Annotated in this window: 140 protein-coding genes and 23 pseudogenes (2 of these 163 running past the window's edge); 69 read left to right on the top strand and 94 right to left on the bottom strand. The window is 71.0% G+C overall.

Translation table 11 applies throughout. The features are described from left to right. Both MOV08_RS43515 and MOV08_RS43510 read right to left on the bottom strand, forming a co-directional pair. Nucleotides 1-593, bottom strand: partial view of an SDR family NAD(P)-dependent oxidoreductase gene (locus tag MOV08_RS43515; protein WP_039639801.1) — the 5' portion only. The gene continues 142 nt to the left of window position 1, outside the view; 593 of the gene's 735 nt are visible here — the first part of the coding sequence; the start codon lies at nucleotides 591-593; the stop codon falls past the left edge of the window. A 204-nt stretch (nucleotides 594-797) separates the two neighbouring features. After that, nucleotides 798-1421, bottom strand: coding sequence for a ScbR family autoregulator-binding transcription factor (locus MOV08_RS43510; protein ID WP_275305701.1), 624 nt, complete (start codon nucleotides 1419-1421; stop codon nucleotides 798-800). 52 nt (nucleotides 1422-1473) lie between these two features. Here MOV08_RS43510 and MOV08_RS43505 point away from each other — a divergent pair, with 52 nt between their 5' ends. Then, nucleotides 1474-2775, top strand: a complete 1302-nt coding sequence (locus tag MOV08_RS43505; protein WP_275311642.1) for a ScbA/BarX family gamma-butyrolactone biosynthesis protein — start codon at nucleotides 1474-1476, stop codon at nucleotides 2773-2775. A gap of 159 nt (nucleotides 2776-2934) precedes the next feature. Here the strand turns inward: MOV08_RS43505 and MOV08_RS43500 are convergent, their stop codons facing one another. Together MOV08_RS43500 and MOV08_RS43495 are read right to left on the bottom strand one after the other, a co-directional pair. Then, nucleotides 2935-3255 (bottom strand): hypothetical protein, encoded by a 321-nt coding sequence (locus tag MOV08_RS43500; protein ID WP_275305703.1) that lies wholly within the window; start codon nucleotides 3253-3255, stop codon nucleotides 2935-2937. 442 nt (nucleotides 3256-3697) lie between these two features. Further along, nucleotides 3698-4030: pseudogene (locus MOV08_RS43495) on the bottom strand (3'-5' exonuclease); the annotation flags it as partial. A gap of 383 nt (nucleotides 4031-4413) precedes the next feature. Between MOV08_RS43495 and MOV08_RS43490 the strand changes: the two are divergent. Beyond that, nucleotides 4414-4559 (top strand): annotated as a pseudogene (locus MOV08_RS43490) (IS21-like element helper ATPase IstB); the annotation flags it as partial. 33 nt (nucleotides 4560-4592) lie between these two features. Here MOV08_RS43490 and MOV08_RS43485 read toward each other — a convergent pair. Together MOV08_RS43485 and MOV08_RS43480 are read right to left on the bottom strand one after the other, a co-directional pair. Then, nucleotides 4593-5369, bottom strand: a complete 777-nt coding sequence (locus MOV08_RS43485; RefSeq protein ID WP_275311641.1) for a class I SAM-dependent methyltransferase — start codon at nucleotides 5367-5369, stop codon at nucleotides 4593-4595. A gap of 109 nt (nucleotides 5370-5478) precedes the next feature. Beyond that, on the bottom strand, nucleotides 5479-5616 hold the full coding sequence (locus MOV08_RS43480) for a hypothetical protein (protein WP_275305704.1): 138 nt from the start codon (nucleotides 5614-5616) through the stop codon (nucleotides 5479-5481). Between the two features lie 800 nt (nucleotides 5617-6416). On the opposite strand from MOV08_RS43480, the gene MOV08_RS43475 reads away from it, so the two are divergent. The 3 genes and pseudogenes from MOV08_RS43475 (at nucleotide 6417) to MOV08_RS43465 (ending at nucleotide 7841) form a co-directional block, all read left to right on the top strand. Beyond that, nucleotides 6417-6758 (top strand): hypothetical protein, encoded by a 342-nt coding sequence (locus MOV08_RS43475; protein ID WP_275305705.1) that lies wholly within the window; start codon nucleotides 6417-6419, stop codon nucleotides 6756-6758. A 178-nt stretch (nucleotides 6759-6936) separates the two neighbouring features. Beyond that, a pseudogene (locus tag MOV08_RS43470) lies at nucleotides 6937-7329 on the top strand (transposase); the annotation flags it as partial. Further along, entirely contained in the window at nucleotides 7326-7841 is a 516-nt protein-coding gene (locus tag MOV08_RS43465; RefSeq protein WP_275311640.1) for a GNAT family N-acetyltransferase, read from the top strand. The pseudogene MOV08_RS43470 and the gene MOV08_RS43465, both read left to right, overlap by 4 nt. Before the next feature lie 414 nt (nucleotides 7842-8255). On the opposite strand, the gene MOV08_RS43460 is transcribed toward MOV08_RS43465, so the two are convergent. Further along, a complete protein-coding gene (locus MOV08_RS43460; RefSeq protein ID WP_275311639.1) occupies nucleotides 8256-9212 on the bottom strand; it encodes a S66 peptidase family protein in 957 nt (318 codons plus the stop codon). 26 nt (nucleotides 9213-9238) lie between these two features. On the opposite strand from MOV08_RS43460, the pseudogene MOV08_RS43455 reads away from it, so the two are divergent. Continuing rightward, a pseudogene (locus MOV08_RS43455) lies at nucleotides 9239-9492 on the top strand (site-specific integrase); the annotation flags it as partial. Between the two features lie 268 nt (nucleotides 9493-9760). Then, entirely contained in the window at nucleotides 9761-10927 is a 1167-nt protein-coding gene (locus MOV08_RS43450) for an oxygenase MpaB family protein (protein ID WP_275305706.1), read from the top strand. 691 nt (nucleotides 10928-11618) lie between these two features. On the opposite strand, the gene MOV08_RS43445 is transcribed toward MOV08_RS43450, so the two are convergent. The 6 genes from MOV08_RS43445 to MOV08_RS43420 form a co-directional block, all read right to left on the bottom strand. Next, on the bottom strand, nucleotides 11619-12095 hold the full coding sequence (locus MOV08_RS43445; RefSeq protein ID WP_039628545.1) for a hypothetical protein: 477 nt from the start codon (nucleotides 12093-12095) through the stop codon (nucleotides 11619-11621). Between the two features lie 654 nt (nucleotides 12096-12749). Further along, entirely contained in the window at nucleotides 12750-12953 is a 204-nt protein-coding gene (locus MOV08_RS43440) for a hypothetical protein (protein ID WP_275305707.1), read from the bottom strand. A 5-nt stretch (nucleotides 12954-12958) separates the two neighbouring features. Then, the gene (locus tag MOV08_RS43435; RefSeq protein WP_420834330.1) at nucleotides 12959-13249 is read right to left on the bottom strand and encodes a helix-turn-helix domain-containing protein; all 291 of its coding nucleotides are present in this window, start codon (nucleotides 13247-13249) and stop codon (nucleotides 12959-12961) included. Nucleotides 13250-13574: 325 nt separating this feature from the next. Continuing rightward, on the bottom strand, nucleotides 13575-14204 hold the full coding sequence (locus MOV08_RS43430; RefSeq protein WP_275311638.1) for a GNAT family N-acetyltransferase: 630 nt from the start codon (nucleotides 14202-14204) through the stop codon (nucleotides 13575-13577). Nucleotides 14205-14521: 317 nt separating this feature from the next. After that, a complete protein-coding gene (locus MOV08_RS43425) occupies nucleotides 14522-15214 on the bottom strand; it encodes a hypothetical protein (RefSeq protein WP_275311637.1) in 693 nt (230 codons plus the stop codon). A 194-nt stretch (nucleotides 15215-15408) separates the two neighbouring features. Continuing rightward, nucleotides 15409-15696, bottom strand: a complete 288-nt coding sequence (locus tag MOV08_RS43420) for a hypothetical protein (RefSeq protein WP_275311636.1) — start codon at nucleotides 15694-15696, stop codon at nucleotides 15409-15411. 130 nt (nucleotides 15697-15826) lie between these two features. Between MOV08_RS43420 and MOV08_RS43415 the strand changes: the two genes are divergently transcribed. The 3 genes from MOV08_RS43415 (at nucleotide 15827) to MOV08_RS43405 (ending at nucleotide 17791) form a co-directional block, all read left to right on the top strand. Further along, nucleotides 15827-16966, top strand: coding sequence for a sensor histidine kinase (locus MOV08_RS43415; RefSeq protein ID WP_275305711.1), 1140 nt, complete (start codon nucleotides 15827-15829; stop codon nucleotides 16964-16966). Next, nucleotides 16963-17253 carry a hypothetical protein gene (locus MOV08_RS43410; RefSeq protein WP_159030715.1) on the top strand — a complete coding sequence of 97 codons (291 nt, stop codon included), beginning with the start codon at nucleotides 16963-16965 and terminating at the stop codon, nucleotides 17251-17253. Before MOV08_RS43415 ends, MOV08_RS43410 begins: the two co-directional genes overlap by 4 nt. 328 nt (nucleotides 17254-17581) lie before the next feature. Further along, the gene (locus MOV08_RS43405; protein ID WP_039628554.1) at nucleotides 17582-17791 is read left to right on the top strand and encodes a cold-shock protein; all 210 of its coding nucleotides are present in this window, start codon (nucleotides 17582-17584) and stop codon (nucleotides 17789-17791) included. A 91-nt stretch (nucleotides 17792-17882) separates the two neighbouring features. Here the strand turns inward: MOV08_RS43405 and MOV08_RS43400 are convergent, their stop codons facing one another. The 3 genes from MOV08_RS43400 to MOV08_RS43390 form a co-directional block, all read right to left on the bottom strand. Next, on the bottom strand, nucleotides 17883-18770 hold the full coding sequence (locus MOV08_RS43400; RefSeq protein WP_275311635.1) for a chymotrypsin family serine protease: 888 nt from the start codon (nucleotides 18768-18770) through the stop codon (nucleotides 17883-17885). Nucleotides 18771-19105: 335 nt separating this feature from the next. Next, a complete protein-coding gene (locus tag MOV08_RS43395) occupies nucleotides 19106-20068 on the bottom strand; it encodes a GNAT family N-acetyltransferase (RefSeq protein ID WP_275305712.1) in 963 nt (320 codons plus the stop codon). 8 nt (nucleotides 20069-20076) lie between these two features. Next, nucleotides 20077-20646 carry a dihydrofolate reductase family protein gene (locus MOV08_RS43390; protein ID WP_275305713.1) on the bottom strand — a complete coding sequence of 190 codons (570 nt, stop codon included), beginning with the start codon at nucleotides 20644-20646 and terminating at the stop codon, nucleotides 20077-20079. Nucleotides 20647-21047: 401 nt separating this feature from the next. Here MOV08_RS43390 and MOV08_RS43385 point away from each other — a divergent pair, with 401 nt between their 5' ends. Then, the gene (locus tag MOV08_RS43385; protein ID WP_275311634.1) at nucleotides 21048-21644 is read left to right on the top strand and encodes a hypothetical protein; all 597 of its coding nucleotides are present in this window, start codon (nucleotides 21048-21050) and stop codon (nucleotides 21642-21644) included. After that, nucleotides 21575-22000 (top strand): hypothetical protein, encoded by a 426-nt coding sequence (locus tag MOV08_RS43380; RefSeq protein ID WP_275311633.1) that lies wholly within the window; start codon nucleotides 21575-21577, stop codon nucleotides 21998-22000. Before MOV08_RS43385 ends, MOV08_RS43380 begins: the two co-directional genes overlap by 70 nt. A 533-nt stretch (nucleotides 22001-22533) precedes the next feature. Here the strand turns inward: MOV08_RS43380 and MOV08_RS43375 are convergent. From MOV08_RS43375 to MOV08_RS43355, 5 genes are all read right to left on the bottom strand, one after another. After that, nucleotides 22534-22767: an ATP-binding protein gene (locus tag MOV08_RS43375; RefSeq protein WP_275311632.1), complete on the bottom strand. Its 234-nt coding sequence runs from the start codon at nucleotides 22765-22767 to the stop codon at nucleotides 22534-22536. 171 nt (nucleotides 22768-22938) lie between these two features. Further along, nucleotides 22939-23478 (bottom strand): inositol monophosphatase family protein, encoded by a 540-nt coding sequence (locus MOV08_RS43370; RefSeq protein WP_275311631.1) that lies wholly within the window; start codon nucleotides 23476-23478, stop codon nucleotides 22939-22941. Further along, nucleotides 23418-23705 carry an inositol monophosphatase family protein gene (locus MOV08_RS43365; protein WP_275312052.1) on the bottom strand — a complete coding sequence of 96 codons (288 nt, stop codon included), beginning with the start codon at nucleotides 23703-23705 and terminating at the stop codon, nucleotides 23418-23420. The genes MOV08_RS43370 and MOV08_RS43365 overlap by 61 nt, the downstream gene beginning before the upstream one ends. Nucleotides 23706-24332: 627 nt before the next feature. Further along, a complete protein-coding gene (locus MOV08_RS43360) occupies nucleotides 24333-25508 on the bottom strand; it encodes a hypothetical protein (RefSeq protein ID WP_275311630.1) in 1176 nt (391 codons plus the stop codon). Then, nucleotides 25505-26263: a hypothetical protein gene (locus tag MOV08_RS43355; RefSeq protein WP_275311629.1), complete on the bottom strand. Its 759-nt coding sequence runs from the start codon at nucleotides 26261-26263 to the stop codon at nucleotides 25505-25507. The genes MOV08_RS43360 and MOV08_RS43355 overlap by 4 nt, the downstream gene beginning before the upstream one ends. A 389-nt stretch (nucleotides 26264-26652) precedes the next feature. Between MOV08_RS43355 and MOV08_RS43350 the strand changes: the two are divergent. The 5 genes and pseudogenes from MOV08_RS43350 to MOV08_RS43330 all read left to right on the top strand — a co-directional run. Further along, nucleotides 26653-27288, top strand: a pseudogene (locus MOV08_RS43350) (class I SAM-dependent methyltransferase); the annotation flags it as partial. A gap of 270 nt (nucleotides 27289-27558) precedes the next feature. Continuing rightward, nucleotides 27559-28899 (top strand): hypothetical protein, encoded by a 1341-nt coding sequence (locus MOV08_RS43345; RefSeq protein WP_275311628.1) that lies wholly within the window; start codon nucleotides 27559-27561, stop codon nucleotides 28897-28899. Between the two features lie 63 nt (nucleotides 28900-28962). After that, complete coding sequence (locus tag MOV08_RS43340; RefSeq protein WP_275311627.1) at nucleotides 28963-29517, top strand: AAA family ATPase; 555 nt, start codon at nucleotides 28963-28965, stop codon at nucleotides 29515-29517. A 20-nt stretch (nucleotides 29518-29537) separates the two neighbouring features. After that, nucleotides 29538-29693: a hypothetical protein gene (locus tag MOV08_RS43335; RefSeq protein WP_275311626.1), complete on the top strand. Its 156-nt coding sequence runs from the start codon at nucleotides 29538-29540 to the stop codon at nucleotides 29691-29693. A gap of 675 nt (nucleotides 29694-30368) precedes the next feature. Then, nucleotides 30369-31208: a polysaccharide deacetylase family protein gene (locus MOV08_RS43330; RefSeq protein WP_275311625.1), complete on the top strand. Its 840-nt coding sequence runs from the start codon at nucleotides 30369-30371 to the stop codon at nucleotides 31206-31208. A gap of 386 nt (nucleotides 31209-31594) precedes the next feature. On the opposite strand, the gene MOV08_RS43325 is transcribed toward MOV08_RS43330, so the two are convergent. Both MOV08_RS43325 and MOV08_RS43320 read right to left on the bottom strand, forming a co-directional pair. Beyond that, nucleotides 31595-33034: an IS701 family transposase gene (locus MOV08_RS43325; RefSeq protein WP_275309516.1), complete on the bottom strand. Its 1440-nt coding sequence runs from the start codon at nucleotides 33032-33034 to the stop codon at nucleotides 31595-31597. Nucleotides 33035-33302: 268 nt separating this feature from the next. Next, nucleotides 33303-33713 carry a RidA family protein gene (locus MOV08_RS43320; RefSeq protein WP_275311624.1) on the bottom strand — a complete coding sequence of 137 codons (411 nt, stop codon included), beginning with the start codon at nucleotides 33711-33713 and terminating at the stop codon, nucleotides 33303-33305. 246 nt (nucleotides 33714-33959) lie between these two features. Here MOV08_RS43320 and MOV08_RS44360 point away from each other — a divergent pair, with 246 nt between their 5' ends. Then, entirely contained in the window at nucleotides 33960-34283 is a 324-nt protein-coding gene (locus MOV08_RS44360; protein WP_420834329.1) for a VOC family protein, read from the top strand. A 482-nt stretch (nucleotides 34284-34765) separates the two neighbouring features. Here MOV08_RS44360 and MOV08_RS43315 read toward each other — a convergent pair whose 3' ends face one another. Then, entirely contained in the window at nucleotides 34766-35839 is a 1074-nt protein-coding gene (locus MOV08_RS43315) for a serine hydrolase domain-containing protein (RefSeq protein WP_275311623.1), read from the bottom strand. A gap of 265 nt (nucleotides 35840-36104) precedes the next feature. On the opposite strand from MOV08_RS43315, the gene MOV08_RS43310 reads away from it, so the two are divergent. Further along, a complete protein-coding gene (locus tag MOV08_RS43310; RefSeq protein WP_275311622.1) occupies nucleotides 36105-36869 on the top strand; it encodes a GbsR/MarR family transcriptional regulator in 765 nt (254 codons plus the stop codon). Nucleotides 36870-37526: 657 nt separating this feature from the next. Next, nucleotides 37527-38093, top strand: a complete 567-nt coding sequence (locus MOV08_RS43305; RefSeq protein ID WP_275311621.1) for a TIGR03086 family metal-binding protein — start codon at nucleotides 37527-37529, stop codon at nucleotides 38091-38093. A gap of 326 nt (nucleotides 38094-38419) precedes the next feature. Here MOV08_RS43305 and MOV08_RS43300 read toward each other — a convergent pair. Beyond that, nucleotides 38420-38709, bottom strand: a pseudogene (locus MOV08_RS43300) (hypothetical protein). Nucleotides 38710-38753: 44 nt separating this feature from the next. On the opposite strand from MOV08_RS43300, the gene MOV08_RS43295 reads away from it, so the two are divergent. Both MOV08_RS43295 and MOV08_RS43290 read left to right on the top strand, forming a co-directional pair. Further along, nucleotides 38754-38921: a hypothetical protein gene (locus MOV08_RS43295; protein ID WP_275311620.1), complete on the top strand. Its 168-nt coding sequence runs from the start codon at nucleotides 38754-38756 to the stop codon at nucleotides 38919-38921. Between the two features lie 191 nt (nucleotides 38922-39112). Continuing rightward, a protein-coding gene (locus MOV08_RS43290; RefSeq protein WP_275311619.1) for an IS5 family transposase occupies nucleotides 39113-39929 on the top strand; the annotation gives its coding sequence in 2 pieces (ribosomal slippage) (nucleotides 39113-39474 and nucleotides 39473-39929; 819 coding nt in all). On the opposite strand, the gene MOV08_RS43285 is transcribed toward MOV08_RS43290, so the two are convergent. Continuing rightward, nucleotides 39898-40326: a transposase domain-containing protein gene (locus MOV08_RS43285; protein WP_420834328.1), complete on the bottom strand. Its 429-nt coding sequence runs from the start codon at nucleotides 40324-40326 to the stop codon at nucleotides 39898-39900. The genes MOV08_RS43290 and MOV08_RS43285 overlap by 32 nt on opposite strands. Before the next feature lie 447 nt (nucleotides 40327-40773). Here MOV08_RS43285 and MOV08_RS43280 point away from each other — a divergent pair, with 447 nt between their 5' ends. The 3 genes from MOV08_RS43280 to MOV08_RS43270 all read left to right on the top strand — a co-directional run bounded on the left by MOV08_RS43280 (nucleotide 40774) and on the right by MOV08_RS43270 (nucleotide 43414). Then, on the top strand, nucleotides 40774-41877 hold the full coding sequence (locus MOV08_RS43280; RefSeq protein ID WP_275311618.1) for a serine hydrolase domain-containing protein: 1104 nt from the start codon (nucleotides 40774-40776) through the stop codon (nucleotides 41875-41877). Beyond that, nucleotides 41874-42650 (top strand): MerR family transcriptional regulator, encoded by a 777-nt coding sequence (locus tag MOV08_RS43275; protein WP_275311617.1) that lies wholly within the window; start codon nucleotides 41874-41876, stop codon nucleotides 42648-42650. Before MOV08_RS43280 ends, MOV08_RS43275 begins: the two co-directional genes overlap by 4 nt. Nucleotides 42651-42874: 224 nt before the next feature. Next, nucleotides 42875-43414, top strand: coding sequence for a hypothetical protein (locus tag MOV08_RS43270; protein ID WP_275311616.1), 540 nt, complete (start codon nucleotides 42875-42877; stop codon nucleotides 43412-43414). Here the strand turns inward: MOV08_RS43270 and MOV08_RS43265 are convergent. From MOV08_RS43265 to MOV08_RS43255, 3 genes are all read right to left on the bottom strand, one after another. After that, a complete protein-coding gene (locus MOV08_RS43265) occupies nucleotides 43362-44282 on the bottom strand; it encodes an IS5 family transposase (RefSeq protein ID WP_275311615.1) in 921 nt (306 codons plus the stop codon). The two genes, MOV08_RS43270 and MOV08_RS43265, sit on opposite strands and share 53 nt — an antisense overlap. Before the next feature lie 262 nt (nucleotides 44283-44544). Continuing rightward, nucleotides 44545-44994 carry a nuclear transport factor 2 family protein gene (locus tag MOV08_RS43260; protein WP_039628600.1) on the bottom strand — a complete coding sequence of 150 codons (450 nt, stop codon included), beginning with the start codon at nucleotides 44992-44994 and terminating at the stop codon, nucleotides 44545-44547. Between the two features lie 86 nt (nucleotides 44995-45080). Beyond that, the gene (locus MOV08_RS43255; RefSeq protein ID WP_039628602.1) at nucleotides 45081-45407 is read right to left on the bottom strand and encodes an ArsR/SmtB family transcription factor; all 327 of its coding nucleotides are present in this window, start codon (nucleotides 45405-45407) and stop codon (nucleotides 45081-45083) included. 124 nt (nucleotides 45408-45531) lie between these two features. Here MOV08_RS43255 and MOV08_RS43250 point away from each other — a divergent pair, with 124 nt between their 5' ends. From MOV08_RS43250 to MOV08_RS43240, 3 genes and pseudogenes are all read left to right on the top strand, one after another. Further along, complete coding sequence (locus MOV08_RS43250) at nucleotides 45532-46728, top strand: MFS transporter (RefSeq protein ID WP_275311614.1); 1197 nt, start codon at nucleotides 45532-45534, stop codon at nucleotides 46726-46728. A gap of 636 nt (nucleotides 46729-47364) precedes the next feature. Further along, a pseudogene (locus tag MOV08_RS43245) lies at nucleotides 47365-47514 on the top strand (IS30 family transposase); the annotation flags it as partial. 121 nt (nucleotides 47515-47635) lie between these two features. After that, entirely contained in the window at nucleotides 47636-48361 is a 726-nt protein-coding gene (locus tag MOV08_RS43240) for a dienelactone hydrolase family protein (protein ID WP_275311613.1), read from the top strand. Nucleotides 48362-48380: 19 nt separating this feature from the next. On the opposite strand, the pseudogene MOV08_RS43235 reads toward MOV08_RS43240, so the two are convergent. The 3 genes and pseudogenes from MOV08_RS43235 to MOV08_RS43225 form a co-directional block, all read right to left on the bottom strand. Then, a pseudogene (locus MOV08_RS43235) lies at nucleotides 48381-49040 on the bottom strand (Tn3 family transposase); the annotation flags it as partial. 195 nt (nucleotides 49041-49235) lie between these two features. Then, the gene (locus MOV08_RS43230; RefSeq protein ID WP_275311612.1) at nucleotides 49236-49568 is read right to left on the bottom strand and encodes a type II toxin-antitoxin system PemK/MazF family toxin; all 333 of its coding nucleotides are present in this window, start codon (nucleotides 49566-49568) and stop codon (nucleotides 49236-49238) included. 85 nt (nucleotides 49569-49653) lie between these two features. After that, nucleotides 49654-50592: pseudogene (locus tag MOV08_RS43225) on the bottom strand (IS5 family transposase). A gap of 159 nt (nucleotides 50593-50751) precedes the next feature. On the opposite strand from MOV08_RS43225, the gene MOV08_RS43220 reads away from it, so the two are divergent. Next, a complete protein-coding gene (locus tag MOV08_RS43220) occupies nucleotides 50752-51105 on the top strand; it encodes a TadE family protein (RefSeq protein ID WP_275311611.1) in 354 nt (117 codons plus the stop codon). After that, nucleotides 51102-51620 (top strand): hypothetical protein, encoded by a 519-nt coding sequence (locus MOV08_RS43215; protein WP_275311610.1) that lies wholly within the window; start codon nucleotides 51102-51104, stop codon nucleotides 51618-51620. Before MOV08_RS43220 ends, MOV08_RS43215 begins: the two co-directional genes overlap by 4 nt. A gap of 20 nt (nucleotides 51621-51640) precedes the next feature. On the opposite strand, the gene MOV08_RS43210 is transcribed toward MOV08_RS43215, so the two are convergent. The 3 genes from MOV08_RS43210 to MOV08_RS43200 form a co-directional block, all read right to left on the bottom strand. After that, nucleotides 51641-53290 (bottom strand): hypothetical protein, encoded by a 1650-nt coding sequence (locus MOV08_RS43210; protein WP_275311609.1) that lies wholly within the window; start codon nucleotides 53288-53290, stop codon nucleotides 51641-51643. Between the two features lie 128 nt (nucleotides 53291-53418). Next, nucleotides 53419-53730, bottom strand: a complete 312-nt coding sequence (locus tag MOV08_RS43205; RefSeq protein WP_338057438.1) for a helix-turn-helix domain-containing protein — start codon at nucleotides 53728-53730, stop codon at nucleotides 53419-53421. Nucleotides 53731-53764: 34 nt separating this feature from the next. Further along, nucleotides 53765-54841, bottom strand: a complete 1077-nt coding sequence (locus tag MOV08_RS43200; RefSeq protein ID WP_275311607.1) for a tyrosine-type recombinase/integrase — start codon at nucleotides 54839-54841, stop codon at nucleotides 53765-53767. A 648-nt stretch (nucleotides 54842-55489) separates the two neighbouring features. Between MOV08_RS43200 and MOV08_RS43195 the strand changes: the two genes are divergently transcribed. From MOV08_RS43195 to MOV08_RS43180, 4 genes are all read left to right on the top strand, one after another. Further along, nucleotides 55490-58882: a LysM peptidoglycan-binding domain-containing protein gene (locus tag MOV08_RS43195; RefSeq protein ID WP_275311606.1), complete on the top strand. Its 3393-nt coding sequence runs from the start codon at nucleotides 55490-55492 to the stop codon at nucleotides 58880-58882. Between the two features lie 48 nt (nucleotides 58883-58930). Further along, nucleotides 58931-59656: a prepilin peptidase gene (locus MOV08_RS43190; protein WP_275311605.1), complete on the top strand. Its 726-nt coding sequence runs from the start codon at nucleotides 58931-58933 to the stop codon at nucleotides 59654-59656. A 917-nt stretch (nucleotides 59657-60573) separates the two neighbouring features. Next, nucleotides 60574-60813, top strand: coding sequence for a hypothetical protein (locus tag MOV08_RS43185; RefSeq protein ID WP_275311604.1), 240 nt, complete (start codon nucleotides 60574-60576; stop codon nucleotides 60811-60813). A 45-nt stretch (nucleotides 60814-60858) separates the two neighbouring features. Next, a complete protein-coding gene (locus MOV08_RS43180) occupies nucleotides 60859-61647 on the top strand; it encodes an SAM-dependent methyltransferase (RefSeq protein WP_107080255.1) in 789 nt (262 codons plus the stop codon). Nucleotides 61648-61738: 91 nt separating this feature from the next. On the opposite strand, the gene MOV08_RS43175 is transcribed toward MOV08_RS43180, so the two are convergent. After that, the gene (locus MOV08_RS43175; RefSeq protein WP_275311603.1) at nucleotides 61739-62254 is read right to left on the bottom strand and encodes a GNAT family N-acetyltransferase; all 516 of its coding nucleotides are present in this window, start codon (nucleotides 62252-62254) and stop codon (nucleotides 61739-61741) included. Between the two features lie 40 nt (nucleotides 62255-62294). On the opposite strand from MOV08_RS43175, the gene MOV08_RS43170 reads away from it, so the two are divergent. After that, nucleotides 62295-62882, top strand: a complete 588-nt coding sequence (locus MOV08_RS43170; protein ID WP_052286374.1) for a methyltransferase family protein — start codon at nucleotides 62295-62297, stop codon at nucleotides 62880-62882. 255 nt (nucleotides 62883-63137) lie between these two features. On the opposite strand, the gene MOV08_RS43165 is transcribed toward MOV08_RS43170, so the two are convergent. Continuing rightward, nucleotides 63138-63434 (bottom strand): histidine phosphatase family protein, encoded by a 297-nt coding sequence (locus MOV08_RS43165; protein ID WP_275311602.1) that lies wholly within the window; start codon nucleotides 63432-63434, stop codon nucleotides 63138-63140. Next, nucleotides 63431-64846 carry a DUF2079 domain-containing protein gene (locus tag MOV08_RS43160; protein WP_275311601.1) on the bottom strand — a complete coding sequence of 472 codons (1416 nt, stop codon included), beginning with the start codon at nucleotides 64844-64846 and terminating at the stop codon, nucleotides 63431-63433. The genes MOV08_RS43165 and MOV08_RS43160 overlap by 4 nt, the downstream gene beginning before the upstream one ends. Nucleotides 64847-64966: 120 nt before the next feature. Here MOV08_RS43160 and MOV08_RS43155 point away from each other — a divergent pair, with 120 nt between their 5' ends. The 3 genes and pseudogenes from MOV08_RS43155 to MOV08_RS43145 form a co-directional block, all read left to right on the top strand. Beyond that, the gene (locus MOV08_RS43155; RefSeq protein ID WP_039628625.1) at nucleotides 64967-65644 is read left to right on the top strand and encodes a response regulator transcription factor; all 678 of its coding nucleotides are present in this window, start codon (nucleotides 64967-64969) and stop codon (nucleotides 65642-65644) included. Further along, the gene (locus MOV08_RS43150; protein WP_275311600.1) at nucleotides 65634-67079 is read left to right on the top strand and encodes a sensor histidine kinase; all 1446 of its coding nucleotides are present in this window, start codon (nucleotides 65634-65636) and stop codon (nucleotides 67077-67079) included. The genes MOV08_RS43155 and MOV08_RS43150 overlap by 11 nt, the downstream gene beginning before the upstream one ends. A gap of 15 nt (nucleotides 67080-67094) precedes the next feature. Beyond that, nucleotides 67095-67220: pseudogene (locus MOV08_RS43145) on the top strand (UTRA domain-containing protein); the annotation flags it as partial. A gap of 109 nt (nucleotides 67221-67329) precedes the next feature. On the opposite strand, the gene MOV08_RS43140 reads toward MOV08_RS43145, so the two are convergent. From MOV08_RS43140 to MOV08_RS43125, 4 genes are all read right to left on the bottom strand, one after another. Next, the gene (locus MOV08_RS43140; RefSeq protein WP_203232493.1) at nucleotides 67330-68448 is read right to left on the bottom strand and encodes a hypothetical protein; all 1119 of its coding nucleotides are present in this window, start codon (nucleotides 68446-68448) and stop codon (nucleotides 67330-67332) included. A 97-nt stretch (nucleotides 68449-68545) separates the two neighbouring features. Further along, a protein-coding gene (locus MOV08_RS43135; RefSeq protein WP_420834139.1) for an IS5 family transposase occupies nucleotides 68546-69363 on the bottom strand; the annotation gives its coding sequence in 2 pieces (ribosomal slippage) (nucleotides 68546-69012 and nucleotides 69012-69363; 819 coding nt in all). Between the two features lie 93 nt (nucleotides 69364-69456). Then, nucleotides 69457-70302 (bottom strand): IS5 family transposase, encoded by an 846-nt coding sequence (locus tag MOV08_RS43130; protein WP_275311599.1) that lies wholly within the window; start codon nucleotides 70300-70302, stop codon nucleotides 69457-69459. A 200-nt stretch (nucleotides 70303-70502) separates the two neighbouring features. Beyond that, entirely contained in the window at nucleotides 70503-70751 is a 249-nt protein-coding gene (locus MOV08_RS43125) for a hypothetical protein (protein WP_203232494.1), read from the bottom strand. 275 nt (nucleotides 70752-71026) lie between these two features. Here MOV08_RS43125 and MOV08_RS43120 point away from each other — a divergent pair, with 275 nt between their 5' ends. Beyond that, nucleotides 71027-72292, top strand: a complete 1266-nt coding sequence (locus MOV08_RS43120; protein WP_275311598.1) for an IS701 family transposase — start codon at nucleotides 71027-71029, stop codon at nucleotides 72290-72292. A gap of 554 nt (nucleotides 72293-72846) precedes the next feature. On the opposite strand, the gene MOV08_RS43115 is transcribed toward MOV08_RS43120, so the two are convergent. Then, entirely contained in the window at nucleotides 72847-73473 is a 627-nt protein-coding gene (locus MOV08_RS43115; protein WP_420834269.1) for a class I SAM-dependent methyltransferase, read from the bottom strand. A 419-nt stretch (nucleotides 73474-73892) separates the two neighbouring features. Between MOV08_RS43115 and MOV08_RS43110 the strand changes: the two genes are divergently transcribed. Beyond that, nucleotides 73893-74801 (top strand): hypothetical protein, encoded by a 909-nt coding sequence (locus MOV08_RS43110; protein ID WP_275311597.1) that lies wholly within the window; start codon nucleotides 73893-73895, stop codon nucleotides 74799-74801. Next, complete coding sequence (locus MOV08_RS43105) at nucleotides 74801-75397, top strand: snapalysin family zinc-dependent metalloprotease (protein WP_275311596.1); 597 nt, start codon at nucleotides 74801-74803, stop codon at nucleotides 75395-75397. Before MOV08_RS43110 ends, MOV08_RS43105 begins: the two co-directional genes overlap by 1 nt. Before the next feature lie 219 nt (nucleotides 75398-75616). On the opposite strand, the pseudogene MOV08_RS43100 reads toward MOV08_RS43105, so the two are convergent. Both MOV08_RS43100 and MOV08_RS43095 read right to left on the bottom strand, forming a co-directional pair. Then, nucleotides 75617-75832: pseudogene (locus MOV08_RS43100) on the bottom strand (recombinase family protein); the annotation flags it as partial. A gap of 172 nt (nucleotides 75833-76004) precedes the next feature. Further along, a complete protein-coding gene (locus MOV08_RS43095) occupies nucleotides 76005-76151 on the bottom strand; it encodes a hypothetical protein (RefSeq protein ID WP_275311595.1) in 147 nt (48 codons plus the stop codon). 342 nt (nucleotides 76152-76493) lie between these two features. Here MOV08_RS43095 and MOV08_RS43090 point away from each other — a divergent pair, with 342 nt between their 5' ends. Continuing rightward, the gene (locus tag MOV08_RS43090) at nucleotides 76494-76964 is read left to right on the top strand and encodes an AraC family transcriptional regulator (RefSeq protein WP_275311594.1); all 471 of its coding nucleotides are present in this window, start codon (nucleotides 76494-76496) and stop codon (nucleotides 76962-76964) included. Between the two features lie 51 nt (nucleotides 76965-77015). Here the strand turns inward: MOV08_RS43090 and MOV08_RS43085 are convergent, their stop codons facing one another. The 11 genes and pseudogenes from MOV08_RS43085 to MOV08_RS43030 all read right to left on the bottom strand — a co-directional run bounded on the left by MOV08_RS43085 (nucleotide 77016) and on the right by MOV08_RS43030 (nucleotide 101525). Next, entirely contained in the window at nucleotides 77016-78239 is a 1224-nt protein-coding gene (locus MOV08_RS43085; protein ID WP_275311593.1) for a cytochrome P450, read from the bottom strand. Next, entirely contained in the window at nucleotides 78236-79849 is a 1614-nt protein-coding gene (locus tag MOV08_RS43080) for a thioesterase domain-containing protein (protein WP_420834268.1), read from the bottom strand. The genes MOV08_RS43085 and MOV08_RS43080 overlap by 4 nt, the downstream gene beginning before the upstream one ends. Nucleotides 79850-79989: 140 nt before the next feature. Then, nucleotides 79990-80193 (bottom strand): annotated as a pseudogene (locus MOV08_RS44350) (acyltransferase domain-containing protein); the annotation flags it as partial. 291 nt (nucleotides 80194-80484) lie between these two features. Next, nucleotides 80485-82003: pseudogene (locus MOV08_RS44345) on the bottom strand (type I polyketide synthase); the annotation flags it as partial. A gap of 78 nt (nucleotides 82004-82081) precedes the next feature. Next, a pseudogene (locus MOV08_RS44430) lies at nucleotides 82082-87594 on the bottom strand (KR domain-containing protein); the annotation flags it as partial. 81 nt (nucleotides 87595-87675) lie between these two features. Beyond that, entirely contained in the window at nucleotides 87676-88938 is a 1263-nt protein-coding gene (locus tag MOV08_RS43055; RefSeq protein WP_275311591.1) for a cytochrome P450, read from the bottom strand. A gap of 3 nt (nucleotides 88939-88941) precedes the next feature. After that, the gene (locus MOV08_RS43050; RefSeq protein WP_275311590.1) at nucleotides 88942-90432 is read right to left on the bottom strand and encodes a beta-ketoacyl reductase; all 1491 of its coding nucleotides are present in this window, start codon (nucleotides 90430-90432) and stop codon (nucleotides 88942-88944) included. Nucleotides 90433-90524: 92 nt separating this feature from the next. Continuing rightward, on the bottom strand, nucleotides 90525-94079 hold the full coding sequence (locus MOV08_RS43045; RefSeq protein WP_275311589.1) for an SDR family NAD(P)-dependent oxidoreductase: 3555 nt from the start codon (nucleotides 94077-94079) through the stop codon (nucleotides 90525-90527). Nucleotides 94080-94398: 319 nt separating this feature from the next. Further along, a pseudogene (locus MOV08_RS43040) lies at nucleotides 94399-97848 on the bottom strand (type I polyketide synthase); the annotation flags it as partial. A 577-nt stretch (nucleotides 97849-98425) separates the two neighbouring features. Further along, nucleotides 98426-99592 carry a cytochrome P450 gene (locus tag MOV08_RS43035; RefSeq protein WP_275311587.1) on the bottom strand — a complete coding sequence of 389 codons (1167 nt, stop codon included), beginning with the start codon at nucleotides 99590-99592 and terminating at the stop codon, nucleotides 98426-98428. Between the two features lie 853 nt (nucleotides 99593-100445). After that, nucleotides 100446-101525, bottom strand: coding sequence for a serine hydrolase domain-containing protein (locus tag MOV08_RS43030; protein ID WP_275311586.1), 1080 nt, complete (start codon nucleotides 101523-101525; stop codon nucleotides 100446-100448). A gap of 402 nt (nucleotides 101526-101927) precedes the next feature. Here MOV08_RS43030 and MOV08_RS43025 point away from each other — a divergent pair, with 402 nt between their 5' ends. After that, entirely contained in the window at nucleotides 101928-102137 is a 210-nt protein-coding gene (locus tag MOV08_RS43025; RefSeq protein ID WP_275311585.1) for a hypothetical protein, read from the top strand. Nucleotides 102138-102756: 619 nt separating this feature from the next. On the opposite strand, the gene MOV08_RS43020 is transcribed toward MOV08_RS43025, so the two are convergent. From MOV08_RS43020 to MOV08_RS43010, 3 genes are all read right to left on the bottom strand, one after another. Next, nucleotides 102757-102948: a hypothetical protein gene (locus MOV08_RS43020; RefSeq protein WP_239010319.1), complete on the bottom strand. Its 192-nt coding sequence runs from the start codon at nucleotides 102946-102948 to the stop codon at nucleotides 102757-102759. A 47-nt stretch (nucleotides 102949-102995) separates the two neighbouring features. Beyond that, the gene (locus MOV08_RS43015; protein ID WP_275311584.1) at nucleotides 102996-103268 is read right to left on the bottom strand and encodes a hypothetical protein; all 273 of its coding nucleotides are present in this window, start codon (nucleotides 103266-103268) and stop codon (nucleotides 102996-102998) included. A gap of 111 nt (nucleotides 103269-103379) precedes the next feature. Further along, nucleotides 103380-103784 (bottom strand): hypothetical protein, encoded by a 405-nt coding sequence (locus tag MOV08_RS43010; RefSeq protein ID WP_275311583.1) that lies wholly within the window; start codon nucleotides 103782-103784, stop codon nucleotides 103380-103382. A 348-nt stretch (nucleotides 103785-104132) separates the two neighbouring features. Between MOV08_RS43010 and MOV08_RS43005 the strand changes: the two genes are divergently transcribed. Next, the gene (locus tag MOV08_RS43005; protein WP_275311582.1) at nucleotides 104133-104387 is read left to right on the top strand and encodes a hypothetical protein; all 255 of its coding nucleotides are present in this window, start codon (nucleotides 104133-104135) and stop codon (nucleotides 104385-104387) included. 946 nt (nucleotides 104388-105333) lie between these two features. Here the strand turns inward: MOV08_RS43005 and MOV08_RS43000 are convergent. Beyond that, nucleotides 105334-106162: pseudogene (locus MOV08_RS43000) on the bottom strand (IS5 family transposase). Between the two features lie 66 nt (nucleotides 106163-106228). Next, nucleotides 106229-107218: a helix-turn-helix transcriptional regulator gene (locus MOV08_RS42995; protein ID WP_275311581.1), complete on the bottom strand. Its 990-nt coding sequence runs from the start codon at nucleotides 107216-107218 to the stop codon at nucleotides 106229-106231. A 93-nt stretch (nucleotides 107219-107311) separates the two neighbouring features. On the opposite strand from MOV08_RS42995, the gene MOV08_RS42990 reads away from it, so the two are divergent. After that, the gene (locus MOV08_RS42990; protein WP_039628653.1) at nucleotides 107312-107755 is read left to right on the top strand and encodes a VOC family protein; all 444 of its coding nucleotides are present in this window, start codon (nucleotides 107312-107314) and stop codon (nucleotides 107753-107755) included. Between the two features lie 320 nt (nucleotides 107756-108075). On the opposite strand, the gene MOV08_RS42985 is transcribed toward MOV08_RS42990, so the two are convergent. Continuing rightward, the gene (locus MOV08_RS42985) at nucleotides 108076-108573 is read right to left on the bottom strand and encodes an ArsR/SmtB family transcription factor (RefSeq protein WP_039628655.1); all 498 of its coding nucleotides are present in this window, start codon (nucleotides 108571-108573) and stop codon (nucleotides 108076-108078) included. Between the two features lie 256 nt (nucleotides 108574-108829). On the opposite strand from MOV08_RS42985, the gene MOV08_RS42980 reads away from it, so the two are divergent. Beyond that, complete coding sequence (locus tag MOV08_RS42980) at nucleotides 108830-109576, top strand: class I SAM-dependent methyltransferase (RefSeq protein WP_275311580.1); 747 nt, start codon at nucleotides 108830-108832, stop codon at nucleotides 109574-109576. Here MOV08_RS42980 and MOV08_RS42975 read toward each other — a convergent pair. Beyond that, the gene (locus tag MOV08_RS42975) at nucleotides 109563-110726 is read right to left on the bottom strand and encodes a hypothetical protein (RefSeq protein WP_275311579.1); all 1164 of its coding nucleotides are present in this window, start codon (nucleotides 110724-110726) and stop codon (nucleotides 109563-109565) included. The two genes, MOV08_RS42980 and MOV08_RS42975, sit on opposite strands and share 14 nt — an antisense overlap. Nucleotides 110727-111099: 373 nt before the next feature. On the opposite strand from MOV08_RS42975, the pseudogene MOV08_RS44330 reads away from it, so the two are divergent. Both MOV08_RS44330 and MOV08_RS42965 read left to right on the top strand, forming a co-directional pair. After that, a pseudogene (locus MOV08_RS44330) lies at nucleotides 111100-111236 on the top strand (IS5/IS1182 family transposase); the annotation flags it as partial. 248 nt (nucleotides 111237-111484) lie between these two features. After that, entirely contained in the window at nucleotides 111485-112528 is a 1044-nt protein-coding gene (locus MOV08_RS42965; protein ID WP_275305741.1) for a PP2C family protein-serine/threonine phosphatase, read from the top strand. Nucleotides 112529-112759: 231 nt separating this feature from the next. Here the strand turns inward: MOV08_RS42965 and MOV08_RS42960 are convergent, their stop codons facing one another. The 3 genes and pseudogenes from MOV08_RS42960 to MOV08_RS42950 all read right to left on the bottom strand — a co-directional run bounded on the left by MOV08_RS42960 (nucleotide 112760) and on the right by MOV08_RS42950 (nucleotide 114381). Beyond that, nucleotides 112760-113305, bottom strand: a complete 546-nt coding sequence (locus MOV08_RS42960; RefSeq protein WP_275311578.1) for a DUF6882 domain-containing protein — start codon at nucleotides 113303-113305, stop codon at nucleotides 112760-112762. A 250-nt stretch (nucleotides 113306-113555) separates the two neighbouring features. Next, nucleotides 113556-113693: pseudogene (locus tag MOV08_RS44325) on the bottom strand (FAD-dependent monooxygenase); the annotation flags it as partial. 316 nt (nucleotides 113694-114009) lie between these two features. Then, a complete protein-coding gene (locus MOV08_RS42950) occupies nucleotides 114010-114381 on the bottom strand; it encodes a hypothetical protein (RefSeq protein ID WP_275311577.1) in 372 nt (123 codons plus the stop codon). 1 nt (nucleotide 114382) lies between these two features. Here MOV08_RS42950 and MOV08_RS42945 point away from each other — a divergent pair, with 1 nt between their 5' ends. Then, the gene (locus MOV08_RS42945; protein ID WP_275311576.1) at nucleotides 114383-114988 is read left to right on the top strand and encodes a polysaccharide deacetylase family protein; all 606 of its coding nucleotides are present in this window, start codon (nucleotides 114383-114385) and stop codon (nucleotides 114986-114988) included. A 466-nt stretch (nucleotides 114989-115454) separates the two neighbouring features. Here the strand turns inward: MOV08_RS42945 and MOV08_RS42940 are convergent, their stop codons facing one another. From MOV08_RS42940 to MOV08_RS42915, 6 genes and pseudogenes are all read right to left on the bottom strand, one after another. Further along, the gene (locus MOV08_RS42940) at nucleotides 115455-116042 is read right to left on the bottom strand and encodes a flavoprotein (RefSeq protein ID WP_275311575.1); all 588 of its coding nucleotides are present in this window, start codon (nucleotides 116040-116042) and stop codon (nucleotides 115455-115457) included. After that, nucleotides 116039-116238, bottom strand: a pseudogene (locus MOV08_RS42935) (hypothetical protein); the annotation flags it as partial. The gene MOV08_RS42940 and the pseudogene MOV08_RS42935, both read right to left, overlap by 4 nt. 76 nt (nucleotides 116239-116314) lie before the next feature. Beyond that, nucleotides 116315-117514: an ABC transporter permease gene (locus tag MOV08_RS42930; protein WP_275311574.1), complete on the bottom strand. Its 1200-nt coding sequence runs from the start codon at nucleotides 117512-117514 to the stop codon at nucleotides 116315-116317. Then, the gene (locus MOV08_RS42925) at nucleotides 117496-118218 is read right to left on the bottom strand and encodes an ABC transporter ATP-binding protein (protein WP_275311573.1); all 723 of its coding nucleotides are present in this window, start codon (nucleotides 118216-118218) and stop codon (nucleotides 117496-117498) included. The genes MOV08_RS42930 and MOV08_RS42925 overlap by 19 nt, the downstream gene beginning before the upstream one ends. After that, complete coding sequence (locus MOV08_RS42920) at nucleotides 118215-119276, bottom strand: efflux RND transporter periplasmic adaptor subunit (RefSeq protein ID WP_275311572.1); 1062 nt, start codon at nucleotides 119274-119276, stop codon at nucleotides 118215-118217. Before MOV08_RS42920 ends, MOV08_RS42925 begins: the two co-directional genes overlap by 4 nt. A gap of 25 nt (nucleotides 119277-119301) precedes the next feature. After that, nucleotides 119302-119790, bottom strand: coding sequence for a hypothetical protein (locus MOV08_RS42915; protein WP_052287303.1), 489 nt, complete (start codon nucleotides 119788-119790; stop codon nucleotides 119302-119304). Between the two features lie 125 nt (nucleotides 119791-119915). Between MOV08_RS42915 and MOV08_RS42910 the strand changes: the two genes are divergently transcribed. From MOV08_RS42910 to MOV08_RS42890, 5 genes and pseudogenes are all read left to right on the top strand, one after another. Continuing rightward, nucleotides 119916-120581, top strand: a complete 666-nt coding sequence (locus MOV08_RS42910) for a response regulator transcription factor (RefSeq protein WP_275311571.1) — start codon at nucleotides 119916-119918, stop codon at nucleotides 120579-120581. 11 nt (nucleotides 120582-120592) lie between these two features. Next, nucleotides 120593-121807, top strand: a complete 1215-nt coding sequence (locus MOV08_RS42905; RefSeq protein WP_275311570.1) for a sensor histidine kinase — start codon at nucleotides 120593-120595, stop codon at nucleotides 121805-121807. A gap of 118 nt (nucleotides 121808-121925) precedes the next feature. Then, a pseudogene (locus MOV08_RS42900) lies at nucleotides 121926-122611 on the top strand (hypothetical protein). A gap of 194 nt (nucleotides 122612-122805) precedes the next feature. After that, nucleotides 122806-123567: a pirin family protein gene (locus MOV08_RS42895; protein ID WP_275311569.1), complete on the top strand. Its 762-nt coding sequence runs from the start codon at nucleotides 122806-122808 to the stop codon at nucleotides 123565-123567. 542 nt (nucleotides 123568-124109) lie between these two features. Beyond that, the gene (locus MOV08_RS42890) at nucleotides 124110-125444 is read left to right on the top strand and encodes a M14 family zinc carboxypeptidase (protein ID WP_275311568.1); all 1335 of its coding nucleotides are present in this window, start codon (nucleotides 124110-124112) and stop codon (nucleotides 125442-125444) included. Between the two features lie 455 nt (nucleotides 125445-125899). On the opposite strand, the gene MOV08_RS42885 is transcribed toward MOV08_RS42890, so the two are convergent. Further along, nucleotides 125900-126628, bottom strand: coding sequence for a TetR/AcrR family transcriptional regulator (locus MOV08_RS42885; protein WP_275311567.1), 729 nt, complete (start codon nucleotides 126626-126628; stop codon nucleotides 125900-125902). A gap of 58 nt (nucleotides 126629-126686) precedes the next feature. On the opposite strand from MOV08_RS42885, the gene MOV08_RS42880 reads away from it, so the two are divergent. The 3 genes from MOV08_RS42880 (at nucleotide 126687) to MOV08_RS42870 (ending at nucleotide 129845) form a co-directional block, all read left to right on the top strand. Beyond that, entirely contained in the window at nucleotides 126687-127550 is an 864-nt protein-coding gene (locus MOV08_RS42880; protein WP_275311566.1) for an SDR family NAD(P)-dependent oxidoreductase, read from the top strand. A 291-nt stretch (nucleotides 127551-127841) separates the two neighbouring features. Beyond that, the gene (locus MOV08_RS42875) at nucleotides 127842-128672 is read left to right on the top strand and encodes an META domain-containing protein (protein ID WP_275311565.1); all 831 of its coding nucleotides are present in this window, start codon (nucleotides 127842-127844) and stop codon (nucleotides 128670-128672) included. A gap of 213 nt (nucleotides 128673-128885) precedes the next feature. Further along, nucleotides 128886-129845 carry an alcohol dehydrogenase catalytic domain-containing protein gene (locus MOV08_RS42870; RefSeq protein WP_275311564.1) on the top strand — a complete coding sequence of 320 codons (960 nt, stop codon included), beginning with the start codon at nucleotides 128886-128888 and terminating at the stop codon, nucleotides 129843-129845. 101 nt (nucleotides 129846-129946) lie between these two features. On the opposite strand, the gene MOV08_RS42865 is transcribed toward MOV08_RS42870, so the two are convergent. From MOV08_RS42865 to MOV08_RS42850, 4 genes are all read right to left on the bottom strand, one after another. Then, nucleotides 129947-130519: a dihydrofolate reductase family protein gene (locus MOV08_RS42865; RefSeq protein WP_275311563.1), complete on the bottom strand. Its 573-nt coding sequence runs from the start codon at nucleotides 130517-130519 to the stop codon at nucleotides 129947-129949. Between the two features lie 184 nt (nucleotides 130520-130703). Next, a complete protein-coding gene (locus MOV08_RS42860) occupies nucleotides 130704-131444 on the bottom strand; it encodes an SRPBCC family protein (RefSeq protein ID WP_275311562.1) in 741 nt (246 codons plus the stop codon). Then, complete coding sequence (locus MOV08_RS42855) at nucleotides 131441-132112, bottom strand: ArsR/SmtB family transcription factor (protein ID WP_203232759.1); 672 nt, start codon at nucleotides 132110-132112, stop codon at nucleotides 131441-131443. The genes MOV08_RS42860 and MOV08_RS42855 overlap by 4 nt, the downstream gene beginning before the upstream one ends. Before the next feature lie 283 nt (nucleotides 132113-132395). Further along, on the bottom strand, nucleotides 132396-133154 hold the full coding sequence (locus MOV08_RS42850; RefSeq protein ID WP_275311561.1) for a class I SAM-dependent methyltransferase: 759 nt from the start codon (nucleotides 133152-133154) through the stop codon (nucleotides 132396-132398). A gap of 85 nt (nucleotides 133155-133239) precedes the next feature. On the opposite strand from MOV08_RS42850, the gene MOV08_RS42845 reads away from it, so the two are divergent. Further along, the gene (locus MOV08_RS42845; protein ID WP_275311560.1) at nucleotides 133240-133821 is read left to right on the top strand and encodes a TetR/AcrR family transcriptional regulator; all 582 of its coding nucleotides are present in this window, start codon (nucleotides 133240-133242) and stop codon (nucleotides 133819-133821) included. Between the two features lie 276 nt (nucleotides 133822-134097). Here the strand turns inward: MOV08_RS42845 and MOV08_RS42840 are convergent, their stop codons facing one another. Continuing rightward, nucleotides 134098-135141 (bottom strand): PLP-dependent cysteine synthase family protein, encoded by a 1044-nt coding sequence (locus MOV08_RS42840; protein ID WP_338057367.1) that lies wholly within the window; start codon nucleotides 135139-135141, stop codon nucleotides 134098-134100. A 134-nt stretch (nucleotides 135142-135275) separates the two neighbouring features. Here MOV08_RS42840 and MOV08_RS42835 point away from each other — a divergent pair. Beyond that, nucleotides 135276-135809, top strand: a pseudogene (locus MOV08_RS42835) (aldo/keto reductase); the annotation flags it as partial. A gap of 116 nt (nucleotides 135810-135925) precedes the next feature. On the opposite strand, the gene MOV08_RS42830 reads toward MOV08_RS42835, so the two are convergent. Further along, nucleotides 135926-136807 carry a trypsin-like peptidase domain-containing protein gene (locus MOV08_RS42830; protein WP_275311559.1) on the bottom strand — a complete coding sequence of 294 codons (882 nt, stop codon included), beginning with the start codon at nucleotides 136805-136807 and terminating at the stop codon, nucleotides 135926-135928. Between the two features lie 490 nt (nucleotides 136808-137297). Then, a complete protein-coding gene (locus tag MOV08_RS42825) occupies nucleotides 137298-137681 on the bottom strand; it encodes an AQJ64_40280 family protein (RefSeq protein ID WP_275311558.1) in 384 nt (127 codons plus the stop codon). Between the two features lie 392 nt (nucleotides 137682-138073). Between MOV08_RS42825 and MOV08_RS42820 the strand changes: the two genes are divergently transcribed. Beyond that, nucleotides 138074-138616, top strand: coding sequence for a GNAT family N-acetyltransferase (locus MOV08_RS42820; protein ID WP_275311557.1), 543 nt, complete (start codon nucleotides 138074-138076; stop codon nucleotides 138614-138616). Here MOV08_RS42820 and MOV08_RS44320 read toward each other — a convergent pair. Beyond that, a pseudogene (locus MOV08_RS44320) lies at nucleotides 138600-138731 on the bottom strand (IS5 family transposase); the annotation flags it as partial. The gene MOV08_RS42820 and the pseudogene MOV08_RS44320 sit on opposite strands and share 17 nt — an antisense overlap. Nucleotides 138732-139106: 375 nt before the next feature. On the opposite strand from MOV08_RS44320, the gene MOV08_RS42815 reads away from it, so the two are divergent. Together MOV08_RS42815 and aac(6') are read left to right on the top strand one after the other, a co-directional pair. Beyond that, nucleotides 139107-139472: a hypothetical protein gene (locus tag MOV08_RS42815; RefSeq protein ID WP_275311556.1), complete on the top strand. Its 366-nt coding sequence runs from the start codon at nucleotides 139107-139109 to the stop codon at nucleotides 139470-139472. Nucleotides 139473-139506: 34 nt separating this feature from the next. Next, nucleotides 139507-139980 (top strand): aminoglycoside 6'-N-acetyltransferase, encoded by a 474-nt coding sequence (gene aac(6') / locus MOV08_RS42810; protein WP_275311555.1) that lies wholly within the window; start codon nucleotides 139507-139509, stop codon nucleotides 139978-139980. Between the two features lie 193 nt (nucleotides 139981-140173). Here aac(6') and MOV08_RS42805 read toward each other — a convergent pair whose 3' ends face one another. The 7 genes from MOV08_RS42805 to MOV08_RS42775 form a co-directional block, all read right to left on the bottom strand. Continuing rightward, nucleotides 140174-141079 (bottom strand): NADP-dependent oxidoreductase, encoded by a 906-nt coding sequence (locus tag MOV08_RS42805; RefSeq protein WP_275311554.1) that lies wholly within the window; start codon nucleotides 141077-141079, stop codon nucleotides 140174-140176. Between the two features lie 137 nt (nucleotides 141080-141216). Beyond that, on the bottom strand, nucleotides 141217-141780 hold the full coding sequence (locus tag MOV08_RS42800; RefSeq protein ID WP_275311553.1) for a DinB family protein: 564 nt from the start codon (nucleotides 141778-141780) through the stop codon (nucleotides 141217-141219). 51 nt (nucleotides 141781-141831) lie between these two features. Then, nucleotides 141832-142851 (bottom strand): bacteriocin fulvocin C-related protein, encoded by a 1020-nt coding sequence (locus MOV08_RS42795; RefSeq protein WP_275311552.1) that lies wholly within the window; start codon nucleotides 142849-142851, stop codon nucleotides 141832-141834. Between the two features lie 359 nt (nucleotides 142852-143210). After that, nucleotides 143211-143891, bottom strand: coding sequence for an adenosylcobinamide amidohydrolase (locus MOV08_RS42790; RefSeq protein WP_275311551.1), 681 nt, complete (start codon nucleotides 143889-143891; stop codon nucleotides 143211-143213). 162 nt (nucleotides 143892-144053) lie between these two features. Beyond that, nucleotides 144054-144917 (bottom strand): geranyl diphosphate 2-C-methyltransferase, encoded by an 864-nt coding sequence (locus MOV08_RS42785; RefSeq protein ID WP_275311550.1) that lies wholly within the window; start codon nucleotides 144915-144917, stop codon nucleotides 144054-144056. A gap of 64 nt (nucleotides 144918-144981) precedes the next feature. Next, entirely contained in the window at nucleotides 144982-146184 is a 1203-nt protein-coding gene (locus MOV08_RS42780; protein ID WP_275311549.1) for a family 2 encapsulin nanocompartment cargo protein terpene cyclase, read from the bottom strand. A gap of 30 nt (nucleotides 146185-146214) precedes the next feature. Further along, on the bottom strand, nucleotides 146215-147633 hold the full coding sequence (locus MOV08_RS42775; RefSeq protein WP_275311548.1) for a family 2B encapsulin nanocompartment shell protein: 1419 nt from the start codon (nucleotides 147631-147633) through the stop codon (nucleotides 146215-146217). A gap of 581 nt (nucleotides 147634-148214) precedes the next feature. Between MOV08_RS42775 and MOV08_RS42770 the strand changes: the two genes are divergently transcribed. From MOV08_RS42770 to MOV08_RS42740, 7 genes are all read left to right on the top strand, one after another. Further along, nucleotides 148215-149876, top strand: a complete 1662-nt coding sequence (locus tag MOV08_RS42770; protein WP_420834266.1) for a GMC oxidoreductase — start codon at nucleotides 148215-148217, stop codon at nucleotides 149874-149876. A gap of 152 nt (nucleotides 149877-150028) precedes the next feature. Further along, a complete protein-coding gene (locus MOV08_RS42765; RefSeq protein ID WP_275311547.1) occupies nucleotides 150029-151417 on the top strand; it encodes a glycosyltransferase in 1389 nt (462 codons plus the stop codon). Between the two features lie 56 nt (nucleotides 151418-151473). Further along, entirely contained in the window at nucleotides 151474-152532 is a 1059-nt protein-coding gene (locus MOV08_RS42760) for a DegT/DnrJ/EryC1/StrS family aminotransferase (RefSeq protein WP_275311546.1), read from the top strand. 28 nt (nucleotides 152533-152560) lie between these two features. After that, nucleotides 152561-153802 carry a cytochrome P450 gene (locus MOV08_RS42755; RefSeq protein ID WP_078876138.1) on the top strand — a complete coding sequence of 414 codons (1242 nt, stop codon included), beginning with the start codon at nucleotides 152561-152563 and terminating at the stop codon, nucleotides 153800-153802. A gap of 88 nt (nucleotides 153803-153890) precedes the next feature. Continuing rightward, nucleotides 153891-154082 (top strand): ferredoxin, encoded by a 192-nt coding sequence (locus tag MOV08_RS42750; RefSeq protein ID WP_039639657.1) that lies wholly within the window; start codon nucleotides 153891-153893, stop codon nucleotides 154080-154082. 79 nt (nucleotides 154083-154161) lie between these two features. After that, nucleotides 154162-159387 (top strand): type I polyketide synthase, encoded by a 5226-nt coding sequence (locus MOV08_RS42745; RefSeq protein ID WP_275311545.1) that lies wholly within the window; start codon nucleotides 154162-154164, stop codon nucleotides 159385-159387. 160 nt (nucleotides 159388-159547) lie between these two features. Then, complete coding sequence (locus MOV08_RS42740; protein WP_275311544.1) at nucleotides 159548-160672, top strand: tyrosine-protein phosphatase; 1125 nt, start codon at nucleotides 159548-159550, stop codon at nucleotides 160670-160672. A gap of 117 nt (nucleotides 160673-160789) precedes the next feature. On the opposite strand, the gene MOV08_RS42735 is transcribed toward MOV08_RS42740, so the two are convergent. The 6 genes and pseudogenes from MOV08_RS42735 to MOV08_RS42710 form a co-directional block, all read right to left on the bottom strand. Next, a complete protein-coding gene (locus MOV08_RS42735) occupies nucleotides 160790-181204 on the bottom strand; it encodes a type I polyketide synthase (RefSeq protein WP_275311543.1) in 20415 nt (6804 codons plus the stop codon). Between the two features lie 260 nt (nucleotides 181205-181464). Continuing rightward, nucleotides 181465-193593, bottom strand: a pseudogene (locus MOV08_RS42730) (SDR family NAD(P)-dependent oxidoreductase); the annotation flags it as partial. A 34-nt stretch (nucleotides 193594-193627) separates the two neighbouring features. Beyond that, a complete protein-coding gene (locus MOV08_RS42725; protein WP_275311541.1) occupies nucleotides 193628-199030 on the bottom strand; it encodes a type I polyketide synthase in 5403 nt (1800 codons plus the stop codon). A 20-nt stretch (nucleotides 199031-199050) separates the two neighbouring features. Continuing rightward, nucleotides 199051-227529 (bottom strand): type I polyketide synthase, encoded by a 28479-nt coding sequence (locus MOV08_RS42720; protein WP_275311540.1) that lies wholly within the window; start codon nucleotides 227527-227529, stop codon nucleotides 199051-199053. A gap of 354 nt (nucleotides 227530-227883) precedes the next feature. Then, on the bottom strand, nucleotides 227884-228600 hold the full coding sequence (locus tag MOV08_RS42715) for a LuxR C-terminal-related transcriptional regulator (RefSeq protein ID WP_420834265.1): 717 nt from the start codon (nucleotides 228598-228600) through the stop codon (nucleotides 227884-227886). A 326-nt stretch (nucleotides 228601-228926) separates the two neighbouring features. After that, nucleotides 228927-230686, bottom strand: the 3' portion of a protein-coding gene (locus MOV08_RS42710) for an ATP-binding protein (protein ID WP_275311539.1). The gene runs 1012 nt beyond the window's last position; only the last 1760 of its 2772 coding nucleotides appear in the window; the start codon falls outside the window, past its right edge; it ends in the stop codon at nucleotides 228927-228929.

The following is a 230686-nucleotide window of genomic DNA, read 5'->3' as shown; positions in this document are numbered from 1 at the left end:
GCCTCCAACGCCGGGGCGTCCGCCAGGACTTCGTCCATCAGCTCGGTGCGCGTACTGCCCACCATCAAGGCGTTGACCCGGATCCCGCGCTCGCCGTACTCGGCCGCCGCCGCTCTGGTCAGCCCCAGCACCGCGTGCTTGGCGGCGACGTACGGGGAGCCTGCGCCGGTGGCCTGGCGGCCCGCCACACTGGAGGTGTTGACCACTGCTGCGTCACGGCCGCAGGCGAGCATGGCCGGAAGCTGATGACGCAGGCAGTTCCACACCCCTCGTACATTCACGTCCATAACGCGGTCGAAGACCTCGTTGTCCGTCTCGTGCAGGAGTCTTCCCGCCTCGGCCCAGCCTGCGTTGTTGAACGCGCCGTCCAGGTGGCCGAAGCACTCCACCGCCGTCGCAACGGCCTTCTCGACGTCGTCCTCACAGGTCACACTCCCGGCCGCCACCGCCGCACGGCCGCCTCGTGCCTCGATCTCCCCGGCCAACATACGCAGCCGCTCCTCCCGGCGCGCCATCAGCACCACCGCGGCTCCCTCGGCCGCGAACAGCCGTGCCGCGGCGGCGCCAATCCCGCTGGAAGCGCCCGTAATCATGACAACCCTGTCGGTCAACAACCCATGCTCATAAGTCATCTCAGCCTGTTCCTCATCTCCCGACTCCTGGCCTGACAGCTCCGGCTGCCACCACCGCTGTCCGGCTCTCCAGCCGGCCAGACGCCTTCTTCCGCACACCCCGTACGGCCACGGAAACCAGATGAGTGGGCATCAAGAAGGAGGAGAAACCACCGCATCGGCCCCTCATGCCGAAATTCCCCGCATCGGATCCAAGTCCATACGGGCCGCCGCTTCCGGCACGGCAACTCCCGGCAACAGTAGTTCCCACATCCTGACCGTCCGCTTGGGGAGATCCTGACGGCCACTCACTAGCTGTGCGTAAAGCTGGACTCCCGTACATGCTCCCACCACGAACTCGGCCACTTCCTCCAGGTCGAGATCGCACCGCAGTTCACCGTTGCGTTCGGCCTCCCGAAGGCAACCCTCCATGATGCCGCGCCAGCTGAGGTAGGCGGTGGCATCCCGGACACCAAAAGCGCCCTGCTCCACCGACAGCCGCACCCCCGCTCGCAGCACCGGATCGGTCTGCAGACGCTGCGCCCAGACCAGCGTGATGTCCACCAGCCGTTGCAGCCCCTCCGAGTGGAGCATGCCTTCAATGGCCTGTGGCTGAGCGTTCATCACAGCCTTGGCCAGCCCCTCCTTCGACTCGAAGTGGAAGTACAGCGCACTGGTCGTAACCCCGGCCCGCTCCAGGATCTTGTTGATGCCCGCGCCGGAGTACCCGAACTCGTCGAACACTTCCGCCCCCGCCCGAAAGAGTTTCTCACGGGTACGCAGGGCCCGTTCCTGTGTCACGTGTCTCATCCCTTGATCCCTCGACACCCCTCGACAGAAAAGAGAACGCTCTTTATCCTACTTGGCGATTATTGAGCTTCCCGCTTCCACGCGCCACCCCATCCGCACCTCAAGAGAGTTGCCCAGGAAGGCGCTACCACGCAGAAGGCACATCCGCACGATTCAGCACATCTCGCACCGTGTCATCGGTACCTGGGAGTTCCGCATGCACCGCAACGCTGTCCGCGCCGACCCTGCGCCGCGCTCCGCCACCTTCGTTCCGAAGAAATTAGTCCACAAGACAAATTCCGCCGAGGTCTTACTCACCGACTGGCAGCGCATACGTGCCAACGCCTTTATTATCTCTGCCCATTGGCCCATGACACACAGCTTCTACACGACGGGCCACAGCCCCGTTGATCCACTGCTGCTTACCGAGACCATCCGTCAGATGTTCCCACTGCTCTGCCACACGGCCTACGACGTGCCGTTCGACCACCACCTGTTGTGGGAACACTACCGCTACGAACTGGCCTCCCACGCCACGCAGATCACCGACCGGTCCGGCCCACTGAACTTGCACGTCGAATGCCGGGAAACGGTGCGCCGCGGCACCCGGCTGGCTGCCCTGTCCCTGGCTGTCACCGTCGTCCGCCATGACGTGCCACTGGCAACGGCCGACACCCGCTTCACCGTGCAGCCTCCTGCCGTCTACCGTCGACTGCGGGCTGGCCGCAGCGACGCCGCGCTCGCCGCCCCAACTCCCGCACACTCCTGCCCCATCGCCCCGCGGGACATCGGCCGCCGCACCCGGGGCGACATCGTCCTCTCCCCCAGCGACGATCCTCTCCGCTGGGGGCTGAGGATCGACACCGCCCACCCCATACTCTTCGACCACCCCCTCGATCACGCCCCCGGGATCCTCCTCCTGGAAGCCGCCCGCCAGGCCGCCCAGGCTCTGACTCCCACGCGTCCCATGACGGCGATGGCGATGGAGAACACGTTCTCCCGCTACGTGGAATACGACACTCCCTGCTGGGTCGAGGCCCACCCACTCCCCTCAGACCCCTTGGGCCGCGATCGCGTAGCCGTCACCCTGACCCAGGACGGCACCGAGCACTACGCCACCACTGTCACCCTCACGCCAACCCCGGCCTTGCCCCACGACGCACCACAAGGTTCCTGGGCCCCTTTCGCCCTGCGGTCACCACTGCCCCGTAAACGTCCGGCTCGACTTCCCGAACGGCACCCGACGTGTCATCAGTCCGGCCTACGGCAGTTCACGTCGCGGCCTGGAAGAGAAGGTCAGCCGGATGTGGCACAAGTGGCACCCTGGTCGAATAGGTCGCGGCGACCACGGGCGGTGCGCGCGCCACTGGTCTGACGTGGAGCGAGCACGCACCCGACTTCAGCCCATGGGGGCATGACAATGTTCTTGTGCGGTGGAAATCCCACAAGGCGCAAGGAATGGCAGTGCTGTTGACGGTAGATGCATGACAGAGAATGTGTGATGCGAAATCTGGCCACGCCTGGTGAAGGTCCGTCAGGATTGCCGCGGCAAGACCGGACTTCCAGGAGAGAGGAACGAAAATAAGTTCCGTGCTGAATATGACAATTCGCGGGGAACCCAGCAGGACGCCTGACGAGTGAGCACCTCTTCGATGATGTTCTTTCGGCGGGTCGCCCGCCGGGCGAAGCCGTCGGAGATCAGGCCGGCGATCGCGAGATGGGGGTGGGTCTCGGCGTAGGCCTCGCGGCGGCCGGTGAACGTCACCGTGGCCCCCACTGCTTGAACTCGGCATTGGTGTGCTCCACTCAGTTCCACGCCCTCGGCGTCGGCATCGGCGGACAGGTCCTCCAGCATGCGCAGCCGCACACCTGGACGGTTGGGACGGCGTAGCCGTTAGCGGCGTGTAGTGGGCGGATCTTGCGGATTGCTCCGGAGACGGCGGAGCGGTCCGCCCCGTACAGCGTTGCCAGAGCAGCGTGCGGTAGCTCAGCCGCACGTGTGCCAGCGTGACCAGGAGCACACCAGGCGCCGATTGGGACCCGCTCCGGCGGCTTGCTGCCGGTGGTCGCCGCGACGCTCGTGGAGTACCGACTCCCGGACACGCCCCTTGTCCCGGCACCCACCCGCCGTATCGGCGGAACAAGTGGAACCATCGAAACCGTTCCATCTGTCAGGATCACCGGGGAGACCCCATCTCCTCCATCATCAGCTGGACTGCCAGTTGAAGCCGAATCCCTGGGATCTGGTAAGACCTCCATGCGGCCGATGTGATACCGGATCGTCTCTTGAGAGTTGTTCAGGGCAACGGCGATGCGGCCGTTGTCTGCATCCCACCGGCATGTTGATCGATCCAGGCGAGACCGCCGATGTCGAGGCGGGTGCGCGTCCGGGTCACCGCGACGTAGGCGAGGCGGGCTTCGGCATCGTCGATGGGTCGGGGAATGGGGTCTCCGAAGTCGTCCTGTTGGTCGCTGCCGGGTGGGGATTGGAAGTCATCGGCGATTCTCACACTCGGCCATTCCCTGCCTTTGACCTTGTGCGCAGTCGAGACGGTCACATGGGCTTGGGCTTCGTCGGTGAGTTGGTTGACTGCAGCGAGGATGGCGTCCGTGCCGTGTTTGTCGACGAGGTACGTCTTCGTTGTACGTATCGAGCACGACGTAGGCCGCCCACTCATTCCCTTGGCCTCTCTCGCTGAGAGGCGTTCCCTACCATGGAGGTTGCCCCGGCCTCCAACCGCGACCAGGGCATAGCGGGACGTCGAATTCAGGCGTCGTTTCGGCGGGTGTCTCTCGCACCACTGGGAATTGGACTTCAAGCAATCAAGCCTTAGCCATATCGCGCGGGTCTTGCGGCACCCCGCCCTGGACGCCTCCAGACGGGCACCGCTTTCCGAGCATGCTGCTGTCCCCTCACGCTTTCGCGCTCAAGTAAGCCCGGCGACCCAAGAACCTCCCTCCAAGTTCATCCCGACTGCGTCGGGGATACAACGAAGCGCCGCACGGCGCACGCTGGACCAAAACGTTCACGGACCCCGTACCTGCGTGGCCATCGTCGACCGGCTTGCCTTCAGCGGCACGATCATCGAGACCGGCACTGACTCCTCTTGCCTCGCCAGCACCCGGGCTCGGGCCGAAGAACCCGCCAAGGCCGGCTGACACCTGCCGCCCTACGCCGGGCGGTGGGATCGCCTACTCGCCGGCGCGGGCGACGAGCAGTGGTTGGAAGAAGCCTGTCTCCTGCGGCATCCGCCACCTGGTGTCGGCAAACCCGGCCTCGGCTGCGAGGCTTGCCAGCCGGTCCTGGCCGAGTGCCCAGTAGGTGGTTCGGCGGACTTTGACGCGCCATTCTCCGCCTGCCGGAAGGAGTTGGAAGTGCTCCAAGTCGTAGTGTTCGCCGTCGTCGTGCCAGTGCCAGAGCTGGAAGGTGACGGTTCGTTCCCCGCTGTCGGCGCAGTCGGTGATCCGGTGGACTTGTGGAGGCGTCGAAGCCGGGCGGTCGCGCAGCAGGTCGTCGTAGGGGCGTGTGCTGATCAGCAGGTGGCCGTCGGGACGCAGCACGCGGCGCATCTCGGCCAGGGCGGCGTGCACATCCTGCTCTGTCAGCAGGTGAGGCAGCGAGTTGTCGGCGCAGACGACGGTGTCGAACTGGCCATCGGGAAACGGGAGGTGTCGCATGTCGGCGGCGGCCGTGCGCAGGCTTAGGCTGCGGCGGGCGGCCTCACGGGCAGCGCGGGCGGCGGCGCGGGGGCTGAGGTCGGTCCCGGTGACGCGGTGCCCGCGCAGCGCCAGGCCGATGGCCTGCGTGCCGATGCCGCAGGAACAGTCGAGCACCGCCGCGCGATCCTGGCCGATCAGTGCGTCCAGGGCGTCCCCCTGTCGACGGATGCTCGTGTCCCAGTCTGCGTAGATCAGGTGGTAGTCGTCGGCCAGTTCGTCATAGAACTGCGCTACTGATGTCTCGGGCACGGCCCGAGATTATCGTGCCTGACTCCCCGGAGGCGCTGGTCGCCCCAGTGATCGGCGCTGACGTCCTCACTGGCGACAGTGCCGTCAGTTCCCGTGAACAACAGTGCCGTCAGTTCCCGTGAACATCTGCGAGCGCGCTGATCGTCAACTGCTGTTGAAACTCTATCGACAAACGCTGCTGCTGAACGTGAACGAAGACAAACCGCTCCTTGCCGATGTTCTCCGCGAGCGTGGTCAGGTGCTTCACCTGCGCGGCTGTGGCCGGCTCCGTCTCATCCGGCGTCGGTCGGTGGGCTTTCCGTGCCGCGGGAGCGCCGGCGGCCCAGGTGGCAAGCAGGCGCAGCCCTCTTCGGAGGGTGAGGCGGGCGCGGCGGCCTCGATGTCGCAGCGCAGCAGGGCCGCAAGAGCACCCCGGGCCGCGCGGCGCCACCGGAACGGGTCGCCGGCGGCGCCATGGACGGTGCACGCCGACTCCCGCAGTAGGCCCGCCCTTTCGAGGAACCGGGCGGCCGGCCGCTCGCCGGCCTGCTCGTCGGCCAGCAGCAGGTGCTCGGCTTGCTCGTTCAGGATGTCAGCCAGGTTGCGGCCGGACAGGGCGGAAGAAGTACTCGGCGGCGGACGAGTCCGCCCAGGCGACCGAACAGCGGCAGTGTTCAATGCGCGACTGCCCGGCGGCACAGCCGCGGCCGACGCATGGCGGGCGGCGGCAGGATCCGGCGACCAACAGCGGCACACGAGCGTCACGGCGACGGCGGCCCCCAGCGACGGCAACGCCGGGCGCGACCCAGCCCGCAACCGTGCTGCGCAGCACGAGGGCTGCGAGCACCGCCAGGGCCAGCACCGCCGGGGCCGGGCCCGCCGGGAACGCGTCGGGGCGACGTGCGGCGGTCGCCGCGACAGCGAGAGGGAACACGCCGAGCTCCGGCCGAGCGAGAGCCCCGAGGACCCGGGAGACGTCGGCGGTCCAGGCGGCCCGGTCGGCCTCGACGAGGCGGTCCGGCACGGTGGCGCCTGGAGCACCTGCACCGTTCCCTGTGCCGGCGGGAGGTGTACGCCAAGGACGGCGATCGCTGGGGCGACCCCCGGGCCAGGCTGCCGGCCGGGGAGAAGTGGACGGCTGCCGAGCCGAAGGGGCTCACCGCGTTCGGTCTGGGGAGCGAACCGGCCGGGCACCTCGCCGAACTCGCCTCCGCCCTGCTCGCCGCGTACGTCCAGGTCGCCGCCGGGCTGCCGGGCGGCAGCGCGCTGGAGGTCGTGGGCGGGAAGCTGAAGCTGGCCAAGCTCGGCAAGGCCGACGAGCCCGAGCTCATGCCGCCTTCCGTCAGCTGGTCGACGGCATGCTGTCCAGGGTCCACTTCCCCGAACTGCTGCTGGAGGTCGCCGAACTGACCGGCATGGCCGACGCCTTCACGCACATCTCCGGCGCCGGCTCCGGTATGGAGGGCTTCACCACCAGCCTGTGCGCCGTGCTGATGAGCGAGCGTGCAGCGTGGGCCGGATTCCGGTCCTCAAGCCGGACGTCCCGGCCCTTGCTCGGGGCTGCCTGGTCCAGGTCGGCCAGGGCTACTTCCGGGTGGAGGACCGCGAGCACGCCGAGCAGGCCATCACGGTGTTCGCGAAGCTCTACGGGACGAAGTTCCCCAAGGCGTCGCGAAGATCACCGACAGCCAGGACGAGCTGCTGGCCTTCTACGACTTGCCCGCACCGCACTGGATCCATCTGCGGACCACCAATCCCATCGAGTCGGCTTCGCCACCGTCCGCCTGCGGACCAAGGTCACCAAGGTCGCCAAGGGAGCGGGCAGCAGGGTCGCGGGTCTGGTCATGGTGTTCAAGCTGGTCGGGTCCGCGCGGACCCGCTGGCGGGCGGTGCATGGGCCCCACCTCGTCGCCTGGTCCGGGCCGGCGCCCGCTTCGAGCGCGGCATACTCGTCGGACGTCCCCACCAGGAGGCAGCGTGATCACCCTCAAGTCCGAAACCATCCACACCGACCGGCTGGCCTTACTTCCCCTGCAGGTCGAGCACGCCGACGAGATGGCCGTGGTGCTGTCCGATCCCGGCCTGCATACCTTCATCGGCGGCACCCCGGACACCGCCCAGGACCTTCGCGCCCGCTACGAACGTTGGGTGGCCGGCTCACCCCGCCCTGGCGAATCCTGGTGCAACTGGGTGATCCAGCTCCGCGACACGGCCTGCCTGACCGGCTATGTCCAGGCGACGGTCACCGCCGACGATCGTGGGACCGCTGCGGAGATCGCCTGGGTGGTAGGGACCCCCTGGCAGCAGCGCGGCATCGCCACCGAAGCCACCCAAGGACTCGTCGCCTGGCTCCGGAAACACCCGGTGCACAGGGTCGTCGCCCACATCCACCCGGACCACAAGACATCCGCCGCCGTCGCCACTGCAGCCGGCCTCACTCCCACCGACCAGTGGCACGACGGAGAGATCAGATGGCAGCTGACGATCAGCTGACCACGCACCTCCACAGGTCTTGACGACTACTCACCCCGAGCCCGTTGCGGACCTGACGCGGGCATACATCCTGTCCCGCCAGCATCTGCCCTACGCCAGCGGCAGAAGCTCACAGTGGCTCTTCCCCGGCCGCCAGCCCGGATCGCCGATGAACCCGGTCCGCCTCCACGTTCATTTGCGTGAGATCGGCGTGCCGCCGCAGCGCGGCAGGGCCTCCGCGATCCGCCAGCTCGCCTGCAGGCCCCACTCCCGTCATCGCGAAGGCACTCGGCTATCACGACAAGAGCGCCACCGGCTTGGTCACCGAGGCCGGCGGCACCTGGAGCCGATACGCCCCGGCGACCACACACGGTGATTGACGGCCGATCAATCTCCGCTGCGTGGGCCTTGCACGCTGGGTAAGGCGGTCGACGGTCAGGCGACGGCCGGCTGAACCGTCAAGGTTCCTTCGGCGGTGTCGATCGTGGCCTGAGTGCCAAGCGGGATGGTCGGAGGGTGGAGGCCGTGTCCGGCAGGGAGTCCGCCGAGAACGGGGACACCCAGGCGCGTCAGCCGGTCGCGCAGTACGTCGGCGATGCCCCATCCCCCCAGGGTTGGATCATCGGCATCCTGGTCGAAGCCGAGGAACTGGCCGAGTGCGACACCGCACAGCCCCTCCAGGGCCCCGGTACGGGTCAGCTGGGTCAGTGCGCGGTCGACCTCTCCCAGTCCTGTGCCTCTTTGGTGTTCGAGAAAGAGGATCGCCCCCTCAAGGCTCGGCAGACCGGCTCCGGCCTCGGTGCGGATCGCGTCGAGGTTGCCGCCGACCAAGACACCGGTCGCGGTGCCCTCGACGGTGACCGCCGCGCTGGCCTGGCTGGTGTCCCGGTGGATGATGACAGGGTCGGTCGTCATCAGCGCGCGGCGAAGGGCTTCGGCCGACGCCGGCCCGGACCATTCGTCGCTCCAGTTGACGAACGGGCCATGCAGCGAGGCCAGACCGCATCGCGCCCACAGGGCAAGGTGGAGGTGGGTGATGTCGCTGAAGCCGACCAAGGGTTTGGGGTCGCGCCGCAGGGCGTCGATGTCCAGGTCGTCGACGATGCGGTAGGCGCCTTTGCCGCCCCGGGTGGCGATCACCGCGCGGACTGCCGGGTCACCGAACGCGGAGTTCAGGTCGAAGACGCGATCCTCATCTCGGCCGGCCATATACCCCCATTGGTCGAAGACGTGCTCGCCCAACTCGACCCGAAGCCCCCATGACGTCAGTAGCTCGACGCCACGGGCGACTCCCTCGCGGCTGGGTGGACTGGCTGGAGAGACGATCCGCACCCGATCCCCGGGCCGTAACCGCGGCGATTGCACGCTCTGATGACTGTCGCAGTTGTCCATGCCGGGATCTTCCTCCACCCGCCGAGGCGATCGACCGGCTGATCGCCCGCCGGGAGGTGCATCTTCGAGAGAAGATGCTGTGGCGGATGCTCTACGAGATGTGCGCTCGCCTCGATGAGGTGTTGGAGGTCAGCATCGAGGAGTCGACGTCGCCGGCCGCCGGGCCCCGGTGAAGAGCAAGGGCGCCCGGCCGCGGGTTCGCCGTCGCGGGGCGGCCCGTGAGGAGTACGTGCTGGAGTGGGCGTACTGGGGCGCGGGCACCGCTCGTCTCCTGCCGCGCTCCACGGTGAGGTGACTGGACGTCATGGAGCGCCCTGTGTTTCGTGCCAGGTGAGCAGCAGTGATTGCTTGCCGTGCGCCCTCGTTGCGCCCCCGCATGCGCCTACCTCACCCTTTCGTGACCAAGGCGCCACGCAGAGTATCGAGGAAGATTCTCGGTGGGCGCGGCGGGTCTCCTGTCGGCTGTGTCGTCGCCTACCGAAGTCAGCGCAGGGCGCTTTGGCCTGCCGTGAAACACCCCGTGACCACGAAGACAGAGGAGCAACGCTGTGGCTTTGACTGCGGAGACCGTGCATGCCGAGCTTGAGGCCGCGAACCAGGAGGGTGATCCGGCCGCGGACGCGCTGGTGTCCGACCTCATCGACAACCGCGAAGTCGACGGCGTCAACGGTCTCTTCCGCACCATCGGGACGCTCAAGCCGCACATGCCCATGGAGGAGCTGTCCGGCCTGCCCGAGCGGCTGGCGCAGTTCCTGCATGACGCCTCCCAGGAGCCGCCGGGCTGGTGCGAGGCCGATGTCGAGGCGGCGGAGGGCTTTTTCGCCCACCACCACGGGGTGGCTTCCATGTTGCAGGGCACCGTCGGGCTGATCGGCACGTACCTGTCCCCGACCGGCGCCTTCACCCTGCGTTCGACCGGGCGTCTGGGCGGTGCGGACGGTCCGGGCCGGCGGCTGTCGCAGTCCTCGCGACTGTTCATCGGCATGGGTGACAAGGACGCCCTGCGCAACGGCACCCTGGCGGCGACCGTCACCAAGGTGCGGCTGGTCCATGCCTCCGTCCGCCAGTTGCACAAGAAGAGCGGGCAGTGGGACTACGTCAGGTGGGGCGAGCCGGTCTCGCAGAAGTACACCACTGGCGCCATCTGCGTCTTCAGCGTGCAGATCCTCCAGGCGATGAGGAACCTCGGCGTCCACGTGGCCAAGGAGGACGCGCAGGGGTTCGTGGCGGCCTGGCACTACATCAACCACTACCTCGGCACTCCCGAGAAGTGGCTGATCCCCAAGGACGTCGACCTGGTCGAGCGGATCTGGAGCGCCGAGCGGGAGAACGAGTGGAGGGCGAGTGAGGACTGCACCGTCATGACGCAGCAGGCCTTGAAGTTCCACAGGGAGCAGATGGTCCCGCCGCCGTTCTACGAGCCGTTCCTCGCCATGGTCCGCGCAGCCTTCACGGACACGTACGCGGACATGGCCGGCATCCCGAAGAGCGCCGTGGACCTGGTGGCCAAGCCCGCCGCCGCCATGCACAACCTCTTCAGCAGCACGGTCGGCGGGCTCGGCGGCGGCAGCGCGAAGAAGGTCGTCGGCGTCAATCCGTACGACGAGATCCTCGGCGTGGCCTCGAAGGCGTTCAACCAGGTGGAGCTCTACGCCCTCACTCACGACAAGGACGACCAGCCTCAGATGCACCAGGACCTGCACGACGACCGCTGACAGCACCGCCGATGGGAATGGGGCGCGATGGCAAGGTCCATCAAGTCTCGTTCTCGGCATGTCGGTACCAGCATCGCGTGCCCACGCAGGCGACCGCCGACGCCGCCGCGGCGTACACCGCGGCGGCCGGGAAGCCACCCGCCAACCGGGTCGCGGCCTCGAAGGCCTCGGCGCACGGTGTGGGGCGCCCTGCCGGCGGTGCTCTGCCGCCTGTTGAACAGCGGTTCGTTAAGCCTCTTCACCGCACTACCGGCCTACGAGTTGCCGCTGACGACCCGACCCTTGCGGCGCAGGGTCGGAGCGCGACGGAGGCCAGGGCGTCCCGGCGGATCCGGCCCAGCGCAAGGCCCGTCGAGAGTACGAGAACCGGGTCAGCGCGCTCACGCCGATCGGACCACGATCGTTCTCAGCGCCAACGGCTGTACCGATGTTCCTCACGTCCGGTCTCGTCTGAGCCACCCACGCGGGCACGGGGACGATGGACCAACCATCAGACCCGGCGGGCCACCACAAGAACCGCCCCCAGGAACCACCACATCGCAGGCCGCAGGCCGCAGGCCGCAGGCCGCAGGCCGCAGGCCGCAAGGAAGAAGAGCCCCGCGGGCGTGAGGACGACATCGAGCTGCACCTTGAGTTCTACCGCGAGGTGGAACAACCCCCGCGCGTGCAGGGCCGACCGGCCGGCCGGTCGTCAACAGGAGTCGTAGCGCCAGTGCTCGCCCTCGCGCGTCCACGGCTGGTCGTGCTGGTCGTACCGCGGGTCGCCGACGCCGTACGAGACTGAAGCCAAGTCGTCGGTGAGCTTGTCGATGTGAAAGCGCTTGACGGTGCGATCGGCGCTCGCCTCGTCCCCGAGGGTCACAGCCATACCGTGTGCGCGATCGAGGCTTGCGGCGAGAGACGCCTGAGAAATCCGCTCTTTGCAACGCGTCGAGATCATGCTGTACGCGGCGGTCACGTCCGGTTTGAAATAGGCAGCGGTGTAGGCGCGGACGGCCTTTTCGAGGTCGGCGCGGGCAGGATCGGCGGTGGCCGAGGGCGCGTGGTTGGTCGGCGTGGTGAGTACGGGTGGCTTCTTCGGCGTCTTGCCGCTGTCGGTGCCGCTGCATGCGGTGAGTGCGACGGGAAGCAGTGCGACGAGTATCGCGGTGGTGGCGCGCGTGCGCATGGTTCCCCCTTGGATGCGTGCTGATTGGCGCATCGTGGCACGGTTGTGGCAGGTATGTGAGGGAAACGCGAATGTCTCGCCGCCCGGCGGTGACGGGGCGAGGTGCGGCGGTTGAACGAGGACCAGCGGCGGCACGCACGAGGTGTTGGTCACGAGCCACGCCAGGGCGCGGGCGCCGACCAGTGCCCGGGCGGTTGCCGTGCGAGGTATGCCGCGCTGCGGAGACGACGTCACCCCCGTGCGCGCTGCGTGGAAAACGTCATCAGGGGGCACCTCACCCGTGCCGACACCGGCCGCACTCAAGCATCTGCTGCCCTCGTTGAACCCAGCGGTGGTGAACGCCACCGGCACCAAAGGACGCCACGTGCCAGCAGCAGGACGACCAGCAGCACGCAACGCATAGTCGTGCCGGCCGGTAGCACCCGCTCGTCCCACCACGCCCGAAGAGATCCGTCAGCGGCCATGCCCCCCACCTTCCGCCCGAGGGGCTGCCGCCAGCCGGATCCTCCCGTCTTTCCACAGCCACACCCACCGACGTGAGCGCCAGCCTGGCCACCAACGCATCAGCGACCGTCTCGGCACACTCCACGGACAGCCCGCGGCGCGACGCGCTCTCCAGCACGCGCCTGCGCACCTCGGCGAGCTGCCCGGCAGTCACTGGACGGAGGTCCTCTCGTCCGCGCTGATCACGTACTCGTCCTCGCCGAGGGGTTGCCCCTGCCAGGTGCGGGCGCACAGGTCCAGCACCCGGGCGGCCTTGGCGCGGAAGTCGGAATCGGTGAGGAAGATCCAGGAGCGGTGCTGCCAGGGCTTGAGCACGGCCTCGATCAGCCAGCGTCGCACGGTGGAGGGCGACACCGCGGTCACGATCTGACAGGCAATGGCCTCGCAGGCCAGTTCCGGACACGACCAACGGGAGATCGGCACTCCGTCTCGGCAGGCAGCCGGCAGGCCAGCGCCTTGACCTCGGTGGCCTGCAACGGCGCGAACGAAGCGGGACGACCGCAGCGCCTGCGGCCCTTGAGCCCGGGCAGACCCGCCTGAGCAAACCGGCCACGCCAGCGGCGCACGGTGTCCAGGTGCAGCCCCCTCTCCCGGGCGATACGCGCGGTGGAGCGTCCGCGCGCGGCGTGCAGCACGACCTGCGCACGCACCCGCAGCCGGTGCTCGCTCTTACGGCCGCAGGCCCTCCTCTTCAACCACAGGGCGTTCAGCGGCACTTGGGGCTATCGGACAGGCAGTGCGGACGAGCATGGCAGGCCAACCGACCAGCCGAAGTGATCACTGGCAAGCCACAGCCTGCCCCGCCCGCCGCGGAGGCGGAACCCAGACATCGTGGCGGGGCACGGCATCCCATGCCATGAGCACCGGGTGGGGACAGACGCCCCTGACCGCAGCTGCGTCAAGGCCGCAGCGGCGAGCGTCCGGGGCTGTTGGCGTCTTGGGATTCGACCCCCGCGTACGGCCGATGCTCCGGATTCAGGGCCGGTAGACGCACTCCGCCAGCGTCGTGTGCTTCTTCCAGCCCAGCGTCTCGTACAGCGCACGCCCGGCATCGGTCGCGCCGAGAACGCCAAGGACCGCGCCCTCCTCCAGGGCACGGTCGGCAAGCGTACGCATCACGAAGCCGCCCAGCCCGCGCCGCCGATGGGCCTCCTCGGTGATCACCCGGTCCACGACCACGGCCTCCCCGAGGGATGCCATCTGCCCCTGGGCCGCCTGCTCGCCCGCAGCATCCAGCACCCGAGCGTAGGTGACGGCTCCCATGGTCTCCACGGTCGCGGTGTACCCCTGGGGCGCGACCGGGTTCGTGGCCATCAGGTCAACGGCCATCAGATGGCCGCTCTCCTCCCAGGCCCACCCCTGGGGCAGCCAGGACCCGATCTCCTCCGGCTCCGCGGGCGTCTTCATCCACGTCCGCGGCACGGACACCGAGGCCGCGGCACTGCGGACCAACGACTCCTCGGCCTCGGGCAGGACATGGCGTCCCACTTCATCGAGGTTGCCGGCCACCTCGACATAGAACCCCCAGGGCTTCTCGACAGGCGGGGGCGTCCGCCGGGACACGGCCCAGCCCGCCACCCACGTCCTGACTATGTCCGCAACCATCAAGCCCTCCCGAAGCTGTGGCCGCACCAACGGCCAGGTAATAGGCAGCAGTCGGGATCACACATTACGTCGCCCTGCAGTCCGGAGCATCTGTTTTGCCGGGGTGCGGCTCCTGAAGGGCAGTCATGAAAGGTCACGCACAGCAGAACCGCCAGCAGCCAGAGCCAGAGCCAGCAGCCATGACGAGGACACCGCCGCCTACCCACCGGCAAACCCCGAAGGCACCCTGGACTGCGCCCGCGGCCTCTGCCCCCCGACCCCCACGTCTGACCCGGCACCGCGCACGAGAGGGCCTCAGGCGTCAACCCCCGAAGGACTTACGGAACCGACCACTTAGCTGGCCAACGGCGGGATGGACGTCCGCGCCGGCAAACACCCTGTGCCGGGACCCGGGACCTGGCGCCGGGAAGGCCCCGACCCAGCGGTGGCGCCGGCGAGGAACACGTTGAGATACGAGACCAGCGGGGGCAGGTACGCGTTCTCAAAGCGGGTTGGACGCTGGCGACCCCCAGAAACGCTTCCCGAGGGTTCCGAGGGTCGCCGTGGATCAACTCCACCGTGTAGTTGACGAACCGGCCCCGGTAGTACTCCCCCGCCCTGCTGTCGTTGGGGCAGGTGAAGTCCAGGATCGCGCCGCCGTTGTCGGGCTTGATCCGCCCGCGGGGCGATCCCTTGAAACAGCCGACGAGCACGGTGCCCCCAGTGGACTCCAGGGCAAGCCGCGGGGCCGGGCAGCCGTAAGCGTGTTCGTAGTAGCAGCCGAGGCGGGGGCCGGGGCGTGGGTAGAGCGCGAAGGGCTGCCCATGGTCGTCGACGACCGTGGTGCCCTGGCGTCCGGCACACAGCCAGTCGATCTCAAGGTGCCACAGGATCTCGTCGCCGCCGGCAGCGGGCGTGAGAATGAACTCCTCGACATCGGTGGCGCTCACCGAGAAGGGGAAATCCGCCTCCTCGGCCCGCAACTGGGGCGCGCCCTCGTCGAGATCGGTGCTGAAACGCCGCGGCGCCACCCTGCGGAAGGTGGGGGCTGTGATCAGGCCGTGGCATGCCCGGCGGACAGGACGACGGGACAGGACCACCGGGCGTCAGCTCGCTCATCTCAGCGCCCTTGCGTGGTGGCGCGGCGGCGGTAGTAGGCGTGGGTGACGGCGCCGACCAACACCGGCCAGGCCATCAGCGCCCCAGGGCTTGACCAGTCCGAGGGTCAGCAGCGCGAGCCCTCGCAGACCGCGGACAGGAGGAGGACGTAGAGGTAGTCGCTGAGCTGGGAGCGGTAGCCCGGGTTCGCGGAGTGGTCGACCCCGGCCGCTCCGGCGGTCATGAGCAGCCGCCAGATGCTGGAGGGCAGCACCACCAGTGGGACCGCGTGCGCGGCGAGCTGGGCCCAACGGGGGGTGCCGGGCACGTACTTCGGCTTCGGCTTCGCGGCGCCCCGCTTCGTGCGCTCGGACGTGGGGGCGGTGGTCGGTCGGGCCGACTGGGTCGCTGTCATGCCTCAAGCCTGGTCAGGCCCCCACCTGCGCGGACATATGCCGTTAGGCATCGAGATCGCGGGCGGGTCGGTCGCGGATATGCCGAAAGGCACAGGCGCGCACGGTGCCCGCACGCGTACCGTCGGGGTTGTGTTGATCATCATGGTCCCGGCCGTCCTGTCCGGCGCGGCGGCGCTGCTCGTCTTCGCGGGCCGGTCGCGGTCGCGTCCGCTGATCGCCTGGGTGACCGGAGCCGCCGCCGCGGTGTCGCTCGGCGTGACGGTCGCTCATCCGTCCGGAGCGGCCGGCCCCGGGCCGGGCACGATCGGCACGCTGGAAGCCGTCGCCCTGGCCGCCGTGCTGGTGCCGACCGCGCGCCACGCCCCGCCGCCGCAGGCGATCGCGGCCGGAACGCTGGCCCACCTCGCGGTGACCCTGTGGGTGCTGCGCGCCTGGAGCACCGGCTCGGTCCGCGGCATCGTCGGCGCCTGCGTCTTGTGGTCGCTGTTGGCGACCGGCGCGGCGGCGGGCGGGGTGTACCTGCGGGTGCTGGACGCCCGGCGGGTCAGCTCGGTGGCCGAGGCCCGGCGGCGGCAGCGCCTGGACCTGGCTCGGGACCTGCATGACTTCGTCGCCCACGACGTCAGCGAGATGGTCGCGCAGGCGCAGACCGGGCAGTTCCTCGGGTCGGACGATCCGGGTGTCGCGCTCGACGCGTTGCGGCGGGTCGAAGAGGCCGGGCTCCGGGCTCTGGCCGCGATGGACCGCACCGTGCACATGCTCCACGACCAGCAGGACGGCGCCCCCCGGCAATCGGTCAAGGGCCTGGACGAGGTGCCCGAACTGGTGCGGCGCTTTTGCGAGTCGAGCGCGGGTCGGACCGAACTCGCCCTCGCCCCAGGCCTGCTCGACCACGTCGCCCGCGAGGTCTCCGGCACGGCGTACCGGATCGTGGTGGAGGCGCTGACCAACGTGCGTCGCCATGCGCCAGACGCCGACGTGACCGTGACGCTGGACCGGTCGGCGTCCGCGCTCACCGTCGACGTCAGCAACGGCGCCCCGGCCGGACGGCCACAGCAACGCGGCGACCGGGCCGGTGGGCTGGGGCTGCCCGGCCTGGCCGAGCGGGTGGCCGCGCTCGGCGGATCGCTGGGCGGATCGCTGACCGCCGGGCCCCGCCCCGGCGGCGGCTGGCACCTGGCGGCCGAGCTGCCGCTCGCAGGCGACCGAGGCGCCCGCCGACCCTCCTTCCCCATCCCCTTCCGCCCCGGAAAGGCCCAGCCCCGATGAGCAATGCCCCGACGACCACGGCGCCGACCAGCACCGGCCCGATCCGCGTCCTGCTCGCCGACGAGTGGGAGGAGGACGTCCCAGTCGCCGTCGGGGAAGCAGCCAAGGCTCAGTTCTCCAAGGGCGCACTCCGCTGCGGCGAGCAGGGCCTTGCGCGACATCGGCGTGTCCAAGGAGGGATCTTCCAGGGTGCGGGCGGCGGCGAGATCGAGGAGGTCGCCCCCCTCTCCCTCAGCCCTGCCGCAAGGGACGCCCGCCATGTCGCATGTCCGACCAGTGCTCGATAGCCCGGCGAACCCCGCACTGGAGGGCGCCCTCCATCCCCTCTTCGGCAACATCGTGGCGTGTCACGTCCTTGACCGTCATGCCCGACATCCTGTCAGCCGCCACTGACAGCACGGCGCAGTCGCTCATGGCGCCGATCTCCCGCCCCTGATCCTCGACGCCCGGACGGACGACGAGGCGCGGCAACGGACCGGCGGCGGGAGACGACAACCTCAAGTTCGAAGTTTGGTCAGAGCACCATCGGCGCACCCGAAGAGACCACAGGATTCGTAGCGGCCCGGCCAGGGGAACATAGGTCGAACAGTGGACACTGAGCGTGAGGGAAATGCAATGGCTACAGGAACCGTGAAGTGGTTCAACGCGGACAAGGGATTTGGATTCATCGCCCAGGACGACGGCGGACCAGACGTCTTCGTGCACTTCTCCGCAATTCAGTCACACGGCTTCAAGTCCCTCATGGACAACGACAGAGTCGAATACGACCTGGTACAAGGGGCGAAAGGGCCACAGGCCGAGAACGTCGTAGTCCTCGAACAGTAGCTTCGAGGCAGCGGCCGGGGGGCCTTCGTCCCCGGCGTCGAGGAGCCCCCTCCCATAGGGCTCGTGGGGGCTCCTCGGGACGATACGGCCATTACGGGTTGGGGGTCACCTCGAAACCCGCACCGTAGATGTCGTGCTGGGGGACGGCGGCCTCGCGGGCGCGCAGGTCGGCGAGGATGTTCGCCGAGCTGGTGTAGTTGAAGGGCGGCAACTGCAGGGTGATCGCCTTGGTGATTCCGGCCCAGGGGCCGGCCGCCTGGAACTTGTTGGCCTGGGACGGGAGATCGGTTCCCGGAACATGCCAGATCACCGGGCCGCCCGAGTCACCCGCCTTGTTCACGGCCGGAGCCCGGTAGATGCCGTTGTCGTTGTTCATGACGGTGCCGTACCACGTCCCTGTCTGCCCCGACGTGATGATCTCGTTGTTGCCGGTCGTCAGCAGGCGCTCGGTGTCGAGCGCGGGCTTCATCGCGTTCGGGCTGACCGGCCCTTGGGGGTACTTCAGCACTCCGGTCTGCTTGAGATGCGGCCCCTGGGAGGAGAGCGTCACCTGCGGCAGCAACTCGATGACCATGTAGTCCTTGGTGGCATGGCCGGTCTGCGAACCCTCGGGGTCCTTGAAGTAGCGGACATAGCCGATCGGACCGTACTTCGTGTCGTTGCGGTCGACGACGGGGATGATGTCGTCCGGGATCTCGTGGTCGGCGTACTTCCCCGACGTGTCCCGGATGCAGTGGCCGGCCGAAATGGCTATCTTGCGCTGGTGGTCGTCGGTCCCCACAGCCCCGATGGTGCAGAAGAGATCGGTCGAGTTCGGAGGGAACGCGATCTGCATGCCGTTGTAGATGCGTTTGGCCTGCTGAGCATGATCGGAAGGCGCGGCGGCATGTGCGGTGCCCGCGGTGGCCGCGGCGGCACCCAGGGAGCCGGTAAGCGCCAAGGCCGCTACGAAGCCCGGTAATGCCCTGATCTTGCTCATCTTCCCAATCACCTGTCGTTCCCCTCTTGCTGGTGGATAGCCCACCGCCATCCTGAACGACCGGCATGAAAGACCGATGTAATCGACGTGGCCGGCGTAAACGCCCGCCGGGCCCCGGCAAGGCGACGGCCGCCGTGAGACCGCGCCGAACCAAGCACATACACCAACGATCCACGACCACACACCGGCCACCGGCCACCGGCCACCGGCCACCGGCACCCAGACAACCGAACAGCAACAGCGTTCGGCGCACGACCACCCGGCAGCCACACGACACGGCCAAGCCAACAGCCCACGGCCCACGGCCGGCGGCGGCCGGCCGGCGGCCGGTGCGGCTACGGCGCTCGCTCCTGATCGGCCACCGGCGCCGACCAGATCATCCGGATCTGCGTGGTCCGGTAGCCGGCTCGCGCGAAGGCCGCCGCCATCGGTGCGTTCCCGGTGTCGGTGGTGGCGGTGATCAGCTCGGCGCCGGCCCCTGCATGACTCCGGGTGACCTCGGCGAGCAGGTCGTCCACATAGCCGCGGCCGCGGAACTCGGGCAGCACGCCGAGGAATCCGACGTTGCGGGCGTAAGGCGTCGCGGAGGGGATCGCCAGTCCGGCGAGCCGCCCGTCGGGGCCGTACGCCAGCCGCCACCACTCCCGCTCGCCCGGGCAACCAAGGTAGAACTCCAACTCCTCTCGGGCGGCCGCCTCGACGCCCATCGCGGCGACGTTCCGGCGGGTCTCGTCGTCCAGGCTGCCGATCGCGATCCGCCGGAACATCCCGAGGAACTCCTCGTCGGAGGCCGGGGCGAAGGTGAGCCGGCCCTCGCCTCCCGGCAGCGGATCGCCGCTGGTCCACTGCAGCTGCAGCCGCTCCACCTCGTGGCTGAGGCCAGCGGCCCGCGCGGCGGTCCGGCGCCAGGCCACCGCGTCCGCGGCCGCCGGGTCGTCGTGCCAACCGACCGGCAGCCTCAGGATGTACAGCGGCGGCTTCGGCGCGCCCGCGGCGGCGAACGCCTGCAGCCCGGCGGTGAGCAGCCGGGCCGCCACCCGGGCCCGGTCGCCGGCCCCGGGGTCGACGTGCAGGCAGTCCAGAGCAACCGGGTGGGCGCTGTCCGCCCGGCCCCACCACAGGGCGCGGGCCAGCAGCCGGCCGTCGCCGTCCTCGGCGACCCAGGTCCACTCCGGTCGGTACATTCCCTGCCCGAGCTCATCCCGGTAACGGTCGGCGTCGATCCAGCCGACGGGTTCGGGGACCGTCACCGCGGCGACGCGGTCGACCTCGGCCGCGGTCGTGGGTCGAAACAGCATCGGTGCTCCTAGCGTCGGACGTAGCTGGTCAAGGTGGCGCCGGTGAGGAAGACCCGGGAGTCGCGGAGCAGCCAGTCGGCGGGGGCGAAGGGGGCGCGGAACAGCGGGATGCCGCTGCCGAACACCACCGGGTAGCGCTTGACCACCAGTTCGTCGATCTCGCCCAGCAATTGCCCGGCCAGGCTCGCCCCGCCGCACAGCCAGATGCCCGCGCCCGGCTGCCGCTTGAGGTCGCGGACGAGCTCCACCGGGTCCCCCGACACCACCTCCACCTCGGGGTCGGTCCGGGGCAGGGTGGAGGAGAAGACGTACTGCCGCAGGTGCGGGTAGGGGCTGGTGACGCCGATCCGCAGGGCGAGATCGTAGGTGGCGCGGCCCATCAGGATCGTGTCGAAGACCTTGTTGGGCACGTCGGCCAGACCCAGTGCCTCACGGGCGTGGCCGGGAATCGTCTCGGGGTACTCGGTGAGGATCGCGTCCTTCAGGTCACCGTCGAAGCCGGAGGAGTCGGTCTCCCCGTCCGGTCCGGCGATGAAGCCGTCGAGGCTGCAGCCGATGTAGTAGGTGAGCCGGCGCATGGGCCGCCTTTCGGTTGTCGCTGGTTGGCCGTCGGGGCGCGGGCGGCGACCGACGAGGACGGTCCGAACCTAGGGCACGGTCGCCGCCCCGGGCATCGGTCACGGCGACCCAATGTGTCGGTCCGACCTACCGACCCTGCCGACTGCCGTCGTCAGCCATCGGCCTGGACGACTCCCCGATCGCGGCATAGCTCCGGCCGACCCGCTGGCGTCCGCGGATGCGTCTGTACCTGTCGTCCTTCCGCATCAGCCCGTGTGAGCACCTTCAGTGAGGCAGCACTCAAACTGGTGCAGGTGCAGGTCCATGCCTGGGGCCAGGGAGAGGCGCCGGGCCTGGGGCGTCGACTGTCAAGGCAGGGCCTAGAGTCGGTGACGCACCGTCACGAGCAGCAGGAGGTCCCGTGCCGTCAAGGCATCCTCAACACCGCACCGTTCAGGGCCGGCCCACCCGGCCCCGGCCGCTGGCGCCGATCCCCTTCGAGGTCGAGGCGGTCTTTCCGGAGTTGACGGGTACGGCCCGCGAGGTCACCCTCCTCTACCCCCGGGCCGGGCAGCCGGGCCCAGGGGACAGCTCCCTGGGCGGGCCACTGCTGTGGCCGGCGGACGAGCCTTGGCCGATGTGCGCCGCACCGGACCACTACAAGCCGCTCAGCGCGCCCGTCGGGCCCGAGCCGGTCGCGATGGTCCCGGTGGTCCAGCTCTACGCGCGAGACGTGCCCGGCCTCGTCTTCCCCGCCGGCACCGACCTGTTGCAGATCCTGTGGTGCCCGCTCATTCACGAGGACGACGCGTCTGCCGCCAACCCCCGGCTGACCTGGCGCAGCACAGCGCTGACTGCTGCCCGCGCCGCTGTCAGGGAACCGCCCCGCCCGCACACCGCGGACGAGGAGTTCCTGCCCCGCCCGTGCACGCTCTCCCCACACCGGCAGTGGAATACCCGAACTGGGACCTGCCGGAGGGACTCGGCGAGCTGCTCGGCCAGCGGTTCGAGGACCTGAAGGAGGAACGGGGCTACGACTACTTCGAGGTGGCCACCACGCAGCAGAGCAAAGTCGGCGGCTATCCCGGATGGACCCAGCCGCCCAACTGGCCCGACTGCACAGACTGCGGCACCCGCATGGAACACCTGCTCAGCATCACCGCAACCGAACCGGGCACCGGTCGCTGGCTTCCCCTGGACGACCGGGACCCCCGCCAGGACGAAGCCGCGGTCCCCTCCTGGCAAGCCGAAGCGGACCCCGCCGTCCTCGATACGTTCGGACACGGCATGGACCTGGGCGACCTCGGCGGAATGTACTTCTTCGTCTGCCGCATCTGCCCCCACACCCCCTACACCCACCGCTTCGACTGCTGAACCCGGCCCGGCCGCTCGAGCCATGGCTCGGTCAACTACCCGGGCTGGTCGGCACCAGTCCGGCCGGTGCCCCGGCCGCGACAGGGCCGTGAGGCTGGCAGGCACCCGAGGACTGGCCTACACAGACGTAGGCCACCGAGACAGCAGGCGGCGGGAACGGCCAGGAGCGGCCGGCAGAGCGGGCAGAGCGCAGCGCAGCGCGAAGGTGGCCAGTACCACCGAAGCCGGACCAGCCCGGAGGGCGAATCGCCGCGGGCGGCGCGCGGCGGTCGCGGCGACGAGATAGAACGCACCGCGCTCCACCCGGCGAAGGCAGCGAGCACGAGCACGTCAGCGACGTCGCCGGTGCTCCAGACGGCCAGGTCGGCCTCACCAGGCAGTGCAGCACAATCGCGTAGCCGTCAGTACCGACGTCCTCCGCGACGGCGAACGCGACGGCGGCCCCGAGCGAGCCGGCCACGACAACCAGCTCCGCCTGAACCCCTCCAGCGCGACAGTGCGCTGGAGCAGCACCAGGCAGCCGGTCGAGCACCTTAAAGGACCGGCAGGAACAGCTGATGCAGCCCACTGAAGCCCAGCTCCATCTCTGACTCGATGCCCTCGACGCGCAACACCCGCAGGCCCTGCGCGCGGGCGGCGGCGTGCTCCAGAAGCCCGGTCTTGCCAATGCCGGCCTCGCCGTGCACCAGCACGGCGCCGCTCTGGCCACGCAGGGCGTCGGAGAGCAGCAGCTCGATCCGCCGCAGCTCCTCGCCGCGCCCCTGCATCCGTCCCCCCCCCGGATCCACCAACCCGACCACCGTCGGACCTCGTTGAAGAAGCCGGCGTGGCCGACCCCATCCGTGCCGAGCGGCGTCGGGTTCGCCGACGGCGCCGCGCACGGATCGTCTGGCTCCACGGCCTCCGCCCCTCCAATTGATCACGACCCTGCACCGGCCCTAATCTCTATCGACGAGGGCCTGCCAGTCGCGACTGCGCGGCAAGTCCTCCACCAGCTGCACGAATTGGTCATGCAGCCGACCGTTGGTGACCAGCACCGACGTATCGCCCCGCAGCACGGACGTCCCTCCCAGATCGGTCACCTTGCCGCCTGCCTCCGTGACGATGACCGGCATCGGAGCCACGTCCTCGTACCCCATCGGCGGACCGGCGATGACGCCCGCGTCGGCCCAACCCGTCACCAGGGCCGCGATCATGCCGGTCGATGGGCTCAGGAAGACCCGGCGGTGGAGCGCGGAAAGGAGTTCCTCCGGCCAGCCGGCCGGGTTGTGCATCAGCGTCCGTGCCCCGCCCAGGCTGGTTCGCTCCGTGACCCGAGCGCGGCGGCCCGACTGTAAGTCCAGGTCCGGACCCGGCAGCACCCAGCAGCCCAGACCACGGCCCGCCACCACCATCTGCTGCCTCAGCGGCATGTTGATCACACCGATGGCCGGCTCGTGCTCGTCCTCATAGGCGAGATCGTTCGAGAACAGCGGCACCGGTGAGTGAAGTACGTGGTGCCGTTGATGGGGTCGATGATCCAACGCCGTCCCGTTGACCCGCTGGTCGCACCTCCCTCCTCACCGAAGATTCCGTCGTCCGGCACCCGGCTACTCAGCTCGGCTCGGATCAACTCCTCAACCGCCACGTCGATCTCGGTGACCTCGCTGTCGTCCTCCTTGCGACGGCTGCGCCAGTCACCACCGAAGAATCCCTCCGCGGACATCTGCCCAGCACGACCGGCCAGGCGAACAGCGAAGTCCAGGAGCTCACGGTCAACGGGAGGAGCATCGAACGCATAGTCCATCCGGCGAGCCTTTCACGACCTCCATGACGCGTGAGGCCAGATCAACTTCTTACGTCGCGGAGCCAGCGTTGATCACGACTCCGCACAGGCTCCAGGACGGCGCTCGGGCGGGTCGGCCGCCAGTGCTTGGTAGAGGGGCCCTGCCCCGTGATCCTGGACACGGGGCAGGGCCACAACCGCGCACCGCCTCATCCGGTACGGCCCCCGGATCACAGGCTCGCCTTACCGGTCGCACCGGGATCCGCCCGCTGGCCGGCCGGGATTGGCCGCCGGCCAGCGGACCCGCGGCCAACCCTGGCCGCGATTCAGCCTGCTGCGCACTGCGTCCCAGCGTGCGACGTGGACGTCGACCCCTGCTCGGCTGCCGACGTGCTTCAGGCCACGGAGTGACGCTCCGCCAAGAGGTCCCGCAGTCTCATCGCCGGCGAGGACCACGGTGAAACCGTGGCAGTCCGCCCCAGTGCGTTGTTTCAACCAGTGGTCGAGGTGGGTGTGGTGGAAGCCCCCATCACTCCCTGCGCCCGTGGGTCGGACGGGCGCGCTCCCTCACCGCGATGGATAGTCGACTTCCCAGTGCCGGTACGTCGCACGGCGCTGGCCCTCGTCGGTGTCCTCGTCCATGTTCGGCGGCGGGCAGTAACCCGAGATCAGCACCCTTTTGTGGTCCGGGGAGAAGGATGTGGTGAACGCCGCAGGCAGCCTAGGCTTCGTTGTGTTTGGGCAGAAGGCGGGGAAGGGCAGGGGGACGACGGGCAGGATGCGGTGGGCGGTGGGCTCCCAGAAGAAGAGCCACGTGCCCTGTAGGACCGCCGCTATACGGCCGTCGTCAGCGACCGGCTGGATCGGGCTGTGCCAGGTGCTGATGGTCTTGTCGGCGATGGTGCCGCTGAGCACCGGGGGCGGCTGCCCGGGAGCGGTGGCGGCACTGGGCAGCGGGCTGGTGCGACGGTAGTCCAGCAGCAGCGCGTGGGTGAACGAGCCGTAGAGGATGCGGTCGTGGCCGACCAGGGAGATGCCCGTACCGGGAAATTGCACCTGCTGTTCCATGCGTAGCGTGGCGGCGTTCCAGATGATCGCGCAGGAGTCGAGCGCGGTGATCAGCTCGCTGCCGACGAAGGCCAGGTCGCGGGCGCCGGCCTCGCACGCGGGGGTGTCGTCCAGCCAGTGCGGTGAGCCGTTGCCGTGCATGTCGTAGACGCCGATCGAGTCCGTTTGGAGGGCGACCAGGCGGCCGGTGCGGTCGATGGCGAGCTGGTTCGGCCTGATCAGGCCGGCGCCCAGGGCGATGGAGGTCCGGACAGGGCGCTGGGCGACGGGGGCGGAGGGATGGGCCGTGTCCATGACGGCGAGCTCGTTGAGGCTGGCGGCGGCGAGCCACCGGCCGCCGGGGTCGAAGGCGAGCTTCACCACGCGGCCCTTGAGGCCCGTGAGCCGCCGTGGTGCGGAGTGCCCGGACGAGAGGTAGACGTCGCCGTTCAACGTCCCGTACGCCACGCTGCCGATGCCGGCCGCGACCGTGGTGACCCGTTCCCCTGCCACCGTCCCGGGCAGCGCATGCAGACGGGGCGCGGTCACCGGCTGGGCGGGGCTTGCAGAGCCGGAGCCGTCCTGTCCGAGCCGGAGCACGATGAGGGACAGGAGTACTCCCGCCGCCGCTGCCGCGGCCAGGACAGCGGCGAGCGCTCGTCCGCCCGTCGGACGTCGAGGGGTCCGCGCCTTCATGACGTCCCGCTCGGCTGTACTGTCGCGGCACCGCTCCCGTCGGGCCTGAACCAACGGCCGCTGTGGGGGTTCAGCTCCCAGACGGTCGCATCGGTGGGGCGGGTCATCGTGGTGAACAGCTTTCCGCCGTCCTGTATGACGACGGTGCGCTTTTGGCCGTCCTCCACCAGGTCGACCGCGAGTTTCCACTGCGCCGCACCGTGCGTGATCCGGGCTGTGACCAGGAAAGTCTCCAGGTCCCCGGCGGGCACGGTGAAGTCGGGTGGCACGCTCTTGCCCGCCTTGTCGTAGAAGCCGCGGGGCTGTGGCTTGTCGAGATCGATGTTCACCGAGTGCACCTTCGCCTCGCCCTGGGTAGTGCACTCGGTCACGACGACGTGGGAGGCAGGTCGGCGGGAGACCACCTCTGCCCGTATGCCGGTGATCAGAGCGGTGTTCGAGCCGCTATTGGTCACCGTCAGCTGCATGGTCGTCCGGCCCTCGTCCACGCTGTCCCGGGCTCGCGCCCAGTTCCAGAAACCCGCGCACCCTTCCCGCGGTTCAGTGCCGTCGAACCGCGCGGCGGGCACGAGCTGGATGAGATCCCCTTCGGCATCGAGACGCATGGGGTCGGTTTCCGCGGACAGGGAGACCTTCGACGAGGCGGGCCACAGGTGCACCGCTCCCGTGAACACGGCTGTGGCGGCGGCCGCCGCCAGGGTGGTGACGATGGTGGAGGCTGCCAGCCCGGGTATGGTGCGCAGCCAGCCCGCCATGCGTGCGCCTGCCGCCGCGGGTGCTGCCTCGTCGTCATCCGGTGCGGGGGCCGAGGCAGCACCGGCCGTCGGGGGAGCGTCGCCTGTGCTGCCTCTACGGTTCGACGCGGGCGGCTCGCCGTCGCCCCTGGGGGCCGGCTCGGCGTCCGGAGGGCCGGAGCCGTTGTCTCCTGTGGTGCCGCCTTCTCCCGCGGTAGGCGGTAACCCTGCCGCCATTCGACCACCCCCAAGGCCGCTTTTCTAAACCGAACTCAGATGATGCCCGGCTCCCCGAACTTCACGCCTCAACCCGCCGCCCGCCCGGCCAGGTCCAGCGCCAGGCCGCAGCACAAAGGCCGCCCACCGCGACGGCCTTCACGAGCAACACGAGGCGCTGAGGCGCAGGCACCGGGCGGATCACCCGGCAGCTCGCCGGACACGGCCCCGCGGCGTACTGGGCCGCCGAGCCCTCCCCCGCCATGGCCGCCCACCTGAAACACGCGAACCTGCCCGGCATCCACGTCGTCGAAGCCGACGCGCTGATGCTCCCACTGCCCGACCACGGCGCCGACGTCGTCGTCGAGCACGAGGTGTTGCAGTTCGCCGCCGATCCGCTGCTCGCCGTCGAAGAGGCGCCGCGCGTCCTGCGTCCCGGCGGCCGGCTCGTGCGCCTGCTGCTGCACCCGGACGGCTCCAACCCACTCACGGATATCGACGCGGCCTACCGCCGGGCGGCGTTCGCCGACGGCCCGCGGCCGCTGTTCCTTGGCAAGGGCACCGACCAGCGCGTTACAGCCCACCTCGCCGCCCTCGGACGTCCCACCCGGACCCAGACCTTGGCGGAGTTCACCCAACACCGCACCCCGCAGCAGACCCTCGACGCGCTCGCGGACCGAGCCTGGCTCTACCAGCACCAGCTCACCAACCTCCGTCACCAGCGCGGCATGACGGCCGCACGCCAGATCGCCGGCCGCATGACGCAGGGCGTGGCCGCCCCCTACACGCTCCGCGCTCTGATCACGCCCGCCGACCAGCAGGTCCGCTGATGTCCCACTTGCCGGACCGACACCAGTGGATCAACCAACTGCCCGAGGCTGCCGGGCTGTTGGAGGAGGGATCCGTGCCCGTCCTGCGGCCCGCCGAACGGGAGCGCGCCGCATGGTGGTCGAGCATCCTGCGCACCTACCCGGACCCGAACCTCCGGCAGAGCCCGCCACCGAGGGCGAGAGTGGCGAGCCTGTCAGGGCACCATCCTGGACGGCACCACCGGCCTGACCCTCATCCTGACCGCCGAGCACCCCGAACAGCGCAGCACCATGGCCGATGTCCTGTCCCTCATCTGGGACAGCCTCCTGGTCGACGCCGACGGCTCCGCCGCGCATGCCTCCCTCGGCGCCGTGACGCTGTGCGGACTCAGCGGACCGGCCGAACACACCCTCGACGGGACGTTGCTGGCCGGCGGGTGCACGCCCACAACATGCAAGACCGATCCGAGCGGCCGCACCCGCCCCGTCGCACCGCACGACCTGCGCACCCGCTTCCTGGGCTTGTTCGTGTGCAACGCGATCACCCTCGGCGAGGCCGAGCAATATCCGTCCGATGTGAACCTCGCCCTGGACGCCGTGGAGGGCCATCCGCAGGCGGTCCTCGGGCTGCTCCGCGGTGATCTGACCACCAGCGGCCACGAGCCCCTTCTCACCGCCGCGACTCTGCACTCCGGCGCCCTGCTCGGCCAGATCGCCACCCTGCTGGACACCAACGGCCACCGCCGGGGCGTCCGCGGCCCCTCGGCAATCCTGCTGGGTGACCCCGAACAACAGCTCCACGCACCCGACGACACGGGCACGCCGCCCGCCCCATCGCCGCCCGCGAGCAGCCGCGCGCGGGCCGATACCGGAACCCTGGACCGCTGGCGCGTACGGCTGGCCAACGCCGAAGCCCTCGAACGCGGGTTGCTCGTATCCCTCGGCCGGCGCCCCGACGCGGACCTGTCCGCCTGCCTGGAGGAGATGACCTCCCACCACCAGGCAGCCTTGGACGTGCTCCTGGCCGCCGTCCGTAGCCCGGACGAGGCGTGGGAGGACCGCATCGAGGAGCTGAGCCTCCGCTGGGGGCACGCCGTGCTCGGGATCCTCAGCCGCACCCGCGGCGGCGCGTTCTCCCGCCAGCTCATCGCCTCCCGCGCCCACCACCACACGACGCGCTGGTCCCCCGCTCCCACCTGCAGTGGCTGCCGCGCGCCACGGGCGTTTGAACACCTGACCAGTCCCCCCGGACTCACCGATCTACACACTCTGCGATGCCCCAAGTGCGGGCCCGCCCTCAGCCTCCCGTCAACCCTGCGCCCCCTCGACGCCGACGCCCCGCCGGCGCTGTTCCCAGGTCAACCGACCGACGTTCATGTCACCTTCCCCGAGCGGGCCCGGGGCCTGTTCGCCGTCCATCTGCGGCCCCGCTCCACCCGGCGCGGATCCTACGATCACGCTGTCCTGGCCGCCACCCCAGGCCGGAACACGGTCACCCTCACGCTGCCCGAGGAGCCGTTCCCGGAACAGGACCGGCTGCGGGTCGTGCACACGGACAGGTTCCACGTCGCCTACCACCAGCACCGCGTTCCCCTCCTGCCACACCACAACGGCACCAACCACCAGCAGTAACCGCATCCGGCCGGACCGATACACGGCCGGCTATCAGCACCGACAAGAGCGAGATCGAAGCGCATGATCGTCTGGATCAACGGCCCCTTCGGAGGCGGCAAGAGCACCACCGCCGCTCTACTCCACCAGCAACTCGCCAACAGCCTGGTGACCGACCCCGAGGAGGTCGGCTTCCTGCTGCGCAAGAGCATCGGAGACCACCCCAGCCAGCAGAAGGACTCCCAGGACTACCCTATGTGGCGCACCCTGGTCGCGGGCGTCTGTGCCGAACTGGACCACTACACCCAGGGTGGCCCGGTCATTGCCCCGATGACGCTGCTGCGCCGCGACTACCCCGACGAGATCTTCGTCGCCCTGGCCAAGGGTGGCGCCGAGATCCGCCACCTCCTCCTACACGCCGATTCCGACACCATCCGGGCCCGCATCGAGGCCAGCATGGAGTTCCCTGATAGCGAAGAGCGCAGCGAGAAGGTCCGCGCCTTCCGGCGCCGCAAGCTCGACGACTACGAACAGGCGTACACGACCTGGCTGGGCGAGCGGGCCGACGTGATCGACACCACCACGCTCAAACCCGACCAGGTCGTTGCCCAGGCCCTCGCCCTCCTGCGCCGCCCGTGAACAGGGGCGCGATAACCCGCATGACCGGGCCAGCCGAGATCATCGCCGACCACAGCTGGCCCGGAACGTCCACCACGGTTCTCCGTCTCCGGGCCGCCGACGGACGGCAGATGATCCTCAAGGGCAACACCAGCACCGACAGCTTCCAGCGGGCCCCCTGCGGCAGGCCCGGGTAGCAGACCACCTACCTGCCCCTGGAGGGCCTCCAGAGGGGGCGGCACGGTGAAAGCCGGCCCCGTGGGCGTCGGGGTGGCGGCCGGGGTGGGGGTGGTCAGGTAGGGCAGGGCCGACTGCACAGGCACCTGACGGCGGGTCGGGATGGTCATCGTCGTCTCTCTCGGTCTCGGTTGCTGCCACGTCCGGCTGGACGTGGCAGGCGCTACCGTCGCCGTCTGACCCCGCCCGATCCAGTTCTCGCGAAAATCACTGACTGCCCAGCTCAAAGCAGGTTCTGACGGGGATTCGCGAGGAGTGGACCGCGGGATGCGGGATGCTAGGCGCCGGGGACGACGCACGTTGCAACGGCACTGGGTTAGCAGCGCAAGCTGCGGTGGAGCGCCGAGAGCTTGTCGATCGACCGACACCCATTCAATAAAACGAGAGGACCCTGAATTCGCCTCAGAAGCTGTGTCACATCTCTTGATCGGTGATGCTGTGTGCTGGTTGGTGATGGCGTGTTGGTCGAGTAGCTCGTAACCGTCAGCGGTGGTGACGGCGTGTGGGCAGCATGCGGCCGTGTAGGTGGTTGCTGACCTCGTTGCGACGTCGCTTTGAGGGGAATACGCGTGCTCGAAGGCGGTGTTGGTGGGAACACGACGACCAAGCCCCCGGCACCCGACGAAAGAGCCTCCATGCCGCTCAACCTGCCCGAAGGTAAGCGTCTCGCCGTCAACATCGGCGTCGACTTCGACGCGCAGTGCGCGCCCAACGGAGACACATCCAAGCTCAGCCCCGCGTTTCTGTCACGCGGAGATTTCGACGTCGAGGTGGGCGCCCCGCGCCTGCTCGCGCTGTTCGGGAAGTACCAGATCCCGACGACCTGGTGCACACCTGGGCACACGTTGATCACCTTCCCGGACAGCATCCGGTCGGTGCTCGACCACGGGCACGAGATCGCCGCGCACGGCGCGTACCACGAGTCGGTGCCCTCGCTCACCGAGCGGGAGGAACGGCGGCTGATGGAGTTGCAGCTCAGCCAGCACGAGAAGATCGTCGGCCAGCGCCCCCGCGGGTACCGTTCACCGGCCTGGGACTTCTCCGACTCCACACTCGGCATCCTCGAGGAGTTCGGCTTCGCCTGGGACAGCTCGTTGATGGGCCGCGACTTCATCCCCTACCGGCCGCGCCCCGTCGTGGTTCACCGCGAGGAACCCCACGAGTTCGGTCCGCCCAGCTCGGTGCTCGAACTGCCCGTGTCCTGGTACATGGACGACGTCCCCGCACTCGACCACGTCCCCGGGATGCTCGCCGGGCTCATGTCGACCGAGGGGGTCTTCGCGCGGTGGCGGGACACCTTCGACTACGCCTACGAGAACGAGCCCGGCGGCGTCGTGACCCTCACCGTGCACGGCCTCGTGAGCGGGCGGGCACACGCGATCACGATGCTGGAGCGATTCATCCGCCACACACGGCAGCACGACGACGTGTGGTTCGCGACGCTGAGCGAGATCCACGACCGCTGGAGCGACTGAGCGCATGAGCCGGGCGAGATCCATACCGGACTCGCGCACCTGCGCCAGGGGGGGCACGGGCGGCGGACGGATCCCGGAGCCGCCTGGAGGCATCCTCAACGCCCCCGCCCAGCATGTCCTTCCGTACTCCGGTCAACGACTCCATGTCGCCCGCCAGGACACGCAGCAGCGTCGTCTTGCCCGCCCGGTTCTCCCCCTGGCCAGGAGCCGCTGCCACGAGCGCCAGCGGCCTGTCCAGGAAAAGCCGTTCGCCGATCGCTATCCGGTCGAGCTCGGCGAGCGAAGAGTCGACGGAACACACTCCGCCCGCCGCCGACAGCGCGGCCCTGCGGCGCACAGGACCAGACGGCAACCAAGCAGGACGATGGCTAGCGGTAGTTTGTTAATCAGGGTGGTAGAGGTTGATGGGTCTGCCTGTGGTGACCGCATCGATCAGTGCCTGTAGTTGGTTGGGGGGTGGTTCGTTGGACCATGCCTGCCACCAGCGCCGTAAGGTGATCGACGGAGTCAGCCAGCTGCGGACTGTGCGAATCGCCTTGGGCCAGCAGGGTGGTTGAGGCTGGTGGGAAGGGGGTGGCCCCCCTCTCTGTCCGCTCGTTGCGGCGGTCTGTTGCGTCGGTTGGAGACTCCGGTGGGGGTTCGGGTGGGTCTGGTTGGTCGAACCAGGCGTCCCAGCAGAAGGAGAACGCGCAGTTGACCAGGGTCTGGTGGCGGCGGATCGCGGTATCGGAGCGTACTTGGAAGTCGGCCCAGCCGAGTTCGTCCTTGACTTGTTTGTAGCTTTGCTCGATCCAGTTGCGGACGGCGTAGATGCGGACGACTTCGGCGAGGTCGGCCGGCGGGTAGGGGCTGTCAGCCGCCCGCGGGCCCTGTGGCCGGGGCAGGTCGGTGGCCAGGTACCAGGTGCCCTTGTCCGGCAGTGTGGCTGGGTCGGTGGTGGCCACTACCAGCCGTGTTGTTCCCTCCGGGCCCCACCATCCCAACGTGGCGTCGGCGGCCCACCAGGTAACGGTGTGTCCGTCGCGGAAAGTGCGGGTGACCGGGCTCCAGTCGCGGGGGTCGTCCGGACCGTTCCACGCCAGGCTCCGGGCAGCGTCGAGGGGGGTGTATGCCTGGTCGCCGTAGGCCCACACCCCGCGACGGCGTTTGAGGGCCATGACGAACGGCACCCCTGCTTGGCTCAGTTCGCCGCGGAAGGCGTCCACGTCGCCGTAGGCGCAGTCCGCGACCGCTGCGCGGAACGCGATGCCCGCGGCTTGCGCCTGGCCTGCCAGGGCAGCGGCGATCCGCCATTTTGTGCGGAAGGCGGGGTCGTTCTTGCCCTTGGGGAAGTGGTGGGCCGGGGTGTAGGGCACCGCGTGCAGTGGGTAGTACAGGCGCTCGTCGGCCCACAGGGTGGTCACGGTGACCACACCGTTGTCGGTCTTGCCGTACCGGCCCAGCCACTGGTGGCCCACGTGTGCGGTCGCTGTCCCGTCCTTGCGGTCGCCGGAGTCGTCGATGACCAGCACACCCTGTTCGTGCGGCGCGGTCGCGGGGTCATCCAGAAGAAGTTCCAGGCGCCGGTCGTTGACCCGTTCGCAGTCCCATGTCGACTCCGACAGGAAGAACTGCAGACGCTGCACGGCACGGTGCTGGGCCCCGACGACCGGCTCGGCGCCCGCTAAAGACGTCAGTGTCTTGTTCCGATCCCGCGGTGCGAGCAGGCCCGTCAAGTACTGCCGGAATCCTCTGCGTTGAGCCAGCGTGCCGAACAAGTCGTCGAAGCGAGCGGCATAGCCTTCCAGCGGACCCGGCGCTGGCGGGCACGGAACACGAGCGGTCATGACACCACACCCCCTACAAGGAGCAATAGCGCAGACACACTCCGCCGTCAACAAACTACCGGTAGAACTCGCCCCGGAAGCGTGACGCTTCCGCGAACGCTTCCCTCCGGCCGGCATCAGGCAGCAGACTCACCCTCACGGCCTTCGTCGTGGTCACGTGCACCTTGGTCGGAGCACATGATCAGACGAAGGCCGCTCCCACGTCCGGCGAATCCCCGGGCGGGCTACCCCGTTCGAGGCGCCGTCCGACACCTGGAGCCGCAGAGGTTCAGTCGGGCAGCGCCACGGTGAGGTCCACCTCAACGAGCTGCCCCGTGAAGCCGAGTTGCGCAAAACCCAACAGCGTGCTGGCGGTGGTGAACGCCGGACCGAGGGCTGAGTCGGTGAGCCGACGCCAAGCGACGCCCAGCTCCTCTCTGTCGTCGCTCCGCACGTAGATCACCGAGCGCACCACGTGTTGCGGCTCTGCATCCACCGCAGCCAAGGCGGCGAGTGCGTTCGCGACAACCTGGTCGACTTGCAGCTCAAGCGATCCGGAACCGACGAGGGAACCGCTCCGGTCGAGCGGGCACTGCCCCGCCAGGTAGGCCGTACGACCGGTCTCCACCACGGTGATGTGGTGATAGCCGGGCGTCTCATGCAGCTGCTCGGGGTTGATACGAGTGATCTTCGCAGTCATGCCCGCGAGTCTGACCGGCATGCTGCCGGCACGCATCGCAATTTTGTCCCACTGAGCAACCAGCCCGAAGGTTAAAGAACAAGCTCAAACCAGGGCGACGATGACGTCCTGACCGTCGGCAACCTCCCGCAGGGCGCTCTCCTGGAAACCTCCCGGCATGAACCGCCCCTATAAGGGTTCTCAACAACACCAGGGAATCTCAAACACACCAAGGCTCCGCAGCTCAGAGCCACCACGGGATACACCATCAGCACAGTTCCAGCTCACAGCCAACCCATCATCGAGACCACTCACAACAAGATCAATCTCAGACTCAGGCAGGCACACCAGCTCAGAGAGCTGCATCCCACCATACCCACCCCAAACAAGAGAAGAACCCACAGTGTCGGGGCGCTATGCGGCACGCTCACCAACGAGGTACGACGGCTCGTTTCCCTCGGCGCCAAACTTCTCGACGACGAACCCAGCGACCTGCGGTCGGTGATGATGCCGGACCCTGAAGGCCACCCGTTCAAGGTCGAGTTGAGCGAAGAGGAACTCCTCGACGAAGAGGCCGGCCCCATGCCGTAAAAGACAGCACGGACAAGGGACCAAGCCGCCTCTCGTGACCGTGCCAGTCGTGGGCACACGTGACGATCTCGCCCATACACGACGTCGCGTCACTCCTGACCAAGTACACCGCCGGCACCTGGGCGTCCACGGCCGACGAACGAGTGCTCGACAGCCACGAGATCCTGAGATTCATTCCCGAGGGCTTGCAAGTCCGCCTCGGCACAGCTCGGATGACAGTCGCCCACCTACCCGAGCGTGCCGCATCCCAGGCATGATCCGCAGGACAGGCCCTGGGTGTGTGAGGTGAACGCGCTGGGATGTTGGATGGCCGCACTGGCTGGGGTGGAGTGTGCGGGACCCTACGTCGAGGTCGCGTATATCGATGCCGTACGCGAGCGACGGCGGCGCCCGCTGCTGGACTGAACCGTCCCGGGTTGGCCGGCGGACCGACCCGGGACGGCCGAAAGCCCGGCGGAGGGCGCTGAACGCGGTCGGGTGCGTCAGCGGGTTTCGGCGGGGAGGAATTCCGTTTCCAGTACCTTGAAGAACGCGGCGATCGGGTTGTCCCAGTCGCCGTTCACGTTGCAGACGGCCAGGCGCTTGCCGTCGCGGGTGCCCATCACGTAGGTCCAGGAGCCGTTGAGTGCGCCACCGCCGCCGAAGACGGTGACGCCGTTAGGCAAGGTCTGCTCGAAGGTGCCCATGCCGTACCTGGTGTTGGGGATCCAGCCCGCACCTTCGGTCGAGACGGTGGCCCACATCTCGGCCTGCAGGGCGGGCGAGAAGAGTTCGCCGCCGAGCAGGGCGCTGAAGAAGCGGCCAAGGTCGCCGGTGGTGGAGACGATGCCGCCGGCAGCCCAGCCCAGCGACGAGTCCCATTCGGTCACGTCGTAGACCTTGGCGTCGGGGTCGCCGGCCGGCAGCTTCGTGTACAGCCGGGGGTGTGGCCCGCTGATGGTGGTCTGGGTGCCGGGAAGGTAGGTCCCCGTCAGGCCGAGCGGGCGGAGGATCAGCCGGGAGAGTTCCTCGGCGAAGGTGCAGCCGCTGGCCCGCTCGATGATCAGGCCGAGGAGCATGTAGTTGGCGTTGGAGTAGCGGAAGGCGGTGCCCGGCGCGAAGTAGGGCGGGTACTTCATGGCGATCTGTATCAGCTGCTCGGGGGTCCACTTGTCGAAGCGGTGGGTGAGGTACGCGGTGGTGACGTAGCGGTCCATCATGTCCGGGTCGTCGAAGGCGTAGTTGACGATGCCGCTGGTCTGCTGCAGCAGGTGCCTGACGGTGATGAGGCTGCCGTCGTTGCCGTTTCCCTGGACCAGACCGGGCAGCCACTGTTCCACGGTGTCGTCCAGACGCAGTCGGTATTCGTCCACGAGCTTGAAGGTCATGGTGGCGGTGAACGCCTTGGTGAGGCTGCCGATGGGGAACTGCTCGCCCTGGGTGCGTGCGCGCCCGGTCTCGGCGTCGGCCACCCCGGCCGTGCCGAACCAGTTCCGGTCGCCGTCGCGGACCTCGGCAACGATGCCGGGCAGGCCCTCGGCCACTACCTGCTCAAGAGCGTCCTGGATCTTGTGCATGACGTTGTTCCTCTCGGGTTCGCGAGGCGGTGTCGGCCGCCTCGCAATCGGTGTTCGGTACACACTGAAAGCTATGTTGCGTTCGATATTCAGTCAACTCACACATAGGCAGAGTTTGGCATTTACGCAGGTGAAAGGCTCGCGATCGTTGCAATGACCTTGATGTTGAATGCACTGCAGTCCATCGCTTGTTGCAATGAGATGGGTGTGAACGCACACTGATCGACGGACGGGACCTAGACAGATCGAGACGGGGAGAACACCGATGCCAGGAGGCAGGCTCAGCCACCAGGAACGCCGGAGCATCGCGGAGGGACTGGCCGAAGGGCTCGCCTACGCCGAGATCGCCAGGAGCCTGGACCGGCCGACCTCGACCATCACCAGGGAGGTCACCCGCAACGGCGGACCCACCGGCTACCGGGCGGACCAGGCGCACCGGGCCACCGAGCGGCGCGCCCGCCGCCGCGCACCCGCCCCGACACCGGCGCCGCCGGCCGAGACCGACGCCCACGGACGCGACCGGGAGGTAGTGCGCGACTTCGAGGAACAGTTCACCGCACTGCTCGTCCGGACGGGACTGCCGAAGATGGCAGCCAGACTGCTCGGCTGCCTGTACGCCGCTGACACCGGCAGCCGCACCGCGGCAGAACTGGTGCAGCGCCTGCGGGTCAGCCCCGCATCGATCTCCCTGGCCGTGCACTACCTGGAAGAGCAAGAACTCATCCGGCGCGAACGCGACCCCGGAAAGCGCCACGAACGCTATGCCATCGACGACGACGTCTGGTTCCGGGCCATGCTCGCCAGCGCCAACACCAACGCACTGCTCGCCGAGGCCGCCCACCAGGGCGCCCGGACACTCGGCGCCACCACACCCGCCGGCATGCGACTCGCCGACATGGGACGGTTCCTCACCCATGTCGGCCAAGACCTGGTCACATCGGCCGAGCACTGGCGAGAGGTCTTCTCCACCAGGCCAGGCTCTGGAACCGCAGACCACCCCCAGCAAGCGCAGGACCGGCGCCCCGGCTGATCGGTCTGCAACTTCGAGCACGGCACGGCCTCAGCATCCTGCGGGGCGATCCGGTCGTCGGCACGGACGTTGGCCACCACCACCGAGCCGTCCGCGCGGCGCAGGAAGTAGTCCGGGGCGTGCCGCCGCTCGCGCTCACCGCCGTGCCAGTGCAGCCAGAACGGCTGAGAGCCGATCCCGACCACGAGGGATCGCAGCCCGCACGGCCCCTCGGACTCCACCCCAGCCGGTACAACCACCCAGCCCCCGGCGCATCTACCTCACACGACGAGGTTCGACGGCGAGGAAGCCCGAACCACTGGGTTCGCTGTCAAACGCCTCGATGGGACGACAGCGGACATCCACCCTGCCGCCCCGGGGTGTTCCACGCCCGCCGCGCATGATGGCGCTCGTTGAAAACGGCCGCCCCTCTTCAGGACCGGCCCCACACCTGCTCGATGGCTCTCCCCACCCGCACGGCGGGAGTCACAGCCTGGGCACTCAGATCGGATCACATCTCCCGACGAACTCAATGCGGACACTCTCTGTCCGCATTCTGGTGCACTCTCCAGTTGCCGGCGCATCTGCCCGTGCTTCGCACAGGTGCCAGCCAGCGAGCCTCGCGGCCCCTTCGCCGCGCAGGCTTCCCAACCCATCCCACGGAGAGGCGCAACCACCGTGTCCCAGGACATCCAGCTGCTGGAAAAGGCCCTGACCCACACCACGCAGCTGCTCAGCAACGTCACCTCGACCCAGTACGGGCAGCCCACCCCGTGCGGCGACTTCGACGTGCGGGCCCTGGCCAACCACCTCGTGGCCGGCAACCCGTACTACGTCATCCTCGCCCAGGGCGGCGGCCCCGACTTCTCCCTCTTCGCCCAGGACCAGATCGACGGCCAGCAACCCGGTGAGGTCTACGCCAAGGGCGCGAAGGACGTCCTGGCCGCCTGGCAGGCAGACGGGGCGCTGGAGCAGCAGATGCCGCTGCCCGGCGGCGGCATGGGGCCGCGGATCGCGGATCTCCACCTGCTGGAGGCCGTCCTGCACGGCTGGGACCTGGCCACCGCAACCGGCCAGGACCGCACCGGCGACCCCGACACCGTGAAGGCCGCATACGACCGCTGGTACGGCAACTACCCCGACGAGATCCGCGGCCAGACCGGCATGTTCGCCCCGTCCAAGCCCGCACCCGACGATGCACCGGTCCTCGACCGGCTCGCCGCCTACTTCGGCCGCACCGTCTGACCCGGCCTGCCCCCGGCACGGAACGGGAGACCCTCCGGCAAGCCACTCCGGCTCCCGCGGAGGGGCCTCCCGGCCACCTCGGACGAGGCCCATCTTCCGGAGCGCGTGCTCACGCACGCTCCCCACTCCGTTACGCAGCGAAGCGAGTAGGCGCGACGAGTAGCCCTGGCCGAATGCAGGGCTCTGGCCGCGATTCCGTGACTGATCTTGTCGAGCTGGCAGGTAGCTCGCGGTCGATCTGCTCGGAGTTGTCAAGCTCGACCAGTGGTTGGCCACTTGAAGATCATTCACGGAACTGCGGCCAGAGCCGAATTCAGAGATTCCCCTCACGCAAGCCGGTCAGGGATCTCGCCGCCCCAGTCCCCGCGGTGCGGGTCCGCCGGTCGCATCGTGTACAGGGCACGCCCGCCCGGCCCGTACGCGCCGATCTCGGTGATCAGCCTCGCGCCGTTCTCCAGCTCGCTGCGGGTGCAGCCGGTCACGTCGAGCAGGAGGTCGAGCAGGGGTCCGTCCAGTGGGCCGCCGACCAGTTCCCGGTAGACGTGGCCCGGCTGAGGCCCGAGGCGGGGTCATCGTGGTCCGCGCCGTAGGCCCGGCCGCGCATCAGCTCGTCCATTCCCACAGCCTCGCACCCGCCACCGACAACCAGCCGAAGTCGCGATGGGCGTCAGTGCGGATCCGCAGCCGCTCGCCGTGCACCACGGCCAGGGCGTCGTGCGCGGTGCCAGGATGCCGCAGGTCTCCCGCTGGGACGCGATCGAGGCACTGGCCGTCGGCGTCCGGCCGTGCTTTATCCGCCGGCGCGAGCGTGGGTTCCGGGTCGGCTGAGGAATCCCTTCGCGTGCCTCGGCGCATTCTGCCTCCCACCGCGCGACGATCCGCGGGTCCGGCTCACAGAACGCATGCCGGAGTCGGCCGCCTCACATGCCGGAGCCTTCGATGCGCTGCGCCCCGCTTAGAGGTCCTAACAGAAGTGGTTGATCATGTGACTGCTGGCCTATTTGCTCGTTGGTCTGGTCGTGGGGAAACATCAGTCGCGGCCGTGGATCGTGTCGGATGAACTGTGGGCGTTGGTCGAGCCGTTGCTGCCCAAGCCGGGGCCGAAGCTGGTTGAGGGGCGGCCGAGGGTGCCGGACCGGCAGGCGTTGTGCGGGATCCTGTTCGTGCTGCACACCGGCATCCAGTGGGAGTACCTGCCGCAGGAGCTGGGCTTTGGTTCGGGTATGACCTGCTGGCGGCGGCTGGCCGCCTGGAATGCCGCCGGGGTGTGGGACCAGCTGCATGTGCTGCTGTTGAAGAAGCTGCGGTCGGCGAAGAAGCTGGACTGGTCCCGGGCGGTGATCGACTCTTCCCATGTGCGGGCGGCCCGTAGGGGCCCAAAGCGGTCCCAGTCCGGTCGATCGCGCACGGCCGGGCAGCAAGCACCACGTCGTCACCGACGCCCAAGGCATCCCGCTCGCGGTGTCGCTGACCGGCGGCAACCGCAACGACGTCACCCAGCTCCTGCCTCTGCTCGACAAGATCCCCCCTGTCGCCGGGGTTGTCGGCCGGCCCCGTCACCGGCCCGACGCACTGCTCGCCGACCGTGGCTACGACCACGACAAGTACCGGCGTCTGCTGTGGCAGCGCGGCATCCGTCCCGTGATCGCGCGGCGAGGCGAGCCACACGGCTCCGGCCTGGGCGTCTTCCGATATGTCGTCGAACGAACCATCGCCTGGCTGCACGGCTTCCGTCGCCTGCGCATCCGATGGGAGCGACGGGACGACCTCCATGAAGCCTTCCTCGGACTCGCTACATGTCTCATCACCTACAGACACGTCCAACGCCTTTGTTAGGACCTCTTACACTCCACCTCCCCCTGCCGCGCGTGCTCCATGCGTTGATCGATGCAGCGACGGTCCGCCACGGCCCGGACCGGGTGCCCGGCGTGAACGGCCGCACCAGCAGGACCGCCAGCCTCTCGAACAACGCCTTGAGCGGGGCCACATCGATCCGGCGTCGTAGGTCTCGAAGGGCCTTCTCCGACGGGACCGGAACCCTCGGTCCGGCCAGGCCGCTGATCAGCTTCTGCCACACCAGACGAGCACCGACATGCCCGAACAGCCCCGGCGCGAGGGCGAAGTACATACCGACCCGGGACAGCAGCATCCGCACCCGACGCTCCGTCCGGCCGGTCTCAGCCAGAGCGGCGTCCACGAGCTCGAACGGGATCACCTGCGTCAACTCGCCCAGATGCCCTGGGCGAAGACGCCATCAGCGACCGTGACGGAACGAGTGAGGGCGACGATGGACCGGCCGCGGAAGGGGACCTCGGCATCTCATTGGCGATCTCGACGTATCGCCCTGGTCTACCCGGTCCCACTTGCCCCGGCCCCCTTCCAGCTCAGGCCCAACACCGCGTCCGCAAGCCCCTTGACGGCTGTCTGACGACCCTTGACTTCGCGGCGTTGAGCGACCATCTATGAAACCCCGCGGCGGAGGCGCTGGCCGATGCTGACGGCCCTCCGCCGCAGTGTGGCGGTCAGGATCTGGCGTCGAGACTGGGGGGTCTCGCTGACAATCGCGCCGACTGGAAGCGACTGTGGGGTGGATCACAGTTGAGGTTGACCTTGGGGCAGGGTGAAAGCTCGTCGCAGCGGCACGACGCCGCCCCGGGCACAACCGATGTGAAGGAGCAACATGTCCACCAACCTTTCCGGCCACGTGCAGGACCGTCCGGAGCTGCAGAAGACGATCGAGGAGTTGGTCGAGTCCGGTTTCCTCGGGGTCCAGCTCCGGGTGAACGACGAGCAAGGGGAGTGGGTCGGCAGCGCCGGGGCGCGGGAGCTGGGTCAGAGCGGCAAGGCGCTGATCAACGGGCACTTCCGCATCGGCAGCAGCACCAAGAACTTCGTTGCGACCTTGGTGCTCCTGCTGGTGGCCGAGGGCAGGATCGGCCTGGACGTCCCGGCCGGTGGCTACCTGCCCGAGTTCGGCCTGGACCGGCGGATCACGGTGCGGATGCTGCTGCAGCACACCAGCGGGATCTTCAACCACACCGGCGAGCTCTACGAGGACGGGACGATCACGCTGGGGGTCCCCTGGCAGGGCAAGGAGTGGGTGGACAACCGATTCCACACCTACCTGCCCGAAGAGTTGGTGCGGCTGTCGTTGTCCAAGCCGGCACGGTTTGCGCCGGGGACCGGCTGGAGCTACGCCAACACCAACTACGTGCTGGCCCGGCTGGTGATCGAGAGGGTCACCGGCCGTGCGTTCGCCGAGGAGCTGCAGCGGCTGATCCTGGGGCCGTTGCGGATGACCGGCACCGTGGCGCCGGGCGCCTCGCCGGAGATCCCCGAGCCCCACAACCACAGCTACTACCGCTACGAGGACGCCGGGCAGGAGAAGACGGTCGATGTCACCCGGCACAACCCCTCCTGGGTTTCGGCCGGCGGCGACATGATCTCGACCACTCGGGACCTGCACACGTACTTCTCCGCACTCATGGGCGGCAGGCTCCTGCCGGCCGAGCTGCTGACCGAGATGCGCACGCCGGAGGCGACCGTCGGCTACGGCCTGGGGGTGTTCGCGCAGGACACGGGCCCGGGTGGCGGCACCGTCTTCCACCACAACGGCGCCACCATGGGCTCGGTGGCGCTGATGTACAGCACACCCGACGGCAGCAAGACCCTGACCGCCGGGCTGACCTGCGTGGACGACGCCGACCTGTCGATAGCACCGGCATTCCAGACCGCCCAACAGCGTTTCGTCGACGAGGTGTTCTGCGGCAAGCTGGGCCGATGAGGAACGGAGTCACGATCGGGCAGGCGGCGGCGTTCGTCGACATCACGGTGAAGACCGTGCGGCGCTACCACAAGCTCGGCCTGGTCGCGGAGCCGGAACGCGACAGCTCGGGCTATCGGCGGTACGGATCCGGCGAGCTGCTGCAGCTGGCGCAGGTACGGACGTTGGCCGCCGCAGGCGTACCACTGGCCGAGATCGGGCCCATGCTCGACGCCGACACCGCGCGGTTCGGCGCCGCGCTCGTCGACGTCGAGCGGCAGCTCACCGAACGCATCGATGAGTTGGTCGCCCGCCGGGACACGCTGCACCGGCTCGCCGACGGCGACCGGGCCCTGTTGCCCGACCGCGCCTGCGCGATTCTGGACCGGATGCCCGGCCTCGGCTTCAGCCCCGACTACGTGGCCGCGCAACGCGAGGCCCTGGTACTGGCCCGGGCGCTGGTGCCGGCGGGCTTCGACGGCTTCCTGACCCAGCTGGAACACCGGCTCGACGACCCCGAGAGCATCGACCTGACCAAGCGTGGCTGGGAGGCCGAGACCTGGGAACCGGACGATCCGAGAATCGAAGAACTGGCGACCGCCATGGCCGACCACTACCTCGCCAACCCCACACTGTTGGGGAATCCCACCAGCCGGCAGGCATGGAGCAAGGCTTCCACCCAGTACCGGCTGATCAACAACCACCGCGGGGACCAGGCACCGATCGCAGCCCGACTGACCGCGCTCACCGAGACCAAACTCCGCTCCGCAGGCGTACCCATCCCGCACCGATGACGGAATCCTCAGCTGCCGAAACGCTCCTCCTTGCCCCGCGCAAAACCACACCCAACCCCACCTGACCAGGCAAAACACCCCGACCCTTGAGACGCAGAAGCCACCCACAACAACCCACCAGCCTCAGAAGCCGTATCTCAACCGAACGTGATCCCTTGATTTCTGCTGGTCAGGGATAGTTTCGCTCGGGGTGAGGGAGGCATGCGGCGTCTTGTGTCCGCTTCATGACCGAGGGGTGCGCGGTGGCGTCGGTGCTGGGAATGCTGGAGGAGCGGGAGGCGGCTGCCCGCGTGCGGGTGGAGGGTCTGCGGGAGGAAGTCGCGTGGCTGGCTGAGGTGTTGGAGGCCGCGGAGATCGAGTTGGACCGGCGAGGGATCGCGCGGGAAGAGCTGGTCGAGGCGTTGGCCGCCTCCGCGGCCGAGGCTACTGCCGTGAGCGAGGCAGAGCAGGAAACGGTGCCCTCACCGGTGCCGGGCTCGACCGTCCCGCCTTGGCGGGAGGGGCTGCCGGTGACGGTGCTGGCACCGGACTACCAGCGGACTCTGGGCGTGCTGGAGGAGCAGCGATCAGCGTGCAAGGGGCCGGTGAAGGCCAGGGAGATCGCGGTGGGGCTGGGCCTTGAGGCGACGCCGGCGAAAGTCGAGGGGGTGCGCTCGAAGTCCAGGCCTCTGGCGGAGCGCGGGTGGCTGCTGCAGGAGACGTCGGGGATGTTCAGCGCCGGCCGGCGGCCCGTGGCCGCGCCAGACGCCGGCCCATCCGCGTGACCATCGACCACCGGGTCACCGCCTCGCTGGTAGCGGGCAGAGTTTCGTAATCACGGGCCAGACGGCGGGAGTTCATCAACCAGGCGAACGTGCGCTCTGCCATCCAGCGTCTGGGGAGTGCCACGAACCCTGTCATGTCGTCGGTGCGCTTGACGATCTGCAGGGCCAGGGCGAGTTTGTCCCGGCACCAGTCGACGAGGCTGCCGGTGTAGCCGCCGTCGGCCCAGACGAGGGTGATGTCGCGGTGCAGACGGTGCAGCCGGGTCAGCAGGCCCGCCGCGGCGTCCCGGTCGCCGATGTTCGCGGCGGTGACCGCGACGACCAGGAGCAGGCCGAGGCAGTCGGTCACGATGTGCCGCTTGCGGCCCGGCACTTTCTTCCCGCCGTCGTAGCCGCGTGAGGCGGGCGGCACGGTCGCGGCAGCCCGCACCGACTGCGCGTCGATGATTCCTGCCGTGGGCTCGGTCTGGCGGCCTTCGCGTTCACGGACCTTCCCGCGCAGCCGGTCGTGGAACTCGGTGATCAACCCGTGCTCGCGCCAGCGGCGGAAGAAGGCGTAGACCCGGCCCCAGGCCGGGAAGTCCGCGGGCATCGCCCGCCACGAGATCCCGCCCGCGACCAGGTAGCGGATCGCGTCCAGCATCTGGCGATGGCAGTAGCCTTCCGGCTGCCCACCTCTGCCCTGGAGCCAGGCCGGCACAGGCAGTAAAGGCCGGATGGCTGCCCACTCCGCATCCGTCATGTCCGACGGATACCGGCGCACCCGATCGGGGTGATCGGCCGCATTGCCGTACACATGCGCGAGGCAATCACACGATGGGGCAACCGAGTTGAACTGGACAGGCTCGGACGCGTACAACAACGACACCAGGGCCTCCCGGCATTGCTCGGTCAGATTCGCATCCCCGAGCTACCGAGGGGCCCTGTCCTCATGCACGCGCAACGGGAAGATCACCCTGGCGGGAAACCTGTTCGACCTGCGCGTTCCATGATCGGTTGAGATACGGCTTCTGAGCCAAGATCAGCTGGTTGGCATCCATAGGGGCATCAAGCTCGCCGTCCGCTACGAGGCGACCGCGCTGGTCGCAGTTCTCAACGAGTGGCTGTGACCAGGAACCGCACAGACGGCTTCACTTGGTTGGTGGCACCGCTGCGCAGGCGCCAGCGATCGCTTCCGTGTCCCAGTAGAAAGGTCGAATTTCAACGATTCGCCCGTCCTTGAACTTGAGCGTCTGCAGGATCGGGAAGGCGAGCTCCCGCCCAGTGGAGCGAGTGCGAGCGCAGACCTGAGTGAGAACCACCGCAGTCTCGCCGACGGCGAGGAACTCTTGCTCCGTCATCTCGAATGACTGCCACACCTGGCTCATCGCGAGGAAGAACCGTTCCATGCCTGAGCGCCCATGCCAGGTTCCGCCATAAGGCAGAGCATCGGCTTGATGTAGCACGACGTCAGGCGCGAAGAACGGAGCAAGCAGGTCGAACGAAGCCGCGCCTGGGCCTCCGGCTGCCAAGTACTCAGCCTCAGCTGCATACATGCCCGTGAGGACGGTTACCGAGTCGGTTGGGGAAGAAGCTGTCATGCCGCCAGTGTGATCAACCGCGACGGACCGTGCTGGCGGCAATCGGACATCGAGCTGTGGCGGCAGGAGCACTTTCACAACAGGCTCTAGACGGCTGAGTGCGTGCGGCGAGCTCCGTTCAGTACGGAGTCGAGCAGGCCGGGGAACAACGCGTCCAGGTCGTCACGGCGAAGCCGCACCAGCCGAGATCGGCCCTTGACGGTTGTCCAGGTGACTCCCGCCTCGCGTAGCACCCGGTAGTGGTGGGACAGCGTCGTCTGGTGAACGTCCAGGTCGCCGCCGATGGCGTTGCAGCTCTCCTCGCCGGTCGCGGCGAGCCGTTGGACGATCTCCAGTCGCACCGGATCGGCCAGTGCACGCAGCACCTCCACCATCCGGATCGCCTCGGTCGCCGGCTGGGACACCTCACGCATCGCTTCCCTCCGTCCGTGCCAGGACCGAAGCTTATCCACTCATTGATACATGGACAAGCATCCATGCATTGCTTACAGTGCCGATCACCTACCTACGCGGGACTCCGGAAAGGCGGAACGATCCTTGTTGAAACGACTCCTTCCCCTGGCCCTGGCGACGTTCGCCGTCGGCACCGACGGCTACGTCATCGCGGGCCTGCTCCCCTCCATCGCTACCGACCTTGCAGTGCCCACCCCGGCGGCCGGTCAGCTGGTGACGGTCTTCGCCTTGACACTGGCGTTGTCGGCGCCGGTGATGGGAGCCCTCACCAGCGGCCTGGATCGGCGATCGGCATTGCTGATCGCATTGGGTGTGTTCGTGATCGGCAACGCTGTCACCGCCTTGGGCACCAGTTACGAGGTGGTGATGGCCGCCCGGATCGTTACCGCCGTGGGAGCGGGCATCATCACCTCCGCTGCCTCCAGCACCGCGGCGGCCATCGCTCCGCCCGAACGCCGTGGTCGGGCCCTGGCCTTCGTGATGGGCGGCCTGACCTTGGCGACCGCGCTGGGCCTGCCACTCGGCACGCTGATCGGCCGCACCGACTGGCACATCACCCTGTGGGCCGTCGCCGGGATCAGCCTGCTGGCGATCGCCGGCATCATCGTCGGCCTCCCCAGCGTGACGCTCCCCGCCTCCTCCCTGCCCGACCGTCTGCGTCCGCTCAAGCAGGGCCGCGTACTGGCACTGCTGACGGTCACCTCCCTCGCTTTCCTCGGTGCCTACACCCTCTACACCTACATCGCCCCGGCCCTGCGGGACGCCACCGGCGGCAACGAGTCGCTACTGACCCTGATCCTGCTGGCCTGGGGCGTCGGCACCCTGGCCGGGAACATCACCGCCGGACGCCTGGTCGACCGTCACGACTCCGCCCGCGTCCTCACCTGCTCCCTCGCCCTCGCGGCTCTCGCCCTGGCACTGACCCCGCTGGCGACGCGCGCCCTCGCGCCCACCCTGGCCTGGGCGGCGGTCTGGGGCGTGAGTGTCGGCGTCATCGTCGTCCCGCAGCAGCACCGGCTCATCGCCCTCAGCCCCGCCGCCGCGCCGGTCCTGCTCGGTCTCAACTCCTCCGCGCTCTACATCGGCGTCGCCCTCGGCGGCGGCTTCGGCGGGCTGGCACAGCAGTGGTTCGGTCTTGCCCCGACCGAACTGGGGCCGGTGGCTGCCAGCATCACCGTCCTCACCCTCCTATGGCACCTGGGAACCACGCGTCGCCCCGTCGCGCCCACCCCCGTGACGCCAGCGCCGACCTCGGCCAGCCCGGAGAAGTCCAAGGCGTGACCGGTCCCTCCTCATGGTGTCCCCGGGGTCGATACCCGCTCCGGGGCACACCGTTCCGTACAGGCAGCCTCAACAGTTAACAGGCGCTTCCGACAGGCACCCCGGCGCACACCTCCGGGACCGGGCCCAACAGGCCCCCAGCCGGGTCGAGTTCCCCACCAACGGCCGGATCACCCTCGCCGTCGTCGACCCCGGGCGCGGACGCGGCGGCGTCCGGGCCGGGCGCGGGCGGCGCGCCGGCAGGGCGGGTGAGGGCGCGACGAGTCCGCGCAGGTAGTCCAGGACGGCCGGCAGGTCGCCAGCGAGGTCGACGCAGGTGCGCCCCACCAGCGTCAGCAGGTCGAACAGCACCTGGCCGACGAACAGGACAGCGGCGAAGGCCGGTTGGCCGACCGCGGGGCGGGCAGGGCGCGGCGCAGCGCGAGGGTGGCCAGTGCCGCCGGGCCGGGCCTGCCGGGACGGCGCCGGGGCGCTCCGCGGCGGTCGCGGCGGTCGCGGCGGCGGCGAGATAGAACACGCCGAGCTCCACCCGGACCAGGGCGGCGCGCACCGCGGGGACGGCGGCCCTCCAGGCGGCCGGTCGACCTCGACCAGGCAGTGCAGCACGGTGGCGTGCCGTCGGCGCCGGCGTCCTTCAAGGGCGCCGACCTCCGGACGTTCAGCCAGGCCGACCTGGACACCATCGCTCACGAACTCAACCACCGTCCGCGCAAGACCCACGACTACCGCACTCCGGAGGAGGTCTACGCTGACCTCCTGAACAGCAGTGATGCGCTGACCGCTTGAGCTCGCCATCGAATGACGACAGGCAGCAGGCGCGTCCGGGTGTTGCAGTCGGGACAGACTGCTGTCTGCCATCGGTGAACACCACCCCGAGCGGGCGCAACGGGCATTACCGTCCAGACTCATGACAACGATTACGACGCGCACGGTCGAGTATCCGGCCGACGGTTTGACGATGATCGGGCACCTCGCACTCCCGGCCGGTGTCGACCGCCGGCCCGCGGTGCTGCTCGGACCAGAGGGCACGGGGCTCAGCGACGTCGAGCGCCGCCGAGCCGATGCGCTCGCGGAGCTGGGATATGTAGCGATGGCCTTCGACCTTCACGGTGGGCGCTATTTGGGGGACCCCGAGGAGATGCTGGCCCGCTGCATGCCGCTGCTCGCCGACCCCGACCGGATGCGAGGCATCGGCCACGCGGCGCTCGACGTGTTGCGCACCGAACCGCGAACCGACCCCGACCGGATAGCCGCCGTCGGCTACGGCACCGGGGGCGCCATCGCGCTGGAACTCGGGCGCGACGGCGTCAACCTGCGCGCGATCGCGACAGTCAACGGGCTGATCACGGGCCGACCGGGCGAGGCGGCGCGCATCCGCTGCCCGGTGTGGGCCGGGGTCGGGTCGGAAGACCCGATCATGGCGCCCGCCCAACGGGACGCGTTCACCGCAGAGATGCAGGCCGCAGGCGTCGACTGGCGCCTCGTGGTCTACGGAGGAGCCCTGCACGCCTTCCACCATCCACCGGTCGACCACACCGTGCGTCCCGGCGTCGGCTACCACCCACGGCACGCACAGCGAGCCTGGCGTGACGTCGTCGCTCTGCTCGCCGAGTGCCTGCCCGTCACGGATTGATCCGATCAGCTCCCGATACTCACTCCTGCCCGCCGTCGTCGTCTTCGTCCAGCTCTGGGGCATCCGGGTCGCGCAGCGGGCACAGGGCGCCGGCGGCCGGGGTCGAGGCGGTGAAGCTGTAGCGGCCGAGCAGGTTCAGGTTGCGGTGCTTGAACGGGGAGAGCCGGGCGATGTCCTCGTCCCAGATCTCGTGGCCCTCGGCTTTCAGCTGGGCGACGGCGGCGTCGATATAGCGGGTTGTCCAGAGCACGATGGCGTTGAGGACCAGGCCGAGCGCGCCGAGCTGGTCCTCCATGCCGTCGCGGTACGCCTGGTGGATGGTTCCGCGCCTGCCGTGGCACACGTCCCGGGCGAGCTTGTGGCGGGACTCCTGCACGGTGAGTTGCCGGTTCATCTGCCTGCGGTAGGTGTCGTCCACCGGGTCGACCACCCGCAGCAGGCGTTCGGTCTTGGCGATCCGCCCGTACTCCGCGAACGCCGCCCCAAGCGGGGTGGGGCGGCCGTCGCGGCCGAACATGCGCAGCAGGTCGTAGGCGCGGAACTGGTTGGTGACCAGGGAACCGGCGACCTTCAGCATGTCCGGCCAGTGCGTGATCACCTAGTTCAGGTTCACGCGGTTGCGGGCCAGGTCCTCCACCGCGCCGTACGTGCCGGTTTCGACGCCGGGCATCGTGGCCCGCGCGCCTACGGGAAGGACTCGCGTCCTCTCCCAATTCGCGGGGATCTCAGGCGTCAATCCAGTATCGCCTTTGCTCATGCCGTGTGATTACTAGGTCGCGTCTCTCCGATCATGATCGGAGAGGAGGAGTGCGGAGGCGGTGACGGGCTGGACGTATGCGCCAGTCGTAGCGGGTGACCGCTGTCCCACGAGCGCCTACTCAAGTCCTCCGAGGCGGAGGAGATCCTGGAGCTCACCGAGCTTCGCGGACGACAGGGCTCCCACCCGCTCGATCAGGTCTTCCCGGGTGAGGGTGACCAGCCACGTGCAGGGGATCAGGCCTGGACGCGGAAGTGCAACCCGCAACACGCCTTCAAGAGGGGATCCTTCGCAGGCTCCTACTGCCAGCTCAGCGGCCATACCGCTGAGCTCGGTGCCCGCAGGAGCGACGACCTGCATCGCCCGGAACTCGGATGCTTCTTCCCCCGAGAGCAGCACGACCAGGCGCCGCTCGCCGAAATCGGCCCGCCAGACTTCGCCCCGTTGCATAGCTCCTCCTGACATGGAACGGGCGAACACTGCTGTGCACCCCGGTTCGAACACCCATTGTCGCCCCCCCAGAGGCTCCGGCCGATCACGAGCGGAGCCAGATGACGACTGCTGCAGCGGTGACGGGGCCGAGGTAGACGTATCCGCGCTTGTCATACCGGGTGGCCACGGCTCTGAACTGCTTCAGCTTCCCGATGGCCCGCTCCACCGTGTTGCGGTCTTTGTACCGTTCCTTGTCGAAGCCCGGGGGCCGTCCGCCACGTGAACCCCGCCGCAGGCGGGCGGCCTTGTGGTCCTTCTTCTCCGGGATCACCGTGCCGGATGCCGCGCTTACGGAGGTAGGAGCGGATCTTGCGGTTGCTGTACGCCTTATCCGCGCTCACGCTGGCAGGGGTGCGACGCGGACGGCCACGCCCCCTGCGGGGCACGCAGATCTTCTCCATGACCAGTTCGAACTGGGTGCAGTCCGCCCGCTGCCCCGGCGTGATGACCATCGATAGCGGGCGGCACTTCCCCTCCGCCGCTAGGTGAATCTTCGTGGTCAGACCGCCACGGGAGCGGCCGAGGGCCTCGCCTGCCGCACCGCCTCCTCCAGCAGGAGCCGCAGACTCACCGCGGTCGACACCGGAACCGATCTTTCTGGAGCCCCTTTTGAAGAGCTGGGCGGTGCCGGCGGCGCCTGCTTGGGCGCTCCGGCGGCGTGCTGGTGGGCACGCACCGAGGTGGAATCGACATTGATGTCCCAGTCGATGTTCCCCTCGGCGTCAGCAAGGGCCAGGACGTGCTGGAGCAACATCTCCCAAGTGCCGTCGGCCGACCACAGCAAGTGGCGCTTGTGCACGGTTTTCCACGGGCCGAAGCGTTCAGGCAGCTCACGCCACTGCACCCCGGTGCTGAGCCGGTGAATGGTCCCGTTGACCACCTGGCGGTGGTCCCGCCAGCGGCCACACCGGTTGTTACTCACCGGCAACAGCGGCTCCAGCACGGCCCACTCGTCGTCGGTCAGATCCCCCCTGCTGAGCATGACCAGAACAACGAGCTACCTGATCGAAGAGACACGCCCTAGCGTTCAAGGGCAAGTTCGACAGCCTGCGGAGCAACTTCCAGAGCGCGTTCTAAAATGCCCGACTCTGCCCGAGGAGGGTTGCGGCGCATAGCCGCGAGAGCGAAGAGCGACGCGGGGATGGGGACGCTGGAGTTCACCATCCTCGCGCCGATCGTCATGCTCGTGCTGTGCACCGGCCTGCAACTGGGCATGTGGTACCTCGCGCAGGAAGCCGCCCTGACCGCTGCCCGCAAGGCCGCCACCGCCGGCGCCGCCTACAAAGCCACCCCCGCCGACGGCACCACCCGCGCCCGCGCCTGGCTCTCCCATATCCACGTCCTGCAGGACGCCGGAATTTCCACCAGCGGCACCACCACAGACCGAGTGAGAGTCACGGTCACCGGCAGCAGCCTGTCGCTGGTGCCCGGGTGGCGGCCACAGGTGACCAAGAGTGCCGAAGTGCCAGTAGAGCGTTGGAGCGTAGGCGGATGACTCAGGAACCCAAGCGTTGGCGGGTGCGGGGCGGGTGGCGGCAGGATCGCGGCACCTACACCCTGGAGACCGTCATCTGCGTGGCGGTGCTGATCCCGTTTCTGGGGCTGCTGGCTGCCTACGGCCTGGCCGGCATCTTCGATAACTCTGTGGAAGGCGCCGCCAACTCCGCAGCCCGCGCAGCCTCTCAGGCGGCGGATGCCGATATCGCTCAGGCCCGCGGTCAAGCCGCCGCCGAGGCCGCGCTGCGGCAGCAAGACCGCAACTGCACCAGCCGCTCCATCCGCATCGACACCAGTGACTTCGCCGCGCCTGCGGGCCAGGCCGCGAGTGTGACCGCGACCGTCACCTGCACCATCCCTCTCTCACAGCTGACCGTGCCGGGCCTGCCCGGATCCAAGACGCTCACGGCCACAGCCATCAGCGTTGTCGACCAGTACGCCGACAAGGCTCTTGGGTTCGGGAATTCTGAAGGGTCGTGGAGTGCGAACCGAAGTGTGGGTGCTGGGCTATGAGCACGCACGGATGCTTGGGTTCACCCCTCGTCGACGAATCCGGGGTGGTCGACAACGTTCGTGTAGCGGAGACTGGCGTTGATCGAGAGGCCGAACATGTCCTGCAGGCGCCGTGCGTCTCCGCGAGTGGCCAGGGCCTCGGCGAGGATCCGGTCTTCGCGGATCGATCGGCAGCTGACGTCGGGGCCAAGGAGCAACTTGATCCAGCGCTTGCCGACGCTGCGCAGTTCCATGGCACTGCGGCGGTTGATGAACAGGTGAGGGTTGGCGGTGTTCGGCCAGGTGGTGTTGCGGTAGTTGAGGTAGGCCGCGACGCGTTCGCGGACCGGGACAGCCAGCGGGATCTTACGTCCATCGATGTGCAGCCAACCGGCGCTTATGTCGACGAGTTTGAGGTCCCGCACCTGGCCGGTGTGCAGTCCGTGGAAGGCAACGATGGCGGCGACTGCGGCGCGGGCGGGGTTGGAGGGATCGAGCAGGGCGTTGATGGCAGCGGTTTTGACTGGCAGTGGTTCGCGCGTCGGGTGGTAGCCCAGGCGCATCCGGTAGGTGGGATCGGCGAACAGAACGTGGTCCTGCTTGAGGAGTTGGAACATCGAGCGCAGGCCTTGCCCGGTGCGGGAGGGGTGATCGCTGTCTGCCAGGGCCGTGGCGACGTGTTCGCGGGTGATCGTTCGCAGGGTGGTGTGGCCGTCGGCGGCCCAGGCTGCGAGGACTGGCAGTGCCCAGGAGAAATGCAGACGGATCGTGCCAGCGTTTCGGGGTCGTCTTCTGGGCGGCTTGCTCCGGCCGGTGACCATGACCTGGTACCAGATGCGCACTTCACTGGTCATCTGTTCGGGCAGGCCGGCCAGACGTTCCTCGATCCAGCGGTCCAGGGCTCTCTCGCGGTCGTCTATGAGGAGACCTGCCTCGTCAAGGACGGCGGCGACGTGCTTGGACGTCAGGTTGATCTCGGTGAGGAAATCCAGGCTGGTCAGGGGGATCGGGGCGCCGGGGGTGTCCTGCAGGCCCAGCGCGATCCGCAGGCCAGCGCGGCAGCGCATCCTGACCGGTGCACTCCAGCCGAGTCTGGCGGAGCGCTGGTCGGCAAGCTTCCACAGCCTGAGCAGCAGCGCGGTGTCCGTCGGCCATGGGAAGTCCCGTTGCCGAAGTTTGGTGTGGTCCCGCTGAGCTGCGAACAGTGTGGTCTGTTCGTAGCGAGAGGCGGTGATGTAGTCGCGGTCGGTGAGCGGCAAGGGCTGTTCGAACAGCGTCTTTTGCTGCTTCGTCATGTTCGTAGGGACCTGCGAGGGACCGTTGCGAGCCCGTTGCTCGGCGCGCCGAGCCGTGCGCGAGGACCCCTTTTGCCAGGTAAGTCCGGCGAAGAACAACTGCTGACCTTGCCGGTTGGCCTCCACCGGGTCGAAGCGGCCCAGGACATGGATCATGTTCCGGGCGTGGGCGAAACACAGTCGGCAGATGCCTATCTCCTGGTGCAGATGGGCGATGGTCCCGCAGGTCGGGCAGGGCGCCTGGGTGGGGTTCGCCTGGCGCCAGCTGTGGCAGGCCTGGCACAGCCATTTCCACTTACGGGTGGTGCCCCAGGCCAGACAGTGCGGGCAGGATTCCACCGCTGGCGTCCCGTAGAGGTGGCAGCGCCTGCACTTACCGGTGTTGTAGTAGTCCATCGATCCGCAGAGCAGGCACGGAGGCGGGGTCACCGGCCCGCCGGGCCAGCAGCCAAAGCAGTACCCGGTGTTCAAGATCGCCTCCGGGAGGGCCCGGCAGACCTTGCACAGACTGGCGACGGGCCTGCTCACAACGGAGGCCTTGTCCGGGGACGGCCTGAGGCCGGCACGATGGGTGCCGGGCTATCCGAGGTCTCGCCCGCAGCCCGGGGTGACGGCTGTTCGTCGCGGGCTGCGGCCGCAGTCCCGGTCGGCACCAGCAGATCGCACGGGGTGCAGTCCAAGACGGAGCACAGCACCTCGAGGTCGTCCAGTCGGATCGTGGTCGGAGTCCGAGACCACAGCATCGACATTTTTCCCGCGCTGATCTCCAGGCCGGCCTCGGCCAGCCGACGGCGCATCTGGGTCGCCTGCCAGATCCCGGCCTCCGCCGCCTTCATGCGCAAGTTCCACCGCATCGTGGGCTCCTTCGGCTCACACCTGCAACCGCAGCGCGGTCCGGTCGTTGGCCTGTATCCACTCGTTCTCAATGTGTTGATTCGGCACATGGATGTAATGCGAGGTCGTCGACAGCCAGTTGTGACCGAGCAGGTCCTGGATCGCCTTGAGGTCCATTCCCCGCTCGTACAGCGCCGAGGCACAGTAGTGTCGCAGCCCGTGCGGGGTCAGCAACCCGCCCCACTCGGGCAACCACCGTTGCACCGCCCCGGCCAGCCCCGAGCGCAGTGCGTCTGTGCCAATCCGGCAGCAGGAGCCGGTGAGCTCGTCGCGTCGCTCGCTGGGCAACAGCGGGGCGTCCGGATTCGTCCAATCGTCAGCAAACTGGTGGCGAACGTCAGTGAGCCACCAACTCATCAACGCGTCGATGCCGTCGATGGCAGGGATCAGACGGGTCTTCGGACCGCGGCCGCGGCTGCCCTTGGCGAACCGGATGTGCAGCTTGCCCCAATGCCCCAGATCGGGCCGCCAGTCGCGGATGTCCAGCATCGCCGACTCGCGGATCCTCAGCCCTCCGCGTCGCCACAGCGACGCCGCCATGTAGTCCCGCGCCGCCGGAAGGTACTTGCGCGCGCTGGGCAGCGCAGCAGCCCACTGGGTGAACAGCGCCTCCACTTCCTCCCGGCTGGGCGGTACACGAACGCGCGACAGGTTGGCTCTGGCCGGCCGGTTGAACTCATCGATCGGTTGCGTCATGACGCAGCCCGTCAGCGCGTGGATATCGCCCTGGTAGCGGCTGATCGCGAAGTCGTAGAAGCGGACGATTGCTCCGGCGTAGGCCTGGACGGTCGAGGGTCTCAAGCCCCGCTCCCGGCGCAGAAACACCAGATAGCGGTCCGCTTCCTCGACGCCGAGGGTCCACAGGCGGCGCTCACAGAACCGAACGAAGTCCACGACGGCGCGGCAACTGAAGTCCACCGTGCTGTCCACCGCGCCGGTCGCTGCAAGCGCCAACGCGTACTGGTCGACGATCTCTTGCTCGAAGTCCTCGGCGTCAACGTCCGACTGCATGGCGCGGGGTGCGGCGAGGTTCCGCACCACGGCCAGAGTCATGACTGCGCCAGTTCACCCGGAGAGCTCATGTTTCAGGATTATCGAAAGACTTCCATGATTCTTAGAGATTCGTCACGTACTTCACTCCATCCGGTGAACGCCCTGACCAGGCAGTGGACATGACCAGCAGCAGAAGTCACTGGCGAACGCACGCCTTTTCCGACACGGAGGTAGGCACGATGCGGCACTTCGTCCCCGGGCGGCTCCGCCGTACGCTGCGCCTCCGCCTCCCCAGCGGCGTGGACGGTGAGCGTGGGTCGTCGACGTTGTTCTGGGTCGTGGCCGCCGGCGTTTTCCTCGCCCTCCTCGCCCTCGTCGTCGACGCGGGCGGGCAGCTGAAAGCGTCCGCGCACGCGGACGACGTCGCCAATGCCGCAGCGCGGGCCGGCGGGCAGCAGATCGACGCTGGCAAGGCCATCCCCGGCGGCACCGTCGTGGTGGATCCTGACGCCGCCACCTCCGCCGCCCGCAGCTTCCTGCGGCAGGCCGGCGTCGAGGGAAGCGTCACGGTCGAGGACGGGGGACGGCGTCTTGCGGTGACCGTCCTGACACGTATCACTGCCTTCTGCTGGCCAGCGTCGGGCGCCCCACCCTGCCCGTCACCGGACACGGCACCGCCCAGCTCGTCCACCAGGTCGGAGACTAACCATGCCCCACCCGTTGTCGCCGCGCCGTCCGTGGCCGCTGACCGCTGCCCGCTTCACCGGGAGCCTGCTCGCCCTGCTCGCCCTCGTGGCGGGCATCCCGCTGGTCCTGGTGCAGGTGGGCACCCTGCCGGCCGGCCTTCCGACGCTGGACGGCCTCGGGCAAGGACTCCTCGCGCCGGATGACGGCGGAGAAGTGCTCTTCACCGTCATCACCCTCATCTGCTGGGCACTGTGGGGCTGGTTTGTCCTCTCCCTCCTGGTAGAGGCGGGAGCGCTGCTGCGTCGGCGGCCGGCGGCGCGGATCCGAGGGCTGGCCGCGCCGCAGCGCCTGGCCGCGGTCCTGCTGGGCGGACTGCTCTTCCTGCCGCCGGCGACCGCGCTGGCCGCACCCGCCACCGCCACGGCCGCACCCGTCGCGACCGCCACCCACACCCCCGCACCGCAGGCGACTGCCGCTGTTCCCCAGCAGCAGGCCGCGCCAACGCACGACGGGCCCACCCACGTGGTGGGGGCGACCGGTGAGACGGTCGGGGACCTGGCCGAGCACTACCTGGGCAACGGCCGCCGCCACAGCGAACTTCGCGCGCTGAACCCGCACTTGCCCGACACCGCGACGCTGCCAGCCGACACCGTCGTCCGCCTCCCTGCCGACGCCCATACCGGCCCGTCCCCGCAGGATGCCACGACCCGCGTCGTCGACGCCGGTGCCGGCACCGGCAAGAAGCAGGCGCAGCACGAGACGTACACCGTGGCTTCCGGGGACTCGCTGTACGAGATCGCGGACAAGAAACTCGGCGGCGGTGACCGGTGGACCGACCTCTACAAGGCCAATCGCCAGGAGATCCAGGACCCGGACCTGATCTATCCCGGACAGCAACTCGACCTCCCCACCCAGCACGCCGCTCCCACCCCCACGCCGCCCAAGGAGCACACCGGAAGCGGACACCGAGATGGCCACCAGGGCAACGGCGAAGTGCACAACCACGTCCGTGGTGCCACAACCACGCCTGCTTCCCCGCATCGGCAAGCTGGCGACGAGGGTGCTGGCGCCGGTGCGCAGTCCGATGGCCGCGCCTCCGAGAAGGGCACACCAGCACCGCAGCCCGCCACGTCCGCGTCCACCGGCCCGCACAGCGATGCTGAGGTCCCCTCCCCTGCTGTCTCGACGCCGAGCACGGCATCTCGGCTGGACGGCGACAGCCGTGTCACTCCGGCGGCCGCGGCCGCGATCGGTGGCGGCGTCCTGGCCGCAGCTCTCCTGTCCACCCTCGCCACCCGCCGCATCCTCCAGCAGCGCCGCCGCCACCGCGGCCGCCGCATCGCCCTGCCTGAAGACGGGGCCGCAGCCGCCGAGCAGAACCTGCGCACTGCTGAGACGGCCCTGGACACCACCATGCTCGACGGTGCCCTGCGTACCGCCGCAGTCCATCTCACCGCCGCCGACCGGGAGCTGCCGCCGCTGTCCGCCGTGGTGATCGGCCCCCGCGAAATCGTGCTGCACCTGACCGAACCGGCCGCCCCCGTGCCGCCCTTCACCGCAGCCCCCGAAGCGCTGCAGCGGTGGACCTGCCCGACTCGCGGGGGCGCACTTCTGCCCCAGGAGCAGACTGACGACGTCGAATCCCCCTTCCCGACGCTGGCTTCCCTCGGGTGGGACGAGCAGGGGCACCTGATCCTGCTCGATCTGGAGACCGCCGGTCACCTGCACCTGACCGGGCCCGACCGGCACAGGGTGCTGCGCACGCTGGCCCTGGAGTTGGCGGCCAGCGAGTTCGCCGACCACCTCACCCTCTCCACCATCGGCCAGTCGGCGCCCGGCCTGCCCGAGGAGTTGCCTGAGCGGGTCATCGAGCATGCGGACATCTCCGACGCGCTGGTCACTATCCGGGCGCATCACACCGAACAGCAGCGTGCCCTGGCCATCCTTGGGGCACCTGGCCTGCGTCACGCACGGACCGGGGAGGAGACCGCCGCTGCGTGGAGCCCGCACCTCTTGCTCGCCGATGCCGATGACGTTGCGGGCGCGGAACTTGACGAGCTGCGGCAGGTCGTTGCCGACTATCCGCGGTCGGCGACCGCGCTGGTGACCACCCGCATCGGTGCTGGCGCCCTGCCTGGAGCCCAGGTGGTGGATGCTGATACGGCGGCCGGGCCGATCACGCTGCGGTTGCCGGGCACCGAGGTAGAGGTCTCGTGCAACGTCCAAGCCCTGAGCGATGAGGATTACGCCTACGCCTTGGAGGTTCTGGCGACTACCCGCAATGACGATGTCCCTGCCCCACAGCCCGTCGCCACTCCCCCCAAGGCCGTCCCAGACCTGCCGCGGTTCACGGCACAGGCGGATAATCCCGCAACCGCGCCCGTCGCTCCCCCCGCGGCGGCACCGACCAGCTCCCCTGCCCGGGTGCCGAGCCTGATGGCCCAGTTCGCCGTCTACGAAGACGAACCGGCCAGTGAGGAGGCGGATGGAGCTGGAGGCGACACCGGGAGCGAGCGTGAGAACGGCTTGTTCGACACCGGCGAGGTGGACGAGTCCACGCCGTCCGGCTCTTCCACGGCTGCGGCACGGCACCACAGCCCGGCCGTACACGCACATGTCGCGCTGACGAAGGAGACGCCGGAGCCCGAGGTTGCGGTGGACGACACCGCGGGCGACGGCCCCGTGGTGCGGATGCTGGGGCCCGTGGACATCGTGGGTGCCCGGGGCAGCATCGAGTCCAAGCGCCAGCGGACCTGCATCGAGCTGGCCGCCTGGCTGGTGCTGCACCCGAACCTGGATCACCATGCGGTGGACGAAGCGATGTGGCCCGGCCGGGAGACTGCCCGCAAGTACCGCAACGCCACCGTGAGCCGCCTGCGGACCTGGCTGGGCACCGATGAAGACGGCAACCCCTTCTTCCCGCCCATCGCCACCACCAGCGACGCCCGCTACGCCCTGGCCCCGACGGTCGACTCCGACTGGCACCACTTCCAGCGCCTGACCGCAGCAGCCGTCAAGAGCCCCGGCCCTCAGGCCGCAGCCCGGCTGCGCGCCGCGCTCGAACTCGTGCGGGGCCGGCCGTTCTCCGGCGTCAACAGCCGGCGCTACGCCTGGGCCGAGCACCAGGCCCAGGACATGATTTCCGCGATCGTGGACGCCGCAGCGGACCTGGCCGAGCACTGCCTGGCGCAGGGCGATCCGCGCGGCGCGCTATGGGCGGCCGCCAAGGGGCTGGACGCGGCACCCGAGATGGAGAACCTCTACCGCGTTCTGTTCCGCACCTACGCCGCCCTCGGCGACTACGACGCGCTGGAGCGGGCCGCGGAGAAACTCGACACCCTGAACATGGAATTGGGCGTCGACATGGAGGAGTCCACCGCCGAAATCCTGGCCCAGCTCAGCAAGTCCGCCTGACCGACCCGGGCGCCGCCCACCGGGGGCGCAGCATGAGAGGGACGCCGCATGCTCAACCAGCTGCTGGCCGCACTTGTGGGCCTTGTGGCCGGAGTTGGACTGCGCCCGGTCGTTGTCGCTCTCGCCGTCCCGGCCGGGCAGCCCGCCGGCGTCACTTGCCCGGCCTGCTCACCGCGGCCGGTGCCGGCGTGGGGCCCGCACGCGCTGCGGCTGCTGCCTCCCGGCGGCCACTGCCCCAACTGCCGTGCCCGGCTGTGTGCGCCCTGGCTGCCGGAGCTCACCACCGCCGCCGCGTTCGCTGTGGTCGCGGCCGGTGGCGCCGCCGGTTGGTACGCCGCTGCCCAGTACTGGATCGCGCTTCTCGGCGCCGGCCTTCTGCTGATCGACAGCGCGGTGCAACGACTGCCGAACCTTCTGACGCTGGCTGCCGCCGTCGGCACGCTGGTGTTGCTCACCGTCGCATCCGCTCACCAGGAGGCCGGGAGCCTTCTGCGCGCCGTGACCGTCGCGGCTGCGGCTGGAGGGTTGTTCACCGTGCTCGCGCTGTGCGGGATGGGGCTGGGCGACGCGAAGCTGGCGCTCTCTCTCGGTGCGATGCTCGGGTGGCGCAGCCGGCAGGCCGCAGTCCTCGCGCTCCTCTTGACTTATCTCCTGGGCGCCACGATGGCGGTTGTGCTCCTGCTCACCCGGCGCGGACACCGCAAGAGCACACTGGCCTTCGGGCCGTTTTTGATCATCGGCACTCTGGGCGCAGCTCTGATCACGAGTAGTTGAGCTGTCCTCAGGGCTGGCCACGCCATCTGCGGGCCGCCTCTTGTTCTGTCGCCCGTTCCGTGAACTGCTCCCGCTGGCCGCGCTCCGCTCGTTCCCAGGGACGCCGCCCGATTACGCACGTGCTTACCCCGCAGCGGATACCCGCAGCTCCACGCGGTTGGGCAGGCGCGCCTGCGCCATGACCGATGACCATCGGGTACATCGGCCACGCTCAGCCGTGGCCGATGGCCGACTCCGGGATTCCGGCCATCGGCCACGGGGCAGCCGGCCGGTGGCAGGGCGTGGCCGATCGGACGCGTGTCGTGGCCGGTTGATAGGGATCTCCGAAAATGGGTGTGGGCATCCCCGGAGATGCAGGGGCGGCACACGAGCCGGCCGGAGGCGTGACGCGACTCGGGGCCGTGCTCGGCGCAGATGCACGTCCTGCGGGTGTGGTGACCGCGACGCAGATTCTCGGCGCACGAACTGGTCCGAGGCGCACGACGTTGACCGCAGGTGCCGAACGGACCCCGCAACAGCTCGGCCTGCCCGTTGGCACCTGGCCGTAGTGCTTGGAGCACCCGAAGAGCGCGGCGCCCACCCCGCATCCAGTGACCTGGACGGTCACGCACTCCGAGTGGAGTCCTGACTTCCTTCAGTGACGTCGCCAATTGATGAGCGGCGCCCCGGGCCGCCAGGGCTGACCCGGTCCCCGGCCGGGATCGGCACGCGCAGCAACTTCGTGAGTCGGGGACCTCGGGGTCGGTCACCACGTGCGTCTTCAGTGCCTGCGCGGGTTCGTGCCGACCGCACACCGGATGGAGGGTGCTGCACCGTTCGGGTGACGGTGTTGTCGGGGAAGGGATTGCGGTGGCGGGGTGGGTGGGCGCGGGGTGCAATGGCTGTGTCCGAAGCCATTCCTAACCCGAGGAGGAGTCATGTCCCCTGCGGTGGTGGAGTTCATGGAAGACCTCGCGACGGACGTTGCCAAGCAGCACGCGTTCAGCGAGGCGCCGGCACAGTACCTGGCCGCGTCTCGGCTGTCGGAGCAGGAGCGGCAGGCGGTGCTGTCAGGTGATGCGGAGCAGGTGCGGTCGATGATGGCCGACCACACCTCGGTGAAGGAGCAGCCCGACGCCCACATCATCATCATCTACGCGCCGGACGAGGAGAACTGAGCGACGGCACGCGGTGGATTCGAACATCGAGAGGTCGGTGGCCCGGTGACTGTGACCAACGGAAGGGCGGAGCTCATCGTCGTTGGGACCGGTTACCGGGCCGTCGGCGATCTGACGCTGGAGGCGAAGGCATGTCTCGAACAGGCCGATACGGTGCTGTGCCTGGTCGGTGACCCCATGGTCATCGGCTACCTTGAACGGCTGAACCCGTCGGTGCGCACGCTGGCGGGCTTCTACGCCAAGGGCAAGCACCGGTCGGAGTCGTACGAGGAGATGGTGCAGGAGATCCTGTCCGAGGTCCGCCGGGAGCGGTTGGTGTGCTGCGCTTTCTACGGGCACCCTGGAGTATTCGCCTATCCGGGGCACGAGGCTGTGCGCAGAGCACGGCTGGAAGGGATCCCCGCGCGGATGCTCGCCGGCTCCTCCGCGGAGGACTGGCTGTTCGCCGACCTTGGGTTGGATCCGGGGACGTGCGGTTGCCAGAGTTTCGAGGCGAGCGACTTCCTACTGCGCCGGCGTGTCTTCGACGCCACCAGCCTGCTCGTGCTCTGGCAGGTCGGTGTGATCGGCATGACCGACCGCGACCCGGATTTCGACGCGCGCGTCGGCGCAGCGCTGCTGGCCGAGCGGTTGGCGGGGGCGTACGGCGTTGATCACGAGGTGGTGGTGTACGAGGCGTCCCCGTACCCGGTGACATCGCCGCGGATCAGCCCGGTGCCACTTGCCAAGCTGGCGGATACGCAGCTGACCAACAAGTCCACGCTCGTGGTGCCACCGTTGCCCGCCCGTCCCCCTGACCGCGAGACGGCGGCCCGCCTGTGCGCGCCAACGTGACCGGGGAGCCAGGCAGGTTGGCTACCGCGCTGCTGGTACGGGGCGCAGGCGAGTGGGCGGCGGCTGCGCCTCATTACCGCGCGGACATGGGTTATGCCGGGCGGAGGTCCTCACGCAACAGGCCGTACAGGCACACGTCCCGCCAGGCCCCGTTGCGGAACGCGGCGCCGCGCGCCATGCCCTCATAGACGAAGCCGACCTTCTCGATCCCCGTGCGCGACGGAATGTTCTCGGCGTCGATGTGCGCCTCCAGGCGGTTGGTCTGGGTGTGCGCGAACAGGTAGTGAACCAGCCACCGGGCCGCCTGCTCACCGCTTCCCCTGCGACGTTCTTCAGGCAGCATGCACAGCCCGATGTTCCAGGCGTGAGAGGCGGCGTTGTAGGCCGCCTTCCGCCAGGAGACCACTCCGACCGGCTCGCCCTGGTCCACCACGGCCAGCGCTCCGCCGTCGTCGGTCAGCAGTCCCGTTTCCGCCCAGCGGCGACGCAGTCCACTGCTGAAGCCCGTCCACGCGTACGGGCCGAGCACCGTGGGGTCCTCGGCGACGCCGTCGAGCAGGTGCAGGTCCTCCTCACGAAAGGGCCGACAGTGCAGATTCTCGCGCATGATCGAACGTTAACCGCATCACGATGAAAAGGAACGAAAGATGATGAACTGGCGGGTCGGCGTCTGGACTGTCGCCGGGTTGACCTGCGCCACCTGGTACGGGGTGGAGGCCGCTTGGATGGCCAGGCGACGCGGGAGCGGCAGCAGGCCGTTGGCGTCGGAACGGCGCAGCACTCTCGTCCTGCTCGGTATGGGCGTACTCGGCGAAGCCGGCGCGGTTGCACTCGCTTGGCGCAGGCCGACCGTGCCCCTGGTCGGCGACCGCACAACGGCGGCCCTCGTCGCTCTCCCTGCCGTATGGGCCGGCCTCGCCGTGCGCTGGTGGGCCGTGCGTACCCTCGGCACCCACTTCCGCGCCACCATCGACGTCCGCGACGACCAGCCCGTCATCCGCACCGGCCCCTACCGGTATGTGCGCCACCCTTCCTACACGGGCGGCCTGCTCGCCGTGGCTGGCGCCGCCACAGTGCTCAACGACGTCCCCGCCTGGCTGGTACTCACCGGCAGCACCCTGGCCGCACTGCTGTACCGCATCCATACCGAAGACACCATCCTCATCCACCATCTCGGCCCCGATTACACCGACTACGCCGCCACCACTCCCCGCCTCATCCCCAGAGTGTGGTAACCGGCACGCGAGACCACGGTGCCCTCCGCCATCAGTGCGCGCAGACGAACGCAACAGTCCGCCACCACCTTTCGCCTTCTTCGGGGCAGCGTGCCTCCGTCTTGTGGACCGCTCTCTCCGCTCGGGCGACGTCTCCTCGATCACGGGGCACATCTACGACAGGCCAGGCACTCCAACTGGAGGGAAACGGCACCGCCTGCGCAGGACTGCCCGCCCCTTGGCCCGGCGCGCCAAAGCGGTGCACCGCCTACACCTTCACGAAGGACCGCAAATCATGTCGTCGGCGCCTTCGGGGTAGGTGGCGAACAGCTCGCGTTTGGTCATGTAGGTGGCGTCACCGTAGTGCTGTTCGTTCAGCGCCGCAGTCATCTCGCTCGGCAGGCCGGGTAAGGCAAGGGTCGCGGTGTCCTGGGAGCGCCGGTACTGCGAGGTGCGCACGGCCGGCGCGGGATCGACGAGTTCGGGCAGCGTGCGGCGCAGCCACAGGCACTGCTCGAAGCCCCGCGGGGTGAGGCCCCACCAGGATTCATCGTCGTGGGGTTGGCCGGTCATCGGTCGGCGAGCCGGTAGAGCTGGATGCCGGATCGCTCCATGACCAAGCGGTAGCCGAGCGACGGAAGCTCCGGCAGGCGGGACAGCTCCCATGCAAAGTCAGGCATGCCACCACGGGCGGGGTCGCTGATCAGCAGCCACTCCGGCTTGGTGCTGGTGTCCAAGACCTGTGGGAACCGGTAGACGCAGGCCCGCGAAGTGAGCTGCGGAGCGAGGTAGTTGACGGCTGCGATCTCGGCACCGTCGGGTACGGCGGCCATGACCTGGCGGGCCGCGTCGGCCCAGGGGCTGGGCCGCCATGCGGGGCCGGCCAGATCCCGCAGGGGCAGGAACGGAAGCGCCAGCAGGCTTGACGTGACACTGACGGCCACGGCCTGTGTGACCAGCCTGGGCCGGTTCAGCCTGCCCAGTGCGTCGGCGAAGGCGAGGAAGACGATGGGCATCAGGACGGCGCTGTAGTGGTAGCCCAGTCCCCAATATGCCGGATTCGTCGACCAGAAGCGCCAGGCGAGCGTGGGCAGCGCGAGGAGGATCAGCGGTGAGCGCAGGGCCAGGAACGCGGTCGGAGCGAGCAGCGCGAGGAGCGTGCCGAGTTTCTGCGGTGGCAGGAGCAGCCGGGTGAGCGGATCGCCGGTGGCCTGGGTGGCGGTATGGAGGTAGTCGTAGTGGCCGTCGGGGTTGAAGGCCGGGATGGCGACCAGCACGATCAACAGGCCGGACAGTACTCCGTAGGCAAGTACGGCAGTGCCCAGTCGGCGACGGCCGGACAGCAGGATGTAGAGGCCGATCGCGGTGACGGTCAGCGGTAGGTCTTCCTTGACCAGGACCAGTGGTGCCGCCCAGGCCGCGGCGGTGCGCCAGTGGCGCAGGGCCAGGCATTCCAGGCAGAAGGCGAGCAGGGGGACCGCGAAGGCTATTTCGTGGAAGTCGAAGGCGACGGCTTTCTGCAGGCCCCAGGACAGGCCGTAGGCGATGCCGATCGCGGTGCCGAGCCGCGGGGTGGTGGTGCGGATCGCCAGCCGGGTGACGGGGACGACGGACAGCGCGAGCAGGGCGGCCTGGGCGGTGAGCAGGGTCAGCGGGGTCGGGAAGAGCCGGTAGAGCGGGGCGAGGGTGGCCAGGATCGGGTGGAAGTGGTCACCGAGGAGGTTGTAGCCGGCGCCCTTGAGTTCGGAGACGGGGGTGCGCAGCTGAGCGTAGGCGCGTACGGCCTGCTCGAAGATGCCCAGGTCGTAGCCGGTGGAACGGAGCTGGAGGTGCTTGGTGACCGACAGCGCGGCGTAGCCGGCGAAGAACAGCAGTGCCAGGAGGTGGGGGCGGCCGGTGCGTCGCCGGTGGGTGTCACCGCCGCGGGACGGCACCGGGTCCGCGGACAGGCGGGGGCGAGGGCGGGACGGGGCGGGGGTGGACACCAGGCACTCCTGCGGGACGCGGACAGGGGCGTCCACCGTCGGCCGACCGGCATGAAGCGGCGATGAAGCCGCATGAAGCGATCTTCATGTGGGGATGCGCACCCATGGCACGATTGCGGCATGCGCGTGCTGGTGGTCGAGGACGAGGAGCGGCTGGCTTCCGTGCTCCGCCGCGGCCTGGAGCACGAGGGCTACGCCGTCGATGTGTGCCATGACGGCCGCCACGGCCTCTGGATGGCCCGGCAGCAGCCCTACCAGGCGATCATCCTGGACATCATGCTCCCCGGCCTGAACGGGTACCGGGTCTGCGACCGGCTGCGACGCGAGGACATCCGCACCCCGATCCTGATGCTCACCGCCAAGAACGGTGAGTACGACGAGGCGGAGGCCCTGGACACCGGAGCCGACGACTACCTGGCCAAGCCGTTCTCCTACGTGGTGCTCCTGGCCCGGCTACGGGCGCTGATCCGCCGCGGCGGCCCCGTGCACCAGCCCGCCGTGCAGATCGGAGACCTGCACCTCGACCCGGCCACCCGCCGGTGCCACCGCGGCGGGACCGAGATCGAGCTGACGGCCAAGGAGTTCGCCGTCCTGGCCTACCTCGGGCTCCGGGCCGGCGAAGTGGTGAGCCGCGTCGACCTGCTGGAGCAGGTCTGGGACGCCCATCACCAGGCCGTCAGCAACATCATCGACGTCCACATCAGGGCGCTGCGCCGCAAGATCGACGTTCCCTTCGGCCGCTCCACCATCCATACGGTGCGCGGTGTCGGCTACCGGCTGATCGACGATGCTCGGTAAGCGCCTGCCGATCCGCCTCCGCGCCGCCCTGGCCGCGGCCCTCACCGCCGCCCTGGCTTTCACCGCCGGCGCCTTGTGGCTCCGCGATGAGGTCTACGCCTCGAAAATGGGCGACACCCACAACCGGGCCAGAGCCAGCCTGGACGTCATCGAGCAGCGCTACAAGCACGGCTACGGCAGCGACCCGGTCCTCTTTGACACCCCCTACACCTGGGTGATCGTCGACCCTGCGGGCCGGTTCGTCGAAGGCGACCCCGACCTGGAGCCTTTCGTACCCGACCCCCTCGGGGTGCACCCTGACCCGCCGGGAAAAACCGTCGCCATCGAGCGGGACCTCCACCTGGGCACCGTCAGCGGCGCTGCCCGGCCGGGCAGCAAACAACTCGCCGGCCGCGACATCAGGGTGGTGTCGTCGGCCTTCCAAGGCCGCGGCCTGCTCGACGGCCGGCCGAGCGCCCCCGTCGAGAACCTCACCCTGCACATCCTCGTCACCCCCGAGGAGGCCGAAGAGGCCGTCGCCGCCGTCGACCACGTGCTGTACTTCGGCCTTCCCGCGGCGGTCCTCCTGGTCGCCCTGATCGTGTGGACCACCACCTCACGGGCCCTGCGCCCCGTGGAGGGCATCCAGCAGCGCCTGCGCACCATCACCAGCCGCGACCTGAGCCTGCGCGTCCCCGTCCCACCCCGCCGCGACGAGATCGCCCGGCTGGCCGCCACCACCAACGACACCCTGGACCGGCTGGAACAAGCCGCCGAGCAGCAGCGACGTTTCACCGCCGACGCCTCCCACGAACTGCGCACCCCGCTCGCCGCGCTGCGAGCAGGCCTCGAAGTGGCCCTGCACTACCCCGACCACACCAACTGGCCCGAGATCATCCGCGGCACCCTCAGCGACGCCACACGTCTTGAGCAGCTCACCGAAGACCTGCTCCTGCTCGCCGACCTCGACAACCGCACACCGCACACCGCCCGCCCCGTCGAACTGGGAGCCCTGACCCACAAGGCAGCCGCACAGGCACGCCGGCACGCCCCCGCCTCCGTCCACATCGACTGCCCGGCGAGCGACGACGTCACCGTCCACGGCGATGCGCGACAGCTGGAGCGCCTGCTGCGCAACCTCCTCGACAACGCCGTGCGCCACGCCCGCAGTCGCGTCCTGGTCACGGTCTCCGCCCAGGACGCCACCGCCCTGATCGAAGTCCGCGACGACGGCCCCGGCATTCCCGCCGAACACCGCGAGAAGATCTTCGAGCGGTTCACCCGCCTCGACGCCTCCCGCAACCGGACCAGCGGAGGTACCGGCCTCGGCCTCGCCATCGCCCGCGAAATCGCCCACAACCACCACGGCACCCTCACCCTGAGCGAGACCCCACCCGCGGCCGGAACCCGCTTCGTCGCCGTACTCCCCCTCGCCCCCGGAACGAAGGAGGCGTGATGGGAAGAAACCGTAGGCGCCCGCATGCCCACCCCGGCCGAGGCCGAACGGCTCGATCTATCCAAGGGCATCCCACCTCTGCGCATCGTGCGGTCGACCAAGAGCACGGACGGCACAGTGCTGGAGGTCAACGACACCCCCATGTCTGCGGACACCTTGGAGATCGGCTACTCCATCACCCACTGGCCCTCCCCCACCACCTACCTCTTCGAAGGGTCTACTGGCGGAGGCCACTTATTCCTGGCGTGCGTTATTCCTCGACATCCGGCACTCGATCGGGGAACGCACGCAGCCTCAACTGTGGCGCCCGGTGGTCAGCGAGCCACCGCATCCGGTTGTCATCCGCCTCGAGACCGGCGCGTGCAGCGTGGGTCCACTCCGCTTGGTCGAGCACGTCGAGGTATGCCGCCCGGAATGCTTCCTGCTGCGCTGCAGTGCATCCTGAAGCCTCGGGAGACTTCGTCATCAGGTGCTGAGTGAGCACCGCGATCGTGGAGTAGCGCTCGATGGTCGGGCTGAGCGAACCCACATGGCGAGCATGGGCTTCCAGGACCGCGCTCGCGTGGGGGTAGTGAGCGAGGGTGAGTCCCATCCCCCCGCAGTCGCTCATCAGATGGAGCAGCCGGCCGATGTGGTCGACCATCTCGCTGTCGGTGTCGAGTTCTGCCAGTGCCTCATGGAGTTTGGCGACTGTGGCGACCTTGCCGGCGAAGTATCCGTTGAGGAAGTCGCCGTCACAGGCTCTACGCAGCAGCCATGGTCGGGCCGCTGGGTCGTCGAGTCTGCAGAGAGCTTCAACGACGTAGACGCGTCCCCAGCCGGTCACTCGCTCGGCAAGCCAGAGCAGGGCCTCGACTCCTCCTGGCTGACGTTCGAAAGCGTACGCCGCCAGTGGCCCAAAGTGGTTGGAGAGCAGCCCGATCACCTGAATCATCGGGATGTCGTCGGCCGTTCCCGCGGCAGCGACCAGTGCAAGCCCAACGGTGACCGAGCATCGATCGGTCCCGTGTCGAACCAGCCAGCGGCCCGTTTGGCGAACGCGTTCCCTGTCTGCCCGCTGAGCCGCGGCGGCGATGTGCTCGTTGTGGTGAATCGGGATGTAGACGTCGTGGAAGGCATCGGCCAATTCGCTGGGAACAGCGCAGGCCCGCGCGAAATGCGCGTCCAGGATGGCCGCCACGTCCTTGCCGACCGAGTGCCGGTCCTTAGGCGTCTTTGGGCCTTGCCGACGACGGTGCAACCCGTCGTCGGGATATGGTTCCCCGTCGCGCGGAAGCGGCTCACCTGGAGCCAACTGACGTAGCCGGAGCGCGTGGTCGAACAGTGCTGTCGGTGATCCGGGCAGTCCTATCCCGGTCGTCTCGCTCATCGGCGGACGGAGGACTCGATTCTCTTGATCATGGCTCTGAGCATGTCACGCCAGCCGTCACCGCAACAAGTCCTGGAGTAAGAGGTCCTAAGAGGTCCTAACAAAGGCGTTGGACGTGTCTGTAGGTGATGAGACATGTAGCGAGTCCGAGGAAGGCTTCATGGAGGTCGTCCCGTCGCTCCCATCGGATGCGCAGGCGACGGAAGCCGTGCAGCCAGGCGATGGTTCGTTCGACGACATATCGGAAGACGCCCAGGCCGGAGCCGTGTGGCTCGCCTCGCCGCGCGATCACGGGACGGATGCCGCGCTGCCACAGCAGACGCCGGTACTTGTCGTGGTCGTAGCCACGGTCGGCGAGCAGTGCGTCGGGCCGGTGACGGGGCCGGCCGACAACCCCGGCGACAGGGGGGATCTTGTCGAGCAGAGGCAGGAGCTGGGTGACGTCGTTGCGGTTGCCGCCGGTCAGCGACACCGCGAGCGGGATGCCTTGGGCGTCGGTGACGACGTGGTGCTTGCTGCCCGGCCGTGCGCGATCGACCGGACTGGGACCGCTTTTGGGCCCCTACGGGCCGCCCGCACATGGGAAGAGTCGATCACCGCCCGGGACCAGTCCAGCTTCTTCGCCGACCGCAGCTTCTTCAACAGCAGCACATGCAGCTGGTCCCACACCCCGGCGGCATTCCAGGCGGCCAGCCGCCGCCAGCAGGTCATACCCGAACCAAAGCCCAGCTCCTGCGGCAGGTACTCCCACTGGATGCCGGTGTGCAGCACGAACAGGATCCCGCACAACGCCTGCCGGTCCGGCACCCTCGGCCGCCCCTCAACCAGCTTCGGCCCCGGCTTGGGCAGCAACGGCTCGACCAACGCCCACAGTTCATCCGACACGATCCACGGCCGCGACTGACGTTTCCCCACGACCAGACCAACGAGCAAATAGGCCAGCAGTCACATGATCAACCACTTCTGTTAGGACCTCTAAGAGGTCGTCCCGTTCGGGTGCGTGTTAGTTCATGGATTGTGCCAGGTTGTGGTCGTTTCGCCGGTTGCTCGTTTGGCGAGGTTGGAGAGCATGGCGAGGCGGATCATGCTCTCGGAGTGTTCGGGTTTGGTCTCATAGTCGCGGGCCAGGCGGCGGTGCATCATGAGCCAGCCAAAACTTCGCTCCACCACCCAGCGCCGCGGTAGCACGGAGAAGCCTTTGACTTGGGTGTTTCGCGGCACGACCTCGACGTCGATGCCGAGGACGGCGCCGTGTTCGATGGCCTGGTTCTTGTAGCCGGCGTCGACCCATGCCTTGGTGATGGTGGGGTGTCTGGTGGCGAGTTGGGTGAGGAGTTGTTTGCCTGCCTGGTTGTCGGAGACGCTGGCGGCGGTGACCATGACCAGCAGCAACAGGCCGAGGGTGTCTGTGACGATGCTGCGTTTGCGGCCCACGATCTTCTTGCCGGCGTCGGTGCCTTGGGTGTTTGTGAGGACGCTGGGGGCCGTTTTCACGCTCTGGGCGTCGATGACGCAGGCAGTTGGCTCGGCGGCGCGTCCTTCCTGCTCACGGACGAGACGGTGCAGGTGGACGCCGAGTTTCTCAATGGTTCCATCGGCGGTCCAGGCACTGAAGTAGGCGAACACCGTGGTGTGCGGTGGGAAGTCGTGCGGCAGGTAACGCCAGGGGATCCCAGTCCGATTGACATAGAGGATTGCGTTGAGGACTTCCCGCAGGTCGGTGACTTTGCCGCCGAGGTTGAGTGAGTTCTTCTGCCGCTCTGTGCGCCAGTCAGTCAGCGTCGGCTCCATCAAGGCCCAGCGGGCATCGGACAGGTCGCTCGGATAGGGCTTGCGGGGCGGCTCAGTCGTCATGACAGCACTGATACGGCAGGGAGTTGCAGCGGGCTATCGCTCGTCGGAGTGACCTGAAGCGGGTGCTCCTCGCGAATTCGAACTGGACAGGATCTTTCCGGTCGAGGTGTAACGAAACGCGAGGCTGACAGTCACCGCCACCTCAGAGCATTGGGGGCAAGCAGCCCTAAAAGGATGATCCCGGGCGGGCGATAGAACGGTCAAATCCACACGTCGTCGGCATGAACGTCCTCCAAGTGGACGGTTCGCGAGTTGATGTCCGTTTCGAAGTGAGGCTTGGGACAGGTGTGCTGGCCGCGGTGTCGGCTACTGTCGCCGGGTAAAGCAGCCGGTGTCGGCAGTGCCGCCCGCAGCACCAGCGGTGCTACCGCTGCCGGCGCGGCGTACATCGTGTTGTTTCCTATGGGGGCGAACAGGTTGGCCCTGAGCGGATGGACGGTCTCGGGCATCGTGGTTGAGGGCCGTTCGGCCAACGGAGAGCGTCATGGCCGATGGCCACGTTCCGGGGCGCATCGCTGCACGAGGTGTACCAGCAATGAGGAGGACCGTGCCGTGGTGGCCGATCGGACCGAGTGCTGGCTGGGTGCAGCGGAGCCGCAGGCTCGAATCTCCACACCGGCGGCAGCGCGATCTTCCGTCCGAAAAGTCTCACTCTTCTAGTAGTGCTTGGTCAGGTTGATCTTGGTGGTGCGTGTCCTTCTGGCGCTGCGTGCGTTGATGGAGTGTGACGCCAGATGAAATCGCTGCTGTTCGTGGCGAGTTGGAAGAATTCGCGGCTGAGGTGTTCGAGCCTTTCGCGAGGGATGGGCAGCGTTGGTGGGGGCAGGTCTACCTGCGGGGATTGCTGACCGACGGCAAACGCAAGTCGGTGGAGCCCATGGCCGCCCGGCTTGGGGCCGACGGCAATCGGCAGGCGCTGGCCCACTTCATCACCACAAGCCCGTGGGATCCGTCCCATGTCCGAGCCAAGCTCGCCTGGAAGATGGAAACCGCCATCCGGCCGACCGCTGCGATCTTCGACGACACCGGATTCCTCAAAGACGGGACTGCCTCGGCATGCGTGTCTTCGCAGTACACCGGCACGGCAGGCAAGGTCACCAACTGCCAGGTCGGGGTCTCGCTGCACCTGGCGTCCGACCACGCCTCCGCTGCCGTGGACTGGCGGCTGTTCCTGCCCGAGACCTGGGATCCCGCCTCGCCGAAGGCCGACTCGGACAAGACTGCGCGGCGTAGCGCCTGCGGCATCCCCGCCGACGTCAGGCATGTGGAGAAGTGGCAGTTGGCCTTGGACATGCTCGATGAGACCCGCTCGTGGGGAATCGAGGTGCCGCTGGCCATCGCGGATGCCGGATACGGCGACTGCGCGGCGTTCCGGCTCGGCCTTAACGATCGCGGACTGAACTATGTCGTGGGGATCTCCACCACGCTGTCGGCTCACCTGGGCGATGCCGTGCCGGTGACACCGGCCTACCAGGGGAACGGACGTCCCCCGGTGGCGAAGTACCCGGACAAGCCCAGGTCGGTCAAAGAACTGGTGATCGCAGTGGGCCGGAAGGCGGCGCGGCCGGTGTCGTGGCGGGAGGGCTCCCGGCCCGGACGGGGCCGCTTGGGCCTCAAACGGATGTACTCACGGTTCGTGGCCCTGCGGATCCGGCCCGCCGGACGCGAGATTCGCCAGGCCACCGAAGGGCCGGAGCTGCCGGAGTGCTGGCTGCTGGCCGAATGGCCCACCACCGAGCCGGAGCCGGTGCAGTTCTGGTTGTCCGACCTACCCGCCGACTTCCCGCTGACCACCCTGGTGAGGCTGGCCAAGCTCCGCTGGAGGATCGAGCACGACTACCGCGAGATGAAGCAGGCCCTGGGCCTGGCCCACTTCGAGGGCCGCACTTGGAACGGCTGGCACCACCACGTCACCCTCGTCTCCGCAGCCCACGCCTTCTGCACCCTGCAACGACTGGCCACATCCCCAAAAGACACGGCGCCGGCCTGAGCCTCTACACAGTCATCCGCGAAATGCAGACACTCCTCGCAACCTGGGCCGGCGCCTGCCCCACCTGCCACCGCGACATACCCACACCCGCACCAACCTGACCAAGCACTACTAGCGCCTTCCGCTCCGGCTGTCAGTGGCGGCCGTCTGCTGCCCGGCAACGCTGCCGAGCAGCAGACAACAAGCCGTGGGGAGAGCTGACTCGATGCCTACCGGCCCACGCACCGCCCGACGGGGCCCGAAACGGAGGAAAAGCCTCTTCCTCCTCCTGAGGAAGAGGTGTCAGCGGCACCGACCGCATACCCCTATGCCCTGACCTGTATGGATCCACCCATGCTCCGGAAGGACCTGGTACGCACAGTGGAACCCACGACGGAACGCACGGTGATACCGGTCCAGGTCTGCATCCGCGCGGCGTCGGCCAGTCCAACGAGCGGTCAGAATGTCCTGACCTCCGCGGACCGGAGCAGCGAGATGGAGTAGCGGGCCGCCGCGCCCCTCCAACTGCGCGCATAGTTCGCCCGCCATCGCGGCCGATGGCCTGCAGCAGGGCCCTAGGGGAGGCGGGCCAGCAAGTGGGCATCGAGGAAGCCCCGTTCTGAGGCAGGGTCGTGGAGCAGCCGGGCGAACACGTCCAGACCGGCCCCGGCCAACAGCTCCGCGAACCGGTCCACCGGCCAGCTATAGGCGGGCGCCACCTTGTGGTCGAAGCGGACCGGCTCCGGCCCATCGGTCCCGAAGAACGAGACCAGCAGCAGACCCCCTGGCACCAAAACACGCACCTGCTCGGCAAGCAGCGCGGGCAATTCCCCCGGCGGGGTATGGATCATCGAATAGTGGGCCAGCACACCGCCGAGCGCGCCGTCCTTGACCGGCAGGTTCTCCATCCGCGCCTCCTCGAACCGCAGCGCAGGATGGGCCCGCCGGGCATGGTCCACCATGGCCGGGGAGAGGTCGAGCCCGAAGGCGTCCAGCCCCAAGTCGTGCAGCATGGCTGTCAGATGTCCAGGTCCGCACCCGACGTCGACTGCCCGCGGGTTCCCCGTCCCACGCACCAGCTCGGCGAAGGTGCCGATCATGTTCCGCGCGAACGGCTGCGTCTCCAACCGATTAGCGAACATCGACGCATACAGCTCGACGACCCCGTCGTAGGCCGCCCTGGTCTTGTCCTGGTGCCCCATCACGGGAAAAGAAGCTAGCATCCGCGCACGTTCATAGCTTCTCCGGCCCCATGCCACCCTCACCCCTTAGGGACTGACTGTCCGGTCACGTGATCACGGGACAGGCCCGAGGGGCGCCGGCGGCCGGGCCACGGGGGTGACAGGGGGCGCAAGAGTTGCGCCGTCGACTGCGTGACGTGGGGTGAGGCCCTCCAGGGCCTGACGCGTCAGGAGTGACGGGTCCCGCTTCCGACCGCAGCACTGCCTGAATACGCCACGAACCGCCCTCCGGAAGGCCCCGCAGGCGGATACCCACGCCCGGCAGCGCGGATACCCCACTGGTTAGCCCAATTGACCTGCGTCTTTCCTCCTTTAAGGCAAGCAGTTTGGTAAGGGGTGCTGAGCAGAGTTCACGGCAATCGATCCGAAAGGAGCCTGCCGTGGACGCCGTACAGCCGACGTTGGTCACACGTCTGAATACCGAGTGGGAGTGGCTGTGCGCCGACCGCGGCAACGCCGAACGGGTGCGCTCCTGGATGCTCACCGCCGGCGTACTGGAGGAGGACCAAGCCCCCGCCGCTCTGGGCCAGCTGTGCGCCCTACTGCGGGAACGCTCCGACCGCGACGGACCGGAATTCAACGACGCATGGATGGGCGTCCTGCTGCACCGGGTGAACGCAAGCGACGGGCGGGAGGCCGAACTGGCCGCCCGCGTCCTGGTCCAGACGATGCTCCCGTGCGCGCAGCGCATGATGCGCCGCTGTCTGCGTGACGGCGAGAGCAGCGAGGACGTGGCACAGCTGGTGATCGCCTCGCTGTGGGAGGTGGTGCGCAGCTACCCGGTCGCACGGCGGCCGCGGCAGGTCGCGACGAATCTGCGCATGGAGCTGTGGCATCGCGTTTCGCGGGAGCTCAAGCAGGAGTTGGCGCCCTCCGCTGCCCTGGACGAGGAGTGGGCGGCGCAGTTCCCCGGCGGTGATGAGGCCGGATCTGGACGAGGCCGCAGTCGCCGACCGCATGCACTCGGCCGACTCAGCGATTCCGCAGCCTTCGCCAGAGCGCATCCGGCCCGCCGCTCCCGAGGTGAGCCAGTGTGCGCCCTGCCTCCCATATGCAGGGCCCGCTGTGGATTGCACCCCCGGCCGGTGATCATGCAGGGGCCGAGCAGCGAGTTCGGACAGCCGGTCCGCCCACGGCGCGGGCCCCATCCCGCCCATTGGCAACTCCTGCGTACTTTGAGCCAACTTGACGGCGACTGGGCTCGATCACTGACAGGGAGGTTGTCGTGTTCGCGACGAACTCGTTTACTGCGGGCAGCAACTGAAACTCAAGGAGGCGTACCAGCCTGATGATCAAGCGAATAGCCGCCCTGACGGCGCTCATCCCAGCCATGTTGAGCACTACGGTCGGTGCCCCGTCGGCGCACCCCGCGGCGCACGCAACCCCCTCTGTGGTCACCTTGACCTACGACGCCAGTGGTGCCGGTCAGTGGGCGGACCCGATCAAGCAAGCCGTGCAGAACTGGAACGACGCGGTGCACAACGTGCGCTTGGAGCCGGCGAGCACCCCCGGCTCGGCCGACTACCTCTACGAGGCGACCAGCGGGTGGCCGCAGACCACGTTGGGGCCGATCTTCCCCGGCGGCAACGGTGACGTGCAGCTGGGCCAGCAGGCGGTCGACGAGGGCTACGACACGACCCGGATCGCGGCGCACGAAACCGGGCACATCCTCGGGCTGCCCGACGACTACAGCGGGCCCTGCTCAGAGCTCATGTCCGGCCACGGCCCCGGCACGTCCTGCACGAATGCCAAGCCGAACGCGGCCGAGGCAGCACAGGTCGACAAGAACTACGCCGCCGGCACGCCAGCCGCACGCCCGCACCACCACCAGGTGGTGATCGACGTCTGGTCCGGCCGGGTGCTCACCCGGGTAGCGCCGAGGTAAGCCGAAAAGCCGCCAGTACTTGATCCTGATGGGTCCGCTCAGCGCCCTGCGCGAGCCGCGAGGTTGCTGACGCGGTTCGTGAACAACAGCTCGCCGGTGCGCGGGGGGGCGGGCGGTGAGGTCCATCGCGGAGAACGCGCCGTCGTGGATGCGCTGGGCGAGGCGGTCGCGGTGCAGGACGTCGAGCACGTCGAGGATGTGTCCGGTGCCGCGCACGAGGCGGAACATCTCGGAGAGGTGCACGGTATCGCCCGGCCGCGCGTACGTGAGCAGTTCGCCGAACTCCGGCCGTTCCAGCGGGTGGAGGCGGCTGGAGGAGCCGGCCTGTTCCTCGAAGGCGACCGGGTCCTCGATCCCGGCCTCGTCCAGAACGAGGTTCTGCCGGGTGGTCGATTGCTGGTCGGTCGACACCCGCTTGTAGACCAGGTTGGCCATACCGCTCCCCGTGTCGGTGGTCGCATACGATCCCGATGTCAGTCGAGGACCGTGGCCCCTCGGGCAGCGGTCTGTCCTGGACCGCGTCCTTCATGACGATGGTGGAGGTCACGCACTGGACGCCGGGCGGGCGGGCTTGGCTCCGCGCTGAGCGCAGAGCGGCATACGGATCTCAGTCGGGCAGGCCCCAGAACGAGCCGCGCAACCCGACTTCGGCGAAGTAGGCGCTGGCGGCGGCGGGATCGCGGCGGGTGTAGCCCGGGTCCAGGCGGCCGGTGTACCAGTCGCTGGCGAAGCGCCACAGGGTGGGCAGATCCATGACGTAGCCGCGCTCGTGCCGGGTGGGCCATCACGATCTGGTCGTCGTCCTGCGGGTCCAGGACCAGATCGTGGCGTGCGTGGAGGGTGCGCAGTTCCTGGCGTATCCGGTCGGGGGCGAGTGCGGTGAGCGCGGAGAGTTCCGGCACGCTCGGTGCGCGTCCGGTGCGGGCGAATCCGCGGTAGACGGCCAGGCGCACCTCCTCCGTCTGGTCGGGGCTCACCGGTGCTGTCGAGGCGTTCTCGGTCATGCGTGTGGTTCCTTCGCTGATGGAGGCGATGAGTCCAGCGTGCGCCCTGGGCGGGGGCAGGGGCTTGCACGCTCGTGCGGGACAACGGGGACATGACGCCTTCCGGAGAGCGCGCCGCCTACTGGCGGGTTCCCGGGCTCGCGCCGGAAGCCCTGGACGCCCGCTTCGAGCGGTACGCGTATCCGATGCACGCCCACGACACGTACTCGTTCGGAGTGACCGATGACGGTGCGCAGTCTTTCGTGTGCAGGGGAGGGCGGCACGTCAGCGCGGCTGGGCTGGCCATGGCGTTCAATCCGGACGACCCTCACGACGGGCAGTCGGCCGTCCGCGACGGCTACCGCTACCGGATGCTGCACCTGGGCGAAGACCAGGTCCGGGGCATACTCGCCGACGCGGCGCCCGGCACGGCCGGGCTGCCGCTCTTCGACACCCCGGTCGTGGACAACCCGGCCCTGGCCCGAGGGGCTGCCGCCGAGGCCGGCTTCGCCGACCAGGCCCACCTCACTCGATGGTTCACCCGCACCTACGGCATCACGCCCGCCGCCTACCGCACAGCGTGACGTACTGCGGGTCCAGCACTGGCGACCCCGCTTCCCCGGTGCCGGTGGCGGTCATTCCGGGCCGCCCTGCCAGGTCACGCGCATCGCCACCGCCCCCCGGATGTGCGGCCGTTCCCTCCACGTGATGTCGCGGACGGTCAGCTCCGGGGTCCTGGTGAGCAGCACCCCCAGTCCCTCCTGGAGGTCGATGCGCCCGAGTTGGGCGCCGGCGCAGTAGTGCGCGCCATGACCGAAGGTGAGGTGTCCACCGGGTGGCCGGGTGAAGTCGATCGCGTCGGGGTCCTCGAATCGGGCCGGGTCGTGGTTGGCCGACTCGTTGACGACGGTCAGGGCTTCGCCCGCGCGCACCAGCGTGCCGCCGACGCCGACGTCCTCCCGCGCGTAGCGGACGAACATGCCGGCACCGGCCGAGGCGTTGTTGCGCAGCAGTTCCTCGACCGCCGCCGGCAGCTCGGCCGGATTCGCTCGCAGCCGGTTCCAGAGCGCACGGTCGCCCCGCGTGAGAACGTAGACGCAGTTCGGAATCTGGGTGATGATCGTCTCGAACCTGGCCAGCAGCAGGCTGAAGACCAGGTCGATCAGCTCGGTGTCGGTGAGCCGGTCCTCCTCGTCCCGGGCCTGGATCATCGCCGACATCAGGTCGTCGCGGGGGCGGGCCCGACGCTCGGCGATGAGCTGCTCGGTGCAGGTGCGCAGGGCACCGAACCGCCGCATCCTGTCCTCGGGGCCGACGGCGCTGCCGGGGAGCAGCGCCGCGCCGGTCGACTCGAACACCTCCCGGTCCGAGGCCGGCACGCCGAGCAGGGCGCAGAAGGACAGCACGCCCATCTGCTGCGCGTAGTCCACCACGATGTCCATGCCCGGCCCGGCGTTCATCGCCGACGACAGCAGATCGTCCGCCGCCGCGCGCAGCGTCGGGCGCAGCGCTTCCATACGGGATCTGCTGAGGGCTTGGAGCAACAGCTTGCGCAGCCGGGTGTGTTCGGGGGCATCCAGGATGACCAGCCCGGCCAGTTCCGTCGCCTCTTCCTGGCGCGGGTAGTCCCGGCCGACCGACATCGCGCGGCTGAACCGCGCATCGCCCAGCACCAGTCGGGCGTCCGCGTAGCGGGTGACCAGCCAGGTGGGTTCACCGTGGGCGAGCCGCACCCGGAGCAGCCCCTTGCGCTGCCGCAGCTCCCGGAACCGCTCGTTGACCTCGATGCCGCGGCCGTCGTCGAAGGGGAAGTGCTCCAGTGCCTCTGCGGCGTCGGGAAGATCGGGAACGTTCGTCATGCGGGCTGCACCTCCGTCAGCCAGTCGTGCAGGTTCTCTGAGATCAGGTCGGCGTGCTGGGACAGGATGGTGAAGTGATCGCCGGGCAGCGTGCGCACGCGGTGCGCCAGTTCGGCCGGGAACGGGTGGTCCTCCGAGCTGGTGGGCATACCCGCGACGACCTCGCTGGCGAGCAGGTGCAGGATCGGCGCCTTGAGCGGGCCGGGCCGCCATCCGCTGAAGATCCTGCTGTAGCCGCCCATCGCCGCGATCTGGCCGCTGGTGGTCACTGTCCGGTCCGGACGGTCGAGCGACATGCCCATGAGGTCACGTCGTCGGATCTGCTCACGCATGAACTCGCTGCGGGTCTCGGTCTGGTCCATCTCCTCCTCCGGCAGGTACGAGTCCAGCAGCAGCAGCGCGGTGACGGGGACGCCGGTCCGCTCCAGGTACGTGGCCAGTTCGTGCGCCAGCCAGCCGCCCGAGGAGTAGCCCGCGATGATCAACGGGGTGCCGGCCAGCTCACGGCGCAGCGGTTTCGCCAACATCCGCAGCAGGGCGGCACGGTCGGCGGGCAGCGGAGCCTCACCCGCGAATCCGGGCGACCACAGCGACCACACGTCGGACGCGGGGTCCAGCCCGGCGTGCAGGTAGGAGTAGGGCAGGTCCAGGTTGGGGAAGATCGGCGGGGTGAGGCCGACGATCGTGGGGCCACCCGCGCCCGCCCCCACCTGGCGCAGTTCGGCGAGATCGCGCGGATCGTCCTGGTCGAACGTGTCGCGGGTCTCGGAGGCCGCGCGGGCCAGGCGGAGGGCGACGTTGATCCGGCCGGTGCGGATCGCCCGGATGTAGAACGAGGCCAGGCTGCCGTCGCTTTCGTCGGCGTTCTCGGGCGCCGGGTCCACCGGCCCGGTGCCGGATTCCGGGACCTCATTCCCGGACCGGGCGGTCCCCGCGATCTCGTCGAGCGTGCCCTCCTCGGCGCGGGCGGCCAGCTTTTCCAGCACGCGCTCGGTGAGATCGACCACCGTGGGATAGTTCAGCACGTCGGCGAGTTCGATCTCCACACCGGCACCGGTGGTGAGTTGATCGCGCAGATCCTCCGCGCCCAGCGAGTCCATCCCGAGATCGCGGAACGTGGCCTCGGCGTCGACCTGGTCATCCGGTCCGTTGCCCAGCGCCCGGTTCAGGCACTCACGAACCATCGTCTCGACGTGGCCGCTGCGCTCCTGCTCGGGCAGTGCCCACAGCAGAGCCGCGGGCGAGCGCCGATCGGGCTCGCGCGTCCCGGGGTCGTCGGAGAGCAGCAGCGGCATGGTCCACTCGCGCTCGATCCAGTACCGGCTGCGCTGGAAAGCGTAGCCGGGCAACGGGATACGCCGCGCACCGGCGCCGGCCAGGACGACACGCCAGTCCACCGCCGCGCCCATCACGTGCGCGCGGCCCAGCGCGCGCACGAGCGCCGCTGAACCGGTCACCGCGCTCTCCGTCTCCTCCGGCACGGCCAGCACGGCGGGACCGTCGGACAGCGCGGCGGCCATGCCCGCGGTGTCCCCACCGAACACGAGCAGCAGTCGATGACCGTCGGCCCGCAGCTCGCGGGCAGCCAGGCCGGATTCGGCAGCCGGCACCGTGCGGTAGTCGTCCTCGGCCGGACGGTCCCGCAGCCAACGGCCGGTGTCCCCGCACAGCACCGGCACACCGGGCGCGGGGGGGGCGGGACCTCCACGACGTCGGGTTCAACGCCCGCGGGACACCCGGCCGCGATCCGCAGCGCCGAGGACAGGGACAGCCACCCGACCGCCCAGGACGCGGCCAGCCGGCCGGATCCGTGTCCCGCCAACGCCGCCGGGCGCACCCCGGACGCGCACCACGTGCGTGTCACGCCGGTCAGCACGGCCAGCGTGGCCGGGGCCAACACGTCCGGCCGGTCCAGTGGTGGCACGTCCGGGTCGCCGCGAAGCACGTCCGTCAGAGACCAGCCGACCAGCCGACCAGCCGACCAGCCGACCAGCGTGGCCGCACATGCGGAGAGGTGCTCGGCGAACGGCTCGGCCTCGGCGTACTGCGTGGCCAACGCGCGCACCACGGCCGGGGTGCACTCGTGCGGGTACAGGAACGCGGTGGTGCCGTTGCGCACGGCGGTGCCGGAGACCACCGCCGTGGCGCTCCCGGTGTCGTTCCGGCCCGTGCTCAGCGCGGTCAGGCCCGCGGCGAGGTCGGCCGGGCGGGAGCCGAACACCACCGCGCGGTGCGGCAGGTGCGCCCGGGCGGTGGCCAGCGACCACGACAGGTCCAGCAGATCCGGGTGCGCCCGGTCGAGGTACGCGTGCAGCGCGGCCGCCTGCGCGGACAGCGCCTGTTCGGTCCTGCCCGACAGGGTCCAGGCCAGCAGTGGTGGGACGGCCCGGTCGCCGGGCTCGGTGTCCGGGTCGGGCCCTGGGTCCTCCAGGATCACGTGGGCATTGGTACCGCCGACTCCGAACGCGGACACGCCCGCCCGCCGGGGACGCCCGTCGCGCGGCCACGGGACTGCGCTGGTGAGCAGTTCGACCCCGCCCTGCGCCCAGTCGACCCGGGGGGTCGCCGTGCCGATGTGCAGGGTCCTGGGCAGCGTGCTGTGCCGCATGGCCAGCACCATCTTCACCACACCGGCGACTCCGGCTGCGGCCTGGGTGTGGGCGAGGTTCGACTTCACCGCGCCGACCAGCAGCGGCGGCCGGTCGCCGCGGTGGCGGCCGTACCCGGCCAACAGCGCCTGCGCCTCGATCGGGTCGCCGAGCGCGGTACCCGTGCCGTGCGCCTCCACCGCGTCGACGTCCGCGGGCGACAGGCCGGCCGAAGCGAGCACGTCGGCGATCACCTGCTGCTGCGCGGTTCCGTTCGGGGCGGTCAGCCCGGAGGAGGTGCCATCGGAGTTGATCGCCGATCCGCGCAGCAGCGCGAGCACCGGGTGGTGGTTGCGACGCGCGTCGGAAAGCTTCTCCAGCACCAGCACCAGCATCCCGGCACCCTCGCCCCACGCGGTGCCGTCGGCGGCCGAGGAGAAGGGCTTGCACCGCCCGTCCGGCGCCAAGGCGCGCTGCCGGGCGTAGTCGATGAACAGCAGCGGGCTGGATGGTCACCCCGCCCGCGAGCGCCAGGGTGCACTCGCCCGCGCGCAGCGACTGCACGGCCAGGTGGATCCCGACCAGGGACGAGGAACAGGCGGTGTCCACCGTGAGCACGGGCCCCTGCAGGCCGAACACATAGGCCAGCCGACCGGAGGTCACGCTGCCGGCGTTGCCGATGGAGAGCTGACCCAGCACGTCCTCGGGCATCTCGCGGACCGCCGTGGCGTAGTCCGCGTTGGACAGTCCGAGGAACACGCCGGTGCGGCTGCCGCGCAGCCCGGCCGGGTCGATACCGGCGGACTCCAGCGCCTGCCAGCTGACCTCCAGCGCGATCCGCTGCTGCGGGTCCATGCTGAGCGCCTCGCGCGGCGAGATGCCGAAGAACTCGGAATCAAAGTCGGCCGCGTCGTCGAGGAAGGCACCGTGCCGGACGTAGGAGCGGCCCGGCGTGCCCGGTTCCGGGTGGTAGATCTGGTCTTCGGTCCAGCCGCGGCCGGCCAGGAACCCAGTGATCACGTCCCGCTCCGCGGCGAGCAGTTCCCACAGCTCCTCCGGCGAGCCGATCCCACCGCCGAACCGGCAGCCCATGCCGACCACGGCCACCGGGTCGTCGACGGGGTTCTCCAGCTCCCGCAACCGCTCCCGGGTGCGCTGGAGTTCCGCGGTGACCCGCTGGAAGTACTTGACGAGCTTCGGATCCTCGCCCACGGCTTTCGCTTCCTCTCCGGTCGGGCGGCCCCGGCTGCTGGTTCACGCATCGCCGAGTTCCCGGTCCACGAAGGCGTAGAGCTGGTCCACGGAGGCCGAGCTCAGCTCGTCCACCCCGAGCCCCGGCTCGCCGTCCAACGCGCGCAGCGCCGCCCGCAGTTGTCCGCGCAGCGCGTCGCGCTGCGCGTTCTCGCCGGCCAGCGCCTCCTCTACCGCCTGCGCGAGTCCGGAGAGCTGATCCGGGCCGCGCTCGGCAGGGCCGTCCGCCGGTTCCTCCTCGCCGGCGGCATCCGGCGCGACCTCCGTACCGAGGTGCGCCGCGAGGATGGCCGGAGTGGGGTGGTCGAACACCAATGTGGCGGGCAGGTTCAGACCCGTGGCGGTGTTGAGCCGGTTGCGCAGCTCGACCGAACTCAGTGAGTCGAATCCGAGGTCTCCGAACGGACCGTCCGCGGGCACCCCGTCCGCGGACGGGTAGCCGAGCACGGCCGCGATCTGCCCGAGCACCAGGTTGAGGACCTGCCGGTCCCGTTCGGTGGGGCTCAGCCTGCCCAGCCTGCGGGCCAGGTCCGCCGGGGACTCGGCGGGCGCTGCGGACCGCGCGGAGCGCCGGCGACGGGCCGGGCGGACCAGATCGCGCAGCAACGGCGGAATGCCCTCCTCTCCCAGACCGGCCACGGTGACCAGATCCAGCCCGATGGGCACCAGGTGGACCCTGTCCGAGCCGGTCGCGGTGTCCCAGAGGGCCAGGCCCTGCTCGACGGTCAGCGCGCGGATCCCGGTGCGGTCCATGCGGGCCCGGTCCGCGGCGGCCAGCCCGGCGCCGATCCCGTCGGTCGTGCTGGTCCCGCTGTCCGGCGCCCACAGGCCCCAGCCCAGCGAGCGGGCCGGGAGCCCGGCGGCGGCCCGCTGGTTCATGAGCGCGCCCAGGAAGGCGTTCGCCGCGGCGTAAGCCCCCTGGCCCGCGGTGCCGAACACGCCGGCGGCGGAGGAGAAACACGTGAACCCGACGAGATCGAGCTCCCGGGTCAACTCGTGCAGGTGCCAGGCTCCGTCGACTTCGGCGCCAGCACGTTCTCCACTTGCCCATCGGTCAGCGACTCCACCATGCCGTCGTCCAGCACACCGGCCGCATGGACCACGGCGGTGAGCGGGTGTGCCGCGGGCACCTCGGCCAGCACCCGGGCCACGTCGTCCCGCCGGGCGACGTCGCCGCGCGCCAGCTCGGCGTGCGCGCCGAGCTCGCCGAGTTCGGCGACCAGTTCCGCGGCGCCGGGGCTCTGCGCGCCGCGGCGCGAGAGGAGCAGCAGCCTGCGGGCGCCCCGGCTTGCCAGATGCCGGGCCAGCGAGCGGCCCAGCGACCCGAGTCCACCGGTGATCAGCACGGTGCCGTCGGGATCGGGCGTGCGGGCGGCCGGGCCGCCGTCGCTCTGAGCCGAACCGTCGTCGCGGTGCAGCCGGGGCACCAGCAACTCGCCCGCGCGCAGCGCCACCTGGGGCTCACGGGCCGCGGACGCGACGGCGACCGCGTCGCGCAACGCGGTGTCGGTCGGCTCGTCGACGTCGACCAGCAGGAGGCGACCGGGGTACTCGTTCTGTGCCGAGCGAGCCAGCCCATAGGCCGCGGACAGTGCCAGGTCGGGTTCGTCGCCCGCACGCGCGCCGAGCGCGCGCTCGGTGCAGACCACCAGCAGCGAACCGGCGAACCGCTGGTCGGTGAGCCACACTCGCAGGTGCCCGGTCAGCTCGGTGAGCGCGGCGCGGACCCGTGCGGTGACGTCGTCCCCGGCGGGACGGGCCGGGCGTAGCACCACCACCGGCGGCACCGGGTCCTCCGCGTCCGCCAGCGTCGCGAGGTCGAGCCGACCGATCCCAGGTTCGTGCCACCCACCGGAATCGTCCACTGCGGAGGGCCGGCGCACGGGCACCCAGTCCTGTGCCAGCAGTTCCGCGCCGTCCTCGGCCGGTCCCAGCAGGTAGGACTCATCGGCGGGCAGCGGCCGGAACACCAGGGAGTCCACCGTGGCCACGGTGGCACCGGTCTCGTCCGCCAGCGTGATCGCCACGTCACCGTTCCCGCCGGTGGCGTGCACCCGCACCATCGAGGCTCCGGCCCGAAACAGCGACAGCCCCGACCACGAGAACGGCATCGAGCCGCTGCCCTCGTCGATCCCGTCCAGCTGCGGGCCGAGACCGACCGCGTGCAGTGCCGCGTCCAGCAGCGCCGGATGCAGGCTGTAGCGCTTCGCGTCCCCGGCCGCTTCGGCGGGCAGGGCGACCTCGGCGAACATCTCCGAGCTCCCGTCGGGGTGGTCGCGTTGCCACAGGGTCCGCAGACCTCGGAACGCGCCCTCGTAGCGGAAGTGCCTGCCCTCCACCACCTCGTCATAGACGTCCGCGACCGGGATCTCCCACACATCCCGCGGCGGCCAGTGCGCGAGGGTCGTGTCCGGCGTCGCGGTGCGGATGCCCAGGTAGCCGAAGGCGTGTGACCGCCAGGGGCCCGGCTCTGCCTGGCCGACGCCCTCCTGTCGGGAGTACAACCGCACCGGGCGGCGGCCGGTCTCCTCGGTGTTGCCCACCACCACCTGCACCGATACCCCGCCGTGCTCCGGCAGGACCAGCGGCGCCTCGACGGTCAGCTGTTCGAGCAGGTCACAGCCGACGTGCTCGCCCGCGGCCAGCGCCAGTTCCACGAAGCCGGTGCCGGCCAGCAGGGGGATGCCGCGCACCCGGTGGCCCCCCAGCCAGGAGTGCGACTGTAAGGACAGCCTGCCGGTGAGCACTACGCCGTCGCCTTCGGCGGCGGACAGCATGGCGCCCAGCAGCGGGTGGCCCACCGGGAGCAGCCCGCTGGAACGCAGGTTCAGCCCGTTCCCGTCGGGCACCAGCCAGTACCTCTCGTGCTGGAACGCGTAGGCGGGCAGGTCCGCCGTCCTGGCGGGCGCGGCGGGCAGCACGGCGGGCCAGTCCACCTCCACGCCTTGCGTGTGCAGCGCGCCGAGGGCGAGCAGCACGTCCTTGGTCTCGTCACGATCGGCCCCGCGCAGGGTGGGCACCCTCGCCTCGTCCGGCCCGGCATCCCGCCCGGCCAGCGCGGAAAGCACCGCGCCCGGTCCCAGTTCGAGCAGGACGCGTGCACCGGCCTCGCGTGCGGTGCGCAGCCCGTCGTGGAACCGCACCGCCTGCCGGACGTGCGCGGTCCAGTACTCCGGCGAGCGCAACTGCTCCGCCGTGGCCATCTCCCCGGTGAGGTTGGATATCACCGGGATTTCCGGTTCGTGCGCCGTCAACCCGGCCAGAACCGTGCCGAATTCGGCCAGCATCGGCTCCATCAGCGGCGAGTGGAACGCGTGGCTGACCCGCAGCCGCCGGGTCCGCCGTCCCCGGCCCGCCCAGTCGGCCTCCAGTTCCGTGATGTCTTCGTCCGCACCGGAGACGACCACCGTGTCCGAGGCGTTCACCGCCGCGACGGACACCCGCTGCGCGCGCCCCGCCAGCCAGGGGGCCAAGTCCTGCTCGGTGCCCTGCACGGACAGCATCGCGCCGCCCTTGGGCAGCGCGGCCATCAGGCGGCCTCTGGCGGCCACCAGCCGGACCGCGTCCGGCAGCGACCACACCCCGGCCACGTGCGCCGCGCTGATCTCCCCGATCGAATGTCCCAGCAGCAGGTCCGGGCGCACACCCCAGGAGTGCATCAGCCGGAACAGCGCGACCTCCACCGCGAACAGGGCGGCCTGGGCGTAGTCGGTGCGGTCGAGCAGGTCCGGTTCGCTCTCGATCACGGTCCCCAGCGGAGTCGCCAGCTCCCGGTCGAACAGCTCGCACACCTCGTCGAACGCCTCGGCGAACGCCGGGAAGGAGGCGGCGAGCTGCCGCCCCATACCGGGCCGCTGCGCGCCCTGGCCGGTGAACAGCATGCACGTCCCGCCGCCGGCCGCAGCGCCCACCGCGACGTCGGGGACCCGGCCGGTGTCGAGGTGGCCGCGCAGCGCGGAGGTGAGTTCGGCAAGGTCCCGGCCGGGCACTGCCAGCCGGTGGCGGAAGTGGGTGCGGCGGGTGGCCAACGCGTGCGCCAGCCCCTCGGCGGAGGGAGCGTCGTCGGACTCGACGAAGGCCAGCAGCCGGGTCGCCTGGGCCCGCAGCGCGTCCTCGGTCCGGCCCGACACCGTCCACACCAGACCGGCGGACGGCACGTCGGGCTCCGGGGCCTCCGGCTCGACGTGCTGTTCCAGCACGACATGGGCGTTGGTGCCGCTGATCCCGAAGGAGGAGACGGCGGCGCGGCGCGCTCGACCGGTCTCCGGCCAGGGCATCGCATCGGCGAGCACGCTGACCCCGTCCACTCCCCAGTCCACCTTCGGGGTGGGGCTGTCCACGTGCAGCGTCTTCGGCGCGAGACCGTGCCGCATCGCCATGATCATCTTGATCATGCCGGCCACACCGGCCGCGGCCTGCGTATGGCCGATGTTGGACTTCAGCGAGCCCAGCAGCAGCGGCTGGCCGGGCGGCCGGTTCCGGCCGTAGGTCGCCACCAGCGCGGTGCCCTCCACCGGGTCGCCGAGCGGGGTGCCGGTGCCGTGCGCCTCGACCACGTCGACGTCCTGGGTGGACAGTCCGGCGTCGGCGAGCGCGGTACGGATCACCTCCTGCTGGGCGGTGCCGTTGGGTGCGGAGAGCCCGTTGCTGGTGCCGTCGGAGTTGACCGCCGAGCCGCGCAGCACCGCGAGCACCTGATGGCCGTGCCGCCGCGCGTCGGACAGCCGCTCCAGTACCAGAAGACCCGCCCCCTCGGCCCAGATCGAGCCGTTCGCCCCGGCCGCGAACGCCTTGATCCGAGCGTCCCGGGAGGTGACGCCCTGGCCGCAGAACTCGACGAACGTCTCCGGAGTGCTCAGCACCGTCACACCGCCCGCCAGCGCGATCGGGCACTCGCCGGCGCGCAGGGCCCGCATCGCGAGGTGGGTGGCGACCAGGGAGGGCGAGCAGGCGGTGTCCACGGTGAGGGCCGGGCCGTGGAGGCCCAAGGCGTAGCTGATCCGGCCCGAGATCACGCTCATGGTGTTGCCGGTGATGCCGTACTGGGAGAACTGGTCGGTGCCTTGCCAGAGCATCTCGTAGTCGTTGCTGGACGCGCCGACGAAGACCCCGGCCCGCTCGCCCACCAGCGAGTCCGGCAGGATGCCCGCGGACTCCAATGCCTCCCAGGCCAGCTCCAGCACCAACCGCTGCTGCGGGTCCATCACCAGCGCCTCGCGCGGGGAGATCCCGAAGAACGCGGGGTCGAAATCGCCCGCCCCGCTGAGGAAGCCGCCCTCGCGCACGTAGGACCGCCGCGCCTGCTGGGACTCCGGATCGGCGTCGTAGAGCTCCTCGATCGGCCAGTGCCGGTCCGTGGGGAAAGCCGAAATGGCGTCCGTGCCCGCGGCCACCAGGTCCCACAGCTGGGCAGGCGAGGCCACGTCGCCGGGCAGCCGGCACGACATGCCGATCACCGCGATCGGCTCGGCGGACTGCTCGGTCGCGTCACGCAACTCCTCCCGGGTGCGTAACAGATCGGTGGTAACCCTTTTCAGATATTGCCGGAGCGTGCTGACTTCATCGGGCATGAACGACTCCCTGCGACGGACGGCGGGTCAGAGTTGGAAGGTGATCCGTTCGGTGTCGAGGCCGCGGACGACCACGTGCCTGCGGTAGCTCAGTGAGTCCTCGTGCACGTGGAAGCCGCGCAGCCGGCGAGCCAGCTCACCGAACACGATCTCCGCCTCCAGCCGGGCCAGGCTGCTGCCGAGGCAGAAGTGCGCGCCGGCGCCGAAGGCGAGGTTCATCACGGCCGGCTTCCGGTCCGCGATGAACCGACCCGCCCTCGGGTGCACCCGCTCGTCCCGGTTGCCGGACGCGAGGACCAGGGTGACCACCGAGCCCTCGGGGATGTCGAGGCCGTTGATCCGGTCGGACCGCAGCACGACACGACCGGTCAGCATGATCGGGCAGTCGTAGCGCAGCGCCTCGCTGACCACGTCGCCGACGATCGCCGGGTCCTGCCGGAGCAGTTGGAACTGCTCCGGGTGGCGCGACATCGCGAGCAGGCCGTTGGTGATCAGGTTCGTGGTGGACTCGTGGGCCGCGGTGAACACGGTCACCACGACGTTCGTCACCTCACGTCGGCTCAGCCCGCGCCCGTCCTCCTGCGTGGAGAGCAGGCTGGAGATGAGGTCCTCGCCGGGGTTGCGGCGGCGCTTGTGGATGAGGTTCGCGAAGTAGCCGTGCAGTTCGGTGGTGGTGCGGATGATGCGGACGAGTTCCTCGCGGTCGAACATCGCGGCGGAGTGGAAGCTGGCCACCAGCGTGGGCAGCTCCGTGGACAGCGCCATGTCGCTGGACCACTCCCGCAGCATCGGGATGTCCTCGCCCGGGATGCCCAGGAGAGTCGCGATGACCCGCAGCGAGAGCACCGCGGCCAGGTCCTGCACGCCGTCGAACTCGCCGTCGGCCAGGCAGTCGCGGAGCAGTTCGTCCACGATCTCGCGGATCCACGGCTCGAAGCGCGCGGTGATCCGTGGCGTGAATGCCTTGCTGACCAGGTTCCGCTGCCGCCCGTGTCCGGGATCGTCCATGAAGAAGATCGAGTTGAGCACCGGCTCGTCGCCGCGGTCGCCGAAGAGTTCCCGCATCCCCGGCGCGTTGAACGTGTCACTGCCCATGGTCTTGTGGCTCTTGAGCACCGCCAGACAGTTGTCGTGGTCGCTCAGCAGCAGGGAACCGTCCGACGTCCAAAGCGGACCTTGCTCTCGCCACCGCTCGAACAACGGGTAGGGGTTCGCGAGCACCTCCCGGTCGAGCAGGGCGTGCAGCGGGTTGTCAAGCACGGTGGTCGGTGGGCGGCTTGGCACTGACATGGGCTAGCTCCTCTCCGTGGCACGGCCGGCAGTGCGACCGGTGTCCGATATCGCGTCGTCGAGCACTCCGTCGATCAGCGTGAACATCTCGTCGTCCGTGGCGCCGCTCAGGTCGGGCACCGCGGCCCGCTCGTCGGCGGTGCCGTCTTCCTGGCTGCGCAGCAGTCGCCGCAGTGTCGTAGTGATCTCCTCGGAGACGGGCGCGGACGGGCGCCGCCGGAGCAGGGCTGCCTCCAGCTCCCTCAGGCGGTCCAGTACGACCCGCTCGGCCGGGTCGCCCTCGTCGACACCGAGCGCGTCGCCGAGGTACCGGGCCAGCGCGGCGGCGGTGGGGTGGTCGTAGACCGCGGAGGCCGCCAGCGGCACTCCGGTGTCCGCGCCGAGCAGGTTGCGCAGCCGGACCCCGGCCAGCGAGTCCAGGCCCAGCTCCTGGAACGGCCGGTGCGCGTCCAGGTCTTCGGCCGGCCGGCCCGAAACGACGGCGACCCGGGCGGTGACCAGCTCCAGCAGCACCAACGACCGCCGCTGCGGCGCGGTGGCCGCCAGCCGCTCCCGCAACGCGCTCGCGGGTTCGGGCACGGTGTCCGCGCCCACACCTGGCAGTCCGGAGCACAGGCGCCCCGGCCGTGCGGCGGCGAACCGCGGCCAGTCCACGGCACCGACCGCGTACTGCGCCGCACCGCCGGACAGTGCCCGCTCCAGCGCGTCGAGCGCCCGGTCGGCGGGCATCGGCGTGGCGCCGCTGTCCGACCGCGAGCCGACAGGCCAGGACGTGGTCATCCCGGTGTCCAGCCAGGGGCCCCAAGCCAGGCTCGTCGCGGGCAGGCCGCCGGCCTGTCGATGGGCTGCCAGCGCATCCACGACGGCGTTGGCCGCGGCGTAGTTGCCCTGCCCCGGCGAGCCTGCGGTGCCGGCCAGCGAGGAGCACAGCACGAAGAAGCGCAGCGGATGGCCGGCGGTCAGCTCGTGCAGGAACCGCGCGCCATCCGCCTTCGCCGCGAACACCCGCGCCAGCCGGGCCTCGGACAGCGCCTCCAGCACCCCGTCGTCAAGCACCCCGGCGGCGTGCACCACACCGGTGAGCGACCGCCCGGCGAGCAGCCCGGCCAGCGCCTCGCGGTCCGCCACGTCGCAGCCGGCGATTTCGACCTCGGTACCCAGCGCGGTGAGTTCGGCGCGCAGTTCCGTCGCGCCAGGGGTCTCCACGCCCCGGCGGCCGACCAGCAGCAGGCGTTCCGCGCCCCGGGCCGCCAGCCGGCGGGCGACGTGCGCGCCGATGCCGCCCAGTCCCCCGGTGACCAGCACGGTGCCGATGGGCTCCGTCGTGGCGGGTTCGGTGCGGGGCACCGGGACCAGTCGCCTGGCGTACAGCAGCCCGTCCCGGATCGCGATCTCGTCTCTGGCAGCCAGCGCGGCGGGCAGCGCGGCCAGGTCCCCCGCGGCCGGTCGCAACGGCAGGTCCACCAGGCCGCCGTGCAGCCGGGGCGCTTCCATGCCCGCGACCCGGACCAACCCGCACACGGCGGCCTGCTCCGGATTCGCACGGTGTCCGCCGTGTCGGCCCGCACGGCGCCGCTGGTGATCGATCACAGGGGCGTATCCGCGCCTCTGGACAGCAGCGCCCGCAGCAGCGCCAGGGTGGCGGCCAGGCCGGTCGGCACCCGCGGCGTGTCCGAGTCCTCGGCCATCGCCAGGAGGGACACGATGCCGCCGCCCGGCAGGTCGGGCAGCAGCCGGTCCCAGTGCTCGCCGTCCACGGCGTCGCCGCGCACGGTGCGGGTCCCTTCGCCCAGCACGCCCGCCACGTCCTCGGTGAGCCGGTCCCAGTCCGCGCCCGGCGGGGCCACCACCAGCCACGGCCCCGGCGCGTCGGCGACCGGGCCGGGGACGGGCAGCAGCGGCCACTCGACACCGTGCAGCAGAGGGTCGGCGGGGGCCCCGTCGTCGTCGGGCAGCCAGAACCGCTGCCGGGTGAACGCGTAGCCGGGCAGGGGCACGGCCCGCCCGCCCGCGCACCAGGCCGCCCAGTCCACGTCGACCCCCCGGGTGTGCGCGGTCGCCAACGCCGTCAGCAGGCCGTGCACCTCGTCGGCGTCCGGCCGTAGCACCGGCAGGAAACCGTCCCCGCCCAGCGCCTCCTGGCCGAGCGCGCTGAGCGTCGCGCCCGGTCCCAGCTCCAGGTAGGTGCTGGTGCCCGCCGCGTCCAGAGCGCGCAGGCAGTCGTGGAAGCGCACCGGTTCCCGCGCATGCCGGACCCAGTACTCCGGGTCACGAAGCTCTTCGGTGACCCGTGCGCCGGTCACCGAGGAGACGACCGGAATCACCGGTGTCCGGAAGTCCAGTCCGGCCAGCACCTCCCGGAAGGGGTCCAGAACCGGGTCCATGTGGTGGGAGTGGAACGCGTGCCGCACCGCCAGGTGGTGCACGTGGGCCACCCGCTGCGAGATCTCCCGGACTGCGTCCGCGTCCCCGGCGAGCACCACCGAGGCGGGCCCGTTCACCGCGGCCAGCGCCACCCGGTCCTCGCGGCCGCGTAGCAGTTCCGGCACGTCGGCTTCCGGTACCTGGACCGCCACCATCGCGCCCTCGCCACCGAGTTCGCGCATCAGCCGCCCGCGCGCGGCCACCAGTGTGCAGGCGTCGGCCAGCGAGAACACGCCCGCGGCGTGCGCTGCGGCGAGCTCGCCGACCGAGTGCCCGGCCACCGCGTCCGGCCGCACCCCCATCGTGGTGAGCAGCCGGAACACCGCCACCTGAACCGCGAACACCGCGGCCTGCGCATGGTCGGTGCGTTCACCGGGTCCGTCCCGGAGGATCTCGGCGAGTGGCCGGTCCAGCAGCGGGTCCAGTTCGGCGGCGATCTCCTGGAGGGCCGCCGCGAACACCGGTACCCGGTCCTGCCCGTAGGTCGCCAGCAGCGCGGTGGCCTCGATCGGGTCGCCGAGTGGGGTGCCGGTGCCGTGCGCCTCCACCGCGTCCACCTCGCCGGGCGCCAGGCCCGCGACGGCCAACGCGTCCCGGATCACCCGCTGCTGGGCCGATCCGTTCGGCGCGGTCAGCCCGTTGGACGCGCCGTCGGAGTTGAGTGCCGAGCCGCGCAGCACGGCGAGCACCCGGTGGCCCCGTTCGCGCGCGGTGGAAAGCCGCTCCATCACCAGCAGGCCGGCGCCCTCGCTCCACGCGGTGCCCTCCGCGGCCGCGTCGAACGGTTTGCACCGGCCATCCGGGGCGAGCACCCCCACCTGGGAGAACTCCACGAACAGCGTCGGCGTGGTGAGCACCGTGATGCCACCCGCCAGCGCGACCGTGCACTCACCGGCCCGCAGCGCCTGCGCGGCCTGGTGCAGCGCCACCAGCGCGGAGGAACACGCCGTGTCCACCGTGATCGCCGGGCCGTGGAAGCCGAACGTGTAGGCCAGCCGCCCCGACGCGACGCTGCCCGCGTTGCCGATCGAAACGTCGCCGGTGAGGTCCTCGGGCGTCCGGTGCGCGCGGCGCGCATAGTCGTTGCCCATCAGCCCGAGGTAGACACCGGTGCGGGTGCCCCGCAACGCGGTCGGGTCGATCCCGGCGTCTTCCAGCGCGTGCCAGACCAGTTCCAGCAGGATGCGCTGCTGCGGGTCCATCGAGACCGCCTCGGCCGGGGCGACGCCGAAGAAGCCGTTGTCGAACTCGGCGATCCCGTCCAGGAAGCCGCCGTGCCGCACGTAGCTGCGCCCGCCACGGCCCGGCTCCGGGTGGTAGACCTCGTCCAGGTTCCAGCCGCGATCTGCCGGGAACTCGGTGATCGCGTCCCGCCCGGCGGCCAGCAGCGCCCACAGCTCGTCCATGGTGGACACCCCGCCGGGAAAGCGGCAGCTCGCGCCGACCAGCACCACCGGGTCGTCCATGTCGTGCGGGCCGGGCCCGGCGACCGGTGTCCGGCCGCCGGGTATCGCGTCGGGGAGCTGCCCGGACAGGTACCCGGCCAGGGCCGTGGGGGTGGGGTGGTCGAACACCGCGGTCGCGGGGAGCCGCACCCCGGTCGCGGCGGTGAGCCGGTTGCGCAGCTCCACCCCGGACAGCGAGTCGAAGCCGATGTCGCGGAACGCCCGCGTCGGGTCCACCCGGTGCTCTACGCCGAGCACGGAGCCCACCGTGGCCAGCACGAGATCGAGCACCGACCGCTCGCCACCGGAGACGAACACGGGCGCCGCGGCCACGGCGGCCGGCCGGGCCGCGCTCCGCCGGACGCCGAGCAGCCCGGCCCACACCGGAGCCCGCTCCGGACCTGCCGCACACACGTTGGCCAGGTCGAAACGGGCGGGCACGGTGCACGCCAGGTCGGTGCCCAGCGCCGCGTCGAACAGTGCGAGCCCGTGTTCGCGGGACATCGGCACGAGCCCGGTTCGCCGCAGCCGGGCCCGGTCGGTGTCGCCCAGCCGCCCGGTCATGCCGGTGTCCTGCGCCCAAAGTCCCCACGCCATCGACGAAGCGGACAGTCCCCGCGAGCGGCGGTGCTGCGCCAGCCCGTCCAGCCACGCGTTGGCGGCCGCGTAATTCGCCTGCCCCGGCGTGCCGAGGACACCGGCTACGGAGGAGAACAGCACGAACGCGGCCAGGTCAAGGTGCTCGGTCAGTTCGTGCAGGTTGCGCGCACCCTCGACCTTCGGTCGCAGCACCGCGTCGAGCCGTTCGGCGGTGAGGGAGCGCACCGTGCCGTCGTCCAGCACCCCGGCGGCGTGGATCACCGCGGTCAGCGGGCGGTGCGCGGGGATCGCCGCCAGCAGCTCCGCGAGGGCGGCCCGGTCGGCGACGTCGCATGCCACGACCGTGATCTCGGCGGTGCCGGTCAGGTCCTCAAGACCGGAGTCGAGCGCCGCCGTGCCGCCCCGCCGTCCCGCCAACACCAGGTGCCGCACCCCGTGCTCGGTGACCAGGTGCCGGGCCAACTCCCGGCCGAGTACGCCGGTCCCGCCTGTGATCAACACCGTGCCTCCGGCGAGGGCGGGCCGGTCCCCCGTCCGCGTCACCCGAGCCAGCCGCGGCGCGAACACCTGCCCGCCCCGGATGGCGATCTCCGGCTCACCGGTGCCCAACGCCAGCTCCAGGGCGGAGTCGGCGTCCTCGGGGTCGCCAGGGCGGTCCAGGTCGACCAGCACGAACCGGCCGGGATGTTCGGTCCTGCCGTGCGGACCAAGCCCCAGACCGCCGCGGCGTCGGGGTCCTGGTCGTCCTCCGGGGCGACCGCGACCGCACCACGGGTCCGCACGATCAGGGGACCGTCCGTCGCCTTCTCGTCGTCGGCGCCCAAAAACTCGCGGACCCGCGCCAGTGCTTCCTCCGGCCCGGCCACGTCCACGATCGGCGCGTCCACGATCGCCGGGGTGGGCCGCCGCGCAACCGACACCCAGTCCAGCCGGTGCAGCGCCCGGTCCACGCCCGCCGCCCCCGACCGCACAGGCCCCACGGGCGGAGCGCGAGCGCGCTGATCGTGGCCACCGCTTCCCCCGCCGCGTCGGCGAGCGCCACGGCGAACGAGTCGTTGCCCTGCGGACTCAGCCGCACCCGCAACGCTGTGGCTCCGACCGCATGGAGTGCGACCCCGCTCCAGGAGAACGGCAACCTCACCGGCGCGTCCCCCGCATCCAGCAGCAGCGGGTGCAATGCGGTGTCGAGCAGGGCCGGGTGCAGGCCGAACCGCCCGGGATCGACCGGAAGTTCGACCTCGGCCCAGCGCTCCGCACCGAGCCGCCAGGCCCGCCGCAACCCCTGGAAGGCCGGCCCGTACTCGTAACCTCGCTCGTCGAGCCGTGCGTACTCGCCGTCGAGGTCGATCTCCTCGGCACCGGCCGGCGGCCACTCCGCCAGGGTCGCGCCGGCGGACCCCGCGGCCCGGAGCGTCCCCGTCGCGTACCGGGTCCACGGCGCGTCCGGCGCGGACCGGGCGTACATCGCCAGCGTGCCCGGACCCGTCTCGCCGATCGCGATCTGCAACTCGGTCTCGCCCCGCTCGGGCAGCACCAGTGGGCTCTCCAGCACCAGCTCGTCCAGCATCGGCAGCCCCGCCCGCTCACCCGCGTGCAGCGCCAGTTCGACGAACGCGGCCCCGGGCAGCAGCACGGTGCCGCGCACCTCGTGCTCGGCCAGCCAGGGGTGCCGGGCGAGAGAGAGCCGACAGGTGGCGACCAGGCCACCGCCGGCGAGCTGGACCACCGAGTCCAGCATCGGATGCCCGGCGACGGGCCCGGACGCGGCGGTGGGCAGCATCCAGTACCGCTGCTGGCGGAACGGGTAGGTCGGCAGCCCCACACTCCGGGCGTCGTCGAACAGCCCGTTCCAGTGCACGTCCACACCGTGCACGGCTGCCTCGGCCACCGCCAGCAGGAAGCGGTCGGCATCACCGTCGTCCCGTTTCAGGGTCTCCAGCACCACGCCGCCCCCGTCGTGGTCCTCCTGGTGGTCTTCGAGGATCTGCCGCACGCCGCCGGCGAGCACCGGATGCGGGCTCGACTCCAGGAACGTGGTGTGCCCGGCGACGACCAGCCCGCGCACCGTCGCCTCGAACTCGACCGTGGCGCGCAGGTTGCGGTACCAGTAGTCCGCGTCCAGCCCGGTGGTGTCCACCGGACCGCCGGTCACGGTCGAGTGGAAGGGAACCTCGGCCGCCATCGGAGTCACCGGCGCCAGCAGTTCGCGCAGCTCCGCACGCAGCAGTTCGACCTGCGCCGAATGCGAGGCGTAGTCCACCGGCAACAGGCTCGCCCGTATGTCCTCGGCGACCAGGGCGGCGGCGAACTGTTCGACCGCCTGGACGGCGCCCGAGACCACCGTCGAGCGCGGCCCGTTGACCGCGGCCACCGAGAGATCCTCGCCCCAGCGGGCCATCGACTCTTCGACCGCCGCTCTCGGCAGCCCCACCGACAGCATCCGGCCCGTACCGGAGAGCGCCCGCAGTGCCCGGCTGCGCAGCGTGACGATCCGCGCCCCGTCGTCCAGGGACAGCGCGCCGGCTACGGTCGCGGCCGCGATCTCGCCCTGGGAGTGGCCCACCACCGCGGCCGGCCGCACCCCGTGTGCCCGCCAGAGTCCGGCCAGCGACACCATGACCGCCCACAGCGCGGGCTGCACCACGTCCACCCGGAGCAGCGCGTCCGCGTCGGTGAGCACGTCGCCCAGGTTCCAGTCCACGTACGGCGCCATCGCGTCCTGACAGGCCGCCATGTGCCCGGCGAAGACCGGGCTGGACTCCAGCAGTCCCGTGGCCATCCCGGTCCACTGCGTGCCCTGGCCGGGGAACAACAGCACCGGACCGGTGTCCCGGCAGGGTGACCCGACGACCGTGCCCGGTGCCGAACCGCCCTCGGCGAGCGCGTCCAGTCCGTGCACCAACGAGTCCCGGTCCCGGCCGAGGACGGCGGCCCGGTGCTCGAACCTGGCCCGGCCGGTCGCCAGCGTGAACCCGGCGTCCAGCAGACCGACCCGGTCCGGGCGGAGCCGCTCGGCCAGCCGGCCGGCCTGCTCCCGCAGCGCCTCCGCCGACCGTGCGGACAGCAGCAGCGGCACCGCGGACGCCGGTCGCGGTGCCGCGGCGGGCGCGGGTTCCGGCGCCTGTTCCAGGATCACATGGGCATTGGTGCCGCTGATGCCGAACGAGGACACCCCAACCCGGCGCGGGAGTCCGGTCTCCGGCCACGGCGTGTCCTCCGCGAGCGGGGTGACCCTGCCGGACTCCCAGTCCACGTGCGGGCTGGGTTCGGTCAGGTGCAGGATGCGCGGCAGCACGCCGTCGCGCGTGGCGTGCACCATCTTCAGGATGCCCGCCACCCCGGCAGCGGCCTGCGTGTGCCCGATGTTCGACTTGACCGACCCCACCAGCAGCGAGCGCGCCCGCTGCGGGCCGTGCACCGCCAGCAGCGCCCGTGCCTCGATCGGGTCGCCGAGCCTGGTGCCCGTGCCGTGCGCCTCCACCGCGTCGACGTCCGCCTCGGACAGTCCGGCGTCGGCCAGCGCCGCCCGCAACACCCGTTCCTGAGCCGGCCCGCTGGGTGCGGAGAGCCCGTTGGAGGCCCCGTCCGAGTTGACCGCGGTGCCGCGCACCAGCGCGTGCACGGTGTGCCCGTGCCGCAGGGCGTCGGAGAGCCGTTCCAGCACCAGCATTCCGACGCCCTCGGACCAGGCCGTACCGTCCGCCGTCACGGAGAACGGCTTGCACCGGCCGTCCGGGGCGAGGCCCCGCAGCCGCGAGAACTCCACGAACATCTCCGGGGTCGCCATCACCGTCACCCCGCCGGACAGGGCCAGGTCGCACTCGCCGAGACGCAGCGACTGCACCGCGAGATGAGTGGTCACCAACGACGAGGAGCAGCCGGTGTCCACCGTGACCGCGGGGCCGGTGAGGCCGAGCACGTAGGCCACTCGGCCGGACACCACGCTGGAGGTGTTCCCGGTGATCAGGTACCCCTCCAGCCCGTCCGGGACGGTATGCACCCGGGGCGCGTAGTCGTGCATCATCGAGCCGGCGAACACGGCCGTGCGGCTGCCCCGCAGCGAGGTGGGATCGATGGCCGCGTTCTCCAGGGCCTCCCACGCCGTCGTGAGCAGGAGGCGCTGCTGCGGATCGGTGGTCAACGCCTCGCGGGCGGAGAGCCCGAAGAACTCGGCGTCGAAATGGCCGGCGTCGTAGAGGAAGCCGCCGTGCCGGACGTAGGAGGTACCGGGCCGGTCCGGGTCGGGATCGTAGAGGGCCGCCAGGTCCCAGCCCCGGTCGTCCGGTAACTCGCCGATCGCGTCGATCCCGTCCCTGGCCACCTGCCAGAGCCCTTCCGGGTCGGCTATTCCGCCCGGGTAGCGGCACGCCATTCCCACAATCGCAATCGATTCGCCCGGCATCCGGTGCCCTCCCAGAGAAGTTTGGACTTTGTCGGCCACCATGGACGCAAAATCATTCACCGAACTCGCGACCATCTAACCAAACGCCGATAAATCGAGGTGCATCACCATGATTAGCGCCCAGACTCATTCCACACAACACCTCCAACCGACCAAAATCTGGGACTTTCGATAGAAACTTCGACCTGTTGTCAAGAATTTCCACCACTACCGTGACGCGGAGCAGATCCCGCCGAATTCCGCTGCCCGCCAAAAGCGAGGCAACCATTCCGTCGCACGGGCCATCCCTCGGCGAGCACTCCCTTTGACCGTCGCCGGGCCATCCGCGGAGAACGGCCAAAATCGCAGGCCACGAGTTCGACCAGTGGCGCCGCTCGATTACCGGGCAGCGGGACAACTCACCCCTACCCGAAACTCAAATATCAGATTACACAAGCAAGTCATGGAAATGCACCTGAACGAGCAGGCCGCCACATGAACCGCCATGACCGCAAGCCCTTCGTCCGGAAAACGCGGCGCGGTCCATACCCCTGCCCAAATTTGACCGGCGCGAAATGAACCACCTCTCCCGCAACTCGGTAAACGCATGGCTGACGGCCGGCGCTTTTTGTCTCCGTCACCAAGTGACCGGGAGTACCGATACCGAGAACGCGGAGCCGTTGACGTAGCGCAGTTCGTCGCGTGGCGTGGCCAGGCGCAGAGTGGGGATGCGCCGGAAAAGAGTGTCGAGGACGATGCGCAGCTCCAGCCGGGCCAGATTCCTGCCGAGGCACTGGTGCGGTCCCCAGCCAAAAGCCAGGTGCCTGCGATTGTCCCTGGTGACATCGAACGCGTCCGGGTCGGCGAAGGCCGCGGGGTCGCGGTTGGCGGCGGCGGACAGGGCGGCGACACCCTCACCCGTCCGTACCAGAGTGCCGCCGACCTCGACGTCCGCCGTGGCGCGACGTATCAGGGACAGCTCGGCGACGGAGAAGAACCGCAGCAGTTCCTCCACCGCCGCCGGGGTCAGGCCCGGGTCGGCGGTGAGGAGGGCGAGCTGGTCGGGGTGTTCGAGGAGAGCCAGGACCCCGAGTGCGGTCATCGTGGCGGTGGTCTCCAGGCCCGCGACGACCAGGAGTATGCACAGTTCGACCATGGCCCAGCGGCTCTCGTCGCCGCTGAAGAGCTGGTGGCCCGCCAGCCTGCCCAGCAGGTCCTCGGGCCGCTCGGTCATCTTGGTGGCGCACAGCGCGTCGAAGTACGCGATCAGAGAGCGGAAGGACTCGGCGCGATCCGCATCAGCGGAGTCGTGGGCCGTCAGCACCGTGGTGTTGGTGGTGAACTCCTGCCGGTCACTGGTCGGGATGCCGAGCAGCTCACACAGCACCAGACCGGACATCGGCACGGCCAGCGCGGACACCAGGTCGGCGGACTCGGCGCCGGCCAGTACATCGTCGAGCAGACCGTCGACGATGCACTGGACCTTGGGGCGCAGTTCTCGCATGCGGCCGATGGCGAACTCGCCGGCGACCGCACGACGAGCGGGGCCGTGCTCGGGTGGGTCCATCTCGATCAGCGAGGGCCTGAAGCCGGGGAACACGGTCTCGCCGACGCGCATCCACGGGAAGTCCGGGTGCGAGCGGTCGGAGCTGAACCGGGCGTCGCCGAGCACGGCGCGGACGTCTTCATGGCGTGCGGCGACGAACACGGTGCGTCCGCTCGGACCCGTCAGCCTGGGCAGGCCGGGGTGCTCGCGCAGGCTGGCGTAGTCCGGCGGCAGGGAGAAGGGGCAGGTTCGAGACATCGGCCAAGTCTCGGCTCGCAGCGGGCTCTGGTCGTGCATGGTCACCACCTCGACTCCTTCGGAAATCAAGGACGACCGTATGACTGGTGATTCCCAAATTTCCGTAGGATCCCGTTGAGGTCGGAACTCAGCCATCCGTCCGAATCACCCGGGGGAAGCCGTGACTGTGCCGACGCTGATCCTTCCGGGGGCGACGGGAGACGTTGCGCGGGCTTCTGGACGTCTACGCCCGGTTCCTCGACCGGCAAGCGGACCGCCGCGCCTACCTGCTGTGACCGCCCGGGCAGGAGGGCGAATCGCCACGGTTCCCACCGTATTTCGACCCCGTCGCCGATCCTGTCGCGGCGGTGGTCCACGGCGCGAAGGGTGCCGGGGCCGCGGTGCTCTTCGGTACCACGGGCCAGATCAGTGGCGCGTACACGGCTGTCATCGTCGGAATCTCGGCGCCGGTGATCCTCACGCAGCTCAGTCGCGTCCAGTCAGTGAGCGACGCACTCACTGGAGGGGCACGACCTGAGGCCGGCGTCGACGAGCGGATGACTGAACCTGCCCAGCCCGCACCGATCCCTCAGCAGTCGGCTGCCGCGCCCCCTGGGGAACCCGGCTCTGTGCCGCCCGGATGCGCCGCACACATACGTAAGGACGGCGCACACGTAAGGGATACAACGGGGCCCCGTGCGGGCCGTGTCGGAGGAGAAGGGCACATCGCCCCTCGGCGACCATCCGGACCTCGTCCCTCAACCGGTACACAGCCTGCCGCCAGACAGCCGGCCAGGACAGCGGCCGCCGGACCGGGGCTGTCTGTCCGCAGACAGCCCCGGTCCGGGATGTCAGGTTCATCGCGCAGTGGCGCTCACTTCTCGCACAGCGCCGTGTCGAGCAGCTCGTACAACGGCTGGACGGGGTTACTGAGAGGGGTGAGCGCATTGGTCACCACGGCGGCGTGGCGGCCGTCCTCGGTGACCATGGTCTGCGTGTAGTAGCCCGTCACATCGCCGTCGTGCCCCCAGGCCACACCGCCGCAGGGCAGGGGGTGCTTGATCAGACCGAGTCCGTAGCCGAGGCCGGGGGCGATGTCCCTGGCCTTCTTCATCTCGGCCAGGCTCGCCGGTGACACGACCCTGCCGCCGATCAGCGCCTGGTAGAAGGTGCTGATGTCCTGTTCCGTGGAGATCATCGCGCCTGCGGTGCTGTAGATGGACGGCTCGAATGCCGTCAGTACGTCCGTCCAGAAGAAGAACGGGCCGATACGAACGCCGTTGTACCCGTGCACCGCCGGCTCGGCCACGGCGCGGTTGCCTGCGGCAGGGAACGTGGTCTGGGTGAGATTGAGCGGCTGGATGATCCGGCTCGTGATCACCTGCGCCACCGGTGAACCGGTGACCTTCTCGATGAGAAGGCCGAGGATTTCGTAATTGGTGTTGGAGTAGTGCCACTCCGCGCCCGGCGCTGAGGCCGGGGGATGCTTGAGCCCGTCCCGCACCAGTGCGGCCAGGGTGAAGGTACCGTCCGGGTTGGCCTCCGGGGCCGTCGTGGTGTTGGTCGGGATTCCGCTGGTGTGCTGCAGCAGTTGCCGCACCGTGATGGTGTTCCCGTCGTAGCCGTTGCCGTCGACCACTCCGGGAAGGTACTTCTCGATCGGTGCGTCGAGGGAGACCTTGCCCTCGTCGACGAGCTGCATCACCACCGCCGCGGTGAAGCTCTTGGTCTGGCTCCCGATGCGGTAGTGGTCGGCCGGCCGGATGGGCGTGTTCGTGTTGATGACGGCCGTACCGGCGGAGTAGGTCCAGAAGTCGGGGCCGCTGCCGGCGAGGATCCCGGCCCCGGGACCCCCGGCCGCCTGGAACTTGCTCAATGCCGCCCGCGCGGCGGCGTGGTCATCGGCCTGCTGGGCGGACGCCGACGACGGCAGCATCAGCACTGCCGCTGTCACCGCGCCCAGCACGGCTGTCAGTCTTCTCGCGCGCGACTTCCCTGCCACAGCTCCCCCTTGGTGGGTCCCGGTACACAGGCACGAACACGCGGAATTCTCGCCGTCTTCAAGCCGTCGCCAGAAGTGGGTTGTCGGCCAAGCACATCCGGTCAGGGGGATACCAGGGGGCACCGGTTCCCCAGCTCCCGTGCCGTCGTGCCCTCGTGCCCTCGTACAGCGGCGTCTCGCCGTTGTCCCAGCGCACACGGTGCCGCTGCCGACCTCGCCCCGGGTGCCTCCCGATCCGTGAACAAAGCCGGACCCAGCTTGATTGCGCCCCCATCACCCGGCTACGTAGACCGTGGGCAATATGACGGAGAGCTCGTCGTCATCTGGGCACTGCTGACTGCGGGAGCCTGGGTGGTGTTGGGTCGGACAGTCACCTGGGCCTTCCATGTCGCAGGTGCGTCCCCGTACCTGACGGCGTGGGTTGCTGTCCTGGTCCTGGTCGGCGTGTTCTCCGTCGCCTTCGTTGCGGTCACCGCCGGGCCGGGCCGCACCCGTCGGCCGGCGCTGATCGCTCTGGCCCTCGTGGCCGGCGTCGTCCTGCTCGCGGCGTGGGCCTGGCGGTAGCTGTGGTGATGCTCGTACGGGCTCAGCGCAGGTGGTGCGGTCCGCGCACCGCTGGTCTGACCTGGACTCCGTAACCGTCGTCGCCGGTGGTTCGTTGACGTGATGCGTCCATCGCATCCGTCCCCCGCGGATGGGGCTGAAGAGGCCTGAGCCGGTCGGTTCAGGCCCCTCACTCATACTCCGCAGCGCCGACCATGCCGTGACCGGGCTGCAACGAGCCCAGGCCGGCTCCCGGCCATCGCCATGCGCGGCCGCAGTGTGGGCGCGCCGCTTCGCCTTCCACGTGCTGCTCTTGCGGGGCCTTGGCGGCCAACCGGGCCTGGTGCGGCGCGACGCGGGCGAGGCCGACCCGCTACCGGGAATCCTTCGACCTGGCAGCTGCGGACTGCCCTGCCACCAGTGCTGTTCCCCGGCGCCTGGTGGAAGCCGGGACCCGAGCCGGCGTGCGCCGACCGTCGGCTGTGATGCCTCTCCACTGGTCGGGTCGGCTTCGTTCTCGCTGACGGGGCCCTTCACCAGCAGCACGGCGGCAGCCTGCAGCAGGCCGGCCTGGACCGGCACCGTTTCCAGCGCTGTCAGCGCGACCGTGGCCTGCGCCGCGGCTGGCACGGCGCCGGCGTCAGACGTAGACGGCACGTACGACGGTGACCGTCAACACCGCGGTGCTGACGTAGTAGCGGACCACGACTCCGCTCACCGTGGCCTCACGGCGGTCCGCGTCGGCTTTGACCGGGGTCGAGCCGTGTCCGTATGGATCAGCAGCCAGCTTCTGCATCCCCGCGTCGAAGGAGATCCTCAACGACCGCGGCATCGAACGGCGGGCCTCGTCGGCGGGTGGGGCGTACTGCAGGCGGTAGATCACGCGACCTCCGCGCCCGGTCCGGCGTCGACGGCGCCGATGTCTTCGCCGCGGGCCAGGCGCTCGAAGAGGGCTTCGTCCTCGTCGTCAGCCCCCGTGCCGGCCAGGGCCCAACGCACCAGGGCGGCTGGCAGTTCGGCCGCCGGCAGGTGCTCGATCTCCCGGTCGAACTCCGTGGCCTGGTCGGTTGTCATGGTGGCGCGGATCGCGGCGATGGTGCCGGGCAGCTCCACGAGTTCCCCGCCGATGACGGTCTTGAGAGTGGCGTCCATGAGTGCCTCCTTCCGCCCGTACCGTACGCCTTCGCGCACCGCCCGGTCTTCCGATCGCGGTTACCTACCGACCGGTGGTCTCGGCGTCTTTGTCGTGGCCGCCACGAGGCTTCATTCCTCGATCCACGCCTTGCCGGGAGTCGAGCGGGCGCCTCGCCGGCGTCGGAGGCTGTATCGAGTGGCCAGGGTCCATGCGGTGCGTGTGGCGTCCTCCACCCACGCGTGGCCGGCGGCGGGCAGACCGTGGGCCCCGGTCAGGTGGCGAGCGATGTGGTCCTCGGGGATGTGCTTGTTGCCGTGCCCGAGGTACTTCAGGACGTACACCGCGTGGCAGTCGACGTCTGCCACGCCTCCCCTGCCACTGAGGATCTCCTCGAACCGATATCCGATCTTGGACGCGATGTTGTGGTCGCCTTCGCCCCAGAAGCTCGTCACCGACGGACGCGGAAGGATGTCGATGAGGTCGATCAGGTGGGCGAGGTCGGGATCGTCGGCGAGAGTGACGGTGTCGTGCACGAGGCCGCCTCCCAATGACGCGGACGCGCGGTCAAGACTGCTGCCGCATGTCATCGAATCCCGCGGACGACGACACACCCGCGTACTGCATGTCTGCCCTGTTCTTTGCCTGCAATGGCTGAGAACAGCGCCCGGGTGGACCGTCGCAACCTCCGTCGCCGATGCCGCGCCGGCGTCAGACAGCATCGAGGAAGAATCAGGACATTGTTCCGCATTGGTAACTTGCAGCGCGTCCGAGACGCTTTGGGGTGATTGACCAGAAAGATCCCCTATACCGGTAACCAGCCGGCAGATCCATGTCGTAATCGGCGAGGCCCTCGCCGTATTGCGCGAGGAAGGGATTCGTTCATGTCCTACAGCAAGCGCATCGCCGCCGCCGTACTCGTAGCTGGCGCGGTCCTCGGAGTCGGCGCACTTCCCGCCTCCGCCGCGGACCGTGGCTACGACCACGGCCATCACCGTGGCTACCACGGCCGTCACCTCGGCTACCACCACGACCGTGACGGATGGCGGCACGGCGGTGAGGGTTTCCGGAGCGAGGGATGGCGGCACGACCACGGCGGCTCCCGCGGATGGCGGCACGGCCGCCACAACTGGCGGTAGGCCGACGAGGCACCGGGGGCGGCGCAGTGAGCCGATGCAGGCCAGGTGATGAGGATCCGGGGATGTGAGCGGGCGTCACCAAAGGCTTGATTCGGATTCGGCTGGACAGCCGGCCCCGGGCACCGCGAACCGGGTGTGGGGCAGGCCCGCCGGTTCACTGTTCAGGGCCGGCAGGCTGTAGGCGTTGCCCGCCGATGCGGTCGCCGGTGTCCCGTGGCCAAGGAGACGGCCGCGGGACACCGGCGACCCGTAGGTCAGGCTGCGTACCAGCTCCAGATGTAGGGAGACATGGGAGTGCCGTAAACCTGCGCGATGTCCGACGCCGACAGCGGGCTGTAAACCGTCTCGTGACCAGGTGGTGAATGGCCGATGGACGCGGAGGCCACCAACCGTTCGTGCACGCACATCGGTTGACCCATGATGGCGGACCGCCATGCGCCGGCGCTCGAACTGGCCGTGTCGCCACCGTTCCAGGCCAGAGCGCCAGCATCATGAGTGCCATGGACGAGGCCAGCGAAGTCGTCACCGAAGACGAGGTGAACGGCCTGCCCGATGAGGACCGCGACGTCGGCTGGCACGACGACGACGCGTACCCAGAGGGCCACTGACGCCGGTGTCCGGGCAGGGGCCGTCACACGTCCTGTTCGGACACCGGCAGCGTATAGACGACGCGGACCCGGAACCGGCGCACGGCTATACACGCCCACGGCAGCCCGGTGAGCGGCCAGGCCACGGATCAACTGAAGCACCCCCACCCGCGTGGGGAAGAGTTCGTCCCGCCCATGGCACCGACAGTCGCGGACGGAGCACTCCCGTCCGTGCCGGGAAGAGCCTCGTCCAACTGCGCGGCACCGCCAGGTGGGCGGAGCACCCCCACCCGCGTAAGCGCTGACCGCCGTCGCCGACCACTGGTGGCGCGGGGGTGCCTAGGAGTTGTCTTCAAATGTCACGCCCACATCAGGAGCGATGCGAGGGTGACGGCTGCTTGATAGGACTCGACGGTTTTGTCGTAGCGGGTGGCGATGCCACGCCATTGCTTCAACCGGTTGAAGCAGCGTTCGACCACGTTGCGCTGCTTGTAGAGCTGCCTGTCGAAGGCCGGCGGGCGTCCGCCCCGGCTGCCGCGCCTGAGCCGGTTACGGATCTGGTCGGCCCGTTCGGGGATGGTGTGGCCGATGCCGCGCCGCCGGAGCCAGGCGCGGATGGCCTTCGAGCTGTAGCCCTTGTCGCCCAGGACGTGGGCGGGCCGGACCCGTGGCCGTCCGAGACCGACCCGGGAACCCGAATCGCCTCCATCACGGCGGTGAACTGGGTGCAGTCGTTGGTGTTGCCACTGGTGACAGTGAAGGCGAGCGGGCGGCCCAGGGCGTCGCACGCCAGATGGATCTTGCTGGTCAGACCGCCCCTGGACCGTCCGAGTGCGGGCTCGCGCAGCCCCCTTTTCGGGCCCCGGCAGCGTGCTGGTGGGCGCGGACCACGGTGGAGTCCACCGACACGAGCCAGTCGATGTCCCCGGCCGCGTCCGCCCTCGCCTGGGCCTCCCGCAGCATTCGCTCGAACGTGCCGTCCAGGGCCCACCTGCGAAAACGGGTGTGCAGCGTGGCCCACGGTCCATACCGCTCCGGGACATCACGCCAAGCCGTGCCGGTACGGAACTTCCACACGATCCCGTTGAGCACGGTCCGATCGTCCAGCCGCTTCCTGCCCCGCAACGACTCAGGCAACAAGGGCCGGACAAACTCCCACTCGGCATCGGACAGTTCATGACGACGTATCACCCAACCATGATCCACCACTCAAGATCATTTGAAGACGCGCCCTAGGTGCGCCATCTCTCGCTGTCAGGCTTGGCGGGCGTAGGACGTGAGGCGATCGGCGAGCACGGTGACGAGGTCGCGCAGTTCATCGGGGCGCTCGATGACGAACGGCCGGTCGAGTGAGGCGAGTACCGGAGGCAACCAGTCGAGCCGCTCCGCCCGCAGCTCGACGCGCAGCCAGCGCTCGGTCCCCCGGTCCGCGCTTGCCACGGGCGTGCACTCCTCCAGGGTCGCAACGCTGGCGGGAAGGCGGGCCCGGATCTGCTCAACTGTCCCGTGGATCCGCAAGGTCACCTCATGCCGGTACTCGGCCGTGGCGAACCCTGACAACACGCGCTGCGCCGGTCCCGGAACCATGGGCGCTTCGAATGAGCCGGGCAGGGTCCGCGCGTCTGCGATGCGATCGAGCCGGAAGGTTCGGTTCTCGTCGATCTGGGCGTCCTTGCCCGTGACATACCACCGGCCTTCATGGGCGACGATCCCGTATGCGTGCAGTGTGCGTTCGCTGCGCCGTCCGTCGCGGTCGGTGTAGCGGATCGAGACCGGGCGTCGGTGGCGCACCGCATCGGCGAGGGTGAGCAGGGCCTCGGAGTCCGGGGTGTCGAACTCGCCGGGCTGATCAGTGAAGGCGAGAGCCTCCAGGAGCGTGTCGAGCCGGCGGGCGATGTGCTTGGGCAGCACCCGCCGGATCTTCGCCGATGCCGTCTCGCTTGCCGTGCGTTCCGTCGTCGTCAACCCTGCCCAGCGGCCGGCGATCAGGCCGAGCAGCACGGCCAGTGCCTCGTCGTCGCTGAGCATGAGCGGAGGCAGACGGTACCCGGGGGCGAGCCGGTACCCGCCGTAGCGGCCGCGCACCGATTCCACGGGCACGTCCAGGTCGATCAGTTGGTCCACATAGCGCCGCACGGTGCGCCCTTCGACGCCGAGTCGGTCGGCGAGTTCGGCCACCGTCCGGGTACCGCCCGACTGCAGCAGTTCCAGGAGTGTCAGCACGCGGCCAGTGGGTCGAGGCATGTGCACAACCTAGCGCGGATACAGGACCGATTCTGTCCACTATTTCTCCTAGCCTGCGACGTACACGCCTCCAACACAACCAAGGAGATCCCCATGAACTTCGTCTCGGTCCGCATCATCACCAGCGACGTAGCGCGCCTCGTCGAGTTCTACGAGCGAGCCATGGGAGCACTGACGACGTGGGCCACCGAGGACTTCGCCGAACTCAGGACCCCGGGCGCCACCCTCGCGATCGCCGGCACCCGCACCGTCCCGCTGTTCGCCCCGGGCTCCGCCCGCCCGGCGGACAACCACAGCGTGATCACCGAGTTCCTCGTCGACGACGTGGACCGCGTTCACCAGAACCTGACCGGCTTCGTCACCGACTTCGTCACCGAGCCCACCACGATGCCCTGGGGCAACCGGTCCCTGCTGTTCCGCGACCCCGACGGCAACCTCGTCAACTTCTTCACCCCCGTCACCCCGGCGGCCATCGAAAAGTTCGCACCGCCGCGCCGGCGACCGTCCATGGAGGACGTCGTGGAATCAACGTCCTGAGACGTCACGCCTAGAACGAGGGCGCCGCGCGGTCATCGCGGCAGCCGTCGAGCGTGCGGCGCAGCAGTGCCGCCATCACGGGGGCCGGGGAGGATCGGAACCGGTTTTAGAGGGAGCGGCGTTGGGCCGCCGTCCCGGTCGGCGCCGGGACGGCGGTACGTTCAGCGGGCTGGGTGTGGCGGGGGCCCGACGTCGGTGTTGGACTTGGCCGCGAGTGCGTCGGTGGGGCGAAGCTGCTCAGTTCGATGGCGAGCAGCGCGCGGACGAAAGTGTTCAGCGCGATCCAGTCGGTCCGGGCCTCGAAGCCGCGGTAGCCGTCGTCAGGGCCGGTTCGGGTCGGGGTGCACCACCAGGAAGAGCGACCAGGCCGGCGCAGCCGGGTCATCCGGGCGGGCGGCGAACTCCTCCAGCAGATCCTGGAGCCGGGTGCGGAACTCTTCCATCTGTGGCGGCGGCAGGCGCAGCGCCATCCTGGTGCCCTCAGCCTCGGCCGCGGGGACGAGGGCAAGTTCCTCCAGGAACGCGTCGAGCATCGACCGGTCCTGTGCGGGCGCCTCGATGCGCCAGGTCTTGCGCGTCGCCAGATACGGGATCTCCCGTGCACCGCGCGCGCCGCGCCGTTCCTCTTGGGCCGCCAGGAAGCCAGTGCGCACCAACGTCCTGGTGTGGTGCAGCACGCTGGCCGGGTCACGGCCGAGGATCGCCGCGATCTCCTTGTTCGTGCGCGGCTCCCGCACGCAGATGCGCAGGATGCGCAGGCGGAGCGCGGAGGCGAGTGCCTTCGCCTCCGCGTCGGTCGCGGGCCGACGTTCAGTCATGACCGGCAGCCTACTGAACAGCTGACAGCACGCTGAAGAGCCGCACCACGAGTGATTGACAAATCACAATCACTCATCCAGTGTGCCGCTGTGCCCTTCACGGCCCAAGGAGGGCCGAGCGACCGCTCTGCGGAACTCCCACCCACACCCACCGCGGCCCGAACGAACGAGGTCAACCATGCCGAACCGAACGACCGGCGGACCCGCCGCTCCCGAAAGTCCCGACGGGTCGGCCAGCGCCCCAGCGCCCAGGTCGGTGTCCTGGATCAGTCCCATCGAGGCTCCCCTGGGGCCCGGGGAGAGCACGAACGACTACGACCGCTTCGCCGAGGCGTACGCGGCCGAGAACGAGACCAGCCTCATCAACGCCTACTACGCGCGCCCCGCGATCGTGGACCTGGCCGGCGACGTGACGGGCCGCCGGATCCTGGATGCCGGCTGCGGCGCCGGCCCCGTCGCCGAGGCCCTGCGTGAGCGGGGCGCCGCCGTGGCCGGCTTCGACTCCAGCGCCGGGATGCTGGCGCTGGCCCGACGACGGCTCGGCGACGACGTGGTGCTGGAACGCGCCGAACTGGGCGGCCCGCTGCCGTTCGCCGACGCCGGGTTCGACGACGTCGTCGCCTCCCTGGTCCTGCACTACCTGGAGGACTGGACGACGGCCCTGGCCGAACTGCGGCGCGTGCTGAAGCCCGGCGGCCGGCTCATCCTGTCCGTCAACCACCCCTTCGTCAGCCAGATGGCGGCACCGCGCGGAACCGACTACTTCGCGACCCGCTCCACCTCCGAGATGTGGGAACTCGGCGGCGCCAAACACCTGATGACCTTCTGGGACCGGCCGCTGCACGCGATCACCGACGCGTTCACTGCGGCCGGCTTCCAGATCGACGTCATCAGCGAACCGGCCCCGGCACCCGGCGCCCGCGAACGGTTTCCCGAGGTGTTCGCGCAGAAGCAGTCGGGCAAGTTCCTGTGCTTCCTGTTCTTCGTCCTCACGAAGGCCTGACCTTCGCCCGGGGCCCGATCGCCGTCCTCGCGAAAGCATGACAGCCTTGGTTCACCCGGTACAACGACGGGCGGTTCGTCCTGCGCGACGGCAACCACATCCTGATCAACGAGATCCTCGGCACCAGCACCTCCGCCTGGCTCAACCGGGTTCTGCTCGAAGCCTCATCCACGGTGGCCGCCGCCACGGATGCCGCCTGTGCCACGCCGCCATCGTCGACGTCGCTGGCCGCGATCTGCTGATGACCGGGCCGAGCGGTGCCTGGAAGACCGACCTCGCTCTCAGACTCGCCGGCAGTCTCCGCCCACATCGTCACGATCGACCGCGACGTCATCGGCCATGACGGAGACAAACCAATCGCCGAGACACTGCCGTTCGGGAATGAACATCCACAACGACACCCTCCGGCACCTCGGCTGGGACAAGGCCCTCTTGAGCCGACACCCGCCGATAGGGGGCGCAGGTACCCGGACGGTTCCACGGCGGTGTCCTTGGCCGCGACCATGAACCAGTAGGCGATGCCGAAGAGGAGCCCGCCGAGGAGCCCCGCCACCAGCCCGTCCGCGAGTTGGAAGGCGAAGGAGTCGAAGAGGGTGCCGACCACGCCGTCGACCAGCCCGATGGCCACGCAGATCACCAGCGAGGTCACCAGCGTGCGGGGAACCCGGCGCAGTCCGTGCCCCAGCCGCCACCACTCCAGGTCGGGGGTGTCCAGGCGGGTCAGGTGGTGGGCCAGGTAGCCGAGCCAGTACTGGGCACGTTCCGGGTCGAAGGTGCGGCGCGACCCGCTGCCGGGGTGGTGCCCGGGCCGAGGGCGGTAGACGGTGGCGGTGAAGTTGTCGAGGAGGTGGTCCTCCAACTCCTCGGGGGTGCGAAAGCGCCGGGTGTCGAGGAGCGCGGCCGGGTCGTGGTCGGGGGTGTCGCTGTAGACGGCGCGGGCGAGGGTGACCATCAGCGGAGTGGTCAGCACCGCGGCGAGGTTGGCGGCGGCCCGACTACCCGGTCGCTCGCGCAACTCGTTCAGCACGGGATCCCAGGACGTCGCCGCAGGGTTCCCGCCGCGAGCCTCGCGCGTGGTGCGCGGCAGATAGTAGACCAGGTCATTCAGGGTGAGATCGGTCAGTTCCACCTCGGCTGCGGAGGCGAGCACCCGGTCTCCGCCACTGCGGCGGCGTACTCGGACGGACGGCTCGTCAGCAGCAGGGGAAGGGTGGTGGCGTTGAGCGCCTGCAGTGCGGGGCGCCGCAGGCCATCGGCGATCTCGCCGAAGCCGTCCAGGACGGTGAGTATCCGGCCGGTCTCGACCAGCGCGGCGGCCGGGCGTCGAGCTCTTGCTGCTGTGGTGCCGGCTTTCTCGCTGTGGCCTCGCCGGCGTCCGGCAAGGCGGCCTCCCGCTGTTCAGGCTGGCCGGTGGCGTTCGGCACACGCGCTGGTCGGATGGTCAAAGGCCGGGGTGCGGGCGCATCGGCAGTCTGCCCTGTCGCGTCCTGGCACGGTCCGCCCATCTTCGGGCCGTGCCGGCAACGGTCTACCGGCGCTTCACCCAATGGAGCCGGTACCGGGCCTGGGCCCGGCTGCACCGCGTTATCCTCGACGAACTCGGTGCCGGGGCTAGCTGGACCGGTCGAAGTGCGCGGTCCACTCGGTCAGCCTCCGGGCGGCACACGCCCTCGGCCCGCCCGCGCCGCGCCGGAGCGCACTGCACTCGGGCCGATCCCGTTCCAGCGCCCTGGCCGGTGAAGTCGCTGCCGAGGCCGGGATCGTGGTGCCGCATCTCACCCAGGCCGGCCGATAACAGGTGGCCGACTCCGACCCACCAGAGCGATTTGTTCTCTTTGTGTAGATATTCTGTGGCGTGTGATCGAGTCTGGACGGCGGCGGCTCCTTCGAGGCGGCCGGTGGAGGCTTGTGCGACTCTCGCCGGTCGTCCTGACCGTCGTCATCGCCAGCCTGGCATACACCACTCCCCCCGAAATGGCCTTCAGCCGCCTCCTACCCGCCGCACCGGCCCTCGCCGCCGCCATGTGGCCAGTACTCCCCACCGTCCTCCTGGGGACCGTCTGCCTCTTCTTGATGATCGGCCTGAGCATCGTCTTCCCCGGCCTGGGAACATGGTGGACAGCCGCAGGCATCATCGCCGTCACCGTCGCCGCCGCATACGGAAGCCACATCCGACTCCAACGCGAGCGAACCCTCTTCCAGCTACGACTGGTCGCCGACGCAGCACAACAGGTAGTACTCAGCCCGATGCCACGCCGCTTCGGAAGCGTCGAAATCGACTCCCTATACCTGGCAGCCGCGGCAGAAGCCCGCATCGGCGGAGACTTCTACGAAGTGATCGACACCCCATACGGCGTCAGGCTGCTCATCGGCGACGTACGAGGCAAGGGCCTACCCGCAGTCGGAGCAGCCGCCGCGATCGTCAACTCCTTCCGAGAGGCAGCCTACGGCGAGGCCGACATGGTCAACGTGGCGCGCCGGCTGGACGCCAGCAGCACCCGCTACAACGCCGCCTTCCCTCCCGAGGGGCCGATGGAGCGCTTCGCCACCGCCCTCCTCGCCGAAATGCCACACGAGGGCGGACGGATCGAGATCCTCAACTGCGGACACCCCCCACCCTTGCTCCTCAACCACGGGAAACTACGCACCCTCGAACCCACCACCCCCTCACCCCTACTCAACCTCGCAGGACTCATCGGCGATCACTACACCATCGACACCTTCGACTTCTCCCCCGGCGACCTGCTGCTCCTCTACACCGACGGAGTCACCGAAGCCCGCGCCCGCGACGGCGAATTCTTCCCCCTGGCGGCCTGGATGCGCCGACAACCCCCGACACCACCCCGTGAGCTGCTCACAGCTCTCCACCGCGACCTCCTCCACTACTGCAAAGGACGCCTCGACGACGACATCGCCGCCCTCGCCGTACGCCTGAGTGAACCCCCGGAATAGACCCGACCCAGGCCGTAGAGCCATCTCCCCCCGCGAGGTTGGGCACCGGTCGACGACGATGCCGGGCGAGCCGGTTCGGCGGCCGGCCGCGCGGCGGCGCGGCAGCAGGTCGGCGAACGGACTGCTGCCGCGCGGTCGGCACAGGGCGACAGCGCGTCTGCGGTACAGAGCAGCCGTCGAAGACCCCAACGGTGACAACCGCACCGGGTTCGTTGCTCCAGGCGGCAGTTGCTACTCGATATCGATCGTGAAGGTTGACGTGCTGCCGTCCTGGGCGACCAGGGTGACCGGCCCGAACGTGATCATCACGATCGACGTGGCGCCGACGCCGCGGTAGAAGCCCGTCGCCTCGGTGATCCGGACAGACAGAGCCGCGAGCGTGCCTGCCATCTGCTCGTCGGCCTCGACCTGTTGAGCCGCAAGGGCATCGTGGCCGTGAGCGGCGGCCCAGTCACGAACGGTGCAGGCGTCTTGGCTCAGCTCGGGCAGGATGCTGTCGTTGGCCCACGCCCACTGCCAAGAGGAAGCGGTAGGGCTCCAGCTGCCGAGGATCTGGGCTTGCGCGGTAGCGGTTTTGTCGGGGAAGGTCCAGGTGATGGTCCCGTTTCGCTGATCGAGTCCCCACCGGTCCGCCGAGCCCAGCCCCCAGGACATGTGCGCGCGGGCCAACTGGTCGATCATGTCTTCGCCCTGCAAAAGCAACGTGCTCAACCCCTCCGCATCGCAACCTTGCGTCGGGGCACTATCCGGCTTGGCGTTTCGCTTGAAAAATCCCATTTAGCGGATTCTGTCACGGCGCGGCCCCGCCGACGGCACCGGCCCCGGATCGGGCGCGAGCCGATGCCGAAGCCGCCCGACGCGCCGAAGTTGAAGGCGTCCGACGCACCGAGGCCCAAGACGTCCGGCACGCCGAGACCGAGGGCGGCATCCTGCACGCCGAGGTTGAGCCATCGCCCACCACAGTCAAGCTTCAGGCACTGCCCACCAGTCAAGGTTCAGCCGTTGACTGCCGGTCGAGGTAGGGCCGTTGACTGCCGGTCGGCGGGTGGACATGGGTCGCGTCGCCAGCCAGCAGTGCCTGGCCTATCCGGTGGCGCCGGGGTTGGCCGGTGGCGTCGCCGAGTCGGGAGAGTTGGCGACGCGTGTGCGCGCCGGAGCCAGCGCCGACGCCCCCCTCCCCCGCCCCGCGCCCTCTCATCCGAGGTCTCGGGAGGGGAGGGCGCGCCTCGCATCACCGCGAGCCTGAAGGGGATGCAGATCACACAGGGAGCCCCTGGGTTGCGGCTCGGAATTCCTCTAACGTTATCGACATAACGCACAAAACGGACCAATCGCATCTGATTCGTCACCCAAAGTGAGGGATCTAGGGAACCAGGAGTAGGTGCGTCGGCCGCCGGATCCATCGCCGCGGCCCGAGCCCACGAGGGCCACCACACGGCCCGCTCCCCCGCTGCCTGCCGTGTGCGACACACCACTACCCGTCACCGCTGAACAGGCATACCCGCCGGGATGCCGTTGGAGGGACCCGCTGTGGCATTGACCAGCGCAAAGAAGGTGGCAGCCGCCGTTGCGGTAGCGCTCACCGGAGCCACCCTGGCCGCATACGGAACGCATACGGCACAGGCAATACATGCGGCACCGACATCGTCGACAGCCGGGCCGACGTCCACCTCGGCACCCCGGTCCCTCGTCGCCGCCGGCTCGGCCACCCCGCCCTCGTCGCACAGCGCCTCACCCTCGGCACCGAACGTCACCACGCCGTCATCCTCATCTCCCGCCACCCCCTCCTCCCCGGCCACCGCCTCGCCCAGTGGCCCGGCCAGCGCTCTCCCCGGCTCATCGAGCGGGTTCACCGTGAGCAACGCGCTCCAGTTCAAAACCCAGGACGGCGGCAAGTCGGTCGCGCTGACCTTCGACGACGGCCCGGACCCCCGCTGGACACCGCAGGTACTGGCGCTGCTGGCCCAGCACCACGCCAAGGCCACGTTCTGCCAGATAGGCCCGCACGCACAGCGCTACCCCTACCTCACCAAGTCGATAGTCGCCGCCGGTCACCGACTGTGCGACCACTCCGTCCACCACAACGAGCAGCAGAGCAGCATGCCGTTGGACTACAACATCCACGAGATCGCCGACGCCCAACAGGAAATAGCCGACGCGGCCGGCCCCGGCGCCAAACTCTGGTACTACCGCGCACCCGGCGGCGACTTCAAACCCGTCATCCGCAACATCGCCGCGCAACACGGACTCCGCCCCATCGGCTGGAGCGACGACTCCAACGACTGGAAACGACCGGGCGTCGCGAACATCCTGGACAACATCAACCGGAACCTGCACCCGGGCTCGATCGTCCTGATGCACGACGGCGGCGGCAACCGCTCACAGACTGTCGCGGCACTCGCCAAGCTGCTCGACCAACTGGACGCCCAGGGCTACACCTACACGTTCCCGGCCCGCTAAACCTCAGCACCAGCTGAACTCGTACCGCGAGCCCGCCCGCACCACGAAGGCGTATCGAACCGACAGCACAGGCAGTCGATCGAGCAGGGGTGCTCCTTACCACCCCACGGCGACGCCCAGCGGCAACCACAGGCAGGGTGCTGTCGGGGCCGACAGCGGTCCCGAGCCGTAGGGCAGCGGATCGGGCTCCCGGTACCAGTCCCGGAGTTCCGCAACGCCTCCTCGCCGGCCTCGCTCGCGATCGTGTGGTGGCATCGCGGGCGAGAGTCTGCGAATGGCACGTGCCACGTGCAGGTAGCCGGGCCCGTTGACCGCAAGCCGTCGCGGTCTCCTCCTATCGCCCCGCTATCGCGCCCCACGGCGTCGGGGATCGATCGGCCCAGGCACACGGCGCCAGGCGGGCGGGCGAGACGCCCCGAACTGGCTCCCGATCGGACCCGAACCGGCCCGGCCCCGACGGCGGGAGTCACGCCCGTACCGGCATCTCCATGGCGAGCAGTTCCAGTGCCTCCTCCCACCGGAAGCGATCCGCGCCGTCGCCGGCCTTCGGCGGGTGCGGTTGGTATGAGCCGATCAGGACGCCCATCTCGCCCAGGCGCTCCAGGCTCTGGTGGTAGGCGGGGTGGGCGGCCTGGGCGGAGTTCAGGTAGGGCAGGACGGCGGTGGGGATGCCGAGGCCGTATGCCTCGCACAGGATGCCGACGGCCAGGGTGTCGGAGATGCCGGCGGCCCATTTGTTGATCGTGTTGAAGGTCGCCGGGGCGACCGCGATGGCGTCGGCGGGCGGCAGCGGGCGCGGCTCGCCGGGTGTGCGCCAGGCAGAGCGGATCGGATGGCGGGTCTGGGCCTCGACGACGGGTGCGTCGATGAAGCGAAGCCCCTGCGGGGTGGCGATGACGCCGACGTCCCAGTTCGCCTCCTGGGCGGCCGTGATCAGCTCGCCGACGTCGCCGGCGATGCCGGCCGCGCACACGACGACGTACAGGAAGGGCTTCTCGGGCTGCTGGAGTTGGTGGAGTAGGTGGAGTTGTTGGTCGGGGTGCTGTTCGCTCATGGGGGGACTCCCAACTGTCCGCAGAAGTGGTGCAGTTCCGGCAGGGTACGGCGGCGGTCACGGGCGACCATATCCGCGACCGGATCGCGGACGACGGGGCGGCGGATGTCCTGGGCCGCACGGCTCTCCGCGATGCGCAGGGCCGGTAGCCGCCGCCGAGGCGGCCTTGCCTGCTGTAGGCGCGGACGACGGGCACAGGCAGGAAGCCGTGCCCGGGGCTGTCTGCGGCGGTGTGCGCGCAGACAGCCTCGGGCGCGCGGCGATCGGTGTACCTACCCTGCCTGGAGGGCGAGGGTCGGTGGGAGCCGGGCGGCACGGACTGCCGGGTAGAGTCCGGCCACGGAGCCGATGAGCAGGGTGGCGGCGAAGCCACCGCCCACCGCCCATGGGGGGATCGCCCAGGGCATGCCGCCCGATGCGGCGAACACGTACGTGGCCGCGGCGCCCAGCACCACTCCGGCCAGGCCGCCGAGTCCGGACAGCAGCAGTGACTCGGTGACGAACTGGATGCGGATCTGGCCGCGGGTGGCGCCCAGGGAGCGGCGCAGGCCGATCTCGTGGCGGCGTTCCAACACCGAAATGATCATGGTGTTGGCCACGCCGACGCCGCCGACCAGCAGTGCCACACCGCCCAGTCCGAGCAGCAGGCTGTCGAACGCGCCCTCGGTGGCGGCCTTGGCCTGAAGGGTTGCGGACGGGTTGGAGATCTCGACGTTCTGCGGGTTCTGCGGGTCGGTGGCGCGTGCGAGCAGCTTGTGGACCGACTCGACGGAGGTGTCGGTGGAGCGTTCGTAGATCTGGGTGGGGTGGCCGTCGAAGTCCAGGTGGGTGCCGGCGGCCTGCCAGCCCACCAGTGCCGCCCGTTCGATCTCGGGTGCCAGGGGAAGCGGGTCGAGGATGCCGATGACCGTGAAGTACTGCTTGCCGATGAGGACTTGCTGGCCGGGCACGGTGATGCCCAGGCGTTCGGCGGCGACGCTGCCGAGTACCACCGAGGGGTAGCGTCCGTTCGCGTCGTTGAGCCAGGTGCCGGCACGGACCGTGCCGCGCAGAGCCTTCAGCAGGCTCTCGCCGGCGGCCTTCACGGACAGGCCGCTCGTGTCGCTCTTCGGGATCTTCTCGCTGCGTCGGACCGTCGGTTTCACGTCGCCGATCGCACCGACGTGTTCGACGCCGGGGATCCGGCCGATCATGCCGGGCGCGTCCTTGGGCAGTTTGGCCTTCTCACCGCTGAACATGTCCTGGCCGGGGGCCACCTTCAGCATGTTGGTTCCCAACGTGTCGAGCTGCTGGAGCAGTTGGGCCTTGCTGGAGGCGGAGATGCCGACCACCGCGATCATCGTGGCGATGCCGATGGCGATACCCAGTGCGGACAGCACGACCCGCATCGGCCGGGAGCGCAGCCCCGCCGAGCCGACGTGCACCACGTCGCGGGGGCCGAGGCGGGCGGGGGTCAGTCGGTCGCGTGGCACGGTACCTCGCCTCCTGCCGGCAGCGGCGCCCTCGTGCCCGTGTCCTCGACGACCTGGCCGTCGCGGATGCGCACCTGGCGGGGAAGGGCGCCGGCGATCCCGCCGTCGTGGGTGATCACCGCGATGGTGGCGCCGTCGCCGTTGAGGTCGTGCAGCAGCTGCATGACGGCCTCGCCGGAGGCGGAGTCCAGGGCTCCGGTGGGCTCGTCCGCCAGCAACAGGTCCGGCTCCCCCACCACCGCCCTGGCGATGGCCACCCGCTGTCGCTGTCCGCCGGACAGCTCGTGCGGGCGGTGGTGCATCCGGTCCCCGAGCCCGACGCGTTCCAGGGCCGTGGCCGCGCGCCTGCGGCGCTCGGCCCGCGCCAGGCCGGAGTAGAGCAGGCCCTCGGCGACGTTGTCCCGTGCGCTCACCCCGGCCACGAGGTGGAAGGACTGGAAGACGAAGCCGATGTGCCGGGCGCGCAGTGCGGACAGCCGACGGTCGGAAAGGGCCGCGACGTCGTGGCCGGCGAGGGCGACGGTGCCGGCGGTCGGACGGTCCAGGGTGCCGACGATGTGCAGGAGGGTGGACTTGCCCGACCCGGACGGCCCGACGATCGCGAGCAGTTCCCCGCGTTCGATGTGCAGATCCACCCCGCGCAGCGCCGCGACCCCGCCCGGGTACTCCTTGGTGACCTGGTTCAGTTCGACGACGGTGGTCATGTGTGGGGCACTCCGACCTTCATGCCTTCCTCCAGGCCCGATCCGCTGATCTCGACCCTTCCCTGTCCGAACAGGCCGAGCTTGACGGGAATCTCGCGGGCCTTTCCGCCTTCCACGACCTGGACGCCGAAGCCGCCGGCGGGCAGCGCGAGCAGCGCGTTGACCGGGACGGTCAGCACCTTCTGGTGCGTCTCGCCCTTGAGCTCGACGGTGACCGGGGCCTGGTCGATGCCCTTGACCTGCGACGGGTCGGCGAAGGTCACCCGTGCGGTGACCTTGGCGGACTGGTCCTGCCCGCCGCCGCCCTGGTCCTTCTGGTCCGAGCTGGCACTGCGGTCGACGGAGGCGACCTTTCCCTTGGCCTTGTCGCCCCCTGGGAGGGTGATCTCCACAGGGGTGCCGGGCTCGGCGAGCGCGGCATCGGCGACGTCGAGCTTGATCTGTACCTCGCGCTCGGCCCCGGTGACGGTCAGCACCGGGCGGCCGGGACCGGTCTGGTCGCCGGCGGCCGCCTCCTTCTTCTTGACCCGTAGCGAGCTCGACGTGAAGGCGATCTGCTCCGGACCCGTCTGACCGGTCTGCTTCAGGCCGTGGGACTTCTGCCAGCGCTTGAGTGCCTCCGCGGTACCGGAGGTGAACTCGTCGTCCATGGTCAGGGCGGCTCCGAAGCCGAGGTCACGGAGGTTCTGCTTCAGCTGCCGGACGTCCGGCCCCTTGTCCCCGGCCTTCAGCTTCCGGTACATGGGCCGCTCGCCGTACAGCAGCCAGACCTTGCTGCCGTCGACCTCGTAGAGCGCCTCGTTCCGCTTGACCACGGCGCCGGTGTCCGGGAGCCATGTCACCGTGCCCTGCGCTCCGCCGTTCAGCTTGCGCTCCTTGGAGTAGCCGAGGGTTCCGTCCACCTGGGTGCGGCTGCTCAGGTCCTGCCGCTTGATCGTGTCGGTCTTCTGCGGCAGGCCGTCCGTGCGCCGCTCCTGGCCCTTGCCGTCGTCACCGCTCACCGAGGCGACGGCCGCCCCGCCGACCAGTGCGCTCGCCACGACCAGCGAGGCGATCACGTACCTTCTGGCCGGACGCCTACGCTCACTGCCCGTTGTCATTGCACGCCTTCTGGGCCTTTTCGAGCTTGTCCTTGCTCACGTCGGTGTCCCCGCGCATCGCGGTCAGCTTGCCGTCCTTGAGCTGTGGGTCCGGCATGTCGACACCGTGCTCACGCATGCATTTCGCGAACTTGACGGCCTGGTCGAGGGCCTTCTCCTGCTCTTCCTGAGTCATTTCCTTTCCGGCACCGGGCAGGTCCTTGCACGCGTCCATGGCCTTCTTGATGCTCTTGTCGTCCCCCTGGATGCCCATGGCCTGGCCGTCTTTGGGCTCGTCCACCTTCGCGCCGTGTTCGCGCAGGCACTGACGGTATGTGTAGGCGTCGTCCGCCTTCGCGCCCTTTCCCGATACGTCCGAGCCCTGCACACCGTTGTCCTTGCCGGCGCCCGCGCCGCCTCCGGTGCAGCTGACCGCGAGCAATGTCACTCCGGTGACGAGCGCAGCCGCCATACCGTGCCTGATGTTCACCATGGAATTCCTCCGTGTCCGAGAACGAGTGATCGACGGCACGGAGGCTGGCACGCGCCCGCATTTCGTTTCTCTCAGCGAAGAGGTTTATGCCGACGAAATGCCGCTTTCGGGTATACGTGGATGTCATGCGTGTACTTGTCGTGGAGGACGAGGAATTCCTCGCGGAGATGGTCGCCGAGGGGCTGCGGCGCGATGCCCTGGCCGTCGACGTCGCGCACGACGGTCGCACGGCTCTGGATCGGCTGCTCCTGGGCGACTACGACGTGCTCGTCCTCGACCGTGACCTGCCCGGCCTGCACGGCGACGAGGTATGCCGCCAGGTCGTCGAGGCGCGCCTGCTGACACGCGTCCTGATGCTCACGGCCGCCGGCTCAATCCGCGAGCGGGTCGAAGGGCTCGGCCTGGGCGCGGACGACTACCTCGCCAAGCCCTTCGCCTACGAGGAGCTGCTCGCCCGCGTCCTGGCCCTGGGCCGCCGCGCCCGGCCCGCCCTGCCGCCGATCATCGAGCGGTCGGGCCTCACCTTGGACACGGCCCGCCGGCAGGCATTCCGCGACGGCCGCTACCTCGCGCTGTCCCGCAAGGAGTTCGGGGTGCTGGAGGTGCTGATGCGCTCCGAGGGGGCCGTCGTCAGCGGCGACGACCTGATCGATCGGGTCTGGGAGGAGAACACCAGCTACCGCACCAACGCCGTCCGGGTCACCTTGAGCAAGCTCCGCGCCAAACTCGGCGAGCCCTCGGTCATCGACACCGTGCCCGGCCACGGCTACCGCATCGGCGGAGCCAGGTGACCGGGCCTTCCATGCCGCGCGTCCGACGTATGCGGCTGCCCGGTGGCGAGCGGGCGCGGCTGACCGCGCTCTACGGCGGACTGCTGGTACTGGCCGGAGCCATGCTCATCGGCCTGATCAACTTCCTCGTGGCCCAAGGGCTGTACACCACGATCAGTACGGCGGTGGCGCGGCGCCCCGACGAGATTCCCGGGGGCGCCGCCCCTTCCCCCTACGCGTCGGCCGAACTCGCCTCTCCAGGCCCCGTTCCCGCCCAGGGCGACGCGGAGGCCGCCGAGGCCGTCAGGACGTTCACCCGAGCCGCCGAACAGGCCACCCAGAACGAGCTGTTGACCATTTCCCTGATCACCCTGGCCGTCTTCGCCGTCATTTCGGTGGTGCTGGCCTGGTGGATGGCCGGGCGGGTGCTGCGCCCCGTCGGAGTGATCACCCGCACCGCACAGCGACTGTCCGGGGAGAACCTCCACGAGCGCATCGCGCTGGACGCCCCCGACGGTGAGCTGAAACGACTCGCCGACACCTTCGACGCCATGCTCGACCGCCTGGAACACCTCGTCGGCGCGCAGAAGCGGTTCGCCGCGAACGCCGCGCACGAGCTGCGCACCTCGCTGGCGGTGCAGCGGGCGGCGGCGGAGATCGGACTGGCCACCTCCGACCCGGAGGCCGTCGCACGCATCCGCCGTAAGCTCATCGAGGTCGCCGACAGCAGCGAACGGCTCGTCGAGGGCCTGCTGCTGCTCTCCGTCTCCGACCAGGGTCTGGACCACCACGAACCGGTCGCCCTCGACGGACTCGTCCGGTCCGTGACCGCCGAGCACACCGCATCGCAGCAGGTCCGCGACCGTGGCCTCACCGTCCGGACCGAGACCGCACCCGTGACGGTGCAGGGCGACCCGGTACTGCTGACGCACCTCGTGCACAACCTCGTCGGCAACGCCCTCCGCCACAACCACGACGGCGGGCACGTCACGGTCACCGCGCGCGGCCGGACCTTGGAGGTCACCAACACCGGCCCCCAAGTGCCGCCGGAAACCGTCCCGTACCTCTTCGAGCCCTTCCGCCGCCTGGAAGAACGCCGGCACGCGCGCGGCGAGGGCGCCGGCCTGGGCCTGTCCATCGTCGCCTCGATCGCCCGCGCCCACCGGGCCCGCATCGACGCCGAGGCCAATCCGGACGGCGGACTGACCGTCCGGGTCGTCTTCCCCACCCCCGACGGGGGTTCGTGAACGCCGCAGCACCGTTACCGGCCGGGCAGTGCCCGAAAGGGATTTTCGGCAGCCATCAGGTCATTCGACCGGCAGGATCTGGTCATGTACTCCCCGCCCCTCACCTGGAGAGCCGTTCCTGGCTCGGCCCCCCGATCGACGCCCGCTCGACGCCCGCTCGCTGTTCGCTCCGGAACACGCCGCGCTGATGGCCACGCTCCGCGGCCTGGCACCCATCGACTGGACCAGGGAAGCAGATGGGTGGATGCCTGCGCGCGGGTGAGCCCGGCCGCGCTCGTCGATACCGTCGGCCTGACGGACGGGCAGGTGGCCCGGTTCTTCGAGCGCACCGACCCCGATGCATCGTCGCTGGGCGTGTCCTGGGCCGGCGTCGACCCGGCGCCGATGTGGCTGGACAGCGCCCGGGACTTCACCGAGTTCTGGACCCACCGCCAGCAGATCCGCCATGCCGTCGGCCAGGACACCGACCCCGATCCGCGGTTCTTGTCCGTGGTCCTGGACACCTTCATGCGGGCCCTGCCCCACACCCTGCACGAGGTCCGAGCGCCGGTCGGCACGCAGATCCAGGTGCGGGTCGACGGATCTGCCGGCGGCACCTGGACCGTCACGGCCACCGGGCCCCGCTGGTCACTGGCCGAGCCGCGCACCGCCCGTCCCACCGCCCTGGTCCGTCTGGACACGGAGACCGCGTGGCGTCTGTGCACCCGCGGCACCCAGCCGGCCACGGCCCGCGCCCACGCCCGCGTCGACGGCGAGCGTGACCTGGCCGAAGCCGCCTGCCGGATCGTGTCGATCGTCTACTGACCGCGGTCCCGGATCCCGGCCCCACGCCCTGGTCGGACGCCCCGGTCCGATGTCGTGGAATACCCCCACCCCCGCATTTTGTTTATGATTCAACCAAGTGAGAGAGGATCTCTCCCGTCGGGCCACCGACACCCGACCTCAGCCCCAGAACCGCAGGCCCGAGACCGCCTGCACCAGCCAGAAAGGACCGCACGATGGCTTCGACCCTCGACGTCCGTCGCGCCGACGAGCGCTTCCACACCCGGGCCGGGTGGCTGGATTCCCACCACTCCTTCTCGTTCTCGCACCACTGGAACCCCGACAACACCCACTTCGGGCTGCTGCTGGTCTCCAATGACGACATCGTCGCGCCGGGCACCGGCTTCGACACCCATCCGCACCGGGACATGGAAATCGTCACCTGGGTGCTCGACGGCAACCTCGTCCACCAGGATTCCGAGGGCCACAACGGCGTGATCTACCCGGGCCTGGCTCAGCGGATGAGCGCCGGTACCGGCATCCTGCACAGCGAGAAGAACGACTCGTGGACCCTGACCGGCCGACCCGAGCACCAGGACCCGGTCCACTTCATCCAGATGTGGGTGATCCCCGACGAGGCCGGCATCCGCCCCGGCTACGAGCAGCTCGACATCAACGACGAACTCGCTCGCGGAGGTTGGACCACCCTGGCCTCCGGCATGTCCCAGCACGCCGACCAGCGGGCGATCGGCATCCGCCAGAAGCACGCTGCGCTGCACGTCAGCCGGATGCGTCCCGGTGAGACGCTCCAGATCGTCACCGCCCCGTTCGCGCACCTCTTCGTCGCCCGGGGCAGCGTCGGGCTGGAAGGCGCCGGGCCGCTGGCCACGGGAGACGCGGGGCGCGTCACGCGCGCCGAAGGACAGCGCATCACCGCCGGCCCGGAGGGCGCGGAAGTCCTGATGTGGGAGATGAACGCCGCCGTCTCGATGCGATGAGTGAGCGGTCGCGGTGAGCGGTCGCGGTGTGAGCTGCGAGGTGAGTGAGCGGTCGAGGTGAGTGACGACGCGCACGACGGCCGGGCCGGGCCCGGCCGTCCACCATGCCTCCACGCGGCTCCAGGCACTCCCCGCCGCGGGTTCCGCCGCCGGTTCTGCCGCGGATTCTGAGGGGCGTTCGCGAGGGACGGCGTCGCGGGACGCCGGGTTCGCGCGCATCCCCGCATCGCGGGTGGCCGCCGCCGAACTCCCGGACAGGTTCGACGACTTCGGCCTCAAGGATGTCCGGGAATTCCCCTTCTCCACAGGGCAGGTGCAGGGCATCATGCCTCCGATTGGCCCAATGGCATCAGCCAAGGCGACCGGAGTGCCCCATAGTCCGGCTTTCCGGAAGCCGGCGCGGGCGAGGCGTGCGCGAAGGCCGCGTCCCGTCCGCATGCCGATGCCCCTCACCCCCCACGGAAGGCCATGTCATGCCCCGGAAAAGCCTCGTGACCACGGCTGCGGCAGCGATGGTCCTGGCTCTCACGGCCCTGTCCCCGATGTCCCCGTCAGCCCTCGCCCGGGCGCCGCAGAAGACCCACGCGTCCGGCGAACGCACCGTGGTCGTCTACCGTGTCCCCACCCATGACCGGCGGGACGCGCAGAAGCTGATCTCCGCCGGATACGACCTGATCGAGCGGCGTCAGGGTGACGACCTGTTCGTGATGGGCGACCCGTCGACGGCGAGTGGGCTGCGCCGGCTCGGCTTCTCCCCGACGGCCGTCGAGACGATGCACAAGCCCCTTGCCCACCAGCCGCGCGCGGCCCGCACGGGCGGCGGCGTCGACGACACTTACGACGGCGGCTACCACACCGTTGACGCGCACTACGCCCACCTCGACCAAGTCGCCGCGCAGCACCCGGACATGGCCAAGGTCGTCACCTACGGGAAGTCCTGGCTCAAACAGAACGGGCGTGGCGGTCGCGACCTCAAGGCCATCTGCATCACCAAGATGAAGCAGGGCGACTGCCAACTCAACCCCCAGGCGCCCAAGCCGCGTTTCTTCCTGATGAGCCAGATCCATGCGCGGGAACTCACCACGGGCGAGGTGTCCTGGCGCTGGATCGACACCCTGACCAACGACTACGGCAAGGACCCCGACATCACCGCGCTGATGGACTCCACCGAGATGTGGGTGGTCCCGATCACCAACCCGGACGGCGTCGACATCGTCGCCCAGGGCGGGGACAACCCCATCCTCCAGCGCAAGAACGCCGATGACTCCAAAGGCGGCAGTTGCGACGTGAACGGCCAGGTCGGCGTGGACCTCAACCGCAACGCGGGCACCCACTGGGGCGGCGAGGGCACCTCCACCGAGCCGTGCAGCGAGATCTACCTCGGCCCCGCCGCCGACTCCGAACCGGAGAACACCGCGTTGGAGGGCCTGTTCCGCCAGCTGTACCCGGCCGTGCGCACGGGCACCGGCGACAGTGACCCGGCGCCGGTCACCGCCAAGGGCCTGATGATCAGCCTGCACAGCGACGCGAGCATGGTCCTGCTCCCCTGGGAGGCCGACCACACCATCCACACCGGCAACGACGCCGCGCTGCGCGCGCTCGCCGGACGGCTCGGTTCGCTCACCGGATACCAGTCCGGGCAGGCCGGCGAGATCCTCTACGACGCGTCCGGAGGCACCGACGACTGGACGTACGACAAGCTGGGACTGGCCAGTCTCACCATCGAGATAGGTGACAGTGACGGCCGCAACTGCTCAGGGTTCACCCCGGCGTTCTCGTGCCAGGACAGCTACTTCTGGCCAAAGATGAAGCCCGCTCTCCTCTACGCGGCGAAGCAGGCCGCGGCACCGTACCGGACGACGGCCGAGAACCACTGACAAGCGCAGACCGGTTCGGGAGCGCGACGTCACCGGCACCGTGTGCCGTGCGTGCGCTCCCGCCCGGCATCGACGCAGGCGAGGATCCCGCCGCGCTCCCGCGCGCAGAACGCGACCAGCGCCTTGGCCGTTCATGCCTGGAATACATGGCGCGGCCCTGTGCGGTCCGGCCCGGCGAGTTGGGGCCCGACCCCAACCGACCGGCGACGCGCCTCCGGACGTGCGCATCGGCCGGCGGCGGAGGCCGCCAGGGCTGAGGTGACGTCCCCTGGCGGTCACAGCGATCGGACTCTCCCTCAGCGGCAACGATCCGAGTGAGGGCCGTGCAGGGCCGGCAGGTCTCCAGGTGAGTCGCCGTTGGCCCAGGTGCCGGCCTCAGGCAGCAAGCGCGACGGCTCCGATCTCCTCGCACTTCTGCACGTAGCCTCGGCCGTGACATCGGTCCGCGCTGTGCCCTAACGACGGGGGATCTTATGCCCGCCGGCGCGGTAGCCGAGGATCAGTGCGCTCAGGATGTCGGTCAGCCGGGGGGCTACGTCGACGACGGCGTGGGCGAGATCCGGGTCGGACTCGTAGAGGCGGCGCAGTTCGGTTCCCGGGGCGGCCATCTGCCACAGCGCTCCGGCCATCGCCGTGGCCGTGGCGACGACGTTGCCGGCCTGCGCCGGGTTCAGCGCGGCCACCCGGCGCAGTGCCTCACTCACGGCCGCGAACTCGGCGAGGGCGGTCAGCTTGAAGGATCGGACGTTGTCCAGGGAGACGTTGCGTTCCAGATTCATGGGCGTGTGGGCGAGCAGGTCGCAGAACAGCGGCCGCGCCACCAGCGACTCGGCCAGCAGACCGGCGATCGCGTGCCGGCCGGGCGCCTGGTCCGGGCCGCTCAGAGCGTCCGCGGGGTGGTTGCCGTCCGCGTCGGACGCCACGTCGGCGAGCTGTTCGCGCACCGCCCGCGACCACTCCTCCCACCCGGCGGCGGCCAGGCGGAGGTAGATCTCTTCCCGGGTCTCGAAGTAGCGGAGCATCGCCGACTTGTGCATGCCGACCTCCGCGGCGATGTCGGTCAACGTCACCGATCGGATGCCGTTCGCCGTGGCCAGTCGGGCCGCCGCGTCGAGGATCGCGGCCTCGCGGGCGCGCTTGGCTTCGGGACTCCGGGCGCGTGTGGGCTGACTGCGGCTGACCATGCGGACACCCTAGCGCAACCGGGTTGCGGTATTAACGCAACCGTGTTTTGCTAACGCCATGGCAACCCAGACGTGGTTCATCACCGGTTCGTCCCGCGGCTTCGGCCGCTCCCTCACGGTCGCCGCCCTGGAAGCGGGCGACCAGGTCGTCGCCACGGCGCGCAGGCCGGAACACCTCGCCGACCTGGCCGAACGGTTCGGTGACAAGGTCCTCCCGGTCGCGCTCGACGTGACCGACGCCGCCTCAGCCACGGCCGCGCTCGACACCGCCCGCGACCGCTTCGGCCGCATCGACGTGATCGTCAACAACGCCGGCTATGCGAACGTCGCCCCGGTCGAGACCGCTCCGGAGGACGACTTCCGCCGCCAGTTCGAGACGAACTTCTGGGGCGTGTACAACGTCTCCAAGGCCGCACTTCCCCTGCTCAAGGCACAGGGCGGCGGCATCGTCGTCCAGTTCTCCTCCATCGGTGGCCGGGTGGGCGGCAGCTCCGGCCTGGGCTCCTACCAGGCGGCCAAGTTCGCCATCGACGGCCTCACCCGCGTACTCGCCACCGAGACCGCGCCGTTCGGCATCCGCTATCTGGTCGTCGAACCCAGCGGCTTCGCCACGGACTGGGCCGGCTCCTCCATGGACGTCCAGGACGTCCCGCCGGAATACCAGGCGACCGTCGGCGCCTTCACCGACCGGGTCCGCGGCAGCCGGATCGCCGGCGATCCGGACCGCGCCGCCGGAATCCTGGTGCGCGTGGTCAAGCGCGAGCACCTCCCCAGTCACCTGCTCCTGGGCGCGAACGCGGCCCGGATGGCGCTCGACTACTCGCGGCAGCAGATCGCCGAGGCCGAAGCCTGGCAGGCCGTCTCCCTCTCCGCCGACTTCGACGCGGAGTACCCGGTCGAACTCCCGGCGGACGTCAAGTAGGTCGGCGACCGGCCAAACCGGCAGAGGGGCGGCCAGGCATGGGCCCGACCAACGAGCAATGAGCTCGGCCGGAGCCCGTCGAGTGGGCTGCATGCGCGACTGATCCGGAACCAGGCAGGACGATCTTGCGTCTTCCCTCTCATGTCTTTGCCTCGAAGAGCCTCCCTCGCAACCGTCGCAGCCGGCGCAGCGACGCTCCTCGCGCTCTCCGCGTGCGAGGGTGCGCCGCCCGCTGCCGGCCGGCGGGACGGCGACGCGTCGGCCGGCGCCTCGGCCACCCCGTCGCCGGCGATGCCGCGGCCGGCGGGTGCCGGGGGGCTGCTGTCGGGAGGCGTCTGGGCGATCCAGGCTTTCTCGATCGATGGCCATGAGGAGACCCTGCCGAGCCAGGCCAGGGGATGGATTGCCCTTCACGACGACGGCACGGCATCGGGCAGTTACGGCTGCACGCCCTTCCACGCGCAAGCCGAAGTGACGGCGACACACCTCACGTTGGGCAAGGAGGTGACTCCCCTGCCCGCCCCCTCCCGCTCCCCCGCCCCTCCGTCGGAAGGTCCGGGCCCGTGCCACCCGGAGGACATCGCCGCCGATCCGACACTGGCAGACTTCGAGAAGAAGGTGAAAGCCGCCTTCAGCGGCGAGCTGTCGCTTTCCACGAAGCACACCCCCGGATACTCCCGCGAACTGCACATGAAGAACCAACAGGGCCACGACATCCAGCTCGCACAGGCAAGGCGCGCGGACTTCTTCCAGATCAGGTGGCAGCTCGTCGACACCACCTTCTACGACGAGCACGGCCCGGAATTCGCCGCCGGCGACCAGATGTACTTCGACTTCCACGACAACGGCCAGGTGAGCGGCAAACTCGGCTGCAACGACTTCACCGCCGAAGCCACGTTCACCGGCACCCATCTCTACTTCGACGAAGCGGAACTGACGACGCAGCACACCTGCAGCGACAAGGTCATGAAAGAAGAGGCGAGTGTCCTCGCGACCCTCAAGAAGTCACTGAACTACTCGTACTGGGCGGAGCCGGAAACTCTCAGCATGTCCCTCAACGAGGACTTGGCGTTTCCCGCGAGAGAGCACGGGTTCAGCTTGCGCGGGATACCGCGACGGTAGGAGAGAACCGCACCGGCGGCCAGGGCCCAGGCCGTATCCGACGCATGAGCTTCAACTCCGGTGACGGCAGCGGCGGATACCCATGCGTCGGCGTCCCGAACCACGTCGCCGGCAAGGGATCCGCGGGGAGCGGTATCGCGCCGATTCTCCGGTGGTGCGGCCCGGGGCATGCCTCCTGCTGGCGCGCCGCACCGGGAGAGTAGATTCGCCGGCATGCGAGCAGTGGTGATCGACGGTAAGGGTGCGTTCCGGCTCGAACAGCGCGCGGATCCGGTGGTCGGGCCCGGCCTGGTGACCATGCGGGTGCACGCCGCGGGGCTCAACGCGGCCGACCTTCAGCAGGCCCGGGGTGACTACCCGGCACCACCAGGCTGGCCGGCCGACATCCCCGGGCTGGAAATCGCCGGTGAGGTCGAGCAGGTCGGTGCGGGGGTCACGGGAGTGAGCGTCGGCGACCGGGTCATGGCCCTCGTGGGCGGCGGTGGCCACGCCGAGCGGATCGCGGTGCCCGCCGACGTGCTGCTGCCGGTACCCGCCGGGTTGTCCTGGCAGGAGGCGGCAGGTTTCCCGGAGGCGTTCAGCACCGCATGGGACGCGCTGGTGGTCCAGGCCGGGGTGCGCGCAGGGGATCGGGTTCTGGTCACCGGGGCCGCGGGTGGCGTCGGCACCGCCATGGTGCAGGTGGCCGCCGCTTCCGGCGCCCATGTCGTGGCAAGTGCGCGCCGGGCCGAACTACACGGCCGACTGAAGGAACTTGCCCCCGCCGGCAGCTCCGTAGAGGTGGTGCTCCCCGGTCAGGAGGGCGGACGGGCGCCGTATGACGTCGTCGTCGAACTGGTCGGCGGGGAGGACTGCTTGCGGCGGGTCGCACTCTTGCGCACTCGGGGGAAGGTCCTCGTCGTGGGCGTTCAGGGCGGGGCGGTGGCACCGTTGCGGATGTTCGACCTGATGCTTGCGCGCGCCCAGCTGATCGGCACCACCATCCGAGGCCGCTCCCCCGCGGAGAAGGCGCTCCTCGCGGCCACGGTGCGCACCCGCGTCGTCCCGCTGCTGGCCGAGGGCCGGCTGCGGGTGCCTGTCGACGTGGCCTTCCCGTTGGACCGTTGCTCCGACGCCTACGCCCGGTTGGCCGGTCCGGGGAAGTTCGGCAAGGTCGTCATGCTGCCATCGTGACTTCCCCGCCGGCCGCCGGGCCCCGCAGCCGTCATACCGCGGGGCCCTGACCTGCCGGCTTCGATCGCGTCGCCGCTGTGCAGCGCGTCCGCCGGCGCCGGTCAGCGGACGACGTCGAGGACCTGCTTCTGCAGGCCGTTGCTGTAGACCTCGTGCTCGACCAGCTTCAGCTTCTGGGTGTCCTTGTCCGTGGTGCTGAACAGGCGCTTTCCGGCGCCGAGCAGCAGGGGGTAGACGAGCAGGTGGTAGCGGTCGATCAGGCCCGCGTCGGAGAGGCCGTGGTTCAGGGTGGCGCTGCCGTGGACGATGATCGGGCCGCCCTCGGTCTCCTTCAGGGCAGCGACCTCGTCGAGCGAGCGGAGCACGGTGGTCCGGCCCCAGTTCGCCACCAGGTCCTGGTCGGTGAGGGTGGTGGAGACGACGTACTTCGGCATCGTCCTGTAGTGCGCGAACTCCTCCATGTCCGGCCAGACGGGGCTGAACGCCTCGTAGCTGGTTCGACCCAACAGCATCGCGGTGGCTTCCTGCTGCTCCCGCCCTTTGATCTCGAACGCTTCGGGGACGAACTCGATGTCCTTGAAGGTCCAGCCGGAGTTGCGGTAGCCGGGCTCGCCGCCCGGGGCCTCGACGACGCCGTCGAGCGAGATGAAGGCGGTACTGATCAGGGTGCGCATGGGTGACTCCGTGCTCTCTCGTGTGCGGTGTCCGGTGCTCGGCATGCGCTCGGGCATGACGGGCCGAAGCGTCCGGCGGTAAGGGGTCGGGGAGCCGCCGCCGGGGCGGCGGTTCCTGCGGCGGCTCGCGTGACGGGGTTCGCCGGGAGCTTGTCCGGGCGGACGCGTCGTGTGCTGTGGGGGGTCAGGCGAGAAGCCCGGTCAGCCACTTCTGCCAGGCGGTCTCGGCACCGTCCGTGTCGGCGCCGAACAGGTGGTGGAACATCAACACCGGCCCGCCGGTGCCGTGGTGGAAGGCGTAGAGCCCGTCGTCGGTCCGGATCGCGAAGCGTTCGTCGTCCGCCCAGACCACCTCGCCGTTCAGCGGCGGCAGGCCCGCCGGCTGCGCGTGTACCGGCGTGCCCGCGGACATCGAGGCCGGCAGCGACAGGGCGCGGGTGAGTGCCGCCGTCACCTCTCGTGGCGACTGCTCCTGCGGCATCGCCAGGGCGAAGACGGGGACGGCGGTGCGGCCGGGGAAGTGCGTCAGGTACTCGCGCAGGGTGTGGAGGTGGAAGGGCCAGCCGCGGCGCAATGCGTCGTACTCGTCCTCCCAGTCGTCGCCCAGCAGGCCGCTGTGGACCACGCGCAGCACGGTGCTGCCCTGGTCCCGACCCTCGATGAGGTACTCGAAGGCCATGAACCGGCCATCCTCGCCGGTGCCCGTACGGGTGGCGAATCGCGTACCAGGTTCGTAGGCGGTGACCACCGCCTCCTCCCGGTGGCCACCGGTGTCCATGGCCGCGGTGCCGCCCTCGCGCGGCTCCACTTCGTTGCGGCCCATGAACCAGGAGTCGATCCCGGGTCCGGTGGCGATGGCGTCCCAGACCTGCTGCGGGCTCGCCGGCAGGGTCGACTCCAGCTCGATCTCGAATGGGTGCGTCATGGTCGGTGGTCCTGTCCTGCTCCGGATTCCGTTGCGTCGGTCCCCCGGGGCTGTTGCGGATCGGTCTGCGCGTCCTTGTCGGTGAGCTGTGGTGCGGGGATCTGGTGGAGGCCGACGACGACCCGGTGGCTGCGGCCCCCTGGGGCGGACTCGTCGTGGTAGCGGCCGACGAGGGCCGTCACGGCCCGGGTCAGCTCGTCCGCGAAGGCCGTCCGGTCGGCCGCGGAGGCGAACCGCACCTCGGCGTCGACGGCGAAGGTGGCGACCCGCTTGCGGGCCCGGGCGGCACCGGTCAGCAGCGCTCCCACCTCCTGCACCAGCCGGGATCCGAGCGCCAGCAGCCAGCGGGCGGAAAGCTGGTCCGGCGACCGCGCCGGATCGGGGCTGACGGCGGCCAGGGCGCTGGGGGAAATCACGTAGGAGGCGGCGGTGGCGCGGTAGATCCGCTCGGTGACGTTGCCCTTGCGGCGTTCCTCGGCCAGTTCGACCAGCCCGTGCCGCTCCAGCTCCTTCACGTGGTAGTTGACCTTCTGCCGGGGCAGTCCGAGGCGGCCGGCCAGCATGGCGGCCGAACCCGGCTCGGCGAGGGCGGCGAGGATCCGGGACCGTATCGGGTCCAGGGACGCCTCGGCCGCCGCGGGTTCTTCGATCACAGCGACTTCCAGCACTGCTCCAGGCTGCATCCGACAAATATTTTTGTCAAGGAAGGAAGAGTTGTCGGCGGCGGGGCTGGCACGGCGGTCACGGGCTGCGCCGGGTCGCGATCCCCACGTCGACCGCGCGGCACCAAAAGTCACGGGACACGGAGGCGATGTCGATCCCGGGCAGATCCAGGCCCGGGGGAGCATCTGACTGCGGACGTCCGCCCCGGCCATGACCACGGAGAGCAATGCCCCCGGGGGGGCTTCCTCGGGCGTGCCGAGAAAGCCCCCCGAGCCTGGCTGCGGTCGATCACGTCAGTTCAGCGGTGATCCGCCAGAAGGGCAGGAGGACCCTGTCGTTCTCGTCGACGGCCACGAGGTCGCCCTGCTCCGAGCCGCCCGAGACGGCAGGCGCCAACTTCTGCCACTCCTGGTGGGTCAAACCGGTGGTGTAGTGGCGGGACTCCATGCGTCGGATCGTCCAGTCGTCGCGGAGGGCCTCGCGCAGGCTGCGCTCGTCCGTGGCGGCCGGCATCTGCAGATGAGCGGCCAACTCGCCGCTGAAGCAGAGGACATGAAGCGTTGCGCCGGGGGCACACACCTGACGCAGTCCAGCCAGGTACGCCCGTCGCTGCTCGGCGTCCAGGCAGTGCAGCATGGCGCTGTCGACGACCGTGCGGAAGCCGCCAGGGACGCCGCTGGCCTGCAGTTCCGTCGCGTCGGCGACCATGAAGGTCACCGGGCTGCCGGCGGCGACGGCCTTGGCCCGGCTGCGCTCGATCGCGGAGGGGGCGGCGTCGAAGGCGGTCACCTGATGGCCGCGGCCGGCCAGGAACAAGGCGTTGTCCCCGAGGCCGCAGCCGCATTCCAGAACCGGCCCGGTGATTTCACCCGCCGCCTCCAGCTCGACGACCAGTGGCTGGGGGGCGTCCAGTTGCCAGGGGATCAGGTCCGTCCGGCGCTCGCCGTCCGCCCCGAAGGCGACCTCGCGCCCCTGGTACATCGCCTCGAAGTCCAATGCCGGCTCCTGGCCGCCTTGGTGGTCATGCGCGGTGTGCAGATCGGTCATTCAACCCTCACCTCTTCTAGTAGACGAGGTTGTTCACTAAAGCGAGTGTAGGCAGAAGGGAACGTCAGCGTCTACTGTCGGACCCATGGCAGAGAGTGCGACGCCCGGCCGCCGCCGGGGTACGGAACTGGAGCACGCGATATACGTCGCGACGCTCGACGAGCTGGCCGCGAACGGCTACGGCCGACTCACCATGGACGGCATCGCCACCCGTGCCGGCACAGGCAAGGCCGCGCTCTACCGGCGCTGGCCCGGCAAGCAGCCCCTGGTTCTGGACGCCCTGCGCTACGCCCTGCCCCCGCTGCCCGAACCGAACCCGGAGCACTCCACCCGGGACAACCTCGCCGGCGCCCTGGGCGCCTTCAACGACGTACTGTCGGGCAGAACCCTCATCCCGGGCATCGAGTTCATCGTCGACATGCTGCACGAGCCGGAACTGCGTGCCATGTTCGCCGAGAGGATCATCACGCCACGCCTGGAACGCATCGAAGCCATCCTGCGCGCGGGCGTGCACAGCGGCGAGTTCGGCCCCGAGATCGTCCACCCGCTGGCCGCCCGCACCGGTCCCGCGCTGATACTGCAGAGCTTTCTGCTCACCGGCGAGCCCCCGAGCCCCCGGGAGATCGACCTCATCATCGACACCGTGCTCCGCCGGACGGCCATGTGACGGGGTGGCGGCGCGTGTCCCCTCCACTTTGACGGGCGCGGCGCGGCCGAGGGGCGCCCGAGGATGCGGCCGAGCCGCCTGTGCCCGTGCGCGACGAGGGTGACGGCCTCGCCGAGGGAGTCGAGCAGGGTGTCGAGGGCTCGGCGGGCGCCGACGCCGGGACGCGGGCGACGAGCACCTCACCGAGGCAGTCACCAACCGGCCCAGTCACACCGAAAGTGAAGTACGGTGCGGCCAGGCTCAGATGACGGCATGTCAATCTCCAGCGACCTCGGCTCACGTGTCTGGTGACCTCGGCTCAGGGTCGATTCGGTCGGCCTCCTGCGCGCCACCGGCCGGGAGGTCGTCGCCGATCTGCTCGCGCAGCCACTCGTCGTCGTACACCTTGCTCAGGTAGTTGCGGCCGGAGTCCGGGATCACCACGACCATCAGGTCGTCGGGGCCGAGCCCGGCGGCGACCCGGAGCGCGGCGGCCACCGCGGTCCCTGCGGACGCGCCCACCAACAGCCCCTCCTCGCGGGCCAGTCGGCGGGCGGTCAGCAGTGAGTCGCGGTCGTTGATCCGCTCGAAGCGATCCACCACATCGGTGTGGAACGACTCCGGCCAGGAGTCGTCCACCGTCTCGGGGTGACGGAACAGGCCGATGCTCTCCACGGCGTACGCGGTGCCGGGCCCGCCCGAGTAGACGGATGCTTCCGGGTCTGCGCCGATCACCTGGACCCGGCCGCCGCTCACCTCCTTGAGGTAGCCGCCCGTGCCGCTGATCGTGCCACCGGTACCGACACCCGCCACCAGATGTGTGATGCGGCCCTCGGTCTGTCGCCACAGCTCCGGGCCGGTACTGCCGTGGTGCGCGCGGGGGTTGGCGGGGTTGTTGTACTGGTCGACCAGCCATGCGCCGGCCGTGGTCCGGGCGATCCGCTCCGCCGCCGACCTGGGGTGGTCGGGGTGCTCGCGGGGCACGTCGCCGGGGCAGACCACCACCTGCGCACCGTAGGCGCGCAGCACCGCCACTTTCTCGGCGCTGCTCTTCTCCGGCAGGGTGAACACACAGCGGTAGCCGCGCTGGGCTGCCACCATGGCCAGGCCGACCCCGGTGTTGCCCGAGGTGGTCTCGACGATGGTGCCGCCCGGTCGCAGCAGTCCGGCGTCCTCGGCCGCCCGCACCATGGACAGCGCGATGCGGTCCTTGACGCTTCCGCCCGGGTTGACGTACTCCAACTTCGCGTAGATCGGCGTGGAAAGGCCCGCGGTGATCCGGTTGAGACGTACCAGCGGGGTGTTGCCGACCACGTCGACAAGGGATTCGTAGACGTCCATCGCAGCAGTCTGCCGTAAAGGCCGAAGATCGGGAGCAGCCTCCCATTCGTCGTCCTGGTTCGTGCGGCGGGTGGACGGCGGTGGCGTGCGTAGCCGGCGGTGTGTGGTGCGTCGCAGGGTGCCGGCTGCTCTTCGGGCGTGTCCGCATGTCCGAGGCCGGGCCCGAGACGATCCGGCGCGCCCATGCGGTGCGTCCCCTCGCCGCAGTCCAGTCGGAGTACTCGCTGTGGGCCCAGCACCTGGAGGCGCGGGTGCCGCCGCCGTTGCGAGAGCCGTGCATCGGCCTGGTGCCGTTCGCGCCGTTGGGGCGCGGCTTCCTGACCGGCGAGGTACGCTCCGAAACCGCCTTCGCCGAAGGTGACTTCCGCCGTGACAACCCGCTGTTCACCGGCGGGAACTTCCGACGCAACCTGCGGATCGCCGACGAGGTGGCGGCCGGCGCGGCGGAGGCGGATGCCACGCCGGCGCGGGTCACCCTGGCCCGGTTGCTGGCCCAGGACGGGGACATCGCGCCCCTCCCCGGCACCAAGCGGGTCGACCGTGTGGAGGAGAACACCGCAGCCGACCGGATCGAGTTGGCCGCCGCGCACATCGAGAAGCTCAACAGCCTCCCCGCGGCCGCAGGCGCCACCCACCATGAAGCCGGCATGCAGCTTTTGGAGCGCTGATCAGGTCCGCCCCTCCCCCGCCCCCACGGCCAGGTCCCGTGCACGCGATGCACGCACGGGACCTGGTTCCTCACTGCCCGCGTCCGTCGAGCGCGGATTCCGTCAGCAGCCGTCCGTCAGTGACGGAGGCTCGACGGCTTGGGCAGGGTGCAGCCCGCGGCGTTCAGGTCGAGCTTGTTGCCGGTGCCGAAGCACTTGGGGATGCCGTAGGTCTCCTCGGCGTAGCCGATGCCGTTATGGACGGTGACGTTGCCGTTCTCGTCCACCTCGCACGGGTTGTTGACGGTGCAGCGCTCACCGTTCTCGTTGATGGTGTTGTTGATGGCGGTGACCTTGCCGGTGGAGTTGTCGATCACCGGCGAACCGGAGGTGCCACCGATCACGTTGCACTCCCGGGTGTAGCGGACCGAATCCTTCCAGGTCCAGTCGCCCTCCTTCAGCGTGGGCGCGAACCCGTCGATGCTGCAGGTGTACGTCTTCTTCCAGTAGCCGGAGACGACGCTGATCCCGGCCCCCTTGGTGGGGTGGTCGGTGGAGAGCTCCAGCGGCTTGATCCCGTACTTCTGCTCGATCTGCGCGTAGGTCGAGCCGGTCTCGTAGAGCGTCACGTCGGTGTCGGTCATGGTCGCGTAGGAGACCTTGGTGGCCTGGATCGAGCCCAGGTCGCCGGCCGACTTGTCCAGGACGGTGAAGCTGCGACTGGAAGGTTGGTCGACTATCACCTGGCCAGCGGTGGGCATCCCGCTCTCCAGGCAGTGGCCGTTGGTCATCACCAGCGCCGGGTCGTTCGGCTGCGAGGTGGGCATCTTGACGATCGATCCGGAACAGTCGTCCAGCGCCACCGTGCCCGCGAAGTCGACGGCCTGGGTCCGCGGCGGCTTGGGCTTGTGGTGCGCGGCGGCGCCGACCGGGGCCGCGCCCGCCGGGGCGGCGGCGGTCACCAACGCGGCGGCTCCCAGCACGGCGGTGGCCAGGGTGCCGACGAGAGGTCGATACATGTGGGGGTCCTCTCAGTTCTGTGTCCGGAGGTCCACGGCGTCGGTTCCCCTCCGCCACTCCGGATTTGTCACGCGCATTCTGTGCTGGAGTGCGCTCCAGGGCAATGGGCTTCCGAGAACAGTGGAAAATTGACCGGAGATCACAAAGGTACGCTGCCTCAACGGAGTTCAGCGGTGCGCACGGAACACCCGTGAGACTTTCGGTCGTGCGTACTGTCTTCACCGCCGCTGACCCGCGCCCGCTCGACGGATTGCTTGTTGTCCACAACTGCGGTGTCCCACAGCTCTCTTGTGGCCGTAGTTGTGCCCATGGGTTCGGCGAGGAGGTGGCGGGCGGTGGTGGACGACGAACCTCGCCCTGATGGTCAATCCGGCAATCACCGCCGCCACTGAGGGTTCAGCCTCGGCGTGCGCTGCCGCAACAGGCCGGGCTGACGCGAGATCAAGGGCCCGTATCCGCCTCGCGCGAGGCTTCCGAGCAGGCTCTGGGTCAGGTTGCGGGACGAGTGCCCCATGCGTTCTGGAGAGCCGGCTGCACGCCCTCCCCAAGAACAAGGCGCGTCATCCCACCTGGCAGGGTGGGCAGCTCAGCCCAGTGCGTCACGGTTTCAGCGCTGGCAAGGCCATAGGGCAGACGGACAACCCCGTCGGAGTCGACGAAGCAGTCCCTGTGCTCCGCCCCGTCCTCGCTCCAGTGCAGAGTCGTGAAGTACATCGGCATCACCAACCAGAATTCCTCGCCCAACGCCGCATCGGAATCAGCCGAGCTGTCGGCTGGATACCGGCCCGTGATCGCGGCTGCCACCGGTGTTCCGCTCCGAGGCAGCCTCTCGCGTGCGTCCACCCACGTGACGACGTTGTTCAGGTTCGTCATCTCCACCCTCACTCAGGCACTCGGCGAATCTGCTTCTGTCCCTATGCCGGCACGTCGACGAGGACACTCACCGCCCCGCCCCCACCCCCGCCCTCGGCATCCGACAAGACCACCCGGCGCTCACAAAGGTTGCTCGGGCCGGAACGAGCACGCCCCACGGGTGCATGGAGCGCTCAATGTCGACTGGTCCCCAGCCCGAGGCCCGGCTGCGGCCGCTGCTTCCGGTGACGGCCGGGGCGTTCCACGGGCACTCGACCAGCGGAATCAGCCAAGGCAGGGGGACGTCGTGACGGATGCTGATGCGTCCCAGCAGGTGAGGGGGTGCAAGGGCGTGTTTCGAAAGTGCCTGGCGAGGATGGCGGAGGGCCCATTTTCTGATCCAGAATGATGGGATGGTCACGCTTGAGACTCCCCGTTTGATCCTGCGTCGCTGGCGCGAGGAAGACGTTGCGCCCATGGCTGCCGTCAATGCCGACCCCGAGGTCATGCGGTGGATCCGTGACGGCAGCGTCCGTGACGAACAGCAGACTCGCGGAGGGATCCAGGCATGGGAGCGCGAGTGGGAGTCACAGGGCTTCGGCCTGTTCGCCGTGGAGATCCGGTCGACTGGCGAGCTGGCCGGGTTCACCGGCCTTTCGGTACCCGGCTTCTTGCCGGAGGTACTGCCGGCGGTTGAGGTCGGCTGGCGACTGGGACGTTCCCACTGGGGGCAGGGCTTGGCCACCGAGGCCGCTGCGGCCGCTGTACGGTTCGGATTCGAAGAGCGAGGGCTGGAGCGGATCGTCAGCATCACTCAAGTGGGCAACGACGCCTCCGAACGGATCATGACCAAACTGGGGATGCACCCGGTCCGCGAGACCGTCAATCCCGCCGGCGGCCGGCGAGTCCGGGTGTTCGAGTTGTCGTCGGACCAGTACGTCACGACCACTCGTTGACGGCGGCAACGAGGACGGCAGCCTCGTAGCGGACCGCGAGTTTGTCGTACCTGGTGGCCACGGCTCGATGTCTCTTGAGGCGATCGATGCCGCACTCGACCGCGTGCCGGGCCTTGCAGTCCTCACATGGGGCTCTCGGATGGGCGGCGGACGGCGACGAGCGGACGTCGCATGCCGACCACATGGCCGCCGGGTGCGATGACGGGTCACAGGGCGCGGGAGGAGAAGAGGTGCCGTCCCGGGTCGTCACGCAGATGACGGGGGGGTGAGAAGCCGACGGGGTGCGAGAGGCCGTCGAGTCAGACCGTGTCGGCGGACTTTCAGTGTAGGGAGGCCGACCGAGGTGGCGAGCTGCGGTCGTCTCCATCTGCAGAACCGTGAACTCCGACGGAGCTGCTATTCGGAACTGCACCGGGACGCACGGCAGTTTGCCACGGCCCTCAGCCGTCACCTGTACGTCATGCGCGACCGTACGCCCGGGGACGGGGACATGCGGGCGCTGGAAGAAACCAAGGACGCCTACCGTGACCGATGGTCCGAGGCCCTGATGATTGCGTCCGAGGCCGTGATTGCCCCGGCTCACGAGCTGAACGAGACACTGGCCCGGGTCCATGGACAGGTCAAACGCCTGGAGCAGGGCAATCACCGGCCAGACGAAAGCCTGCCATCGGCCGCTGACGCACAACATGCGCTGTGGTCCTTGATAGACGCCATGCGAGAGGCGATGCGTCGTGATCTGGGCATCACTGGGGAGGCTGGTGGCGAACCCGCGCGTCGGTCCCAGTCACCTTCTTCCGGCGACCCCACGGCCTTGACCAGGGTCTTCATGGAAACGCGGGATGGTCCCAACCCCTAGACCAGGGGTCTCGTTGCCGAGGGATAATGGAGGTATGGAGCTGCGTGGGGATGACGTCGTACTGCGGCCGGTGGGAGACGGCGAGGGTGAGGTTCTCGACGGGATCGTGAGAGAGCCGGAAGTCGCGGCGTGGTGGTCTCCCCCGGAAGACTACGAGGGCATGCTCGCCATCGTCTTCGAGGGCGAGGTCATCGGTGCGGTGCAGTTCGAGGAAGAGACCGATCCCGAGTTCCGCCGTGCCGGCATCGACATCTTCCTGACCGCACGACATCACGGGAAGGGGCTGGGTACCGACGCGGTGCGCACACTGGCCAGGTGGCTGGTGCGGGAGTGCGGCCATCACCGGCTGACCATCGATCCTGCTGCGGCCAACACCGCGGCGATCCGCAGTTACGGCAAGGTCGGGTTCAGGCCGGTGGGGATCATGCGCGCGTACGGGCGCGACCACCAGACGGGACTCTGGCAGGACGCACTGTTGATGGACCTGCTTGCCGAGGAGTTGACCTGACGTGCCCTGACCTGACGGGCGGCTTCCGAACACCTCGCGTGAGGCGGTGTCCGCTCCCGCCGTCACCAGTACGTCTCTCTCCCCTCCCCCTCGCTGCCATCCTCATCCGGGCTCGGCGAGGGTTCGGGGAGCGTCAGGCCCGGGGCGGGTGCCGGAGGGCCATGGGCATGCATGGGCATGGGCGTGGGCGTGGTCAGAAGGTCATGGCGATCTTGCCGGACAAGTTGCCCTGGAGGAAGCGTTGGTGCGCAGCTCGGATGTCCTGCAGGCCGTAAGCGGAGTGCACACGCAACCGCAGTGAGCCGTCGTCGACGAGCTTGGTCAGTGCGCTCAACCCGGTGCCGTCCTCGTGCACTTGGTTGACGGTGGTGCGCACTCCTCGTGAGGACAGGTCAGGGACCGGACCGGCTTGGGTGGCGATCGAGGCGTACCGGCCGCCGTCCTTCACAGTCTCGGTCAGGAAAGCCCCGAAGGTGTCGAAGACCGCGTCGTAACTGCGGTCCTGAAACGCGTCGGGGTCGGTGGCGACAACGCCCGCGCCGTGGTCGCGGGCGAAGGCCACCTGCGTGTCACGAGAGACCAGCGCATCGACCTCGACGCCTCGTGCCCGGGCCATCTGGAGTGCCAGCCCGCCGACCGCACCGGCGGCACCGGCAATCAGCAGCCGTTCGCCGGCAGACACCGCAAGCCAGTTCAGGGTCTGCCAGGCCGTCAGCCCGGGGAGCGGCAGAGTCGCGGCCTCGACCAGACTGACCGCCTGCGGCGCGGCGGCCACGGCCTTTGTGGGGAGTGCGACCAGGTCGGCCCAGGTGCCCCGTCCGGAGCTGAGCTGATGCGACATGGCGATGACGCGTTCCCCTGCGCGCAGCTCGCTGTCTCCCCCGTCGACCACGACGCCGGCCAGGTCCCAGCCGAGCGTCATCGGCAGCGGGGGCGTCCCTGCGCCGATGGCTCCTTCTCGGGTCTTGTCGTCGACGGGATTGATGCTGGTCGCGATGGTCCGGATCAGTACCTCTCCAGGGCCTGGTTCAGGTCGGGGAGCCTCGACGAGGGTGAGAACGTCGGGGGTGCCGAATTGATCGATCTGTATGGCGCGCACGGAGAGCCCTTCACACGACTGTTGCTGATGTGTCGTGCAACCCTCGTGATGATGTGGGGATTCCCGCCTCTGTCGCGCCGGCGGCCGAGCGTGCTCGATCTCGTCGATGCCGGGCCGGGCCGGACGGCCGCTCGGGGTCACACCCCGACCGCTCCGTCGATCCGTTCGCGGATCAGGTCGGCGTGTCCGTTGTGGCGAGCGTACTCCTCGATCATGTGGATGAGTACCCAGCGCAGGGAGACCGTGCCCCGCCAGGGATCCTGACCCTCGATGTCGAGATGCGGGGCATCGGCGACGCATGCCTCCGCGAAAGCGACCTCGGCGTGCCAGGCCGCCCAGGACTCCTCGACGGCCCCGGGGCCCGCGCCGTCGAAGTCGCCCTCGGGGACGTCCGTGGAGGAGAAGCGCAGTTCGACGTCGTGGCCGGCGAGCACGGCTCGGAACCAGCGGCGTTCCACGTCGGCGAGGTGCCTGACGAGGCCGAGGAGGGAGAGCGAGGAGGGGGGCACGGAGCGCACGGCCAACTCCGGTCCCAGTCCGGAGCACTTCAGCTTCAGGGTGGCGCGCTGGGCGTCCAGCATGGCCACCAGCATGCTTCGCTCGTCGCCGGTCGCGGGGCCGCTGAATCGGTGCTCGCTGTCGGTGCCTGTTTCGGTGCCGGTGCCGGTGAACAGTTCGATCCGGCGGTCGGGAATCTTCATGCTCGTATGGTGTGCCCCGAGTGGCCGTCCTCGGAACCCCGTCCGGGTCGGTCACTTGGTGCAGGTTCCGTTGCACTGGTACAGGCCGAGGAAGCCGCAGCCCGAGGTCACGCCGCAGAAGCAGCAGTTGCAGTGCGGGCCCTCCCACACGGTGCACCACACCGACGTGGTGCTGCAGTTGCAGGTGTCCTGGATGCCGGCGGCCGTCCGGCTCCGGCCGCTGTGTGCCTGGGTGGCGCCGGCGGGGCCGAGCGTGACCAGCAGTGCCGCGCTGTCCGCCACGCCGAACGTCTCCTTCGCCGCTGCCTCCACCGCCGAGATACGGCGTTGGAGTGCCGAGCCCTTGGTCGGCTCACCTGCCGCGAACGTGGCCTCGGAGCCTGCCAGGGCGAGTGCGTCCTGAAGGACGCGGCTCTGCTGCGCGGTCAGGGACGGATGGGCGGCCCGGAACGTCGTCAGGTGCTCGGTCCACACCCGGCTGCGCTCCGTCGGGGACAACTCCACCAGCACCGCCTGCCGCACCGCCGAGGGAAGTGGGGCGATGTCGGCGTAGGTGCGCGGCAATGTGTCTCGGTGCGCGGCGACCCAGGCACGGGCTTCGGTGTCTGCCGAGCGCGCGAATGCCGGTGTCCGTCCGGCGGCGGTGATGCCGACCGCTGTGCTGACGCCGCCCGCGAGCAGCAGGAACCGCTTGCGGCTCACGCCGGCGCGAGCCTGCTGTACGGCGGAGTCCGCGGCCGGAACGTTCCGCCCGGTGCGGGCCGCGTGGCGCAGCTCGCCCAGCGCCACCAGCACGCGACCGGTCGCCCGCACCCCCAGCCGACGCACCAGTGGCGGGGTCATCCGGGGGCCGGTCCAGGCGCGGGCCGAGCCGCCGGTCACCCGCAACAGGGTCGGCGCCCACACGGGGTCGGGGCCCATGGCTTCCGCGCGCCACCGTCGTACCGCTGCGTCGGTCAGCGGCATCACCTCCAACTTGCCCCTGCTGGCCCCGGCGACGGCGGACGAGACCGCCGAACAGGTGCCGCAGGAGGAGTCGAACGTCAGGATCCATCGTGTCGTGGTCGACATGTGCTGCCCTCTCGTCGGTGAGTGTGGGGAGCAGCTGCCGGTATCGCCGAACTGGAAGGCGCCTCGCGGGTGTTGCCCTGCGCCGACAGGGCGTGGCCCTTCCTGGGAAGGGCCGCAACAGCACGAGGTCGCTGACGGGGGAAGACGGCAGCGGCTTTCGGACAGCTGTGACTGTGGTGCGTATCGGCGGCCGAGGACAGGGGAAGTTCGGACATTTTCCCCTATCCATGCGGGTATCCATGCGGGTATCCATGCGGGAGTGACGTATGGGGTGATTGATCGCTTCAGGGCGTCATGCGTACGCGCTGCGCGGGTGCATGCGGCGGCGAGCGCCCGGGGATTTCAGTGCCGGCCGGGCGTCACGGCGCGTGCACAGCGGTCCGCACGGCGCGGTGGACGGCTCGGGCCAGGCGGGCACCCCACAGTGAGCGGGGACCTGCGAAGGCGTGGGGTTCTTCGCCCGGGCACGGTGCGCGGGCCGCGATGCACACGGCGTCGGTGGGCGTTCCGGAGCAGTCGTGGCCCGTGTTCAGCAGGGCCTGGACCTTGGCTTCGGTGGCGGTGACGACCGCGTTGACCAGCGCAGCGTCGGTCAGCGCCACGGGGAGCGCGACGACGATGTTGATCGTGCCGGGGCGGGCGGGCGTGATCGCGCCCTGGGCCGGGGAGGCGGCCCAGCCCCGTACGCCCAGCCCCGCGGTGGCGGTGGCCTCGACGCCTCCGTCGTGTGCGTGGCCGTAGGCCCGGACGTCGGCGGCCGTCATGAGCCCGACCCCCGGCCCCTCCATGTGGGCCTCGGCAGCGAGATCGGCGAGGTGCCGGTCGGGGTCGGTGCGTCGGTAGCCGTGGGACACCTGGGCGTTGAGGACCCAGGCGCGCTCCCCCAGTCCGCCGCCGAGTACGGCGCTGCTGATCATCCGCCAGCCCGCACCCGCCCGCCACAGCAGGGCGTGCAGCTGTTCGCCGTCCTCGGTGCGGGTGAGTTGTTGCGGTGGCAGCAGTCCGGTGGTGGTGCGGGGTGGTGGGATGACGGCGCTCACCGAACAGGCACTCCTTGTGTGGCCGGGGAGGGGGACGGCGCCGAGGCTGTCCGCACCGCCCGCCCCGGCACCGGGTGGCTGGCCGGGTGTCCTGCGGCAGGCGGTCTCGCAGGTCAGGCCCCGGACACGCAGCCAGACACGGTCGGACGCCGTCGGAAGGCGTCAGACGCGGTCGGCGGCGATGAGGAGGTAGTGGAAGCTGCCTTCGCGGTATGCGGTCAGGAACGGGTCTTCGACGCCAGTGGCGAGGGAGGACTGGGCGCGCAGCTCCCAGTACGGGATCGTGGCCGACGTGAGGTCGACGACGTTGATGGGGACGAGGCCGTTGGCGGCCATCGCCTTGAAGTAGGCACTGCGGGGGTGGATGTTGCAGGTGTAGTGCTCGTCGATCCGGCTGACCGCCTTGGAACGGCCGCCGGTCACGTCGTTGTAGCAGCCCGTGATGACGACGTAGCGACCGCCGAAGGCCAGTTGGCGCGCGTGCTCGGAGAAGAGCTGGAACAGGTCCACGTACATGGTGGACTCGTTGTTCCAGATGCCCTGAAAGGCTCCGGTCGGGAAGCCGGTGTCCAGCATGTTGCGGAAGTGGTAGCGCACCTTGTCGTCCACGCCCCGCTTGTGGGCCTGGCCGTTGGCGAAGTCGACCTGGGCCTGGGAGATGGACACACCGTCGACCTGGCAGCCGAAGCGCGCGTTGGCCATGATGCTGCTGCCGCCCCGGCCGCATCCGGCGTCGAGGAGGCGGTGCCCGGGGGCGATCGGGCCGAGGTGGTCGAGGAGGGTGTCGGCCTGTGCCGATTCCAGTCGGTGCAGTTCCTCGACGATGCGTGCGTCGCGGGTGTCCTCGGGGCCCTCCAGGACGGAGGGGTCGTAGTCGCCGAGCCCGTAGTGGTGGTGGTACAGGCCGTCGACGTCGCCCAGGCTCAGGTTGACCGGGTCCTTCTCGTTGTTCCAGTAGTCCGCAACGGACTGCTGGTAGGCCGTGCGCAGCACGGGGGCCGCGGCAGAGAGGGGGGCGGTGGTCATGGGGAGGCTCCTTGACTGCATGCGGAAGGACCGCGTGGGTGGCAACAAAGGGGGAGGGTCGGGCTCAGGCGTCGTGGTAGCGGAGGCTTCCGCTGTGCCATTCACGGTTGCCGCCGAGCCAGGCCCATACGCCCGCGAGGAAGTGGCGCAGCTGCGGCGATCCGGTGAGGACGAGGGCCGCGGCCTCCGCCTCGAAGGTGCGGACCAGCTCGTCGTGGATCTCCACGCTGCGTTCGACCGCCTCGCGCGGCGAGCACCGCTCCTCGGCGGCGATCACGCTGGGCAGGTTGAACTCCACGCCCGAGGAGTGGTCTTCCTTCGCCATCGAGTACAGGTCGTTGACGAGCGTGCTGGCCGTGGCGGCCCTCGTCACGGCGCGGCGGACCCGCGGATCGGCGTACTCGGAGGCCGCCACCGAGTAGCCGCCGACCACGTCGACCAGTGCGATGCAGGGCAGGAAGCTGTTGATCTGACGGTGCGCCAGATATTCGTGGACGGTGGGCATATGGCCGCGGGAGCGCCAGGAACCCTCCTGCCCGTACCCCACGAAGAGGACCGCGACCTCATGGCGGAGCCGGGCCACCTGGGAGGGGTCCGCGTACCTGGCCAGGTCGCGCAGCCCCGAGCGCAGGGCGACCCGGACGGGGTCGTCGGCCAGGTCCCGTTCCCATGCGGGTGCGTGGCCGGCCGGGAGGTGGGCGGGGTCGAGGGCCGCGTAGGCGGGGCCGAGGTGCGAGCCGAGGAGATCGGTCCGCGAGCCCATGGTCTCGTCGTCGCAGTAGTAGTCGTCCGTGGCCCACTCCGCCAGCGCACATTTGGCGGCGGCCAGCAGACGGTCCGGGTCGTCGCTGTCGGGGTGGGCCAGCATCATCAGGCGCCCGAAGTCGGTCGCGCGTACGCGTGCGAGGCGCCCGGCGTAGAGGCCGACCTCCTCCGCCCAGTCGACCAGCCGGTCGTTGACCTCCTGGCCGAGCGCCTGGTCGTCCCGTATCGCGGGCGGACAGTACAGCTCGGGGACGCCGGTGCCCGCTCCGCCCGTCGTGTCCGGTGCCTTGCTGGTCGCCCTCCTGGCCGCGATGCGGGCCGCGGAGGTGCCGATCCCGGTCGGTCCGGTGGGCACGGCGGTGCGCGCCTGGTGGCGGACGGTTCCCGGCAGCGTCTTCGGAGCGGGCGGGCGGATTCCCTGGCTGTGGGTGAGGAGGGTGGCCGCGAGTCGCGCCACATGGTGGCGAGCCAGGGGTGCGGCCATCCGGGACAGCTGTGACACCGGTTCTGCTCTCCGTTCGCGCCGTCTACGTCAGGACGGGGTGTGGAAGACCTCGACGTTCTCCAGGACGCCCAGCGCGTCGGGCACGAGAACGGCCGCCGAGTAGTAGGTACTGACCAGGTAGGAGATCAGGGCCTGGTCGTTGATGCCCATGAACCGCACGTTGAGGCCCGGCTCGTACTCGTCGGGGATGCCTGTCTGGCGCAGGCCGACCACCCCTTCCTCCGCCTCCCCCAGGCGCATGGCGAGGATGGCGGAGGTGCCCGCGTCCGAGACGGGGATCTTGCCGCAGGGAAGGATCGGCACGCCGCGCCAGGCGGGCACCGGGTGGCCGGCGACATCCGCGCTGTCGAACGCCAGGCCCCGCTTGTTGCATTCGCGGCCGAGGGCGGCGATGGCACGCGGGTGCGCGAAGAACGCCTTGGTCCCGCGCCGCATGCTCAGCAGTTCGTCCATGTCGTCCGGCGTGGGCGGGCCGGAGTGGGTGGAGATGCGCTGGCTGTAGTCGGCGTTGTGCAGCAGTCCGAACTCGGGGTTGTTGACCAGCTCGGACTCCTGGCGTTCGCGCAGGGCCTCGATGGTCAGTCGCAGCTGCTGCTCGATCTGGTCCATCGGGTCGTTGTAGAGGTCGGCGACCCGGGTGTGCACCCGCAGAATCGTCTGGGCCACGCTCAGCTCGTACTCGCGGGGCCGGAGTTCGTAGTCGACGAAGGTCCCCGGGATCACCGGCTCACCGGTGTGGCCCGCGGCGAGTGCGATGTTCGCCTCGCCCTTCTTGTTCTGCGGGCGCCCCTTCTCCGCCTCGCGCTGCCGGACGTGGGCCCGCAACTGGTCGTCACGGTCGGCCACTTCCTCGTACGCGGCCCGGGGCAGGGCCAGCACCGTGCACGCCGTCATCGCGCGCGCCGTGAACTCCCACTCCCCCGGCTCCTCGGCCACCGCCTGTCCGCCGAAGAAGCCGCCGTCGGACAGCACACCGCGGCGGGTCTGCTCGCCGTAGTTTCCGGTGCCGACCTTCTCCACCTTGCCGTGCACGATCAGATAGACGTGGTCGACGGCCCCGCCCTGTTCGGCGATCACCTGGCCGGGGCCGTACTGCTGCCGGCGGCAGCGGTCGGCGAGCGCCCGCAGCGTCCTGTCGTCCTCGAAACCGCGCAGCAGCGGAAGTTCCCCGAGCTCTGCCGGGACGACCCGGACCGTGCTCCCCTCCTGGACGAAGGTGACCCGGCCGTCGCCGACCTCGTACACCAGGCGTCGGTTGACCCGGTACGCGCCGCCCTTGACCTCCACCCACGGCAGCGTGCGCAGCAGCCAGCGCGAGCTGGTGCCCTGCATCTGCGGGACGGTCTTGGTGGTGGTCGCCAGGTTCCGCGCAGCGGCGATCCCGAGGCTGAGCTGTGCCCGGCCGGTCGGCTGCTCGGGCTGCTGCGGGTCCACTGCGATCGACATCCTGGTCCCTTCCATGGGGGCGCACGCATCAAGAAGGAGCCCTCGGAATCACCCGATCGGGTGACGAGAAGCTCCTGTTCCGCAAGTGAACCAGCGGGTAGTGATGTTGGTCGAAACCGCTGGCGGCGCAGAGATCCTTTTGCGCCACCCACCTACTGCGCGCCGAGCGGTCCGTTGCCGTGCAGCACGCGGGAATCCGCAGCGCAAAGTGTCCGCTATGCTGCGCTAACTCATCTTTTGATCAAGCCGATACACGCGCAAGTCGAGTGGTTCAGCGCCACGAAGCCCGCCCGGCGAGGTGGCCGATAGTGCGCGGTCGAGCGCCCGTCGACCGTGCCTGTTTCTCAGCTCCAGGAGCCGGCACGCGGGGTGCCTGCGACCTGGCGGCGCTCTGGAAGGGCGGCGCATTCTAGTCGGCCAGCGGCCGTCACATCTCTGTCATTTCCCGCAGTCTTTGGCGCTCAGGATGGTGGCGCGCGGCGGCTCGGGCTGCTGGACGGCCCGCGATTCCCCTCGGGACGGCCCCCGCGGATCAGCCCTGCGGGGACAATTCCTGTCGGCGAAGGCCAGGTACCCTCAACGTGTTCGAGAACCAGCAGAACCAGCATCTGTCACGGCGCCGTCTGCTCGGACTGGCGGCCCTCAGTGGCGCCGCCGTCGCCGGCATGACCACGATCTCCGCCGCCCCGCGTGCCACGGCCGCCGACAAGCGGGCTCCGCGCGCCGACAGCGGCTCGTTCGTCCCGGCCGTGGTGATCGGTACGGGGTACGGCGCCGCGGTGTCCGCACTGCGGCTCGGCGAGGCCGGGATGCCGACGCTCATGCTCGAAATGGGCCAGCTGTGGAACACGCCCGCGGACGACGGCAACGTCTTCTGCGGAATGCTCAAGCCCGACCGCCGCTCCAGCTGGTTCAAGTCGCGCACCGAGGCCCCGCTGGGCTCGTTCCTGTGGCTGGACGTGATCAACCGGGACATCGACCCGTACGCGGGTGTGCTGGACAAGGTGCACTTCGACCAGATGTCGGTGTACGTGGGGCGGGGCGTCGGCGGCGGCTCGCTGGTCAACGGCGGCATGGCCGTCGTCCCGAAGCGCGCGTACTTCGAGGAAGTGCTGCCGCAGGTGGACGCCGCGCAGATGTACGAGCGGTACTTCCCGCGCGCCAACGCCGCGCTGAAGGTGAACCACATCGATCCGGCCTGGTTCGAGGAGACGGAGTGGTACAAGTTCGCGCGGGTCTCGCGCGAGCAGGCCGGCAAGGCGGGCCTGAACACCACCTTCGTCCCCAACGTCTACGACTTCGACCACATGCGGCGCGAGGCGACCGGTGAGGCGCCCAAGTCCGCGCTGGCGGGCGAGGTCATCTACGGCAACAACCACGGCAAGCAGAGCCTGGACAAGACCTATCTGGCCGCCGCACTCGGCACCGGAAAGGTCACCATCGAGACCCTGCACCGGGTCACCGCGATCCGGCAGCAGGCGGACGGCAGTTACGTGCTGTCCGTGGACCAGAGCGACGCCAACGGCACGGTCATCACCCACAAGGAGATCGCCTGCCGTCACCTGTTCCTCGGCGCCGGCAGCCTCGGTTCGACCGAGCTGCTGGTGCGGGCCCGGGACACCGGCGCGCTGCCCCACCTCAACGCCGAGGTCGGGGAGGGTTGGGGCCCCAACGGCAACATCATGACCGGACGGGCCAACCACGTGTGGAATCCCACAGGTGCCCACCAGTCGTCGATCCCCGCCCTGGGGATCGACGACTGGGACAACCCCGCCGCCCCGGTCTTCGCGGAGATCGCGCCGATGCCGGCCGGTCTGGAGACCTGGGTGAGCCTCTATCTGGCGATCACCAAGAACCCCGAGCGCGGCACCTTCGTCTACGACAAGGCCACCGACCGGGCGGTGCTGCGCTGGACCCGGGAGCAGAACGCGCCCGCGGTCGAGGCCGCGAAGTCGCTGTTCGACCGGATCAACAAGGCCAACACGACGATGTACCGCTACGACCTGTTCGGGCCGCAGCTGAAGAACTTCTCCGACGACTTCTGCTACCACCCGCTCGGCGGCTGCGTCCTGGGCAAGGCCACCGACGGGTACGGCCGGGTCGCGGGCTACCGCAACCTCTACGTCACCGACGGCGCGCTCATCCCGGGGTCGATCGGGGTCAACCCGTTCGTGACCATCACGGCTTTGGCCGAGCGGAACATCGAGCGGATCATCGCGGAGGACGTCAAGACCGCGCGCTAGGGCCTGTCGTCAAACTCCCGTCGTTCGCCCGAAGGGCGGGACGGTCTACGGATTTTCCGGTGGGTGGCGTGAGATCACAGAGGGGTGCGGCCAGTCGATCCGCATGCGGGTGGGCTCGCACAACCTCCGCCAGTCATCGTGAAAGGGAATCCATGGACTCCGCCCGACGGCCGATCCTCTTCGTCAGCCTTCCGGAGAGTGGGCTGGCCAATCCGCTGCTCGTGCTCGCCGAGGAACTCTCCCGCCGGAACGTACCGGACCTGTGGTTCGCCACCGACGAGCCGCGACGCGAGGACGTGAAGGGGATTTCGGCGGGCTCCCCGGTGGAATTCGCCTCGCTGGGGGAGGTCGTCAGCGAGCTGTCGGCGGTGACGTGGGGCGACGAGGTCTACCGGGAAATCACGCAGTCGTCGCGGTTCAAGGCGCATCGGGCGGTGATCCGGCAGTCGTTCGTGCCGGCGGCGCAGGACGCGAAGTTCCGGAGGCTCGCGGCGATCGTCGACGAGGTCAAGCCGGCGTTGATGGTCATCGACTGCATCAGTGGCTTCGGCATCGAGTTGGCCATCGCCCGGCGGATTCCGTTCGTGCTGAGCGTGCCCTTCGCACCCAGCAACGTGCTGACGGCGTTCACTCCGTTCGGAAAGGGGTACACGCCGTGGGGCTTTCCCGTTCCGCACACCGGTCTGCCGCGTCGCATGACACTGGCCCAGCAGCTCAGGAACCAGTTGTTCAAGTGGCGGACCCTGGCGATGTTCCTCTCGCCGCAGATGGGCAAGGTGCTGGCGCAGGACGCCCAGCGGCGCAAGGAACACGGTCTGCCGTCGATCAGCCCGATGGCGCGGATCGAGAGCGCCGAGCTGGTGCTGTGCAATTCGATCGCCGAGCTGGACTATCCCGTTCGGGTGCCGCGGAAGATGCGGCTGGTCGGGACGATGGTGCCGCCGCTGCCGGAGGCTCCGGACGACGAGGAGCTGTCGGGCTGGTTGGACGCACAGTCGTCGGTGGTCTATGCGGGATTCGGAACGATCACCCGGCTGACGCGGGATCAGGTCAGTTCGATGGTGGAGGTGGCCCGGCGCCTCGACGGACGGCATCAGGTGTTGTGGAAGCTGCCGTCGGCACAGCAGCACCTGCTGCCGCCGAAGGAGACCCTGCCGGGGAATCTGCGGATCGAAAGCTGGGTGCCGTCTCAACTGGACGTGCTCGCGCACCCCAACGTGAAGGTGTTCTTCACGCATGCCGGCGGCAATGGCTACAACGAGGGCATGTACTTCGGGAAGCCGCTGGTGGTCCGGCCCTTGTGGGTCGACTGCTACGACCAGGCGGTGCGCGGCCAGGACTTCGGGATCAGCCTGACCCTCGACCGCCCGCGAGGCATGGACGTCAACGACGTGGTCGACAAGTTGACCCGCGTACTGGAGACCCCCTCCTTCCGCCGGAAGGCGGAGCGGCTCGGTGCGCTGCAGCGGGCGGCGGGCGGTCGGACGGCCGCCGCCGATCTGATCCTCGGGCTGCCGGCCCTGGCCGAGACATCGCGGTGAATGCGCCCGTGGGCGCGTATCGGACGTGTGGAAGTACGAGGAGGATGAGGTAGCGGATGTCGTTCAAATACCCTGTGTCCCGGCCCGCGTTGACCGGGCGGGAGCTAGAGTACCTGACCGCCACGGTCGAGGACGGGTGGATATCGTCGCAGGGGCCCATGGTCCGGCGTTTCGAGCGGGCCTTCGCCGATTACAACGCGTCCGCGCACGGCGTGGCCTGTTCGTCCGGGACGACCGCACTGACCTTGGCGCTTCGTGCCCTGGGGGTCGGACCGGGCGATGAGGTGATCGTCCCGGAGTTCACGATGGTGGCCTCCGCGTGGGCGGTGACGTACACCGGTGCGACGCCGGTCTTCGTCGACTGCGGGGACGACCTCAACATCGACGTCTCCCGCATCGAGGAGAAGATCACGTCGCGGACGAAGGTCGTCATGCCCGTCCACATCTACGGGCGGCGCTGCGACATGGACGCCATCATGGACCTCGCGTTCCAGTACAACCTGAAGGTCGTGGAGGACAGTGCCGAGGCGCACGGCGTCCGGCCGACCGGGGACATCGCCTGCTACTCGCTGTTCGCCAACAAGATCATCACGTCGGGCGAGGGGGGCATCTGCCTCACCGACGATCCCAAACTGGCGGACCAGATGGCGCATTTGCGGGCCATGGCCTTCACCAAGGACCACAGCTTCCTGCACAAGAAGGTGGCCTACAACTTCCGGATGACGGCCATGCAGGCCGCCGTCGCGCTGGCGCAGACCGAGCGGCTCGACGACATCCTCGAAATCCGGCGTGGCATCGAGCGGCGCTACGACGAGGGGCTGGCCGATGTCCCCGGGATCACGCTGATGCCACCGCGGGACGTGCTGTGGATGTACGACCTGCGGGCCGAACGCCGCGAGGAGCTGCGGGAGTTCCTCGCCGGTGAGTCGATCGAAACCCGGCTGTTCTTCAAGCCGATGAGCCGGCAGCCCATGTACTTCCATCCGGACTGGCCCTCGCTCAAGGCGAACGCCTTCGCCGAGGACGGGCTGTACCTGCCCACGCACACCGAACTCACGCCCGCGGAACAGGACTTCGTGATCGACCGGATCCGTGCGTTCTACGGCGCCAGCTGACGGACCGTTCGAGAGGGGATACCCACCCATGAAGCACACAGGCCCGGCCGTGCCGCGAACCTGCCCGGTCTCGGCCCAGGCAGCTCCGGCCGGCGACGTGACGGATCCGGCGGTGGTCGACTTTCCGCTGCGCCAGCCCGGCGTGCCGTTCCCACCGCCCGACTACGCCGACTACCGCAACCGGCCGGGGCTGGTCCTCACGCACCTGCCCGACGGCAAGCGGGTGTGGCTGGTCACCCGCCACGAGGACGTCCGCGCCGTACTGACCAACCCCAAGATCAGCTCCAACCCCGAGCACGAGGGATTCCCCAACGTCGGGGAGACCGCGGGAGTGCCCAAGCAGGATCAGATCCCGGGCTGGTTCGTGGGGATGGACTCCCCCGAGCACGATCGGTTCCGCAAGGCCCTGATCCCGGAGTTCACCGTACGGCGGGTACGCGCGATGCGGCCGGCGATCGAACGCACGGTGGAGGCGCGTCTGGACGAGATGCTGGCCGCGGGCAACACCGCGGACCTCGTTGCCGACTACGCGCTGCCCATCCCCTCCCTGGTGATCTCCGCACTGCTCGGAGTACCGCCCACGGACCGCGACTTCTTCGAGTCCAGGACCCGCGTGCTGGTCTCCCTCCGCGGCTCCACCGAAGAGCAGCGCATGACGGCCGGCAAGGAACTGCTGCGCTACATCAGCCGACTGATCTCCATCAAGGAGAAGTGGCCCGGCGACGACCTGGTGAGCCGTCTGCTGGCCAACGGCGCGATCGCCCCCCACGAGCTGTCGGGTGTGCTGATGCTGCTGCTCATCGCCGGCCACGAGACCACCGCCAACAACATCGCGCTCGGCGTGGTCACGCTGCTGACACACCCCCAGTGGATCCATGACGACCGGGCCGTGGAGGAGACACTGCGCTTCCACTCCGTCGCCGACTTGGTGTCCCTGCGGGTGGCGGTCGAGGACGTGGAGATCGCCGGTCAGCTCGTCAAGGCGGGCGAGGGCATCGTGCCGCTGGTCGCTGCGGCCAACCACGACGAGAGCGTCTTCGAATGCCCCCACCAGTTCGACCCCTCCCGGTCCGCACGCAGCCACGTGGCCTTCGGCTACGGCGTGCACCAGTGCCTGGGGCAGAACCTGGTGCGGGTCGAGATGGAGGTCGCCTACCGGAAGCTCTTCGAGCGTATCCCCAACCTCCAACTCGACGTTCCGGTGGACGGGTTGGGCATCAAGTACGACAGCGTGCTCTACGGGCTGCACGAGCTTCCGGTCCGCTGGTAGCCGCCGGGCCCCGCCGCCCGCCGGCGCGTGCCACCCGATCACCGGGCGGCCCACGTTCACCGCAGGAGAGACCAGGAGAGATATCGACATGCGAATCACCGTTGCCCGCGACCGCTGTGTGGGGGCGGGCCAGTGCGTGCTCAACGCGCCCGCGCTCTTCGACCAGGACGATGACGGACTCGTCACCCTCCTCGCCGATCCCGGCGCCGACCAGGAGTCCGCGGCCCGACTGGCGAGTGGCCTGTGCCCGTCCCGCGCGATCACCGTGCACGAGGGTTGAGGCCGGCCCCGGGCAGCAGCCCGGGGCCGGCCCCGACGTTGTCCCCAACTTTGACGAGAGTGCTTGAGATCCGGGAGTGATGGTGCCCGTCCACGCAGATGATTACGTGATCCAGCCGCCCGCCGACACGGCGGAGCTACTGGGCGGCTACACGCTGCCCGAGGTCTTCGAGGCCGCCGTGGGATCCGCTCCCGACTCCCCGGCCTTGGTCGACGGGGACCGCTCGTGGACCTGGGCGCAGTGGCGGGCGGACGTCGACGCGCTGGCCCGCGGCCTACAGGAGTCCGGGGTCTCGCCCGGCGAGGTCGTCGCGGTACAACTCCCGAACTGCTGGGAGCTGCAGACGCTGCATCTGGCCGTCGCGGCCGTCGGTGCGGTGCTGCTGCCCGTCCACCAGGGCACGACGGTCCCGGAGCTCCAGGCGCTGCTGGCCCGGGCGGAACCCGTCCTGCTCGTCCTGTCGGCCGCCGGGAGCGGGGGTGCGACGACGACGCGTTCGCTCGGGGAGGGCGTCCCGTCACTGCGCGGTGTGCTGCTGACCGGCGCGTCGGAGGCGGAGTGCCAGGCAGCGGGTGCCGGGTCGCTGGACGGGCTGCTGGCGGCCTGGGCGGGCGACCGGCCCCGGCCGGTGGACGTCACCCCCGACCTGCCGCTCGTCCTGATCCCCTCGTCCGGCACGGTCTCCGCGCGGCCCAAGCTCTGTGTGCACAGCCACGACGGTCTGCTGTCGAACACCGCAGCCGTCGTCGCCGAGGACGCCGACGCCTTTTCCGGTACGGTCCTCACGGCCTGCCCGATGACCCATCTGTTCGGTCTCCAGGCCGTGCACGCGGCGCTGCTCGCCACCTGCGGACAGGTGCTGCTCACCCGGTGGGACGTGGAGCGCTTCCTGGAGCTGGCACGGGAGCACGCGCCCCGCGTCGTCTTCGCCGTGCCCGCGCAACTGCAGGATGTCCTCGCGCGGCTCGCCAGGGCGGACGGGCCGACGGGCTTCGCGCCGCACCAGGTGCGTACGGCGGGGGCCGCCCTCGCGCCCGCGCTCGCCGCCCGGGTACGCGCCGTCCTCGACTGCGAACTGGTCGTGGTATGGGGCATGTCCGAGATCGGCACCGGCTCCCGTACCCGGGCCCAGGACCCCGACGGCAGCGTGGGCCGGCCGATCCCCGGCGTGGACCTCCGGGTCGTCGACGAGCACGGCGAGGTGTGCGCGGCGGGCGAGACGGGTGAACTCCACTACCGGGGGCCCGGACTGTTCCGCGGCTATTTCCGCGAGCCGGAACTGACCCGCTCGGCCCTCACCGAGGACGGCTGGCTGCGCACCGGCGATCTCGCGGCCGTCGGCGCGGACGGAGTGGTGGTACTCCACGGCCGGGCGGCCGACCTGATCAACAGCGGCGGCCGGAAGTTCAGCGCCGGCGAGGTCGAGGGACTGCTCGCGGGTCTCGCGGGACTGGGCCCGCTGGCCGTGGCCGGCGCACCGGACGACCGGCTCGGGGAGTTCCCGTGCCTGGTCGTGACCGACCGCGCGGACCGCACGATCGGCCTGAGCGAAGTGACCGCGTTCCTGCACCGGCTGGGCCTCGCCGACCACAAGATCCCCCTCGAACTGGTCTCCGTGCCCGAGCTTCCCCTCTCCCCCGCCGGGAAGCTCGACCGTCGGGCGCTCGACCGGCTGCTCGCCGGCCTCGGGACGGTGTCCGTGCCGGCTCGGCTCGGCGCGCTCCCGCCGTACACGGTCGAGGAGGCGCTGGAACTCGTACGCGACTGCGTCGGTCGGTTGCTCGGGAGCGACGGCGTGTCCGTCTCCTTCTCCCCGGAGGCCGACTTCCGTCAGCTCGGCCTCGATTCCATCCGCGCGATGCGGCTGCGGAATCTGCTGCGGGAGGAGACCGGGCTGCCGCTCCCGACCACGTTGGCTTTCGACTTCCCCACCCCGCGGGCCGTCGCGCGCCTCCTGGCCGAGCAGGAGCAGGCATCCCCGGAGGAGCCGTTGCGGACCCCGGCGGACGACGCCGATCCGGTGGCCATCATCGGCATGGCCTGCCGGCTGCCGGGCGGGGCCGGCTCCCCCGAGGCCCTGTGGGAGCTGCTCGCCGAGGGGACCGACGCCATGTCCCCCTTCCCCGAGGACCGCGGCTGGGACCTGGACCGGCTCTTCGACGACGATCCCGACCGGCCGGGTACCTGCTACGCCCGCGAAGGCGGATTCCTGCACGACGCGGGCGACTTCGACGCCGGCTTCTTCGGCCTGTCCGACCGGGAGGCGGCGGCGATCGATCCGCAGCAGCGCCTGCTGCTGGAGACTGCCTGGGAGACCGTCGAGCGTGCCGGTATCGCCCCGGAGTCACTGCGGGGAAGCCGTACGGGCGTGTTCGCGGGCGCGATGGACCGCGGCTACGGTGCCATCGCGTCCGCCACGCCCAGCCCATGGGAGAGCATGCTCACCACCGGGGCCGCCGGTAGCGCGATCTCGGGGCGCATCGCCTACACCTACGGGTTCGAAGGCCCCGCGATAACGGTCGACACCGCCTCGTCGTCCTCCCTCGTCGCCCTGCACCTGGCCTGCCGGTCCCTGCGGTCGGGCGAGACCGACCTGGCGCTGGCCGGCGGCGTCACCGTCATGGCGACCCCGACGCCCTTCGCGCACTTCGCCCGGCTGCGCGCGCTCTCCCCCGACTCCCGCTCCAAGGCGTACGCCGACGCCGCGAACGGGTCCGCGTGGTCGGAGGGCGCGGGGTTGCTGCTGCTGGAGCGGCTGAGCGACGCCCGGCGCAACGGACACCGTGTCCTGGCGCTCGTACGGGGCTCGGCCGTGAATCAGGACGGCGCCTCCAACGGGCTCACCGCCCCGAGCGGGCCCGCGCAGCAGCGCGTCATCCGTCAGGCCCTGGCCGACGCCGGACTGACACCGCAGGACGTGGACGCCCTGGAAGGGCACGGCACCGGCACTCCTCTAGGCGACCCCATCGAGGCCCAGGCCCTGCTGGCCACGTACGGCCAACAGCGGCCCGGGGACCGGCCGTTGTGGCTGGGGTCGGTGAAGTCGAACGTCGGGCACACGCAGGCCGCCGCCGGAGTCGTCGGGGTCATCAAGACCGTGCTCGCGCTGGACCACGGCGTCCTGCCACGGACGCTGCACGTGGACACCCCCTCGGCCAAGGTGGACTGGTCCGCCGGTTCGGTGCGGCTGCTGACCGAGGCCCGGCCCTGGCCGCGGGAGAGCGGACGCACGCGCCGGGCGGGGGTGTCCTCGTTCGGGCTCACCGGGACCAATGCGCACGTGATCCTGGAGGAGGCACCGGGGGAGATCGCGCAGGAGGCACGGGGTGCGTCGGGGCCGACGCGGGTCCCGGAGCCGGCCGACGACCCGGCCGTGCCCTGGGTGCTGTCCGCCCGGAGCCGGGTGGCGCTGCGCACACAGGCGCGGCGCCTGGCCGAGCACATGGCGGCCCACCCGGAGCTGCGTGCCCAGGATGTCGCCCACGCCCTGACCACCACCCGCAGCCTGCACCGGCACCGGGCCGTCGTCACCGGTTCCGACCGGGACCAACTGCTCGCTGCGACAGCGGAATTCGGGCGTGGTGAGCGCGCCGCCGGCGTCGTCCCGCACGATGCCGCACCGGGCGGGCTGGCCTTCGCCTTCCCCGGGCAGGGCAACCAGCGCCCCGGCATGGGACGGGCGGCGGCCGCGGCGTTCCCCGCCTTCGGGCAGGCGCTGCGCGAGGTGTGCGACACCATGGATCCCCTGCTGGCGCGGCCACTGACCTCGGTGATGTGGGCGGCTCCCGACTCCGACGAGGCGGCCCTTCTCGACGACATCACCTACACCACGCCCGCGCTCTTCGCCATCCAGGTGGCCCTGTACCGGCTGTTCGAGTCCTGGGGTGTGGTCCCCGCTCACCTGGTGGGTCACTCGGCCGGCGAGATCTCCGCCGCCCATGTCGCCGGTGTGCTCTCCCTTCAGGACGCGTGCGCCCTGGTGGCGGCCCGCGGCAGGCTCATGGGCACGCTGCCGTCCGGTGGTGCGACGGTGGCGATACGCATCACGGAGGACGAAGTGCTGCCGTGGCTGGCGGAGTCGCGGGACCGGGTATCGATCGCCGCCGTCAACGGGCCGAACTCCGTGGTGCTCTCGGGCGCCGAGGCCCCGCTCGTGGCGCTCACCGACCGGCTCCGCGCCGCAGGTCACAAGACCCGGCGGATCGGGGTGCCCGTCGCGGCCCATTCACCGCTGATGGATCCGATGCTGGAGGAGTTCCGCGCGGTCGCCCGCGCGCTGTCCTATGCCGCGCCCACCGTGCCGCTCGTCTCCACCGTCACCGGCCGCCCCTTGACCGACGAGGAGGCACAGGACCCGGACCACTGGGTGCGGCACGTGCGGCAGTCCGTACGTTTCAAGGACGCGATCGACCGGCTCCGGGACGAGCGCGTCACCGGGTTCCTGGAGCTGGGTGTCGACCCGGTGCTCACGCCGATGATCGACGAGTGCATGGAGTCGGCCGCCCCGCAGCCCGGGACCGCCGTGATGCCGAGTCTGCAGGCCGCGGTGCCGGATCGGCCTGCCCTGCTCACCGCGGTCGCCCGGGTGCACGCCCATGGCGTCCCCGTCGACTGGGACGCGGTGCTGCCCGGGGCCCGGCCCGCGCCGCTGCCGACGTACGCGTTCCAGCGGCGGCGGTTCTGGCTGGCGCCGACTCCGGGGGGAACGGCGGGCCCGTCCGCCGACTGGGGCGTCGCGGATGCCACCGGCTTCGGGGGTGCCCCGGTCGGCGCGGACGGGGCGGCCGCCGGTGAGGAACCGCCGGGGCTGGACGCCCGCCTTTCCGGCCTCGACGAGGCCGAGCAGAACGCACTCGTACTGGCCCTGGTCCTCGACGAGACCTCGGCCGTGCTCGGCGGCCAGGAGACGCGCGGCGAGGAGGGCAGCCGTACCTTCAAGGAGATGGGCATCAACTCGGTGAACGCGGTCGAGCTGCGCAACCGCCTCATCGCGGCCACGGACCTGCGGCTGCCCGCCACCCTCGTGTACGACTTCCCCACCCCGAAAGCGGTGGTCCGACTCGTACGTGAGCGCAGCACGGCGCGGCCCGCCCCCCTGCGCGATGTGGAGTCGGTCGTGGCCGAGTTGGAGGCCCTGCTCACCACCGGCGCGGAGGTCTCGGAGGAGACGGTGGCGCGGTTGAAGGCGGTGGCGGCCGCGACGACGGGGACCGGCGAGGGTACGGGCGCCGGTCGCGACGGGGCACTGGACCTGACATCGGCCAGCGACGAGGAGCTCTTCCAGCTGATGGACGCGGAGAGTTGACGGCCGGGTCGGGTGGGTGCGGGTCCGCTCCGGAGATCCCGCACCCGCCCGTCGGCTGAATCCGGCATCCACGGCGTGCGCCGGCCCCCTGCCAACGGGGGCCGGCGCACTGTGCTGAAACTAGAAAATTCCGCATCATTTCAGGCCGTAAGTTCCTGTCATGGACTCCAATTCCTCGGCGGCGGTGCAAGCCGCCCGCCACATCGCCTTATCGTTCGTGGCCGCCGTGTCGGCGGTGGGACTCACCGCCCCTCTCGCCGCGGCCCAGCCCCGCACCGCGCCCGCCGGAGCGCCGGCCCGGCACGCGCCGCAGGCATCGGTTGCCGCACACGGCATTCCGTTCACCGACGCCAAGGTCACCCAGCAGACGGACGGCTCGTTCACCGTGGCCTGGAAGGCGCCCGCGGTCGGTTCGGTCACCGTCTACGTCGGCGACAGAGCCGTGGCCCATGGCGGGCCCGAGGCCAGCGTCACCGTACGCGGACTGCCCGCCGCCGACCGGCAGTGGTTCCGCCTCGTTCCCGACCAGGGAGACCCGCTCACCCTCGCCGACCGCTCACTGCACCTTGAGAGTGCGCCCAACTTCCGCGACGCGGGCGGCTACCGCACCACCGACGGCCGGTGGGTGAAGATGGGTGTGCTGTACCGCTCCAACGGCCTGCACGGCCTCTCCGACGCCGACCTGGCCAAGCTCCAGCGTCTGGGCATCCGTACGGACGTCGACCTGCGCATGCCGGGCGAGCGCGCCGAGGGCCCGGACCGCGTACCCGCGGGCGCGCGCTACATCGCCGCCGATGTCCTGGGCGAGGACCTCAAGGGTGACCTGCCCCCGACAGCCGCGGCATCCGAGCGGATGATGACCGACACCTACCGGTGGCTCGTCTCCAAACCCTCCGCGCTCGACGCCTACCGATCGCTGTTCCTTCTCGCCGGCTCCTCCGGCTTCTCCCCGCTGGTCTACCACTGCGAGGGCGGCAAGGACCGTACGGGCTGGGGCAACGCCGCCCTGCTCACGGCCCTGGGTGTGGACCGCGACACGGTCATGCGGGACTACCTGGCCACCAACGACTACCTCGCGGAGCGGAACGCCGCCACCCTCGCCGAGCAGACCCCGGAGATGGCCGCCCGCCTCAAGCCGGTCCTGGACGCCAGGGCCACGTACCTGAACACGGCCTTCGACGAGGTCACGGCCCGCTTCGGCTCCTTCGACGCGTATCTGCGCGACGGGCTGGGCCTGAACAAGCAGGATCTGGAGCGGCTGCGGGAGACACTGCTCGTCGACTGACCGGCCGGCTGTCGCCCGGCCGTCCGGCCCACAGCCCGAGAGTCCCGCACGGACTGCACAACACGACGCCCCTCCCGGCGCACTGCCGGGAGGGGCGTCGTGTGTGGTTCCCGCGGTTCAGGACAGGCCGATCTCGTTGTCCAGGAGGTCGAAGACCTCCTCGTCGGAGGCCGACTCGAAGTCGAAGTCCTGATCGGACCGGGAGTCGTCCCGCCCGGCTGCCGCGGGGGTCTCCCGCAGGGCGTCCCACTTCGCCCGGAGGACCTCCAGGCGACCCGCTATCTGCTCGTGGACCTCCTCCGTGACGTCGAGCCCGCCGAAGGTCTTCTCCAGCCGTTCGAGCTCACCCAGGAGCTCCTCCGGGCCGGAGGCCGGCTCGGGGGCGATCCGGGCGTGGAGGTGGTCGACCAGCTCCGCCGGCGTCGGGTAGTCGAAGAGCAGGGTCGCCGGCAGGCGGATTCCGGTGAGGGCGCTCAGGCCGTTGCGGAGTTCGACCGCGGTCAGCGAGTCGAAGCCGATGTCCAGGAAGGCGCGGTCCGGGTCGATCTCCGTGCCCCTGGCGTGCCCGAGGACCGTCGCGACCTGGCCGCCCACGGCGTCCAGTACGACCTCGCGCCCCTCTGCCGCGGACAGGCCGGTCAGCCGCCGCGCGAAGGCAGCTGCCGCGTCGCCGTCCGTCGCGGCCGTGGTCACGGCCGCGCGCCGGCCCGGGGTACGGATCAGGCCGCGCAGCAGTGCCTGGGGCTCGCCCTGTGCGCGGAGCGCGGCGCGGTCCAAGCGGACGGGGAGCGTGGTGGGCTCGGCCGTCCCGAGCGCGGTGTCGAAGAGCGCCAGACCCTCCTCGACGGACAGCGGCGGCATCCCCTGACGAGCCATACGCTGCACGTCGGCGTCGGTGAGGGCACCGGTCATCCCGCTGTCCTGGGACCACGGACCCCACGCCAACGACACCGCAGGCAGACCCGCCGCACGACGATGAACCGCCAACGCGTCCAAGAACGCGTTGCCCGCCGCATAGTTCCCCTGACCGGGGCTACCGACAGTGCCCGCCACGGACGAGAACACCACGAACGCGTCCAGGTCCAGATGCCTGGTCGCCTCGTGCAGATGCCACGCCGCATCCACCTTCGGACGCAACACCGCAGCCAACCGCTCCGCGGTCAACGACTCCACCACACCGTCGTCCAGGACACCGGCCGTATGCACCACCGCTGAGGGTGCATGACGGACCATCAGGTCAGTCACTGCCGCGGCGTCCGACACATCGCACGCCTCGACAACCGCCTCCGCGCCATGCCGCGCGAGTTCGGCGACGAAGTCACCGACACCTTCGGCGGCCGGCCCACGGCGACTGACCAACAACAGACTCCGCACCCCGTGCACAGCCACCAGATGCCGCGCAACGATGCGCCCCAGGCCGCCGGTACCACCCGTGATCAGAACCGTCCCGGACGGATCCCATGGGACCCCGGCTGCGGGTTCGGCCGGCCGTTCCACCCGGGCCAGCCGTGCGGCGAGGACCTGCTCGCCGCGCACCAGCAGCTGCGGCTCGTCCGAGGCCAACGCCTTGGGAACGAGGGTCACTTCGGCGTTGTCCGCCACGTCCACGAGGCCGAAGCGTCCGGGGTTCTCCGACTGCGCCGACCGCACCAGACCCCACACCGCCGCGCCCGCGAGATCCGCGCCGGACACCGCGCCGCGCGTCACGAACACCAGGCGCGAGGAGGCGAACCGCTCCTCCGCCAGCCACGACTGGATCATCTCCAGCGCCCCGGCTGCCGCGGCATGGACGGACTCCACGGTGCTGTCGGAGTGGGTCCCGGTCGTCGGCGGAACGAGCAGCAGGTCGGGGGCGTCGGCCTTGGCGATCTCGTCGAGATCCGTGTGGGTCCGGAGCGAGAGCGCGTCGAGGATGCCTTCGGCGTCCTTGCCGAGCATGGCGAGGGAACTCGTCGGCTCGGCCGTGAGGTGGCCATCGGTCCAGTCGACCTTGAAGAGGGAATCGCCGCCGCTCTGCAGCTGCCCGGCGGTGATCGGACGCGCGGTCAGGGCTCCTACCGAAGCCACCGGAGCGCCCGTCGTGTCCGCGATCGCGATCGACGTGCCGTGCGCGGTGGCGCGGATGCGGACCCTCACCCGGGAGGCACCGGACGCGTGCAGGGACACCCCGCTCCACGAGAAGGGGACACCCCGCTCCTCCGCTCCTGCGCCGTCCAGCAGCGCCGCGTGCAGCGCCGCATCGAAGAGCGCCGGGTGCAGGCCGTAGGCGCCGCCGTCGGTGCCCTCCGGAAGTCCGACCTCCGCATAGACGTCGTCGCCCGACTTCCAGGCTGCCCGCAGTCCCCGGAACACCGGGCCGTAGGCGAACCCGGCATCGGCGAACTGCTCGTAGCAGCCCGTCAGGTCAAGCGGCTCGGAGCCCTGCGGGGGCCACATCCGGGCATCGAACGCCGGCGCCTCGGCGGCCGGGGCCAGGACACCGTCGGCATGCAGGGTCCACGGCTCCGCTCCCGCACGTCCGTGCACCGACACCGGCCGGCGACCCCCGTCATCGGGCTCGCCCACCCGCACCTGCACCTGGACCGCGCCGTCCGCCGCAGGCAGCACCAGCGGGGCAGCGAGCGTCAGCTCCTCCACCGCACCGCAGTCCACCCCGTGGGCCGCCCGCAGCGCCAGTTCCACCAGCGCCGTGCCGGGCACCAGCACGGACCCCATCACCACATGATCCGCCAGCCACGGATGCGCGGAGACCGAGAGTCGGCCGGTGAACAACACCCCGTCCGAGCCGGCCAGTTCGACGGCCGCACCGAGCAGCGGATGCTCCGCGGAATCCAGGCCCGCGAACCGCACATCACCCGAGCGCGCCACCCGGCCCGACGGCCAGTACCGCTCGTGCTGGAACGCGTACGTCGGCAGATCCACCCACCGCGCACCCGTACCGGCGAAGACGGCGGACCAGTCGACGGGTACGCCGCAGGCATGCAGTCGCGCCACGGCCGTGAGGAGTGCCGGTGCCTCCGGCCGGTCCTTGCGCAGTACCGGGGTCAGTACCGAATCGTCCGCGGCGGACTCCGCTGCGAGCGCGGCGAGGGCGCCGTCCGGGCCGAGCTCCAGGTACGCCGAGACGCCCTGGGCTTCCAGCGCGCCGACCCCGTCGGCGAACCGCACTGCTTCACGGACATGACTCACCCAGTACCCGGCGGAACACAGCTGTTCCTCCGCGGCGGGCTCGCCGGTGACGTTCGAGATCACGGGGATGCGCGGCGCGTGGTACGTCATGCGGTCGGCGACGGCGCGGAAGTCGGCCAGCATCGGTTCCATGAGCGGTGAGTGGAAGGCGTGCGAGACCCGCAGCCTGGTGGTCTTGCGGCCCTCCCCCTCGAAGTGCGTCGCGATGGCGAGCACCGCGTCCTCGGCGCCGGAGACCACCACCGACGTCGGGCCGTTGATCGCCGCGATCGACACCTCCTCCGTCAGGTGCGGCAGGACCTCCTGCTCCGTGGCCCGGACGGCCACCATCGCGCCACCGGCCGGCAGCGCCTGCATCAGCCGGCCCCGGGCCGCCACCAGCGCACACGCATCCGGCAGGGAGAAGACCCCCGCGACGTGCGCCACGGCGATTTCCCCGACGGAGTGCCCCAGCAGCTGGGCCGGGCGCACGCCCCACGACTCCAGCAGGCGGTACAGCGCCACCTCGATCGCGAACAAGCCTGCCTGGGCGTAGGCCGTCTGGTTCAGCGCTTCCGCGTCCTCGCCCCACACCACGTCCCGCAGGGGGCGGTCCAGATGCTCGTCCAGTGCGCCGCAGACCGCGTCGAACGCCTCCGCGAAGACCGGATGGCGGCCGTACAACTCACGCCCCATGCCGAGGCGTTGGGACCCCTGACCCGAGAACAAGAAGGCCAGCTTGCCCGTGCCGGCACGGTCCTGCGCCACCACGGCCGCCTCGCTGCGGCCCTCGGCCAGGGCGGACAACGAGCGCAGCAGGCCCTTCCGGTCCTCGGCCAGTATCACCGCGCGGTGCTGGAAGGCCGAGCGGCCCGTCGCCAGCGCGTAGGCGACATCCGTGGCCCGCAGCTCCGGTTCGCCGTCGGCCAGCCGGGACAGCAGTCGTGCCGCCTGGGCCCGCAGCGCCGGCTCGCTCCGACCCGACAGCAGCACCGGAACCGGCGTGCCGGTCGATGCGTCGGCGGCCTCCTCCGGCTCGGGGACGGCGGCGACCGGTTCGGGCTGTTCCAGGATCACATGCGCGTTCGTGCCACTGATGCCGAAGGAGGAGACGCCCGCACGGCGTGGCCCGTCCCCCTGCCGCCACTCCACCGCGGACGTCAGCAGTGCGACGGCACCGGCGTCCCAATCCACATGCGACGACGGTTCATCCACATGCAGCGTCCGCGGAAGCACACCATGACGCATCGCCAACACCATCTTGATCACTCCCGCGACACCCGAAGCCGCCTGCGCATGACCGATGTTCGACTTGACCGAGCCCAACAACAGCGGCCGATCAGCCGACCGCCCCTGACCGTAGGTGGCCAACAGCGCCTGCGCCTCGATCGGGTCGCCCAACGTCGTACCCGTACCGTGCGCCTCCACCGCATCCACCTCCGCGGCAGACAGACCCGCACTCGCCAACGCCTGTCGAATGACCCGCTGCTGCGACGGACCGTTCGGCGCCGTCAACCCGTTCGACGCGCCGTCCTGATTCACCGCGCTGCCCCGCACCGTCGCCAGAATCCGGTGTCCGTTGCGGCGCGCGTCGGACAGGCGCTCCAGCACCAGGATTCCGACGCCCTCACCCCAGCCGACCCCGTCGGCCCCATCGGCGAACGCCTTGCAGCGACCATCCTGGGAGAGCCCGCCCTGGCGGGAGAACTCCACGAACGTCGCCGGGGTCGACATCACCGTCACACCGCCCGCGAGCGCCAGCGAGCACTCGCCCTGGCGCAGCGACTGCGCGGCCAGGTGCAGGGCCACCAGCGACGACGAGCACGCCGTGTCCACCGTGATGGCGGGGCCTTCGAAGCCGAACGTGTAGGACACCCGGCCGGAGGCGACACTGCCCGCGCTGCCGCTGCCCTGGTAGCCCTCGAACTCGCGGCCGGACAGCAGCGTCGAGTAGTCGTGGTACATCACGCCGGCGAAGACTCCGGTACGGCTGCCGCGCAGGGTGGCCGGGTCCATACCGGCGCGCTCCAGCGCCTCCCAGGTCGTCTCCAGCAGCAGCCGCTGCTGGGCGTCGGTGGTCAGGGCCTCTCGGGGGCTCATCCCGAAGAACTCGGGGTCGAACTCCGCGGCCCGGTGGAGGAAGCCACCGGAGCGGGTGGCGATGGCGCCCTCGCGGTCGGGGTCGTAGGTGTCGTCGATCTCCCAACCGCGGTCGGTGGGGAAGTCGGACACCGCGTCCACGCCCTCGGACACCAGCCGCCACAGGTCCTCGGGCGAGGCGACGCCGCCGGGGAAGCGGCAGCTCATGCCGACGATCACCACGGGGTCGTCCGTCAGGGACGGGAGGGCGGACACCGGGAGCGGCGTCTCGGTCTCCGCGCCGAACAGCTCGTCCAGGAGGTGGCCGGCCAGGGCGTCGGCCGTCGGATAGTCGAACACGGCCGTCGCCGGGAGCCGCAGTCCGGTGGTCCTGCCCAGCAGGTTGCGGAGTTCGATGGCGGTCAGGGAGTCGAAGCCGAGGTCCTGGAAGGCCCGGTCCGGGTCGACCGTCTCAGGGCTCGCGTGGCCCAGGACCGTCGCGATCTGGGCACGTACGACATCGAGCAGTGCCTCGCGCCGCTCCGCCGCGGACAGCCCGGTCAGGCGCTGCGCGATGTCGGATGCCTCGACGGCGCCGGATCGGCGGGTCCGCGTACGGATCAGGCCGCGCAGCAGTGCCTGCGGCTCGCCCTGCGCGCGGAGCGCCGCGAGGTCCAGGCGGACGGGCAACGGTGCGGGCTCGGTGGTACCGAGCGCGGCGTCGAAGAGCGCCAGTCCCTCCTCGACGGACAGCGGCGGCATGCCCTGACGGGCGATCCGCTGCACGTCCGCATCGGTCAGCGCACCGGTCATCCCGCTGTCCTGGGACCACGGGCCCCACGCCAACGACACCGCGGGCAGACCCGCCGCACGACGATGCCGCGCCAACGCGTCCAAGAACGCGTTGCCCGCCGCGTAGTTCCCCTGACCGGAACTGCCGAACGCCCCCGCCACGGACGAGAACACCACGAACGCGTCCAGGTCCAGATGCCTGGTCGCCTCGTGCAGATGCCACGCCGCATCCACCTTCGGACGCAGCACCGCAGCCAACCGCTCCGCGGTCAACGACTCCACCACACCGTCGTCCAGCACACCGGCCGTATGCACCACCGCACCGATCCGATACCGCGCCAGCAGATCAGCCACCGCCGCCGGGTCCGACACATCGCACGCCTCGACGGCCACTTCGGCGTCGCCGCCGCGGAGCTCGGCCACGAGCTCCGCGGCCCCCTCGGCAGCCTGGCCGCTCCGACTGACCAGCAGCAGACTCCGCAGCCCATGCGCGGCCACCAGATGCCGCGCGACAGCGCGCCCCAGGCCACCGGTGCCACCAGTGATCAGAACCGTGCCGGAGGTGTCCCAGGTCATCGTGTGCTCGGACTGGGTCCGGGCCAGTCGCGGTGCCAGCACTTCGCCGCCCCGCACCAGCAGTTCGGGCTCGTCGGTCGCGAGCCCTTGCGCCAGCACGGTCACATCGGCGTCGTCGTCCAGGTCCACCAGGCCGAAGCGGCCGGGGTTCTCCGACTGCGCCGACCGCACCAGGCCCTGGACGGCGCCGGCCGCGAGATCCGCACCGGACACCGCGCCACGCGTCACGAACACCAGGCGCGAGGAGGCGAACCGCTCCTCGGCCAGCCAGGACTGGACCAGATCCAAGGCCCAGGCGGCCGTGCGATGCACGGACTCCACCACGTCGCCGCCGTCGGCGGGCGGTGCGACCAGGACCGTCCCGGGCACGGTCGCTCCCGCCAGGGTCTCCAGCTCCCCGAGGTCCGACAGTGGCTCGCCGTCCGGAGCGGTGCCGAGCTCGACGCGTTCGTCAGTGAGCGGGACGGGCGCCCAGTCGACCTTGAAGAGGGCGTCCCGGCCGGCGGCCTGCACCTGCCCGGCCGAGAGCGGACGCACCACCAGCGACTCCACGGAGGCCACCGGCGCGCCGGAGGTGTCCGCCATCGCGACCGACATCCCGTTGGCCGTGCCACGGATCCGGACACGGAGGTGGGAGGCTCCGGAGGCGTGCAGGCAGACTCCGGTCCACGCGAAGGGGACTCCGCCCGCTTCCACGCCGCCCGACGCCGCCGCGTGCAGAGCGGCGTCGAAGAGTGCGGGGTGCAGTCCGTAGGCGCGGCCCTCCGTGCCTTCCGGAAGGCTCACGTCGGCGTAGACCTCCTCGCCGCGCTTCCACGCCGCACGCAGGCCCCGGAACACCGGTCCGTACGTGAGCCCGGCATCGGCGAGTGTGCCGTAGCAGTCCGCCACGTCCACCGGCTCCGCGCCCTTGGGGGGCCATTCCGCGAGGTCGAAGGCGACCGCTTCGGCCCCGGAGGTCACCACGCCGCTGGCGTGCAGTGTCCAGGGGCCCTCGCCCTCACGCGCATGTACCGACGCCGACCGGCGGCCCGAACCATCCGGTTCGCCCAGCCACACCTGTACCTGTACGCCGCTGCCCGATGCGGGCAGCACCAGCGGCGCGGCCAACGTCAGTTCCTCCAGCAGGTCACAGCCGACCTCGTCGGCTGCCCGCAGCACCAGTTCCACCAGCGCCGTGCCGGGCACCAGCACGGACCCCAGCACCACGTGATCCGCCAGCCACGGATGCGCGGAGAGCGACAGCCGACCGGTGAACAACAGCCCTCCCGAGCCGGCCAGTTGCACCGCCGCGCCGAGCAGCGGATGCTCCGCGGAATCCAGGCCCGCGAACCGCACATCTCCCGAGCGCGCCACCCGACCCGACGGCCAGAACCGCTCGTGCTGGAACGCGTACGTCGGCAGATCGACCCACCGCGCACCCGTACCGGCGTACAGCGCCGCCCAGTCCACGCTGGCGCCCCGGACGTACAGCTGCGCCAGGGCGCCCAGCAGTCCCGTCTCCTCCGGCCGGCCCTTGCGCAGTGCGGGAGCGAGCTCGGCGTCGTCCGGTAACGACTCCTGTGCCATCGCCGACAGCACGCCGTCCGGGCCGAGTTCGAGGAAGCGCGTCACCCCCTCTGCGTGCAGAGCCGCCACCCCGTCCGCGAAGCGCACCGCTTCGCGGACGTGCCGGACCCAGTAGTCGGCCTGGCCGAGCTGTTCGGGCTCGGCGATCCGGCCCGTCAGGTTCGAGACGACGGGGATCGTCGGCGTGCCGATGGACAGCCGTGCCACCACCGCGCGAAAGTCGGCCAGCATCGGTTCCATGAGCGGTGAGTGGAAGGCGTGCGAGACCCGCAGCCTGGTGGTCTTGCGGCCCTCCCCCTCGAAGTGCGCCGCGATCGAGCGGACCGTCTCCTCGGCGCCGGAGACCACCACCGACGTCGGGCCGTTGATCGCCGCGATCGACACCGTCTCCGTCAGGTGCGGCAGGACCTCCTGCTCCGTCGCCCTGACGGCCACCATCGCGCCACCGGCCGGCAGCGCCTGCATCAGCCGGCCCCGGGCCGCCACCAGCGCACACGCATCCGGCAGGGAGAAGACGCCCGCCACGTGCGCCGCGGCGACTTCACCGATCGAATGCCCCGTCACGAAGTCGGCGCGAGCGCCCCACGACTCCGCCAACCGGTACAGCGCCACCTCGATCGCGAACAACCCGGCCTGGGCGTAGGCCGTCTGGTTCAACAGCTCCGCGTCCTCGCCCCACACCACATCCCGCAGGGGGCGCTCCAGATGCTCGTCCAACGCGGCACACACCGCATCGAACGCCTCCGCGAAGACCGGGTGACGAGCATGCAGCTCACGGCCCATTCCCAGGCGTTGCGAACCCTGGCCCGAGAACAGGAAGGCCGTCTTCCCCCCGCCGGAGGTGCCCTCCGCCAGACCTGCGTCGGCCTCGCCCACGGCGAGTGCGGACAGGGCGAGCACCAGCGCCTCGCGGTCCTGTCCCCACACCACGGCGCGATGGGGGAAGCTCGTCCGTCCGGTCACCAGCGAGTGGCCGATGTCCCGTGCGGACCGCGCATCACGGCCGGCGACGAGCGACAGCAGGCGTGCCGCCTGGCCGCGCAGCGCGGCCTCGTTCCTGGCGGAGAGCACCCACGCCAGCGCGCCGGGCTCGTCTTCGGCCGCGTCCGGTACGGCATCGTCCGCGATCGGCTCGGGCTGCTCCAGGATGACGTGCGCGTTCGTCCCGCTGACCCCGAAGGAGGAGACGCCCGCGCGACGCGGCCCGTCGCCCCGCGGCCACTGCGTCTGGGACGTCAGCAACTCCACGGCGCCGGCGTTCCAGTCCACGTGCGTCGACGGCTGGTCGACGTGCAGCGTCCGGGGCAGCACACCGTGCCGCATCGCCAACACCATCTTGATGACACCGGCGACGCCGGAAGCCGCCTGCGCATGACCGACGTTGGACTTGACCGTACCCACCAGCAGCGGCCGGTCCTCCGGCCGCTCGCGACCGTAGGTGGCCAGCAGCGCCTGCGCCTCGATCGGGTCACCCAGCGTCGTACCCGTACCGTGCGCCTCGACCGCGTCCACGTCCGCCGCCGACAGACCCGCGCTGGCCAACGCCTGCCGGATCACCCGCTGCTGCGACGGGCCGTTCGGCGCGGTCAACCCGTTCGACGCACCGTCCTGGTTCACCGCGGAACCACGCACCACCGCCAGCACCCGGTGCCCGTTGCGGCGCGCGTCCGACAGGCGCTCCAGCACGAGCATGCCGACGCCCTCGCCCCAGCCGACACCGTCGGCCGCGTCGGAGAACGCCTTGCAGCGCCCGTCCGCCGCCAGTCCGCGCTGACGCGAGAACTCCACGAACGTCGTCGGGGTGGACATCACCGTCACACCACCGGCGAGCGCCAGCGAGCACTCCCCCGCCCGCAGCGCCTGCGCCGCCAGGTGCAACGCCACCAGCGACGACGAGCACGCGGTGTCCACCGTGACCGCCGGACCCTCGAAACCGAAGGTGTAGGACACCCGGCCGGAGGCGATGCTTGCCGCGCTGCCGTTGCTGCGGAAGCCCTCGAACTGGTCGCCGACGAGGAGGTCTTCGTAGTCGGTGTACATCACGCCCGCGAAGACACCGGTCCGGCTGCCGCGCAGCGACGACGGGTCGATACCGGTGCGCTCGATGGCCTCCCAGGTCGTTTCCAGCAGCAGCCGCTGCTGCGAGTCCGTCGCCAGCGCTTCCCGGGGGCTCATCCCGAAGAACTCGGGGTCGAACTCCGCGGCCTGGTGCAGGAAGCCACCGGAGCGCGTGTACGAGGTACCGAACGCCTCGGGGTCCGGGTTGTGGAGGGCCGCCACGTCCCAACCACGGTCGGTGGGGAAGTCCGAGATCGCGTCCACGCCCTCGGACACCAGCCGCCACAGGTCCTCGGGCGAGGCGACGCCTCCCGGGTAGCGGCAGCTCATGCCGACGATCACCACCGGGTCGTCCGCGGCACCCGCCGGTGACGGCCCCGTCGGCAGCTCGACCTCCTCCTGCGCGTCGAACAACTCGTCGAGCAGGAAGTCGACGAGCGTGCCGGCCGTGGGGTAGTCGAAGACGGCGGTGGACGAAAGGCGCATGCCGGTCGCGTCGTTGAGCCGGTTGCGCAGCTCGACCGCGGTCAGCGAGTCGAAGCCGAGGTCCTGGAAGGCCCGGTCCGGGTCGACGGTCTGCGGGTTCGCGTGGCCCAGGACCACGGCGATCTGGGCGCGCACCAGGTCCAGCAGCGCCTCGCGCCGTTCCACCGCGCCCAGTTGGGACAGGCGCCCCACCAGGCCGGCGACAGCGGTCGAGCCGGCCACCGTCGAGCGCCGGGCGCGGGTCCTGATCAGGCCGCGCAACAGTGCGGGCACCTCTCCCTGCTCGCGCAGGCCCGCCAGGTCGAAGCGCACCGGGAGCATGTGGGCGTCCCCGGCCGCCAGTGCGGCGTCGAAGAGGGCGACGCCCTGCTCGGCGGAGAGCGGGGGCATTCCCTGGCGGGCGATGCGCTGCAGATCGGCGTCGGTGAGGGTACCGGTCATGCCGCTGTCCTGGGTCCAGGGACCCCACGCCAACGACACCGCAGGCAGACCCGCCGCACGACGGTGCTGCGCCAAACCGTCCAAGAAGGCGTTGCCCGCCGCGTAGTTGGCCTGGCCGGAACTGCCGATCGTGCCGGCCACGGACGAGAACACCACGAACGCGTCCAAGTCCCTGCCCCTGGTGGCCTCGTGCAGATGCCACGCCGCATCCACCTTCGGACGCAACACCGCAGCCAACCGCTCCGGCGTCAACGACGCCACCACACCGTCGTCCAACACGCCGGCCGTATGCACCACGGCCGAAGGAGCATGACGGTCGATCAGGTCCGCTACAGCCACCGCATCGGAGACGTCACACGCCTCCACGACGGCCTGCGCACCGTGCTCGGCCAGTTCGGCGACCAGTTCCTCGGCCCCCTCCGCTGCCGGACCGCGACGGCTCACCAGCAGCAGGCTCCGCACCCCGTGCTCGACCACCAGATGCCGGGCCATCGTACGCCCCAGACCACCCGTACCGCCGGTGATCAGGACCGTGCCGGCCGCGTCCCAGACATGGGCCTGCTGCGCCTGGGCGCGGGCCAGTCGCGGGGCCAGCGCCTCGCCGCCGCGCAGCGACAGCTGCGGCTCGTCCGACGCCAACGCCCTTGGCAGGACTGCCACTTCGGCATCCTCGTCCAGGTCCACCAGGCCGAAGCGGCCCGGGTTCTCCGACTGCGCCGACCGCACCAGGCCCCACACCGCGGCGGCCGCGAGGTCCACACCGGCGACCGCGCCGCGCGTGACGAACACCAGGCGCGAGGTGGCGAACCGGTCGTCCGCCAGCCACGACTGCATCGTGTCCAGCGCCCGCGCGGTAATGGCGTGGACGGACTCCACCGTGTCGGGTCCGTCGGGGGCGGCCGTCACCGGCACCAACACCGTGCCGTGCGCCCGGCCGGATGCGGCCAGGGAGTCCAGATCCGCGTGGTGCTCGACCAGGTCCGCGGACCACTCGGCCGACGAGCCCTCGGGGACGCCGATCGCGGCGACGAACTCCGCTGCGCCGGCCGGGGGCAGGCGTACGGGGTTCCACTGGACGCGGAACAGCGCGTCGCGGCCGACCGGGTTCGTGCCGCTGTCCCACTGGTCGGCGGAGACCTGCCGCACGACGAGAGCGCCGATGGAGGCGACGGGTCCGCCCGCGGTGTCGGCGACGTCCACGGATACCGTGTCGCCGCCGTGGCGGGTGACCCGGACCCGTACCGCCGCGGCGCCGGAGGCGTGCAGCGAGACACCCTCCCAGGCGAACGGCACGACGTTCTGCTCGACGCCGTTGAACGTCACGACGTGCAGGGCCGCGTCGAGCAGCGCCGGGTGCAGGCCGTAGGACGGTGCTTCGCCTTCGGCGGCGACCGGCAGGGCGACGTCGGCGAAGACCTCGTCGCCACGGCGCCATGCGGCGCGCAGGCCCTGGAAGTGCGGGCCGTAGTCGAATCCGCGGTCGGCCAGGCGGGGGTAGAAGTCGGTCAGGTCGACGGGCTCGGCGTCGGCGGGCGGCCAGGGCGCCGCGGCGAAGTCGGCGTCGGTGGCGGCCGGCCGCGGGTCGACGGCGAGTGCGCCGGTGGCGTGCTGCACCCACGGGTGGTCCCCGTCGCCCTCGACCCTGGAGCGTGCGCTGAAGGTGCGGCGGCCCGCCTCGTCGGCGGGGCCCACGTGCAGCTGGAGGTGCACGCCGCCGTGCTCGGGCAGGACCAGCGGGGCGGCCAGGGTCAGTTCGTCGACGCGGTCGCAGCCCACCTCGTCGGCGGCGCGGACCGCGAGTTCGACGAAGGCCGTGCCCGGCAGCAGGACCGAGCCCATGATGGCGTGCCCGGCCAGCCACGGGTGGGAGGCGAGCGACAGGCGCGTGGTGAACAGCACGCCGTCGCCGTCGGGCAGTTCCACGGCGGCGCTCAACAGCGGGTGCCCGGCCGCTTCGAGGCCGACGGCGCCGATGTCCCCGGTGCGGGTGTGGTCGGGCGTCGGCCAGTACCGCTGGTGCTGGAAGGCGTACGTCGGCAGGTCGACGGTGTGCGCGTCCCGGTCGGCCGGGAACGAGGTCCAGTCGATCTCGGCGCCGCGCACGTGCAGTTGGGTCAGGGCCGCGAGGAGGGTGGCCTCCTCGGGGCGGTCCCGGCGCAGGGCGGTGACGAGGACGGGCCCCTCGGAAGCGCTCCGGTCGGCGGTGTCACCGTCCTGGAGCGACTCGCGGGCCATGGCCGTGAGCGTGCCGTCGGGGCCCAGTTCCAGGAAGCGCGTCACGCCCTGCGCGCTCAGGGCGCGGATGCCGTCGGCGAAGCGCACCGCGGCGCGCACGTGGGTCACCCAGTACTCGGGGGTGCGCAGTTGGTCCGGGGTGGCGAGTTCGCCGGTCACGTTCGAGACGACGGACAGTTCCGGCGCGCCGTAGGACAGGCCCTCGGCGACGGCGCGGAAGTCGGCCAGCATCGGTTCCATCAGCGGCGAGTGGAAGGCGTGCGAGACCCGCAGTCGGGTGGCCTTGCGGCCCTCCGCTTCGACGTGCGCGGCGAGCGTGAGCACGGCGGCCTCGGTGCCGGAGACCACGGTGGCCCGGGGGCCGTTCACGGCGGCGATCGCGACGTCGTCGGTCAGGTGCGGGAGCACCTCCTCCTCGGTGGCCTGGAGCGCCATCATCGCGCCGCCGGCGGGCAGCGCCTGCATCAGCCGTCCGCGAGCCGCCACCAGTGCACAGGCATCGGCCAGGGAGAACACCCCGGCGACATGCGCGGCGGCGATCTCGCCCACGGAGTGTCCGGCCACGTACTGCGGGCTGACGCCCCAGGACTCCACGAGCCGGAACAGGGCCACCTCGATGGCGAACAGTCCGGCCTGGGCGTAGGCCGTCTGGTTCAGCGCTTCCGCGTCCTCGCCCCACACCACGTCCCGCAGGGGGCGGTCCAGGTGCTCGTCCAGGGCGGCGCAGACCGCGTCGAACGTCGCCGCGAAGACCGGATGGCGGCCGTACAACTCGCGGCCCATGCCGAGGCGTTGTGCCCCTTGGCCGGAGAAGAGGACGGCGTCCCGGCCGGGGTGGGCCGTGCCGGTGTCCAGGGCGGGGTCGGCCTCGCCCGCGGCGAGTGCGGTCAGGGCCCGCAGCGTGGCGCCGTGGTCGTGGGCGCGGACGGCCGCGCGGTGGGCGAAGGCCGTGCGGTGCGTCAGCGTGTGGGAGACGTCCGTGAGCCGGGGCGCGGCCTCGCGGTCGAGGTGGAAGTGGAGTCGGGCCGCCTGGGAGCGCAGGGCGCTCTCGCTCTTGGCGGAGAGCAGCAGCGGTACCGTCCCTCCAGGGGTGGCGTCCGTGCCGTCGGGGGTGGCGGCGGGTGCTGCGGGTTCCGTGGCCGGGGGCAGTTCCAGGACCACGTGTGCGTTGGTACCGCTGATGCCGAACGCGGAGACGGCGGCCCGTCGCGGGTGGCCGGTCTCGGGCCAGTCCGTGTTCTCGGTGAGCAGTTCGACGGCGCCGGCGGTCCAGTCGACGTGCCCGGTGGGTTCGTCGACGTGCAGGGTGCGCGGCAGCATTCCGTGCCGCATCGCCAGCACCATCTTCATCACGCCCGCCACACCGGCGGCGGCCTGGGTGTGTCCGAGGTTGGACTTCACCGCGCCCAGCAGCAACGGCTGCTCCGGCGGGTGCTCCTGCCCGTAGGTGGCCAGCAGTGCCTGGGCCTCGATCGGGTCGCCGAGCGTGGTACCCGTGCCGTGCGCCTCCACGGCGTCGACTTCGGAGGCGGCCAGCTGGGCGTTGGCCAGGGCCTGTCGGATCACTCGCTGCTGGGAGGGGCCGCTGGGTGCGCTCAGGCCGTTGGACGCGCCGTCCTGGTTGACGGCCGAGCCGCGGACGACGGCGAGGATCTGGTGGCCGTTGCGGCGGGCGTCGGACAGCCGCTCCACCAGCAGCAGGCCGACGCCCTCGCTCCAGCCGGTGCCGTCGGCGGCCGACGCGAACGGCTTGCAGCGGCCGTCGGGGGCCAGCCCACGCTGCCGGGCGAACTCCACGAAGGAGGACGGCGTGGACATCACCGTCACGCCGCCCGCCACCGCCAGCGAGCACTCGCCCTGGCGCAGCGACTGCGCCGCCATGTGCAGGGCCACCAGCGAGGAGGAGCACGCCGTGTCCACCGTCATGGCCGGTCCTTCGAAGCCGAAGGTGTAGGAGACCCGGCCCGAGACGACGCTCATCGCGTTGCCGGTGAGCCGGTGCCCGCTTGCCTCGTCCTGTGCGGTGTCCAGCACCGTGCCGTAGTCCTGGGTGTTGGTGCCGGCGAAGACACCGGTGCTGCTGCCGCGCAGGGACTCCGGGTCGATTCCGGCCTGTTCGAGCACCTCCCAGGTGGTCTCCAGGAGCAGCCGCTGCTGCGGGTCCATGGCGAGGGCCTCGCGCGGCGAGATGCCGAAGAAGTCCGCGTCGAAGCCGGCCACGCCGTCCAGGAAGCCGCCACCGCGGGCGTAGCTGGTGCCCTGGTGGTCGGGGTCGGGGTGGAAGACCCGGTCCAGGTCCCAGCCGCGGTCGGCGGGCATGGGGGTGATGGCGTCGCCGCCCTCGGCCAGGAGCCGCCACAGGGCCGCGGGGGAGTCCACGCCGCCGGGGAAGCGGCAGGCCATGCCGACGATCGCCACCGGTTCGTCGAGGGCGGCGGCCGACGCCCGCACGACCGTGGCGGGGCCCGCGGCGCCGAGGACCTCGGCGCGCAGGTACGCGGCGACCGCGACGGAAGTGGGGTGGTCGAACAGCAGGGTGGTGGGCAACCGCAGGCCCGTCGCGGCGGAGAGCCGGTTGCGCAGGTCGACCGCCATCAGCGAGTCGAACCCCTGCTCGCGGAAGGCGCGTTGGGCCTCGACGGTGTCCGGTGAGGGGTGGCCGAGGACCTTGGCGGCCTCTTCCCTGACCATGGCCAGGAACGCCTGTTCCTGTTCGGCGGGCGGCAGTGCACCGATCCGGTCGCGAAGGGGGGAGGCTTCCCCGCGCGGGCCGTCCGCGGGGCGGACCGCGCGGCGGGCCTCGGGCAGGTCGCCGATGAGGGGGCTGGGGCGGACGGCGGTCAGGGCGGGGGCGTAGGCGCTCCAGTCGATGTCGGCCACGGTCAGGTGCGTCATGCCCTGGGCGAGGGCCTGGCGCAGGGCGGCGAGCGCGGGGGCCGGGGGCATGGGCGGCAGCCCGTCGCGGCGCATCCGGTCGGCGGCGTCGCTGTCGGTGGCCATGCCGTCGCCCGCCCAGGGACCCCAGGACACGGAGGTGGCCGGGAGCCCCTGCCGGTGGCGGTGCTCGGCGAGGGCGTCCAGGTAGGCGTTGGCGGCGGCGTAGTTGGCCTGGCCGGCATTGCCCAGGACGCCGACGATGGAGGAGAACAGCACGAAGTGGTCCAGGTCCAGGTCCCGGGTGAGTTCGTGCAGGTTCTGCGCGGCCTGCGCCTTGGGGCGCAGCACGGTCTCGAAGCGCTCGGGGGTGAGCGCGTCCAGCACGCCGTCGTCGAGCACGCCCGCGGCGTGGACGACGCCGGTGAGCGGCAGGTGGGGCGGGATGTCCGCGAGGACGGCCGCCAGGGCGTCGCGGTCGGCGGCGTCGCAGGCGGCCAGGGTCACCTCGACGCCGCGGTCGGTGAGTGCGGCCGCGAGTTCCGGTGCGCCGGGGGCCTGTGGGCCGCGGCGGCTGGTGAGCACGAGGTGTTGGGCCCCGGCGTCGACCAGCCAGTGGGCGAGGTGGGTGCCGAGGGCGCCGGTGCCGCCGGTGACCAGGACGGTGCCGTGGGTGTGCCACGGGGCGTCGGTGTCGCCGGGGGTGACCCGTTCCAGGCGGCGGGTGAGGACCCCGGCCGGGCGGATCGCGACCTGGTCCTCCTCCCCCGCGAGGGTGCGCAGCAGCGCGGCGACGGTCCGCCCGTCCAGGTTCTCGGGGAGGTCGACGAGCCCGCCCCAGGTCTGCGGGGACTCCAGCGCGGCAACCCGGCCCAGGCCCCATGTCTGGGCCTGTACGGGGTGGGTGAGTGCCTCGTGCCGGTCGACGGCGACGGCGCCGCGGGTCACGCACCACAACGGTGCCTGGATGCCTGCGGTCTCCAGGGCGCGCAGCAGGGCGGTGGCGGCGGCCACGCCACGGGGTACGGAGGGCAGGTGCGGGTGGGGTCGTTCGTCGAGGGCCAGCAGGGAGAGCACGCCGTCGAGGGGGGCGTCGGGTCGGGCGAGGGTGTCGCCGGGCTCGTCGGTGTCGGGCAGTTCCCGTACGTCGATGTGCAGGCCCTGGTCGCGCAGGGCGTCCAGAAGACGGGCGGTCCACGGATCGGCGGCGGCACCGTCGGGCAGGACGACGAGCCAGTGGCCCGTGGCGGCGGGGCCGTTGGAGGCGGTGCGCGGGGTCCAGTGGGTGCGGTAGCCGAAGCGGTCCGCGGCGGCCTGGATCCGGCGCTGTCGGTGCCAGGACGAGAGGGTGGGCAGGAGGCTGCCGAGGGAGTCCGCGTCGCTGCCGTCGATGGCGAGGACGGCCGACAGTTCCTGGAGGTCCTCGCGTTCGACGGCGGCCCAGAATCCGGCCTCGCCCGCCACTGCGTCGGCCGCTTCCGCCGGCTCGGGGTCGGCCGGGTCCAGCCAGTACCACTGGCGCTGGAAGGCGTAGGTGGGCAGTCGCACGTGGGGAGCGTTGCGGGCGCCGAGGCAGGCGGACCAGTCGACGTGGACGCCGTGCGCGAAGGCGGTGGCGATGCCCGTGGTGAGGGTGGAGGCTTCCGGGCGGCCGGTGCGCAGGAGGGAGACGAGGACAGGGGGGACGGGCTCGTCGAGGGTGGTCAGGCAGTCCTGGACCATGGGGGTGAGGACGCCGTCGGGGCCGATCTCCACGAAGATGGTGACGCCCTCGGCTTCGAGGGTGCGCACGGCGGCGCAGAAGCGGACCGCTTCGCGGACCTGCCGGACCCAGTAGTCGGGCGAGCACAGTTCGTCTTCGGTGGCGAGCTCGCCGGTCACCGTGGACACCACGGGGATGCGGGGCGCGTGGAAGGTCAGGCCGCGGGCGACGGACCGGAAGTCCTCCAGCATGCCGTCCATGTGCGGGGAGTGGAAGGCGTGGCTGACCCGCAGGCGTTTGGTGCGGCGGTCCTGGGCCGCCCAGTGCGCCGCGATCTCGGTCACGGCCTGTTCGTCGCCCGAGATGACGGTGGAGTCGGGCCCGTTGGCGGCGGCGACGGAGACCTTCCCCTCGTAGTCCGCGAGGCTGTCCCGGATCTCCTCCTCGGTGGCCTGGATCGCCACCATGGCGCCGCCTTCGGGCAGTGCCTGCATGAGGGTGCCCCGCGCGGCGACCAGTCGCGCGGCGTCCTGGAGGGTCAGTACGCCGCTGACGTGGGCGGCGGTGATCTCGCCGATGGAGTGGCCGGCGACGAACCGGGGCGCCACGCCCCAGGATTCGACGAGCCGGAACAGGGCGGTTTCCAGTGCGAAGAGGGCGGCCTGGGTGTAGGCGGTCCGGTCCAGGAGGGCGGCGTCGGCGCTGCCTTCGTCGGCGAAGACCACGTCGCGCAGCGGCCGGTCCAGGTGCGGGTCGAGCTCGGCGCACACCGCGTCGAAGGCCGCCGCGAACTCGGGGTGTGCGGCGTGCAGTTCGCGCCCCATGCCCGGGCGCTGGGAGCCCTGCCCGGTGAAGAGGAACGCGGTGGCGGTCTGGGCCGCGACGCCGCTGACCAGGCCGGTGGCGGTGCGGCCGGTGGCCAGGGCGTCCAGGCCGTCCAGGAACGCCTCTCGGTCGTCCGCGACGAGTACCGCGCGGTGTTCCATCAGGGCCCGGGTGTCCACCAGGGCGTGGGCGACGGCGGCCGGTTCGAGGTCGGCACGGTCCCGTACGTGGCGGCCGAGGCGTTCGGCCTGGGCGCGCAGGGCCGCTTCGGTGCGGGCGGACAGGATCCAGGGCAGCGTGCCCGATCGGACGGCCGGCTCGGGGGCGGCTTCGGCCTCGTGGGCGGGCGCCTGTTCCAGGATGACGTGGGCGTTGGTGCCGCTGATGCCGAAGGAGGAGACCGCGGCGCGGCGGGGCCGATCGGTGCTCGGCCAGGGCTCGGCCTCGGTGAGGAGCCTGGCATGGCCCTCGCTCCAGTCGACGTGCCCGGTGGGCTCGTCCAGGTGCAGGGACCTGGGCAGTTGCCCGTGCCGCATCGCCAGGACCATCTTCATCACGCCCGCGACACCGGCGGCGGCCTGGGTGTGCCCGATGTTGGACTTCATGGAGCCGATCAGCACGGGCCGGTCCGCGGGGCGCTGCTGCCCGTACGTGGCCAGCAGGGCGTGCGCCTCGATGGGGTCGCCGAGGGTGGTGCCGGTGCCGTGCGCCTCCACGGCGTCGATGTCCGAGGCGGCCAGGCCCGTGCCGGCCAGTGCCTGGCGGATGACGCGTTGCTGGGAGGGGCCGTTGGGGGCGGTCAGGCCGTTGGAGGCGCCGTCCTGGTTGACGGCCGAGCCCTTCAGCACGGCGAGTACGGGGTGGCCGTTGCGCACGGCGTCGCTGAGCCGTTCCACCAGCAGCAGTCCGACGCCCTCGCTCCAGCCGGTGCCGTCGGCGGCCGACGCGAACGGCTTGCAGCGGCCGTCGGGGGCCAGGCCGCGCTGGCGGGAGAACTCCACGAACAGCTGTGGTGTGGACATCACGGTCGCGCCGCCTACCAGGGCCATGGTGCACTCGCCGCGTCGCAGCGCGTGCATGGCCAGGTGCAGGGCGACCAGTGACGAGGAACAGGCCGTGTCCACGGTCAGTGCGGGGCCTTCGAGGCCGAGGACGTAGGAGATCCGGCCGGAGGCGATGCTGATGTGGTTGCCGGTCAGCAGGTGTCCGCCGACCTCGTCGGCGCGTTGGCCTCCTTCGGCGTCGTACCCGCCGTGGCCGGTGCCGACGAAGACGCCGGTGCGGCTGCCCGCGAGGGAGTGCGGGTCGATGCCGGCGTCCTCGACGGCTTCCCAGGCGGTTTCCAGCAGCAGTCGCTGCTGGGGGTCCATGGCGAGCGCCTCGCGCGGGGATATCCCGAAGAAGGCGGGGTCGAACTCGCCTGCCTCGTGCAGGAATCCGCCCTCGCGGGCGTAGGCGGTGCCCTGGTGGGCCGGGTCGGGGTGGTAGAGCGCTTCCAGGTCCCAGCCGCGGTTGCGGGGGAAGGAGGAGATCGCGTCGACTCCGTCGCGCAGCAGCGCCCAGAGCTCTTCCGGCGCGCGGACGCCGCCGGGGAAGCGGCAGGCCATCGAGACGATCGCGATCGGCTCCCGCTGCTTCGCCTCCGTCTCGTCCAATTGCTGACGAGTCTCGTGAAGGTCTGCGATTGCGCGCTTGAGGTACTCGCGCAGCTTCTCCTCGTTCGACATCAGGACGCCAATCGTTCGGTGGAATGCCGGACTTGGAAAACAGAGCGTCGACACGCACGTCCGACCGGTACCCCACCATCTTCCAGAAGGTGGACTGCGGGTTTTTGTAGTTGAGTGCCGGGATGTGCGGATGGGGTGGGTGCCGGAACGCGCCGCGGCGGGCGGCCCGGTGGCCGCCCGCCGTGACGTGCTGTTCCTGTACGCCGGTCAGATGTGTGCCGTGGTTACGCGTCGCCGAGGGTGTCGAGCCATTCCTTGACGATCCGCGCGGTCTGAGGGGCGTCGTCGCGGACCATGGAGAAGTGGTCGGCCTGCACGAGGCGCACCTCGGCCGTCGGGAACGCCTTGCTCTTCGTCTCCTCTGCCGCGGCGGCCGCGACGGCCTCCAGGCCGACGCTCTCCTGGGTGGCACGGACGACCAGCACGGGGGCGGTGGTGTGCGACACCTCGAGTTGGCTGAGCAGGTTCATCCACCGTGCCATGCCGGACAGCCTGGAGTTCGTGATGCGCACCGGCGATTCCTCGTCGACCACGAAGTTGTGGTGCAACAGCCGGTCGTAGTCGATGCCCTCCTGGTCGTCGTGCTGGATGCTGACCGAGTCCAGCAGCACCACGGCTTCGGGCTTGATGCCCCAGGTGGCCTCCAACAGACCGGCGACGGCGTAGGCGTAGGTCCCGCCGGAGGAGTGCCCGGTCAGGATGAAGGGCTTGCCGTCGCTCGCGCTCAGTACGCTTTCCGCGATGCTCCTGACCGCGGTCGCCACCGTGGTCGGCAGCCGTTCCCCGGCGGCGAAGCCGACCAGGGGCACCGCGTTGACGTGCCGTTCGCCCCGGAAGGGTGCGGCGAACCGGGCGTACTCGTGGACGCCGCCGTTGGCGGTGGGTGTGGCGATGCAGATCATCCGCGGTTCGGCGGGGCCTTCGGCGAGCGTGGTCGGCGGCGGCAGTTCCTCCAGTTCGGCGGTGTTCTCGAAGTTCTTGCGCAGGCCGGTCAGGGCCCGCAGCATGAGCCTGGCCTCCGGGAACATGCCGTTGTCCATGGCGTCGATGAACATCCGCTCCAGCGAGTCGGGTTCCGGCCCGCCCAGGAGCAGGCCCCCCTCGGTCCCGGCGCCGGCGAGTCCGGGCTGTACGGAGAATTCGCTGCGCAGCCGTGCGCCGAGGCCGGCAGGTGTCTTGGTGTCGAAGACCAGCGTCGCGGGCAGTTGCAGTCCGGTGGCCGTGCCGAGCCGGTTGCGCAGTTCGATCGAGGTCAGCGAGTCGATGCCGAGCTCGTAGAAGTCCCGGCGGGGCTCGATCTCCGCCGCGGACGCGTAGCCGAGGATGAGGGCGGCCTCGCTGCGGACGAGGTCGACGAGGTGGCCGACGCGCTCCCCTTCCGGCAGCTCCAGCAGTCGCTGGGCGAAGGTGGCCGGGGTACCGGACGTGTGCGTGGCGTTCGAGGCGGTCCGCCTGCTCTGGCGGACCAGGCCGCGGAACATCGGGGGAATCTCCCCCGCCGGGACCTTGGCGCCGGGGGTCAGGCCCGCCGCCATCACGACGGGCTCGGCGTAGCCGCGAGCGCTGTCGAACAGCTCCATGCCCTCCTCGATGGAGACCGGCGCCATGCCGTTGAGCCGCATGCGCGCCACGGTGGCTTGGTTCAGCGATTCGGCCATGCCGCCGCCGTCCCAGTGGCCCCATACCAGCGACTGGCCCGGCAGGCCCAGGGCGGCGCGGTGCCGGACCAGGCCGTCGAGGAAGGCGTTGGCGGACGCGTAGTTGGCCACGCCCGGGGCACCCAGCACACCGGAGACGGAGGAGAACATGATGAACGCGGCCAGGTTGAGGTCCTTGGTGGCCTCGTGCAGATGCCAGGCGGCGTCCACCTTCGGGCGCAGCACCGGCGTCAGGCGCTCAGGGGTCAGCGCGGTCACCACGCCGTCGTCGAGGACGCCGGCGAGGTGGACGATCGCGGTCAGCGGGTGCTCTGCGGGGATGGCGGCCAGGAGTCCGGCGAGCGCGTCCGGGTCCGCCGTGTCGCAGGCCGCGATCGTGGGCAGTGCGCCCAACTCCCTCAGTTCTTCTGCGAGTTCGTCCGCTCCGGAAGCCTTCGGGCCGCTGCGGCTGACCAGCACCAGGTGCCGGGTGCCGTTGGCGGCGAGCCACCGGGCCAGTTCGATGCCCAGGCCGCCGGTACCACCGGTGATCAGTACGGTCCCCTCGGGGTCCCACTGCACCGGCCGTGTCTCGGCGTCGGTGGGCAGCCACGCCAGCCGCCCCATGAGCACCGCCTTGTCGCGCACGACGAACTGGGTCTCGGCGGAGGGCAGCAGGCCGGGCAGGGCCGCGACGAGCAGCGCCAGGTCGTCGCCGGCGCCGTTCTCGTCCATCTCCTCCACGTCGGCCAGGACGAAGCGGCCGGGGTGTTCCGCGATCGTCGAGCGCACCAGGCCCCAGAGGGCGGAACCGGCGAGGTCACCGCCGTCCACCGCACCACACGTCAGGAACACCAGCTGGGAGGCGGTGAAGCGTTCCTCGGCGATCCACTCCTGCACCAGGAGCAGGGCCTGGGTCGTGAGCTCGTGCACGGCCGCGGGGAAGCCGTCTTCCGCGCGGGGCACGGGCACCACGACCAGGTCCGGGGTGCCTGTGATGTCGGTGAGCGACGCGGTCCCCAGGGGCGCCAGGACGGTGCTCCGGAGCGCGGGTACGTCCTCCGTGTGCGGTGCCGGGACCCACTCCAGGCGCAGCAGCCGGTCCCGCTGGCCGCGGGCCGCCCGCTTGGGTGCTTCCGCCAGGGCGCGCAGCGTGAGGTTGCGGGCCGACAGGACGGGTTCCCCGGCGGCGTCGACCGCCGTGAGGCTGACCGAGTCCGCACCGGTCCTCGTGATCCGGGCCCGTACCGCCGCGGCACCGGAGGCGTGCAGCGACACGTCCTGCCAGGAAGCGGCGTAGGAGAGGTGCTCCTTGTCGCCCACGTCGCTGAAGGCGGTGGCGTGCAGGGCCGCTTCGAGCAGGGCGGGGTGCAGGCCGAAGGACGGGGCGTCGGGGACGAGGCCGTCGGGGAGTTCCGCCTCGACGAACGTGTCGTCGCCGCGGACCCAGACCGCTTGCAGCCCGTGGAAGGCGGCGCCGAACTCCGTCCCGTCGTAGTGGTCGTCCACGTCGACCTCGGAGGCGTCGCCGGGCGGCCAGGCGGACGCGTCGAAGTCCGCGGTGTGCTCGCCGGTGGTCAGGGTGCCGGTGGCGTGTTGGAGCCACGGTTCGTCCGGCGTGGCCTGCGGCCGTGAGTAGAACCGGATCTGCCGGTCGCCCTCGTCGTCGGGGGCGCCGAGCCACACCTGGAGCACCAGGGCCGCGCCGTCGGTGAGCACCAGCGGTGCGTCGAGGGCGAGTTCGGCGAGACGGTCGCAGCCGAACTGATCGCCGGCCCGGACGGCCAGTTCGACGAAGCCGGAGGCCGGGAAGACGGTCGCGCCGCCCGCCACGTGGTCCCTCAGCCAGGGGTGGGCATCCGTCGACAGACGGCTGGTGAACAGCATGCCGCCGCCGTCCGCCAGCGGGACCGCCGCGCCGAGCAGCGGGTGCTCGGTGGGCAGCAGGCCCGCGGAGGTCACATCGCCCCCCAGTGCCCTCGGCTTCGGCCAGTAGCGATGGCCCTGGAACGGGTAGGTGGGCAGTTCGGCGCGGCGCGCACCGGTGCCGTCGAAGATCCTGGCCCAGTTCGCGTCGACTCCGGCGACGTGCAGCTGCGCGAGGGTGGTGAGCAGGGCCGTCTCCTCGGGGCGGTCCTTGCGCAGGGCGCTGACGGCGACGACGGTGCCGTCCACGTTGTGCGGCACCATGCCGGTCAGTGCTCCGTCGAGGCCCAGCTCCAGGAAGGCCGTGACGTCCTCGGCGGCCAGGGTGCCTACCGCGTCGGCGAAGCGGACGGGTTCACGGACGTTGCGGACCCAGTAGTCGGCGCAGCGCATCAGGTCGTCCGAGGCGCGCTCGCCGGTCACGGTCGAGACCAGGGGAATGCGCGGCTCCTGGTAGGTGAGGCCCTCGGCCACCTGGCGGAAGTCGTCCAGGATCGGGTCCATCAGCGGGCAGTGGCCGGCGACCTGCACCGCCACCTGCCGTGTCTTGCGGCCCTCGGCGGCGAATGCCTCGGTGATGCGCTGCGTGGCGGGTCCGTTGCCGGCGATGACGACGGACTCCGGTCCGTTGACCGCCGCGATCGAGACACCGTCGACGAGCCGCGCGGTCGCCTCCTTCTCGCTCGCCTGGATCGCCACCATGATGGCGCCCTGGCCCTCAAGGGTGTTCATCAGCCGCCCGCGGGCGGCCACCAGGGTGCAGGCGTCCGCCAGCGGGAGGACCCCGGAAACGTGCGCCGCGGCGATCTCGCCGAAGGAGTGCCCGCCGACGAAGTCGGGCCGGACGCCCCAGGATTCGACGAGCCGGAACAGCGCCACCTGGATGGCGAACATGGCCGGCTGGGTGAACTCGGTCTGGTCCAGCCGTTCGGCGTCGGTGAGCATCACCTCCCGCACCCGGTCGTCGAAGTGGGCCAGTACCGCGTCCAGGGCCTCGGCGAACACCGGGAACCGGCCGCACAGCTCGCGCCCCATCCCGACCCGCTGCCCGCCCTGGCCCGGGAAGAGCATCGCCAGCGAGTGGTCCTCGGCCGTGCCGCGCGCCACCTCGTCCCCGGCCAGCAGCACCGCGCGGTGCGTGAAGACCGGCCGTCCGGTGGCCAGTGAGTAGCCCACGTCGAGCGGCGCGAGTTCCGGCCGCTCGCCGACCCAGTCCCGGAGCTGCTCGATCCCGTCGTCCAGCGCCTCGGGGGCCTTGCCCGAGACGAGCCACGGGACGGCCTGGGGCTCGACGGCCGGGGTGTCCCGGTCCGTCGGCTCGGCGTCGGCCGGTGCCTGTTCGAGGATGGCGTGGGCGTTGGTGCCGCTCATACCGAAGGAGGAGATGGCGCCGCGGCGCGGGCGTCCGGTGTCCGGCCAGTCCCGCTGCTCCGTGAGGAGTTCGACGTCCCCCGCCGTCCAGTCGACGTGCGAGGAGGGCGTGCCGATGTGGAGGGAGCGCGGCAGCACGCCGTGCCGCAGCGCCATGACCATCTTGATGACGCCGGAGACGCCGGCCGCCGCCATGGTGTGACCGATGTTCGACTTGAGCGAGCCCAGCAGCAGCGGCTGTCCCTGGGCCCGGTCCTGGCCGTAGGTGGCGAGCAGCGCCTGCGCCTCGATCGGGTCGCCGAGCGAGGTGCCGGTGCCGTGCGCCTCGACGGCGTCCACCTCGCCCGTCGAGAGCCCGGCGTTGGCCAGGGCCTGGCGGATGACGTGCTGCTGGGACGGGCCGTTGGGGGCCGTCAGGCCGTTGGACGCGCCGTCCTGGTTCATGGCCGAGCCGCGCACCACGGCGAGGATCTCGTGGCCGTTGCGGCGGGCGTCGGACAGCCGCTCCAGGACGACGACGCCCACGCCCTCGGCCCAGCTCGTGCCGTCGGCGTCGTCGGAGAACGCCTTGCAGTAGCCGTCCGACGCCAGCGCGCCCTGCCGGCTGAATCCGGCGATGCTCATCGGTGTGGACAGCAGCGTCACGCCACCGGCCAGGGCGAGCGAGCACTCGCCGTTGCGCAGTGCGTGGGCCGCCAGGTGGAGCGAGACGAGCGAGGAGGAGCACGCGGTGTCGACGGTGAGGGCCGGGCCCTCCAGGCCGAACGTGTAGGAGATCCGGCCGGACAGGACGCTGCTGGCGAGGCCGGTGCTGGCGTGGGCCTCGACGTCCTCGCTGGAGTTCATCAGGATGCTGGCGTAGTCGGCACCGCTGGTGCCGACGAAGACGCCGGTCTCGGTGCCGTGCAGCGACACCGGGTCGATACCGGCCCGCTCGACGGCCTCCCAGGAGGTCTCCAGCATCAGCCGCTGCTGCGGGTCCATCGCCATGGCCTCGCGGGGCGAGATGCCGAAGAAGGGGGCGTCGAAGTCGGCGAGGCCGTCCAGGAAGCCGCCCCTGGACGCGGAACTGCGGCCCTGGTCGCCCTCCGCGCCGCCCAGCAGGGTCTCCAGGTCCCAGCCCCGGTCCGTCGGGTAGGCGGAGATGCCGTCGCGCCCGTCGACGACGAGGCGCCACAGGTCCTCCGGGGACCGCACGCCACCGGGCAGCCGGCAGGCCATGCCGACGATGACCACCGGATCGTCGGCGGACGCCGTGCGGATCGCGGTGGGGGCGTGGGTCGCCCGGTGCTCGTCGAGGAGTTCGGCGACGAGGTGGCCGGCGAGCGCGGTGGGGTTGGGGTAGTCGAAGACCAGGGTGGCGGGCAGTCGCAGGCCGGTGGCCGTGGAGAGCCGGTTGCGCAGTTCGACGGCGGTCAGCGAGTCGAAGCCCAGGTCGTTGAAGTCCCGCCGGGCGTCGATCGCCTTGGCGGAGGCGTGCCCGAGCACGGCGGCGGCCTCGGTCCGTACGAGGTCGACGGTGAAGGCGATCCGCTCGTCCGGGGTCAGCTCCGTCAGCTGCCGGGTCAGTCGCAGGGCGGTTTCGGCGCCGCCGGCGGAGACCGCGGCCGCACGGCGGGCGCCCTTGACCAGGCCCCGCAGCACCGGCGGCACGGCGCCGCGGGCCCGGGTCCCGGTGGCCAGGGGCCCGACCGGGACGAGGTGCGCGCCGTCGGTCGCGGTGGCGGCGTCGAACAGTGCCAGACCCCGCTCGGCCGACAGCGGCGGCACGTCGAGGGACGCGATCCGCTCCGGTTCGGTGGCGGACGTGCCCTGTGCGGTGCCGTCCTTCTTCGCCCAGGCGCCCCACGCGAGGGACTGGGCGGGCAGGCCCTGCGCCGTGCGGTGGCGGGCCAGCGCGTCGAGGAAGGCATTGCCGGCGGCGTGGTTGCTCTGTCCCGCGGTGCCGAGCACGCCGGAGACGGACGAGTACAGCACGAACGCCGCGAGGTCGCGGTCCTTGGTCGCTTCGTGCAGGTGCCAGGCCGCGTCCACCTTCGGACGCAGGACGGCCGACAGCCGCTCGGGCGTCAACGACGCCACCTCGGCACCGTCGAGGATGCCGGCGGCGTGGATCACCGCGGTCAGCGGGTGCGCGGTCGGCACGGCGGCCACCAGCGCCTCGACCGCCGCCCGGTCGGCCGTGTCACAGGCCCGCACGGTCACCTCGGCGCCGTGGGCGGCCAGTTCCTCCTGCAGGTCGGCGGCGCCGGGGGCGTCCGGGCCACTGCGGCTGACCAGCAGCAGGTGGCGCATGCCCCGCTCGGTCACCAGATGCCGGGCGAGTTCATCGGCCAGTCCCCCGGTCCCGCCGGTGATCAGCACCGTGCCGTCCGGGTCCCAGGCTCGCGGCAGGGTCAGCGCGATCTTCCCGATGTGCTGTGCCCGGCTCATGAACCGGAACGCCTGCGGCGCCCGCCGCACGTCCCAGGTCGTCACCGGCAGCGGGCGCAACGCGCCCTGGGCGAACAGCTCCAGCAGCGCGCCGAGCATGTCCCGGGTGCGCTCCGGGCCCGCTTCCGCGAGGTCGAAGGCGCGGTAGTGCACTCCGTCGGCGGCCCCGGGATCGCGGACGTCCGTCTGGCCCATTTCCAGGAAGTGGCCGCCCGGGGCGGTCAACCGCAGGGAGGCGTCGACGATGTCACCGGTGAGGGCGTTGAGGACCACGTCCACGCCGCGGCCACCGGTGACCGTCCGGAAGCGCTCCTCGAAGTCGGTCGTACGGGAGGAGGCGATGTGGTCGTCGGCGACACCGAGCTCGCGCAGCGCGTCCCACTTTCCCTCGCCGGCCGTGGCGAACACCTCGGCACCGAGGTGCCGGGCCAGCTGGATCGCCGCCATGCCGACACCACCGGCACCCGCGTGCACCAGGATCGACTGGCCGGGGCGGAGATCGGCGAGGTCCTTCAGGGCGTAGTACGCGGTCAGGAAGACCAGCGGTACGGAGGCGGCCTGGGCGGCCGACCAGCCGTCGGGGATGCGGGTCAGCAGCCGCTCGTCGGCGACGGCTTCCGGGCCGAAACCGCCGAGGACCAGGCCGGTCACGTGGTCCCCGGGGTGCAGTCCGCGCACGCCGGGCCCGGTCTCGGTGACCACACCGGCGGCCTCGGCGCCGAGCGGTGCGGCTTCGCCCGGGTACATGCCCAGGGCGTCCAGGACGTCACGGAAGTTGAGGCCGGCGGCCTGGACCCGGATGCGGACCCGGCCCTCGGTGAGGGGTTCCAGGACCTCCGGGCAGGGCGCGAGGAACAGGTTGTCCAGGCTGCCCTTGGCCGCGCTGTCCAGCCGCCACGATGCCCCGGCGGGCGGCAACAGCCCCGCGCTGCTGCCCAGCGGGGCCAGCCGCGCCACCCGGACGGCGCCGTCCCGGACCGCGAACTGGGCGTCGTCGGTGGCCAGCAGGCCCGGCAGGTCCCCGAGCACCTCGGTGACCGCCCTGTCCTGCCCGTCTTCGAGGTCCAGCAGCACGATCCGCCCGGGGTGCTCCGACTGCGCCGCACGCACCAGGCCCCACACCGCGGCCGCGGCCACATCCCGTACGGGCTCGCCCTCGACGGTGGACACGGCGCCGCGGGTGACGAACACCAGGCGCGCGGCTGCGGGCTCCTCCCGGCCCACCCACTCCTGGAGCAGGCCCAGGGCCCGGGAGGTGAGTTCGTGCGCCACGGCGGGCACGTCGTCCCCCGCCCCGCCGGACACCGGGACCAGCACGAGGTCCTCGTCCCCCGTCAGGTCCGCCAGGGACGCGACCGACGCACCCGCACCCAGCTCGTCGGCTCCCCACGACACGCACCGGACCTCGGCGGTCTGCACCTCGGGCGCCGCCACCCAGTCCAACGACAGCAAGGAGTCGTACTCCGCGCGGCGTTGCGCGCCCAACGGGTTTGCCGCGGCGGCGGATCGGCCGCGGAGTACGAACGCTTCGGCGGACAGTACGGGAGCGCCTGCGGGGTCGACGGCAGCGAGGGACACCGAGTCGTCGCCGGTCTTCACCACTCTGGCCCGCAGCACCGCGGCTCCCCCGGCGTGCAGCGACACACCCCGCCAGGCGAACGGCAGGAGGAGTTCCTGGTCGCTGCCGACCCCGGTCAGCCGGTGGGACTGGAGCACCGCGTCCAGCAGCGCCGGATGGATCCCGAAGGACGCGGCCTCCTCGGCGACCTGGGCCGGCAGCGCGGCTTCGACGAAGAACTCGTCCCCGCGCCGCCACGCGGCGCGCAGGCCCTGGAACGCCGGACCGTACTCGGTCCCGTCGTAGAAGTCCGCCAGGTCCACGACCACGGCGTCCTGCGGCGGCCAGACCGCGGAGCCGAGGTCCGCTATCCGCTCACCGCTGGTCAGGGTGCCGTGCGCGTGCTGGACCCAGGGCTGGTCGGCGGGACCGTCGGCTCGCGAGTGCACCGAGACCGTCCGGGCTCCCGCCTCGTCGGGGGCGCCCACCAGCACCTGGACCTGCGCGGCGGCGTCTTCGGTGAGCGACAGGGGCGCGAGCAGGGCGAAGTCCTCGACCCGGTCGCAGCCGACCTGGTCACCGGCGCGGGTGGCCAGTTCCAGGAATCCGGTGGCCGGGAAGAGGACGTTGCCCCCCATCTTGTGGTCGGCCAGCCACGGGTACGCCTGCAACGACAGCCTGCCCGTGAACAGCACCTCGCCGGAGTCGGCAAGAGTGAGGGTCACGCCCAGCAGCGGGTGTTCGGCCGGGAGGAGCCCGGCGCCGGTCACGTCCCCGGAGAGCACGGCCGGCCGGGGCCAGTACCGCTCGTGCTGGAAGGGGTAGGTGGGCAGGTCCACACGGCGGGCACCGGTGCCCGTGTACCACGCGGCCCAGTCCACCGCCACACCCGTGACGTGCAGCCGCGCCAACGCCGTGGACAACGCCGACTCTTCAGGGCGGTCCTTGCGCAGCGCACTGACGAACACCGCGGTCTCGTCGGCACCGTGCTGCGCCATCGCCGTCAGCACGCCGTCCGGGCCCAACTCCAGGAAGACCGACGCGCCTTCGGCCTCAAGGGCACGGACGCCGTCCGCGAAACGCACCGTCTCCCGCACGTGGCGCACCCAGTAGTCGGGCGAGCACACCAGCTCCTCGGAAGCCACTGCCCCGGTCACGTTGGAGACCATGGGGATCTCCGGCGCCTTGAACGACAGTGTCTCCGCGACCTGCCGGAAGTCCTCCAGCATCGGCTCCATCAACGCCGAGTGGAAGGCGTGGCTCACCGCGAGGCGTTGCGTCTTGTGCCCCTCGGCCGCCAACTCCCCCGAAATCCGGAGCACTTCGGTTTCGTCGCCGGCGAGGACGACCGCCTCGGGACCGTTGACCGCCGCGATCGACACCCCGTCGACCAGCCGCGGACGCACCTCGTCCGCCGTGGCCCGGACGGCGACCATCGCCCCGCCCGCGGGCAACGCCTGCATCAACCGCGCCCGTGCCGCCACCAACGCACAGGCATCCTCCAGGGACAGCACCCCGGCCACGTGCGCCGCCGCGATCTCGCCGATCGAATGCCCGGCGACGAAGTCCGGGCGGACGCCCCAGGACTCCACCAGCCGGAACAGCGCCACCTCGACGGCGAACAGTGCGGGCTGTGTGAACCCGGTCCGGTCCAGCCCCTCGGCGTCCCCGAACATCACCGGACGCAGCTCCCGCAGCTCACCTCCGAACTGCGCCAACACCGCGTCCAACGCCGCCGCGAACACCGGGAACCTGCCGTACAACTCCCGACCCATACCGACCCGCTGCGCGCCCTGCCCGGAGAACAGCACGGCCACCTTGCCGTCGGTGTCCTGGGCGAGGCCGCGTGCGACCTCGACGGTTCCGTCGTCCCCGGCCAGGAGCACCGCGCGGTGCTCCAGGTGCGCGCGGGAAGTGGCCAGCGAGAAGCCCAGGTCGGTCGGAGCGTGGTCGGACAGCGCGGTGATCTGCGCGATCTGCGCGGCCAGCGCGTCCTCGGTGCGCGCGGAGACCGGCCACGGCACGGTCGACGGCGCCACGGCCGGTACGGTCGGCGCCCCCTCGCCGTCCTCGTCGTCGCTCTCCTCGGCAACCGGTGCCTGTTCGATGATGACGTGGGCGTTGGTGCCGCTGATCCCGAACGACGACACGCCCGCCCGCCACGGCCGGCCGGACTTGGGCCACTCCTGGGACTCCGTCAGCAGTTTTACCGCACCGGAGGACCAGTCGACGTGCGACGACGGTGCGTCCACGTGCAAGGTCGGCGGCAGCACCCCGTGCCGCATCGCCAGGACCACCTTCAGGATCCCCGCCACCCCCGCCGCCGCCTGCGTGTGGCCGAGGTTGGACTTCACCGAGCCCAGCAGCAGCGGGCGTTCGGGGTCCCGCCCCTGGCCGTAGGTGGCCAGCAGGGCCTGGGCCTCGATCGGGTCGCCGAGGGTGGTGCCGGTGCCGTGCGCCTCCACGGCGTCCACGTCACCGGTCGACAGCCCGGCGTTGGCCAGTGCCTGCTGGATCACCCGCTGTTGGGAGGGGCCGTTGGGCGCGGTCAGGCCGTTGGAGGCGCCGTCCTGGTTGACGGCCGAGCCCCGGACGACGGCGAGGATCTCGTGCCCGTGACGGCGGGCGTCGGACAGCCGCTCCAGCACCAGCAGACCCACGCCTTCGGACCAGCCGGTGCCGTCGGCCGCATCGGCGAACGCCTTGCACCGACCGTCCGCGGCCAGTCCGCCCTGCCGGCTGAATCCGGCGAAGCTCATCGGCGACGACAGCACCGTCACACCGCCGGCCAGGGCGAGTGTGCACTCGCCCGAGCGCAGTGCGTGGGCCGCCAGGTGCAGGGAGACGAGCGAGGAGGAGCAGGCGGTGTCGACGGTGACGGCCGGGCCCTCCAGGCCGAAGGTGTAGGACAGCCGCCCGGACAGGACACTGCCCGCCAGGCCGGTGCTGGCGTGCCCTTCGACGTCCTCGCGGGAGTTCAGCACGACGTTGGTGTAGTCGACGCCGTTCGTTCCGACGAAGACACCGGTGTCGGTGCCCCGCAGGGACACCGGGTCGATGCCGGCGCGCTCCAGGGCTTCCCAGGAGGTTTCCAGCAGGATGCGCTGCTGGGGGTCCATGGCCATGGCCTCGCGGGGCGAGATGCCGAAGAAGGCCGCGTCGAACGCGGCGGCGTCCACGAAGCCGCCTTCGGTCGTCGTGCTGCTGCCGCCGCCCCCGCCGGTGAGCGAGCTCAGGTCCCAGCCGCGGTCGGCGGGGAACTCCGAGATGCCGTCGCGTCCTTCGCTGAGCAACTGCCAGAGTTCCTCGGGTGACCGCACTCCGCCCGGCAGACGGCAGGACATCCCGACGATGGCGATGGGCTCGTGTTGGGCGGACTCGGCCTCACGAAGCCGTTGGCGGGTCTGGTGCAAGTCGTTCGTGACCCACTTCAGGTAGTCAACGAGCTCGCGGTCGTTCGGCATGGAGAGGAACCTTCCGTGTAAAGAGGGGCCGGGTTCAGCGGTCGCTGTGACGCCCGAGTTCGTTGTCGATGAAGGCGAGGACTTCCACCGCGCTGGCGGATTCGAGCCGGTCGGCGACCCCCGATCCGTGCTGCTCGGCGGCGTCGCCCCGCCACTTGTCCAGGATCTGTGACAGGCGGTTGGACACGGCGGTCCGTGTGCGGGCGTCGGGCGCGCCGGCGGCGAGTGCGGAGTCGAGTCGTTCGAGCTCGGCGAGCAGGGCCGGGCCCGTGACGGCCGGGGCCTCGTCCACGAGCTGCGGGACGAGGTGCTCGGCCAGGGCGAGGGGGGTGGGGTAGTCGAAGACGAGGGTGGCGGTCAGCCGCAGTCCCGTCGCGGCGGCCAGGCGGTTGCGCAGTTCGACAGCGGTCAGCGAGTCGAAGCCCAGGTCGTGGAACTCACGCCGGGCCTCGACCGCCTTGGCCGAGGCGTGCCCGAGCACGGCGGCGGCCTCGGTCCGTACCAGGTCGGTCAGCAGGCGGGGCTGGTCCTCCGGCCGAGCCTCCGCCAGGCGGCGGGCGAGCGCGGCGGGGGCGTCGGCTCCGGGTGCGGAGTTGGCGGCGGTCCGCCGGGCGCCCTTGAGCAGGCCCCGAAGCACCGGGGGTACGGCACCGCGGACGCGGGTGCCGGTGGCGACCGGCCCGACGGGGACGAGGTGGGGCTCGTCCGTGGCGGTGGCGGCGTCGAACAGCGCCAGCCCCTGTGCGGCGGAGAGCGGCGGCACGCCGGTGGCCGCGATGCGCTGCAGGTCCGTGTCGGTCAGTGCCCCCGTCATGCCGCTCGCCTGTGCCCACGCGCCCCACGCGAGGGACTGGGCGGGCAGGCCCCGGGCGGCGCGGTGCCTGGCCAGGGCGTCGAGGAAGACGTTGCCCGCGGCGTAGTTGGCCTGGCCGGCGGCGCCGATGGTGCCGGAGACCGAGGAGAAGACGACGAACGCCCCGAGCTCCATCTCCCGGGTGAGGTCGTGCAGGTGCCAGGCCGCGTCCACCTTCGGGCGCAGCACGCCCGACAGCCGCTCCGCGGTCAGCGAGGTGACCACGCCGTCGTCCAGCACGCCGGCGGTGTGGACCACCGCGGTCAGCGGACGGGTGAGGGCGTCCAGCACCCGCCCGAGCGCGGTCCGGTCGGCGGTGTCGCAGGCGGTGATCGTCACGTCGGCACCGAGTGCGGTCAACTCGGTGCGCAGTGCGGTGGCCCCCGGTGCGGCCTCGCCGCTGCGACTCACCAGGAGGAGGTGCTTGGCCCCGTGCCGGGTCACGAGGTGCCGGGCCAGGAGGGCCCCCAGGCCACCCGTACCACCGGTGATCAGCGTCGTGCCGTCCGGGTCCCAGGCGGGGCGGCGGGGGGTGGCGTCGTCCGGTGTGGTGAGCCGGGCCAGCCTGGCCACGTGCAGCGCGTCGTCGCGTACGAGGAACTGGGCGTCACCGGCGGCGAGGAGGCCCGGCAGTGCGGGCGGGAGGGCCGCGTCCGGCGTGTCCACCAGGGCGAACCGGTCCGGGTGTTCCGACTGTGCCGATGCCACCAGTCCCCACACCGCCGCGGCGGCCAGGTCCTCGCCGGAGACCGCGCCGTCGGTCACGAACACCAGCCGGGCGGCGGCGAACCGCTCGCCCGCCAGCCACTCCTGCATCAACTCCAGTGCCCATGCGGTCCGTTCGTGCACCGCGGCGGGGACGTCGTCACCGCTGCCCGACACCGGAACCACGACCAGTTCGGGCACGTCCACCAGCGACGCCAGTCCCGCGGCGCCGAGCGTCACGCTCCGCGCCTGGCCGTCGCCCGGTGCCGGGGCGGCCGGCACCCAGTCCAGCCGGAGCAAGGCCCCCTCTTCCGCACCCGCGCTGCCGGCCGGCTGCCCGAGGGGCTTGGGAGCCTCCAGGACCAGTGAGTCCACCGACAGGACGGGGGCACCCATGACGTCCGCGACGGCGACGGAGTACGTGTCCCGGCCGGTCCTCGCGAGGCGGATGCGCACCGCCGAGGCCCCGCTGGCGTGCAGTTCGACCCCGTGCCAGGCGGCAGGCGCGAGGTCGTCGTCGCCTGCGGCCGCCCGCGTCACCGCTTCCAGCAGCGCCGGGTGCAGGCCGAAGTCCGCCGCGTCGTCCACCTGGTCGGGCAGCGCGGCCTCGACGAAGGTCTGGTCGCCGTGACGCCACAGCGCGCGGACGGTCCGGAACACCGGGCCGTGTGCGACGTCCTGGTCATCGTCGGCCGGGTCCGTCGCCTCGGCACCGCTCGGGGGCCACACCGAGGCGTCGAACTCCGCTGCCCCGTCGGCCATCCGCCCGGTTCCTGGTGCTCCTGTCGGCCCTGCGGGAGTCAGGCTGCCGTGGGCGTGGTCCGTCCACGGCCGGTCTGCGCAGTCCGCGGCCCGCGAGGACACGCGTACCTCGCGCAGGCCGTCCTCGTCGGGGGCGCCGAGCCACACTTGGAGGAGCACGGCGTCGTCCCCGGCCAGTACGAGCGGCTCGGTGAGTGCGAGCGTGCCGACGCGGTCGCAGCCGACCTGGTCGCCCGCGCGGACGGCGAGTTCGAGGAAGCCTGCGGCGGGGAAGACGCACGCTCCGTCCACCACGTGGTCCAGCAGCCAGGGATGGGTGCGCGTGGACAGCCTGCCGGTGAGCAGCAGCCCGCCCGAGCCCCCCAGTGGCACCGTCGCGCCCAGCAGGGGGTGCCCTGCCGGGAGGAGCCCCGCGCCGGTGACGTCGTCCCCGGAGAACGCGGCGGGCCGGGGCCAGTACCGCTCGTGCTGGAAGGGATAGGTCGGCAGGTCCACACGGCGGGCACCCGTGCCCGCGAACCATGCCGCCCAGTCCACCCCCACACCCACGACATGCAGCCGCGCCAACGCCGTCACCAGCGCCGACTCCTCGGCACGGTCCTTGCGCAGCGCACTGACGAACACCGCGGCGTCGTCCGCACCATCCTGCGCCATGGCCGTCAACACACCGTCCGGACCCAACTCCAGGAAGACCGAGGCACCTTCGGCCTCAAGGGCACGGACACCGTCCGCGAAACGCACCGTCTCCCGCACATGCCGCACCCAATAGCCGGGCGAACGCACCGACTCCGCGGAGGCGAGCTCCCCGGTCACGTTCGAGACGATCGGGATCTGCGGCGCCGCGTACGACAGGCCCTCGGCCACCCGCCGGAACTCCTCCACCATCGGCTCCATCAACGCCGAGTGGAAGGCATGGCTCACCGACAGCCGCCGTGTCTTGCGCCCCTCGCCCGCCAGTTCCTCGGAGATCCGCAGAACCTGGGACTCCTCCCCGGCCAGCACCACCGCCTCGGGGCCGTTGACCGCCGCGATCGACACCCCGTCGACCAGCCGCGGACGCACCTCGTCCTCGGTGGCCCGGACCGCAACCATCGCCCCGCCCCCAGGCAGCGCCTGCATCAGCCGGGCCCGCGCCGCCACCAGCACACACGCATCCTCCAGCGACAACACCCCCGCCACATGCGCCGCGGAGATCTCACCGATCGAGTGCCCCGCCACGAAGTCCGGCTGCACTCCCCAGGACTCCACCAACCGGAACAACGCCACCTCGACCGCGAACAACGCCGGCTGGGTGAACCCCGTCTCGTCCAGACCCTCCGCGTCACCGAACATCACCGCACGCAGATCGCGCAGCTCCCCGTCGAACCGCTCCAGGACCGCGTCCAGCGCCTCGGCGAAGACCGGGTACCGGGCGTACAGCTCCCGGCCCATCCCGACCCGCTGCGCGCCCTGTCCCGAGAACAGCACCGCGAGCGAGCGGTCCTGCTCCGCACGGCCGCGGGCCGCCTCGGACAGCTCGCCGTCAAGGCCCTGCGCCAGGAGCACCGCGCGGTGCTCGAAGACCGAACGGCCCGCGGCGAGCGAGCAGCCGACGTCCACCGGTGACAGCGCGCCGCTGTGCGTGGAGATCCGCTCGATCTGGGCCGCCAGTGCCTCTTCGGACTTGGCGGACACCAGCCACGGCACGACGTCGGGCGCCCATGCCGGATCCGTTGCCGGCTCCTCGGCCTGCTCCGCCTGTTCGATGATGACGTGGGCGTTGGTGCCGCTGATGCCGAACGACGACACCCCCGCCCGCCACGGCCGGTCGGCCCCGGGCCACTCCCGGGACTCCGTCAGCAGCTCCACCGCACCGGACGACCAGTCCACGTGCGAGGACGGCTCGTCCACGTGGAGCGTCTGGGGCAGCACACCGTTGCGCAGCGCCAGGATCACCTTGATGATCCCCGCCACTCCCGCCGCGGCCTGTGTGTGGCCGAGGTTGGACTTCACCGAGCCGAGGAACAGCGGGCGTTCGGGGTCGCGGTCCTGGCCGTAGGTGGCCAGCAGCGCCCGGGCCTCGATCGGGTCGCCCAGCGGCGTGCCCGTGCCGTGCGCCTCGACCAGGTCCACGTCCGAGGGCGAGAGACCGGCGCCGGCCAGCGCCTGCCGGATCACCCGCTGCTGCGCCGGGCCGCTGGGGGCGGTGAAGCCGTTGGAGGCGCCGTCCTGGTTGACGGCCGAGCCCCGCACGACGGCGAGCACCGGGTGCCCGTTGCGGCGGGCGTCGGACAGCCGCTCCATGACGAGGACGCCGACGCCTTCGGACCAGCCGGTGCCGTCGGCGTCGTCGGAGAACGCCTTGCACCGGCCGATGGCCGCCAGCCCGCCCTGCCGGCTGAACTCCATCAGGGAGCCGGGGGACGACATCACGTTCACTCCGCCGACCAGGGCCAGCGAGCACTCCTCGGCCCGCAGGGCGTGGGTCGCCGTGTGCAGGGCGACGAGCGAGGAGGAGCACGCCGTGTCGACGGTCACCGCCGGGCCTTCCAGGCCCAGCGTGTAGGAGAGCCGGCCGGACGTGGCGCTGGCGGCGATTCCGGTGCCGATGTCGCCGGTGGCGTCGGCCAGCGAGCGCACCAGCAGGTAGGCGTAGTCCTGGCCGTTGGTGCCGACGAAGACGCCGGTGCGGCTGCCGCGCAGGGTGGTCGGGTCGATGCCGGCGCGCTCGACGGCCTCCCAGGAGGTCTCCAGCAGCAGCCGCTGCTGCGGGTCCATGGTGACGGCCTCGCGCGGGGAGATGCCGAAGAACCCGGCGTCGAAGTCCCCCACGCCGTCGAGGAAGCCCCCTTCCTGGCTGACGGCGTTGCCGCGCGCGTCGACCCCGGCGTCCCGCAGGGCGTCCAGGTCCCAGCCGCGGTCCGTGGGGAACGCGCCGATCGCGTCCTTGCCCGCGGCCAGGAGCTCCCACAGGTCCTCGGGCGACTGCACGCCGCCCGGGTACCGGCAGGCCATCGCCACGATCGCGATCGGTTCCGTGGCCGCGGCGACGAGCTTGTGGTTCTGTCGGCGCAGGTGCTCGGCTTCCTTCAGCGAGGCGCGGAGGGCTGCGACGACACTTTCACTGGATGTGGTCATGATCCGCTCTTTCCGCTCTGTCAACGCTCTTGGGAGGAGTTGCGCTCTAGTGCCGCCTGCACCAGGTCGGCGACGTCCATCGCGTCGATCGACTCGTCGTAGGCGTCCGCTGCCGTCTCGGGAGCGGCCTCGCCGCCCGCCGCCGCGGACTGCTCCGCGGCCAGCTTCATCAGGGGTTCGAGTACGCCGATCTCCCGCAGCTGGTTCAGGGAGACGGAGGCGAGCAGCGCGCGGATGCCGGCGGAGTCCGGGGCGTTGTCGCCGGTGTCCTGCCCTGGCTTCTGGTCGGGGAGGAGCTGGTCGAGGAGGTGGTCCGCCAGTTCGGCGGGGTTGGGGTGGTCGAAGACGAGCGTGGCGGTCAGGGGCAGTCCGGTCGCGGCGCCGAGTTGGTTGCGCAGTTCGACGGCGCTGAGGGAGTCGAATCCGAGGTCGCGGAAGGCCCGGTCGGCGCCCACCGCGTCGGTGGTGGGGTGCCCGAGCACGGCCGCGGCCCGGCGGCGGACCAGGTCCAGTACGGCCCGGGTGCGCTTGGCGGGCGACAGGCCGGCGAGCTCTTCGCGCAGTGCGTCGCCGGTGGTGCCCTCGCCGGTGTCCCCTGCCGTCCGGTGCTCGGTGACGGCCGGCTCGCCGAGCAGCGGGCTGGGCCGGACGGCGGTGAAGGAGCGGACGAACCGGTCGCGTTCGATGTCGGCGACGACCTCGGTGGGCCGCCCGTCCATGACGGCCCGGCGCAGCGCCACGACGGCGAGGTCCGGGTCCAGCGGACGGATGCCGGTGCGCCGGGCCGCCTCCGCCGCCCGGTGGTCGGCGGCCATTCCGTCGCCGCCCCACACGCCCCAGGCGAGCGAGGTCGCGGCCAGGCCCTGGGCGCGGCGCCGTTCGGCGAGCGCGTCGAGGTAGGCGTTGGCGGCGGCGTAGTTGGCCTGGCCGGCGTTGCCGACCGCTCCGGAGGACGAGGAGAACAGCGCGAACACGGCCAGGTCCAGGTCCCGGGTGAGGTCGTGCAGGGCCAGGGCCGAGGCGGCCTTGGCGCGGAAGACGGCCTCGTAGCGGTCCGGGGTGAGGCTGTCGAGGATCCCGTCGTCCAGGACGCCCGCGGTGTGGATCACACCGGTCAGCGGGGCCTCGTCGGGGATCGCGGCGAGCACCTCGGCGAGCGCGTCGCGGTCCGCGGCGTCGCAGGCGGTGAGGGTGACCTCGGCGCCCAGGGCGGTGAGTTCGGCCCGCAGTCCGTCCGCGCCGGGGGCGTCGGCGCCCCGGCGGCTGACGAGCAGCAGGTGCCGGGCGCCGGCCTCGGCGAGCCGGCGTGCCACGTGGGCGCCCAGGGCTCCGGTGCCGCCGGTGATCAGGACGGTGCCGGTGGGGTTCCACTCCTGCGTGCCGGCTGCGGCCGGTACGGGGACCAGCCGGCGGCCGAGGACGGCGGAGGGCCGGATCGCGATCTGGTCCTCGTCGCCGGGCGCCGCGAGGGTTTCGGCGAAGCGGGCCGCGGACCGCTCGTCGAGCGCGTCGGGCAGGTCGATCAGACCGCCCCAGCGCTGCGGGTGCTCCAGGGCGGCGACCCGGCCCAGACCCCAGAGGGCTGACTGGGCGAGCCCGGGTACCGGCTCGGCGGGCGTGGTGGCGACCGCGCCGCGGGTGACGCACCACAGGGGTGCGGCGAGGTCCGCGTCGCCGAGTGCCTGGAACAGGGCGGTGGTCAGGGCCAGCGCCTCGGGGGCTTCCGCACCGTGTGCGGGTGCGGAGGCGAGGGCGAGCAGGGACACCACTCCGGTGAACTCGTGTCCGTCGTCGGCCAGTTGGCGCAGCTGTGCGGCCAGCGCCGCGCGGTCGGGCCCGGGTGCTGCCAGGCGTACGGTGTCCGGGCCCAGGGCGGCGACGGCGTCGGCGGCCCAGGGGTCGTCGGGGTGACCGGCCGGCAGCACGGCGAGCCAGGTGCCGGCCGGGGTGCGGCCGGGTCGCCGGGTCAGCGGCTGCCAGGTGATCTGCTGCCGCCAGCCGTCGACGAGGTGTTCCTCGTCCCGACGGCGGCGCCAGTCCGCGAGCGCGGGCAGCACCTTGGCCAGGGCGTCGCCGTCGACGTTCAGGGTCGTCTCCAGCGCGGTGAAGTCGGCCTCGCGCACCGCCGACCAGAAGCCGTCGTCCGCAGCGCCCGGCGCGACCGGGTCGGCGGCCGGCTGGGTGGCCGGCCAGTACCGCTGGTGCTGGAAGGGGTAGGTGGGCAGGTCGGTGCGGCGGGGCGCGGTCGCGGTCCCGTCGAACACAGCGTCCCAGTCGGGGGCGGCTCCGTCGACGTACAGCCGGGCGAGGGCGCCGACCACGGACTCCTGCTCGCCGCGGTCCCGGCGCAGCGCCGGTACGGTGACCGGCTGCGCGGGCAGGGTGTCCAGGGTGTCCTGGGCCATGGCGCAGAGCGTGCCGTCGGGGCCGAGCTCCAGGAAGGTGGTCACGCCGCGGTCGGCCAGGGTGCGCACCCCGTCGCCGAAGCGGACCGCCTCGCGGACGTGGCGCACCCAGTAGTCCGGGTCGCACACCTGCTGTTCGGTGGCCACCTCGCCGGTCACGTTGGACACGATCGGGATCGCCGGGGCGTGGTAGTCGACGCTGCGGGCGACGCGTCGGAAGTCCTGGAGCATGGCATCCATGTGCACGGAGTGAAACGCATGGCTCACCCGCAAACGCGTAGTCTTTCGCCCGTCCGCGGTGAGCTTCTCCGCGATGCCGACCACGACGTCCTCGTCGCCGGAGAGGACCACCGACCGCGGTCCGTTGACCGCCGCGAGGGAGGCGCCGTCGGTCAGGTGCGGCCGGATCTCCTCCTCGGTTGCCTGTACGGCGACCATGGCGCCGCCCGTGGGCAGGGCGTTCATCAGCCGGGCCCGAGCGGCCACCAGACGGCAGGCGTCGTCCAGGGAGAGGACGCCGGCCACGTGCGCGGCGGCGATCTCACCGACGGAGTGCCCGGCGGTGAAGTCCGGGCGGATGCCCCAGGATTCGACCAGGCGGAACAGCGCCACCTCGATGGCGAACAGCGCGGGCTGGGTGAAGCGCGTCTCGTCCAGCCGCTCCGCGTCCTCGAACATGACGTCTCGCAGCGGGAGTTCCAGTTCCGTGTCCAGGCGTGCGGTGACCGCGTCGAGGGCCTCGGCGAACACCGGGTAGCGGGCGTGGAGTTCCCGGCCCATGCCCACGCGCTGCGAGCCCTGGCCGGAGAACAGCACCGCGAGCTTGCCCCGGCGCTCCGCCGCCCGGCCGTGCAGGACCTGGGGGGTGTCGAGTCCGTCGGCGAGCGCGGCCAGGCCGGTGAGCAGTGCCGCGCGGTCGTCGGCGAGGACCGCGGCCCGGTGGGTGAAGGCCGACCGGGTGGTGGCCGTGGACAGCGCGAACTCGGCGACGGTGAGGTCGGGTCGGGCGGCCACGTAGGCGTGCAGCTGTCGGGCCTGGGCCCGCAGCGCTTCCGGTACGGTGCCCGTCACGGGGACCGGCAGCGGGCCGCCCGCCCCGTGGGGGCGCGTGGGCTCGTCGGCCGGGATCTCCGCGGGCTGCTCGATGATCACGTGGGAGTTGGTGCCGCTGGCGCCGAACGCCGAGATTCCGGCCCGGCGCGGGCGTCCGGTACGCGGCCAGTCGGCCGCCTCCGCCAACAGTTCGACGGCTCCGGCTGTCCAGTCGACGTGCGCCGAGGGCTCGTCGATGTGCAGGGACCTGGGCAGCACGCCGTGGCGCATCGCCAGCACCATCTTGATCACACCGGCGACGCCGGCGGCTGCCTGGGTGTGGCCGATGTTGGACTTCACCGACCCGAGCAGCAGCGGCAGTTGCTGGTCGCGGCCCTGTCCGTACGTGGCCAGCAGCGCCTGCGCCTCGATGGGGTCGCCCAGGGTGGTTCCGGTGCCGTGCGCCTCCACGGCGTCCACGTCGGCCGGGGCCAGCCCCGCGTTGGCCAGCGCCCGCTGGATGACCCGGCGCTGCGAGGGGCCGTTGGGCGCGGTGAGGCCGTTGCTGGCGCCGTCCTGGTTGACGGCCGAGCCGCGCAGCACCGCGAGGATCTGGTGCCCGTTGCGGCGGGCGTCCGAGAGCCGTTCCAGGACGAGGACGCCCACGCCCTCGGACCAGCCGGTGCCGCCCGCTGCGGATGCGAAGGGCCGGCAGCGGCCGTCCGTCGCGAGGGCTCCCATCTCGCCGAACTCGACGAAGTTCACCGGGCTGGACATCACCGTCACACCGCCGGTGAGCGCGAGCGAGCACTCGCCCGCCCGCAGGGCCTGGGCGGCCAGGTGGAGCGCCACCAGGGACGACGAGCAGGCCGTGTCGACGCTGACGGAGGGGCCTTCGAGGCCGAAGTGGTAGGCCACCCGGCCGGAGAGCAGGCTCGCCGACTGCGCGGTCTGCGCGTGGCCGAGTTGGCCGGCCTCGGGCCGGTAGTCGCCCGATCCGCCGCCGATGAACACGCCGGTGTCGCCGCCCCGCAGCTGGGCGGGGTCGATGCCGGTGCGCTCCAGGGCCTCCCAGGTGGCTTCCAGGAGGATGCGCTGCTGCGGGTCCATCACCATCGCCTCGCGCGGTGAGATCCCGAAGAATCCGGGGTCGAAGTCCGCGACGTCGTAGAGGAATCCGCCTTCGCCGGTGACGGTCCGGCCGCGGCCGTCCCGGTCGCCGTGCAGCAGCCGGTCCAGATCCCAGCCGCGGTCCGTGGGGAAGCCTCCGATGGCGTCGGCCTCGCCCATGACCAGCTGCCACAGGTCCTCGGGCGAGCGGACCCCGCCCGGGTAGCGGCAGCTCATGCCGACGATGACGACCGGGTCCTCGGCGGTGTCGAAGTCCCTCGCCCGCGTCGCCACGCGGAGTTCCTGCGTCTCCTCGCCGAGGAGCTCGGCCCGCAGGTGGCCGGCGAGCGCCTCGGCGGTGGGGTAGTCGAAGACGAGGGTCGCGGGCAGCGCCAGGCCGGTCGCGGTGGTGAGCTGGTTGCGCAGGTCGACGCCGGTCAGCGAGTCGAAGCCGAGGTCCCGGAACGGCTGGCCGGAGGGTACCGCGTCGGCGTCGGCGAACCCGAGCACCGCGGCGACCTGGGTACGGACGAGGGCCGACAGGACCTCGGTGCGTTCCGCGTCCGGGCGGGCGGCGAGTTCGGCCCGCAGGCCGGTCGCGGTGTCCGCGGTGCCCGGCTCGGTGGTGTCCGGCCGGGCCAGCGCCTCGCGGGCCTCGGGCAGCTCGGTGAACAGGGCGCTGCGCCGGTTGCGGGTGAAGGCGGGCGCGAACCGGTCCCACCGGACGTCGGCGACCGTCACCGAGGAGGTGTCGGTGCCGAGCGAGCCGGCGAGCGCGGTCAGGGCCCGTGCGGGGTCGATCGGCGGCAGCCCGTTGGCCCTGAGGTGAGCGGCCAGGCCGTCGGACGCGGTGCCGGCCCAGCCGCCCCAGGCGACCGTCACGGCAGGCAGCCCGCGGGTGCGCAACGTGCCGGCCAGGGCGTCGAGTTGGGCTCCGGCCGCGGCCTCGACGGCCCGGCCACCGGCACCCCAGGTCCCGGCGATCGAGGAGAAGAGGACGAACGCGTCCAGGGGACGGTCGCCGGCGGCCACCTCGGCCACCTCGGCCAGGTTCGTCACGTCGGCGCGCAGCGCGGCCGGTGCGGCGTCGGGCTCCTCGGCGTCGGACGGCTCCTCGGCGTACACGACGGCGGTCAGGGGCGCCCCTGCCGGCAGCGCGGCGAGCGCGGTCAGCAGCGCCTCGCCGTCGGACGGGGCGCAGTCGAGCACCGTCACGGGTACGGCCAGGTCGTCGAGTTCGGCGCGCGCCGGTGCCGTGTCGGGTGCGGTGGGGTCGGCCAGCAGCAGGTGCTGGGCGCCCTGCTCGGCGAGCCAGCGGGCGCAGTGTCCGCCGGCGCCGGCCGTCGGGCCGACGATCAGGACCGTGCCGGTCGGGCGCCACGGGGTCGCGGTGCCGTCGTGCGCGGCGCGCACCAGCCGTCGTCCGAAGAGACCGGAGGACCGCAGCGCCACCTGGTCCTCGTCGCCGATGCCCGTGAGGACGGCGCGGAGCCTTTCGGCCGCGCGCCGGTCGAGCACCTGCGGCACGTCGACCAGGCCGCCCCAGCGGTCCGGGTGGTCCAGCGCGGCGACCCGGCCGATTCCCCAGACCGTCGCCTGGGCGGGGCTGACCTCGGTCTCCGCGCGGCCCACCGTCACCGCGTCGCGGGTGACGCACCACAGCGGGGCGTCGATTCCGGCGTCCGCCAGTGCCGCCACCGCCTCGTTCGGCCAGGCCGGTCCGGCGGGGATGGCGTCGCTGAACGGGGCCGCGAGAAGCGAGACCACACCCGTGAACTCGGTGTCGTCTGCGGCGAGTTGGGCGAGCGTCCCGCCCAGTGCGGCACGGTCGGTCGGGTCGGTCTCGACGATGACGGCGGACTCGCCGAGGGCCGCGAGGACGGTGGCGGTCCACACGTCGGCGGTGCCGCCCGTCGGGACGAGCGCCAGCCACCGTCCGGTGAGGGTGCCCGGTGCGGTGCCGGCCAACGGGGTGAAGGTCACCCGGTAGCGCCAGCCGTCGACGGTCGAACGTTCGACGCGCTTGCGGCGCCAGGCGGACAGGGCGGGCACGAGGGCCGACAGTGCGGCGTCGTCCAGTTCGAGGCCGGCCGAGAGCGACGGGAGGTCCGCGCGTTCCACGGCGTCCCAGAACTCGGCGTCCACGGAGTCCTGCGGGCCGTCCTGACGGGGCTGGGTCGCCCCGGCCTCCGGCCAGAACCACTGCTGCTGGAAGGGGTAGGTGGGCAGGTCCGTGCGGCGGGCGCCGGTGCCGGCGAAGATTCCCGACCAGTCCACCCCGACGCCCACGACGTACAGGTGGGCGAGCGCGGTGACCAGCGCGGTCTCCTCGGGCCGGTCCTTGCACAGCATCGGCACGACGGTCGCGGTCGCGTCGAGGGTGTGCTGGGCCATCGCCGTCAGCACCCCGTCCGGGCCCAGCTCCAGGAAGACGGCGGCGCCTTCGGCGGCCAGCGTTCGCACGCCGTCCGCGAACCGCACGGTCTCCCGTACGTGCCGCACCCAGTACCCGGGCGAGCACAGCAGTTCCTCGGCGGCGAGCTGCCCGGTCACGTTGGACACGAGCGGGATCCGCGGAGCCTCGTACGACAGGCCCTCGGCCACCCGCCGGAACTCCTCCAGCATCGGCTCCATCAACGGCGAATGGAAGGCGTGGCTCACCGCGAGGCGCTGTGTCTTGCGTCCTTCGTCCGCCAACCCCCCGGCGATCCGCAGCACTTCGGCCTCGGCTCCGGCGAGGACGACCGCCTCGGGGCCGTTGACCGCCGCGATCGACACCCCGTCGACCAGCCGCGGCCCGACCTCGTTCTCGGCGGCCTGGACGGCCACCATCGCCCCGCCCGGCGGCAGCGCCTGCATCAGGCGCGCCCGGGCCGCCACCAGCGCACAGGCGTCCGCGAGTGAGAACACCCCCGCGACGTGCGCGGCCGCGATCTCGCCGATCGAGTGCCCGGCCACGAAGTCCGGCCGGACGCCGAGGGACTCGGCGAGCCGGAACAGCGCCACTTCGATGACGAACAACGCCGGCTGGGTGAACCCGGTCTCGTCCAGGCCCTCCGCCCCGCCGAACATCACCTCCCGCAACGGGGTCTCCGCCACGGTCCCGGTCTCGAAGTGCGCCAGCACCTCGTCCAGCGCCGCCGCGAACACCGGGAACCTGCCGTACAGCTCCCGGCCCATGCCGACCCGCTGGGCGCCCTGGCCGGAGAACAGCACGGCCAGCTTCCCGTCGGTCTCCTGGGCGACACCGCGGGCGAGTTCCCGTACGCCCGCCGCGTCGGCGGTGAGGACCGCGCGGTGGGCGAACGCGGAACGGCCGGTGGCGAGGGAGTGGCCCACGTCGAGCGGTGACGCGTCGGTCAGGGCCGAGACCCGCTCGATCTGTGCCGTCAGTGCGGCCGCGGTCTTGCCCGACACCGGCCAGGGCACGAGGCCCGGCGCCACCGTGGTGGGTTCCGGTGCCACCGGTTCCTCGGTGTCCGGTGCCTGTTCGAGGATGACGTGCGCGTTGGTGCCGCTGACGCCGAAGGCGGAGACACCGGCCCGTCGGGCGTGCCCGGTCTCGGGCCATTCCTGCTGCTCGGTGACGAGCGCGACCGTGCCGTCGCTCCAGTCGACGTGCGAGGACGGGGCGTCGATGTGCAGGGTCTTGGGCAGCACGCCGTGGCGCATCGCCACGAGCACCTTGATGGTGCCGGCGACGCCGGCGGCGGCCTGGGTGTGGCCCAGGTTGGACTTGACTGCGCCGAGCAGCAGCGGGTGTTGCCTGTCCTGCCCGTAGGCGGCCATGAGGGCGCCTGCCTCGATGGGGTCGCCGAGGGTGGTGCCGGTGCCGTGGGCCTCGACGACGTCGACGTCGGCGGGGGTGAGGCGGGCGTCGGCGAGGGCCTGGCGGATGGCGCGCTGCTGGGCCCGTCCGCTGGGCGCGGTCAGCCCGTTGGAGGCGCCGTCCTGGTTGACGGCGGTGCCGCGCACGATGCCCCAAATGTCATGGCCGTTGCGGCGGGCGTCGGACAGCCGTTCCAGGACGAGGACGCCCACGCCCTCGGACCAGCTGGTGCCGTCGGCCGCGTCGGCGAAGGGCTTGCAGCGTCCGTCGGGGGCCAGTCCGCCCTGGACGGTGAACTCGGTGAAGGAGCCGGGGCTGGACATCACCGAGACACCGCCGGCCAGGGCGAGGGTGCACTCGCCGTTGCGCAGCGCGCCTGCGGCCATGTGCAGGGCGACCAGCGCGGAGGAGCAGGCGGTGTCGACGGTGACGGCCGGGCCCTCCAGGCCGAAGGCGTAGGACAGACGGCCGGACATGACACTGGCGGTGTTGCCGGTGGCGACGTGGCCACGGAGGTCGGCGGTGCCGGTGCCCTGGCGCAGGAGCGTGGCGTAGTCCTGGCCGTTGGTGCCGACGAACACGCCGGTGCGGCTGCCGCGCAGGGTGGTGGCGTCGATGCCGGCGCGCTCGAACGCCTCCCACGAGGTCTCCAGCAGCAGTCGCTGCTGGGGGTCCATGGCCAGCGCCTCGCGGGGCGAGATGCCGAAGAAGCCGGCGTCGAAGAGGCCGACGCCGTCCAGGAAGCCGCCTTCGAGGGTGGCGGAGGCGCCCTGGGCGAGCGCGTCGAGGTCCCAGCCGCGGTCCGCGGGGAAGCCGCTGATCGCGTCCTCGCCGCGGCTCAGCAGTCGCCAGAGGTCCTCGGGGGACCGGACGCCGCCGGGGAAGCGGCAGTTCATGCCGACGACGACGATGGGGTCGTCGTCCGCCGCGCGGCCGGCCGGAGCCGGGGTGTCGGTGTCCGACGCGGGCAGCGTGCCGAGGAGTTCGGCGAGCAGGAAGTCGGCGAGTGCGGTCGGGGTCGGGTAGTCGTAGACGAGGGTCGCGGGCAGTTTCAGACCGGTGGTGGCGGTGAGGGTGTTGCGCAGCTCCACGGTGGTCAGCGAGTCGAAGCCGAGGTCGCTGAAGGCGCGGTCGGCGCCGATGTCCGAGGTGCCGGAGTGTCCGAGGACCGCCGCCACCCGGGTGCGCACCAGGTCCAGGACGAAGCTCGGGCGCGCGGCCGGGGAGAGTCCGGCGAGCCGCTGGCGCAGGGCCGGTTCCTGGAGGGTGGCCTGCGGTGTCCCGGCGGTCGGGGTGGCCCGCTGCAGTGCGGGCAGGTCGCCGACGAGGGGGCTGGGGCGCAGTGCGGTGAACACCTCCGCGTAGCGCGACCAGTCGATGTCCGCGACGGTCAGCGTGGGGGTGCCGTGCTCGATCGCCCGCCGCAGGGCGGTGAGGGCGAGGCGGGGTGGCAGGGGGGCGAAGCCGCCGCGGCGGATCCGTTCCTGGACGCCGGTGCCGTCGGCCGCCATGCCGGTCTCGGCCCAGGGGCCCCAGGCCACCGAGGTGGCGGGCAGGCCGTGGGCGCGGCGCTGTTCGGCGAAGGCGTCGAGGAAGGCGTTGGCGGCCGCGTAGTTGCCCTGGCCGGGTGCGCCGAGGGTGCCGGCGATGGAGGAGAAGAGCACGAACGCGCTCAGTTCCTGGTCGCGGGTCGCCTCGTGCAGGTTGAGCGTGGCGGTGACCTTGGCGCGCAGGACGGTGGCGAACTGCTCGGGGGTGAGCGTGTCCAGAGTGCCGTCGTCGACGGTGCCGGCGGTGTGGAACACCGCGGTGAGCGGGTGCGCGTCGGGGATCGCGGCCAGTACGGCGGTGAGCGCGTCGCGGTCCGCGGTGTCGCAGGCCGCGAGGGTGACCTCGGCTCCCGCGCTTTCGAGGTCCGCGACGAGTTCGGCGGCACCGGGGGCGTCGGCGCCGCGGCGGCTGACCAGCAGCAGGCGCGGGGCGCCGGCCTCGGCCAGCCATCGGGCGACGTGGCCGCCGAGGGCGCCGGTGCCACCGGTGACGAGCACGGTGCCGGTGGGGCTGAACGTGCCCGCCTCGGGGGCCGGTGCGGCCCGGTGGTGGACCAGCCGGCGGGCGAACGCCGCGGTGCTGCGCACGGCGATCTGGTCCTCGCCGGCGCTGTCGGTGAGGACGGCGGCCAGGCGGCGCAGGGTGCCGTCGTCGAGCGCGTCGGGCAGGTCGATCAGGCCGCCCCAGCGTTGCGGGTGCTCCAGTGCGGCCACTCTGCCCAGGCCCCAGACGGCGGACTGGGCGGGGCGGGCCGGGTGTTCGGTGCGGTCCACGGCCACGGCGGTGCGGGTCGCGCACCACAGGGGTGCCTCGATGCCCGCGTCGCCCAGGGCCTGGAAGGCGGTTGCCGTCAGCAGCAGGCCCGCGGTGGCGGCGTCGGCGGTGCTCTCGGCGCCGTCGCCGGCCGTGGCCAGCAGGGACAGCACGCCCGCGAACTCGCCGTGCTCGTCGACCAGTTGGGCCAGGCGTTCGGTCAGGTCCTGGCGCTGTGGGGCGGTGACGAGAAGCCGTACGGCGTCGGCGCCCAGGACGTCGGCGACCGGGTCGAGCCACGCCGACTCGCCGTCGGCCGGTGCGAGCACCAGCCAGGTCCCGGCGGGCCGTGCGGCGGCCGGGCCGGTGAGGCGCTTCCAGGTGGTCCGGTAGCGCCAGCCGTCGACGGTGGAGCGCTCCCGGCTGCGGCGCCGCCAGGAGGAGAGGGCGGGCACGACGGCGGTGAGGGTGTCGTCGTCCAGGTCCAGCGACGATCCCAGGGACGCCAGGTCCGCCCGCTCGACGGCCGACCAGAAGTCCGCGTCCGCCGCGTCGGCGGGGTGGCCGGGTGCGGCGCTCCCGGTGGTCGCCTCGGGCCAGTAGCGCTCGCGCTGGAAGGGGTAGGTGGGCAGGTCGATCGGGCGGGCTCCGCTGCCCGCGAACACGGCGTTCCAGTCGACCTGCGCTCCGTGCAGGTGGAGTTGGGCCAGTGCCGTGGTCAGTGCGGGGGCCTCGGGCCGGTCCCGGCGCAGTGCCGGGACGGCGGTGGCACGGGTCTGTTCGTCGGTGCCCTCGCGGACCGCGCCGCTGAGCACCGCGTCCGGGCCGAGCTCGAAGAAGGTCCGCACGCCGTGCTCGGTGAGGTGCCGGACGGCGTCGGCGAAGCGGACGGTGCCGCGGACCTGCCCGGTCCAGTACTCCGGCGCGGCGAGTGCCTCGTGCGCCAGGAGCGTGCCGGTGACGGTGGACACCAGCGGCACGGTGGGTGCGTGGCAGGTGACGGAGCGGATGGCGCGGGCGAAGTCCGCCAGCATCGGGTCCATGTGCGGCGAGTGGAAGGCGTGGCTGACGCGCAGCCGCTTGGTGCGGCGGCCCCGCTCCGCGAAGTACCCGGCGACGGCGAGCACCGCTTCCTCGTCGCCCGAGACGACCAGGGAGGTCGGGGTGTTGACGGCGGCGACCGCGGCCCGTCCCCCGTACGGGGAGAGCACGGCCGTCACTTCGTCCTCGGTGGCTTCGACGGAGGCCATGGCACCGCCCGTGGGCAGTGCGGCCATCAGCCGGCCGCGGGCGGCGACCAGGGTGCAGGCGTCCTCCAGGGAGAGGACTCCGGCGGCGTGTGCGGCGGCGAACTCTCCGATGGAGTGGCCCGCGACGTAGTCGGGGCGCAGGCCCCAGGACTCGGCGAGGCGGAACAGGGCCACTTCGAGGGCGAAGAGGGCGGGCTGGGTGTAGCCGGTGTCGTCCAGCAGCGCGGCCTCGGGCGAGCCCGGGGTGGCGAAGAGGATCTCCCGCAGCGGACGGTCGAGTTCGAGGTCGAAGCGAGTCAGTACGGCGTCCAGTGCCTGGGCGTAGACCGGGTGGTGGTCGTAGAGCTCGCGGCCCATGCCGGGGCGCTGGCTGCCCTGGCCGGTGAAGAGGAAGGCCAGCCGGCCGTGGTCCGGGCGGCCGGTGAGCGGCCCGGCGTCGGGGGTCGCGTCGCGCAGCGCGGTCAGGGCGCGGGTGAGCGCGTCGGGGTCGTCGGTGACGACGGCCGCGCGGTGCTCCAGGGCGCCCCGGGAGGTGGCGAGGGAGAGGGCGAGGTCGGTGAGCGGCAGGTCGGGGTGGTCGGCGAGGTGGGTCAGGAGCCGCCCGGCCTGGGCGCGCAGGGCCGCTTCGGTGTGTCCCGACAGGAGCACCGGAACGGGGGTGGCATCGACCGGACGGGCCGGTGCGGTGTCGGTGGTGTCCTCGGGGCTGTCCTCCGGGGCCTGTTCGAGGATGGTGTGGACGTTGGTGCCGCTGAGCCCGAAGGAGGAGACGCCCGCGCGGCGCGGGTGTCCGGTGCTCGGCCAGGGCAGCGGCTCGGTGAGCAGGTGGAGGGCGCCGGAGCTCCAGTCGACGTGCGAGGAGGGCCGGTCGATGTGCAGGCTCCGCGGCACGGTGCCGTGGCGCATGGCCATGACCATCTTGATGACACTGGCGACGCCGGACGCCATCTGGGTGTGGCCGATGTTGGACTTCACCGAGCCCAGCAGCAGCGGGTGCTCGGGGTCGCGGCCCTGGCCGTAGGTGGCCAGCAGGGCCTGCGCCTCGATGGGGTCGCCGAGGGCGGTGCCGGTGCCGTGGCCGTCGACGACGTCGACGCTGTCGGGCTCCACCTTGGCGTTGGCCAGGGCCTGGCCGATGACGCGCTGCTGGGACGGGCCGTTGGGGGCGGTCAGGCCGTTGGACGCGCCGTCCTGGTTGACGGCGGAGCCCCGGATGACGGCCAGGACCCGGTGCCCGTTGCGGCGGGCGTCACAGAGCCGTTCGACGAGGACCAGGCCGACGCCTTCGGCCAGGCTCATGCCGTCGGCCTGGTCGGAGTACGCCTTGCAGCGACCGTCGGGCGCCATCGCGCGCTGTCGGCTGAAGCCGACGAACGCGCCGGGGGTGGACATGATGCTGACGCCGCCCGCGAGGGCCAGGGAGCTCTCGCCGTTGCGCAGGGACTGGCAGGCCAGGTGCAGGGCGACGAGGGAGGAGGAGCAGGCGGTGTCGAGGGAGACGGCCGGGCCCTCGAAGCCGTAGGTGTAGGAGAGCCGGCCGGACAGGACGCTGGAGATGGTGCCGGTGATCAGGTGTCCTTCGGCGCCTTCCGGGCTCGCGCCGGTGGCTCCGTAGTCCTGGTAGCTGGCGCCGATGAAGGTGCCGGTGCTGCTGCCGCGCAGGGTGGCGGGGTCGATCCCGGCGCGCTCCATGGCCTCCCAGGAGGTCTCCAGCAGCAGCCGCTGCTGGGGGTCCATGGCGAGCGCCTCGCGGGGCGAGATGCCGAAGAAGGAGGCGTCGAAGTCGGCGGCCTCGTGGAGGAAGCCGCCCCGGGTCGAGTAGGTGTGGCCGGACCGGTCGGGGTCGGGGTCGTAGAGGCCCTCGGCGTCCCAGCCGCGGTCGGTGGGGAACTCGCCGGTGGCGTCGCCCCCTTCGGCGACCAGCCGCCACAGGTCCTCCGGTGAGCCGACGCCGCCGGGGTAGCGGCAGCTCATGCCGATGATGGCGATGGGCTCGTCGTCGGCGGCGGCGGTGTACGTGGTCGGAGCGGCGGTTCCGGTGGCGGACCCGGCGAGGGACTCGCGCAGGAAGGCGACGAGTGCGAGCGGGTTGGGGTGGTCGAAGACCATGGTGCTCGGCAGGGCGAGCCCGGTCACGGCGGCGATCCGGTTGCGCAGGTCGACGGCGGTCAGCGAGTCGAAGCCGACGTCGCGGAAGGCGCGTCGTTCGGAGAGCACGTCGGGTGAGGCGTGGCCGAGCGCGGTGGCGGCCTCGCCGCGGACGAGGTCCAGCAGGAGCCGGTCCTGCTCGACGGCGGCCAGCCCGCGCAGCCGGTCGGCGAACTCGCTGCCGGACTCGGCGGTCCGGCCGGTGTTCTCCGTGAGCCGCTGGACTTCGGGCAGGTCGTCGAAGAGGTGGGTGGGGCGCGCGGAGGTGTAGACGGGGTAGTAGCGCTCCCAGTCCACGTCGGCGACGGCCAGGTGCGTCTCGTCGTCGTCGAGGGCCTGGCGCAGGCCGGTGAGGGCCAGTTCGGGGTCCATGAAGACCAGTCCGCTGCGGCGGATCTGGCCGGGGTCGACGCGGCCGAGCTTGAGGTCGTCGGCCCAGATGCCCCAGGAGACGGCGGTGGCCCGGGCGCCGCGGACGCGGCGCTGTTCGGCCAGGGCGTTGAGGTGGGCGTTGCCGGCGACGTAGGCGGCGTGGGCGCCGCTGCCCCACATGCCGGCGGTGGAGGAGTACAGGACGAAGGCGTCGAGGTCGTCGCCGAGGAGTTCGTCCAGGTGCCGGGCGCCGTTGACCTTGGCGTCCATGACCTTCGCGAAGTCGTCGAGGGTCGTCTCGTCCAGCGTCGCCAGTTCGATGGTGACGGCGGTGTGCACGACGGTGCGTACGGTGCGGCCCTCGGCCGCCAGCGTGTCGAGCATCCCGGCGACCGCGTCGCGGTCGGTCAGGTCGCAGGCGACGACGCTCGCCTCGCAGCCCAACTCGGCCAGTTCGCGGACGAGTTCGTCGGATCCGGGGGCCGCCGGGCCGCGGCGGCTGGTGAGCACGACGTGTTCGGCGCCCTGCCGGGCGAGCCAGCGGGCCAGGTGCGGGGCGAGGGTGCCGGTGCCGCCGGTGACCAGGGTGGTGCCCCGCGCCGTCCAGGGACGGGCCGGAGCGGAGTCCGCGGGGGTGGCGCGCACGACGCGGCGGGCGAGGACGCCCGAGGCGCGGACGGCGAGTTGGTCCTCGCCGGTGCGGCCGGTCAGGACCGCGGCCAGGCGCTCGGCGGCCCGCCGGTCCAGTTCCTCGGGCAGGTCGACCAGGCCGCCCCAGCGCTGGGGGTGTTCGAGGGCGGCGGTCCAGCCGAGGCCGAGGATCTGGGCCTGGTCGGGGTGGGTGAGCCGGTCGGCGCGGCCGGTGGAGACGGCGCCCTGGGTCAGGCACCACAGCGGCGCGTCGAATCCGGCGTCGCCGAGTGCCTGTACGAGCGCGACGGTCAGGGCCGTCGCGCGGCGCAGCGCCGGGTGGTGCGGGCTCGGCCCGTCGGCGGCGGCCAGCAGGGACACCACGCCCGCGAGGTCCGCGGTGCCGTCGAGGTCGGCCAGGCGCGCGGCCAGCGTCGCGCGGTCCGTGCAGGCGTCGTCCAGGACGAGGGTCCGGGTGTCGGCGCCGTGCGTGGCGAGGGCACCGGTGAGGTCGTCGCCGGGGGTGCCCTCGGGGGTGACGACGAGCCAGGTGCCCGTCAGCGCCGCCGCGGGCAGTGCGGCCAGCGGCTGCCAGGTGGCGCGGTAGCGCCAGGCGTCGACGGCCGCCAGGTCGCGCCGGCGCCGGCGCCAGTCGGACAGGGCAGGGAGGACGGGCTCCAGGGCGGCGCGGTCCAGGCGCAGGCGGGAGGCGAGGGAGTCGACGTCGGCCTCTTCCACCGCCGTCCAGAACTCCGCGTCCACCGGGTCGGCTTCGGGCCGGTCCGAGGACCGGTCGGGGATCGCCCACAGCTGTTCGCGCTGGAAGGCGTAGGTGGGCAGCGGCACCCGGCGGGCGCCGGTGTCGGCGAAGACGGCGGACCAGTCGGCGCCCGCGCCCCGGACGAAGGCTTCGGCCAGGGACGTCAGAAAGCGGTCGGTGCCGCCCGCGTCGCGCCGGAGCGTGCCGAGCACCGCGGCCGTGCCGCCGGCTTCCTCGGCGGTCGCCTGGATGCCCATGGCGAGTACGGGGTGCGAACTGACCTCGATGAAGAAGCGGTGCTCCTGGGCGAGGAGTTCGCCGATGGCGGGTTGGAAGCGGACGGTCTGGCGCAGGTTGGTGTACCAGTAGTCGGCGTCCATGGTGGTGGTGTCGAGCCAGTCTCCGGTGACGGTGGAGAAGAACGGCACCTGTGCCGGGCGCGGGCGGACCGGGGCCAGGACGGTGTGCAGTTCCTCCCGCACCCGCTCGACCTGCGCGGAGTGCGAGGCGTAGTCCACGGCGATGCGCTTGGCGCGGACGTCCTCGGCGACCAGTTCGGCCTGGAGTGCCTCCAGCGGGGCGACGGCGCCCGAGACGACGGTGGCCCCGGGGCCGTTGACCGCGGCGATCGACAGGTCCTCGTAGGCGGCCAGGCGCGCTTCGACGTCGGCGGCGGGCAGCGGGACGGACAGCATGCCGCCGGATCCGGCCAGTCCGCGGGCGATGGCCTGGCTGCGCAGCGCGACGACGCGGGCCGCGTCCTCCAGGGAGAGTGCCCCGGCGACGGCCGCCGCGGCGATCTCGCCCTGCGAGTGGCCGACCACCGCGTCGGGGGTGATGCCGTAGGAGGTCCACAGTGCGGCCAGCGAGACCATGACGGCGAAGGAGGCGGGCTGGACGACGTCGACGCGCTCCAGCGTCGGTGCGCCCGGTGCCTGTCGCAGGACGTCCAGCAGCGACCAGTCGGTGAACTCCGAGAGGGCCGCGGCGCACTCGGTCAGGCGCTCGGCGAAGACCGGCGACTCGTCGAGGAGCCGCGCTCCCATGCCGACCCACTGGGAGCCCTGGCCGGGGAAGACGAAGACGGTCCTGCCGTCGATGTCCGCCGTGCCCTGGACGACGCCGGGCGCGGAGCCGCCGGTGGCGAGGGCGTCGAGGGCCGCGCGCCGGGTCAGGTCGTCGGTGCCGACGACGACGGCGCGGTGGTCGAAGACGGTGCGCGCGGTCACCAGGGAGTGGCCGACGTCGAGGGCGTCGGGGGTCGGTTCGTCGTCGAGGTGGGCGGCGAGCCGGGTGGCCTGGGCGCGCAGCGCGCCCGGGGTGCGGGCGGACAGCATCCAGGGGATGGCGTCGCCGGCCGGCGGCACCGGCCGTTCGGCGGCCGCCTCCTGCGGGCGGGGGGCCTCTTCGAGGATGGTGTGGGCGTTGGTCCCGCTGATGCCGAAGGAGGAGACCGCGCAGCGGCGCGGGCGTTCGCCCTCGGGCCAGTCGGCGGGTTGGTGCAGCAGGGCGACGGTGCCGGGGGTCCAGTCGATGTGGCTGGAGGGGGCGTCCGCGTGCAGGGTGCGCGGCAGCGCTCCCCGGCGCAGGGCCAGGACCATCTTGATGACGCCGGCGACGCCGGCCGCCGACTGGGTGTGGCCGATGTTGGACTTCACCGAGCCCAGCAGCAGCGGGTGCTGCGGGTCGCGGTCCTGGCCGTAGGTGGCGAACAGGGCCTGCGCCTCGATGGGGTCGCCGAGCGCGGTGCCGGTGCCGTGCGCCTCGACCGCGTCGATGTCCTTCGGGGCCAGCCCCGAGTTGGCCAGGGCCTGGCGGATGACGCGCTGCTGGGAGGGGCCGTTGGGGGCGGACAGGCCGTTGGAGGCACCGTCCTGGTTGATGGCCGAGCCGCGGACGACGGCGAGGATCTCGTGTCCGTTGCGCTGGGCGTCGGAGAGGCGCTCCAGGACGAGCACGCCGACGCCTTCGGCGAGGGTCATGCCGTCGGCGCCGTCGGAGAACGCCTTGCAGCGGCCGTCGCCGGCCAGGGCCCGCTGCCGGCTGAAGGCGACGAACGGGTTGGGGTTGGTCATCACGGTCGCGCCGCCGGCCAGGGCCAGGGAGCTCTCGCCGTTGCGCAGGGACTGGCAGGCCAGGTGCAGGGCTACCAGGGAGGACGAGCAGGCGGTGTCGACGGTGACCGCCGGCCCTTCGAGGCCGAAGAGGTAGGCCAGGCGCCCGGAGAGCACGCTGGGGCTGGTGCCGGTCACCAGGTGGCCGGCGGAGCCGTCCTCGATGCCGAGTCCGTACTCCTGGTAGGTGGAGCCGATGAAGGTCCCGGTCGGGGTGCCGTGGACGGTGGTGGGGTCGATGCCGGCGTGCTCGAACGCCTCCCAGGTGGTTTCCAGCAGCAGCCGCTGCTGGGGGTCCATCGACAGCGCTTCGCGGGGCGAGATGCCGAAGAAGGTGGCGTCGAACTCCCCCGCGTCGTGGAGGAAGCCGCCCTGGGTGGAGTAGGTCGTGCCGGGGTTGTCCGGGTCGGGGTGGTAGAGGTCGGTGTTCCAGCCGCGGTTGACGGGGAAGTCGGAGATGGCGTCCACGCCTTCGCTGACCAGGTCCCACAGGTGCCGCGGGGAACGGACGCCGCCGGGGAAGCGGCAACTCATGCCGACGATGGCGATGGGCTCGTCGAAGGCCCCCGGCGCGGCGACCACGGTCGCGGCCGCGTTGCCGCCGGTGCCGAGGAGTTCCTCGCGCAGGTGACGGGCGAGGACGGCGGGGGTCGGGTAGTCGAAGACGAGGGTGGCGGGCAGGGCCAGGCCCGTGAGGGCGGCCAGCCGCTTGCGCAGTTCCACGGCGGTCAGCGAGTCGAAGCCGGCGTCGCGGAAGGCCCGCCGCTCCGGGATGGCGTCCGCCGAGTCGTGGCCGAGGGCGATGGCCGCCTCGGCGCGCACCAGGTCGGCCAGCAGCCGGGTCTGCTCGTCCTCGTCGAGGCCCCGCAGGCGCGCGGCGAACTCGGGCGCGGCGCTCGTGTCGTCGGCGTGCGCGAGGGCCTGGACCTCGGCCAGTTCGTCGAAGAGGGCGCTCGGGCGGGTGGCGGTGAAGACGGGGTGGTAGCGCTCCCAGTCGATGTCGGCGACCGTGACCGTGACGTCCTTGTGGACGACGGCGCGCCGCAGTTCGGTGAGGGCGTTCGCGGGGGCGAGGAAGCGCAGTCCGCGCTTGTGCAGTTCGTCGGTGATGGCCTCGTGGGTGGCCATTCCGGCCTCGGCCCAGGGGCCCCAGGCCACGGAGGTGGCGGGCAGGCCGCGGGCCGCGCGGTGCTCGGCCAGGGCGTCGAGGTAGGCGTTGGCGGCGGCGTAGGCGCTCTGTCCGGCGCTGCCCCACACTCCGGCGATCGAGGAGACCAGGACGAAGAAGTCCAGGTCGTGGCCGTCCAGGAGGCTGTCGAGGTGGGCGGCGCCGAGCATCTTGGCGGCCATCGCCTGCGCGGCGACGTCCAGGGGGGTTTCGGTGAGGGCGGCGTTCTGGCCGACGCCGGCCGCGTGCACGACGCCGGTCAGCGGGTGCTGCGCGGGGACGGCGGCCAGGAGTGCGGCCAGCGCGCCGCGGTCGGCGGTGTCGCAGGCCGCGATGGTGACCTCGGCCCCCAACTCCTCGATTTCCGCGGCGAGTTCGGCGGCACCGGGGGCGTCGGGGCCGCGGCGGCTGGTGAGGAGGAGGTGGTCGGCGCCGCTGCGGGCCAGCCAGCGGGCCACCTCGGCGCCGAGCGCTCCGGTGCCGCCGGTGACGAGCACGGTGCCGTGCGGCGCGGTGAAGGCGTCGGCGGGCGGCAGTTCGGCCTGCGGGTGCCGCACCAGGCGCCGGCCGAGCGCTCCGGTGGCCCGGATGGCGATCTGGTCCTCGCCGCCCCGTGCGGCCAGCGCGCTGACCAGGTGCTGGGTGGCGGGTGCGTCGAGGGCGGCCGGCAGGTCGATCAGGCCGCTCCACAGCTGCGGGTGCTCCAGGGCGGCGACCCGGCCCAGTCCCCAGACCGCCGCCTGGAGGGGGTTGGTGAGCGGGTCGTCGGAGCCGGTGGTGACGGCGCCGCGGGTCAGGGTCCACAGCGGGGCGGCGAGGTCGGAGTCGACCAGTGCCTGGGTCAGGACGAGGCTCAGCGCGAGCCCGGTGGGCGGCTCGGCGCCGGCCTCGGTGCCGGGCCGGTCGGCGAGCGGGAGCAGGGACAGGATGCCGGAGCAGGCGCCGCCCTCGGCGGTTGCGGCGTGGAGCCGGGCGGCGAGTTCGACGCGGTCGCGGCAGGCGTCGTCCAGGACGAGCGTCTCGAACTGGGCGCCGTGGCCGCGCAGCGCGTGCAGGATCTCGTCGCTGTCGATGCCGTCGGCGGTGACGAGCAGCCAGGTGCCGTCGAGCACGGGCGCGGCGGCGGCCGTCACGGGGCGCCAGGCGACCTGGTAGCGGGTGGAGTCCAGCAGCGCCTTCTCGTGCCGGTGCTGGCGCCAGGAGGACAGCGCGGGCAGCAGCGCGTACAGGGAGGCGTGCTGTTCGTCGCGCAGCCCGAGGAGGGCGGCCAGTTCGGCCGCGTCGCCCCGTTCGACGGCGCCCCACAGCTCGGCGTCCGCGGGGTCGGCGGCGGCCTGCGCGAGGCGGGCCGGGGCCGGCTCGGGCCAGTAGCGCTCGTGCTGGAAGGCGTAGGTGGGCAGATCGACCGTGCGTGCACCGGTGCCGGCGAGGTACCCGGACCAGTCCACGGTGACGCCGCGCACGTGCAGGCGGGCCAGTGCGGTGGCCGCACAGCGCTCCTCGTCGCGCCCGGCGCGCAGCAGCGGGACGAAGTCCGCCGCGGTGTCGTCGCCCAGGGTGTCGTGGGCGGGGGCCGACAGCGCGCTGTCGGGGCCGAGTTCGAGGAAGGTGCCGGATCCGCAGGCGTGTGCGGCGCGCACCGTGTCGGCGAAGCGGACGGTGCCGCGGGCGTGCGCGACCCAGTAGTCGGCGGAGCGCAGTTCCTCTTCGGTGGCGGCCCGGCCGGTGAGGCCGGAGATGACGGTGACCTCCGGTGCGCCGTAGGTGAGCTGCTCGGCGACCTCGCGCAGGCCGTCCAGCGCGGGCTCCATCAGCGGCGAGTGGAAGGCGTGGCTGACCTTCAGGCGCTTGGTCTTGCGGCCCTGTGCGGCGAAGTGGGCGGCGATCTCCTCGGTCGCGGTCAGGTCGCCGGCGACGACGACGGCGCGGGGGCCGTTGACGGCGGCGAGGGACACCTCGTGCTCGCGGCCGGCGAGCAGCGGGGCGACCTCGTCCTCGGTGGCTTCCAGGGAGAACATCGCGCCGCCGGCGGGCAGTTCCTGCATCAGCCGCGCCCGTGCGGCGACCAGGCGGGCCGCGTCGGGGAGCGGCAGGACGCCCGCGACGTGTGCGGCGGCGATCTCGCCGACCGAGTGGCCCAGCAGGACGTCGGGGCGTATCCCCCAGGTCCGCAGCAGCCGGTAGAGCGCGACCTCGATGGCGAACAGGGCCGGCTGGGTCCACTCGGTGCGGTCCAGCAGCGCCGCCTCGGGGCTGCCCTCCGGGGCGAACAGGACGTCCTTGAGGGGGCGGTCCAGGTGCGGGTCGAGGGCCGCGGTCACCTCGTCGAGGGCCTGGGCGAACGCGGGGAAGCGGGCGGCGAGTTCACGGCCGGCGCCTGGGCGCTGGCTGCCCTGGCCGGCGAACAGCACGGTCAGCTTGCCCGCGCCGCCGATCTCGCCCTCGGTGACTGCGGAGGTGGGCCGGTCGGCGGCCAGGTCGGCCAGCGCACGCAGCAGTTCGTCGCGGTCGCCGGTGACGACGGCGCGCTGGTCGAACGCCGAGCGGGTGGTGGCAAGGGAGAGCGCGACGTCGGCCGGGTCGAGGGTGGCGCGCTCGTCGAGGAAGGACCGCAGGCGGGCGGCCTGGTCCAAAAGCGCCGCCCGGCTCTTGCCCGACAGCGTCCAGGGCACGACGACGGGGGTGTGCGCCGGCTGTTCGCGCTGGTCGGGGGCGGCCGACGGCTCCTCGACGATGAGGTGGGCGTTGGTGCCGCTGAAGCCGAAGGAGGAGATGGCGGCGCGGCGCGGCCGGTCGGCCTGCGGCCAGGGGGTCTCCTCGGTGAGCAGGCGCACCGCTCCGGAGTCCCACTCCACGTGCGAGGACGGCTCGTCGGCGTGGAGGGTACGGGGCAGCACGCCGTGGCGCATCGCCAGGACCATCTTGATGACGCCGGCGACGCCGGCCGCGGCCTGGGTGTGGCCGATGTTGGACTTCACCGAGCCCAGCAGCAGCGGCCGTTCGGCGTCGCGGTCCTGGCCGTAGGTGGCGAGCAGGGCCTGGGCCTCGATGGGGTCGCCGAGGGTGGTGCCGGTGCCGTGGCCCTCGACCGCGTCGATGTCCGTGACGGACAGGCCGGCGGCGGACAGCGCCTGCCGGATCACCCGCTGTTGGGAGGGGCCGTTGGGTGCGGTCAGGCCGTTGGAGGCGCCGTCCTGGTTGACGGCGGAGCCGCGGACCACCGCCAGCACCTGGTGCCCGTTGCGGCGGGCGTCGGAGAGGCGTTCCAGGACGAGGACGCCGACGCCCTCGGACCAGCCGACACCGTCGGCGCCGTCGCCGAACGCCTTGCAGCGGCCGTCCGGGGACAGACCGCGCTGCCGGGAGAACTCGATGAGGGCGCCGGGCGTCGACATCACGGTGACGCCGCCGGCCAGGGCGAGCGAGCACTCCCCCGCGCGCAGCGCCTGCATCGCCCAGTGCATGGCGACCAGCGAGGACGAGCAGGCGGTGTCGACGGTGACGGCGGGGCCTTCCAGCCCGAGGGTGTAGGAGATGCGCCCGGAGGCGACACTCGGGGCGGTGCCGCTGCCCTGGTGGCCCTCGAACTGCCCGCCGCCGAGGACCGTGGCGTAGTCGTTGTACATCACGCCCGCGAACACGCCGGTCCGGCTGCCGCGCAGGGACGTCGGGTCGATGCCCGCGCGCTCGACGGCCTCCCAGGACGCTTCGAGCAGCAGCCGCTGCTGGGAGTCGGTGGCCAGGGCCTCGCGGGGGCTCATGCCGAAGAAGGCGGGGTCGAAGTCGGCGGCGGTGTGCAGGAATCCGCCGAAGCGGGAGTAGGACGTGCCGGTGCGGTCCGGGTCCGGGTCGTAGAGCGCGTCCAGGTCCCAGCCCCGGTCGGTGGGCAGGCCCGAGATGGCGTCGGTGCCCTCGCTGACCAGTCGCCACAGGTCCTCGGGCGAGTCGACACCGCCCGGGTAGCGGCAGCTCATGCCGACGATGACGATGGGATCCTCGTCGGCGGCGGCGCGCGGGGCGCCGGTCGCGGTGGCGACCTCGGAGCCCATGAGTTCGGCCAGTACGTGCGTGGCGAGGGCGTCGACGGTCGGGTAGTCGAAGATGACGGTGGCGGCGGTGCGCAGGCCGGTGGCCGCGCTGAGCCGGTTGCGCAGTTCGACGGCGGTCAACGAGTCGAAGCCCAGCTCCCGCAGCGGGCGCCGGGCGTCGATGTCGGCGGTGCCGGCGTGGCCGAGTACGGCGGCCACCTGACCGGCCACGAGGTCCAGGACCACCTCACGGCGGTCGGTCTCCGCGAGCCGGGACAACTGCTGCACGAGGGTGACGGCCGTCTCCGAGCCGGAGACCACCGAGCGGCGGGCCGGGGTGCGGATCAGGCCGCGCCACAGCGGCGGCACCTCGCCCTGGAGGCGCAGGACGGACAGGTCGAGCCGGGTCGGCAGCAGGACGGCGGCGTCCATGGCGGTGGCGGCGTCGAAGAGGACGGTGCCCTGTTCCGCGGTGAGCGCGGGGGTGCCCATCCGGGCCAGGCGGGCGAGGTCCTCGTCCGTCAGACCGCCGGTCATTCCGCCGGTGGGCTCCCACGGGCCCCAGGCCAGGGAGAGTCCCGGCAGGCCCTGGGTACGGCGTAATTGGACGAGCGCGTCGAGGAAGGCGTTCGCGGCGGCGTAGTTGCCCTGGCCGGCCGCGCCCACGGTGCCGGAGAGGGAGGAGAAGACGACGAAGGCCGCCAGGTCCAGGTCGCGGGTGGCCTCGTGGAGGTGCCAGACGGCGTCGGCCTTGGGCCGCAGTACCGCACTGATCCGCTCGGGGGTGAGCGACTCGATCACGCCGTCGTCGAGGGCGCCGGCGCTGTGCACGACGGCGGTGACGGGGTGCTCGACGGGCACGTCGGCCAGCAGCCGGTCCACGGCGGCGCGGTCGGCCAGGTCGCAGGAGGCGAGGGCCACCTGCGCGCCGTGGCCGGTGAGTTCGGCCACCAGCTCCCGGGCGCCCTCGGCGTCGGCGCCGCGGCGGCTGGCGAGCAGCAGGTGCCGTACGCCGCGCTCGGTGACGAGGTGTCGGGCCAGCACGCGGCCGAGGCCGCCAGTGGCTCCGGTGAGGAGCACGGTGCCCTCGGGGTCCCACTCGGTGGCGTGCTGCGCCGCCCGGGCGCGGGCGAGCCGCGCGGTGAGCACGGCGGTGCCGCGGACGGCGGTCTGCGGCTCGTCCGAGGACAGTGCCAGGGCCTGCAGCAGCGGTTGCGCGGCGGGCGCGGCGGAGGCGGGGTCGAGGTCCAACAGCGCGAAGCGGCCGGGGTGTTCGCTCTGCGCGGCTCGCACCAGGCCCCAGACGGCGGCGGCCACCGGGTCCGGCGCCTGCCGGGGGTCGGTGGCGACGGCGCCGCGCGTGACGAGGACCAGCCGGGAGGCGGCGTACCGCTCGTTCTCCAGCCAGGTCCGCAGGAGCTCCAGGACGTGGGCGGTGCGGTCGTGCACGGAGGCGACGACCTCGTCACCGACGGCGTCGGCCGCACCCGGGACGGGGGCGAGGACGACGTCCGGGGCAGGGGTGTCGGCGTCCGGGCCGGGCAGCGCGGTGACGGTGCGGTCCGGCGACGCGAGGGCCTGCTCCAGGCCGAAGGGGTCCGGGCCGAGGACGGCGACGGAGGCGGGCGCGGCCTCGGCGTCCTGCGGCGATGCGGTCCAGCGCAGCTCGAACAGGGCCTCGCGGGCGAGGGAGTTGGCGGCGTCGAGCTGCTCGTCGGGCACGGTGCGCAGGACGAGCGAGCCGATGGAGGCGACAGGGTCGCCGGCGGTGTCGGCGACGGCGATCGCCACCGCGTCGTCGCCGGCCGGGGTCAGCTTCACCCGGACCGTCGTCGCCCCACTGGCGTGCAGGGTCACGTCCTGCCACGAGAAGGGCAGGCCGCCGCGGGCGTGCTCGCCCAGGTCGGCGAAGGCCGCGGCGTGCAGCGCGGCGTCCAGGAGGGCCGGGTGGATCGCGAACGACGCGGCGGACTCGGCGTCGGAGCCATCCGCCTCGGGCAGGGTCACCTCGGCGTAGACGTCGTCGCCGCGGCGCCAGGCGGCGTGCAGGCCCTGGAAGAGGGGGCCGTATGCGAAGCCGGTGTCGGCCAGGCGGTCGTAGAAGCCGTCGAGGTCCAGCGGCTGTGCGTCGGCGGGCGGCCAGGCGGTGGCGTCGAAGTCGGCGTGGTGCTCGCCGGTCACGAGGGTGCCGGCGGCGTGCTGGGTCCAGGGGAGTTCCTCCGGACCGTCGGGGCGGGAGTGGACGCTGACGGCGCGGCGGCCGGACTCGTCGGGGCTGCCCACCCAGACCTGCACCTGGACGCCGCCCTCCTCGGGCAGCAGCAGGGGGGCGGCCAGCGTGAGTTCCTCCACGCGACCGCAGCCGGCCTCGTCCCCGGCGCGTACGGCCAGCTCCAGGAAGGCGGTGCCCGGCAGCAGCACCGTGCCGCGCACGGCGTGGTCGGCGAGCCAGGGGTGGGTGCGCTGCGACAGCCGGCCGGTCAGCAGCAGGCCGTCGGAGTTGGCGACCGACACGGCCGCGGTCAGCAGCGGGTGGTGCGCCGCGCCCAGGCCGGCGGCGCGCACGTCACCGCCGGTCGCGGGCAGGCTCTTGGGCCAGTAGCGCCGGCGTTGGAAGGCGTAGGTGGGCAGGTCGGTGCGCCGGGCGCCGGTGCCCTGGAAGTAGGGCTCCCACTGGACGGCCGCGCCGCGGGTGTGCAGGCCCGCCAGCGCGGCGGTGAGGGTCTCGGCCTCGGGGCGGCCCGGGCGCAGTACGGCGAGCGTGGCGGGGACGCCGTCCGCGGCGTCGGTGGCGCCGGTCGCGGCCAGGCAGGTCTGGGCCATGGCGGACAGGACGCCGTCGGGCCCCAGCTCCAGGAAGGTGGCGGCGCCGTGGCCGTGGAGCCAGTCGAGGGCGTCGGCGAACCGTACGGCGTGCCGGGCGTGGTTCACCCAGTACTCGGGGGAGGTCAGCTGCTCCACCGTGGCGAGGGTCCCGGTCAGGCCGGAGACGACCGGGATGACGGGTGCCTGCGGGGTGAGCCGGGAGACGGCGGCGCGGAAGTCCGCCAGCATGGGCTCCATGAGCGGCGAGTGGAAGGCGTGCGAGACGCGCAGCCGCTTGGTCCTGCGGCCCAGCGCGCCGAAGTGCTCGGCGACGGCGTCGACTTCGTCGGTCCGGCCGGCGATCACGACGGCGGCGGGACCGTTGACCGCGGCGATCGAGACGCGGTCCTGCCGGTCCGCCAGCTGGGGCAGGACCTCCTCCTCGGTGGCTTCGAGGGAGACCATGGCGCCGCCTTCGGGCAGCGCCTGCATCAGGCGGCCTCGGGCGAGCACCAGGGCGGCGGCGTCGGCCACGGTGAAGACCCCGGCCACGTGCGCCGCGGCGATCTCGCCGATGGAGTGCCCGGTGAGGAAGTCCGGCTTGATGCCGAAGGACTCGGCGAGCCGGTAGAGGGCGACCTCGATCGCGAAGAGCGCGGGTTGGGCGTAGCCGGTCTGGTCGAGGAGGGCGGCCTCGGGGGTGCCCTCGGCGGCGAACAGCACGTCCTTCAGGGGGCGTTCGAGGCCCTGGTCGAGGTGGCCGAGGACCTCGTCGAGGGCGGTGGCGAAGACGGGGAAGCGGGCGGCCAGTTCCCGTCCCATGCCGGGCCGCTGGGAGCCCTGGCCCGCGAAGAGGAAGGCGAGCTTGGACCGGGTCCGGGCGGTGTCCTGCACCAGGCCGGGGTTCGGTATGCCGTCGGCGAGCGCGGTGAGGGCTGCGCGGGCCCGGTCCAGGTCGGCCGCGGTGAACGCGGCGCGGTGTTCGAGGCCGGAGCGGGCCGTGGCCAGGGAGTAGGCCACGTCGGCGGGTGCGAGGTCGGGGTGGGACGTGAGGTGTGCGAGCAGCCGCGCCGCCTGGGCGCGCAGCGCCTCGCGGGTGCGGCCGGAGACGAGCCACGGGACGGCGCCCGGCGCCACGGGTGCGGCTGCGGCCGGGAGTGCCGTGTCCTCCTGGCCGGCCTCGGGCGACGGGGCGGCCGGGGCCTCCTCCAGGATCGTGTGCGCGTTGGTGCCGCTGAGCCCGAACGAGGAGATGCCGGCGCGGCGCGGCTGTTCGCCCTGCGGCCAGGCGACCGGCTCGGTGAGCAGGCGCACGGCCCCCTGGGTCCAGTCGACGTGCGAGGACGGCACGTCCACGTGGAGGGTGCGCGGGAGCAGGCCGTGCCGCATGGCCAGCACCATCTTGATGACGCCGGCCATGCCGGCCGCCGCCTGGGTGTGGCCGAGGTTGGACTTCACGGAGCCCAGCAGCAGGGGGTGTTCGGCGTCCCGGCCCTGACCGTAGGTCGCCAGCAGGGCCTGGGCCTCGACCGGGTCGCCCAGCGCGGTGCCGGTCCCGTGCGCCTCGACGACGTCGATCTCGTCGGCCGAGAGCCGCGCGCTGACCAGCGCCTGCTCGATGACCCGTTGCTGCGAGGGGCCGTTGGGCGCGGTCAGGCCGTTGGAGGCGCCGTCCTGGTTGACGGCGGAGCCCCGGATGACGGCCAGGACCTGGTGCCCGTTGCGGCGGGCCACCGAGAGGCGCTCCAGCACCAGGACGCCGACGCCCTCGGCCCAGCCGGTGCCGCCCGCGGAGTCGGCGAAGGAGCGGCAGCGCCCGTCGGCGGCGAGCCCGCCCTGGCGACTGAACTCCACGAAGGTGGTGGGGCTGGACATCACGGTGACGCCCGCGGCCAGCGCCAGGGAGCACTCGCCCTGACGCAGCGAGTGGGCGGCCAGGTGCAGGGCCACCAGGGAGGACGAGCAGGCGGTGTCGACGGTGACCGCCGGGCCCACGGTGCCGAAGAAGTACGCGAGTCGGCCCGAGATGACGCTGGTGGTGGTGCCCGTCAGGGCGAAGCCCTGGACATCGTCGTCCGGACCCACCCGGTACTCCTGGGGCATCGCCCCGACGAACATGCCTGTCCGCCCGCCCCGGACCGATGCCGGGTCGATACCGGCCCGCTCGAAGGCTTCCCAGGAGGACTCCAGCAGCAGGCGCTGCTGCGGGTCCATGGCGAGGGCCTCGCGGGGGGAGATCCCGAAGAAGGAGGCGTCGAACTCGGCCGCGTCGTGGAGGAATCCGCCGGAGAACTGCCCGGGGTCCTCGGTCAGCATCTCCCAGCCGCGGTCATCGGGGGAAGGCGTGATGCCGTCCCCGTCGTCGGCGAGCAGGGACCAGAGCTCTTCGGGGCTGCTCACGCCCCCCGGGAAACGACAGCTCATGCCCACGATCGCGATCGGCTCGCGGGCCGCCGCCTCCAACTCGCCCACCCGCTGTCGGGAGCGCCGCAGATCGGCGCTGGCCCGCTTCAGGTAGTCGCGGAGCTTCTGTTCCTGATCCATGTTCGCCACGTTCCAACCCATCTCAAGACCGTCGGGCAGCAGAGGATTTCGATGTGGGCATCCGGCACTGGGGGACGGCTGTTCCACTGCGACTGAGTTTTCTGCGTGCCCTGCACAAGGCAGCTCGACTTCCCGCACGCCACGCACCCAGTCTCTATGGGGGTGGCCATGGAATTCCGTAGAGTCGGCAGGGCCCCGGCCCCGCCGCACACGGACGGGCCGGGGTGCCGCGGATCCTCGGCGGCACTCCCGGCGCCTGGTACCTACTCGGCTCGCCTTCCGCACGGGCCAGGTCCCGAAGCCGGACCTCGGCCCGCGTCCGCACGGCGAACCCTCAGAATGCGGAGCGGGGTACTACTTGATGAAGTCGTCCACGACACGGGGCGGCCAGGTCCCCACCGTCAACACGCCCATCGCATAGGCGCGGGAGACCAGGGCCGCGCGGTTCGGGGCCTTCAGTTTCCGCAGCAGTCCGGTGACGTGATACTCCACACCGTGCTGGCTGAGATACAGCCGGGACGCCAGCGGAATCGTGGACAGGCCCGCCGCGATTCCTTCCAGAATTCGTGCGTCGATCTCGCTGAGAAGTTTCCTTCGCGGTGCCACCACCGCATCGTCCTCAGCGCTCTCGCCCGACCGCATCACCACGAGAACCGCGGTGGGGTCGGGGCCGTAGCCGCGCACGGCGGCGGCCGTGAGGCTGCCGTTGAACACGTCGCCGGTCGGCCGCAGCGCCACCACCTGCGTGGCGAACCGGTCCCGGCGCCCCTCCAGCAGCCGCTCGAACTGCCGCATGAGCGGCTGCCGCACGCTGGGGTGCACCAGCTCGCGGAAATTGCGCCCGAAGACGTCGGGTGCCGTCGTCGAGGAATCGGAGGGCAGTGGGGCGAGCACGTCCGCGGAATCCTCGGCGGGGGTCGCGAATTGGTGGAAGAAGTCTTGATTGGCCTGACGGATCGTCAGCGCTGGGTCCAGTACGGATATGCACACGCTCGGCCGCTCCTCCCCCCGGACCGCGGTACCGGCCGTACCGGCCGCACTGTGGTCTGTCGACAGCTGCAGAGAGTCCACCAGAGCAGAAATCCTCAAGGGACCGACATCCTTTCCAACCCCCGCTTGCACACCAGGAATCAGGAGAGATCGAACGAGAAGGGGAAATCCAGAGAATCAAGTAGGCCAGGGGATCCGATGGCCCGGCATCCGCCGAGCAGGAATTCCGAACTCCCCTGCACAATCGACACTAAGGATCGATCCGGACGAGCGTCAACGCTCACCCGCCCCCCACCCCTAATCCTGCGGTCGGACACTCCGCACGGTACGGTCCCGCCGCGATCTTTCGGCCCCCCGAACACCCGAACCGATTACCGCCGGTATCCCCTGGCCGTGAGCGGCTTTCGTCACGGCTTGCTCAGCGCGACGCAATCGCCCTGCGCCCGCTCCGCCCGCTCCAGCAGCTCGCGTCGCCCCGCGACGCCCAACTTGCGGTAGCACGACGTCAGACGCTTCTCCACCGCACGGGTGCTCACGCCCAGTTCCTCGCCGATCTCCTGATTGGTCAGGCCGCGGCGCACCAACGAGACGACCTGGCGCTCACCACGGGTGAGCGGAGCCTCCTGACTGGGAGCGGCGGCTCCCAGGGCCGCACGGGCGCGTTCGGTCAACCAGGGTGCGCCGCAGGCGGTGGTGAGGTCAACGGCTTCGCGCAGCACCGTCTGCGCCTCCTTGCCGCCTTCCAACGTGCGGCCCAACTGGAGCAAGGTGCGGGACAGTTCGAGCGTGTTGGAGGACGCGCGCAGGACCTCGGCGGACTCGCGCAGTGCGGAGACGCCCCCTCCGCCGGGCAGGAGGGCGTTCAGGCGCAGTGCGCGGCCCAGAGCGGCGGGCGCCGCCCACCGTCGCGCCCAGGCCAGTTCCTCGTCGGCCAGCGCCATGGCCGGCCGGGCCTCACCCAGGTGGTGGTGGAGGACGATGGCGCGGGGCCGCCAGGGGAAGAGGACGGAGTTGCGCCAGCCGGCCGCTTCCAGCTGCCGGCCGCAGGCCAGGAGGGATTTGAGGGCGTCGGCATCGTGGCCACGGCGGGTGTCGAGCGAGGCCCCGAGCAGTTGCCGCATGACCGTCGTGGCGAGGCTGGCCGGCCAGCGCTTCCCGGAGTCCTTCAGGAGGCGTTCGACCAGCTGGACGTTGCCGGATTCCATGGCCACCGCGGCCCGGATGACCGCGGTCGGCTCGCGCCAGTCCGCGTCGGCCAGTGCGGCGGCCCGGTCGGCCAGTTCGTGGGCCTGGGTCAGGTGCCCGCGGGCGAGCTGGAGCAGGGCGTTCTCGGCGTGCACCCCCGCGTGCAGCGGGTCGGTGTGCGACTCGCAGGACACCTTGATGCCTTCCACCGCGTCGGCGGCGTACAGGGCCAGCACGACCAGCGGCAGTGCGGTGCGGGCACGCGCCGAGGTCACCGGCTCGCGCTCCAGGATCTGTTCGGCCAGGGCTGCGATGTCCGGTGCCGGCAGGGCGCTTGAGAGGACCCCCGCGTTGATCAGTACGGCTGCCAGTTCGCGGGCGCCACTGCTCTCCAAGGGGGGTGTGGTGCCCAGTGAGCGCAGGCGTGCCACCGCGCCGGTCAGCTCCGCCGGGTTCTCGTGCCCGGCGTGCCACAGACGCGCCTCCAGGCGCAGGGCGATCTCGCGGGGACTCCCCTGGTGCGGCGCCGTGGGCGCGAAGTCCTCGGAGACTTCGCGCAGCAGGTCCACCATGGAGGAGGTTGCCTCGCCGAGGAAGCTGGGCGGGATCAGCAAGGTGGCGACGGCCCGGTCGGTGGCCGACGACAGCAGGCGGACGGCCTGGCTGATGTGGCGTTCGCAGGCGACGGGGTCGCTGCCGCGTTCGGCTTTGGCCAGGTCGATCAGCAGGCGTGCGCGTTCGCTGTCGCCCACGCTGCTCTCCAGCAGCGCGCGCCGCAGGTAGCGGGCGGCGGCGTCCGGCGCACCGCAGCGCAGTGCGGCTTCCGCTGCCGTCCGCAGGACCCCGCTGGCCCATGGGCGGTGGGTGGCGGTGACGGTCATCAGCAGCTCTGCGACATGCTCGGCCGGGCGGCCGGCCTGGTGGAGGATTTCGGCCGCCGCGTCCCGGGAGCGTTCGCATTCGGCGATGGTGAGGGTGGATT

The organism is Streptomyces yunnanensis, from assembly GCF_029011865.1.
Taxonomy (GTDB): Bacteria; Actinomycetota; Actinomycetes; order Streptomycetales; family Streptomycetaceae; genus Streptomyces; species Streptomyces yunnanensis.
The sequence above is the reverse complement of the archived record's forward strand: the minus strand, read 5'-3'. Positions and strand labels throughout refer to the sequence as shown.

Coding starts and splice junctions, on each gene's coding strand:
- MOV08_RS43510 (WP_275305701.1), bottom strand. CDS start 1,421: ATGAGACACGTGACACAGGAACGGGCCCTGCGTACCCGTGAGAAACTC.
- MOV08_RS43500 (WP_275305703.1), bottom strand. CDS start 3,255: ATGCTGGAGGACCTGTCCGCCGATGCCGACGCCGAGGGCGTGGAACTG.
- MOV08_RS43460 (WP_275311639.1), bottom strand. CDS start 9,212: ATGGACAACTGCGACAGTCATCAGAGCGTGCAATCGCCGCGGTTACGG.
- MOV08_RS43445 (WP_039628545.1), bottom strand. CDS start 12,095: ATGCGCACGCGCGCCACCACCGCGATACTCGTCGCACTGCTTCCCGTC.
- MOV08_RS43430 (WP_275311638.1), bottom strand. CDS start 14,204: ATGGTTGCGGACATAGTCAGGACGTGGGTGGCGGGCTGGGCCGTGTCC.
- MOV08_RS43420 (WP_275311636.1), bottom strand. CDS start 15,696: ATGACAGCGACCCAGTCGGCCCGACCGACCACCGCCCCCACGTCCGAG.
- MOV08_RS43410 (WP_159030715.1), top strand. CDS start 16,963: ATGAGCAATGCCCCGACGACCACGGCGCCGACCAGCACCGGCCCGATC.
- MOV08_RS43405 (WP_039628554.1), top strand. CDS start 17,582: ATGGCTACAGGAACCGTGAAGTGGTTCAACGCGGACAAGGGATTTGGA.
- MOV08_RS43400 (WP_275311635.1), bottom strand. CDS start 18,770: ATGAGCAAGATCAGGGCATTACCGGGCTTCGTAGCGGCCTTGGCGCTT.
- MOV08_RS43395 (WP_275305712.1), bottom strand. CDS start 20,068: ATGCTGTTTCGACCCACGACCGCGGCCGAGGTCGACCGCGTCGCCGCG.
- MOV08_RS43390 (WP_275305713.1), bottom strand. CDS start 20,646: ATGCGCCGGCTCACCTACTACATCGGCTGCAGCCTCGACGGCTTCATC.
- MOV08_RS43375 (WP_275311632.1), bottom strand. CDS start 22,767: ATGCAGGGGCGCGGCGAGGAGCTGCGGCGGATCGAGCTGCTGCTCTCC.
- MOV08_RS43365 (WP_275312052.1), bottom strand. CDS start 23,705: ATGTCCGCGGAGGGATTCTTCGGTGGTGACTGGCGCAGCCGTCGCAAG.
- MOV08_RS43360 (WP_275311630.1), bottom strand. CDS start 25,508: ATGAAGGCGCGGACCCCTCGACGTCCGACGGGCGGACGAGCGCTCGCC.
- MOV08_RS43355 (WP_275311629.1), bottom strand. CDS start 26,263: ATGGCGGGCTGGCTGCGCACCATACCCGGGCTGGCAGCCTCCACCATC.
- MOV08_RS43345 (WP_275311628.1), top strand. CDS start 27,559: ATGGCCGATGTCCTGTCCCTCATCTGGGACAGCCTCCTGGTCGACGCC.
- MOV08_RS43340 (WP_275311627.1), top strand. CDS start 28,963: ATGATCGTCTGGATCAACGGCCCCTTCGGAGGCGGCAAGAGCACCACC.
- MOV08_RS43335 (WP_275311626.1), top strand. CDS start 29,538: ATGACCGGGCCAGCCGAGATCATCGCCGACCACAGCTGGCCCGGAACG.
- MOV08_RS43330 (WP_275311625.1), top strand. CDS start 30,369: ATGCCGCTCAACCTGCCCGAAGGTAAGCGTCTCGCCGTCAACATCGGC.
- MOV08_RS43325 (WP_275309516.1), bottom strand. CDS start 33,034: ATGACCGCTCGTGTTCCGTGCCCGCCAGCGCCGGGTCCGCTGGAAGGC.
- MOV08_RS43320 (WP_275311624.1), bottom strand. CDS start 33,713: ATGACTGCGAAGATCACTCGTATCAACCCCGAGCAGCTGCATGAGACG.
- MOV08_RS43315 (WP_275311623.1), bottom strand. CDS start 35,839: ATGCACAAGATCCAGGACGCTCTTGAGCAGGTAGTGGCCGAGGGCCTG.
- MOV08_RS43310 (WP_275311622.1), top strand. CDS start 36,105: ATGCCAGGAGGCAGGCTCAGCCACCAGGAACGCCGGAGCATCGCGGAG.
- MOV08_RS43295 (WP_275311620.1), top strand. CDS start 38,754: ATGGGCGTCAGTGCGGATCCGCAGCCGCTCGCCGTGCACCACGGCCAG.
- MOV08_RS43280 (WP_275311618.1), top strand. CDS start 40,774: ATGTCCACCAACCTTTCCGGCCACGTGCAGGACCGTCCGGAGCTGCAG.
- MOV08_RS43275 (WP_275311617.1), top strand. CDS start 41,874: ATGAGGAACGGAGTCACGATCGGGCAGGCGGCGGCGTTCGTCGACATC.
- MOV08_RS43270 (WP_275311616.1), top strand. CDS start 42,875: ATGACCGAGGGGTGCGCGGTGGCGTCGGTGCTGGGAATGCTGGAGGAG.
- MOV08_RS43260 (WP_039628600.1), bottom strand. CDS start 44,994: ATGACAGCTTCTTCCCCAACCGACTCGGTAACCGTCCTCACGGGCATG.
- MOV08_RS43255 (WP_039628602.1), bottom strand. CDS start 45,407: ATGCGTGAGGTGTCCCAGCCGGCGACCGAGGCGATCCGGATGGTGGAG.
- MOV08_RS43240 (WP_275311613.1), top strand. CDS start 47,636: ATGACAACGATTACGACGCGCACGGTCGAGTATCCGGCCGACGGTTTG.
- MOV08_RS43230 (WP_275311612.1), bottom strand. CDS start 49,568: ATGCAACGGGGCGAAGTCTGGCGGGCCGATTTCGGCGAGCGGCGCCTG.
- MOV08_RS43220 (WP_275311611.1), top strand. CDS start 50,752: ATGGGGACGCTGGAGTTCACCATCCTCGCGCCGATCGTCATGCTCGTG.
- MOV08_RS43215 (WP_275311610.1), top strand. CDS start 51,102: ATGACTCAGGAACCCAAGCGTTGGCGGGTGCGGGGCGGGTGGCGGCAG.
- MOV08_RS43210 (WP_275311609.1), bottom strand. CDS start 53,290: ATGGACTACTACAACACCGGTAAGTGCAGGCGCTGCCACCTCTACGGG.
- MOV08_RS43205 (WP_338057438.1), bottom strand. CDS start 53,730: ATGAAGGCGGCGGAGGCCGGGATCTGGCAGGCGACCCAGATGCGCCGT.
- MOV08_RS43200 (WP_275311607.1), bottom strand. CDS start 54,841: ATGACTCTGGCCGTGGTGCGGAACCTCGCCGCACCCCGCGCCATGCAG.
- MOV08_RS43195 (WP_275311606.1), top strand. CDS start 55,490: ATGCCCCACCCGTTGTCGCCGCGCCGTCCGTGGCCGCTGACCGCTGCC.
- MOV08_RS43190 (WP_275311605.1), top strand. CDS start 58,931: ATGCTCAACCAGCTGCTGGCCGCACTTGTGGGCCTTGTGGCCGGAGTT.
- MOV08_RS43185 (WP_275311604.1), top strand. CDS start 60,574: ATGTCCCCTGCGGTGGTGGAGTTCATGGAAGACCTCGCGACGGACGTT.
- MOV08_RS43175 (WP_275311603.1), bottom strand. CDS start 62,254: ATGCGCGAGAATCTGCACTGTCGGCCCTTTCGTGAGGAGGACCTGCAC.
- MOV08_RS43170 (WP_052286374.1), top strand. CDS start 62,295: ATGATGAACTGGCGGGTCGGCGTCTGGACTGTCGCCGGGTTGACCTGC.
- MOV08_RS43165 (WP_275311602.1), bottom strand. CDS start 63,434: ATGACCGGCCAACCCCACGACGATGAATCCTGGTGGGGCCTCACCCCG.
- MOV08_RS43155 (WP_039628625.1), top strand. CDS start 64,967: ATGCGCGTGCTGGTGGTCGAGGACGAGGAGCGGCTGGCTTCCGTGCTC.
- MOV08_RS43150 (WP_275311600.1), top strand. CDS start 65,634: ATGCTCGGTAAGCGCCTGCCGATCCGCCTCCGCGCCGCCCTGGCCGCG.
- MOV08_RS43140 (WP_203232493.1), bottom strand. CDS start 68,448: ATGAGCGAGACGACCGGGATAGGACTGCCCGGATCACCGACAGCACTG.
- MOV08_RS43130 (WP_275311599.1), bottom strand. CDS start 70,302: ATGACGACTGAGCCGCCCCGCAAGCCCTATCCGAGCGACCTGTCCGAT.
- MOV08_RS43125 (WP_203232494.1), bottom strand. CDS start 70,751: ATGCCCGAGACCGTCCATCCGCTCAGGGCCAACCTGTTCGCCCCCATA.
- MOV08_RS43115 (WP_420834269.1), bottom strand. CDS start 73,473: ATGGGGCACCAGGACAAGACCAGGGCGGCCTACGACGGGGTCGTCGAG.
- MOV08_RS43105 (WP_275311596.1), top strand. CDS start 74,801: ATGATCAAGCGAATAGCCGCCCTGACGGCGCTCATCCCAGCCATGTTG.
- MOV08_RS43095 (WP_275311595.1), bottom strand. CDS start 76,151: ATGGATCTGCCCACCCTGTGGCGCTTCGCCAGCGACTGGTACACCGGC.
- MOV08_RS43090 (WP_275311594.1), top strand. CDS start 76,494: ATGACGCCTTCCGGAGAGCGCGCCGCCTACTGGCGGGTTCCCGGGCTC.
- MOV08_RS43085 (WP_275311593.1), bottom strand. CDS start 78,239: ATGACGAACGTTCCCGATCTTCCCGACGCCGCAGAGGCACTGGAGCAC.
- MOV08_RS43055 (WP_275311591.1), bottom strand. CDS start 88,938: ATGTCAGTGCCAAGCCGCCCACCGACCACCGTGCTTGACAACCCGCTG.
- MOV08_RS43050 (WP_275311590.1), bottom strand. CDS start 90,432: ATGGAAGCGCCCCGGCTGCACGGCGGCCTGGTGGACCTGCCGTTGCGA.
- MOV08_RS43035 (WP_275311587.1), bottom strand. CDS start 99,592: ATGTCTCGAACCTGCCCCTTCTCCCTGCCGCCGGACTACGCCAGCCTG.
- MOV08_RS43020 (WP_239010319.1), bottom strand. CDS start 102,948: ATGCCGCGGTCGTTGAGGATCTCCTTCGACGCGGGGATGCAGAAGCTG.
- MOV08_RS43015 (WP_275311584.1), bottom strand. CDS start 103,268: ATGGACGCCACTCTCAAGACCGTCATCGGCGGGGAACTCGTGGAGCTG.
- MOV08_RS43005 (WP_275311582.1), top strand. CDS start 104,133: ATGTCCTACAGCAAGCGCATCGCCGCCGCCGTACTCGTAGCTGGCGCG.
- MOV08_RS42995 (WP_275311581.1), bottom strand. CDS start 107,218: ATGCCTCGACCCACTGGCCGCGTGCTGACACTCCTGGAACTGCTGCAG.
- MOV08_RS42990 (WP_039628653.1), top strand. CDS start 107,312: ATGAACTTCGTCTCGGTCCGCATCATCACCAGCGACGTAGCGCGCCTC.
- MOV08_RS42985 (WP_039628655.1), bottom strand. CDS start 108,573: ATGACTGAACGTCGGCCCGCGACCGACGCGGAGGCGAAGGCACTCGCC.
- MOV08_RS42960 (WP_275311578.1), bottom strand. CDS start 113,305: ATGGGATTTTTCAAGCGAAACGCCAAGCCGGATAGTGCCCCGACGCAA.
- MOV08_RS42940 (WP_275311575.1), bottom strand. CDS start 116,042: ATGAGCGAACAGCACCCCGACCAACAACTCCACCTACTCCACCAACTC.
- MOV08_RS42925 (WP_275311573.1), bottom strand. CDS start 118,218: ATGACCACCGTCGTCGAACTGAACCAGGTCACCAAGGAGTACCCGGGC.
- MOV08_RS42915 (WP_052287303.1), bottom strand. CDS start 119,790: ATGGTGAACATCAGGCACGGTATGGCGGCTGCGCTCGTCACCGGAGTG.
- MOV08_RS42910 (WP_275311571.1), top strand. CDS start 119,916: ATGCGTGTACTTGTCGTGGAGGACGAGGAATTCCTCGCGGAGATGGTC.
- MOV08_RS42905 (WP_275311570.1), top strand. CDS start 120,593: ATGCCGCGCGTCCGACGTATGCGGCTGCCCGGTGGCGAGCGGGCGCGG.
- MOV08_RS42895 (WP_275311569.1), top strand. CDS start 122,806: ATGGCTTCGACCCTCGACGTCCGTCGCGCCGACGAGCGCTTCCACACC.
- MOV08_RS42890 (WP_275311568.1), top strand. CDS start 124,110: ATGTCCCCGTCAGCCCTCGCCCGGGCGCCGCAGAAGACCCACGCGTCC.
- MOV08_RS42885 (WP_275311567.1), bottom strand. CDS start 126,628: ATGGTCAGCCGCAGTCAGCCCACACGCGCCCGGAGTCCCGAAGCCAAG.
- MOV08_RS42880 (WP_275311566.1), top strand. CDS start 126,687: ATGGCAACCCAGACGTGGTTCATCACCGGTTCGTCCCGCGGCTTCGGC.
- MOV08_RS42875 (WP_275311565.1), top strand. CDS start 127,842: ATGCCGCGGCCGGCGGGTGCCGGGGGGCTGCTGTCGGGAGGCGTCTGG.
- MOV08_RS42870 (WP_275311564.1), top strand. CDS start 128,886: ATGCGAGCAGTGGTGATCGACGGTAAGGGTGCGTTCCGGCTCGAACAG.
- MOV08_RS42865 (WP_275311563.1), bottom strand. CDS start 130,519: ATGCGCACCCTGATCAGTACCGCCTTCATCTCGCTCGACGGCGTCGTC.
- MOV08_RS42860 (WP_275311562.1), bottom strand. CDS start 131,444: ATGACGCACCCATTCGAGATCGAGCTGGAGTCGACCCTGCCGGCGAGC.
- MOV08_RS42850 (WP_275311561.1), bottom strand. CDS start 133,154: ATGACCGATCTGCACACCGCGCATGACCACCAAGGCGGCCAGGAGCCG.
- MOV08_RS42845 (WP_275311560.1), top strand. CDS start 133,240: ATGGCAGAGAGTGCGACGCCCGGCCGCCGCCGGGGTACGGAACTGGAG.
- MOV08_RS42840 (WP_338057367.1), bottom strand. CDS start 135,141: ATGGACGTCTACGAATCCCTTGTCGACGTGGTCGGCAACACCCCGCTG.
- MOV08_RS42830 (WP_275311559.1), bottom strand. CDS start 136,807: ATGTATCGACCTCTCGTCGGCACCCTGGCCACCGCCGTGCTGGGAGCC.
- MOV08_RS42825 (WP_275311558.1), bottom strand. CDS start 137,681: ATGACGAACCTGAACAACGTCGTCACGTGGGTGGACGCACGCGAGAGG.
- MOV08_RS42820 (WP_275311557.1), top strand. CDS start 138,074: ATGGTCACGCTTGAGACTCCCCGTTTGATCCTGCGTCGCTGGCGCGAG.
- MOV08_RS42815 (WP_275311556.1), top strand. CDS start 139,107: ATGCGGGCGCTGGAAGAAACCAAGGACGCCTACCGTGACCGATGGTCC.
- MOV08_RS42800 (WP_275311553.1), bottom strand. CDS start 141,780: ATGAAGATTCCCGACCGCCGGATCGAACTGTTCACCGGCACCGGCACC.
- MOV08_RS42795 (WP_275311552.1), bottom strand. CDS start 142,851: ATGTCGACCACGACACGATGGATCCTGACGTTCGACTCCTCCTGCGGC.
- MOV08_RS42785 (WP_275311550.1), bottom strand. CDS start 144,917: ATGACCACCGCCCCCCTCTCTGCCGCGGCCCCCGTGCTGCGCACGGCC.
- MOV08_RS42775 (WP_275311548.1), bottom strand. CDS start 147,633: ATGTCGATCGCAGTGGACCCGCAGCAGCCCGAGCAGCCGACCGGCCGG.
- MOV08_RS42765 (WP_275311547.1), top strand. CDS start 150,029: ATGGACTCCGCCCGACGGCCGATCCTCTTCGTCAGCCTTCCGGAGAGT.
- MOV08_RS42760 (WP_275311546.1), top strand. CDS start 151,474: ATGTCGTTCAAATACCCTGTGTCCCGGCCCGCGTTGACCGGGCGGGAG.
- MOV08_RS42755 (WP_078876138.1), top strand. CDS start 152,561: ATGAAGCACACAGGCCCGGCCGTGCCGCGAACCTGCCCGGTCTCGGCC.
- MOV08_RS42750 (WP_039639657.1), top strand. CDS start 153,891: ATGCGAATCACCGTTGCCCGCGACCGCTGTGTGGGGGCGGGCCAGTGC.
- MOV08_RS42745 (WP_275311545.1), top strand. CDS start 154,162: ATGGTGCCCGTCCACGCAGATGATTACGTGATCCAGCCGCCCGCCGAC.
- MOV08_RS42740 (WP_275311544.1), top strand. CDS start 159,548: ATGGACTCCAATTCCTCGGCGGCGGTGCAAGCCGCCCGCCACATCGCC.
- MOV08_RS42735 (WP_275311543.1), bottom strand. CDS start 181,204: ATGTCGAACGAGGAGAAGCTGCGCGAGTACCTCAAGCGCGCAATCGCA.
- MOV08_RS42725 (WP_275311541.1), bottom strand. CDS start 199,030: ATGACCACATCCAGTGAAAGTGTCGTCGCAGCCCTCCGCGCCTCGCTG.
- MOV08_RS42720 (WP_275311540.1), bottom strand. CDS start 227,529: ATGGATCAGGAACAGAAGCTCCGCGACTACCTGAAGCGGGCCAGCGCC.